128 protein-coding genes, 1 tRNA gene, 2 rRNA genes and 18 pseudogenes (2 of these 149 only partly in view) are annotated in these 171,934 nt (G+C 70.5%); 51 read left to right on the forward strand and 98 right to left on the reverse strand.

Annotated elements, in window-relative coordinates:
* The 4 genes from WJ438_RS11035 to WJ438_RS11050 form a co-directional block, all read left to right on the forward strand.
* On the forward strand, positions 1–635 hold the 3' portion of the coding sequence (locus WJ438_RS11035) for a hypothetical protein (RefSeq protein WP_406725073.1). Its footprint begins 232 nt before the window's first position; only the last 635 of its 867 coding nucleotides appear in the window; its start codon lies beyond the left edge, outside the window; its stop codon occupies positions 633–635.
* A gap of 12 nt (positions 636–647) precedes the next feature.
* Positions 648–974, forward strand: a complete 327-nt coding sequence (locus WJ438_RS11040) for an extradiol ring-cleavage dioxygenase (RefSeq protein WP_406725074.1) — start codon at positions 648–650, stop codon at positions 972–974.
* 95 nt (positions 975–1,069) lie between these two features.
* The gene (locus tag WJ438_RS11045; RefSeq protein WP_406725075.1) at positions 1,070–1,957 is read left to right on the forward strand and encodes an acetamidase/formamidase family protein; all 888 of its coding nucleotides are present in this window, start codon (positions 1,070–1,072) and stop codon (positions 1,955–1,957) included.
* A 45-nt stretch (positions 1,958–2,002) separates the two neighbouring features.
* Positions 2,003–2,863 (forward strand): alpha/beta fold hydrolase, encoded by an 861-nt coding sequence (locus WJ438_RS11050; RefSeq protein WP_406725076.1) that lies wholly within the window; start codon positions 2,003–2,005, stop codon positions 2,861–2,863.
* 371 nt (positions 2,864–3,234) lie between these two features.
* Here WJ438_RS11050 and WJ438_RS11055 read toward each other — a convergent pair whose 3' ends face one another.
* Complete coding sequence (locus WJ438_RS11055) at positions 3,235–4,584, reverse strand: class I SAM-dependent RNA methyltransferase (RefSeq protein WP_406729652.1); 1,350 nt, start codon at positions 4,582–4,584, stop codon at positions 3,235–3,237.
* Positions 4,585–4,650: 66 nt separating this feature from the next.
* A pseudogene (locus WJ438_RS11060) lies at positions 4,651–6,690 on the reverse strand (APC family permease); the annotation flags it as partial.
* A 552-nt stretch (positions 6,691–7,242) separates the two neighbouring features.
* On the opposite strand from WJ438_RS11060, the gene WJ438_RS11065 reads away from it, so the two are divergent.
* Complete coding sequence (locus WJ438_RS11065; protein ID WP_406725077.1) at positions 7,243–7,914, forward strand: potassium channel family protein; 672 nt, start codon at positions 7,243–7,245, stop codon at positions 7,912–7,914.
* Positions 7,914–8,591, forward strand: a complete 678-nt coding sequence (locus WJ438_RS11070) for a potassium channel family protein (protein WP_406725078.1) — start codon at positions 7,914–7,916, stop codon at positions 8,589–8,591. Before WJ438_RS11065 ends, WJ438_RS11070 begins: the two co-directional genes overlap by 1 nt.
* Positions 8,592–8,673: 82 nt before the next feature.
* Here WJ438_RS11070 and WJ438_RS11075 read toward each other — a convergent pair whose 3' ends face one another.
* The 8 genes from WJ438_RS11075 to WJ438_RS11110 all read right to left on the reverse strand — a co-directional run bounded on the left by WJ438_RS11075 (position 8,674) and on the right by WJ438_RS11110 (position 16,207).
* Positions 8,674–9,444, reverse strand: a complete 771-nt coding sequence (locus WJ438_RS11075) for a DUF3159 domain-containing protein (protein ID WP_406725079.1) — start codon at positions 9,442–9,444, stop codon at positions 8,674–8,676.
* 3 nt (positions 9,445–9,447) lie between these two features.
* Positions 9,448–9,846 (reverse strand): OB-fold nucleic acid binding domain-containing protein, encoded by a 399-nt coding sequence (locus tag WJ438_RS11080; protein WP_406725080.1) that lies wholly within the window; start codon positions 9,844–9,846, stop codon positions 9,448–9,450.
* A gap of 132 nt (positions 9,847–9,978) precedes the next feature.
* Positions 9,979–10,656: a response regulator gene (locus WJ438_RS11085; protein WP_406725081.1), complete on the reverse strand. Its 678-nt coding sequence runs from the start codon at positions 10,654–10,656 to the stop codon at positions 9,979–9,981.
* Complete coding sequence (locus WJ438_RS11090) at positions 10,653–13,241, reverse strand: ATP-binding protein (RefSeq protein WP_406725082.1); 2,589 nt, start codon at positions 13,239–13,241, stop codon at positions 10,653–10,655. The genes WJ438_RS11085 and WJ438_RS11090 overlap by 4 nt, the downstream gene beginning before the upstream one ends.
* Before the next feature lie 204 nt (positions 13,242–13,445).
* Positions 13,446–14,150 (reverse strand): ABC transporter ATP-binding protein, encoded by a 705-nt coding sequence (locus WJ438_RS11095; protein WP_406725083.1) that lies wholly within the window; start codon positions 14,148–14,150, stop codon positions 13,446–13,448.
* A gap of 149 nt (positions 14,151–14,299) precedes the next feature.
* Positions 14,300–15,061 carry a DUF3710 domain-containing protein gene (locus tag WJ438_RS11100; protein WP_406725084.1) on the reverse strand — a complete coding sequence of 254 codons (762 nt, stop codon included), beginning with the start codon at positions 15,059–15,061 and terminating at the stop codon, positions 14,300–14,302.
* A 1-nt stretch (position 15,062) separates the two neighbouring features.
* Positions 15,063–15,626 carry a dUTP diphosphatase gene (dut, locus tag WJ438_RS11105; protein ID WP_406725085.1) on the reverse strand — a complete coding sequence of 188 codons (564 nt, stop codon included), beginning with the start codon at positions 15,624–15,626 and terminating at the stop codon, positions 15,063–15,065.
* Positions 15,623–16,207, reverse strand: coding sequence for a PaaI family thioesterase (locus WJ438_RS11110; protein WP_406725086.1), 585 nt, complete (start codon positions 16,205–16,207; stop codon positions 15,623–15,625). The genes dut and WJ438_RS11110 overlap by 4 nt, the downstream gene beginning before the upstream one ends.
* A gap of 57 nt (positions 16,208–16,264) precedes the next feature.
* On the opposite strand from WJ438_RS11110, the gene WJ438_RS11115 reads away from it, so the two are divergent.
* On the forward strand, positions 16,265–16,726 hold the full coding sequence (locus WJ438_RS11115) for a DUF3093 domain-containing protein (RefSeq protein WP_406725087.1): 462 nt from the start codon (positions 16,265–16,267) through the stop codon (positions 16,724–16,726).
* A gap of 51 nt (positions 16,727–16,777) precedes the next feature.
* On the opposite strand, the gene WJ438_RS11120 is transcribed toward WJ438_RS11115, so the two are convergent.
* The 4 genes from WJ438_RS11120 to WJ438_RS11135 form a co-directional block, all read right to left on the reverse strand.
* The gene (locus WJ438_RS11120) at positions 16,778–17,824 is read right to left on the reverse strand and encodes a hypothetical protein (RefSeq protein ID WP_406725088.1); all 1,047 of its coding nucleotides are present in this window, start codon (positions 17,822–17,824) and stop codon (positions 16,778–16,780) included.
* Between the two features lie 13 nt (positions 17,825–17,837).
* On the reverse strand, positions 17,838–18,134 hold the full coding sequence (locus tag WJ438_RS11125) for a DUF4193 domain-containing protein (protein WP_003993510.1): 297 nt from the start codon (positions 18,132–18,134) through the stop codon (positions 17,838–17,840).
* A gap of 391 nt (positions 18,135–18,525) precedes the next feature.
* Positions 18,526–19,773, reverse strand: a complete 1,248-nt coding sequence (locus WJ438_RS11130; RefSeq protein ID WP_406725089.1) for a sensor histidine kinase — start codon at positions 19,771–19,773, stop codon at positions 18,526–18,528.
* A gap of 4 nt (positions 19,774–19,777) precedes the next feature.
* A complete protein-coding gene (locus tag WJ438_RS11135; RefSeq protein WP_406725090.1) occupies positions 19,778–20,431 on the reverse strand; it encodes a response regulator transcription factor in 654 nt (217 codons plus the stop codon).
* 457 nt (positions 20,432–20,888) lie between these two features.
* Between WJ438_RS11135 and WJ438_RS11140 the strand changes: the two genes are divergently transcribed.
* Positions 20,889–21,062: a hypothetical protein gene (locus WJ438_RS11140; RefSeq protein WP_406725091.1), complete on the forward strand. Its 174-nt coding sequence runs from the start codon at positions 20,889–20,891 to the stop codon at positions 21,060–21,062.
* A 132-nt stretch (positions 21,063–21,194) separates the two neighbouring features.
* On the opposite strand, the gene WJ438_RS11145 is transcribed toward WJ438_RS11140, so the two are convergent.
* A complete protein-coding gene (locus WJ438_RS11145) occupies positions 21,195–22,010 on the reverse strand; it encodes an inositol monophosphatase family protein (protein ID WP_406725092.1) in 816 nt (271 codons plus the stop codon).
* A gap of 8 nt (positions 22,011–22,018) precedes the next feature.
* Positions 22,019–23,149 carry a ferrochelatase gene (locus WJ438_RS11150; RefSeq protein WP_406725093.1) on the reverse strand — a complete coding sequence of 377 codons (1,131 nt, stop codon included), beginning with the start codon at positions 23,147–23,149 and terminating at the stop codon, positions 22,019–22,021.
* A 189-nt stretch (positions 23,150–23,338) separates the two neighbouring features.
* Here WJ438_RS11150 and WJ438_RS11155 point away from each other — a divergent pair.
* A pseudogene (locus tag WJ438_RS11155) lies at positions 23,339–24,641 on the forward strand (MFS transporter).
* Positions 24,601–25,920: a D-arabinono-1,4-lactone oxidase gene (locus WJ438_RS11160; RefSeq protein ID WP_406725094.1), complete on the forward strand. Its 1,320-nt coding sequence runs from the start codon at positions 24,601–24,603 to the stop codon at positions 25,918–25,920. Before WJ438_RS11155 ends, WJ438_RS11160 begins: the two are co-directional and overlap by 41 nt.
* Here the strand turns inward: WJ438_RS11160 and WJ438_RS11165 are convergent.
* A complete protein-coding gene (locus WJ438_RS11165) occupies positions 25,844–26,698 on the reverse strand; it encodes a hypothetical protein (RefSeq protein WP_406725095.1) in 855 nt (284 codons plus the stop codon). The genes WJ438_RS11160 and WJ438_RS11165 overlap by 77 nt on opposite strands.
* A 478-nt stretch (positions 26,699–27,176) precedes the next feature.
* Between WJ438_RS11165 and sepH the strand changes: the two genes are divergently transcribed.
* Entirely contained in the window at positions 27,177–28,220 is a 1,044-nt protein-coding gene (gene sepH, locus WJ438_RS11170) for a septation protein SepH (protein WP_406725096.1), read from the forward strand.
* 72 nt (positions 28,221–28,292) lie between these two features.
* Here sepH and WJ438_RS11175 read toward each other — a convergent pair.
* A pseudogene (locus WJ438_RS11175) lies at positions 28,293–29,143 on the reverse strand (sulfurtransferase).
* A 328-nt stretch (positions 29,144–29,471) separates the two neighbouring features.
* Between WJ438_RS11175 and WJ438_RS11180 the strand changes: the two are divergent.
* The 7 genes and pseudogenes from WJ438_RS11180 (at position 29,472) to WJ438_RS11210 (ending at position 35,610) form a co-directional block, all read left to right on the forward strand.
* Positions 29,472–30,275 carry a VOC family protein gene (locus WJ438_RS11180; RefSeq protein ID WP_406725097.1) on the forward strand — a complete coding sequence of 268 codons (804 nt, stop codon included), beginning with the start codon at positions 29,472–29,474 and terminating at the stop codon, positions 30,273–30,275.
* Positions 30,276–30,694: 419 nt separating this feature from the next.
* Positions 30,695–31,018, forward strand: a complete 324-nt coding sequence (locus WJ438_RS11185) for a hypothetical protein (RefSeq protein WP_406725098.1) — start codon at positions 30,695–30,697, stop codon at positions 31,016–31,018.
* An 899-nt stretch (positions 31,019–31,917) separates the two neighbouring features.
* Positions 31,918–32,427 (forward strand): annotated as a pseudogene (locus tag WJ438_RS11190) (ATP-binding protein); the annotation flags it as partial.
* A 427-nt stretch (positions 32,428–32,854) separates the two neighbouring features.
* Positions 32,855–33,235 (forward strand): roadblock/LC7 domain-containing protein, encoded by a 381-nt coding sequence (locus tag WJ438_RS11195; RefSeq protein ID WP_406725099.1) that lies wholly within the window; start codon positions 32,855–32,857, stop codon positions 33,233–33,235.
* A complete protein-coding gene (locus WJ438_RS11200) occupies positions 33,232–33,588 on the forward strand; it encodes a DUF742 domain-containing protein (RefSeq protein ID WP_406725100.1) in 357 nt (118 codons plus the stop codon). Before WJ438_RS11195 ends, WJ438_RS11200 begins: the two co-directional genes overlap by 4 nt.
* The gene (locus tag WJ438_RS11205) at positions 33,566–34,165 is read left to right on the forward strand and encodes a GTP-binding protein (RefSeq protein ID WP_406725101.1); all 600 of its coding nucleotides are present in this window, start codon (positions 33,566–33,568) and stop codon (positions 34,163–34,165) included. The genes WJ438_RS11200 and WJ438_RS11205 overlap by 23 nt, the downstream gene beginning before the upstream one ends.
* Positions 34,162–35,610 (forward strand): cytochrome P450, encoded by a 1,449-nt coding sequence (locus tag WJ438_RS11210; protein WP_406725102.1) that lies wholly within the window; start codon positions 34,162–34,164, stop codon positions 35,608–35,610. The genes WJ438_RS11205 and WJ438_RS11210 overlap by 4 nt, the downstream gene beginning before the upstream one ends.
* Before the next feature lie 77 nt (positions 35,611–35,687).
* Here the strand turns inward: WJ438_RS11210 and WJ438_RS11215 are convergent, their stop codons facing one another.
* The 9 genes from WJ438_RS11215 to WJ438_RS11255 all read right to left on the reverse strand — a co-directional run bounded on the left by WJ438_RS11215 (position 35,688) and on the right by WJ438_RS11255 (position 44,181).
* A complete protein-coding gene (locus WJ438_RS11215; protein WP_406725103.1) occupies positions 35,688–35,909 on the reverse strand; it encodes a hypothetical protein in 222 nt (73 codons plus the stop codon).
* Positions 35,909–36,136, reverse strand: a complete 228-nt coding sequence (locus WJ438_RS11220; protein WP_406725104.1) for a hypothetical protein — start codon at positions 36,134–36,136, stop codon at positions 35,909–35,911. The genes WJ438_RS11215 and WJ438_RS11220 overlap by 1 nt, the downstream gene beginning before the upstream one ends.
* 127 nt (positions 36,137–36,263) lie before the next feature.
* Positions 36,264–37,607: a hypothetical protein gene (locus tag WJ438_RS11225; RefSeq protein ID WP_406729653.1), complete on the reverse strand. Its 1,344-nt coding sequence runs from the start codon at positions 37,605–37,607 to the stop codon at positions 36,264–36,266.
* Positions 37,513–39,711 carry a hypothetical protein gene (locus WJ438_RS11230; protein ID WP_406725105.1) on the reverse strand — a complete coding sequence of 733 codons (2,199 nt, stop codon included), beginning with the start codon at positions 39,709–39,711 and terminating at the stop codon, positions 37,513–37,515. The genes WJ438_RS11225 and WJ438_RS11230 overlap by 95 nt, the downstream gene beginning before the upstream one ends.
* A 67-nt stretch (positions 39,712–39,778) precedes the next feature.
* Entirely contained in the window at positions 39,779–40,309 is a 531-nt protein-coding gene (locus tag WJ438_RS11235; protein ID WP_406725106.1) for a hypothetical protein, read from the reverse strand.
* Complete coding sequence (locus WJ438_RS11240; RefSeq protein ID WP_406725107.1) at positions 40,306–42,741, reverse strand: AAA family ATPase; 2,436 nt, start codon at positions 42,739–42,741, stop codon at positions 40,306–40,308. Before WJ438_RS11240 ends, WJ438_RS11235 begins: the two co-directional genes overlap by 4 nt.
* A 213-nt stretch (positions 42,742–42,954) precedes the next feature.
* Entirely contained in the window at positions 42,955–43,335 is a 381-nt protein-coding gene (locus WJ438_RS11245; RefSeq protein WP_406725108.1) for a hypothetical protein, read from the reverse strand.
* Positions 43,332–43,589 carry a hypothetical protein gene (locus tag WJ438_RS11250; protein ID WP_406725109.1) on the reverse strand — a complete coding sequence of 86 codons (258 nt, stop codon included), beginning with the start codon at positions 43,587–43,589 and terminating at the stop codon, positions 43,332–43,334. Before WJ438_RS11250 ends, WJ438_RS11245 begins: the two co-directional genes overlap by 4 nt.
* A gap of 79 nt (positions 43,590–43,668) precedes the next feature.
* Entirely contained in the window at positions 43,669–44,181 is a 513-nt protein-coding gene (locus WJ438_RS11255) for an ATP-binding protein (RefSeq protein WP_406725110.1), read from the reverse strand.
* 148 nt (positions 44,182–44,329) lie between these two features.
* Here WJ438_RS11255 and WJ438_RS11260 point away from each other — a divergent pair, with 148 nt between their 5' ends.
* Entirely contained in the window at positions 44,330–45,265 is a 936-nt protein-coding gene (locus WJ438_RS11260) for a helix-turn-helix domain-containing protein (RefSeq protein WP_406725111.1), read from the forward strand.
* Positions 45,262–45,477, forward strand: a complete 216-nt coding sequence (locus WJ438_RS11265; protein ID WP_406725112.1) for a DUF397 domain-containing protein — start codon at positions 45,262–45,264, stop codon at positions 45,475–45,477. Before WJ438_RS11260 ends, WJ438_RS11265 begins: the two co-directional genes overlap by 4 nt.
* A gap of 85 nt (positions 45,478–45,562) precedes the next feature.
* On the opposite strand, the gene WJ438_RS11270 is transcribed toward WJ438_RS11265, so the two are convergent.
* From WJ438_RS11270 to WJ438_RS11290, 5 genes are all read right to left on the reverse strand, one after another.
* The gene (locus tag WJ438_RS11270; RefSeq protein ID WP_406725113.1) at positions 45,563–46,339 is read right to left on the reverse strand and encodes a hypothetical protein; all 777 of its coding nucleotides are present in this window, start codon (positions 46,337–46,339) and stop codon (positions 45,563–45,565) included.
* Positions 46,340–46,525: 186 nt separating this feature from the next.
* Positions 46,526–49,801, reverse strand: coding sequence for a type I restriction endonuclease subunit R (locus WJ438_RS11275; RefSeq protein ID WP_406725114.1), 3,276 nt, complete (start codon positions 49,799–49,801; stop codon positions 46,526–46,528).
* The gene (locus tag WJ438_RS11280; protein WP_406725115.1) at positions 49,798–50,943 is read right to left on the reverse strand and encodes a restriction endonuclease subunit S; all 1,146 of its coding nucleotides are present in this window, start codon (positions 50,941–50,943) and stop codon (positions 49,798–49,800) included. The genes WJ438_RS11275 and WJ438_RS11280 overlap by 4 nt, the downstream gene beginning before the upstream one ends.
* Positions 50,936–52,558: a type I restriction-modification system subunit M gene (locus WJ438_RS11285; protein ID WP_406725116.1), complete on the reverse strand. Its 1,623-nt coding sequence runs from the start codon at positions 52,556–52,558 to the stop codon at positions 50,936–50,938. Before WJ438_RS11285 ends, WJ438_RS11280 begins: the two co-directional genes overlap by 8 nt.
* 17 nt (positions 52,559–52,575) lie before the next feature.
* Positions 52,576–54,678: a hypothetical protein gene (locus tag WJ438_RS11290; protein ID WP_406725117.1), complete on the reverse strand. Its 2,103-nt coding sequence runs from the start codon at positions 54,676–54,678 to the stop codon at positions 52,576–52,578.
* Positions 54,679–54,947: 269 nt separating this feature from the next.
* Here WJ438_RS11290 and WJ438_RS11295 point away from each other — a divergent pair, with 269 nt between their 5' ends.
* The 5 genes from WJ438_RS11295 to WJ438_RS11315 all read left to right on the forward strand — a co-directional run bounded on the left by WJ438_RS11295 (position 54,948) and on the right by WJ438_RS11315 (position 58,797).
* Positions 54,948–55,574, forward strand: coding sequence for a hypothetical protein (locus tag WJ438_RS11295; RefSeq protein ID WP_406725118.1), 627 nt, complete (start codon positions 54,948–54,950; stop codon positions 55,572–55,574).
* A 143-nt stretch (positions 55,575–55,717) separates the two neighbouring features.
* A complete protein-coding gene (locus tag WJ438_RS11300) occupies positions 55,718–56,359 on the forward strand; it encodes a hypothetical protein (RefSeq protein WP_406725119.1) in 642 nt (213 codons plus the stop codon).
* A gap of 87 nt (positions 56,360–56,446) precedes the next feature.
* Entirely contained in the window at positions 56,447–57,055 is a 609-nt protein-coding gene (locus WJ438_RS11305) for a hypothetical protein (protein ID WP_406725120.1), read from the forward strand.
* Positions 57,056–57,186: 131 nt separating this feature from the next.
* A complete protein-coding gene (locus WJ438_RS11310) occupies positions 57,187–58,200 on the forward strand; it encodes an EcsC family protein (RefSeq protein ID WP_406725121.1) in 1,014 nt (337 codons plus the stop codon).
* A 315-nt stretch (positions 58,201–58,515) separates the two neighbouring features.
* Complete coding sequence (locus WJ438_RS11315) at positions 58,516–58,797, forward strand: hypothetical protein (RefSeq protein ID WP_406725122.1); 282 nt, start codon at positions 58,516–58,518, stop codon at positions 58,795–58,797.
* Between the two features lie 42 nt (positions 58,798–58,839).
* On the opposite strand, the gene WJ438_RS11320 is transcribed toward WJ438_RS11315, so the two are convergent.
* From WJ438_RS11320 to WJ438_RS11375, 12 genes and pseudogenes are all read right to left on the reverse strand, one after another.
* Positions 58,840–59,490, reverse strand: coding sequence for a thymidine kinase (locus WJ438_RS11320; protein WP_406725123.1), 651 nt, complete (start codon positions 59,488–59,490; stop codon positions 58,840–58,842).
* A gap of 58 nt (positions 59,491–59,548) precedes the next feature.
* Positions 59,549–60,799, reverse strand: a complete 1,251-nt coding sequence (locus tag WJ438_RS11325; protein ID WP_406725124.1) for an alkaline phosphatase family protein — start codon at positions 60,797–60,799, stop codon at positions 59,549–59,551.
* On the reverse strand, positions 60,799–61,395 hold the full coding sequence (locus WJ438_RS11330; RefSeq protein WP_406725125.1) for a DUF5998 family protein: 597 nt from the start codon (positions 61,393–61,395) through the stop codon (positions 60,799–60,801). The genes WJ438_RS11325 and WJ438_RS11330 overlap by 1 nt, the downstream gene beginning before the upstream one ends.
* An 81-nt stretch (positions 61,396–61,476) precedes the next feature.
* Entirely contained in the window at positions 61,477–61,860 is a 384-nt protein-coding gene (gene mnhG / locus WJ438_RS11335) for a monovalent cation/H(+) antiporter subunit G (protein WP_406725126.1), read from the reverse strand.
* Positions 61,861–61,936: 76 nt separating this feature from the next.
* Positions 61,937–62,122 (reverse strand): annotated as a pseudogene (locus WJ438_RS11340) (sodium:proton antiporter); the annotation flags it as partial.
* Positions 62,119–62,681 (reverse strand): annotated as a pseudogene (locus tag WJ438_RS11345) (Na+/H+ antiporter subunit E). The pseudogenes WJ438_RS11345 and WJ438_RS11340, both read right to left, overlap by 4 nt.
* 41 nt (positions 62,682–62,722) lie before the next feature.
* Positions 62,723–64,317 (reverse strand): annotated as a pseudogene (locus tag WJ438_RS11350) (Na+/H+ antiporter subunit D).
* Entirely contained in the window at positions 64,314–64,607 is a 294-nt protein-coding gene (locus WJ438_RS11355) for a hypothetical protein (RefSeq protein ID WP_406725127.1), read from the reverse strand. Before WJ438_RS11355 ends, WJ438_RS11350 begins: the two are co-directional and overlap by 4 nt.
* Positions 64,598–64,858, reverse strand: coding sequence for an NADH-quinone oxidoreductase subunit K (locus WJ438_RS11360; protein WP_406725128.1), 261 nt, complete (start codon positions 64,856–64,858; stop codon positions 64,598–64,600). The genes WJ438_RS11355 and WJ438_RS11360 overlap by 10 nt, the downstream gene beginning before the upstream one ends.
* A complete protein-coding gene (gene mbhE, locus WJ438_RS11365; RefSeq protein ID WP_406725129.1) occupies positions 64,855–66,114 on the reverse strand; it encodes a hydrogen gas-evolving membrane-bound hydrogenase subunit E in 1,260 nt (419 codons plus the stop codon). Before mbhE ends, WJ438_RS11360 begins: the two co-directional genes overlap by 4 nt.
* Before the next feature lie 56 nt (positions 66,115–66,170).
* The gene (locus tag WJ438_RS11370) at positions 66,171–67,697 is read right to left on the reverse strand and encodes a proton-conducting transporter membrane subunit (protein ID WP_406725130.1); all 1,527 of its coding nucleotides are present in this window, start codon (positions 67,695–67,697) and stop codon (positions 66,171–66,173) included.
* Between the two features lie 561 nt (positions 67,698–68,258).
* Positions 68,259–71,180, reverse strand: coding sequence for a GNAT family N-acetyltransferase (locus WJ438_RS11375; protein WP_406725131.1), 2,922 nt, complete (start codon positions 71,178–71,180; stop codon positions 68,259–68,261).
* Positions 71,181–71,354: 174 nt separating this feature from the next.
* On the opposite strand from WJ438_RS11375, the gene WJ438_RS11380 reads away from it, so the two are divergent.
* Entirely contained in the window at positions 71,355–71,636 is a 282-nt protein-coding gene (locus tag WJ438_RS11380) for an HPr family phosphocarrier protein (protein ID WP_406725132.1), read from the forward strand.
* 322 nt (positions 71,637–71,958) lie between these two features.
* Here the strand turns inward: WJ438_RS11380 and WJ438_RS11385 are convergent, their stop codons facing one another.
* The 3 genes from WJ438_RS11385 to WJ438_RS11395 all read right to left on the reverse strand — a co-directional run bounded on the left by WJ438_RS11385 (position 71,959) and on the right by WJ438_RS11395 (position 75,941).
* On the reverse strand, positions 71,959–72,732 hold the full coding sequence (locus WJ438_RS11385; RefSeq protein WP_406725133.1) for a M23 family metallopeptidase: 774 nt from the start codon (positions 72,730–72,732) through the stop codon (positions 71,959–71,961).
* Between the two features lie 414 nt (positions 72,733–73,146).
* A complete protein-coding gene (locus tag WJ438_RS11390) occupies positions 73,147–74,550 on the reverse strand; it encodes a M16 family metallopeptidase (protein ID WP_406725134.1) in 1,404 nt (467 codons plus the stop codon).
* On the reverse strand, positions 74,547–75,941 hold the full coding sequence (locus tag WJ438_RS11395) for a M16 family metallopeptidase (RefSeq protein WP_406725135.1): 1,395 nt from the start codon (positions 75,939–75,941) through the stop codon (positions 74,547–74,549). The genes WJ438_RS11390 and WJ438_RS11395 overlap by 4 nt, the downstream gene beginning before the upstream one ends.
* A 393-nt stretch (positions 75,942–76,334) precedes the next feature.
* Between WJ438_RS11395 and WJ438_RS11400 the strand changes: the two genes are divergently transcribed.
* Entirely contained in the window at positions 76,335–78,791 is a 2,457-nt protein-coding gene (locus WJ438_RS11400; protein WP_406725136.1) for a DNA topoisomerase (ATP-hydrolyzing) subunit A, read from the forward strand.
* Positions 78,792–78,819: 28 nt separating this feature from the next.
* Here WJ438_RS11400 and WJ438_RS11405 read toward each other — a convergent pair whose 3' ends face one another.
* Positions 78,820–79,884: a CobW family GTP-binding protein gene (locus tag WJ438_RS11405; RefSeq protein WP_406725137.1), complete on the reverse strand. Its 1,065-nt coding sequence runs from the start codon at positions 79,882–79,884 to the stop codon at positions 78,820–78,822.
* Positions 79,885–80,207: 323 nt separating this feature from the next.
* Here WJ438_RS11405 and WJ438_RS11410 point away from each other — a divergent pair, with 323 nt between their 5' ends.
* A complete protein-coding gene (locus WJ438_RS11410; protein ID WP_406725138.1) occupies positions 80,208–80,762 on the forward strand; it encodes a DUF6082 family protein in 555 nt (184 codons plus the stop codon).
* Between the two features lie 59 nt (positions 80,763–80,821).
* Here the strand turns inward: WJ438_RS11410 and WJ438_RS11415 are convergent, their stop codons facing one another.
* A complete protein-coding gene (locus tag WJ438_RS11415) occupies positions 80,822–81,061 on the reverse strand; it encodes a hypothetical protein (RefSeq protein ID WP_406725139.1) in 240 nt (79 codons plus the stop codon).
* 378 nt (positions 81,062–81,439) lie between these two features.
* On the opposite strand from WJ438_RS11415, the gene WJ438_RS11420 reads away from it, so the two are divergent.
* The 3 genes and pseudogenes from WJ438_RS11420 (at position 81,440) to WJ438_RS11430 (ending at position 84,862) form a co-directional block, all read left to right on the forward strand.
* The gene (locus tag WJ438_RS11420) at positions 81,440–82,381 is read left to right on the forward strand and encodes a sucrase ferredoxin (protein WP_406725140.1); all 942 of its coding nucleotides are present in this window, start codon (positions 81,440–81,442) and stop codon (positions 82,379–82,381) included.
* Positions 82,382–82,488: 107 nt separating this feature from the next.
* A pseudogene (locus tag WJ438_RS11425) lies at positions 82,489–84,182 on the forward strand (ATP-binding protein).
* On the forward strand, positions 84,182–84,862 hold the full coding sequence (locus WJ438_RS11430; protein ID WP_406725141.1) for a response regulator: 681 nt from the start codon (positions 84,182–84,184) through the stop codon (positions 84,860–84,862). Before WJ438_RS11425 ends, WJ438_RS11430 begins: the two are co-directional and overlap by 1 nt.
* 28 nt (positions 84,863–84,890) lie before the next feature.
* Here WJ438_RS11430 and WJ438_RS11435 read toward each other — a convergent pair whose 3' ends face one another.
* From WJ438_RS11435 to WJ438_RS11445, 3 genes are all read right to left on the reverse strand, one after another.
* The gene (locus tag WJ438_RS11435) at positions 84,891–86,483 is read right to left on the reverse strand and encodes a cation acetate symporter (protein WP_406725142.1); all 1,593 of its coding nucleotides are present in this window, start codon (positions 86,481–86,483) and stop codon (positions 84,891–84,893) included.
* Positions 86,480–87,010 carry a DUF485 domain-containing protein gene (locus WJ438_RS11440; RefSeq protein ID WP_406725143.1) on the reverse strand — a complete coding sequence of 177 codons (531 nt, stop codon included), beginning with the start codon at positions 87,008–87,010 and terminating at the stop codon, positions 86,480–86,482. The genes WJ438_RS11435 and WJ438_RS11440 overlap by 4 nt, the downstream gene beginning before the upstream one ends.
* 79 nt (positions 87,011–87,089) lie before the next feature.
* The gene (locus WJ438_RS11445; protein WP_406725144.1) at positions 87,090–89,213 is read right to left on the reverse strand and encodes a type IIA DNA topoisomerase subunit B; all 2,124 of its coding nucleotides are present in this window, start codon (positions 89,211–89,213) and stop codon (positions 87,090–87,092) included.
* Positions 89,214–89,656: 443 nt separating this feature from the next.
* Here WJ438_RS11445 and WJ438_RS11450 point away from each other — a divergent pair, with 443 nt between their 5' ends.
* Entirely contained in the window at positions 89,657–89,887 is a 231-nt protein-coding gene (locus WJ438_RS11450; protein WP_406725145.1) for a hypothetical protein, read from the forward strand.
* 178 nt (positions 89,888–90,065) lie between these two features.
* On the opposite strand, the pseudogene WJ438_RS11455 reads toward WJ438_RS11450, so the two are convergent.
* The 6 genes and pseudogenes from WJ438_RS11455 to WJ438_RS11480 form a co-directional block, all read right to left on the reverse strand.
* A pseudogene (locus tag WJ438_RS11455) lies at positions 90,066–90,895 on the reverse strand (S1 family peptidase).
* Between the two features lie 182 nt (positions 90,896–91,077).
* Positions 91,078–92,607: an RNA polymerase sigma factor gene (locus WJ438_RS11460; protein WP_406725146.1), complete on the reverse strand. Its 1,530-nt coding sequence runs from the start codon at positions 92,605–92,607 to the stop codon at positions 91,078–91,080.
* Positions 92,608–93,073: 466 nt separating this feature from the next.
* Positions 93,074–93,946 (reverse strand): FadR/GntR family transcriptional regulator, encoded by an 873-nt coding sequence (locus WJ438_RS11465; RefSeq protein ID WP_406725147.1) that lies wholly within the window; start codon positions 93,944–93,946, stop codon positions 93,074–93,076.
* Between the two features lie 163 nt (positions 93,947–94,109).
* Complete coding sequence (locus WJ438_RS11470) at positions 94,110–95,954, reverse strand: ATP-binding cassette domain-containing protein (RefSeq protein WP_406725148.1); 1,845 nt, start codon at positions 95,952–95,954, stop codon at positions 94,110–94,112.
* Positions 95,955–96,052: 98 nt separating this feature from the next.
* Positions 96,053–96,811, reverse strand: a complete 759-nt coding sequence (locus WJ438_RS11475) for an NUDIX domain-containing protein (protein WP_406725149.1) — start codon at positions 96,809–96,811, stop codon at positions 96,053–96,055.
* A 142-nt stretch (positions 96,812–96,953) separates the two neighbouring features.
* The gene (locus WJ438_RS11480) at positions 96,954–98,690 is read right to left on the reverse strand and encodes a DUF4192 domain-containing protein (RefSeq protein WP_406725150.1); all 1,737 of its coding nucleotides are present in this window, start codon (positions 98,688–98,690) and stop codon (positions 96,954–96,956) included.
* 187 nt (positions 98,691–98,877) lie between these two features.
* On the opposite strand from WJ438_RS11480, the pseudogene WJ438_RS11485 reads away from it, so the two are divergent.
* Positions 98,878–101,042 (forward strand): annotated as a pseudogene (locus tag WJ438_RS11485) (RecQ family ATP-dependent DNA helicase).
* A 225-nt stretch (positions 101,043–101,267) separates the two neighbouring features.
* Positions 101,268–101,873 carry a hypothetical protein gene (locus WJ438_RS11490; protein WP_406725151.1) on the forward strand — a complete coding sequence of 202 codons (606 nt, stop codon included), beginning with the start codon at positions 101,268–101,270 and terminating at the stop codon, positions 101,871–101,873.
* Between the two features lie 64 nt (positions 101,874–101,937).
* Here the strand turns inward: WJ438_RS11490 and WJ438_RS11495 are convergent, their stop codons facing one another.
* The 6 genes and pseudogenes from WJ438_RS11495 to WJ438_RS11520 form a co-directional block, all read right to left on the reverse strand.
* Complete coding sequence (locus WJ438_RS11495; RefSeq protein ID WP_406725152.1) at positions 101,938–102,567, reverse strand: hypothetical protein; 630 nt, start codon at positions 102,565–102,567, stop codon at positions 101,938–101,940.
* A 68-nt stretch (positions 102,568–102,635) separates the two neighbouring features.
* Positions 102,636–103,337 (reverse strand): ribonuclease HII, encoded by a 702-nt coding sequence (locus tag WJ438_RS11500; RefSeq protein ID WP_406725153.1) that lies wholly within the window; start codon positions 103,335–103,337, stop codon positions 102,636–102,638.
* Between the two features lie 81 nt (positions 103,338–103,418).
* Entirely contained in the window at positions 103,419–103,862 is a 444-nt protein-coding gene (locus tag WJ438_RS11505; protein ID WP_406725154.1) for a TetR-like C-terminal domain-containing protein, read from the reverse strand.
* Between the two features lie 104 nt (positions 103,863–103,966).
* Positions 103,967–104,873, reverse strand: a pseudogene (locus WJ438_RS11510) (ADP-ribosylglycohydrolase family protein).
* A complete protein-coding gene (locus WJ438_RS11515; RefSeq protein WP_406725155.1) occupies positions 104,863–105,546 on the reverse strand; it encodes a histidine phosphatase family protein in 684 nt (227 codons plus the stop codon). Before WJ438_RS11515 ends, WJ438_RS11510 begins: the two are co-directional and overlap by 11 nt.
* 174 nt (positions 105,547–105,720) lie before the next feature.
* A complete protein-coding gene (locus tag WJ438_RS11520) occupies positions 105,721–106,326 on the reverse strand; it encodes a YdbC family protein (protein ID WP_406725156.1) in 606 nt (201 codons plus the stop codon).
* Between the two features lie 159 nt (positions 106,327–106,485).
* Between WJ438_RS11520 and WJ438_RS11525 the strand changes: the two genes are divergently transcribed.
* Positions 106,486–107,019, forward strand: coding sequence for a TerD family protein (locus WJ438_RS11525; RefSeq protein ID WP_406725157.1), 534 nt, complete (start codon positions 106,486–106,488; stop codon positions 107,017–107,019).
* A gap of 165 nt (positions 107,020–107,184) precedes the next feature.
* Here the strand turns inward: WJ438_RS11525 and WJ438_RS11530 are convergent, their stop codons facing one another.
* Together WJ438_RS11530 and nrdR are read right to left on the reverse strand one after the other, a co-directional pair.
* Complete coding sequence (locus tag WJ438_RS11530; protein WP_406725158.1) at positions 107,185–110,076, reverse strand: vitamin B12-dependent ribonucleotide reductase; 2,892 nt, start codon at positions 110,074–110,076, stop codon at positions 107,185–107,187.
* 159 nt (positions 110,077–110,235) lie between these two features.
* Positions 110,236–110,793 (reverse strand): transcriptional regulator NrdR, encoded by a 558-nt coding sequence (nrdR, locus tag WJ438_RS11535; protein ID WP_406725159.1) that lies wholly within the window; start codon positions 110,791–110,793, stop codon positions 110,236–110,238.
* Positions 110,794–111,473: 680 nt separating this feature from the next.
* Here nrdR and lexA point away from each other — a divergent pair.
* Positions 111,474–112,253, forward strand: coding sequence for a transcriptional repressor LexA (gene lexA, locus WJ438_RS11540; protein ID WP_406725160.1), 780 nt, complete (start codon positions 111,474–111,476; stop codon positions 112,251–112,253).
* A gap of 165 nt (positions 112,254–112,418) precedes the next feature.
* Here lexA and WJ438_RS11545 read toward each other — a convergent pair whose 3' ends face one another.
* Positions 112,419–114,443: an ATP-dependent DNA helicase gene (locus WJ438_RS11545; RefSeq protein ID WP_406725161.1), complete on the reverse strand. Its 2,025-nt coding sequence runs from the start codon at positions 114,441–114,443 to the stop codon at positions 112,419–112,421.
* Between the two features lie 496 nt (positions 114,444–114,939).
* Between WJ438_RS11545 and WJ438_RS11550 the strand changes: the two are divergent.
* Both WJ438_RS11550 and WJ438_RS11555 read left to right on the forward strand, forming a co-directional pair.
* Positions 114,940–116,158 (forward strand): annotated as a pseudogene (locus WJ438_RS11550) (trypsin-like serine peptidase).
* Between the two features lie 94 nt (positions 116,159–116,252).
* Positions 116,253–117,463: pseudogene (locus tag WJ438_RS11555) on the forward strand (trypsin-like serine peptidase).
* 70 nt (positions 117,464–117,533) lie between these two features.
* On the opposite strand, the gene hflX reads toward WJ438_RS11555, so the two are convergent.
* The 6 genes and pseudogenes from hflX to miaA all read right to left on the reverse strand — a co-directional run bounded on the left by hflX (position 117,534) and on the right by miaA (position 125,968).
* The gene (hflX, locus tag WJ438_RS11560; RefSeq protein ID WP_406725162.1) at positions 117,534–119,030 is read right to left on the reverse strand and encodes a GTPase HflX; all 1,497 of its coding nucleotides are present in this window, start codon (positions 119,028–119,030) and stop codon (positions 117,534–117,536) included.
* 139 nt (positions 119,031–119,169) lie between these two features.
* Positions 119,170–120,879, reverse strand: coding sequence for a M1 family metallopeptidase (locus WJ438_RS11565; protein ID WP_406725163.1), 1,710 nt, complete (start codon positions 120,877–120,879; stop codon positions 119,170–119,172).
* Positions 120,880–121,029: 150 nt separating this feature from the next.
* Positions 121,030–123,192: a RelA/SpoT family protein gene (locus WJ438_RS11570; protein ID WP_406725164.1), complete on the reverse strand. Its 2,163-nt coding sequence runs from the start codon at positions 123,190–123,192 to the stop codon at positions 121,030–121,032.
* 300 nt (positions 123,193–123,492) lie between these two features.
* Positions 123,493–124,361 (reverse strand): annotated as a pseudogene (dapF, locus tag WJ438_RS11575) (diaminopimelate epimerase).
* A 58-nt stretch (positions 124,362–124,419) separates the two neighbouring features.
* Positions 124,420–124,922 (reverse strand): annotated as a pseudogene (locus WJ438_RS11580) (hypothetical protein).
* 107 nt (positions 124,923–125,029) lie between these two features.
* Complete coding sequence (gene miaA / locus WJ438_RS11585; RefSeq protein WP_406725165.1) at positions 125,030–125,968, reverse strand: tRNA (adenosine(37)-N6)-dimethylallyltransferase MiaA; 939 nt, start codon at positions 125,966–125,968, stop codon at positions 125,030–125,032.
* 112 nt (positions 125,969–126,080) lie between these two features.
* On the opposite strand from miaA, the gene WJ438_RS11590 reads away from it, so the two are divergent.
* Positions 126,081–126,350, forward strand: a complete 270-nt coding sequence (locus tag WJ438_RS11590) for an antitoxin (RefSeq protein WP_406725166.1) — start codon at positions 126,081–126,083, stop codon at positions 126,348–126,350.
* Between the two features lie 115 nt (positions 126,351–126,465).
* Here WJ438_RS11590 and WJ438_RS11595 read toward each other — a convergent pair whose 3' ends face one another.
* The 3 genes from WJ438_RS11595 to WJ438_RS11605 all read right to left on the reverse strand — a co-directional run bounded on the left by WJ438_RS11595 (position 126,466) and on the right by WJ438_RS11605 (position 129,272).
* Entirely contained in the window at positions 126,466–127,182 is a 717-nt protein-coding gene (locus WJ438_RS11595) for a class III extradiol dioxygenase subunit B-like domain-containing protein (RefSeq protein ID WP_406725167.1), read from the reverse strand.
* A 52-nt stretch (positions 127,183–127,234) separates the two neighbouring features.
* Entirely contained in the window at positions 127,235–128,752 is a 1,518-nt protein-coding gene (gene miaB / locus WJ438_RS11600) for a tRNA (N6-isopentenyl adenosine(37)-C2)-methylthiotransferase MiaB (protein ID WP_406725168.1), read from the reverse strand.
* Positions 128,753–128,864: 112 nt separating this feature from the next.
* The gene (locus WJ438_RS11605; RefSeq protein WP_406725169.1) at positions 128,865–129,272 is read right to left on the reverse strand and encodes a MazG nucleotide pyrophosphohydrolase domain-containing protein; all 408 of its coding nucleotides are present in this window, start codon (positions 129,270–129,272) and stop codon (positions 128,865–128,867) included.
* A 130-nt stretch (positions 129,273–129,402) separates the two neighbouring features.
* Here WJ438_RS11605 and WJ438_RS11610 point away from each other — a divergent pair, with 130 nt between their 5' ends.
* Complete coding sequence (locus WJ438_RS11610; RefSeq protein ID WP_406725170.1) at positions 129,403–130,398, forward strand: TAXI family TRAP transporter solute-binding subunit; 996 nt, start codon at positions 129,403–129,405, stop codon at positions 130,396–130,398.
* 42 nt (positions 130,399–130,440) lie between these two features.
* Here WJ438_RS11610 and WJ438_RS11615 read toward each other — a convergent pair whose 3' ends face one another.
* Entirely contained in the window at positions 130,441–131,808 is a 1,368-nt protein-coding gene (locus WJ438_RS11615; protein WP_406729654.1) for a sensor histidine kinase, read from the reverse strand.
* 46 nt (positions 131,809–131,854) lie between these two features.
* Positions 131,855–132,541, reverse strand: coding sequence for a response regulator transcription factor (locus WJ438_RS11620; RefSeq protein WP_406725171.1), 687 nt, complete (start codon positions 132,539–132,541; stop codon positions 131,855–131,857).
* Positions 132,542–132,854: 313 nt separating this feature from the next.
* Here WJ438_RS11620 and WJ438_RS11625 point away from each other — a divergent pair, with 313 nt between their 5' ends.
* The 6 genes and pseudogenes from WJ438_RS11625 to WJ438_RS11650 all read left to right on the forward strand — a co-directional run bounded on the left by WJ438_RS11625 (position 132,855) and on the right by WJ438_RS11650 (position 138,578).
* Positions 132,855–133,631 carry an amino acid ABC transporter ATP-binding protein gene (locus WJ438_RS11625; RefSeq protein WP_406725172.1) on the forward strand — a complete coding sequence of 259 codons (777 nt, stop codon included), beginning with the start codon at positions 132,855–132,857 and terminating at the stop codon, positions 133,629–133,631.
* 87 nt (positions 133,632–133,718) lie between these two features.
* Complete coding sequence (locus tag WJ438_RS11630) at positions 133,719–134,567, forward strand: glutamate ABC transporter substrate-binding protein (protein WP_406725173.1); 849 nt, start codon at positions 133,719–133,721, stop codon at positions 134,565–134,567.
* Positions 134,568–134,699: 132 nt separating this feature from the next.
* Complete coding sequence (locus WJ438_RS11635) at positions 134,700–135,368, forward strand: amino acid ABC transporter permease (protein ID WP_406725174.1); 669 nt, start codon at positions 134,700–134,702, stop codon at positions 135,366–135,368.
* Positions 135,365–136,273: an amino acid ABC transporter permease gene (locus WJ438_RS11640; RefSeq protein WP_406725175.1), complete on the forward strand. Its 909-nt coding sequence runs from the start codon at positions 135,365–135,367 to the stop codon at positions 136,271–136,273. Before WJ438_RS11635 ends, WJ438_RS11640 begins: the two co-directional genes overlap by 4 nt.
* 297 nt (positions 136,274–136,570) lie before the next feature.
* Complete coding sequence (locus WJ438_RS11645; protein WP_406725176.1) at positions 136,571–138,208, forward strand: FAD-dependent monooxygenase; 1,638 nt, start codon at positions 136,571–136,573, stop codon at positions 138,206–138,208.
* A 15-nt stretch (positions 138,209–138,223) separates the two neighbouring features.
* Positions 138,224–138,578, forward strand: a pseudogene (locus tag WJ438_RS11650) (rhodanese-like domain-containing protein).
* Here the strand turns inward: WJ438_RS11650 and recX are convergent.
* From recX to WJ438_RS11670, 4 genes are all read right to left on the reverse strand, one after another.
* Positions 138,572–139,399 (reverse strand): recombination regulator RecX, encoded by an 828-nt coding sequence (gene recX / locus WJ438_RS11655; protein ID WP_406725177.1) that lies wholly within the window; start codon positions 139,397–139,399, stop codon positions 138,572–138,574. The pseudogene WJ438_RS11650 and the gene recX overlap by 7 nt on opposite strands.
* A gap of 3 nt (positions 139,400–139,402) precedes the next feature.
* Positions 139,403–140,530 carry a recombinase RecA gene (gene recA, locus WJ438_RS11660; RefSeq protein WP_406725178.1) on the reverse strand — a complete coding sequence of 376 codons (1,128 nt, stop codon included), beginning with the start codon at positions 140,528–140,530 and terminating at the stop codon, positions 139,403–139,405.
* 284 nt (positions 140,531–140,814) lie between these two features.
* Positions 140,815–142,107: an AI-2E family transporter gene (locus tag WJ438_RS11665; protein ID WP_406725179.1), complete on the reverse strand. Its 1,293-nt coding sequence runs from the start codon at positions 142,105–142,107 to the stop codon at positions 140,815–140,817.
* A 59-nt stretch (positions 142,108–142,166) separates the two neighbouring features.
* Entirely contained in the window at positions 142,167–142,361 is a 195-nt protein-coding gene (locus WJ438_RS11670; RefSeq protein WP_406725180.1) for a DUF3046 domain-containing protein, read from the reverse strand.
* A gap of 94 nt (positions 142,362–142,455) precedes the next feature.
* Here WJ438_RS11670 and WJ438_RS11675 point away from each other — a divergent pair, with 94 nt between their 5' ends.
* A complete protein-coding gene (locus WJ438_RS11675; RefSeq protein WP_406729655.1) occupies positions 142,456–143,385 on the forward strand; it encodes a hypothetical protein in 930 nt (309 codons plus the stop codon).
* 13 nt (positions 143,386–143,398) lie between these two features.
* On the opposite strand, the gene WJ438_RS11680 is transcribed toward WJ438_RS11675, so the two are convergent.
* The 3 genes from WJ438_RS11680 to WJ438_RS11690 are packed head-to-tail and all read right to left on the reverse strand — an operon-like array spanning position 143,399 to position 145,322.
* The gene (locus WJ438_RS11680; RefSeq protein ID WP_406725181.1) at positions 143,399–143,707 is read right to left on the reverse strand and encodes an AzlD domain-containing protein; all 309 of its coding nucleotides are present in this window, start codon (positions 143,705–143,707) and stop codon (positions 143,399–143,401) included.
* Positions 143,704–144,456 carry an AzlC family ABC transporter permease gene (locus WJ438_RS11685; protein WP_406725182.1) on the reverse strand — a complete coding sequence of 251 codons (753 nt, stop codon included), beginning with the start codon at positions 144,454–144,456 and terminating at the stop codon, positions 143,704–143,706. The genes WJ438_RS11680 and WJ438_RS11685 overlap by 4 nt, the downstream gene beginning before the upstream one ends.
* Positions 144,414–145,322 (reverse strand): AraC family transcriptional regulator, encoded by a 909-nt coding sequence (locus WJ438_RS11690; RefSeq protein WP_406725183.1) that lies wholly within the window; start codon positions 145,320–145,322, stop codon positions 144,414–144,416. Before WJ438_RS11690 ends, WJ438_RS11685 begins: the two co-directional genes overlap by 43 nt.
* A gap of 137 nt (positions 145,323–145,459) precedes the next feature.
* On the opposite strand from WJ438_RS11690, the gene WJ438_RS11695 reads away from it, so the two are divergent.
* From WJ438_RS11695 to WJ438_RS11705, 3 genes are all read left to right on the forward strand, one after another.
* A complete protein-coding gene (locus tag WJ438_RS11695) occupies positions 145,460–150,451 on the forward strand; it encodes an ATP-dependent helicase (RefSeq protein WP_406725184.1) in 4,992 nt (1,663 codons plus the stop codon).
* A gap of 47 nt (positions 150,452–150,498) precedes the next feature.
* Positions 150,499–151,347, forward strand: a complete 849-nt coding sequence (locus WJ438_RS11700; protein WP_406725185.1) for an Fpg/Nei family DNA glycosylase — start codon at positions 150,499–150,501, stop codon at positions 151,345–151,347.
* 117 nt (positions 151,348–151,464) lie between these two features.
* Positions 151,465–151,722: a hypothetical protein gene (locus WJ438_RS11705; protein ID WP_406725186.1), complete on the forward strand. Its 258-nt coding sequence runs from the start codon at positions 151,465–151,467 to the stop codon at positions 151,720–151,722.
* Between the two features lie 202 nt (positions 151,723–151,924).
* Here WJ438_RS11705 and WJ438_RS11710 read toward each other — a convergent pair whose 3' ends face one another.
* The 9 genes and pseudogenes from WJ438_RS11710 to WJ438_RS11750 form a co-directional block, all read right to left on the reverse strand.
* Entirely contained in the window at positions 151,925–152,395 is a 471-nt protein-coding gene (locus WJ438_RS11710; RefSeq protein WP_406725187.1) for a Dps family protein, read from the reverse strand.
* 181 nt (positions 152,396–152,576) lie between these two features.
* Complete coding sequence (locus WJ438_RS11715) at positions 152,577–152,957, reverse strand: helix-turn-helix domain-containing protein (RefSeq protein WP_109380085.1); 381 nt, start codon at positions 152,955–152,957, stop codon at positions 152,577–152,579.
* A 109-nt stretch (positions 152,958–153,066) separates the two neighbouring features.
* Positions 153,067–153,612, reverse strand: a complete 546-nt coding sequence (locus WJ438_RS11720; RefSeq protein ID WP_406725188.1) for a CinA family protein — start codon at positions 153,610–153,612, stop codon at positions 153,067–153,069.
* Positions 153,609–154,430 carry a CDP-diacylglycerol--glycerol-3-phosphate 3-phosphatidyltransferase gene (gene pgsA / locus WJ438_RS11725; RefSeq protein WP_406725189.1) on the reverse strand — a complete coding sequence of 274 codons (822 nt, stop codon included), beginning with the start codon at positions 154,428–154,430 and terminating at the stop codon, positions 153,609–153,611. Before pgsA ends, WJ438_RS11720 begins: the two co-directional genes overlap by 4 nt.
* Positions 154,427–155,902 carry a 30S ribosomal protein S12 methylthiotransferase RimO gene (rimO, locus tag WJ438_RS11730; RefSeq protein WP_406725190.1) on the reverse strand — a complete coding sequence of 492 codons (1,476 nt, stop codon included), beginning with the start codon at positions 155,900–155,902 and terminating at the stop codon, positions 154,427–154,429. The genes pgsA and rimO overlap by 4 nt, the downstream gene beginning before the upstream one ends.
* A gap of 104 nt (positions 155,903–156,006) precedes the next feature.
* On the reverse strand, positions 156,007–156,837 hold the full coding sequence (locus WJ438_RS11735; RefSeq protein WP_406725191.1) for a helix-turn-helix domain-containing protein: 831 nt from the start codon (positions 156,835–156,837) through the stop codon (positions 156,007–156,009).
* Positions 156,838–157,081: 244 nt separating this feature from the next.
* Entirely contained in the window at positions 157,082–159,838 is a 2,757-nt protein-coding gene (locus WJ438_RS11740) for a DNA translocase FtsK (protein ID WP_406725192.1), read from the reverse strand.
* Between the two features lie 144 nt (positions 159,839–159,982).
* Positions 159,983–160,659: pseudogene (locus WJ438_RS11745) on the reverse strand (two-component system response regulator).
* A gap of 336 nt (positions 160,660–160,995) precedes the next feature.
* Positions 160,996–166,469 (reverse strand): annotated as a pseudogene (locus tag WJ438_RS11750) (HAMP domain-containing protein).
* Between the two features lie 435 nt (positions 166,470–166,904).
* Between WJ438_RS11750 and WJ438_RS11755 the strand changes: the two are divergent.
* Complete coding sequence (locus WJ438_RS11755; protein WP_406725193.1) at positions 166,905–169,649, forward strand: SpoIIE family protein phosphatase; 2,745 nt, start codon at positions 166,905–166,907, stop codon at positions 169,647–169,649.
* Between the two features lie 82 nt (positions 169,650–169,731).
* Here WJ438_RS11755 and WJ438_RS11760 read toward each other — a convergent pair.
* The 4 genes from WJ438_RS11760 to WJ438_RS11775 form a co-directional block, all read right to left on the reverse strand.
* Positions 169,732–169,804, reverse strand: a tRNA-Thr gene (locus WJ438_RS11760).
* Between the two features lie 103 nt (positions 169,805–169,907).
* Positions 169,908–170,585, reverse strand: a complete 678-nt coding sequence (locus tag WJ438_RS11765; RefSeq protein ID WP_406725194.1) for a DegT/DnrJ/EryC1/StrS family aminotransferase — start codon at positions 170,583–170,585, stop codon at positions 169,908–169,910.
* Between the two features lie 99 nt (positions 170,586–170,684).
* A 5S ribosomal RNA gene (rrf, locus tag WJ438_RS11770) occupies positions 170,685–170,801 on the reverse strand.
* Between the two features lie 89 nt (positions 170,802–170,890).
* Positions 170,891–171,934 (reverse strand): 23S ribosomal RNA (locus WJ438_RS11775); it runs 2,078 nt beyond the window's last position.

Genomic DNA, 171,934 nt, shown 5'->3' on the forward strand with positions numbered 1-171,934 from the left:
GCGGCCCGGCCGAATTCTTCAAGGACTGGCTGGCGTGCGGCGAATACGCGATTCCGGGTCGCCCAGATATCGCCGAAAAGATCCTCAACGGTCTGAACCAGCGGGGCGTGCGTGTCTCCGCGACCCGCGAGAATCTCAACTTCGACGACAACATTTCGGTTCCGGTGGTCAAGACCGAGATCGAAGCCAGCGGCGTTCCGATCATCCCCATCCTCCAAAACGTCACGGTTCCCCCCTTCCCCGATCAACACCGCTGCTATGAGATCGGTCAGCAGCTGGCCGATCTCATCAAGAACGACCTGCCGTCCGACCTGCGCGTCGGCCTCTTCGCCACCGGCGGCATGAGTCACGAGCCCGGAGGTGTTCGGGACTTCTGGATCGATGAGGACTTCGACAACTGGTTCCTCGGCCTGCTCGGGAACGGCGACCACGACAAGGTCTTGGCCGAGGTCACCCTGCAGCGGCTGGAGGAGGCCGGCAGCGGCGGTACCGGAGAGCTGCTGAGCTGGATCCTCGTCATGGGAGCGATCGGCGAGCGGCGCTGCGACGTCCTCGGGTACACCGCCTGGGACAAGTGGCGCTGTGGCATCGGTGCCGTCAGCTGGGACATGACGTCGGCGCCTGCCGGACGCTGAAAGGAGATCACCATGAGTCTGGAAAGCATCAACCGAGCCCTCGTCTCTCACGACCTGGTGCAGGACCTCAAGTGGAACGCCGACCTGCGCCAGGAGTTCGAAGAGGACGAGTCGGCCGTGCTCGACCGCTATGAGTTGACCCCGGCCGAACGCACCGCCATTGAGGAACGGGACTTCCGCACCCTCTATGACCTCGGGTTCCACCCTTACCTCGGGGCACAGTTCGCCCGGATCCTCTTCGCCAACAACAAGTCCGGCGCCACCAGCGCTGTCCAGCATCTGCTGGCCTCGATCCGTCAGGAACCGGCTCCGGGCCACGGCGAAGCGAGCGAAGCGTGACGCAGGAGTCCGTCTGCCGGGCCCCGGCTGACTCGCCGGGGCCCGGGCGCCGCGTCCACGAGCTCCCTGCCGGACCGGACACCGTTCGAGTCGGGGTGATCGATCCGGCCGCGCCGCCGGTGCTCACGGTCGACCCCGGCGACGAGGTCGCCCTGTCGACCTGGGGGCATTGGGGCAACAAGGTGACACCGGACACCGTCATGGAGGACTTCCCGGCCCTCCGGGCGGCCTTCCCGGACGCTCTCGGGCCCCACTCCCTCACCGGCCCCATCCATGTGCGCGGAGCGCGTCCCGGTGACACCTTGGTGGTGGACGTGCTGGCGCTCACGCCCGCAGCACATGGGTTCAACCTGGTGGTGGCCCAGCCCCGTGGCCGGGGCGTCCTCCGCGACCGGTTCCCCGCAGGAACGATCCGCCACTTCGACCTGGACCGCAGCTCCATGACCACCACCCTCGGTGGCAATGTGCGCGTTCCCCTCAAACCGTTCCTGGGCATCATGGGAGTGGCGCCGGCCGAGGACGGTCCGCGGAGCACGGTGGAACCCGGCTGCTTCGGCGGCAACATGGACCTCTCCGAACTCGTCGTCGGCGCCAGTCTCAGACTGCCCGTCTTCCGGGACGGCGCCGGCTTCTACTGCGGTGACGGCCACGCGGTCCAAGGGGACGGCGAAGTGAACCAGACCGCCATCGAAACCGGCATGGACCATGTCCGGTTGCGGTTCACGGTGGAACAGGGAGTGCGGCTGCGTACCCCCCGGGCCGAAACCGAGACTCATTTCGTCTCCACCGGTTTCGGGAAGACCCTTGAGGAAGCCGCCCATGACGCGGTGGACGATCTGGTGAACTGGCTGGTCGAGGAAGGTCTCGACCCAGAAGAGGCCTACAGCCTCTGCTCCATCGCTGCGGATGTCCGCGTGACCCAGATGGTGAACAACGTCGTGGGCGTTCATGCCGTCATCGAGAAGCTCACCCGCCGGTCGTGACCGGCACCTCGGCCGTTGCAGGACAACACAGTGAAAGGAATGCCGATGACCACCATCGAGATCCCCGAGTATCGAACCGCCGCCTTCTTCGGCCTCGAAGACAAGTGGTTGCCCACCGGTGACGGCGAGCTCACCCACTACCACGAGCTCGGCGAAGGGTCCCCGATCCTCTTCCTGCACGGCTCCGGGACCGGTGTCACCGCCGCCGCCAACTGGTGGCTGAATCTGCCTCGCCTCGCGGAGCAGGGGCGCTGCATCGCCATCGATTCCATCGGCTACGGCCAGACCGTCGTGACACCGGGCACCGAATACGGGATCCGGGAGTGGGGCCGGCATGCGCTGCGCGTCCTCGACGCATTGGGCATCGACAAGACCTGGATCATCGGCAACTCGATCGGCGGTTGGGTCGCCCTGCAGCTCGCCATCGACGCCCCCGAGCGTCTCCTGGGCATCGTCTCGATGGGCACCGGAGGCGCGAAGAAGACCGCAGCGTTGGCGGGCCATGCCAAGCCCGAACTGTCGCCGGCCGGCATCCGCCGCACCCTGGAGCAGTTCGTCGTGGACACGGACTTGGTCACCGATGAACTGGTCAACCTGCGCTATCAGGCAGCCCTGAACGACAGCGCGTCGAGCCGGCTGAAAGAGGTCGTGGCAGCCCGCGACCGCGACCGGGACGTGCTGCCGCTTGACCTCGATGCACTCTCGAAACTGGAAATACCCCTGCTGTTGATCCACGGGATGCAGGACGTGGTCATCCCGGTCTCGCGGACGTGGGAACTTCTGAACACCATCCCGAACGCCGACGCACACCTCTTCAGCCAGTGCGGGCACTGGTCCCAGGTCGAACGCGCCGAGGAGTTCAACGAGGTGGTCAGTCAATACCTCCGCAGGCACGCAGGCCGCTGATCGCAGGGTGGGCTCGACATCGCGCTTCCCTGCCCCGCGTGTCAGGGTGATTCGTCATCAGCGTCGGGGCGCGAACGGCTCTGCTGCTTACGGACCCGGGTGGCCCACCACTGCCCTGCCGACACGATGGCGGCGGACACGGCCAAGGCCCGGCGCCAAGGTCGCCAACAGCCAGAGCCGTGCGGCTGACCCCGAGCCAAGCGTCATCCGAGCGTCAAGAATCTTCGAACGAGTCTTTGACAGCGTCGCCGGTGCGCTCACCTCCCCGCCGAAGTCGCAGGTCAGGAATCGTTGACGAGTAATCTGCCCGCTCGACCCGCTGCACGAAGGGAAACAGGTCGAGCGAGCATTACGCGCCACAGAACCGCAGGTCAAGCGCCCTTCCGCACTGGCTCCAGAATCGCCACGCACTCCACGTGATGCGTCATCGGAAACAGGTCGAACGCCCGCAGCGTCCGCACCCGGTACCCCCCGTCCCGGAAGTACGCCAGGTCGCGGGCCAGGGCCGCCGGGTCGCAGGCGACGTAGGCGATCTTCCGTGCGCCCAGGGACGACAGGTGCTCCACCGTCTTGCGGCCGGCGCCCGCGCGGGGCGGGTCGAGGACGATCAGGTCGACCTCGGTGATGCCCGTGCGGGGCAAAACGGAGTCGACCTTGCCCTGTTCGATGCGGGCGCGGGGGAAGTCGGCGAGGTTGTGCCGGGCGTCCTCGACCGCGCGCTTGCCGGACTCGATGCCGAGGACCGCGCCCTGCTCGCCGACCCGGTCGGCCAGGGCGCCCGCGAAGAGACCGGCGCCGCAGTAGAGGTCGAGGGCCATGTCGCCCTTGCGGGGCAGCAGGCCCTGCATGACCGCGGTGACCAGGGTGTCCGCCGACTTCGGGTGGACCTGCCAGAAGCCGCCGTTCGCGACCCGGTGGGTCCGGCCGTCCGCCCGTTCGCGGACGAAGGGGCGGCCGTGGACGCGGTGGACCTGGCCGGAGCGTTCGTCGATGCGCAGGACCGAGACCGGCCGGTCCAGTTCGACCAGGGGCAGGCGCGCGCCCGGCTTCGGGGTCAGGACGACCTGGCGGTCCTGCGAGCCCGTCGCGGCGATGGCCTCGACGGAGTCCATGCCCGTCCAGTCCCGCTTCTCGATGCCCAGCTCGCTGACGCCCTCCGCGGCGATCATGCAGTGGTCGATCGGCTCGACCTCGTGCGAGCGGTGCCGGCGCAGTCCCGCGCGGCCGTCGGCGGTCACCGCGTACTGCACGCGCGTGCGCCACGCCGGGACCTGGCCGGCGGGGAGCTTGTCGCCCTCGGCGGGGACCACCGTGCCGTCCCAGCCGGCCTCCTCGGGCGTGAGCCCGGCGAGCCGCTGTAGCTGTTCGGCGACGACCTCGCCCTTGAGCCGACGCTGCGCTCCCGGCTTGGCGTGCTGCCAGTCGCAGCCGCCGCAGCGGCCGGGCCCGGCGTACGGGCAGGGGGCGTCGATCCGGTCCTTGGAGGCGTCGAGCACCGTCACCGCGTCCGCGCGCAGGAAGCGGGCCCCCTCCTCGCCCTCGGTCACCCGCGCGACGACCCGCTCGCCGGGCAGCGCGTGCCGGACGAACAGCACCTGTCCCTCGGACGTACGGGCGATGCAGTGGCCGCCATGGGCGACGGGGCCGACCTCGACCTCGTACTCCTCCCCCACCAACGATTTCCTCGGTTCTGCCTGCATGGCGGGATGACTCCACAACATCGGGGGCGAAGGTGCGGGCGGTGGCCCGCGACAACAGCCGTCCAGTCTACGTGTGTCCGGAGGAGTCCTTGGACCGCTGCCCGGAACCCCGCTCCGCCGGCCCCGCCGCGCCGACCCCGGCGCCGCCCAGTCCGCCCGCTTGCGGGCACGCCGCTTGGCCGCTTCCGACGACTGCAGCTGGTACGGCACCGAGGTCACCATCACGCCGGGCGTGAACAGCAGCCGTCCCTTGAGACGCAGCGCGCTCTGGTTGTGCAGCAGCTGCTCGTACCAGTGACCGACCACGTACTCGGGGATGATCACGGACACCACGTCCCGCGGCGCCTCCTTGCGCAGGCTCTTGACGTACTCGATGACCGGCCGCGTGACCTCGCGGTACGGGGAGTCCAGCACCTTCAGCGGCACGTCGATGCCGCGCCGCTCCCATTCCTCGTGCAGCGCCCTGGTCTCCGCCGCGTCGACGTTGACGCTGAGCGCCTCCAGGCTGTCCGAGCGCATCAGCTTGGCGTAGGCGAGGGCGCGCAGCGCCGGGCGGTGGATCTTGGAGACCAGGACGACCGAGTGGACGCGGGAGGGGCGCACCATGTCGTCGCCGGGCACCTCGGGGGCGGCGATCTCGTCGGAGACGCGGTCGTAGTGCCTGCGGATGGCCGTCATCAGCAGGTAGAAGAAGCACATGCCGAGCAGCGCGACCCAGGCGCCGTGGGTGAACTTGGTGACGAGGACGACGACCAGCACCAGGCCGGTGAAGAAGGCGCCGAAGGCGTTGATGGCCCGGGAGCGGATCATGCGACGGCGTTGGGTCTGCTGCTTCTCGGTGGCCAGCAGGCGGTTCCAGTGCCGGACCATGCCGGTCTGGCTGAGGGTGAAGGACACGAACACGCCGACGATGTAGAGCTGGATCAGGCGCGTGGTGCTGGCGTCATAGGCCCACACCAGCACGCCGGCGGCACCGGCGAGCAGCACGATGCCGTTGGAGAAGGCGAGCCGGTCGCCGCGGGTGTGCAGCTGACGCGGGAGGTAGCGGTCCTGGGCGAGGATCGAGCCGAGCAGCGGGAAGCCGTTGTACGCGGTGTTCGCGGCGAGGAAAAGCACCAGTGCGGTGGCCGCGGCGAGCACCATGAACAGGAAACTGCCGTGCCCGAAGACGGCCTCGGCGACCTGCGAGATCACGGGGTGCTGCACATAGTCCGCGCCCAGGGGTACGCCGTTGTGGACCAGGTCCGTGGCCGGGTTCTCGGCCATGCGGACGTCGGTCGCCCGGGCCAGCGCGATGATGCCGCAGAACATGGTGACGGCGAGCAGGCCCATCATCGCGAGCGTGGTCGCCGCGTTCTTGGACTTGGGCCTGCGGAAGCCGGGTACGCCGTTGGAGATCGCCTCGACGCCGGTGAGCGCGGCGCAGCCGGAGGAGAAGGCGCGCAGCAGGAGGAAGACCAGCGCGAAGCCCGCCAGGCCGGGGTGTTCGGGGTTGATCTCGTAGTCCGCGGTCGGTGCCCGCATGTCGTCGCCGAGCACCACGTCGCGGAACGCGCCCCACGCGATCATGGTGAAGACACCCGCGACGAACACGTACGTCGGGATCGCGAAGAGCGTGCCCGACTCCCGTACCCCGCGCAGGTTCATCAACGTCAGCAGCACGATCACACCGACCGCGCAGGCCACCTTGTGCTCGACGACGAACGGGATCGCCGAGCCCAGGTTCTCGATGCCGGAGGAGATCGACACGGCCACGGTGAGGATGTAGTCCACGAGCAGGGCGCTGGCGACCGTCAAGCCCGCCCGGGGGCCGAGGTTGGTGTTCGCCACCTCGTAGTCGCCGCCGCCGCTCGGGTACGCGTGGACGTTCTGGCGGTAGGAGGCGACCACGGTGAACATCAGCACGACGACCGCGAGCGCGATCCAGGGGCTGAAGTGGTACGCCGACAGACCCGCGAGGGAGAGGACGAGCAGGACCTCACCGGGCGCGTACGCCACGGAGGACAGCGGGTCGGAGGCGAAGACGGGGAGTGCGACGCGCTTGGGCAGAAGCGTTTCGCCCAAGCGGTCGCTGCGCAACGCGCGCCCGATGAGAATGCGTTTGGGCACGTCGGTCAGTTTGGACACAACTGAGAATCGTAGGCGTTCGAACACAGGGCCACCCACCCGCCGCCCACATCCATACGGCTTCCGTACGGGTTCCGAACGGCTTCCGTACGGAACCCGTGTCGCGGGACGGGGCGCGGGCGGACGCCTCTGCTCTCCGGGTGAAAACACGGGGTGGTGGCGCTGCGGGTTCCGCGGGAGGCGCCGGTTCCATGCCTATATGACTGGGCCCCGTCCGTTGCCTCTCCGTGGAGGTTCCATGCACGCGTCCGCCGAACTGATCGGTGCCATGGCTGCGCTTCTCGGCCTCGGGATTCTGACCCTGGCGAGCGTGCGCAGCATCACCCGCCGCTGATCGCCCCGCCGTGCCGATACGTTGGACCCGGGCACCCGCACGCGCACCCGCACACTGCGGTCGGAACCCCGGAGGGCATCGGAATCGCGCCACCCCGGCATGATGTTGCCCGGCGGGCCGCACTCAGGCCGCCACGGGTTGCCCGGCGAGCCGAAAGAGAGACATGAGCACGATGGTCATGAAGGTCGACGGGCCTGCAGGAAGCGCGGTGTGACGCGATGCATATCGTCATCATGGGTTGTGGAAGGGTGGGTGCCACCCTGGCCCAGACCCTGGAAGAGCAGGGGCACACGGTCGCCGTGATCGACCGGGACCCGACCGCCTTCCGCCGTCTGGGCTCCATGTTCAACGGTCGCCGGGTCACCGGGATCGGCTTCGACCAGGACACCCTGCGCGAGGCGGGCATCGAGGAGGCCGGCGCCTTGGCCGCCGTCTCCAGCGGGGACAACTCCAACATCATCGCCGCGCGGGTGGCCCGTGAGATGTTCGGCGTCGAGAACGTCGCCGCCCGCATCTACGACCCCCGCCGCGCGGAGGTCTACCAACGCCTGGGCATCCCCACGGTCGCGACGGTCCGCTGGACCGCCGACCAGATGCTGCGCCGGCTGCTCCCCTCGGGCGCGGAGCCGCTGTGGCGCGACCCCACCGGCGGGGTCCAGCTCGCCGAGGTGCACACCTCCCTGGCCTGGGTGGGGCACAAGATCAGCAAACTGCAGGACGAGACCGGCGTCCGCGTGGCCTTCCTCACCCGGCTCGGCGAGGCGATCCTGCCCAGCTCCCAGACGGTGTTGCAGGAGGGGGACCTGGTGCACGTGATGATGCGCACCGACGAGATCGACCGGGTCGAGGCGGCGTTCGCCAAAGGCCCCGAAGAGGAGGGCGGTCACTGATGAGGGTCGCCATTGCCGGAGCCGGCGCCGTGGGTCGCTCGATCGCGGGTGAGCTGCTGGAGAACGGCCACGAGATCCTGCTCATCGACAAGGCGCCGACCGCCATCTCGGTCGAGCGCGTTCCGCAGGCCGAGTGGCTGCTCGCCGACGCCTGCGAGATCACGTCCCTGGACGAGGCGGCGCTCCAGCGCTGCAACGTCGTCATCGCCGCGACCGGCGACGACAAGGTCAATCTGGTCGTGTCCCTGCTGGCGAAGACGGAGTACGGCGTCCCGCGCGTCGTCTCCCGGGTGAACAACCCCAGGAACGAGTGGCTGTTCAACGAGTCCTGGGGCGTGGACGTCGCCGTCTCCACCCCGCGCCTGATGTCGGCCCTGGTGGAGGAGGCGGTCAGCGTCGGCGACCTGGTCCGGCTGCTGCGCTTCAGTCACGGTGACGCCAACCTGGTCGAGCTGACCCTGCCCGAGGAGTCGGCGCTGGCGGGCACCCAGGTCGGCGACGTCCAGTGGCCCCAGGACACCTCGCTGGTCACGATCATCCGTGGGACGCGCGTCCTCACCCCGACCCGGGAGGACTCCCTGGAGGCGGGCGACGAGCTGCTCTTCGTGGCCGCCCAGTCCCGCGAGGGACAGCTGGAGGACCTGCTGTCGGCACGCCGGAACGACGCCGCGCGCTGACCGACGACGACAGCGGCCAGTACGTGAGTGGGGGCGCCCGGCGATCGCCGGGCGCCCCCACTCACGTACTCGGCCACAGAACTCAGGGGCGGCGGTGCCGGCCGGTCGTCGTCGCCTCGCCGTTCTCCGCCGTCTCCTCCTCACGAGCGGCCTTGCGCTCCTCCTCGGCCCGCTCCTCGGCCTCCATCTCCGCGAACACGTCGATCGGCGGCGGCGCCTTCGCCAGGAACACCCACGTCAGGTACACGGCGAGCAGGAACGGCGGGATCTTCAGGGCGACCAGGACCCAGCCCAGCTGGGTCGTGTCCGCCCACCAGTACAGCGGGAACAGGATCGCGCTCTTGCCGAGCAGGATCAGGCCCCAGGCCCAACTGGCCTTGGTGTACGCCTTCTTGCGGCCCGGGTTACGGGTGCGCCAGGAGAGGTTCTCCCGGAAGACGGGGCCCAGCATCAGGCCGATCAGCGGGACACCGGCCATCGCGGTGATGATGTACGCCAGGGCCAGGCCCAGGGTGTAGAGCATGCCCGGCAGGTAGAAGTCCTTGGCGTTGCCCGTCATCATCGCGAAGACCACACCGAAGCCGACGCCGAAGACGCCGCTGAAGGCGTGCTTGACGGTGTCCTTCCTCGCCAGCCGGACCACGACCATCACCAGCGACACGGCGAGCGCCGCGAGCGCGGACATGTGCAGGTCTTTGTTGATCGTGTAGATGCTGACGAAGAGGAGTCCGGGCAGCACCGTCTCGACCATGCCCCGCACTCCGCCGAACGCCTCGAACAGAGCGGCCTCGGTCACCGCCCTGGCGTCGTCCGCGGATGTGTCTTCGGTTGTCGGCTTGTCGAGCGACGTCACCGGCTACTCCCGTCCGAGGGGTCTCAGTTCGTATTTCGGATTGAACAGCACCCGGCGACCCCTGCTCATGGCGATCCGGCCCGATGCGATCAGCTTGCGCCCCGGTTCTATCCCGACGATGGAGCGCCGACCGAGCCACACCACGTCCAGCGCGGCGGAGCCGTCGAACAGTTCGGCCTCCAGGGCCGGGACTCCCGCGCGCGGCCGCAGCGTGACCGTGCGCAAAGTACCAGTAACCGTGACGATCTGCCGGTCCTGGCAGTCACCTATCCGCGTACAGCCGGCGGTCTCCGCGTCCTCACGCAGCTCCTCGGACTCCAGGTCCTCCTGCGACGAGGAGAGCCGGTCGAGCATGCGCCGGAATCGGCCCGCCGATTTGTCCGAGCGAGGAACAGCACTCATACCCGAAAGCGTACCGGGATGCTCCGACGGTTACGTACCCCCTGGTGAACCGGCTCGAACTGGCACCTGAACCGTGGTCCGAACCGCCCCTCCCCGACGGCCGCCCCCGGCACGGCCCGCCGGGGCGTGCGCTCACCGCTCGAAACGGTAGCCCATGCCCGGCTCGGTGATGAAGTGCTTCGGGTGGGACGGGTCGGTCTCCAGCTTGCGGCGCAGCTGCGCCATGTACACGCGCAGGTAGTTGGTCTCCGTCCCGTACGACGGCCCCCAGACCTCCCTCAGCAGCTGCTTCTGCGCGACCAGCCGGCCGCCGTTGCGCACCAGCACCTCCAGCAGATGCCATTCAGTGGGGGTCAGCCGTACGTCCTTGCCGTCCCGGTGCACCTTCTTCGCGGCCAGGTCGACGGTGAACCCGTCGGTCTCCACCCTCAGGTCGTCCTCACCGGAAGGCTCGGCCCGGCGCACGGCGGCGCGGAGCCTGGCCAGCAGCTCGTCCATGCCGAAGGGCTTGGTGACGTAGTCGTCGGCTCCCGCGTCGAGCGCCTGCACCTTCTCGTCGGAGGCCTGCCGGGCGGAGAGCACCAGGATCGGCACCCGGGTCCAGCCGCGCAGTCCCCTGATCACCTCGACGCCGTCCATGTCGGGCAGGCCCAGGTCGAGGACGACCACGTCGGGGTGGCGGGCGGCGGCCAGGCGGAGGGCCTCGGCGCCGTCCTGGGCCGCGTCGACCTCGTACGAGCGGGCCTTGAGGTTGATCACGAGGGCGCGCACGATCGCCGGCTCGTCGTCGACCACCAGCACACGGGTCATGAGGACTGCCTTTCCGGTCTTTCCGGTCTTTCCGGTTCTGCGGGACGGGCGGGCTCCGCCGCTTCGGCGGGGCGGCCGGGCTCCGGTGGTGTTCCCGCCGCGCGGAGGGTCAGCGTCATGGTGAGGCCGCCTCCGGGGGTGTCGTCGGCGTTCAGCGAGCCGCCCATGGCCTCGACGAAGCCGCGCGCCACCGCCAGGCCGAGGCCGACACCGGCCCCGCGCGGGGCGTCGCCATAACGCTGGAAGGGCTCGAAGATGCGGTCCTTCGCGTCGTCGGGGACGCCGGGACCGCGGTCGACCACCCGCACCTCGACCCGGTCGGCGAGCGCGCTCGCGGCGACCAGGACGGGGGTGCCGGACGGAGCGTACTTGACGGCGTTCTCGACCAGGTTGGCCACCGCCCGCTCCAGCAGTCCGGGGTCGACGGCGACCATGGGCAGCGTCTCCGGGATGTCCAGGGCGACGCTTCCCTCGGGGACACCGCCGAGGGCCATGGGCACCACCTCGTCGAGGTCGAGTTCGCGGATCAGCGGGGTGACCGTGCCGGTGTTCAGCCGGGACATGTCGAGCAGGTTGCCCACCAGGTGGTCCAGCCGGTCGGCGCCGCCCTCGATGCCCTCCAGGAGCTCGGCCCGGTCCTCGGGCGACCAGTCGACGTCCTCGGAGCGCAGTGAGGAGACCGCCGCCTTGATCCCGGCGAGCGGGGTGCGCAGGTCGTGGCTGACGGCGGCCAGCAGGGCGGTGCGGATGCGGTTGCCCTCGGCGAGGGTGCGCGCCCGGTCGGCCTCGGCGCGCAACCGTCGGCGGTCCAGGGAGACGGCGGCCTGCGCCGCGAAGGCGCCCAGGACCCGGCGGTCCTCGGCGGGCAGGACCCGGCCGGTCAGTACCAGCGCCATGTGGTCCCCGACCGGAACGTCCACGTCCGCGTCGTCGGGCCGTTCGAGGAGCGGTCCCGCGCCGGCCCGTCCGGCACAGGTCCAGGGCTCGACGTCACCGGCGCGTTCCAGCAGCGCCGCCGACTCCATGCCGAATGTCTCGCGGACCCGTTCCAGCAGCTCCTCCAGGCCGGTCTCGCCGCGCAGCACGTTGCCGGCGAGGAACGAGAGGATCTCCGACTCGGCGCGCAGCCGGGCCGCCTGATGGGTACGGCGGGCTGCGAGGTCGACGACGGACGCCACCGCCGCACCGACGGCGACGAAGATCACGATGGCGACGATGTTCTTCGGGTCGGAGATCGTCCAGCGGTGCAGGGGCGGGGTGTAGAAGTAGTTCAGCAGCAGCGAGCCGCAGGCCGCCGAGACCAGGGCCGGCCGCAGGCCGCCGAGCAGGGCCGCCGCCACGGTCAGCGCCAGGAACAGCAGCATGTCGTTGGCCAGGCCCGGGTCGAAGGCGTTGAGCAGCAGGGCCAGCACCGCGGGACCCGCCACCCCGACCGCCCAGCCCCACGCCACCCGCGACCTCCCGAGCCGGGCGCCCCGGGCCACCGGCAGTCCGCGTCCCTTGGCGATCGCCTCGTGGGTGACGATGTGCACGTCCAGGTCGGGACCGGAGTCCCGCGCCACGGTCGCGCCGACACCGGGGCCGAAGACGTACTGCCACGCCTTGCGGCGCGAGGAGCCCAGCACGATCTGGGTGGCGTTCGCCGCGCGCGCGAAAGCGAGCAGGGCGGCCGGGATGTCGTCCCCGACGACATGGTGAAAGGTGCCGCCCAGGTTCTCCACCAGGGTCCGCTGCTCGGCCAGCTCCCCCGGCGAGGCGGCGGTGAGTCCGTCGCCGCGGGCGATGTAGACCGCGAGCACCTCGCCCCCGGCGCCCTTCTCCGCGAGCCGCGCGGCACGGCGGATCAGGGTGCGGCCCTCGGGCCCGCCGGTCAGGCCGACCACGATCCGTTCGCGTGAGCCCCAGATGGCGGAGACATCGTGCTCGCTGCGGTACCGCTGCAGGTACTCGTCGACCCGGTCGGCCACCCACAGCAGCGCGAGTTCCCTCAGTGCGGTGAGGTTGCCGGGGCGGAAGTAGTTCGACAGGGCCGCGTCGACCTTGTCCGGTTGGTAGACGTTGCCGTGCGCCATCCGGCGGCGCAGCGCCTCGGGCGTCATGTCGACCAGCTCTATCTGTTCGGCCCGTCGTACCACCTCGTCCGGTACGGTCTCCCGCTGCCGTACGCCGGTGATCGACTCCACGACGTCGCCGAGGGACTCCAGGTGCTGGATGTTGAGGGTCGACAGCACGTCGATCCCGGCGGCCAGCAGCTCCTCCACGTCCTGCCAGCGCTTGGCGTTGCGCGCACCGGGCACATTGGTGTGGGCGAGTTCGTCGACGAGGACCACCTGGGGGCGGCGGTCGAGGACGGCGTCGAGGTCCATCTCGGGGAGGACGGTGCCGCGGTGCTCCAGTTCCTTGCGCGGTATCTGTTCGAGGCCGTCCAGCAGCGCCTTGGTGCGCGGCCGGTCGTAGTGCTCGACGTAGCCCACCACGCAGTCGGTGCCCCGCTCGACACGGCGCTGCGCCTCGCACAGCATCGCGTACGTCTTGCCGACGCCCGGTGCCGCGCCGAGGTGGATCCGAAGTCTGCCGCGTCCCATGCCCTCATTGTCTTCCGGTCGGCGGGCAGCGCTGTCTGTGCCTGCCGTCCGCGCCGGCTGCCTGCGCTGCCCGTACGGAGTCGACCCTACGGTCGTCCGGCACGGCGAAAGGTGCTGGTCGGGGTGGGGAGCACGTCCTTGACGGAACCCTGACGGACGCTGCCGGACCCGGACGGAACGCTGCCGGTCGGCCGTCAGCGTCCGTCAGGGTTCGACGATCTCGCCGTCGCCGAGTTCCAGGACGCGGTCGGCGAGGCCGAGCAGGGTCGCGTCGTGCGTGGCGACGACTGCGGTGACCTGTTCGCTGCGTACGACCGCGCGCAGCAGTTCCATCACGGAGTGGCCGGTCTCCGCGTCGAGCTGGCCGGTCGGCTCGTCGGCGATGAGCAGGGCCGGGTTGTTGGCGAGGGCGCGGGCGATGGCGACCCGCTGCTGCTGGCCGCCGGACAGCTCGCCCGGCCGCTGTGCCGCGTGGTCGGCGAGGCCCACCAGGGACAGCAGCAGGTCCACGCGCTCCTCGCGCTCGCGCGGGTCGGCGCGGCGCAGCCGGAGCGGGACGCCGACGTTCTCGGCCGCGGTGAGGAGGGGGATGAGCCCGAAGGACTGGAAGACGAAGCCGATCCGGTCCCGGCGCAGGGCGAGCAGCCCGTTCTCGTCCAGGTCGGCGATGTCGAGGCCGTCGACGGTGACCCGTCCCTCGTCCGGGGTGTCGAGGCCGCCGACGATGTTGAGCAGGGTGGTCTTGCCGGATCCGGAGCGCCCTTTGAGGGCGACCAGCTCACCGCGCGGTACGTCGAAGGAGACACCGCGCAGGGCGTGGACCGCGGCGGCTCCGGTGCCGTAGGACTTGTGCACGTTCTCGACGCGCACCATGGTCTCGGTGACCACCTGGCCGACCGCCTGGCTCATTCGCCCGCTCCCTCGTGTACCGGCCGCGCGCGTCGCCGCTGGACCGGGCGCCAGTATCGCTGCCGGACACCCGGTCGATCAACGGTCGGGGCGGGTGGGCGGGGCAGGGCCGCACCCGGCCGGGTGCGGCCCTGCCCCGCCCAGCAGACTCAGCGGACCTCGGTGATCTCCGGGCCGCGCGCCAGCTGTCCCATGCCACCCGCGAAACGGGAGCCCTCGGAGCCCTCGTCCTGCTGGACTCCCTCGGGGACCATCTGGGCGTCGTTCGGCAGCTTCAGGACGATGGGGTCGCGCGGCGCCATCGGACCGTCCCCGCGCACCACGACCGTGTCCCGGAAGATCTGCTCCAGCAGCCCGGCGGCCTGCGGCTGCACCGCGCCCTGACCCGAGATCACCCCGCGCAGGAACCAGCGCGGGCCGTCCACGCCGACGAACCGTACGACCTGGAAACCGCCCGTGCCGTCCGGCAGCTGTACCGGCACCTGGGCGCGCAGCTCCCAGCCCAGCGGACCCTCGACCTCGTCGATGATGCCGCCCTGCTGGGTGATGCCGGACGCGATCTCCTCGCGGACCTCGCCCCAGATGCCCTCACGCTTGGGGGCCGCGAAGCCCTGCAGCTGGATGGCGCTGTCGCGCACCACGACGGTGGCCGCGACGATCGCGTCGCCCGCGACCTCGACCCGCAGCTCCATGCCGTCCACGCCGGGCACGAACAGACCGCCCAGGTCGACCCGGCCCTCGCCGGGCGCGCTCACCTCAGAACTGTCCCAGGGCCCGTCGGGCCGCGGTGCCGGCTCGAGCCTCAATCGCTCGGGCTCGCCCTTCGCCTCCGCGTCGACACCGTCGACGACCTGCTCGGCCTCGCCGGCCGCGTCCTCGGCGGCATCCCTCTTCTTGCGACGTCCGAACACGTCACTGTCCTTCCCGGTCGGATACGACCGAAGCGTATCGATTCCCACCCGCTGTGCCGCCCTCGGCGGCCTGAACGCTTGTGCCGCTCTTGCCTTCCACCGCGGCATGGCCGCCGGTGGACCCGAAGCCCCCCTCGGCCCGTACCGAGCGGGGCAGCTCCGCGACCGGCACGAAACGGACCCGCTCGACCTGCTGGACAACCAGTTGGGCAATCCGGTCGAAGCGCTCGAACCGCACCGCCTCGCGCGGATCGAGATTCACCACGATCACCTTGATCTCCCCACGGTACCCGGCGTCAACCGTCCCCGGGGCATTCACCAGGGCGACGCCGCAGCGCGCGGCCAGCCCGGACCGCGGGTGCACGAAGGCCGCGTACCCCTCCGGCAGGGCCACAGACACTCCGGTGGGCAGGACGGCCCGTTCACCGGGCGCGAGTGCGCACGCCTCGGTGGTGCGCAGATCGGCGCCCGCGTCACCGGGGTGCTCGTACGCCGGAAGCGGTACGTCCGGGTCGACGCGCCGGATCAGCACCTCGAGCCGGCCGTCGCGGCGGGGCTCGTTCACGGGTTCACCTCGAAGGCGCGGGCCCGGCGGACCTGGTCCGGGTCGTCCATGGCGGCCCGGATCTCCTCGGGGCGTCCGTGGTCGATGAAGTGGTCGACCTTGACCTCGATGAAGAGCGCGTCGGCGCGGACGGCGACCGGGCCGCCGGGACCGCCGATGCGTCCGGTGGCGGTGGAGTAGATCTTCCGGCCCGCCACCGCGGTCACCTCCGCCTCCAGATGGAGTGTGGTGTCGACCGGCACGGGCTGCACGAAGTCGGTCTCGAGCCTGCCGGTCACGGCGATCGTCCGCAGCAGCCAGTTCAGCGAGCCGAGCGTCTCGTCCAGGGCACTGGTGAGCACCCCGCCGTGCGCCAGGCCGGGGGCGCCCTGGTGGGCGGGCCGCACGGTGAACGCGGCGGTGACCGACACCCCTTCGCCCGCCCGCGCCTCGAGGTGCAGCCCGTGGGGCTGTTCGCCGCCACAGCCGAAACACTGGCCGTAGTGCGCGCCCAGGAGCTCACCGGGTGCGGGCGCGTCCGGGTGGCGCACCGGTTTCACGGCATCGGCGGGAGGCTGAAGAGCTGAGGAAGTACCACTCACAGGCGCAGACCTTACCCGCGCGTCGGCCATCCCCCGACACCTGCCAAGCTGGGATCCATGCAGCTCTCCGCCGTCCCGTACGAAGAACGCCTGACCGCGCCCCGCTCCTGGTGGCTGATCTCCTTGCTCGCGGGTGTCTCGCTGGCCCTGATCGTGCTGCCGCTCGGCACCCTGCCGATGCTCGGTGGCCTGGCCGTCGGCAGCGCTGCGGCGGCGGTCGTGGTCAGCGCGTACGGCTCGGTGCGCATCCGCGTCGTGGGCGGCCTGCTGATCGCCGGTGAGGCGAGGATCCCGGTGACGGCACTGGGCGAGGCGGAGGTCCTGGACGCCGAGGAGGCCCGCGCCTGGCGCACCCACCGGGCGGACCCGCGCTGCTTCATGCTGCTGCGGGCCTACATCCCGGGGGCGGTGCGGGTGGAGATCACCGACCCGGAGGACCCGACGCCGTACGCCTTCCTGTCGACGCGTGAGCCGGAGCGGCTGGCGGAGGCACTGCGGGCGGCGAAGGCCGCCGCCTAGCACGGCCGGGCAAGGCTGGGGCGGTACAGGGCCGGTGGGGTTCAGGGGGCTCTATGTCCGCCTTCTCCGGATTCGCTCCCCGGGTTCGACGTCGCCGGACCCGTCGTTCCCGTCCAGGCGGCCTCGGTGTACGCCGCGGCCCCTGCGGCCGCCGCGTTCCTTGCGGAGGCTGCGTTCCTTGCGGAGGCTGCCGCCGGTGAACGTGTGCAGGTCCAGGGCGTCGACCGGGGTCTCGAGGGCCGGGAGCGCGGGCAGGGCGTCCCAGGAGACCTGGATCTTGCGCAGGTCGGCCTGGATGCGGGTGGCGAGCTTTCTGGTGTCCCTGCGGTTCATGACCGCGCCGACGGCGGCTCCCACCAGGAACGGCATGAGGTTCGGCAGATTGCGCACGGTGCGCTTCACGATCCGCTGGCGCAGTTCGCGTTTCATGCGGCTGTTCATCGCCGCGCTCACCGTGGAGGGCTTGGTCGCCTCGATCCCGCGCTCCTGCGACCAGGCGTTCAGATACGCGGTGCTGCGCTGTGCGAGGGTGCCCGCCGGTCGTACGCCGTAGACCTCGTGGAGTTCGGCGATCAGTTTCAGTTCGATCGCGGCGACGCCGGTGACCTCGGCGGCCAGCTCCGTCGGCATCGCGGGCGGCACGGGCATCATCGCCGCCGCGCCGACTCCGGCCCCGACCGTCGCCGTGGCCCTCGCCGCGCCCGCCACCAGCTTGTCCGCGAGTTCCTCGGGACCGAGTCCGGGGAACTGCCCGCGCAGCGTCCGCAGGTCCCTCACGGGCACCCGCGGGGCCGTGTCGATGATCCGGTCCGCGAGGAACGCCAGGGCCGCACGCGCGCGGGCACCGCCCTTGCGGGCGCCTTCCCCTGCCTTGTCCCGGAACGCCGCGGCACGCCCGCGAGCCACTGGCGCGGTGGTGGGGACCTCCGCGGATACCGGGAGGTCACCCCGGTCGCCCGCGGGTTCGAGCGAGGCCGCCCCGGTGTCGGTTGAGCCTCGCTCGTGGTCACGCGTGTCACGCTGAGGGCCGTCCTGCGGCCCCGAGTCCGCTCCCCTGGCGAGGAAGCGGCGCTTCCGAGGAGGGGTCGAGCCAGTCACGGCCGACCCGCCCTCAGTCGCAGTCGCGGCAGATCGGCTGACCGTTCTTCTCCCGGGCCAGCTGGCTGCGGTGGTGCACGAGGAAGCAGCTCATGCACGTGAACTCGTCCTGCTGCTTCGGCAGGACCCGGACGGCCAGTTCCTCGTTCGAGAGGTCCGCCCCGGGCAGTTCGAGGCCTTCGGCGGCCTCGAACTCGTCGACATCCACGGCCGAGGCCGACTTGTCGTTGCGGCGGGCCTTCAGCTCTTCAAGACTGTCCGAGTCGACGTCGTCGTCGGTCTTGCGTGGAGTGTCGTAGTCGGTTGCCATTGTCGCTCTCCCCCTCTGGGTGTATGCGGTGTCTCCAGCGCACGTAACGCGTGAGAGGCCGGACTTGTGCCCGACCTGAGGCGGAGATTTTGCCTCACATCAAGGTCTGTTACTCAATCGACACCCAACCGAACTCCTCATGAGTGATCGGCTTGGATGCGATGGGGACCGTACACGGTCCGAACGCGGCACTCCAAAGCCGCCTCACCCTGTACTTCCCGTGATCAAGGCCCCTGAAAACCGGGACTTTCCCGGCCTTTCGGCGGTTTCATGATCACGGAGAGTGAATGGACCGGGAATCGCTCCTGTGAGCGATCCCACAGGAGGCGACGGAGACACCCTCCGTGCATTCTGCCGAAAGCGAACACCCCCGCGTGTCGGCGACATGATGTCAGATCGGCAGGGTGACCCGCATCACGAGCCCACCTCCCTCATGCGACTGGGCGTAGATGTGCCCACCGTGCGCCCGCGCCACCGACCGGACGATGGAGAGCCCCAGTCCGACCCCCTTGTCGCTACCCGTCCGCTCGGTGCGCAACCGCCGGAAAGGCTCGAACAGATTGTCGATCTCGTACGCCGGAACCACCGGACCGGTGTTGGTCACCACCAGGACCGCCTGCCCGTGCTGGACCTGGGTGGTGACCTCCACCCACCCCCGCTCGGCGACGTTGTAACGCACGGCGTTCTGCACCAGGTTCAGGGCGATCCGCTCCAGCAGTACGCCGTTGCCCTGGACGACCGCGGGCTTCTGGTCGCCGCGGATCTCCACGCCCTTGGCCTGCGCCTCGGCGTGCACCTGATCGATGGCCTGGGAGGCCACCTCGGCGAGATCCACCGGCTTGCGCTCGACGATCTGGTTGTCGCTGCGGGCGAGCAGCAGCAGACCCTCGACGAGCTGCTCGCTGCGCTCGTTGGTGGCCAGCAGCGTCTTGCCGAGCTGCTGGAGCTCCACCGGAGCGTCCGGGTCGGAGAGGTGCACCTCGAGGAGTGTGCGATTGATCGCCAACGGGGTGCGCAGTTCGTGCGAGGCGTTGCCGACGAAGCGCTGCTGGGCGGTGAAGGCCCGCTGCAGCCGCTCCAGCATGTCGTCGAAGGTGTCGGCCAGCTCCTTGAGCTCGTCGTCCGGGCCGTCCAGCTCGATCCGGCGGGACAGGTCGGAGCCCGCCACCGCGCGTGCGGTGCGGGTGATCCGGCCCAGCGGCGACAGCACCCGGCCGGCCATGGCGTAACCGAAGGCGAAGGCGATGATCGCGAGGCCGAGCAGGGCGAGGAGGGAGCGGCTGAGCAGGTTGTCCAGGGCGTGCTGGCGCTGCTCGTTGACGCAGTCGTTCAGCGCTCTGTTCAGCTCGTCCGCGGGCAGTTCGTTGCTACGCAGATGGCAGATGTCGCTGGACACCTGCCCGGAGAGGATCTGGAAGGGCAGGTCACTGCCCACGTTCAGCGCGTTCGCGGCGAGCAGGTAGATGATCGACAGCAGCAGGATGCCCGCGATCAGGAACATGCCGCCGTAGAGCAGGGTGAGCCGTATCCGGATGGTGGGGCGCAGCCAGGGAAAGGGCGGTACCGGCCTGCGGGGGTCCCAGGTGGGCTTCGGAGGTGCCTGCGGGGACCCCGGGGCGGGTGTGGGGGTGGCGGCCACGGAATCAGATCCGGTAGCCCGAGCCGGGCACGGTCACGATGACCGGTGGCTCGCCCAGCTTGCGGCGCAGGGTCATGACGGTCACCCGCACCACGTTGGTGAACGGGTCGGTGTTCTCGTCCCAGGCCTTCTCCAGCAGTTGCTCCGCGGAGACGACGGCACCCTCACTGCGCATGAGCACCTCGAGGACGGCGAACTCCTTGGGCGCGAGCTGGACCTCCTGGCCGTCGCGGAACACCTCGCGGCGGTTGGGGTCGAGCTTGATCCCGGCGCGTTCCAGGACCGGCGGGAGCGGCACGCTGGTGCGCCGCCCCAGGGCTCGCACGCGCGCGATGAGCTCGCTGAACGCGAAGGGCTTGGGCAGATAGTCGTCGGCGCCGATCTCCAGGCCCTCGACCCGGTCGCTGACGTCGCCGGAGGCCGTGAGCATCAGCACGCGTGTGGGCATGCCGAGTTCGACGATCCTGCGGCACACGTCGTCGCCGTGCACGAGGGGGAGGTCGCGGTCGAGGACGACCACGTCGTAGTCGTTGACTCCGATGCGCTCCAGGGCGGCCGCACCGTCGTACACGACGTCGACGGCCATGGCCTCCCGGCGCAGTCCGGTGGCCACCGCATCGGCGAGCAGTTGCTCGTCCTCGACGACGAGTACGCGCACGTCGTTTGTCCTTCCTGAAGTCCCGCCGGGCAGCGCTCCGAAGCGCGTGCGAGCGGGGTGCTGGTGGGTGTGTTGCCTCCATCCTGCCCTTTTCGGCCATAAGTCGGCTGTAAGGCGGGGAAGCGGACGGTGGCCCGGGGCGCGCGACCGGGAACGGGCGATGGCGCGGGGCACAGGACAGGGGAACGTCCGGAAGAACGGTACGGGAATACGAGATTTTCTCGTGCGGTGAGGTTTCCGCGGAAGGGAGCCTGGGGAGGACGGCTTTACATCCCGCGATCACGCTCTGCTTGCCCCGTGGTGCGCATCAGTCCGTTTCCCGCAGAGCGGACACGGGTGTCCGACGCCGTAGCCCCCGGGCCGAGCGGCGCCGGTCATCCACCGCAGACGTGATCGCCCCTTTCGAACGGCACACCGTCGTGCCATCGACCCACGACCCAGGACGAGGGGGCGCAGCATGGACGCTTTCACCGCAGGACTTCTGCAGCGCATAAGGACGACCGAGTCCGATCTGTCCCGGGCCCGCGACGAGGGTGACGACTTCCTCGTCGAGGTGGAGCAGGGCGAGCTCGACGACCTGCGCCGGCTCGCTGCCGAGCACGGTGTGGAGGTCGGCGCGGCCTACGCCTGATCAACCCGGCCGCGTCAGCACCAGCGCGTCGGTACCTATGCGTGAATGCGATCGAGGCGGGCCCCCGGTGAATCCAGCACCGGGGGCCCGCTTCGTCGTCTCCCGCCGGGGCCTCCCCCGGTCGTCCTTCCGTCAGTCGTGCCAGGCGCCGAAGTCCTCCAGCAGCCGCTGGAGGGGCTCGAAGACGCCCGGGGTGGCCGCGACCGTGAGATCCCACGAGGGGCGCTCACCGGGTCGTCCACCGGTCAGCGCGCCCGCCTCCCGGGCGATCAGGTCACCCGCCGCCAGGTCCCAGGGATGCAGTCCGCGCTCGTAGTAGCCGTCGAGGCGGCCGCAGGCGAGGTCGCAGAGGTCGACCGCGGCCGAGCCGCCGCGCCGGATGTCCCGCAGGAGCGGGATCAGCCGCTGCGCGACGCCGGCCTGATGGGTGCGGACCTCGGTGACGTAGTTGAAGCCGGTCGAGACCAGGGCCTGGTCGAGGGGCGGCGCGGGGCGGCAAATCAGCGTGCGCTCGCCCTCCCAGGCACCGGTGGCACGGGCGCCGCCGCCTCGGACGGCGTGGTACGTCTCGCCGCGCATCGGAGCCGCGACCACCCCGACCACGGTCTCGCCGTCCTGCTCGACGGCGATGGAGACGGCCCAAGTGGGCAGTCCGTAAAGGTAGTTGACCGTTCCGTCGAGCGGGTCGATCACCCACCGGACGCCGCTGGTGCCCTCGGTCGTACCGCTCTCCTCGCCGAGGACGCCGTCGTCCGGCCGACGCTCGGCGATCAGACCGGTGATCAGCTTCTCGGCCGCGATGTCCATCTCGGTGACGACGTCGATCGGGCTGGACTTGGTCGCGGCGACCTCGAGGTCGACCGGGCGGCCGTCCCGCAGCAGCTCACCCGCGCGCCGCGCCGCCTCGCGGGCCAGCTCCAGCAGTTCCGCGTGCAGGGGGTCGGTCACGGCGCTCCTCACGCGTAGGGGCTGTCGGCACCCGCGGCGGCGGGACGCGGGGCACGGGCCGGGCAGCAGCCCACCGGGCAGAGGTTGTGGCTCGCACCCAGGGCGCCCAGGGCACAGGGGGTGACGTCCTCCTGGCCGCGCTCGGTGGCCGCGCGCTCCACGATCAGGTCGCGGATCGCGGCGGCGAACCGCGGGTCGGCTCCCACGGTCGCCGAGCGGCGCACCGGCAGGCCCAGCTCCCCCGCCTTGGCCGCGGCCTCGGTGTCGAGGTCGTAGATGACCTCCATGTGGTCGGAGACGAAGCCGATGGGGGCCATGACCACGGCCGGCGCCCCGGCCGCGTGCCGCTCCTCGAGGTGGTCGCAGATGTCGGGCTCCAGCCAGGGGATGTGCGGGGCGCCGGAGCGGGACTGGTAGACGAGCTGCCAGGGGTGCTCCACGCCGGTGCGCTCCCGTACGGCGTCGGCGATCAGCCGGGCCACGTCCAGGTGCTGCCGTACGTACGCGCCGCCGTCGCCGTGCTCCTCGACGGGACCGGAGGTGTCGGCGGAGGCGGTGGGGATCGAGTGGGTGCAGAAGGCGAGGTGCGCGCCGTCGCGCACCTCCTCGGGCAGCTCGGCGAGCGAGCGGAGGACACCGTCGACCATGGGTTCCACGAAGCCGGGGTGGTTGAAGTAGTGCCGCAGCTTGTCGACCTCGGGCAGCTCCAGGCCCTCGGCCGCCAGCGTCGCCAGGGCGTCGGCGAGGTTCTCTCGGTACTGGCGGCAGCCGGAGTACGAGGCGTAGGCGCTGGTCGCCAGGACGATGACGCGGCGGCGGCCGTCGCGGATCATCTCGCGCAGCGTGTCGGTCAGATAGGGCGCCCAGTTGCGGTTGCCCCAGTAGACCGGCAGGTTCAGGCCGTGGGCGGCGAAGTCCTCGCGCAGCGCGTCCAGCAGGGCGCGGTTCTGTTCGTTGATGGGGCTGACCCCGCCGAACAGGAAGTAGTGCTCCCCGACTTCCTTCAGGCGTTCCTTGGGGATGCCGCGCCCGCGTGTCACGTTCTCCAGGAACGGGACCACGTCGTCCGGGCCTTCGGGGCCTCCGAAGGAGAGCAGCAGCAGGGCGTCGTAGGGAGTGGGATCGAGCTCGTCAGGCATGCCTCGATCCTGCCACCCGGCACCGACAGCCGGGTAACGGCGGGGGCCGACCGGGCCATGGGGCGGCGCGTGGGATACATTAGGGTCGCCTTACCAGTAAGCTGCATCGACTGCGGTCGCACCTTACTGGAATTACTGGAAGTCCGGTCTCTCTCGCGGTCGCCCCCAGCTGAGATCCTCGGAGACCTCGTGCCCAGCCCTTACATCGCCCTGTTCGCCGCCCCCGGCAGCAAAAGCTTCTCGGCCGCGGGGTTCCTCGGCCGGATGCCGCTGTCCATGATGGGCATCGGCGTGGTCACGATGATCTCCCAGCTGACGGGACGGTACGGCTTGGCCGGCGCCCTGGCGGCCACCCTCGCCATGGCCGCCGCGGTGGCGGGCCCCCAGGTCTCCCGTCTGGTGGACCAGTACGGGCAGCGGCGGATACTGCGCCCGGCGACGCTGTTCTCACTCACCGCGGCGGCGCTGCTGCTGTTCGCCGCGCACTACGGCTGGCCGGACTGGGTGCTCTTCGTCGCCTGCGTCGGCATCGGCTGTGTGCCGAGCGTCGGCGCGATGGTCCGGGCCCGCTGGGCCGACCTGTATCGGGGCACCCCGCAGCTGCACACCGCGTACTCCTTCGAGTCCGTGATGGACGAGCTCTGCTTCATCTTCGGGCCGATCATCTCCATCGGGCTCTCCACCGCGTGGTTCCCGGAGGCCGGTCCGCTGCTCGCGGCCTGCTTCCTGGCGGTCGGCGTCTTCTGGCTGACGGCACAGCGTGCCACCGAACCGACCCCGCATCCGCGCGAACGCCCGGGGAGCGGCCGCGAGCTCACCGGCAAGGGCGGCGGACGCACGGGCGGAGGCCGCGGGCCCGTGGGGGGCGGCACGGCGCTGCGCTCCACGGGGCTGCGGGTCCTGGTGGCCACGTTCGCGGCGACCGGGGCGATCTTCGGCGGCGTGGACGTGGTCACCGTGGCCTTCGCGGAGGAGCGCGGGCACAAGGCCGCCGCCAGTGTGGTGCTCGCCGTGTACGCGCTGGGCTCCTGCACGGCGGGGGTGGTGTTCGGGCTGATGCGCTTCGCCGGAGCGCCCGAACGCCGCTGGCTGCTGGGCGTATGCGCCATGGCCGTGAGTATGATCCCCCTCCTACTGGTCGGAAACCTGCCGTTGCTGGCCGTGGCGCTGTTCGTTGCGGGTCTGTCCATCGCTCCCACGATGATCACGACGATGTCCCTCATCGAAGAGCACGTACCACGCGCGCAGCTCACCGAGGGCATGACCTGGGTGAGCACCGGGCTCGCGGTCGGTGTCGCCCTCGGCTCCGCCGCGTCCGGCTGGGTGATCGACGCGGCCGGGGCGCGTGCCGGGTACGGGGTTCCGGCGGTGTCCGGAGCCGTCGCGGTCGTGGTCGGTTTCCTCGGGTACCGCCGGCTCGAAGCGGCCGGCTCCGGGTCGGGGAGGCTCCGTTGGGCAGCACGGCGAGCGCGAAGAACGGAATATGGCGTAACTGGGGAGGCACCGTCCGCGCCCGCCCCGCGCGGGAGGTCACGCCGGCCTCCGTCGACGAGCTGGCGTCGGCCGTACGCCGGGCCGCCGAGGACGGCCTCCCGGTGAAGGCGGTCGGCACCGGGCACTCCTTCACCTCCATAGCCGCCACCGACGGCGTGCAGATCCGCCCTCATCTGCTGACGGGGATACGCCACATCGACCGGGCGGCGGGCACCGTCACGGTCGAGGCCGGCACCCCGCTCAAGCGGCTCAACACGGCTCTCGCCCGGGAGGGGCTGTCGCTCACCAACATGGGCGACATCATGGAGCAGACCGTCGCCGGGGCCACCAGTACCGGCACCCACGGCACCGGCCGTGACTCCGCCTCCCTCGCCGCGCAGATCCGGGGCCTGGAACTGGTCACCGCCGGCGGCTCGGTGCTCGTCTGCTCCGAGAAGGAGAATCCGGAGGTCTTCGCGGCCGCCCGCATCGGCCTCGGCGCCCTCGGCATCGTCACCGCGATCACCTTCGCCGTCGAGCCGATCTTCCTGCTGACGGCCCGTGAGGAGCCGATGCCCCTCGACCGCGTCCTCGCCGAGTTCGACGAACTCCACGCCGAGAACGAGCATTTCGAGTTCTACTGGTTCCCCCACACCGGCAGCACCAACACCAAGCGGAACAACCGCAGCGCGGGCCCGCAACGGCCGGTGCATCCCGTCAAGGGCTGGCTCGAGGACGAGTTCCTCTCCAACGGCGTCTTCCAGGCGGTCAACTGGGTCGGCCGCGCGGTGCCCGCGACCGTCCCCGCCCTCGCGCGGATCTCCAGCAGGGCCCTGTCCGCGCGGACCTACACCGACATCCCGCACAAGGTGTTCACCTCGCCCCGCCGGGTGCGCTTCGTGGAGATGGAGTACGCGGTGCCGCGCGAGGCCCTGGTGGACACGCTGCGCGAGCTGAAGGCCATGGTCGACCGTTCACCCCTCCGGGTCAGTTTCCCCGTCGAGGTGCGTACGGCCCCGGCCGACGACGTCACCCTGTCCACGGCCTCCGGCCGCGACACCGCGTACCTCGCGATCCACATGTTCCGGGGCACCCCCTACCAGGGGTACTTCACGGCGGCGGAGCGCATCTTCACCGCCCACGAGGGGCGGCCCCACTGGGGGAAGATCAACACGCGGGACGCCGATTACTTCTCCCGGGTGTATCCGCGCTTCGCCGAGTTCACGGCACTGCGGGACCGCCTTGATCCGGAACGTCTGTTCCGGAACGACTATCTGCGGAGGGTCCTGGGGTCGTAGCGGACACGTCCGGTTCCGGGTTCGCGGGGGCGCCGGTGTCCTGGCTCCCGGTGCCGTCCGGGGTGCCCGCCGGCGTGTCGCCGTCGTCCGGCGTGTCGCCTCCGGAGCCGGTGGCGGCACCCCCGTCCTGAGGCGTCGCGGAGGGCGCGGGCGCCGGCCCGTCCCCACCGGAGTGCTCGGAACCGTCCGAGGTGCCGGGGTCGTTCGACGTCCCGGAGTCGTCGGGTTCACCGGAGTCCTGGTCGCCCGAACCGCCGGAACCCCCGGAGCCGGACGTGTGCTGACCGGTGACGGCGTTGCCGACGGTGGTGCTGGGTGCGCCGCTGAGGCTCTGGCCCGAAACGAGTTCGTAGGTGGTGATTCCGGCCATCGTGATCCCGAACACCAGCGCGGTCGCGACCAGCATCCGCTTCCCGCCCCACCGCACTCCCCTGGCCCGGCCCCGGTACACGGTGCCCTCGGTGAACTCGCCGGGCGCGGGCGCGGCCCGTCCCCCGGCCGGTGCGGTGGCCAGGCCGGACACCACGGTGGCCACGCGGAACTGCTCACCGGTGCGCTTGAAGAAGTGCTGGAAGATCGTTCCGCCGCAGGTGGCGACGATGCTCATGACTCCGGCGCCGATGATCGTCCCGTAGACGCCGAAGGACGAGGCGAGCTGGGCGCCCAGCACCGCGGCCACCGCACTGCCGGCGACCTGCGCCATGCTCAGATCGATCCGCGCGCGCTTCTCCTCCTCCGTGTCACCGTGCCCACCTGCGACAACCGACCTTTCACGCATTCCTGGACCTTATCTACCTTCCCGCGCATTCCCGCACATGATCGATCAACTACACGACAAGTCGACGTCCAACCGAAACGAATAGTTCCGCTTCCGGCGGTTCCGTGAAGTTCCCCACGCCCGGGATCGGCGGGTGCGGGCCGCGGCGGCCGAACGGCACCCCTTGCGGGAAGTCGAGCGGCGCGCCGATCCACGCACTTGGCCCGAATGGAGTACTGTTGCGAGCCCTGGGTCCGGACGCCCACCAGGGTGCTCGGATCCCCAGGGACCGCCGGGAGGGGGCTAGTTGCACAGGGTGACGCGGTTGGTCACTCAGCGTTGCGAATAGGTAACCGTGTCATAACGGCGATCCAGGGCCCGCGCCCAACACGCCGGGCAACTCGGCAAGGTTGTGGCAGGCTGCACCCGGGCAGGCCACACTCGACTAGCGGAAGCAGCGACGCACGTGACGTCGGCAGGCACCACCCGGGAGGTCCCCATGCCCGAACTGCGTGTCGTGGCCGTCTCGAATGACGGCACACGGCTGGTGCTGAAGGCTGCGGACAGCACGGAGTACACGCTTCCGATCGACGAACGTCTGCGCGCCGCGGTGCGCGGCGACCGTCCCCGCCTCGGCCAGATCGAGATCGAGGTGGAGAGCCATCTCCGCCCCCGCGACATCCAGGCGCGTATACGTGCCGGTGCGACCGCGGAAGAGGTCGCCCAGATGGCCGGCATCCCCGTGGACCGTGTCCGCCGCTTCGAGGGCCCCGTGCTCGCCGAGCGCGCCTTCATGGCGGAACGCGCCCGCAAGACCCCGGTCCGCCGCCCCGGCGAGAACTCCGGCCCGCCGCTCGGCGAGGCCGTGCAGGAGCGGTTGCTGCTGCGCGGCGCCGAGAAGGACACCGTGCAGTGGGACTCCTGGCGCCGCGACGACGGCACCTGGGAGGTGCTGCTGGTCTACCGGGTCGCGGGCGAGCCGCACTCGGCGAGCTGGACGTACGACCCGCCCCGGCGGCTCGTCCAGGCCGTCGACGACGAGGCGCGCTCGCTGATCGGCGAGTCCGACGACCTCGCCGCGGCGCCCGAGCCCAGCTTCCCGTTCGTGCCGCGCATCGCCCGGCTGCCGCGCGAGCGGCAGAGCCTGCCGCCCGGTCATGGGCCCGAGTCCGACGAGGAGTCGGTGGTCCCGGCCGGCGGTGAGCGCGACTCGCTCACCAGCCTGCTGGAGGCGGTGCCGAGCTTCCGGGGCGACCTGGTGGTTCCCGAGCGGGCTCCCGAGCCCGTTCCCGAGGAGCTCGACAGTGAATCCGAGGCGGAGGAGCCGCCGGCTCCGCGGCCTCGGCCGGTTCCGCCTACGCGGACGTCCTCATGCCCCGTGCCGTCAGCAGTCACCGCGACCGTCTCGTCGGCTCCACCGACCGTCAGGCGGAGGCGGACGGCGTCCGTCCGGGCCGCCGCGCCGCGGTACCGAGTTGGGACGAGATCGTGTTCGGAACCCGGCGCAAGAAGCAGGAATGACCGGGCCCCGGCACTGAGGTGATCCGGTGCCGGTCAGCGCGGAAAGGGGGGTGCTCGCCCGGGCGAGCACCCCCTTTCCGCTTCCGCCGCGCACCTACTGGGGGTTCGGCCCCACCGCCACCGGCCGCTCCGGGTCCGACGACCATTCCGACCAGGATCCGACGTACAGCGCCGCCGGGATGCCCGCCACCGCCAGCGCCAGTACCTCGTGCGCCCCCGAGACACCGGAACCGCAGTACACGCCGACCCGCGTGTCCGCGGACGCGCCCAACGCCCGGAACCGCGTGCTCAGTTCCTCGGCGGGCAGGAATCGGCCGTCCGGGCCGACGTTCTCGGTGGTGGGCGCCGAGACCGCGCCCGGGATGTGCCCGCCGACCCGGTCGATCGGCTCCACCTCGCCCCGGTAGCGCTCCCCCGCCCGCGCGTCCAGCAGCAGCCCGGAGCGGGCCAGCGCCGCCGCGCCGTCGGCGTCGAGCAGCCCGGCCGCCGCCGGTACCGGCGCGAAGTCGCCCTCGTCCGGCTGTGGCACCGAGGTCTCGAGCGGGCCCTCCCAGGACGGCAACCCGCCGTCGAGGACCCGCACGTCCGGGTGACCCGTCCAGCGCAGCAGCCACCACGCGCGGGCGGCCCCCCAGCCCAATCCGCCGTCGTACACGACCACCGGCCTGCCCACCGACACGCCCGCACGGCGCATGGCGGCGCCGAACTCCTCGGGATCGGGCAGCGGATGGCGTCCCCGCCCGGCCGGCGGCTGGCCAACTCCCTGTCCAGGTCGACGAAAACGGCACCGGGAAGGTGTCCGCCCAGGTATGCGGCCCGGCCGTCGAACGGCGGCTCACCGGCCGCCGCGGGCGTGCTGAGCTGCCAGCGGACGTCGAGCAGCACCGGCGGGTCATCGCCCGCCAGTTCACCGGCGAGTTCGGATGCGGAGATGATGGCGTTCATGGTCCCCATCCTCGCGCACGGGGTGGCCGAGTCGTCCATGTCCGGCTAATCTGCTCGGCCTGACGGACCCGATCACGAGGCGTATGGGATCGGACACATGCTGTACTGCCGCTCGGCGTCATCCGGCAGGCTCGCCGCAAAGGGGGGAGGCCCGCACATCGGGCATCCTCCAAAGACGGGAACCGCCGTACGGGGGGCCCGGAGCGCGCGGCACCGTGGCTGATGCCCCTGGCGGCACGGCGATGATCCGCGGAACGGACGCGACACGACCCTCGCCCGGGTCGAGAAGAGCACGGCCACCGCAAGGGCGGCCGAGAAGAGAGTGACGATGACCGACGCACGGGGGGCCACCCGCCGAGACGGTGAAGCGCCCGTTCAGCACGCGCCCGGCACACCCTGCTGGGTGAGCCTCATGGTGCATGGACCGGACACGGCCCGGATGTTCTACGAAGCGCTGTTCGGCTGGGAGTTCCAGCCCGGACCGCAGCAACTCGGCCCGTACGTAAGCGCCTTGCTCGACGGTCGCGAGGTGGCCGGCATCGGTCTGCTGCCGCCGGACCGTCACCTGCCCCTCGCCTGGACGCCCTACTTCGCCTCCGCGGACGTGGACCGCACGGCCGAGGCTGTGCGGTCGTGCGGCGGCACGATCGGGGTCGGCCCGCTGGACGCCCCCGACGCCGGGCGGCTGGCGATCGGCTCCGACCCCTCGGGGGCCGTCTTCGGCATCCGGCAGGCGTCCGCGCACCTCGGCACGGCCGTCACCGGGGTACCCGGCGCGCCCGCCTGGAACGAGCTGACGACCTTCGAGTCGGAACGCATGGCCAAGTTCTACGCGTCGGTGTTCGGCTACACCGAGGAGCCGGAGCTTTCCTCCGGCATCGACTACGTGACCCTGAACCTGGAGGGCCGCCCCGTGGCCGCCGTCCACGGCGTGGGCAACGGCCTGCCCCGGGACCGGGGCCCGCACTGGACGACGTACTTCACCGTGGCCGACCTCGACGACGCGGTGGACCACGTCCTACGCCTGGGCGGCCAGATCCTCACACAGGCCCAGGACAGCGCCCACGGCAGGGTCGCGACGGTGACGGACCCGGAGGGGGCGCGGTTCGCGCTGCTGCAACACCCGCGGTGAAGCCCGGGCTTCCCCGAAGCCCGAACGCCGACTCCGTTGTCACACGACTGCGGCGAAACCCTGGACCTTCTACTTCCTGACCGTATCCGGCACGTCAGCGCAGAGCTCTGCGCGCCCTGCAGGGCCTGCGAGCCGAGCTGGCCCGCCTGAACCTTGTCCGTAAGCCGGTGACTTCGGCGTTCCGGCACACATTGTGGAAGGCCGAGCTCGAGGTCCGGGCGCAGACGCACCGCGCCGCCGATCCGACGAAGGCCGTGCTTCCGTGGGCCGACCGCCCCGTCGCGCTGTTCGACCACAGCATGGGCCGTCGCTGGGCTACGAGGTCGCGCTGCGGCTGGCGGACGCGGGGACCGTGCCCACCGGTCTGTTCGTGTCGGGCAGGCTCGCTCCGTCCCGTTTCCGCGCGGAGACGGTGCGCGTTGTTCACCGGACGATCGCACTATGGCAGCATCGTGACGTCGCATCAGGCACAACGCCTGGCCATCGGGCTCAGGGCGCTGTTCGTCGACCTCAGCCAGGGCGCCCTTCTCGGACTCGCCCACGGTGCCGACGAGCAGTACTTCGCCGACGCGGCCCGCGCGTCTGCATCCGACGTGACCCTCGTCGATCACGACGCAGACGCTTCTGAACCGGACTCTTGCGGTATCACGGGGGAAGTGCCCATACGGGGTGAACGGCGTGCCGTACTTCGCGGTGATGCCGTGGGAGAGCAGAACGACGATGTAGCGGAAGGCGTTCGGTAATTCCTGTACGTGCGGGGCCACTTGGGCCTGTGCCCATCTGCGGCGTCACGTCCTCGTCGCCGGCACGCTGCGGCTCGACGAGGGTGAGGGACAGGCCGTTGACTTGCAGGACGACGTCGAAGCGGCGGATCCTCTCGCCGTCGATCACCGTGATCCGGGTCAAAACAGCCATCCAACAGGCAACGACGGGCGGGCCGAAAGGAAAAACCAGGGCCCGGGGGCGGTTTTTTTGCAAGGCGTTTTCATAGAGCGAGGCTGCTTGTATGCTGCACCCAAGATCCACTCCTTGAGGACGGACATGGCACACACCTTCCCTGAGCTCCCAGCCGGTCATCCATGACAGCCGATGTGACGGGGAAAGTCGTTCGCTGGTTTCGCTCCACGAGCAGAAACGTTCCGCCCTGGGCGCTGCGGACTCCGACCGGCTGCATTGCCCACGGCTCGCGGGAAACTGTCGGACCGGAGCTCGCACATTTCACGAGGAATTCATGATCCGACACATTCCGGAGGCGGCCTTCTGGGTGCTTTCCGCCGGACTCATCGGCGTGCTGGTACTGCTGGTACGTCAACGGAACGTCACGGCCAACGCCCGGAGACGAGCCTCCGCGCTGGAGGACGCCGTGCGGGTCCGCGATGCGGAGATCCGCCACTTCGCCACCGTACGGCTGCCCGCACTGACGGGCCCGCAGCGCCCCGAGCCGACCGCGCCCCCGGAGCCCTTGGACGAGAAGCTCGCCGCGACGCAGTTCGGCCGGGACCTGGAAGGGATCCTCGAACGGTTCACCAGCGTCCGGGAGAAGGCCAGGGAACACGCCGACCGATCCGCCCGCAGCGCCCTGAAGGGCGCGATGCGCGCCGTCCAGGGACTGGCCAACGAGCAGCAACTGGCCATCACGGAGATGCAGAACCGGCACGACGACCCCGAAGTGCTCCAGGACCTCCTGCACATCGACCACACCAACTCCCAGTTCGGCAGACGTGCCCAGGCCATCGCCGTTCTGTGCGGGGCGTGGCCCGGCCGACAGCGCGACGCCTCCACACTCAGCGACGTCGTGCGCGGTGCCACCTCCCGGATCCGCGACTACCGCCGTATCGTCGTCCACGGCCATGTCGGCATCGCCGTGGTCAGCCAGGCCGTCGAGCCGGTCGTTCTCACCATTGCCGAGCTGCTGGACAACGCGGCGCGCCACTCCGAGCCCAACACCTCCGTGGAGGTGCGGGTCCAGCCGGCGCACAACGGCACCTCCGTGGTGATCGACGACGCCGGTGTCGGCATGCACAGTGAGGAGATCGAGCGAGCCTCGGCCGTCCTGTCCGGCAGGCACCCGGTCGACGTCACCCGGCTCGGCGAACCGCCGCAGTTCGGCCTGCCCGTCGCCGGGGTGCTCGCCGCACGGTACGGCTTCCGCGTCTCGGTCGACACACAGTCCCCCTACGGCGGGGTCCGCGCCGTGGTGTTCCTGCCCGACGCGCTCCTCACCCGCATCGTCGACGACCTCCCCCCAGCACCGTCCAGGCCCGCCGGACCGGCGGCGATGCCGCACCCGGACGTGACCGCACGGACCGGGGCTCCGCATGCGCCCGCGCCGGGCACAGGCTTCCGAGCCCCCTCCGCCACGGCCAACGGGCTTCCCAAACGCCGCCGGCGCCAGCCGCAGGCCGGTCCGGCCGAGCCCGTCTCGGCTGCCGCCCCCGACCGCGGTCCCGCACCGGAAAGCCGTCCCCCGAGGAGACGGCCTCCACCATGGGCGCCTGGCAGCGCGGAGCCCGCTCCGCGCGCTCGGACAACGCCTCGGACGAAGAAGGGAAGTAGGAGTGAACGGGAATCTGAACTGGATGCTCGAGGACGCCCTGGAGGTACCGGGAGCGCTCCACGCGATCCTCCTGTCGGCCGACGGGTTGCTGCGCGCCCACTCCCAGAACATCGACCGCGACGAGGCCGAGCGGCAGGCCGCAGGCCTGTCCGGTCTGCAGTCCATCAGCCGTAGCACTGCCGAGTTCTGCGGCTCCTCGGACACCCCCTGGCGCCAGACGCTCGTCGAGTTCGACGCCGGTTACGTCTTCGTCGTGGCGGCGGGGGCCAGCACCTACCTGGCCGTCTCGGCGGACAGCACCGTGGACATGGAGGCGGTGACCTACCGGATGCACAAACTGGTGGACCGTCTGGGCAAGGAGATGACCAGTCCGCCGCGGAGCGACCCGGACTACTCCACATGAGTCCGCCCAAACGGGAGCGAGGCCTGGTGCGGCCCTACGTGGTGACGGAGGGCCGCGCCAGGCCCACCCGCAACACCCTCGACCCGGTCACCCTCGTGGTCGCCGCGGGCGACCTGCCGACCGGCGGCCTCACCCCCGAGAAGCAGCGCCTCATGGAGCTGTGTCTCGGGGGCCCGCTGTCGGTCGTCGAGATCGCCGGATACCTGGGCCTGGCGGTCAGTGTCACGAAGGTCCTGATCGCCGACCTCGTCGACACCGGGCACGTCACCACCCGCGTCCCCGTACCCCCGGCCCAGCGCCACGACGCACAGATCCTGGAAGAACTCCTCAATGGACTCCGTTCCCTCCTCTGACGTCCGCTATCTGAGAGATACCGTCACCAAAGCCGTGAAGATCGTGGTCACGGGCCACTTCGGCGTCGGCAAGACCACCATGGTCGGCACTCTTTCGGAGATCCGGCCGCTGCGCACCGAAGAGACCATGTCCCAGGCCGGCGCCCACATCGACGACCTGACGGGCACCCGGGGCAAGACCACCACCACCGTCGCCATGGACTTCGGCCGGCTGACCGTCAGTGACAGCCTCGTGCTCTACCTGTTCGGCGCCCCCGGTCAGGAGCGGTTCCTGCCGCTGTGGAAGGACATGACCCACGGGGCCCTGGGGGCGTTGGTCCTTGCCGACACCCGCCGCCTCGATGCGTCCTTCCCCGTCATGGACCTCCTCGAGGAACGCGGACTGCCCTACGCCGTCGCTGTCAACCACTTCGACGACTCGCCGCACTTCGCCGGTGAGGAGATCCGCGAGTCGCTCGACCTCCTCCCCGAGACCCCTCTCGTTCTCTGCGACGCCCGGGACCGCGCATCCGCCTCCGCGGCGCTGCTCGCCCTCGTCCAGTATCTGCAGACCCGTACTGCCCAGGAGCTTGCGTGACCTCCCACCCGGATTCCACAGCCGTACCGCCCCCCGGCTGCCCGGCGCACGGCGGCGGGGGCCTCCCCTTGTACGGGCCGGACTTCACGGCCGACCCCGCGCACGTCTACGAGCGGCTACGCCGACAGGGCCCCGTGGCCCCTGCCGAGATCGTCCCCGGTGTCGACGTCATGCTCGTCACCGGCTACCGCGCCGCCCTCCAGGTCCTGCGTGCCACGGACAAGTACGGGAAGGACTCGCGTCGCTGGCGGGCTCTGAACGAGGGGCGCGTCCCGGCCGACAGTCTCGCACTCCAGGCGATGGCACCGCGTCCGAACTGCCAGCGCACCGAAGGTGCCGAACACGCCCGCCTGCGCGCTGCCGTGTCCGACGCCCTCCGGCGTGTCGACGTCCTCGCCCTGCACGAGCACGTCGAAAGCACCGCCGGTCTGCTCATCGACGGCTTCGCGACGAAGGGCGGGGCCGATCTCCTGAACGACTACGCCAAACCCCTGTCGGCGTATCTCCTCACCGCCCTGTTCGGCTGCCCGCCCGAGTACAGCGACCGGGTGGTCGCCGCCACGACCGACCTCTTCGACGGAGTGGAACCCGAGAAGGCGGACAACGAACTGATTCGCTGCATAGCCGACATGATCGCTCTCAAGCGCGCACAGCCCGGCGAGGACGTGATCTCCTGGCTCGTCCAGCACCCGGTGCAGCTCAACGACGAGGAGCTGATTCACCAGCTCATCGTCATCATGGGCTCCGGATACGAGCAGGAACAGAACCTGATCGCCAACACGCTGCGGCTGCTGCTCTCCGACGAGCGGTTCGCCGGCAGTGTCGGCGACGGCAGGCTCCTGATCGAGGACGCCCTGGGCGAGGTGCTGTGGACCGACCCGCCGATGGCCAACTACGCGGTGCACTACCCGTATGTGGACACCACCTTGGAGGGAATCCCGCTGCGGGCGGGGGAGCCCGTGGTGATCAGCTTCGCCGCCGCCAACAACGATCCCGCCCTGGCCGACAGCCGGCGTGCCGGCAACCGGGCACACCTGGCCTGGGGAGCGGGACCGCACCGCTGCCCCGCCCGGGAGCCCGCCCACATGATCGCCTCCGTGGCCATCGAGTGCGTCCTCGACCGGCTCCCGGACCTCTCCCTCGCCATCCCCGCAGATCAGCTGACCTGGCGGCCCGGCCCCTTCAGCCGGGGCCTCGTCGCCCTGCCGGTGACCTTCCCACCCGTGGCCCGGGCCACTCCCGCGTCCGCCGCCATGCCCGTCCCGGCCGCCCCGGCCCCCCGCGACGGGGGGATCGGTGGCGCCCGACAAGCCACCGATCCTGCCCCGGCTCCCGCGTCCTCGGCACACGAGGGCGCGGACTCCACGGGGAGGGAGCCCGGTTTCCGGGGCCGGACCCGGCGCTGGGCGTCGAATCCCCTGGCCAGGTGGTGGCACGGCCGGTGACCGGCGACGGTCCGTCGGGATCCTCCCGACGGACCCGGGCGCAAGGCGTTCCGCGGCGGGGTGCCGGACCGGAAGCATCAGGGCCGCGTTCCCCACGACAGGCCGTTCTGCTCGGGCCGTCGCATCGGCCCACCCCGGTCAGTTCGGCGCCCAGGCGCAGCCACCGGGTGATCCCGCTCTCCCGCGAGAAACGGCACGTCCTGCGTGGCCACGATCAGCGCCTCCTCGTAGGACCGCCGTGCCGAGGCGAGCTGTGCGACGCCGGCCATGTCCAGGCTGTTGGTCGGCTTGTCCGGCATCAGCACCTGCGGCAGCGGGTCCGCCGGTAGCAGCGTCGCCTGGAACCTCTCCCCGCCCGGAAGGGTTTTGGCGAGCCGGCCTGCCCGGCTTCCCGGAAGTGCGCCGGCCGGGCCCGGATCCGGTGGTTGGTGGCGGTCGGGGCGAACCGGGTGACGTTGCGGGCGATGCTCAGCCCGTCGTCCAGCCGGCCGAGCGACTGGGGCAGACCCCGGATCGGCGGTCGCACAGCATCGTTGACAGGTGCAGGTCAAATCGACGCGTACGGCCCGGATGCAAGGGCGACCCGTGCGAGCCGGTGAGGGGCGAATCCGCCGGTCTCTCCAAACCCGGAGCCCCGGCAGCTCGGTTGCCCCTCAGCCCGCTCCCAGGGCCGTCTTGGCTTCGTTGCCCTCCCAGCCGCCGGGGGTGCGCCAGATGACGTCGATCGTGAAAACGTCACGGATGGAGTCGGCGGACCACGGTTCGGCCGGCGGCTCGGAGAGGACGAGGTAAAGGCGGTCTGCCTTGGTCGGTAGGGCGTGTTCAGCCTCCAGGAGCCGCGCTGCGCCTGCGCGGAGGTCGGCGTGGGACGTCTGGCCGGCGCCAAGGACCTCGTAGAGGGCGAGGCCCGTTTCGGTTCCGCAACTGACGTCGGTGACTGTGAGGTTCTCGGGCTGCAGGTCCGCGCGCAGGAGGGCGGCCATCAGTTCGAAGCGCACGGCTTCGTGCGTCTTGCAGGCCCGGTCCCCGGCGACAGCCGCTTCCAGGTGCTGCAGCAGGTCCGCGGTCGGCTCGGCTGTGTACGGGGTGGCGGCCATGGTGCCGGACTCCTTCGACGCGTTCTGCTGAGGCTGTTCGTACTGCTCGTGGGATTCAGGAGTGTCGGTGACACTTTGCGGCTGGGGCAAAGGGCTCGTGTCCTCGGTCCGGTGCTTTCCCTCGACTGGGGCGGTGAGTCGCCGGGTCAAGGCCTCCCGCGCTGTGGAAAGGGCATCGGACCAGCCACTCTGCGCCAGTTCGGTCCGGAAGACGTCAGGGTCGAAGGTGCCGGACTTCAAGGCGTGGTTGGTACTCACAGCGAGGTTCTGAAGCCGACTCAGGCTTGACTTGTCGGGGGAACCCAGGACCCGCCATACGTCCAGCCAGTCATGCTGGTCCAGTTTGAGGCAGCGCGTGGCCATGCCCTTGAGTTCCGAGATCCGGGAGCGGGCGTTGTCCGGGACGTCTCCGCCCGTCAGGTCCTCAATGATGCCGAGGGCATCCAGGTACCGCTCCAGCATGGTGGGAGAGATGGGCAGGCGGCCGAACTCGTCCGCTGTGACGAACGTGGCGTTCGAGGAGTGGCGCAGCACCCACACGTCGAGCTCGGTTCCGACAGCGGGCGGTACGGCACCGCTCCGTACGGCCACGTAGAGCGGGCGGTCCGTGGTGGCCTCGGTGGGTTCGGCCCGGTACATGCCGCCGCTGACGGAGATCACCCGTACTCGGAGGTCGGTGCCGATCCGAGGCATGGCGCCCCCTTCCGTGTCCTGGCGGGGCTCGGTCTCGGGAGACCGGCTGTCATCAGCGCCTGTCAGCGCCGGTGGAAGAGGGGTGGAGTGCATGATCGTCAGACTCTGGGTGCTACGGGTCAGGGAGATGTAGAGCAGGCGCAGGCCGGCCGGTTCCTGGTCGACGATGGCGGACGGCTCGACGACGAGGACGTGGTCGAACTCCATGCCCTTGGCCTGCGACGCGGGGAGCACGGAGACTGCCTGGTGCTCCTCGGTGGTGATGCCGCCGGTCTCGGCCAACCGGTGGTCGATCTTGTCGGCCCACGCGAAGTCGTCGGGGACGATGACCGCGACGGACCGCAGGCTTTGGCCGTCGGTGGTGCCGATCAGGCGGCGGACCTGGGTGAGCGCCTCGTCCAGGAGCGTGTCCGGGTCGGTTTCGACCAGGCGGACTGCGCCGTCCCCTGCTTCGCGCACAGCTTGGGGGTAAGGGAGCGTAGGCGCGATCACGTGAGCCAGCGGCGCGGCGAATTTCATGATCTCGGCCTGGCACGCGGTAGCTCGTGTTCAGCTCGGCCAGCCGGCAGTCTCCGTGGTCGGAGAGGAGCGTGCCAAGGCGGTCCCAGTCGGTGTAGGTGTGAGGTCCGGTGGCCTGGGCGAGGTCACCGAGAACGGTCATGGAACCGCTGGCCGCGAGGCGGCGGCGCAGCGAGCGGGCCTGCATGGGCGTCAGGTCCTGGGCTTCGTCGATGATGATGTGCCCGTAGTGACGCGGAGTCTCACCAGTGATGAGATACCGGAGCTCCTCGAGGCAGACCCGGTCGTCCAGCGTCCACGGTTCCTCGTCCGCCTTGGGCGCGCGGGGGCGGTGGAGGACGTGCTGGTCAATGTCGTCGAAGATGCCCTCGGCACAGGCTTGTAGCAGATGAGGCGAGTCGTAGAGGGTGCGCAGGGCTTCCGCCGGGCTCGGGGAGGGCCAGACGCGTTCGACGAGGCGCTCCACGCTCCGGTTGCGCTCCAGGTCGCGGCGAATGGCGCGGTCGCGGCTGCGGCGCGGAGCGACGGCGACGAGTTCCCGCAGCAGCAGGTCGACGACCAGGCCGCGGAACCGGTCGCGGCGCTCGCGGTAGGAGCCGCCGCCCTGCCGTACCTCCTCCAGGACGGCGAGGATCTCCGAGCGGGCCACTCGCAGGGTCGTGCCGGCGGCGGTGACGACGAACGCGGGCTCGTCCCCCTCGTAGGAGGGCTGTGTGGTGAGGTCGTCGAGAGCCTGAGGGCGGTACTCGCTCTCGACGCGACACCGCAGGACGGCGGCCATGCGCTCGTCGGACTTCACCAGCCGCGTGCGGACGCTGTCGACACCCCGGACCTCACCGTCCCACAGGCGGGACAGCTGTACGGCGTTGACGTCCCGGGTGCCGAGGGTGGGCAGGACTTGGCCGACGTAGTGGAGGAATCTCTGGTGCGGGCCGATGACCAGGATGTCCCGCGCCCTGAAGTGGTCGTTGTTCACCAGCCATGTCACCCGGTGCAGACCGACCGCGGACTTTCCGGTTCCCGGACCGCCCTGGATGACCAGGATCTCGGAGGGCGCCCCGGTGACGAGCGCCATCTGGTCACGCCGAATCGTCTCGACGATGTCCCGCATGCGGCCGCTGCGCGAGCGCCGCAGGTCACGCAGGAGGAAGTCGTCGGGCTGCTGGGGCTTTCGCCGCTGGACGCGGGCGAGGTCGCCGGGGGTGGGAACCGGGCGGCCGACCGTGTCCTGTCCGGCCTTCTCGTCCTGGGCGAACGGTCGTTGAGCGACCGCGTCGTCCTCTTCCACCGGCTCCGGTGCGGTGCGCGGCACGGTCTTCTGGCTCTCCGGGGAGGGCTCGGCCGTGGCGGGGGTGGTCGGGGCTATGTCGTCGACGTAGTCCTGGACAACACGCTGCGAGCAAACCAGACGCCGCCGCAACACCACCTCCCCTGGCGCCTCCGGCGACGCGTCGAACCACTTCTGCGCGAGCCGGTTGGTCCACTCCACGACCACCTGGTTGCGCTCGTCGTCCCAGACGCCTCGCCGCCCGACGTACCAGGTCTCGATCCCCTCGGCCGGGTCGCTGGCATCGACGCGGCCGACGACCAGGCTCTCGCCGCCCAGGCCGCCGTAGGCCTCGGCCTGTTCCTCGGCCTTCAGCCGGTTGGCGATGCCGTCCTTTCCGCTGGCCGATGCCTTGGCCACGGAATCTCCGCCCATCTGGGCCAGCCGGGCTTCATAGCAGTCGTAGGCGAAGTCCACCTTCTTCTGCTCGACGGCGATGACTTCCTCGTATGCGGGCGCGCCCATGATTCCCCTCCCTCACGGTCCCTGGACCGCGTCGGACGCATCGCGCCCGATCCCCTTCACAGAACTATCACGTCGCGTCGGGCGTCGGCAGATCCGGTCCGGCCGCTGCCGGTCCCGTGATAAGCGCGCCCTCGCGAGACATCGGTGGCTTTTCGAGCAGCGGGTGCTCCGTGCCCCTCTGCCGCGGGAACTCCAGGACCTCTCGGGGCGCGGCGAGTTCCGCGACAAGCGCATCGACGGCTGTCTGCCAGGCGCGCACCTGGGCGTGACTCGGGCCGATCTCGTCGTGGTGGTACTTGCAGCCCGCGCTGAGCCGGCTCCAGAGGGCGTTGGCGCGGCGGGCCGGGCCGGGGCCGGCGTAGTGGCGCAGGCAGAGCAGCTTCGCGCGGGTGCTGATTCCGCCGAGCCCGGCTTCCTCGGTGGTGAGGGCCGCGTCGACGGCCGTCTCCAGGGCGATCCGGAGGGCGTAGGCCGCGCCGCGGTCGCGGCCCGCCGGGGTCAGCGGGCCGCCGTCGCCCGCGACTTCGGTGAGGAGGTCGTCGGCGGTCGTGAGGAGGGCGGCGATGGTGTCGGCGCTCGTGCGGGTAGTGGGCATCATGCGTTCACCTCCGGCTTGCGGATCCTGCCAGCGAGGTCCTCGATCTTCCTGACGAAGGCAATCCGGTCGTGCGGAAGGAATCCGCCGGGGTGGGCGCCCTGCTGGCACTGGCGGATCAGGGTCGTGCTCTCGCCGCCGTACAGGGCGCGGAGACGGTCCTTGACTTCCTCGTCGGGGTGGACGAGGCCGTCGTCGAAGAGAGCGAAGGACGCGAGCGGGATGAGTCGTTCGGTCCCGTCGATGGCGGCCTGCAGGCTGTCGGCGGGCTGCCCGGTGCGGTTCCGGCGGAGCCAGGCCGCTTCGACGATCGCCGTTGTCAGGGCCTCACGGCACAGTGACGGCAGGACGTGGCGCAGTGCCGCCTCAGGGCAGTTCTCGGTGTGGGCGAGGGCCATGGCGTTGTCGATGGCCTCCTTGACCGGGTCGGTCTCGGAGGTGACGTTCACCTTGGACTTCTCGCCGCGCTCGACCTTCAGCACGGTCACCGGCAGGCCCTGGCTGCGGAAGGCGTGCGGGAGCCGGGTGTCGTGGGTGAAGACGACGACCTGCCGGTCGCGGCCGAGTTCGTCGAGCACCTGGGCCAGGCCGTCGACCTTCGCCGGGTCCATGGACTGCACCGGGTCGTCGATGACGACGAAGCCGAAGGGGCTGTCGGCCGTGGCGGCACGGGGCAGGAACAGGGAGAGGGCGAGCGAGTGCAGTTCGCCCTGGCTCATGACGCTCAGGGCGGGAGCCTCGGTGTCGTCGACGGTGACATCCATGATCAGCTTGCGTACGTTCGCCCTCTCGCCGCCGTGCAGGCCGACGTGCTTCAGGTCGACGCTGCTCTGCTGGCGGAGCTTCTCCCAGATCCGCTGGGTGTGGTCGGCGAAGGCGTTGACGCGGAGGTCGCGGATCTCGGTCGTGAGCTTCTTGATCCAGGTGAGGGCGGCGTTGACCTCCGTCCTGCGGGGCTTGGCGGCGGCGGCCTCCCGGGAGAGTCGCGTCCATTCGGCCAGCAGGTCGACGACCGCACGCCAGCGTTCGTCCTTGGCCGCCAGTTCCTCACGCGCCTTCCGGGACACGACCTCGCACGCGTCCGTCAGCGTCACCGCCGCCTTGAACGCGCGCTCGGCGAGCTCGGCGGGATCGGTGATCCGTCGGCAGTCGCCCCAGATCCGCCACGGGTCGGCGAGTGCGGCCGGGAACTCCTGCGGCACGTGGACCAGGTCCTGCAGGGTGCGCGTCGCGGCCCGCAGGTCGGCTTCGGCCCGGCGCACCTCCTCGGCCTCCTGCAGGAGGGCGGCGACCTGCGCCTCGGCGCGCACGGCCCACTCCCGGTCCAGGGCCTGTTCCGTGCCGCAGACCGGGCAGGCCGGGTCGTCGGCGTGGTGGTCGCTGTGCCGGAGGGCCGCCTGGAGCAGCTCGGCCCTGCTGTGGGCATCGGCGGCCGCGGTCCCCTTCAGGTCGTCGACGTCGGCGACGGCGTGCCGCAGTCCGTCGACGGCGTCGCCGACCCGGTCGAGGTCGGGGCCCTCGGCGGTGGCCTCCAGCCGCGCCTCCCGCAGCCGGCCCTCGTCGGCCGTGGGCACGCCTGCGATCAGGGCGTCGAGCACGGCGTGGTCGGGTCCGCCCTTCTCCTCCATCGCCAGGAGGGCCTTGAGCGCCCGGTCGTCGTGTCCGACGTTCTCCAGGGCCGCGTGGAGGAGCGGCTTCTTCTCCTTCTCGGCGTTCACGACGGCGTCGAGTTCCTTCTTCGCGGCCGTCAGCCGTCGCGTGGCGGCATTGAGGGGGTCGAGTCCGAGAATCGCGGCGATGTTGTCGTACATCTCGGACGGCTTGCCGTTGATCAGGTTGCCCAGGTCGACGTACGACAGGAACGGGCGGTAGGTGCGGGTCGCCTGCTCCCAGCCGGCCTGCTCCAGCGGCACGGTCCCGTGGCCCGGCCGCCTGAGCACGGCCTGCGAGTCGGTGAAGGCGTCGCCGGTCCAGGTGCGGGTGACGGTGCTCGGGGAAGGATCGCCCTCGACGGCCAACTTGGCCTCGACGACGGTCCGTTCGCCCTGGTGCAGGTTGCGCCAGCGGACGGCGTGGTTCGGGTGCTGGCCGGAGCAGTGGGCGTTGGTTCCGGTGAACAGGGTCTCGACGGCCTCGGCGATGCTCGACTTGCCGGAGCCGTTGCGTCCGACGACGAGGGTGACTCCGGGCTTGGGCCGCAGCTTGAGCAGTGCCTTCGAACCTACGCCGCGGAAGCCGGTGACCGTGATGTTCCCCAGGTAGACGGGGTCGGTGGAGGCCGTGTGGGACCCTCCGGCGTTTTCGGAGTCGCCGAGCGCCTCACTGATGAGGGTCTTCACCGCGCTGGTGAGTTTCGGGGCGTCGGCCAGCCGCGCCTCGACGAGTTCGGGTAGCGGCAGCGCGTTGCCGGGGGTCTGGTCCGTCGCGTCGTCCATGTGCTGTCTCCCGTGATTCCCGTACTGACGTGGAAGGGGCGAGCAGCGACAGGCTCCGGGGCGGCGGGGCCGCTGGGGGCCTGTCGACGGAGGAACCGTAGGAGTCAGCGATGCTTCTTCATCACCGAAGGGCCGATAACCCCTGTTATCGGCCCTTCGTAAGGGGTGCAGCGCGAGCACAAGCGGGAAGGCGGCGTTGACGCCACCCTCAGCTCAAGAGTTCAAGTCGATGACACGTACGGACCGCCCCTTCCACGCGTCAGGAGCTGTAGTGGCGACCACGGCACCGTTCGGCCGTTCCGCGGTCGGCTCGGCGGCATAACGCGTGTGGGCGGGAGCCCAGGACGTTTCGCGGGCCACAGCAAGTGCGGCGGGCAGATCCAGGTCGAGCAACGTGACGCCTGGGAGCGCGGCGAGGTGTTCCGCCGTACCGGGCCGCACCCGGTCCGCCTCGACCAGAGCGCATGCGGGGGCGTAGAGGAACCAGTCCGCCTCGGAATTCGCGCGATGGATCAAGCGTGAGGCGAGCACATTTCCCTGCCCCGCCGCCACCATCGCCGTCTCGTCCAGGACGATGTGCAGAGCCTCGGTCACCTTGCTCCCGCCTCGCCGAGGCGCCGGTCCAACTCGGCGTCCAAAGCAGCCTGTTCGCTCACACTCGGGTCGTAGCCGTTCCACTCCCGCAGGGCGGCGCGCGCTTGCTCGGCGCGGGCCATGCGTTCCTCGGGCGTCAGCAGGGTCTCAGCGAGGTGGGACAGGTAACCCCGTAGGGACATACCTTCCGAGGAAGCTATCCGGGCGAGCCGGTCGCGGGCTTCGGCGGGGATGCGGACGTTGGCATCGGACATACGGGCCTCCTCGTTCAACCTCCAAGGATACGGGTACGGGTACGTACCCGCCCAGCCGGCGCCGAGCGATCGGAGGATTTCACCGTTGAGGCCGTACCGGGAACGCGCACTCCGCCCAGACGGTTTTGCCCGGACCATCCGGACGCGGGTGCCAGTCCCAGCGGGTCGCGAGCTGCGATACGAGGAGCAGCCCGCGGCCGGCCTCCTCGGTGCAGTCGGCGCCCTCCGGGACGGTGGGGCGGTGGGGATGACGTTCGGCGCGGGTGTCGGTGACTTCGACGCGCACGGTGCGGCCGTCGGGTGCGGCGTGGAGGCGGAGGTGGAAGTCCCGGCCGGGAACGTGACCGTGCCGTACGGCGTTGGCGGTGAGCTCGGCGACGATCAGCACGATCGCGTCGTGGGCGTCGGTGCCGTACGGGATGCCCCACGCGTCCAGACGGACGGCGGCGAGACGGCGAGCGAGACGGGCTCCGCCGGGCGTAGAGGTGAAGCGCATCCCGAAGGTGTGGTCCCGTGGCGGGGCCGTCTCCAAGGGGGCGCAGAGGGTGGCGGGTTGAGTGGTGTCGATGGGGTTGATGGGTTTCGTCGTCATGCCCCTCACGGTCCCGTCGGTCGCGTAGCGTGACCAGTGGTGACACAGCGACAGGGGGCGGCTGTACGCGCGCTGTCCGCACGAGTACGAGCTGCGCGCCGTGACGGCGTCCCTTGCGGGGCGTTGAGCGAAAGAGGCGGTGGTGGACATGGCGGAGCGCAAGGGCGCGGTGGCAGGAGCCGGGGCGGTTCCCGGGGAACGCGGGGAGGGCAGCGCGGGAGCGGTCGTGAGTCTCGGGGACGGCTGGGACAACGACGACGGAGCCGGGCGGCGGCCGGAGGACGAGGCGGGGCGAGGGGTCGTCGTCGCGTTCGGGCAGACCATGAAGACGCTGCGGGTGCGGGAGGGGCTGGAGCGGGAGGAGTTCGGGAGGCGGCTCGGGTACTCGTCCTCCACGATCGCGTCATTCGAGCAGGGGCGGAGGATTCCGTCGCCCAGGGCGATCGAGCAGGCGGACGAGGTGTTGGGCGCCGGTGGGTTGCTGTGCCTGTGGAAGGAGCAGGTGGAGCGGGCGCAGTATCCGGTGTTCTTTCAGGGGATGGCGGGGTTGGAGAAGGAGGCCATTGAGCTGGTCTCGTACAGCATGCCTGTGCTCAACGGCCTGCTTCAGACCGAGGAGTACATGAGGGCGCTGCTTGCCATGAGGCGCCCCCCTCTGGACGAGGAAACCATCGAGCAGCGTGTGGCGGCACGATTGGTCCGGCAGGACATCTTCGATCGTCGGCCAGCGCCGTTCCTGAGCTTCGTGCTCGACGAGTCGCTCTTGCGACGTCCGTACGGAGGTAAGACGGTGCAGCGCGGGCAGTTGGAGCACCTCTTGCTGGTCGGCCAGAAGCGCAATGTCGAAATCCAAGTCATGCCGCTCGACCGTGAGGACAACGCGGGCGTGAACGGGCCGTTCACCGTCGTCACGCGCAAGGACGGCAAAAAGTTCGTGTACGCCGAGGCACGGGGTATCGGCTCTCTGCAGACCGACCCGGAGCAAGGGGTACTGGCGGCCGCACTCTATGGGATTATCCGATCACAGGCTCTCAGTCCGCGAGAGTCAACGGAGTTCATCGAAAGGTTGCTGGGATCGCTATGAACAACGCTGAGTCCTCAACCGCCGCATCCGGCCTCGCCTGGTTCAAGAGCAGCTACAGCGGAACCGAGGGTGGCGAATGCGTAGAGGTTGCGGCTGTCACGGCAGTGGTGCACGTCCGGGACTCGAAGGCTGAGGCCGGTCCCATGCTCACAGTCTCGCGTGAGGCCTGGGCGGAATTCGTCGGGCTGGCCTCGTCGGAGCGGTGCATCTGACGCTCGTACGGCCGTGAGGGCCCTGCCAGTTCCTTTCGGACGGCAGGGCCCTCGTTGTACCTGTTGCACTGATCCCAAGTAGGTCCTACTGGGTGCCGAGCCAGCTTTCAAACAACATGAGGTGTTCGCCCACGGTGCCCAGCGAGGAAGGACTGTTGGTGTACTGCTCCGAGAGCGCCGCCTCATAGACCTCGTACGCCGGTACCGCCTCCTTGCCGGCGATGTCTACGGCCGCGAGCGTCTCGAGCGCTTCCTCGATATTCCCGTTCTCGGCGCTGGTCACGAGCTCAGGACAGAGTTCATCGATGATGTACTCGCACAGCTCCATGAGATGCCGCCCTGCGCGGGTCGCCCGGTCACGGATGGCATCCGTTCGCGCTTCATGGAGGGCATCTTCAAGATCGGCCTCGTCACCTTCGTCGCACCAGATTTGCCGTGCAGACGCCTCTCGTTCCTCAAGTTCCCTCTCAGAGTCACGCAGCAGCTCTTCCAGGGGGAGGGTAGGGTGCGCCACCTCTTCGGCGGGCAACTCCGGCAACGACTCAATCGCTGCCAGATCCGGGAGCACTGCGCCGTCTCGGAGCGCTTGGAGCAAGAGAACCTGGCGAAGTATGGGTAGCAGGCTGTCGCCGTCAGTAGCTCCGCGAATCTCGTACGTTGCGCGTTGCACAGCTGAGTAGTCGCAGTCCGCGATGTATCCGTCCAGCTCGAACCTGAGCTCAGAGACGGAGAAAGAAATTCGCCGGATCTCGTCGAGCAGTTCCTCGCAGACATCCGAGAGGCGGCCGGCGATCTGGTGTGCCTCCTCCGCCTCACCCACTTGCCGCTCCAGCCTGGCAACAAGGTCGGTGAGCTCACTCACAGCATCCCCTAGGATCAAGCGGTCCGTTGGACCACTTCGGTGGTGTAAAACGATGACCATCGATCACACGGCTCACTTGGCCGGATTCGTCGGGCTGACCTCCCCAAAGCAAGGCGTCCGCCCCCTTGGTACACCCACGAGAGTCCTGCCGTCACTCCCGGACTGCAGGACTCCCGCATGCACCGATCAGTCGTTCGGCGTGCCGTTCTCGGACCACTCGTTGGCGAAGTACTCCATCTGGCGGAGGACCAGGTCGATGGCCTCCTTCTGCTGGTCCGGCGGGTAGTTGTTGCGGGCCAGGAGGCGCTTGATGGTGCTGCGCAGGCGGGCGCGGACGGGCGGACGGGAGATCCAGTCGGGCTTGAGCTGGCGGCGGACCTCGGTGACCAGTTCGCGGGCGATACCCGCCAGGACCTCGTCGCCCATCAGGGAGCGGGCCGTGCCGTGGTCGGCAACGGCGTCGTAGAAGGCGAGTTCGCGCCAGTTCAGGGGCGGGTCGAACTTTTCGCCGCGCCGGGCGTCGGCTGCGACCTCCTTGGCCATTTCGACCAGCTTGGCAATGAGTTCGGCGCTGGTGTACTGCTGGCGCATGTAGCGCACCATCAAGTCCTGGAGGCGCTCGGAGAACGTGGTCTGCCGGACGATGTTGTGCCGGGTGACCTCGCGCATCTTCCGCTCGACGAGCCGCCGCAGTGCCTCGGCCGCCAGGTGCGGGGTGTCGCTCTGCTGGAGTTGGGCGACGAGTGCGTCGGTGAGGTGGGTGAGGTCGGCGGTCTCCAGCCCGGCCTCGGCGAACAGATCCGTCACTCCGCCGGTCTCCACCACCGACGAGGTCAGTTGGGAGAGGTACAGCTCCACATCGCGGGCGACGGGGAGCCCGCGTGCCTCGCGATTCATGGCATCCAACTTCGCCACGTAGGCACGGACCTCGACGAAGAACTGGATGTGCCGCTTCCAGGCCGGCCGGTCGGCGAACCGGTCCCCGACATGCTTCGAACTGCCCGCCAGAGCCCAGAAACGCTCGAGGCGATAGGCGTGCTCGCGGAAACGGCGGCTCAACGTCTGACGCGGATCGTTAAGTTGCTCTGGGTTGTTGCCGGGCGTGCGGGGATCGAGCAAGTACTCGGCGCTCCGCAGGGCCGCGTCGACGAATGCCTTGGGACCGGGCCGGTCGAGCAACGGCTCCCAGGCGAAGCCGCGCAGGATGCCGGTGAGGATGTCGTACTCATTGCGCAGCTCGTCCAGTGCGCGTTCGACGTCCTGGCCGAGGGTGCGGTCGCGCTGGTCGGCCTCGGTGTACTCGGCGATGGCCCGCTGGAGATTTTCCGTCAGCGGGGCGTAGCCGACGAGGAGGCCGTCCTCCTTCCCGCGGAAGCGGCGGTTGACGCGGGCCAGGGCCTGCATCAGGTTGGCGCCCTTGAGCGGCCTGTCCAGGTACATGGTGTGGATCGGCGGGGCGTCGAAGCCGGTCAGCAGCATGTTGTTGACGATGAGCAGTTCCAGCTCGTCGTCGGGGTCCTTGGCCCGATTGATCACGGCTTTGCGGCGGCTGTCCGTCAGCGCGTGGGCGAGCAGCTCGTCCGAGTCCTTGCGGGAGTTTGAGGAGAAGACGATCTTCATCGTGCCCTTCTCGAACTCGTCGCTGTGCCACTCGGGACGCAGCTCGCGCAGTGCGTCATAGACGCGGACGCAGATCTCACGGGTCGCGCACACCACCATCGCCTTGCCGGGCGCCCCGCCCGACTCGGAGGCACCGACGAACGGCTTCATCCGCTCCCGGCGCGCCTCCCAGTGCTCCACCAGGTCGGCCGCGAGGTCCCGTATGCGGGCCGGGGTGCCGTAGATCCGGTTCATCGTCACCACCGCCTGCTCGACGCGGCGGCGCTCGGTGTCGTCGAGTCCCTCGGTGATCCGGTCGGCCTCTGCGTCGATGGTGGTCGGGTCGACGTCGCGGTCCAGGACGAGCTGGATCACGCGGCTCTCGTGGTAGACCTTCACGGTCGCGCCGTCGTCGGCGGCCCGCTTGAGGTCGTAGACGTCGATGTAGTCGCCGAACACCTCGCGGGTGTTGCGATCGGCCTCCGAGATCGGCGTACCGGTGAAGGCGAGCAGCGTGGCGTGCGGAAGTGCGTCGCGCAGGTGGCGGGCGAAGCCGTTGAGGTCGTCGTAGTGGCTGCGGTGCGCCTCGTCGACGATGACGACGATGTTCCGGCGGTCGGAGAGCATCGGGTGGTCGGTGCCCGACTCCCGCTCCTCCTTGGTCCTGCCGAACTTCTGGAGCGTGGTGAAGAGGATCCCTCCCGTCCTCTTCGCCGCGAGCTCCTCTCGGAGTTCGGCGCGGGTGATGACCTGCTTGGGCGTCTCCGGGAGGATCTCGCTCTCCTGGAACGTCGAGTAGAGCTGGTCGTCGAGGTCCGTGCGGTCGGTGACGACCACGACGGTGGGGTTCAGCAGGGCCGGGTCCCGCATCACCAGGGTGGTGGTGAGGACCATCTCCTCCGACTTGCCGGAGCCCTGGGTGTGCCAGACGACGCCGGCCTTGCCGTTGCTGGCCGAGGCCTTGCGGACCTCTTCGGCGGCGCGGGTGACCGCGTGGTACTGGTGCGGCTTCGCGATCCGCTTCATCCGCTTCGACGGGACGAAGTTGATGAAGGACTGGATCAGTTCAAGGAAACGGGACTGGGTGAACAGGCCGTGCAGCGCGAGGTTCTGCCCCGACTCCGAGAAGCCGTCGGCGGTCAGCGGGTCGACGCGGGCGCCGAGCTCGTCCGTGTTCCACGGGGCGAAGTGCTCGTAGGGTGTGAACGGGGTGCCGTACTTCGCGGTGATGCCGTCGGAGAGCAGGACGACCGCGTTGTATCGGAAGGCCGTCGGGAACTCCTGCACATATCGCGCCATCTGGGCGTGGGCTGTCTGGAGCGTCGCGTCCTCGTCGCCGGCGCGTTTCAGCTCAATGGCGGCAAGGGGCAGGCCGTTGACGTACAGGATGACGTCAAAGCGACGGTTCTTGTCACCGTCGATCACCGTGACCTGGTTCAGGGCGCGGTAGGTGTTCGCGTCCGGGTCCGCCAGGTCGAGGAGGCGGATGGTGGGGTTGTGCTCGGCACCGTGGGAGTCGGTGTAGGTGACGGACCGTATGCCGGTGGTGAGGTGGCGGTGGGCGGCCCGGTTCTCTTCGTAGGTGTCCTGGGAGCCGGGGGTGGCGGCGGTCGCCACAGCCTCTCGGACGGCGTCCGGGGGTAGTTCCGGATTCAGGCGCTCAATCGCCTCCTGGAGGTCCGGGTAGAGGATCAGGTCGTCCCAGGACTTCCGGTGGTCGGAACCGGGTGCGAACGCGTTACCGGAGGCCGGCTGCCAGGCCGACTCGGCCAGCTCGTCAAGGGCGAGCAGCTCCCAGTCGGCTTCGGTGGGGCGGCGGTGGGATGCGTCGCCGGGCTCGTTTCCGTCGTGGTGCGTCGTCATACGGCGTCCTCAACAATCTTCTCAGCGTCCTTAACGCGGAGGCGGCCAGACACGAGTTGGGGTAGGAGGGTGTCGCGGAGTGTGGCGAGGATCTGCGACTCGTGCACTGCCTGGTCAATTCGTTCTTCGAGAGAGTCGAGCTTGGGACGAAGCTCGCGCTGCCGTTCCTTGCTGGGGAGCGAGATTTCCAGCCTCCCTAGCTGCGTGCGGCGAAGCTCCGTCTGGCCGGTGCTGCCCTCGCCCATCGCCTCGATCTCTGGCTGCGCGCGAAGCATGGCGAAGCCTGCACATACGGGATCTACTTGCGCCTCATCAAACCGCACGATGGTGATGTGCGAGTCGACGGTCGCATCCTCGTCAGAAGTCCAACGCGCAACTCGGCCGAGCGTTCCGACACCGGTCGAATTGACAAGGACATCGTTCCGCGACAGGAGCTTCGCGTCCTTTACCTTGCCACGAAGCGTGAGACGTGAGTAGGTAAGATTTACACGCCCATCCCGAATGCACTTCTGATTTAGGACGACCAGGTCGTCCGGCGACGTAGAGTACTTCGGTGCAATGCCTCGCACGAGAACGCTAGAAATGGAGTCGACAGCCACTTCAATGCCCACACCATCCATGACAGCCTGGACAAAGAGAGCAAGACCAAGTTCATGCGAGGTAGCCGCAATACGCTTATTGACAGCGATCTTTTCATCCAGTGCCCCAAGTACACCGACCACCGCGTCCTGCTGAGCCCTGTCGGGGAGCTTCACCTTTACCGCATTGAGGGATGCCTGCGTCAACTTCGGCTGCGTCGACCCCGAAAGATGCCCGGAAATGTCCGTACAGGAGAACGCATAGCAGAGAAATCGAGTGTTGGCCAGATGGTTCCCCTGAACGACGTGAGCATGGTTGTTCACCCAGAATTTCCCCTCCGCCATGAACGCTACAGGCGTCTTCCGCGTGCGAAGGTTCTCACCGTCTTCGGCGATCAGCAGAAAATCGCCGTCGAAGAGGAAGTTCGCCACGTGATCAACGACGCCAGACGCCCCGTAGTAGGGGTACGGACCGGGAACGCGTTCTGCGGACTTCACAGGGACACGCACGGAGTCGAAGTTCTTCGTAACCTCTCCGAGGGTGTACGTGCGCCAGTCAGACATCGACCCTCCCCAACTGCTCACGGACGGCCTTCTCCAATTCCGCCGACTTGTCGAAAAATTCGTACAGCTCCTTGGACAGATTACGGATCCGCTCGGCGATCACCTCCGCGCCCTCTTCCTCCGCCTCAACAGCCCCCACATACCGCCCAGGCGTCAAGGAGTAACCATGCTCTCGCACCTTCTCTAGGTCGGCCGAGTAGCAGAAGCCTGGCACGTCTTTGTAGGCCATCCCGGCCTCGCGAGCAGACGCCGTGCCGCGCCATGCGTGGTAGGTGTCGGCGATTTCTCTGAGGTCAGCATCCGGCAAAATACGCTCCGTCCGGTCAACCATCTGGCCCATTGCACCGGCGTCGATGAAGAGAATCTCGCCTCGTCGATCTTCCAACCTTCGTGCACCTTGGGGAGACTTGTCCTTGGACAGGAACCAAAGGCACGCCGGGATAGTGGTGGTCCGAAAGAGTTGCGAGGGCAGCGCGACCATGCAGGCCACCAGGTCGGCCTCAATCAGAGCCTGGCGGATATCACCTTCCCCTCCCGTCTGGGACGCCATAGACCCGTTGGCCAACACGATGCCGGCCGTACCCTTCTCCCCCAGCTTGGAGATCATGTGCTGGAGCCAGGCGTAGTTGGCGTTGTTTTTCGGCGGAACCCCGTACTTCCAGCGCGGGTCGCTCTCGTCCCGCGCCCAGTCCTTGATGTTGAAGGGCGGGTTGGCCATCACGAAGTCGGCCTTGAGATCCGGGTGCTTGTCGTCGGCGAAGGTGTCGCCCCAGCGAGCGGCGAGGTTGCCATCGATGCCGTGGATGGCGAGGTTCATCTTGGCCAGTCGCCAGGTGCGCTCATTGAGCTCCTGGCCGTAGACGGAAATGTCGGTTTTGTGACCGCGCCCGCGGTGCGCCTCGATGAACTTGGCGGCCTGCACAAACATGCCGCCCGAGCCGCACGCCGGGTCGTAGACCCGCCCCTTGTACGGCTCCAGGATCTCCACGATCAGCCGGACGACGGAGCTCGGCGTGTAGAACTCGCCGCCCCGCTTGCCCTCCGCCCGCGCGAAGTTGCCGAGGAAGTACTCGTACACCTCCCCCAGCAGATCCTGCGCCGGCTTGTCCCCGCTGCCGCCGAAGCGGGCGTCGCTGATGAGGTCGACAAGTTCCCCGAGGCGCTTCTGGTCGACCCGGTCCTGGTTGAAGATCTTCGGGAGGACGCCGGTGAGGGACGCGTTCTCCCGCATGATGGCGTCCATCGCCTCGTCCAGAAGCTTGCCGACGCCCTGCGCCTTGGCCTGGGCGGCGATCCAAGACCAGCGGGCGGTCTCGGGGACCCAGAAGACGTTGGCGCGGGTGTACTCGTCGCGGTCCTCGAGGAAGTCCTCCATCCGGTCCTCGGTGATGCCGTCGTCGGCGAGTTCCTCGGCCAGCTCGCATCGGCGCTCGTAGAAAGCGTCCGAGACGTACTTCAGGAAAATCAGGCCGAGCACGAACTCCTTGTACTGGGCGGCGTCGATGGAGCCGCGCAGCTTGTCCGCCGCCTTCCAGAGGATGTCCTGGATCTCCTTGGCGGTGGAGGCGCTGAACAGCTCCGCCTGGTCGGCGGGCTTCTTCTGATGTGGAGGCATCGGGTGGGCCGTCTCCTTCAGTGGGCGTCGGTGTGCGGGAGGTGCTGGATGGTGAGCGTGCCGTCGGCCATGCCGGCCGCCATCACGCGGGTCAGGTCATCGAGCGCGGCGGTCTGCTCGCGCAGTAGTGCAGCCCGGCTCTCGATCTCGGTGAGGATGGCCTCGTAGAGGTCGGCCTCGGCGCGGCTCAGGTCGGGGACGACCAGGTCCTCGATACGGCGGGACGCGCGCACGGCGCCGCTGGTGCGGGCGTGCTCGGCGGCGGCCGCATAGAGCAGCGCGGCCAGCACCCGGGGTCGTACGGGCGGGTCGGCGTCGGGGTGGACGCGCAGGATGCGGGCCGGGGCGGCGACCAGGGACAGGCCCTCCGCGTCGACGTGGACGCCGAAGTGCGGATGGGCGGTGACGACAAGATCCCCGGGCTCGGTGAACTGGGCGTGCTCGTAGGCCGTGAGTAGGATGCCCCGGTCGATACGGCGGCCGCCGATGCGGACGGTGCCGAGGACCTCCTCGGGGGTGAGGACCGTGTAGTGGCCCTCCGGGGTGAGGTGCTCGGGGGCGAAGCGGTGCCCGGGGCGGCGGCGCAGACGGCGGGTGCGCAAAAGGCGCCCGACGGACGTACGGCGTACCGGCTGCGTCTCGGGGCGCAACTCCGCCTGGGCGTTCAGCCGGAGTTCCCCCTCCCGCGCACGCTCCTGAATCTCACTCAGCCGGCGCTCCAAGTCCGCGATGAACGCTGGGCGTTCCACCACCGTCCGCATGTGACGGGACGCGAGCGTGCGGTGCTGCGGAGTGAACGCGGCGCCGGGACGGCCGTCGAGGTCGGTGCCGTGGACGATGGCGGCATGGCGCGGTTCGTGACGCAGATCGGGGGTCCAGCCCGAGGCGCGCCAGATGGCGATGTCCTCGGCGAGGGTGTCGAGGACCGGCTCGGTGAGCGGCCGGGCAGAGTAGTCGGCGAGGAGGACGAGGCCGGTGCGCTGCTCCTCGGGAACACGGGCAAGGACCCAGACCGCCGTACGGTAGCCGGGGCGGTAGGCGTAGGCGCCGTCGGGGAGGCTGATCGCCGCCTTGAGTAAACCGGGCTTCAGGAAGGAGCGGCGCAGGCGGTCGGCGTCGCCGTGCCGGGCGAGGGGGCCGGTGAGGGCGTCGGCGGGGCCGAGGACGACGGCGGTGGCGCCGGTGTCGAGGTAGTCGGTGAGGGCGGCGACCTGTTCCAGGACGGCCTTGGGGTCGCGGGTTTCGGCCGCTTCGTAGGGCAGGGCGCAGACGAGGAGGTTCGGGTAGCCCCATTCGTCGGCGGACAGCTCCTCGCCTTGGACGACGTCGAGCCGGAACTCGTACACGCCGCGCGCCAGCATCCGTCGGTGTACGAGGCGTACGCGGGAGTGGTCGGGGTCGGCGGCCAGGTAGCTGTGGCCGGAGTCCTCGGCGGCGTGGTCGTGGAGGGCTGCCAGGAGATCGCCGGCGCGTGCGTGCGGGACGGCAACCACTGCCCCCTCATCGAGGGTGTCGACGCCGGAAAGGGCCGTGAGGGCGCGGACCACGGCCGGAGTGAGCTCGTCGGCGGCCAGTTCGCGGGAACCGAGGCGGTGGCGGGCCTGGAGGATCCAGTCGAAGGCCTCGGTGGGGTTGTAGGCGGCGTCGATCAGTTCGTCGGCGAGTTCGGCGAGGGCCGGGCCGGTGCGGTCCGGGTCGGGCAAGGCCCGCAGTTCGGAGAGGAGGAAGCGGTCGTCGGGGTCGAGGCCGGCGGCCCTCTCCAGGACCGCTTTCCAGGGCTCACCGTCGGCGACGGGGGCGTCGAGCTGCTGGTGCAGGCAGACCAGGGAGGTCAGCGCGCCGATCAGGACGGACGCCGGCAGGAAAGGGGTGCGCCAGGCGGCCAGGGTGTGGAGAGCGAGCTCGGCGCGGAGCCGGCGGGGGTCGGTGTTGCCGCGGCCGGTCGAGGCAAGCCAGTCGACGACGGCACGGGCGTCGAACAGGGGACGCCCGTCCTCGTGGGCGACGGGAGCGGGAAAGTCGGGGTGCCGACGAGCCCAGGTGGTGGGGACCGGGCGCTTGACCTGGGCGAGGGCGGCAATCTCGGCGTAGGTGATCCGCCAGGCCGGCGTTTCGGGCAAGATGGGGGGCGTCTTCGAGGCCGTGTGTATCGCCATCGGACTTGTTCCCCCTCTCCCCCTGTGCCCTTGAGGCCGGCGTCCTCGCCTCGGCGCCTCACGGTCCGCCCCTTCTTCGGCGGGGCAGGCGTCAGCAATCTACAGCCGGCCAGGCATGCACAACACAACCCACCTGATAATACGGGTTATCACTGATCTCCCAGCTCGCTTGCCGGAACGGCGGGCACCTTGTGATGGCCAAGTGCCACGACGCCGCCCGGAGGATCACCGCGATGAGTCACACGCCCCCGATACCGCCCAACACCCCGCAGCCCTCCGGCGTCGGCGGCATGCCGAGCTGGGGCGCCGTACCGCCGGTGCCGGGACCGCCGACCGGTGGCGGGCAGCCCCCGATGGGGCAGCCGATGAGGCCGAAGCCGTCGCGCCGCAAGGCCTGGCTCACCCACGGCGCGACCGCGTTCGTCGCACTCATGGTCGGCGCCGGCATCGGTGGCGACGGGGACTCCGGCGGTACGGACGCCTCCGCCGCTCCTGCCCCGGCCGCCACCGTCACCGAGACCGCGGCACCCGAGGCCGCCGAGCCGAAGCCCGCCGCCACGGTCACCGAAGAGGTCACGGTCACGCCGAAGCCGGCCAAGAAGCCCGGACCGGACACCACGATCGAGGGCGACGGCCAGTACCTCGTCGGCGAGGACATGCAGGCCGGCACCTACAAGACCGCCGGGCCCGAGAAGAACAGCATCATCGAGAACTGCTACTGGGCACGCACCAAGGACGCCTCCGGGGAGTTCGGGGCGATCATCGCCAACGACAATCTCCAAGGTCAGGGCCGCGTGACGGTCAACAAGGGCGAGTACTTCGAGACCAACGGCTGCCAGAAGTGGGCCAAGGTCGGCTGACCGGCCGCCGCACACGCCGCCGCGCTCGTGGGGGGACGCGGCGGACCCGGGGCGAGCGGTCGGCCGAGACCCGACCGCCCGCCCCGTCCTTCCCTTCCGCCTTCTCACCGCCACCCGCCCGATGTGAACAGGAGGGTCCGTCGATGGGCCGTCGTTCTCCGCTCGCCCACGCACCCCGCCCCGCTCTCCGAGGCCGCCGGCAAGTGCACTTCGACGGTGCGGTCAAGTCCGTCGGCCAGGCGCCGATCGTCCTCGCCACGGACGCCTCCGTCAGCGCCGACAAGGTCGGCACCGGCTACCTCGCCACCACCGGCGAGACCGGACTGCGCGCCCACGACTACCCGCACTACCTCACCACGCCCCGCGCCCGCGTGGTCGTCACCGAACTCCGGGCCGTGTACTGGGGGTTGAGGCGAGTCCTCGCGGCGCACCCCGGACGGTCCGTCGAGGTGCGCGTCGACAACCTCGACGCCCTGGAGCTCCTGCACGAGTGGCAGCGCGGCGGCGACCGGATGCCGGACGGGTACGAGACCCGGCTGCGTTCGCAAGGGCGTCGGCCCAGCCTCGTCAAGCTGCAGATGTACGCCGAGTACACGCCCGGCCTGACCTTCGTCCACGAGAAGGCCCACGTCGGCAACCCGCTCAACGAGGCCGCCGACTCCCTGGCCAAGCTCGGCCTGCGCTCCCTGCGCGGCAGGGTGCCGGTGACCGAGATACCCCGGCTGGTGCCGCTCTGGGCGAGCGGGGCACTGACCGAGTACCGGCGGGGAGGAGACGGGGGCTGAGTTCCGCATCCGTATGCCTTCCCTCGCCCTCCGCCGCACCTCCACACCTTCGTGCCCTCATCCTTCGTACCGAAAGGAAATCCCGCGATGTCCGTCCCGGAGCAGCAGCCGCACCCCCCTCCCCCGAACACGGCTCCCGAGGCGTCCGGGGTGCCAACCGAGGAGCCGGGGCCCGCGTCCGCCTCCGCCTCCCGCTGGTCGCGGCTGTCACGCGGCACGGTCCTCGCGATCGGTGCCGGGCTCGGCGCCGCCGTGGTGGGAGCGTGCTGGGCAGGGGTGTCGCTGGCCGGTGGCAACGGGACCGACGTGCCCGCAGCTGGTGCGTCCGCTTCGCCCTCCGTGAGCGCCGAGCGGGTCGAGGACGTGGAGGGGCCGTTCAGCACCGACGGGACCCTCACCGTCGCCGGGATCGGCGCGGGTCTGGACCCCGAGGAGCTGTGCTCCGGGACGGGCGGCTACTCCGACATCGACTTCGGCACCCAGGTCAACGTCACCGACGCCGCCGGAACCCTTGTCGCCGTGGGGAGCCTGGGCTTCGGCCAGAAGACGGAGCAGGGCTGCGAGTTCCCCTTCACGGTCGACGACATCGCACCGGGCTCGAAGTTCTACACGGTCGAGGTCTCCCACCGCGGCGGACTCACCCAGACCGAGGACCAACTGCGCGCGGGTGGCCTCGCTTTCACCCTCGGCGACTGAACGGCCAACCGGCTCTGGATGAGCGCATCCCCACCCCTTGTCGGAACTTGCCACCGGAAGATGTACTTCACCCACGTGTCGGCCGGTAGGGCACCGTGGACCCAGTGATCACAGTCGAAACGGAGAACCTCATGAGCACTTACGCCGACCCACTCGTCGACGGTGCACCCCCGATGAGCGCGTACGAGGGGCAGGTATGGGACACGCTCAACGAGCACTGGGAGCGCCGCAACAACCGCCGTGGTCTGCCGAACTGGGCGAGCGCCGCGCTCGGTCGCACTGGTGAGGCCGCGGGAAACGCCGCGAGACGGGTCAAGGGCGCTGTGCCGGAGGCGGTCGCGGAACCGATCCGTCGCGCAGGCGACGCGGTCGCCGACACGGCCATGCGACCGGCGCTCGCAGGCGCGGCAGCGTTGCTCGAACTGGTCAACGACTGGGCCATGGATCTCAACGATCCGAAGAACGTCGAGAAGCTCGCCCGCAAGCGAGGTTTCGAAATCGACAGTTTCACCGAACTACGGCAGCAGGACCTCCAGGTCTGCGACCGGCTGCTGACCCGCAACACCCTCAAGTGGCGGACCACCGGAGCATTCGAAGGCGGCGCCATGGGCCTGCTGGCCATGGTCCCCGTCGCCGGTATCCCCGTCGCGATGACAGCGGACATCCTCGTCGTCCAGGTCCTGAGCACGTCGATAGCATCGCGCATCGCGTACTCCTACGGCTACGACGCCAAAGACCCCAAGGAGCAGGACTTCATCCAACGCCTGGTACAGCGGTCCTTCATGGCACAGGCGGTCAAAGCCAAGCCATTGCATGAGGCCGCACAGGCAGCAAATGCGATCAAGGGACGCGTGAGGTGGTCGAACAAGCTCCGTCAGGACCACCGCCTCCTGGCCGCCCTCGAGAAGTTGATGCAGCAGCTCGGCCCGGCCGGCTCCAGGGTGCCGGTCAAAAACGTCGCCAAGGTCGTGCCGTTCGTGGGTGTCCTCATCGGTGCCGGCATGAATTCCGCGGTCCTCGGCAGGGTGGCCGCCGACGCCCAGCGGTACTGCCAGACCCGGTTCCTGTGCGAAAAGTACGGGCTGCCGCTGCCGGCCGCACTGGCGACCGACTGGGACGACGACCCCCAGACTGACGCCACGTAAGTGTCGGAATAGGGATGCGAGTTCCCCTTCACGGTCGACGACATCACACCGGGCTCGAAGTTCTACACGGTCGAGGTCTCCCACCGCGGCGGACTCACCCAGACCGAGGACCAACTGCGCGCGGGGGCCCCGTGTTCACTCTCGGCGACTGAAGCGAATCCCGGCTCGGATTGCCCCTGCGCCTACTTGTTCCCACCGGGTGCCCTGATGCGGACTGTGGGTACCTGCACCCTTTCGGGTACAAGTCCTCCGCCCCGGCGTCCCGTTCGTTCACGGGGCGCAGGGGGCCGGGGAAGACGTCGAAGAGGAGCACCCATGGAGCGCACCACCCACGTCAGCAGCGACGGGCTCCGCCGCGTGGACGCCGTAGGCCCTTCCGTGATCCCGGGCTGGGACCTCGTCTACGACAAGCCTGAGAACAACGCCCAGGTCATCCGCAGGGAGGAAAGCACCTACGCGCTGGCCTGCACGCTGCACCTGCACGCCAAGGCGCTGTCCACGCAGAACGAAGAGCGCCACTGGCGCGAGACCGGCGGATGGTGCCCCGGCTGTGTGGCCGGACTTCCGCCGGTCGGAGCCGATCAGGCGCGCAGCTGACGGCCCGGCCCTCCCCGCTCGGCGCAGCCGCACCAGCCGACGTCAGGGTTGGGTGATCGGCAGCACGTCCGGTGACAGAGCCGCCGCGCGGGCCGTGGCGGCCGTCATGCGGCGGCGGTGGTGGCGGCGGCACAGGACCTCGTAACCGATCTCGTCCGCGGAGTCGGTGACATCGCCGACCACCACTTGGGCGCCCTCCACGACCATGACTCCGCCGACGGTGCGGGCGTTGTGGGTGGCGCGGGCGCCGCACCAGCACAGGGCCTCGACCTGGAGCACCTCCACCCGGTCGGCCAGTTCGACCAGGCGCTGGGAGCCCGGGAACAGCTTGGAGCGGAAGTCGGTCGTGATGCCGAAGGCGTAGACGTCGATCTCCAGGTCGTCCACCACCCGTGCGAGCTGGTCTATCTGCTCCGGTGCCAGGAACTGTGCCTCGTCCGCGATCACGTAGTCCGCGCGCCGGCCCTGCGTGAGGTGGTCGACGAGGTGCGTGTACAGGTCCGCGCGCTCCCCGACCTCCACCGCGTCGGTGACCAGGCCGAGACGGGAGGACAGCTTCCCCTCCCCGGCACGGTCGTTACGGGTGAAGATCATGCCCACCAGGCCGCGCGCCGAGCGGTTGTGCTCGATCTGGAGAGCCAGCGTCGACTTCCCGCAGTCCATCGTTCCGCAGAAGAAAACCAGCTCGGGCATGGGAGGTGGGGCACCTTTCGGCGGGGACGGGCTGGGTCGGGGACGACGGCCGGGAGCCTCAGGAGCGTACTTCGAGCAGCGGGACCAGCTGCTCGGCAGGGGTCAGCGAACCGTGGTTGCCGACCATCGCCGACTCCTTCGGCTCCCGCTCCGAGGCGATGATCAGCACGTCGTCCCTCGCGGCGGCGACCACATCGCCGATGCGGTGGTACACGCGGTCGTCGATGCGGGGGCCGAACCAGTCCGCCGCGATCGCCTCGTCCCGCGAGGCCACCCAGAACTGCTCGCCGAGCACCTCGCGCCAGCACGTCAGTACGTCGTTCCCGGCGCCGGGAACTGCGTAGACGTGGCGGGCGCGGCCCTCGCCGCCGAGCAGGGCGACCCCGGCGCTCAGCTCCCAGTCGTGGTCGAAGTCGATGCGGTGCTCCTCGTCGAAGGGCACGTCGACCATCCCGTGGTCGGCGGTGACGTAGAGCGCGCTGCGCGGCGGGAGTTGTTCGGCCAGTCGCTGGACCAGGCGGTCCACGTACATGAGCTGGCCGCGCCAGGTGTCGGAGTCGACGCCGAAGCGGTGTCCGGCGCCGTCGACCTCGGCGTAGTACGTGTAGACCAGGGAGCGGTCGGCGGCGGCCAGCTGTTCGGCCGCGAGGTCCATGCGCTCCTCGCCGGACAGCCGCCCGTGGAAGGTGCCCCCGCTCAGCGCGACCTTCGTCAACGGCGTGTGGGCGAAGGCGGGCGAGGACACCTGGGCGGCGTGCACCCCCGCGCGGTGGGCCAGCTGGAAGACCGTGGGGTGCGGCTGCCAGGTGTCGGGCCGGGTCCAGGGCTGCCAGCGCAGCTGGTTCATCAGCTCGCCGGTGTCCGGGTTGCGCACGGTGTACCCGGGCAGGCCGTGCGCTCCGGGCGGCAGGCCGGTGCCGACGGAGGCGAGGGAGGTGGCGGTGGTGGCCGGGTAGCCCGTGGTGATCGGCCGTCCGGTGCCGCCGCGCGAGCCGGGCAGCAGGGACGCCATGAACGGGGCTTCCTGCGGGTGCGCCTTCAGCTGCTCCCAGCCGAGGCCGTCGATCAGGAACACGCAGTTCCGGTCGGCGGGGCGCAGCTCCGGGATCGCGGCGGTGAGGCTGGGTACGCCCATGCCCGCGGCGAGCGTGGGCAGCAGGTCGGCCAGCGAGCCGGTGCCGTATTCGGGCCGGGGCGCGGAGGCCGGGGCGAGGGGCTCGGGGTGGGCCCCGGGGGTGAGGGGCCAGGCAGTGGTGTGGGCGGCCGGCGCGGGGTTCGGGGTGTGCGGGGTCTCGGAGGTGTGTGTCATCAGTTCGTGGGGTCCGCGGTCGCCTCGGAGAGGGCCTGCGCGAAGGCGAGCGCCTGGCGCACCGTCTCCGGTCCGTCCCCGGCCTCGCTGACCCGCAGGCTGAGGTCGTCGGCGGTCGAGCTGCCGGTGTAGCCGTGGTCGGCTTCGCAGTTGGGGTCGCCGCAGGCGGCCGGCTCCAGGTCGAGGCGGGAGACCGCGCCCCAGCCGATGGTGAGCACGATCTCACGGGGCAGTGTGCCCGGCTTGTACGACTCCGGATTGGCGACCACGCGGCTGACCACGATCGACGAGATCCGGCTGAGCTTCACCGACTCCGTGGACGTGGTGGCGTAGGGCGTCGGGGAGGTGGTGTCGGCGGCCTGCTCGTCGGTGTGGCTGACGATGAAGCGGTTGCCGGTGAGGACGAGCACGGTCACATGGCGCCGCACCTCGTTCTGGTCGAACGTCGTCTCCTGGTGGACCAGGTACGACCGGACGGGCTCGCCGCCCACGGCGGCCTCCACCGCCTCCGCCACGAGGGCCGGGTAGTAGCCGCTGCGCTCGATCGCCGTCCGCAGCCCCTGGGTCGTCGTACTGGTCTTGGCCATGGCGCCCATCCTACGGGGGGCCACTGACTGCGAGGCACCGGTCGTGGCACTCCCCCGCGCGCGGGTCCGGGCCGGCCGGGCGTCGGGGCTTCACCGGTCCGCGTCCTCGCTCGGCGGCTGCTCGTCCACCGGAGTGCCGTCCCGCGCGAGGCGGTCGGCGAGTTCGTCCCGGAACAGCGTGCGGCGGTCGAGGGCCTGGACGCGGTAGGCGGTACGGCCGACGATCTGGCTGGTGATCGGCGCGGTGAGCAGTTGGAACAGGATGACGAGCAGCAGCACCGGCGCGTAGCGCAGGGGCATCTGCGCGGCGGTTCCCGCCAGGATGAGCAGCAGGCCGAGCGTCTGGGCCTTGGCGGCCGCGTGCAGGCGTCTGCCGATGTCCGGGAAGCGGAGCAGTCCCACGGAGCCGAGCAGGCAGAAGAGCGCGCCGGCCGGGAGCAGGACGGCGGTGATCACGTCGGACACGGCGGTCATCGCAGGCCGGCCCTTTCTCGATCAGGTGGGCGGCCGTCACCGATCCGGTGAAAGCGAGCAGGGCGAGGACGACGAGCACGGGCAGGGGCGCGGTGTCCTCGCGCAGGGCCATGCCCACGGCGGTCCCGGCGATGATCATCGTCAGGAGGACGTCCAGCGCCACGATGCGGTTGAGCGCGTCCGGACCGCGCACGAGTCGCAGCAGGGTGAGCAGTCCGGCCGCGGCCACCACGGCCAGGGTGGCGGTGTACATGACGGTCATGGTGTTCTGCCTCCTTGATCGGGGTCGGGGGAAGGCCCCGGGTCGGGGGAAGGCCCGGAGCCGTCGTCTCCGGGCGGTCCGGTGGGGCGGCGGGTGCTGCCGACGGCCCGCGCGACCTTGCGCTCCACGGCCTGCACCGCCTTTCTGCGGCGGGCGAGGTCGGCTTCGTCGCGGACCGGGAGCGTGTGGACGTACAGCCGTTGCCGGCGCCGGTCGATCTCCACCACCAGCGTGCCGGGCGCGATGGTCGTGAACTCGGCCACGGCGGTGATCAGCAGGTCGCTGTCGACCTGCAGCGGGACTTCGACGATCGCGGCGGTCGTTCTCCCCCGTGCCTCAGGACCTGCCAGGCGACGGTGGCCCCGGACCCGACGAGATCGGTCAGCAGGTCGATCAGCAGGCGCCCGATCGCCAGTGGTCGGGGCACGGCCCCCGGCAGGACCGGCGGCAGGGAGAAGGTCCCGACGACGGCCGTGGCGACGAGCAGGCCTCCGACGAGGACCACCGGGCTGACGGCCCCCCACAGCAGGATCCACAGCAGCCACAGCCAGCCGACCATGGGCAGGTGGTGCCGGACCCGGCCGGTGTTCTCCCGGCGGGTCAACGGTCCCCCTCGGTCATGACGACGGAGCGGTACGCCCGCGGGTCGAGCAGTTCGTGTGCGGCTTGTTCGCCGACGTGGGCGAGCGGACCCGCACAGACGGCGACCGCGACGCTGGTCACCACCATGACGGCGGTGGCGGCGGTCATCAGCCCGGCTCCGTTCCGGTCGGCGCGGCGCCCGGGGTGGCGAGCGGTGTCGGGGGCCGCCGGCTCGCCCCACGGTGCCGGGGCCCGGCGGTCGGCGTCACGGCGGTCGGCGTCACGGCGGTCCGGGTGCGGCTCCTGCCGCATGAAGGCCCTGGTCCACACCCGGCTCATGGCGTAGAGCGTCAGCAGGCTGGTGAGCAGGGCGGCACCGCGGCGAGGGCGTACGCCGCGGTGCCGCCCTGCCGCACACCGGCCCGCAGCAGGGTCAGTTTGGCCACGAACCCGGAGAACGGCGGGATCCCGGCCAGGCTCAGAGCGGGGACGGCGAACAGCACGGCGACCACCGGCGTCGGGGGCGGCCGCTGTGCCATGCGGTCCAGGCCCGTTGTCCCCGTGTGGCGTACGGCGAGGGCGGCGGCCAGGAAGAGCGCGGCCTGGACGACGATGTGGTGGACCATGTAGAGGACCGTGCCGGTGAGCCCGATGGCGTCGAACAGCGCGAGCCCGAACAGCATGAAGCCGATGTGGCTGACGAGGGTGAAGGACAGCAGCCGGTTGACGTCGTCCTGCGCGAGGGCGCCGAGGATGCCCACGACCATGGTGGCGATCGCCACGCAGGCCAGCAGGGTCCACACGCTGGAGCGCGGAAAGAGCAGCGTCTGGGTGCGCAGCAGGGAGTAGACGGCGATCTTGGTCAGCAGTGCGGCGAACACGGCGGTGATCGGCGCCGGTGCGGTGGGGTAGCTGTCGGGCAGCCAGAAGTGCAGGGGGACGATCGCCGCCTTGATGCCCAGGACGGCCAGGAGCAGCAGGGCGAGCGCGCCGCGCAGGCCGTCGGGGAGTTCGGCGAGCCGCGGCCCGAGCTGGGCCAGGGTGACCGTGCCGACGGCCGCGTACACCAGGCCGACGAACGTGAGGAACAGCAGCGAGGACGTCAGGCTGATGATCGTGTACGTCATGCCGGCCCGGGTGCGGTTTCCGTCGGCGTCCAGGGTGATCAGGACGTAGGAGGCGGCGAGCAGCACTTCGAAGGCCACGAAGAGGTTGAACAGGTCGCCGGTGAGGAAGGCCAGGCTCACCCCGGTGACGAGCAGCAGGTAGGCCGGGTGGAAGACCTCCGCCGTGCTGCGGCGTTCCTCGGCGGTTCCCTGGCCGATGGCGAAGAGCAGCACGGCCAGGGTCACCAGGACGGACACGGTGAGCAGGAGTGCCGACAGCCGGTCGGCGACGAGCGTGACGCCCAGCGGGGCCGGCCAGCCGCCGACGTGCACGGCCTGCGGGCCGCGGGTGTCGGCGAGGACGAGCAGAACCACCGCGTCCGCCAGCACGCCCGCCAGTACGAGGGCGCTCATCACGCGGACCACCCGGCCGGGCAGGCTGAGCAGGGTCACACCGGCGCCCAGGACCGGCAGCACCACGGGCAGGGCGAGCAGCAGCGCGGTCATCGGTGTCCCCCCGGTGCGGTGCCGTGGCCGCGGTGGTCCGGCTCACTGTCGTCGCCCTCGACGCCGCCGGGTTCGGCACCGTCGCCGAGGTCGGCACCGTCGTCGCGGTCCGTTTCCTCGTGTGGGCCGCTCACCTCGTCGGCCCAGGCACGCTGCAGGGCGATGTCGATGCGCCGGTCCTCCACGTCGTCGCGCACCTCGTCGCTGCCGGACAACCGCCAGGAGCGGTAGGCGAGGGCCGTCAGGAACGCCGTGAGACCGAACGTGATCACGATCGACGTCAGCGCCATGGCCTGGGGCAGCGGGTCGGCGGGCTCCGCCGGGTCCACCGGCCGCCCGTCCAGTACCGAGGCCGGCCGGGGGTGCCGCCGGCGACCAGGAGCAGCAGGTTGGTGCCGTGGCCCAGGAGGATGAAGCCGAGGACGATCCGCATCAGGGACCGGTGCAGCATGAGGTGGAAGCCGATCGTGAACAGGCCGCCCACCACGACGGCCATCGTCACGTCGAGGGTGTTCACCGTGTTGTCCACCGCGCCGCTCACCGAACGGATCCCTCCCCTTCCCGGGCCGCCGCCGCACCGGCCTCTCCGAGCGAGACGCCCACCGCCGACAGGAGCTTGAGGACGACACCGACCACGAGCAGGTAGACGCCGACATCGAGGAACAGGCTGGTCGCCCATTTCACCTCGCCCACCAGCGGCAGGTGCCAGGTCATCAGACGGCTGTCCAGCGGTGTACCGCCGACGGCCGGCGGCGCCAGGCCGACGACCGCCGCGATCACCAGGCCCGTGCCCGCGACCGCGACCGGGCGCAGGCGTACGGCGGCGCCGAGGTCGGCCTGTCCGCCGACGAGGTACCGCAGGACGAACGCCAGCCCCGCCACCAGGCCGCCGGAGAATCCTCCGCCGGGGCGGTAGTGCCCGGAGAACAGCAGGAACAGCGAGAGCACCAGGATCGAGGGGAAGAGCAGCCGAATGGCCACTTCCAGCAGGACCGAGCGCTCGCCGCCGGGCCGTTCACCGGCTCCCGGCAGCCAGGTCTGCCGGGGCTCGTCCCAGTGCGTCGTGGGGAAGCGGGCGGGCGGTTCCTCGTCGGCGGCCCGTACCGCGCCGCGGTCGCGGAACCGGACCAGGCTGCCCACCCCGACCGCCGCCACCAGCACGACCGAGATCTCGCCCAGTGTGTCCAGGGCCCGGAAGTCGACGATGATCGCGTTGACGACGTTGTAGGCGCCCGTCTCCGCCGCCCGGCGCAGGTACCCGGGCGAGATCACCGGGGCCGTACGCGCGGAGGCCGCCGCCAGCGCGAAGCAGGTGACGACGGCGCCGACCCCGACGGCCACCGCGCCCCGCAGCACACGCCCCGGCACCGACCTCCGGCCGGGATCGAACCGGGCCGGCATCCGGCGCAGCACCAGCACCACGACGACCAGCGTCATCGTCTCGACCAGGAACTGGGTGAGCGCCAGGTCCGGGGCTCCCCGTACCAGGAACAGGCCCGCCGCGCCGTACCCGACGGCCCCGGTCAGCAGGACGGCGGTGAGCCGGTGCCGGGCGGCCACCACCGCCGCGGCGGCGGCCAGCATGACCACGGCCAGAACCGGTTCGAGCGAATACCGCCACAGTGGCGGTGACCCCAGCGACGGTGCCGCCGCCACGAGTGCCGCGCCGGGCACCGCGATGACCGTCGCGAGCAGCACGGTCAGATAGGCGGGCAGCGAGCCGACCTGGGTGTGCCGGGTCAGTGTCACGGCCAGCCGGTCCACGCCCTCGATCGCACGGTCGTACGCGTGCTGCACGTCGGGCAGGCGCGGCAGGCGGTCCGCCGCGGTAGCGCGATGTCGGAGCGCGTGGATCAGGGGACCGGCGACGAGCGACAGTGCGGACAGCCCGAGTACCGGAGTGAACCCGTGCCACAGGGACAGTTCGTACGGTCCGCCGGCCCCGGCGGATAGGCGTCGGCGTAGGCGGTGGTCAGGGCCGCCGTGCCGGTGTGCGCCACGCCCAGCACCAGGCCCGCCCCGGACAGTACGGCCACCGGTGCGACGAATCCCGCCTCCGGGCTCCGCGCGGACCGCGCCGTCCTCCCCGACGGCGGCCCGCCGAAGGCGCCGTGCAGGAATCGTGCCGCGAACGCCACGGTCAGCGTGGAGCCGCACACGAGCACCGCCGTCAGCTGGTGGTGGCCGGCGAGTTCGGTGCCGTGCAGGAACGCGTCCAGGGCGGCTTCCTTGCCCAGGAAGCCGACGAGGGGCGGCAGACCGGCCATCGACGCGGTGGCGAGTGCCGTGACGCCGAACAATATGGGCAGCCGGCGGCCCAGTCCCGACAGCTCCCGGATGTCGCGCGTACCTGTGTGGTGGTCCACGATCCCGACGGACAGGAACAGCGCCGACTTGAACGCCGCGTGCGCCAGCAGCATCACCGCCCCGGCCAGTGCCGCCGTACGGGTACCGGCGCCCAGCAGGGCGGTCAGCAGGCCGAGTTCGCTGACGGTCCCATAGGCGAGGAGCAGCTTCAGGTCGGTCTCGCGCAGCGCCCGCCACGCGGCCACCACCATCGTGGCGAGCCCCACGCCGAGCACCATCGGCCGCCACGGCGTCACGTCGGCCAGGGCGGGCGCCAGGCGGGCGATCAGGTAGACCCCGGCCTTGACCATCGCCGCCGCGTGCAGGAAGGCGCTGACCGGTGTGGGGGCCACCATCGCCGCGGGCAGCCAGCCGTGCAGCGGCATCTGCGCGGACTTGGTGAACGCGCCGACCAGGACGAGCACCACGGCGGCGGAGACCGCGCCGCCCCGTGGGGGGTCCGCGAGGATCGCCGAGACGCGGTACGTGCCGGCCGCCCGGCCCAGCACGAGGAAACCGAGCAGCATCGCCAGGCCGCCGGCCGCCGTCACCAGCAGTGCCTGACGGGCGGCGCGCCGCTGCTCGGCCCGCTTTCCGCGCCCTGCGATCAGCAGGAAGGAGGCGACCGTGGTCAGCTCCCAGAAGACGTACAGCACGAAGAGGTTGTCCGCCAGGGCCAGTCCGGTCATCGCCCCGGCGAAGGCCAGCAGCAGAGCGGCCAGGCGGCCGGCGTCACGTTCGACGTAGTACCGGCAGTACAGCAGCACCAGTGCTCCGACACCGGCCACCACCCACAGCATCAGCAGCGACAGGGCGTCCAGGCGCAGATCGACCGTCAGGCCGAGCGCCGGAGCCCAGTGCAGGGACTCCCGGTACGCGCCGCCGTCCAGAACGCCCGCCACCCGCGTGCCCGCCCAGACCACCGTCGCCAACGGCACCAGGGCCGCCACGGCCCACACCGCGTGGCCGAGTCGCCGCTCCCACCAGGGGATCGACGCTGCGACCGTCGCGTAGGCGGCCAGCAGGACCAGCACGTCAGCACCTACTCCTTCACGGCGGCCCGACCGCTGATGCGCGAGCGGCCTCCGCTCGAGCCTTGGCGGTTATGTCTGGTTCGTCGTCATTCAGTGCTCTGTGTAGCAGGGAGAGCCGTCCGGAGGGGCATCGCCGCGCCACGAACGGCGCCGGGCGTGCGGCTCGGCGGAACCGCACGGCATCCCGTTCAGGGGCGGCACACGGTGCGCGCACGAGGTCGGTGATCCGCGTCGGGCGCCCGCACACGTGTGCTCGACAGATCGGCGGATCGACGGATCGACGGATCGGCCGAGAGCACGACGGGGGACGGCGGGGGACGGCGGGGGGTTCGGCGGAGAGTCCGGCGCTCATGACTCCTGCGGGCGGCGTGCCGGGCCAGGGGGGTCCGGTCCTGTCGGCGTCGATGACCCCGAGGTGTATGCCGTTCTCTCAGTTCATCGGACGGGCGGGCCGGTACCGGCGTACCCGTCCTGCGACCGGGGCGCGGGTGGCCCGCTCGACGCACCGTCAAACACCCGGCGGCCTGCCGGGTGGGAACGCCCGAGGGCCGACGCCGGCCCTCAGTACGCCGGGAGCGTCCGGGGGCCGAGGTCGTCGCGGGCGGGCGGCGGGGCCAGGCGTACGGAGGCGCTGAGGACGCTCACGCCGTGGGTGGCGACGACGACCGGCTCCAGGGCGACGGCGACGACCTCGGGATGGTCGTCGACCAGCCGCGACACCCGCAGCAGCAGTTCCTCCAGCGCGGGGGTGTCGACCGGGGTCGAGCCGCGCCAGCCAAACAGCAGGGGCGCGGTGCGGATCGACCTCACCAGGGAGGTCGCCTCCCGGTCGGTGACCGGGATCAGCCGATGCGCCATGTCGCCGAGCAGCTGCGAAGGGGGTCCGGCGAGCCCGAAGGACAGCACGGCACCGGCCGCGGGATCGATCACCGCGCGGACGATGGTGTCGACACCGCGCGGCGCCATCCGCTGCACGACGGGGCGCAGCTCCTCGGGTGTGCCGAGCTGATGGGTCAATTCGGCGTACGCCCGGCGCAGTTGCTCCTCGTCCGCCAGGTCCAGCCGTACGCCGCCCAGGTCGGCGCGGTGCCTGAGGTGCGGGGCGGTCACCTTGAGGGCGACGGGGTGGCCCAGGGTGCGGGCGGCCTCGACGGCGGCGTCGGGCGTGGGAGCCGGGAGGGCGCGGTGCACGTGGATGCCGTAGGCGCCGAGCAGGTCGCAGGTCTCCTCGGTGCCGAGGGTGAGGCTTCGCCCGCGGGTGAGCTGCGCGTGGATGAGTTCGGCGGCGCTCTTCTCGTCGATGTCCTCGTACCCGGGCACCCTGCCGGGGTCGGCGGCGTCCCGCCGCCACTGGGCGTAGGTGACGGAGTGGGCGAGGGCACGGACGGCGCGTTCGGCGGCGGGGTAGGCGGGGATGAGGTGGGCGCCCTCGGGAAGGATCACGGGCGCGGGCGGACTGCCGTCGGCGGGTGCGCGCTCCCCGGCCGACGGGGCGGGGCGGGGCGGGGCCGCCGCCAACGGGGTGGGCCGGGGCGGGACGGACGACTCCGTCTGCGGGGCCGTGCTCGCCGCCGCCGACAGGGCCTCCGCCAGGCCGCCGAGCTCCACGTGCACCACCAGGACCGGCTTGGACGGGGTCGCGGCGGCGGCCGAGCGCAGCGCCTCGGCGAGCCCCGTGTCGTCTGCCGGCCTCCCCAGTGCCGGGATCGCGGTCACGACCACCGCGTCGCAGGTGTCGTCGGTCAGCGCCCGGGACAGGGCCGCGTGGAAGTCCGCCGCCGACGCCGCGGTGGTGAGGTCCAGCGGGTGGTGCGGACGCAGCCCTTCGGCGAGGCATGCCTCGTAGGTGAGCAGCCCCAGGGACTCGGAGTTGCCCAGGATCGCCACCCGGGGCCCGGACGGCAGCGGCTGGCGGGCGAGCAGCAGGCCCGCGTCGACCAGTTCCGTGATGGTGTCCACCCGGGTCACCCCGGCCTGCCGCAGCAGCGCGGAGACGGTCTCGTGAGGCAGTCGCGTCGCGCGCACGGCGTGCCCGCGGGGCCCTGCGCTGTGGCGGGCGCCCTGGACCACGACGAGCGGCTTCACCGCCGCGGTCCGGCGGGCGAGGCGGGTGAACTTGCGGGGGTTGCCGATGGACTCCAGGTACATCAGGGCGACATCGGTGTCCGGGTCGTCGTACCAGTACTGCATGACGTCGTTGCCGGAGACGTCGGCGCGGTTGCCGGACGAGACGAAGGTGGACACGCCCGTGACGCCGGTGACGCCTCCGCCGCGCCGGTGCAGCCGCGACAGCAGGGCGATGCCGATGGCTCCGGACTGGGCGAACAGGCCGATGCGGCCGGGGCGCGGCATCTCGGGCGCGAGCGAGGCGTTCAGCCGTACGTCCGGGGAGGTGTTGATGACGCCGAACGCGTTCGGTCCGATGATCCGCATGCCGTACGTGCGCGCCTGCCGGACGAGGGCGCGCTGGCGTTCGCGGCCCTCGGGGCCCGCTTCGGCGTATCCGGCGGACGTCACGACGAGCCCCCGCACTCCGTGTTCGCCGCACTCGGCGACGACCTCGGGGACGTGCTCGGCGGGCACCGCGACGACGGCGAGGTCGACCTGCCCGTCGATGTCCCGCACCGAACGGTGGGCAGGCACCCCGTCGCTCCCGTCGATGCCGGCGAGTTCCTTCTGCTCCGGCGGGAAGGCCTTGTTCACGGCGTACAGGCGGCCGGTGAACCCGGCGGCCCGGATGTTGTCGAGGAGGCTGCGGCCCACGCCGCCGGGCCTGCGGCCGGCGCCTATGACGGCGACCGAGCCGGGGGTGAGCAGGCGCCGCACGGAACGGGCCTCGGCGCGCTGTTCGCGCGCCTGCTGCACGGCCAGCGAACGGTCGGTGGGTTCGAGGTCGAACTCCAGGCGGACGACACCGTCCTCGAAGCTGCGCTTCTGGGTGTACCCGGCGTCCGTGAACACCTTGATCATCTTGCTGTTGGCCGGCAGCACCTCGGCGGCGAACCGGCGAATGCCGCGCTCGCGCGCGACGGCGGCGATGTGTTCGAGGAGGGCGGATGCGATGCCCCGGCCCTGGTGGGCGTCCTGCACCAGGAAGGCGACCTCGGCCTCGTCGGAGACCGGAGGGGCGGGCGTTCCGGCGGGTGCGGTGGGCGACGGGTGGGAGGAGGCGGGTGTTCCGTCGGGGCCGATCCGGTCGTAGCGTACGGTGGCGACGAACTCGCCGCCCACGGTGGCCGCGAGTCCCACCCGGTCCACGAAGTCGTGGTGCGTGAACCGGTGCACGTCCTTGGCGGACAGGCGAGGGTAGGGCGCGAAGAAGCGGTAGTACTTCGACTCGTCCGACACCTGCTCGTAGAAGCTGACCAGGCGCTCGGCGTCATCAACGGTGATGGGCCTCACGCGCGCGGTGCCGCCGTCGCGCAGCACCACGTCGGCCTCCCAGTGGGCGGGGTACTCATGCCGGTCCGAGGAGGTCTGCATGGGCCCCAGAGTACGGCTCGCGTACGACAACGGCGCGAGGCAGTCTGTGGGGACAAGGTCCGGACCGAGGCCGCGGTCCGGTGTCGCCGGAAGCGGGAACGCGTGCCGCTCCCGGTGTGGTTCACGATATGGGAAACTGGTCTAGACAACCTGAACACCGAAGGGCAGCAACACATGGCTGAGCGCCGCGTCAACGTCGGCTGGGCCGAGGGCCTCCACGCCCGTCCCGCCTCCATCTTCGTCCGAGCCGCCACGGCCACAGGCGTCCCGGTGACGATCGCCAAGGTCGACGGCAACCCCGTCAACGCGGCCTCCATGCTGGCCGTTCTCAGCCTGGGCGCCGAGGGCGGCGAGGAGGTCGTCCTCGCCTCCGACGCCGAGGGCGCCGACGCCGCCCTGGACCGTCTGGCGAAGCTGGTCTCCGAGGGCCTCGAGGAGCTGCCCGAGACCGTCTGACAGGTCCTCCGGCAGCGAGTGGAGCCGCGTCGCCCCTTCCGGGCGGCGCGGCTCCGTTTCTTCGAGAAAGACGCCGCGCTCGTGGAAAATGCAGCGAAATCACGTCTCCACATACGCACGACCGACCTCCGGGAAATCCCCGTAAAACGTCGGCGAGCGACACGTGCTTTGTGGCTCCATTGCAATGAGCGGGAATTTCCGAAGATGAGCGGGAAGCCATGCGTATTTTCGGAAAACCGGCCGCCCGGAACGCGGAAAGCCCCGGCTCGGGAACCGAGCCGGGGCGTCAGAGGTTCATGCCTCGGGTCACAGGCGCCTCGGGTCAGAGGTGCACGCCGTGCGCGCGGAGGTAGGCGACGGGGTCGATGTCGGAGCCGTACTCGGCGGTCGTACGGGCCTCGAAGTGCAGATGCGCGCCGGTGACGTTGCCGGTGGCGCCGGAGACGCCGATCTGCTGCCCCGGGGCGACCTGCTGTCCCACCGAGACGGTGAGGGACGACAGGTGGGCGTACTGGGTGTACGTGCCGTCGTGCATCCTGATGACGACCTGGTTGCCGTAGGCGCCGCCCCAGCCGGCCTCCACGACGGTGCCCATGCCGACCGAGAGCACGGGGGTGCCGCTCGCGGCGTGGAAGTCGACACCGGTGTGGCTGCCGGAGGACCAGACGGCGCCGCCGGACAGGTAACCGGTCGAGACGTAGGAGCCCGCGATCGGGGACACGAAGGTGTGGAGGCGCTTGCGCTCGGCCTCCCGCGCGGCGCGCTCCTCGGCTTCGCGGGCCTCCTCGGCCGCCTCCGCCGCCCTCTCCCTCGCTGCCTCCTCGGCGGCCTCGCGCGCGGCGGCCCGGGACGCTTCCCGCGCGGCCTCGTGCTGGGCGGCCGCCTGGGCGTCGACCCGGGCGGCGACTTCGTCGCCCATGGCGACGACGGGGGTCAGGCCGGTCCGTTCCGCGGCGGGTCCGGCGGCGAGCGCCGGGGTCGCGAGGGAGCCGACGACACCTGTGGTGGTGAGGGCCGCGACGCCCGCCGCCTTGGCGGTGCCGCGGTGCGTGCGGCTGGGACGACGGTGCTTCCCGGTGGCGCGTGTGAACGCCATGTAGGGGGTGGTCCTTTCCTTCCCTCTCGCCTACCGGGACAGCGGTGGGGTCCCCAGGCTGTTCAGGCCCTAGGGGAGGGTTCGGAGCAGGAAGGTCTCCTACGGGCCCCCTCGCGACACGCGTGGGCGTCCGATTCACCTCAGGGACTGCATGATCGGGTACCCGGCTCCCCTCGGCTCGCGCCGTACGGGGACTCGGCGAGGGCTGTCCGGTGCCGCGGGTGCGGCGCACTGCCCGACGAACAGCCCGGATGACGCTAAGCGGGGCATCTTCCCATTCCCAAACGAATCCCGGCTTTTGTAGCGCATCCCACAGGACAGACAGGCTCCATTCATCCCCATTCGGTCATATGTGGGCCCTGGTGGCTTTCGTCTCACCAGGGCCCACATGCGCGCGCTTCGCTTGCGTGTCGTCTACTCGGCGGGCACGACGGTGACTTCGCCGATGCCGAGTGCCTCGACGGGCGCCTTGATCTGCGCCGCGTCGCCGACCAGGACGGTCACGAGGCGGTCCACCGGGAAGGCGTTCACCACGGCCGCGGTGGCCTCCACGGTGCCGGTGGTGGCGAGCCGGCGGTACAGCTCGGCCTGGTAGTCGTCGGCCAGGTGCTGCTCCACCTGGTCGGCCAGGGTGCCGGCGACGGCCGCGGCGGTCTCGTACTTGAGCGGCGCGACCCCCACCAGGTTCTGCACGGCGACGTCACGCTCGGCGTCCGTGAGGCCCTCCGCGGCGAGCGTGCGCAGCACCGTCCACAGGTCCTGCAGGGCGGGTCCGGTGTTCGGGGTGTCGACGGAGCCGCTGATGGCGAGCATGGCCGCGCCCGTGGACCCTCCGGAGGGAGAAGGGGACGCGGACCTCAGGACCTGGCCGAACGCCCGTACGCCGTAGGTGTAGCCCTTCTCCTCGCGCAGGACGCGGTCCAGGCGGGAGGTGAGGGTGCCACCGAGGCAGTAGGTGCCGAGTACCTGCGCGGCCCACACGCGGTCGTGCCGGTCCGCTCCGACCCGGCCGATCAGCAGCTGCGTCTGCACGGCGCCGGGGCGGTCCACGATCACGACCCGACCGGTGTCGTCGGCGACGACCGGCGGAACGGGCCGCGGCTCGGCGGCCGATCCGGTCCAGGAGCCGAGGGTGTCACCGAGCAGCTCGTCCAGGTCGGTGCCGGTGAGGTCACCGACGACCACCGCGGTGGCGGTCGCGGGGCGGACATGCTTCTCGTAGAAGGCGCGTACGGCCGACGAGTCGATGCCGGCCACCGTCTCCTCGGTGCCCTGTCGCGGGCGGGACATGCGTGAAGTCGCCGGGAACAGCTCCTTGGAGAGTTCCTTGGCGGCACGACGGGAGGGGTTGGCCAGCTCGTGCGGGATCTCGTCGAGACGGTTGCGGACGAGGCGTTCGACCTCACTGTCGGCGAACGCGGGCGCCCTGAGGGCGTCGGCGAGCAGCCCGAGCCCCTTGGCGAGCCGTGAGGCCGGCACCTCGAGGCTCAGGCGCACGCCGGGGTGGTCGGCATAGGCGTCCAGGGTGGCGCCGCAGCGCTCCAGTTCGGCGGCGAACTCCTCGGCGGAGTGCTTGTCGGTGCCCTCGGAGAACGCCCTCGCCATGATCGTGGCGACACCGTCGAGACCGTCGGGCTCGGCCTCCAGGGGCGCGTCGAGCAGCATCTCGACGGCGACGATCTGCTGGCCGGGACGGTGGCAGCGCAGGACGGTCAGACCGTTGCCGAGCGTGGTGCGTTCGGGGGCCGGGAAGGCCCAGGGCTTGGCCTCGCCCGCCTGCGGCTGGGGGTGGAAGTCCATCGTGGCGAGCTCGGTCACTTCGCCGCCTCCTCGTTCTCGTCGGTGCCGACGACCGCGGCTTCTTCTGTGCCGGCGGCCGCTGCTTCTTCGGACTCCCCGGTCTCGGCGGCGAGGGGCTCGTAGACGAGCACCGCGCGGTTGTCCGGGCGCAGGCGGGCCTTGGCGACCTCCCTGACGTCCTCGGCGGTCACGTCGAGGATGCGCCCGACGGCGGTGAGGGCGAGCTGCGGGTCACCGAACAGGACGGCGTACCGGCACAGTTCGTCGGCCCGGCCGGCGACGGTGCCGAGCCGGTCCAGCCACTCGCGCTCCAACTGGGCCTGGGCGCGCTCCATCTCCTCGGCCGTGGGGCCCTCCTCGGCGAACCGGGCGAGCTCCTCGTCGATCGCCGCCTCGATGACCGGTACCTCCACGTCACCGGACGCCTTCACGTCCAGCCAGCCCAGGGAGGGCGCCCCGGCCAGCCGCAGCAGGCCGAATCCGGCCGCCACGGCCGTACGGTCCCGTCGCACCAGCCGGTTGTAGAGCCGGGAGGACTCGCCGCCGCCGAGGACGGTGAGCGCCAGGTCCGCGGCGTCGCTCGCGCGTGTGCCGTCCTCGGGCAGCCGGTAGGCGGCCATCAGCGCACGCGCGGGGACCTCCTCCTCGACGAGCTCACGCAGTTCCTCGCCGAGGATCTCGGGCAGCGAGCCGTCGCGGGGCTCGGGCTTGCCGTCGTGGGACGGGATGGAGCCGAAGTACCTCTCGATCCAGGCGAGCGTCTGCTCCGGGTCGATGTCACCGACGACGGAGAGCACGGCGTTGTTCGGCGCGTAGTACGTGCGGAAGAAGGCGCGGGCGTCCTCCAGGGTGGCCGCGTCCAGGTCCGCCATCGAGCCGATGGGCGTGTGGTGGTACGGGTGGCCGGCCGGGTAGGCGAGGGCGGTCAGCTTCTCGAAGGCCGTGCCGTAGGGAACGTTGTCGTAGCGCTGGCGGCGCTCGTTCTTGACGACGTCCCGCTGGTTCTCCATGGACTCCTCGTCCAGGGCGGCCAGCAGGGAGCCCATGCGGTCGGCCTCGAGCCAGAGGGCGAGCTCCAACTGGTGGGCCGGCATGGTCTCGAAGTAGTTGGTCCGCTCGAAGCTGGTGGTGCCGTTGAGCGAGCCTCCGGCGCCCTGGACCAGCTCGAAGTGACCGTTGCCCTTCACCTGCCCGGACCCCTGGAACATGAGGTGCTCGAAAAGGTGAGCCAGGCCGGTGCGTCCCTTGACTTCGTGGCGCGAGCCGACGTCGTACCAGAGGCACACCGCCGCGACAGGGGTCAGGTGGTCCTCGGAGAGCACCACGCGCAGGCCGTTGGCCAAACGGTGCTCGGTCGCTGTCAGGCCGCCGGAGCCTGCCTGGGCTGTGGCCGTGTGACCCATGGGCATGTACGTCCCTTCGATCGCGGAGGCGGTCGTCGCATCCGCCGTTTGTGCCGGTCCTGCCACTGTATGCAAGCGTCCGGAGCACCGGTGAAGTTCCCGGACGGGACCGGGTTCGCCCAGAGCGAGAACCGCGGGTGCCGGGTGGGGCGAGGGATACGAACGTGGCCTGTGGGGCGTTTGAGGTGCGTGGGGCGTGTCCTCCAGCGCTACGCCTCCGTCGGCGGAGGCCCTGGCCCGCTCGCGGCGCCGACGGCAGGTGCGCGTACTCTGCTCGCGCCACCGGCCCCGGCTCCCGACGGAAGGCCGCGGCGGGGTCCTGGTCCCGGTTGTCGGTGCGGCGGTCCACAATGGTCCGCGTCAGATACCGTCCCACGCTTCAGCAAGGAGCCGGCAGCGATGGCCCGCCGCAGCACGAAGACCCCGCCGCCCGACGACTCGTACGAGGAGCGGATCCTCGACATCGACGTCGTCGACGAGATGCAGGGCTCCTTTCTCGAGTACGCGTACTCGGTCATCTACTCCCGCGCCCTGCCGGACGCGCGCGACGGCATGAAGCCGGTGCACCGCCGCATCGTCTACCAGATGAACGAGATGGGCCTGCGTCCCGACCGCGGCTACGTGAAGTGCGCGCGCGTGGTCGGCGAGGTCATGGGCAAGCTGCACCCCCATGGCGACGCGTCGATCTACGACGCCCTGGTGCGCATGGCGCAGCCGTTCTCGATGCGGGTCCCGCTGGTCGACGGCCACGGCAACTTCGGCTCCCTGGGCAACGACGACCCGCCGGCCGCCATGCGGTACACCGAAAGCCGGATGACCGAGGCCACGAGCCTGATGACCGAGTCCATCGACGAGGACACGGTCGACTTCGCGCCCAACTACGACGGCCAGGAGCAGGAGCCGGTGACCCTGCCCGCCGCGTTCCCGAACCTCCTGGTGAACGGGGCGTCGGGCATCGCGGTCGGCATGGCCACCAACATGCCGCCGCACAACCTCCGCGAGGTGATCGCGGCCGCCCGGCACCTGATCCGGTATCCGAACGCTGATCTCGACGCCCTGATGCGCCATGTGCCGGGCCCCGACCTGCCCACGGGCGGCAGGATCGTCGGCCTCCCGGGCATCCGGGACGCGTACGAGAAGGGCCGCGGCACCTTCAAGATCCGCGCGACGGTCACCGTGGAGGACGTCACGGCCCGCAGGAAGGGCCTGGTGATCACCGAGTTGCCGTTCACGGTCGGCCCGGAGAAGGTGATCTCCAAGATCAAGGACCTGGTCGGCTCGAAGAAGCTCCTGGGCATCGCCGACGTCAAGGACCTCACCGACCGCGCGCACGGTCTGCGCCTGGTCGTCGAGATCAAGAACGGCTTCGTGCCGGAGGCGGTCCTGGAGCAGCTGTACAAGCTGACGCCCATGGAGGAGTCCTTCGGCATCAACAACGTGGCCCTGGTGGACGGCCAGCCGCTCACCCTGGGCCTCAAGGAACTGCTCGAGGTCTATCTCGACCACCGCTTCGAGGTCGTACGCCGCCGCTCGGAGTTCCGCCGCGGCAAGCGGCGCGACCGTCTGCACCTGGTCGAGGGCCTGCTCACCGCCCTGGTGGACATCGACGAGGTCATCCGCCTCATCCGCTCCAGCGAGAACTCCGCGCAGGCGAAGCAGCGCCTGATGGAGCGCTTCTCCCTGAGTGACGTGCAGACGCAGTACATCCTGGACACCCCCCTGCGCCGTCTCACCAAGTTCGACCGCCTCGAACTGGAATCGGAGCAGGAGCGGTTGAACAAGGAGATCGAGGAGCTGACCCGCATCCTGGAGTCGGACGCGGAGCTGCGCAAGCTGGTCTCGGCCGAACTGGCCTCGGTGGCCAAGAAGTTCGGCAACGACCGTCGTACGGTCCTGCAGGAGTCGGCCGCCCTCCCGGCCGCCGTCGTGCCGCTTCAGGTGGCGGACGATCCGTGCCGGGTGCTGCTGTCCGCCACGGGCCTGCTCGCCCGTACGGCGCACGCGGAGCCGTTCCCCGAGGGCGCGGGCGCCAAGCGCGTCAAGCACGACTTGATCGTCTCGGCGGTACCGGCCACGGCCCGCGGCGAGGTGGGGGTGGTCACCTCGGCGGGGCGCCTGCTCCGGGTGAACGTCATCGACCTCCCCCAGCTTCCGGAGACGATGCCGACCCCGAGCCTCTCCGGTGGGGCGCCGACGGCCGAGTTCGTCTCCCTCGCGGAGGACGAGGAGGTGGTCTGCCTGACGACGCTCGACGAGTCGTCGCCGGGCCTGGCGCTCGGCACACAGCAGGGTGTCGTCAAGCGCGTCGTGCCCGACTACCCCTCCAGCAAGGAGGAGTTGGAGGTCATCACGCTCAAGGAGGGCGACCGGATCGTCGGTGCCGTCGAACTGCGCACGGGTGAGGAGGACCTGGTCTTCATCACGGACGACGCACAACTGCTGCGCTATCAGGCCTCGCAGGTCCGTCCGCAGGGCCGTCCCGCCGGCGGTATGGCGGGCGTCAAGCTCACGGAGGGCGCGAAGGTCATCACCTTCACGGCGGTCGATCCGGCGGTGGACGCGGTGGTGTTCACGGTCGCGGGCTCACGCGGCACGCTGGACGACTCCATCCAGACGACGGCCAAGCTGACCCCGTTCGACCAGTATCCGCGCAAGGGCCGGGCCACCGGCGGGGTGCGCTGCCAGCGGTTCCTCAAGGGCGAGGACTGCCTGTCCCTGGCCTGGGCCGGTCCCGCTCCGGCCCGCGCTTCACAGAAGAACGGCGCCCCGGTCGACCTCCCGGAACCCGACCCGCGCCGCGACGGCTCGGGAATTCCCCTGCCGAAGACGGTGGCGATGGTGGCGGGACCGCTCTGATCCCATCGGCCGCCCCGGGCAAGGTGTGCTAACCCCGCTGGTCGTCGGGCTCCCTTACGTAGCGCAGCACGCCCCACATGTCCTGCTCGTCGGCGTGTGGGGCCTCGGCGTGCGGGGCGTCGGCAACGCAGGCCTCCAGCTCCTTGCGGAGCGTGGCGGCGTCGATGCCGGTCCCGATGAGCACCAGCTGCGTCAGCCGCTCCGCGCAGGCCGGCCAGGCTTCCGGGTAGAAGCGCAGGAACCGGCCGACGGCGTGCACGGCGTACCGGTTCCCGGTGTCGTACGGCCCGAAGTCGATGTACCCCTTGATCCGGTAGAGCCCTTCCGGCCGGCTGTCGAGGAACCGGATCAGCCGCCGGGGATCGAGGGGCACGGCGGAGGCGAAGGACAGGCTGTCGTATGCGGCGTGCAGGTGCCCGGTGTGCTCGTCCGCGTCGGGGCCGTGCCGGTGCAGGTCGTCGAAGGAGAGCTGCCCGACGCGTTCCTCGCTGGGCCGGCAGTCGAAGAGGAACTCCGGATCGACACGGCCGTGCGTGGCGGGGACGACGGCGGCGCGGTCGACGAGTGACCGCACGACGTCGAGCACGCGCTCCGCGTCCGCCACCCGGTCGAGTTTGTTCACGACGACCAGATCGGCCAGGGCGAGATGCCGGTCGATCCCGGGGTGCCTGGCGCGTGTCCGCGCGAACTCGGCGGCGTCCACGACCTCGACGAGCCCGCCGTACACGATCCCGGGGTGCTCGCTGGCGAGCACCATCCGTACGAGCTCCTGCGGCTCGGCGAGACCGCTGGCCTCGATGACGATGACATCGATCCCGGCGGACGGCCGTGCCAGCCGCTCGAGATAGACATCGAGCTCACTGCCGTCGACGGCGCAGCACAGACACCCGTTGCCCAGCGAGAGAGTCGAGTCGCCGAGCGCGCCGGCCACGGCCATGGCGTCGATCTCGATGGCACCGAAGTCGTTGACGACGGCCCCGATACGGCTGCCACCGCTATGGTGGAGGAGGTGGTTGAGCAGGGTGGTCTTTCCGGATCCGAGAAATCCGGCCAGGACGACGACCGGAATCTGCCGACCGCTGCTGCGCTCCACTCCGCGACCCCTCTCACACACCCACGCGTACACCGGCTCGCGCCTCGGCGTACGTCCGCGAACCGACTGACTCCCCAGGATACGAGCGGCGAGAACGGCCCCGAGGTGAACGATTGTCAGCAGCGTTCGCGGGGCAGACGTGGGACAAGGCGCCGGATCGTGCGACCCTCGCTTCCCTCCGTGCGCCTCCTCTCCGCCTTCCCGCCGATCAGAGCCGCTCGGCACCCTGGAAGGCGGCACGCGCCGCCCACCGCTCGCCGGTCCCCACCGTCGACCCGCATCCCGACGACCGGCGGACGGCCGCCTGATCGGGGGTACTTGACATGGCCACACGGAAATTCGGCAAGCGCGGGCTTGATGTCGCCGCGGTGGCGGGCCTGGGGATGGCCGTGGGCGTCCTCGCCACCGCGGCGGCCCAACGCCACACGCTGGAGTCACTTCGCGTTCGCCTGGAACGCCTGGAACAGCAGGCACACGCCCAGCGGCACGCCAATCTGGCCAGCCAGCAGCGCCAGCACTGGGAGCTGCTGAGCAAAGCCATCGACGATCCCGGACTCGCCGAGGTCCTGGACATCTTCGAGGTGCCCGCCTCACCGGCGAAGCGGCGGCAGTACCTCTACGCCAACGCCCTCTACACCAACCTGCTGTTCTACTACCGCATCGGGAACCTGACCAAGGACGAGTTCTTCAAGCGCGTCCGAGGCACCTTCCAGAACCCGATCGTCAGGGAGTACTGGTACGCCACCGCACAGCAGCGGGCGAGTATCGCGGACACCGAAGAGGCGGAACTCGGGCTGATGGTCGACGATCTGCTCCGGCAGTTGGAGGAGGCCGACACCGACGAGTGGTGGGTGGTCGGCGAACCTCCCGCCGAGTGATGCCGGCGAAGCCGGCCGGGGCCGTGTCACCATGCCCGGACCGGGCCGCCGGGGCGTGGTCAGGCGTCGGGAATGTCGGCCTTCGCCCTGACCAGGGTCTCCCGTGTGATCATGACGATCCGCTCGTACTCCGCGCGCGCCGCGTCCGGGGGGAGTCCGGCGTCCAGCGAGTCGGTCACATCCGTACCGATGACGGCGAAGTTCCCGTCGGCCAGCTCGAAAATGTCGGGACATGTCCCACCATTCGTGCTGCCTCGGTAGCGCGGAGCAACGCCCAGGCGGCGGATGATCTGACTCACTGTTGAATTTCCTTTGTTCTCGAGGCACACGCGCGCCTGCGCCCGCTGCCACGCGATGCGCGAGGGCATCGTTTCAAGCTCGAGCCCCGGGCGCAGGAGGCTCGCCACGTACGCAGGCGTCTCATACCTCAACGGGCGCAACGCTTGCGGGAAGTTCTACCACCGTCCGAAGTGCGCCACTCGGGCCCCGAAGGAACCTCCGGAAGAGTCACCCGTGGCGAAGAATCGACGACCGGGAGCGTTTGGGACGTTTGTGGCGGGTTCACCCTGAGGAGAGGTGTCACCTCACCACGGGCGCACCCGGACCCCGTGAGCGTCACGACGGGGGCGGACGGGCCGGGAAGCCGCCCGGGAACAACTCAGGTTAGGCTCACCTCTGTGAGTACGTGCTCAACCGTATCCCGCGAGTTCGAAGAGCCCGTCGCGGGGACCGCGGCCACCGCGAGGACCTGGTTGCTGCTGGAGCAGCCAGGTCCGTGGGGTGCCAAGGCGCTCACGTCGAGCCACCTCGACCTCGCTCTGGGCCGCGCCCTGGAGGCCGCCACGAAGGGCACCGGAGTACAGATCGCCCTCATACGACGTCCGGGACGGCACGCGGACTCCCGGACGCCCGCCACCCGCCAGGTGTACGCGGCCCACACCCTTCCGGGCAGAACGTGGCTGCACGCCGCCACGACCACGGCCCCCGAGCGCCTGCTCGACCTCGACTTCGCCGCTCTCGGCATGGGGCGCAGCGACACCTTCGCCGCGGCACTCGGCGGACGGCCGCACGAAGGGAATCCGCTCGCCCTCGTCTGCACCAACGGCAAACGCGATCGCTGCTGCGCGCTCCTCGGACGGCCCCTTGCGGCCGAACTCGCCTCCTCCGGAGTCGAGGGCGTCTGGGAGGTCACCCACCTGGGCGGACACCGGTTCGCACCGACGGTGCTCGTGCTGCCCCACGGCTACGCGTACGGCAGGGCCGAGGCGCATGCCGTCAAGGAGGCGCTGCACGGCGCGCGGGAGGGCCGGATCGTCCTGGAGGGGTGCCGCGGGAGCTCCGCCTGGGAGCGCCCCGGCCAGGCGGCCGAGCTGGCCGTGCGTACCGAGGTGGGCGAGTACGCCGCCGAGGCGCTGACCGTCGTACGGACGGACGGCGCGGCACCGCGCTGGGAGGTGCTCGTCGCGCACGCCGACGGGCGTCGGTGGCGGGTGGAGGTGGCGCAGGGCGCGTCCCTGCCGCCCCGCGCGGAGAGCTGCGGGGCGTCGGTGCTGGGCTCGCCCGGGCGGATGGACGTGGTGGCGGTGCGCGGGGTGACCGTGACGGCACTCGCGAGCTGACCGGCCGCGCGCGGTTCCTCGCGGACGCCGGCTCCGCCTCGCAGGTGCGAGGCGATCCGCGCCACATCCTCGCAGCCCCCGGCGCCCACCCACGTACCGTCATGGGCATGCGCACCACTCCCCTCGCCCGCCGCCTGCGCCTCGGCCTGCCGCGGCGGGTCTTCTCGCAGGTCCTGCTGATGCAGCTGGCGCTCGCCGCGGGAGTCGCGGTGCTCGCGACCGGGCTGTTCCTCGCGCCGCTCAGTGCCCAGCTGGACGACCAGGCGATGCGCCGCGCGCTCGCCATCGCCCAGACCACCGCCCAGCAGGCACAGGTCGCGCGGGACCTGCGGAGCACGTCGCCCACGCAGAGCGGGCCGGTGCAGCAGGAGGCGGAACGGATCCGGAAGGCCACCGGCGCCGAGTACGTGGTGGTGCTGGACCGCCGGGGCGTGCGCTGGTCGCACACCGACCCCCAAAGGATCGGCGCCCCGGTCTCGACCGATCCCGGCGAGGCCCTGGCGGGACACGAGGTCATGGAGATCGACAACGGCACGCTGGGGCGCTCCGCACGCGGCAAGGTCCCGCTGCGCGACAGCGACGGCGAGATCATCGGGGCGGTCTCGGTCGGCATCGCCTACGACAGCGTCCGGGCCCGGCTGATTCACGCGATACCGGGGCTCTTCGCGCACGCGGGCGGGGCACTGGCCGTGGGCGCGCTCGCGGCATGGCTCATCTCCCGGCGGGTGCAGCGGCAGACCAGGGACCTGGCCTTCTCCGACATCGCGGCGCTGCTCGCGGAACGCGAGGCGATGCTGCACGGCATCCGGGAGGGCGTCGTCGCCCTCGACCGCACCGGCCGTGTCCGCCTCCTCAACGACGAGGCCCGGCGCCTGCTGGACCTCGGTGACGAGGCCGTGGGCCGCTCCCCGACGAGGCGCTCGGCGCGGGCCGGACGGCAGACGTGCTGGTCGGCCGGGTGACCGGCACCGACCTGCTCACCGTCCGCGGGCAGCGCGTCCTGGTCGCCAATCGTATGCCGACCGGCGACGGCGGCGCCGTGGCCACCCTCCGTGACCGTACGGAGCTGGACCGGCTCGGCCGGGAACTGGACTCCACACGCGGGCTGATCGACGCGCTGCGCGCCCAGGACCACGAGCACGCCAACCGCATGCACACCCTGCTCGGGCTGCTCGAACTCGAGCTGTACGACGACGCCGTGGAGTTCGTCGGCGAGGTCGTCGGCGATCACCGGGCGACGGCGGAGCAGGTCACCGAGAAGATCCGCGACCCGCTGCTCGCCGCCCTGCTGGTGGGCAAGGCGACGGTCGCGGCCGAGCGGGGCGTGGCCCTGTGGATCTCGGACCGGACACGGCTGCCGGACCGGCTGATCGACCCCAGGGGCCTCGTCACCATCGTCGGGAACCTGGTGGACAACGCGCTCGACGCCGTCGCGGGCGCACCGCACGCGCACGTGGAGGTCGAACTGCGCGCCGAGGGACGTACGGCCGTGCTCGGCGTACGCGACACCGGACCTGGAATTCCCGCGGAACAACGCGAGTTGATCTTCACTGAGGGCTGGTCCACCAAGAAGCCGCCGGACCACCGCGAGCGGGGCATCGGGCTCTCCCTCGTCCGCAGGCTCGCCGAACGCCAGGGCGGCATCGCGACCGTGGACGAGGCGGACGGCGGGGGAGCGGAGTTCACCGTGGTCCTGCCCGAGGCACTGACCGAGCCGGGCCCGCCGGCCGCCCTCACCGGAGCGTCCGTCCCCGCGTCCGTCCCCATGACCGTCCCGCAGACCACCGAGGGGGAACCGTGATGATCGAGGTCCTGGTCGTGGACGACGACGTCCGGGGCGCGCACGTCAACGCCGCCTATGTCGAGAAGGTGCCCGGTTTTCACGTGGCCGGTGAGGCGCACAGCGCGGCCGAGGCGCTCAAACTGCTGGAGACGCTGCCCCGGCTGGATCTGGTGCTCCTGGACCACTGTCTGCCCGACCGGACGGGCCTCGCGGTCGTCCAGGAGATGCGCCGGCGCGGCCACCAGACCGACGTGATCATAGTGTCGGCGGCGCGCGATGTGGCCACCGTGCAGGCGGCGATGCGGCAGGGCGCACTGCACTACCTGGTCAAGCCGTTCGCCTTCGCCGGGCTGCGCGCCAAGCTCGAGGCCTACGCGGGACTGCGTCGCGCCCTGGACGGCGGCGGCGAGGCCGAACAGGCCGAAGTGGACCGCGTCTTCGGCGCCCTGTCGGCGCCGGCGGAGCCCGGTCTGCCCAAGGGGCACTCCCCCACCACCGCGGAACTGGTACGCCAGAGCCTGCTGAACGCCGGCGGCCCGCGGTCGGCCCGGGAGATCGCCGACCGCACAGGGGTGAGCCGGCAGACCGCCCAGCGCTATCTCAAGTTCTTGGAGCGCATGGGACAGGCCACGTTGACCCTCAAGTACGGTGACGCGGGCCGCCCTGAACACCGTTATGTGTGGACGGGCCGCGCCTGAGGACGCGGGCAACCCCAGAGCCCGGGTGTCACACCGCCCCCGCGCCGGTCAGCGACCGCACCTCGGTCTCCGCGTGCTTGGCTTCGTCGGGAGCCTCGGCCGAGGTGACCGTGCCGAGCCAGCCCGCCAGGAAGCCCAGCGGGATGGAGGCCAGGCCGGGGTTCTGGAGCGGGAAGAGCTGGAAATCGACACCGGGGAACAGGGAATCAGGGCTGCCGGAGACCACTGGGGACAGCAGGACCAGCACCACGGCCGGAATCAGGCCGCCGTAGACGGCCCACACGGCACCACTGGTGGTGAAGCCCCGCCAGAACAGCGAGTAGAGCAGCACGGGCAGGTTGGCGGAGGCGGCCACGGCGAAGGCCAGCCCGACGAGAAAAGCGACGTTGAGGTCGCGGGCCAGCAGGCCGAGTGCGATCGCGAGCACGCCGATGCCGAGGGCGGCCACCCGGGCCACGGTCACCTCGCTGTGCGGCTTTCCGCGGCGGCGGCGCAGGGACGCGTACAGGTCGTGGGCGACGGACGCCGAGGAGGCGAGCGTGATCCCGGCGACGACGGCGAGGATCGTGGCGAAGGCGACCGCGGCGACGATCGCGAACAGAACGGTTCCGCCGGTGGAGTCGGCGCCGCCGCCGAGGTCGAGCGCCAGCAGCGGAACCGCCGTGTTCCCGGCCGCGTTGGACCCGCGCACGGCATCGGGTCCGACGACGGCGGCCGCGCCGAACCCGAGCACGATCGTCATCAGGTAGAACCCGCCGATGAGCCCGATCGACCAGACGACCGAGCGCCGCGCCGCCCGCGCGGTTGGGACGGTGTAGAAGCGGGACAGGATGTGCGGCAGCCCCGCCGTGCCCAGCACCAGGGCGAGCCCCAGACTGATGAAGTCGAACCGGGAGGTCCAGTCCCCGCCGTAGGCGAGCCCGGGGGCCAGGAACGCCTCCCCGTGACCGCTGCGCTCGGCCGCCGTGAGCAGCAGGCGGTTGAAGTCACCGTGGAACCGGAGCAGGACGAGGACGGTCAGCGCGATGGTGCCGCCGAGCAGCAGGACCGCCTTGACGATCTGGATCCAGGTGGTGGCCCGCATCCCTCCCATCGACACATAGATCACCATGAGCGCGCCGACCCCGACGACGGTCCAGGCCTGCGCCGCCTCGCTCCTGCCGCCGAGCAGCAGCGCGACCAGGCTGCCCGCACCCACCATCTGCGCCACCAGATACAGAACGGACACGGTGACCGAGGAAGTCCCCGCGGCGATACGCACGGGCCGTTCCCGCATCCGCGCCGCCACCACGTCGGCGAGGGTGAACCGCCCGCAGTTGCGCACCAGTTCCGCGACCAGGAACAGGACCACGAGCCAGGCCACCAGGAAGCCCACCGAGTACAGCATCCCGTCGTAGCCGAAGAGCGCGATCAGCCCGGAGATGCCGAGGAAGGAGGCGGCCGACATGTAGTCGCCCGCGATGGCAAAACCATTCTCCATCGGTGAGAAGAGTCGCCCCCCGGCGTAGAACTCCTCGGCGGAACCGTGCCGGTGGCGGCTCACCCAGGTCGTGATCCCCAGCGTGACCGCGACGAACGCGCTGAACAGGAGCAGCGCCAGCGCCTGGTGATCGCCCGTCACGAGGCACCGCCCCGTCCCCGCGCCAACTCCTGGGTGTCCCAGCGAAGTTCCAGCGCGGCCCGGTCCCTGCGCAGCCGCGCGTGCCGTGTGTAGGCCCAGGTGAGCAGGAAGGTGGTCAGGAACTGGCCGAGCCCGGCGAGCAGCCCCACGTTCACGGCGCCGGCCACCGGTCGGGCCATGAGGCCCGGCGCGGCCGTGGCGGTGACGACGTACGCCACGTACCAGGCGCAGAAGACGACGACAGCCGGGACCACGAACCTCCGGTAGCGGCTGCGCACTTCCTGGAACGCCGCGCTGCGCTGGACCTGGAGGTACACGTCGGCCGCGTCCGCGGCCCCCTCCTGCCGGCGCGCTTCCGGTTCCGCCGCCGTCCTCACCGCCGGAGGCGCCGGGTGCACCGTCGTCGGCGCTCCGGTGCCGGTTGACTCACCCCAGCCCGCGGCGAGGGCGTCGTACCAGGGATCGTCGTAGCCCACGTCTGCGGGACCGCCTCCGCCCGGGTGGGGGCGGTCATTGCTTTGCTGCATGCCCAAGGATGGACAGAACGGGAAGAGCCCCGACTCTTCTTCCCGTTCCACTTCACCCCATCAGGTGATGGTGTGCCCGCTACGCGTCGATGCGCGACCGGTCGAGCGTCGCCGCCGAGTTGGAGATGAACTCCTTGCGCGGAGCGACGTCGTTGCCCATGAGCAGATCGAAGACCTGCTCGGCGGACTCCAGATCGGTGAGGTTGATCCGGCGCAGGGTGCGGTGGCGCGGGTCCATGGTGGTCTCGGCCAGCTGGTCGGCATCCATCTCGCCGAGGCCCTTGTAGCGCTGGATCGAGTCCTTGTAGCGGATGCCCTTGGTCTGGAAGTCCATCAGCTTGTCGCGCAGTTCGCGGTCCGAGTACGTGTAGACGTACTTCTCCTGGCCCCTCTTGGGCTGGACGAGCTCGATGCGGTGCAGCGGCGGCACCGCGGCGAACACCCGGCCGGACTCGACCATGGGCCGCATGTATCGGTGGAACAGCGTCAGGAGCAAGGTGCGGATGTGGGAGCCGTCCACATCGGCGTCGGTCATCATGATGATCTTGCCGTAGCGGGCCGTGTCGATGTCGAAGGTCCGCCCCGATCCGGCCCCTATGACCTGGATGATCGCACCGCACTCCGCGTTCTTCAGCATGTCCGTCACGGACGACTTCTGAACGTTGAGGATCTTGCCGCGGATCGGCAGCAGCGCCTGGAACTCGGAGTTCCGGGCGAGCTTGGCCGTACCGAGCGCGGAGTCTCCCTCGACGATGAACAGCTCACTGCGCTCGACGTCGTCGCTGCGGCAGTCGGCCAGCTTGGCGGGCAGGGAGGAGGTCTCCAGCGCGGTCTTGCGGCGCTGGGCGTCCTTGTGCTGGCGGGCGGCGATACGGGTACGGGCCGCGGCGACGGCCTTCTCCAGGACGACACGGGCCTGCTGGGCGTCGTCGCGCTTGGTGGAGGTCAGGAAGGCCTTGAGCTCCCGGGAGATCACCGTGTTCACGATGCGGCGGGCCGCCGAGGTGCCGAGGACCTCCTTGGTCTGGCCCTCGAACTGCGGCTCGGCCAGGCGGACGGTGACGACGGCCGTGAGGCCCTCCAGGGCGTCGTCCTTGACGACGTCGTCCTCGGCCACGCGCAGCAGCTTCTTCGCGCGCAGTACCTCGTTCACGGTCTTGACGACGGCCTGCTCGAATCCGGCGACATGGGTGCCCCCCTTGGGGGTGGCGATGATGTTGACGAACGACCGGAGCGTCGTGTCGTAGCCGGTCCCCCAGCGCATCGCGACGTCGACGCCGAGTTCACGGGTCATCTCGGTGGGTGTCATCTGGCCGTGCTCGTCCAGGACCGGGACCGTCTCCTTGAAGGTGCCCTGACCCGTGAAGCGGAGGGTGTCACAGATGGCCTTGTCGGTGGCCAGGAACTCGCAGAACTCGCTGATGCCGCCGTCGAAGCGGAAGGACTCCTCGCCTTTGCTGCCGCCGTCGCCGAGCCCATACTCGTCACGGACGACGATGGTCAGGCCGGGCACCAGGAAAGCGGTCTGGCGGGCACGCTGGTGCAGGGTCTCCAGGGTGAGCTTGGCGTCCCTGAGGAAGATCTGGCGGTCGGCCCAGTAGCGCACGCGCGTGCCGCTGCGGGTCTTCGCGATCTTCTTGGCCTTCCGCAGCCCGCTCCCGGCCTCGAACTTCGCGTCGGGACCGACGGTGGCGAAGACGCCCGGGACGCCACGGCGAAAGCTGATCGCGTGGGTGTGCCCGCCGCGATCCACCTCGACGTCCAGCCGCGCGGACAGCGCGTTGACGACGGACGCGCCGACGCCGTGCAGTCCGCCGGAGGCGGCGTACGAGCCGCCGCCGAACTTGCCGCCGGCGTGCAGCTTGGTCATGACGACCTCGACACCGGAGAGGCCGGTCTTGGGTTCCACGTCGACCGGGATGCCGCGGCCGTTGTCCCGGACCTCCACCGAGCCGTCGTCGTGGAGGATCACCTCGATGTGGTCGCAGTGGCCCCCGAGGGCCTCGTCCACCGAGTTGTCGATGATCTCCCACAGGCAGTGCAGCAGACCGCGGCTGTCGGTCGATCCGATGTACATCCCGGGGCGTTTGCGCACGGCCTCGAGCCCCTCGAGGACGAGCAGGTGCCGCGCGGTGTAGTTGGAACCGTCCCGGTCTGCTCCTGCCAGCAGCGCTGTGGACGGCACGGACGTCTCGGCGGTCACGCGGTTCGCTCCTCGCTGAATTTCAGATGGGGCCCTCATGGGTAAGGGCACGTCACTTGTCACCGGTGAGAGGGTACCGAGGCCTGGTAGAGCCGTTGTCACGCCACCCTCGTCTGAAACGTAGACTAGTCGAGAGTCGCATACCTGTTCGATCCCTCGATGGAGTGAAGCACACATCACGTTCCCTTCGAGGCATGAACCATTTAGGCTCCGGGCACGTCCTCAAGAACAACCGGCAACCCAGCCGGGAGGGCCGACCACCACCGATCCGACGCGAATCCGTACGACGACACAGACACGCGATACGGCACATTCGCCCCCAACCGGCAGCACCCAGCCATCTCGGAAAGATTTTTTCGAGAAGAAGCCACGAGCGGGAACGTTTGGGGCTGGTTGGATGTTGACCCTGGTACGACAGCTCGTCGAGCTAGAGAAGAGGCGACGTGACTACTGTTCTGACCCCCGCGAGCCCGCTGACGGCCGCCGATCGCTGCGACCGCTGCGGTGCCCAGGCATACCTGCGCGTCGTCCTGCTGAGCGGCGGAGAACTGCTCTTCTGCGCCCACCACGGCCGCAAGTTCGAGCCGGAACTCAAAAAGATCGCCGCCGAGATACAGGACGAGACGGAGCGGCTGATCTCGCCTTCGGCGAATACCGCCGAGGAAGAGCGCTGACACCTCGCGCACCACGACGAGCCAGCCCGGCACAGGCCCGCACGGAGGGCGGCCGCCTCCGCTTCGGAGACGGCCGCCCTCCGCGTACCCGAAATCGCTTCCCCGCGAGCCGCCCGGGACCCGCCTCAGGCCCTTCCAGGCGCCCTGAGGCGCCCTCCCACGACTGTCATGCGGACGCTCAGCCGAGCGTCCGCATGACCTCGGACACACGCGTGTAGACCCCCGGGCTGCCCGCCCAGCCGCAGCCGCCGCCCCAGGACACGAGGCCGATCAGCCGCCCCCGGGCCACCAGCGGTCCGCCGCTGTCCCCCTGGCAGGCGTCCGGCCCGCCGGCCTGCTCACCGGCGCACAGCATGGTGCCCACGCGATACTCGCCTTCGTCACCGCCCGGGTACGCGGCCTCGCACAGGGTGTCGCGCAGAACGCGCACACGTGCCGCGTGCAGAGTGCCGGCGAAGGAACCGGAGCCCGTGATGTTGCCCCAGCCGTAGACGGTCGCGGCGGTGCCGACCTGGTACCCGGGATCACCCGCGGCGGCCATGCCGATGACCGACTCCGAGGGCAGCGCTGTGGCCAGGGTGAGCACGGCGAAGTCGCCGGAGTTGCTGACCGGGTCGTAGTCCGGGTTCACCCAGGTCTCGCGGACGGCTATCTCCTCCCCCGGTCCGAGAGCAGGTCCGTACGGCCCGAGATCACCCTGAGGTCGGGCACCCGGTCCGGCGCCGCCCCCAAGACCTCCTCGTCCACGCAGTGGGCAGCGGTGAGCACGGTGGTCCGGCCGACGGCCACACCGCCGCAGAACTGTCCCGCCCGGGTACCCCCGAACCGGTCACGGCTGGCCAGCGCCACCGTCCACGGACTTTCGGACACGTCGACCGGGAATCCGCCGACGACGACACCGTCCGGGACCGCGGAAGCCGCCGGAGCGGCCGCTGCCAGTGGTATCGCGGTCGCTGCGGCGGCGAGGACCAGTGGTCGGGCCAGGATCCGAGCTAGGCGACGACTCATGCGCACTCCTCACACTGGGGCGTTGATGGGACACCCAGAGTGATCCACCCCACCGCGCCACGCACCCGCGGGACAACACTGAGGCCCGGCCCCGAGAACGGGGACCGGGCCTCAGTGGACACGTGGCTCAACGCCTTGGTGGACGCCTCGTACGGCCGCCCGCCGCGGCGCGGCGGCCGGCCTTAGTCGAGGTAGTCGCGCAGCACCTGGGAACGGGACGGGTGGCGCAGCTTCGACATGGTCTTGGACTCGATCTGGCGAATACGCTCGCGCGTGACGCCGTACACCTTGCCGATCTCGTCGAGGGTCTTCGGCTGACCGTCGGTGAGACCGAAGCGCATGGAGACGACGCCCGCCTCACGCTCGGACAGGGTGTCCAGGACGGAGTGCAGCTGCTCCTGCAGAAGCGTGAAGCTGACCGCGTCGGCCGGGACCACCGCCTCGGAGTCCTCGATGAGGTCACCGAACTCGCTGTCGCCGTCCTCGCCCAGCGGGGTGTGCAGGGAGATGGGCTCGCGACCGTACTTCTGGACCTCGATGACCTTCTCCGGGGTCATGTCGAGCTCCTTGGCCAGCTCCTCCGGGGTGGGCTCGCGGCCCAGGTCCTGGAGCATCTGGCGCTGCACACGCGCGAGCTTGTTGATGACCTCGACCATGTGCACCGGGATGCGGATGGTGCGGGCCTGGTCGGCCATCGCGCGGGTGATCGCCTGGCGGATCCACCAGGTGGCATAGGTGGAGAACTTGTAGCCCTTGGTGTAGTCGAACTTCTCCACCGCGCGGATCAGACCGAGGTTGCCCTCCTGGATGAGGTCCAGGAAGAGCATGCCGCGGCCGGTGTAGCGCTTGGCCAGGGAGACCACCAGACGGAGGTTGGCCTCCAGGAGGTGGTTCTTGGCGCGGCGCCCGTCCTCGGCGATGATCTCCAGCTCGCGCTTGAGCTTCGGCGCCAGCTTGTCGGAGTTGGCCAGCTTGTCCTCGGCGAACAGACCGGCTTCGATCCGCTTGGCGAGCTCGACCTCCTGCTCGGCGTTGAGCAGGGGCACCTTGCCGATCTGCTTGAGGTAGTCCTTGACCGGGTCGGCGGTGGCACCGGCGGCGGCGACCTGCTGGGCGGGCGCGTCGTCCTCGTCCTCGTCGGACAGGACGAAACCGGCGTTCTCCGTACCCTCCGGCTCCTCCGTCGCCTTGGCCTCCTCGACGGTCTCTTCGTCCGTCGACTCGACGTCGTCCTTCTTGGCCGCGGTCTTCTTGGCGGCCGTCTTCTTGGCCGCGGTCTTCTTGGCGGCCGTCTTCTTGGCCGCGGTCTTCTTGGCAGCCGCCTTCTTGGCGGGTGCCTCCTCCTCGGCGACGGCGTCCGCGGCGGGCGCGGCAGGTGTGGCGGAGGCGCTGGCCTTCCGGGTGGTCGCCGCCTTCACCGCGACCGTCTTGGTGGCGGTGCGCTTGGCGGGACTCTTCGCTGCGACGCTCTTTCGGGTGCGCTTGGGCTCCGCGGCACTGACCATCAGCGTCACACCCTCTTCCTCGAGGATCTGGTTGAGGCTGCGCAGTACGTTCTTCCACTGAGTGGCCGGAATCTGGTCAGCTTCGAAGGCCCGACGCACGTCATCGCCGGCGATCTGCCCCTCAGCCTTTCCCCGCTCGATGAGCGCCATGACAGAGACGGATTCGGCGATCTCCGGCGGGAGCGTACGGGATGTGCTGGCCGACACGAACAACCTCTCGGAACGTTGAATAACGGCTTCCGGCCCCGTCCACGAGGACAGGAGCCGACCGCCGACTTGGGGATGGGCCGACGGTACGGGCGGAGGCCGGGGAGGTGCACAGCGCCGTGAACGGCGTCCGTATTCCCTCCGCGACTGCCACTTCTTAGGTCATCGCGTTCTTTCCAGGAGTGTTACGCCCAATCCGCGTGGTCCGAGTCACACCCCGTAAGTGTCCAGAATCAATCAGACTGGGACAGAAACGGTCACTCGGGGGTGACAGCGACACGGTGCCGAACCTTACGGCCCCTTCACCACTGTAGGACCCCGCGGGATCAAAGGTGATCCCGCGGGGTCCGGCAGGAGACGGCTCACCGGTCGGGCGCTGCCACAGGAGGGGGGTGGCATGCCGGGCCTGGCCGCCCGCGGAACGCGGTCGATGCTCACGCGCGGGGTGTTCGTGCGCGCGGGGGTTTCAGTGCTCGCGCGGGGCGGGCACCACGGGGTGGCCCCTCAGCAGCTGGCCCATGGCCACCTCGGCCGCCTCGCCGTCACCGCCGGCGAGGGCGTCGACGATCTGGCCGTGGTGCGCGAGCGACGTCTCGTTGGGCCGTTCACAGCCCGCGGCCGGCCCACCCGAAACCTGCAGCGCGGCGGACACGATCCCGGAGAGGTGCTCCAGCATGCGGTTGCCGGCGACCTGGATGAGCAGCGAATGGAACTCGGAGTCGGCCCGGGCGAAGGTCAGCGCGTCGCCCTGTCCCATCGCGTGGCCCATGATCTCCACCATGTCGGACAGACGCTGCTGAACGTCCTCACGTCCGTGTCCGGCGGCAAGACGGGCGGCCAGCGGCTCGATCGCCCAGCGCAGCTCGCAGAGCTCACGGCGCTGGTCGTCACGCTGGGGCCCGAAGGCCCGCCACTCGATGATGTCCGGATCGAGGAGATTCCAGTCGCTGACCGGGCGCACGCGCGTGCCGACGTTCGGGCGGGCGCTGACCAGGCCCTTGGCCTCCAGGACACGGAGCGATTCGCGGACGACGGTGCGGGAGACCTCGAACCGCTGGCCGATCTCCTCGGGAACCAGGGGGCGGTCGGCACCCAGATCACCTGAAACGATCATCTGACCCAGCTGCTGGACGAGTTGGCCGTGCAGCCCGCGTCCGCGGCTGCCCGCGGCGCGGCGGCCCACGCGGCCCAGCTCGGGGTCGGCGTTCCAGACAGGGGCCCCGGCGCGGCCGCCGACGGGCGCGTCGGCATAGGGGTAGCGGTCGAGTTCGCCCGGATTCGCGAGGCCGGAGTCGGCGGAGCGGGCGGTGGTCATCATGGTGTGCGCAAGGGTACTCACGCCTCTTTTGTCGGCGCGGTTCCCAACTCCCTTGAGGAGTTTGGTGAAAAGCACACGAAAGGGTGATCGCTCACCCCGTCGCAATTGACGCCTTATCGGAAGGAAGTGGGCTCTCTCCGGGGAGTTGCGGGCACAGACGGACTGATGAGGTCATGGTCGGCCCTCAACGGACCCTGCTCCGCAAGGATGTGAGCAGATACGCGCAGAGCAGCACCGCCAGCGACAACGCCAGAGCACCGCCCACAGGTTGGGCGAACATCCGCAACGCACCCTCCAGATACCGCTCGCCCCCGAAGGGCCACCGGAGCGGGAACATCTCACGCAGCCGCAGTGCCGCCCCCGCCGCGGTCCGCGCCGACGGTCCCTCCACCGCCTCCCGCACAAGGGGCACGACGAGGAGCGGCACGGCGACGACCGCGGCGAGACCGGCGGCGGTGGAACGGAAGATCCCCGCCGCCAGCACCCCCGCCCAGGCGCACCCGATCACGAGTCCCAGCCAACTCGCCCCGAGCGGGAACCAGTCGCCGGGAACGTCGACGAGTTCCCGTCCGTACACGAGATAGAGCACTTCGGCGTCGCACCCGATCGTCAGCACGGCCAGCACCAGCGCGGTGGCCGAGGCGACGAGGAGCTTCGCGGTCAGCAGTCCCAGGCGCCGGGGCACGCTGCCCCGGTCCGCCGCCAGAGCGGGGTGGCGGAACTCGTCGCCGAAGGCCAGCGCGCCGAGCAGCCCCGCCCCGAGCGCCGCGGGCGGCAGGGGCAACTCCCTGGGCCACGCGGCCAGCAGCCGCGGCTGCGTGGTGTGTCCGGTACGGGCCAGCAGTACCGCGGTGAGCACGGACACCGCGAGCACGGCTGCGCCGACGAGGAACCCGGTACCGATACCGGTGACCCGACGGATCTCGTAGCGCAGCGGGCGGAGGGGGCGGGGAGCGGGGCGGACGGAGAGGGGAGGCGGCATCCCGACCGAGGACTCCGGGGCCCGGTCCCCGCCACCGGCACGGGATCCGGCTGGGTTCTCGGCAGAGGGCGGCGGGTCGGAGGATGGCGCGGCGGCAGAGGTTGGCGCGGTGACGGAAGGTGACTCGTCCGAGAGGGCCGACGGCTGCTCGGTGTGCGGCGCTCCCGCGCCGGGACCCATGTCCCCTGTCTCGTCCGCGAGTTGGTGTACGACGATGCCGTTCCGGAACGCGATCTCGCCTACGTCGGCGCAGGTACTGCCGTAGACGGAGATGCGGTTGCCGCCCTCCTGAGCCACTTCCACGGAACGCCGGACGGTACGGGCCTCCTTGGCGAGCAGCGCGGACAGGCGGGCGGCGTGTGGTGTGCGGACGGCGACGCGGGGGCGAAGTCGGGTGCGCGAGAAGTCCGCGGCCGGCTGATCGGCCACGACCCGACCCTGCTCGAGGGTGACCACCCGGTCCGCGACGCGCGCCGCCTCCTTGGGGTCGGCCGTCGTACTCAGGACGGTGCCGCCCTGGGCCGCGTAGGCCCGGAGCATGCCGTGCAGCCAGCGGCTCTCGCCGGCGGAGAGCCCACGGGCGGGTTCGTCGAGCACGAGGGTGTGCGGGTCCGCCAGCAGCGCGCAGGCCAGTCCGAGGCGTCGGTCCATACCGCGCGAGAGCGTACCGAGGCGTTCCTCGCGCAGACTCACCAGCCCGACGGCTTCGAGGACTTCGTCGGCGCGGTGGACCGGGGCTCCCGCGGCGGCGCACAGCATGCGCAGGTGTCCACGGACGGTGCGTGCGGGGTGACCCGGCACTTCACCCAGCAGCACGCCGACCTCACGGGGCGGGTGGCCGATGCGGTGCAGGGGACGGCCTCTGAAGTAGGTGATCCCCCGGCCCGGTTGGAGTTCGAGCATGAGTCTGAGCGCCGTCGTCTTGCCTGCGCCCGGTGCTCCGAGCAGCGCGGTGACGTGGCCTGCGTGCGCTTCGAAGGAGACGTCGTCGACGGCGGGCGGAAGCTCTTTGCGAGGGTTGCTGGTTAGTCCGAAGGCCTGGATCACCCGAAGCAAGATAGCGCGCCATATCGGGTTTTTCGGGCACCACCAGGCCTGCTGACAGCGAGGAATCAGCCGTGCGGGATCCGTGACGGACTCCTGCGTCACACCTCGGGGCGCAGCATCGGCGGATTGAGCAGGGTGGCTCCGCCGGCTCGGAAGAGCTGGGCGGGGCGACCGCCCTGCCGGGTGGTCGTGCCACCCGTCGGAACCAGAAAGCCCGGTGTTCCGGTCACCTTGCGGTGGAAGTTGCGCGGATCCAGCGCCACCCCCCACACGGCCTCGTAGACGCGGCGCAGCTCACCGACGGTGAACTCGGGCGGGCAGAAGGCCGTGGCCAGCGACGAGTACTCGATCTTGGAGCGGGCGCGCTCCACCCCGTCCGCCAGGATCTGAGCGTGGTCGAAGGCGAGGGGCGCCACCGGCTCGCCGCCTCTGCCGTACCCCGCCTGTTGCAGCAGTTCCTCGACCTGGGCCCACCGTGCGTTGCTGGCGTCGCCGCCCGCCCTGGGTGCGGGCAGGTCGGGAGCGAGCGCGAGGTGCGCGACGCTGACGACACGCATCCGGGGGTCGCGCTTGGGATCGCCGTAGGTGGCGAGCTGCTCCAGGTGTGCGCCGGCGGCCTGGGCGGGGACAGCGGGGTCGTGCACCCGCAGTCCGGTCTCCTCCGCCAGTTCACGCGCCGCGGCCTGCGACAGGTCCTCGTCGGCCCGTACAAATCCGCCGGGCAGCGCCCAACGCCCCTGAAACGGCGGTTCGCCCCTGCGTACCGCCAGCGCGCACAGGGCGTGGCGGCGCACGGTCAGCACGACCAGGTCCACGGTGACGGCGAAGGGAGGAAAGGCTGACGGGTCGTAGGACATGCGACGATCATAGTCGTCTCCCTGACGATAAACACTCCCTTCGCCGACTTGCCGGCTCGCCCACTCACCTGTGTGGCGGGGCTCGGAGGGCGCACCGTCCGCCGGCCGGCATCGCCCTCCCCCGCTCGGTCACTGGGCTCGGTCACTCCGCTCCCGCACTCCCCTGACTCCGGGGCCGCGCACCTCCCGGCGAGGCCGTGCGACGAGGGCGCGTGGTGCCCGGTCCCTCGTATCCGGGGCGTGCGCCGCCCGGACGCGTGCCCCCCACCGCGGTACGGGGATGCGGAACCCGCGCGCTCGGCCGGCGTCCGTCCGAACGCGCCCGGCGCGGGGACCCGCCACCGGTACCGGAGACATGCGTGCGCCGTCGGCGGCGCGAGGGCATCTCGTGCCGTACGAATGCCGCTTCCTCGGAAGGCGTGGCCCCCTCCCCGGCACCCGGCGCCCGTACGCCCGGCTTCCCGGCGTCGGCCCCGGTGGCCGGGCCGGCGGCGGGAGCGACGGCCGGACCCGCGACCGAACCGGTGGCCGGAGCGGCCTGAGGGGTGGCGGCCGGACCGCCGCGGTCCGTCTTCCCGTGGCTCTCGCGGTCCGCTCGCAGGCATCGGCGGATCGATTCCGGGTCGAGGCCCTCGTTGCATGCCTGGTGCAGAAGACGGGCGAAGAGGTAGTCGGGATCGGCACCCAGGGCCATGGCGAGCGCCTCCCTGGCTTCCAGTTCGTCACCGGTGGACCACGCGACCCAGCCGGCGAGCGTCAGGGGCGCCGCAGCGTGTTCGCCGTACGAGCCGACACAGCGGCGCGCCAGGGCTCGCCACAGGCGGAGCGCGGGACCTGCTTCCTCTCCCTCCATCCACGCGGCCGCGCGGTCCCGGGTCGTCCGGTCCTGCAGACCGAGGATCAGCGTCGCCACCTCGTCGTGCCGAAGCAGTTCGTCGTCCCGCAGATCCGCCGGAAGCGCGCCGGAGACGAGCGGGACGCCGGCGAGCCGGCCCATGACCCGCTCGGCCAGTTCCAACGTCCTTTCGGCGACCTGGGACCGGCCCGCCCCATCGAGGATCCTGGGAATCAAGATCTTGTTGGCGGCGTCCAGGGCGGCTTCCTGTTCGAGAGCGGCGGCGTTCTCCCACGGGAGGAACCTGGCCCTCAGCTCCCGCAGCGTGCCCCGGACCTGAAGCCCGGCGTAGGTCGCGGCGGCGGCCAGCACCGAGGTGCCGGGCAGCCCCATCGGCGTCCCCTCCGGCGGACAGCATGCCTCGTCGTCACAGCAGTACGACCAGAAGCGGCCGTCCGACAGGCACAGGGCCTCCACCACGGGGACGTCGAGGGCACCGCACTCCACGCGCAGCGCGTGAGCGAGCGGGCCCAACCGCCCCTTGACCTGCGCTCCGGATTCGCGCTTGCCCGGTTCCTGGCAGAGGAAGACAACCATTTGCTCGGGCTTGGCGCCTCGGCGCTCGCTGCCTGTCACCAGTCCCTGGGCAAGTTGCCGGGCGGCCGCGGGCCAGTCGTCCTTGTTCGCGGGGATGCCGAGCCTGGCGCGACCGCCGAACCGGCCCCGTCCGTCCTTGTCGTACAGGGCGACCAGGACGATGCTGTCCTCGGGCTGGTAGCCGAGGAGGTAGGGCAGTGCGTCGGCGAGTTCGGCGGGGGTGCGCAGCGTGACCTGCTGTGCTTCGCCGTGGCTGCCGTAGGCGGTGCAGGCGATGTCCTTCGCGCGCCGTAGGTGCGTGTGCTCGCCGTCGTGCGTCCCCCGCGAGGGGGAATCGGTGGGGTGGGCGACGTCCCCGGGGTCCGGAAGGCCGGCGGGCTCGTCCCGCTTCCGCGCGGCGATGTCGTCGTTTTCGGGTGATCCGTTCGTTTCGCTGCGGTTCGTCATGAGATGAAGATTTCGCGGATCGGGAAACTCTGCTCGCCTTGTGGACAACTCCCGCCAGGGACACATCAAATACCCCACCTGACCTGCGCTTTCGCTTCCACTGTGACCCGATTACCACACAAGGGCCGACCTCTCACCGTCCCGCAGCACCGCCCTGCTGTCCTTGCCGTCCTGTTATATGGGGCTCATGGAGCACACGAACAACGCGGATCTCCGGACGGCGGCGGACGCCGTCCTCGTCCGGCTCGTCGGGGACACCTCGGGGGATGCCCGGCTGCGCGAGGACCAGTGGCGGGCGATCGAGGCACTGGTCGCCGACAAGCGCCGGGCCCTGGTCGTCCAGCGCACGGGCTGGGGCAAGTCCGCGGTCTACTTCGTGGCCACATCGCTGCTGCGGGCCCGGGGCAGCGGCCCCACAGTGATCGTCTCCCCCTCCTGGCGCTGATGCGCAACCAGGTCGAGGCCGCGGCCAGAGCCGGTATCCACGCCCGCACCATCAACTCCTCCAACAGCGAGGAATGGGACACCATCCAGACCGAGATCGCCGCGGGCGACGTCGATGTCCTGCTGGTGAGTCCGGAGCGGTTGAACAACCCGGACTTCCGTGATCAGGTGCTGCCCAAACTCTCCGCCGCGACCGGGCTCCTCGTGGTGGACGAGGCCCACTGCATCTCCGACTGGGGCCACGACTTCCGCCCCGACTACCGTCGACTGCGCACCATGCTCACCGACCTCCCGCCCGACGTTCCCGTACTGGCCACCACCGCCACCGCCAACGCCCGGGTGACCGCCGACGTCGCGGAGCAACTCGGCACGGGGGGCACCTCGGACGCCCTGGTGCTGCGGGGCCCGCTGGACCGGGAGAGCCTGAGTCTGAGTGTGCTGCGCCTGCCGGACGCCGCGCACCGGATGGCCTGGCTCGCCGATCACCTCGATGAGCTGCCGGGCTCCGGAATCGTCTACACCCTCACCGTGGCAGCCGCCGAGGAGGTCACCGCCTTCCTGCGGCAGCGAGGTCACACCGTCGCCTCGTACACCGGCAAGACGGAGAACGCGGAACGGCAGCAGGCCGAGGAGGACCTGCTCGCCAATAAGGTGAAGGCCCTGGTCGCCACCTCCGCCCTCGGTATGGGCTTCGACAAACCGGACCTGGGATTCGTGGTCCACCTCGGCTCGCCGTCCTCTCCCATCTCCTACTACCAGCAGGTCGGCCGCGCCGGCCGTGGTGTGCGCCACGCCGAGGTGCTGCTCCTCCCGGGCAAGGAGGACGAGGCGATCTGGACGTACTTCGCGTCCCTCGCCTTCCCCTCGGAGGATCTGGTGCGCCGCACACTCGACGTCCTCGCTCGCGCGGACCGGCCCCTCTCGTTGCCCGCCCTTGAACCCCTGGTCGAGCTGCGCCGCTCCCGGCTGGAAACCATGCTCAAGGTCCTCGACGTGGACGGGGCGGTGCGACGGGTCAAGGGGGGCTGGATCGCGACCGGGCAGCCATGGACGTACGACGCCGAGCGGTACGCGTGGGTGGCCCGCCAGCGGGGAGCCGAACAGCAGGCGATGCGCGAGTACGCGACGACCGCGGACTGCCGGATGGAGTTCCTGCAGCGCCAGTTGGACGACGAGGGCGCGAAACCCTGCGGCCGCTGCGACAACTGCGCGGGCGCGCGCTACACCCCCGAAGCCTCCCCCACCGCGCTCGAGGCGGCCCGCGTGGACCTCGGCCGGGCGGGGGTGGAGGTGGAACCGCGGCGCATGTGGCCCACCGGACTCCCGGCGATCGGCATGGACCTCAAGGGGCGCATCCCGGCCGGGGAACAGACCGCTCAGGGCCGGGCGCTGGGGCGCCTGTCGGACATCGGCTGGGGCAACCGGCTGCGTCCGATGTTCGCGCCCCAGGCCCCGGACGGGCCCGTGCCCGACGACGTGGCGAAGGCCGTGGTGGGTGTGCTGGCCGACTGGGCCAAGAGGCCCGGCGGCTGGGCGTCGGGAGCGCCGGACGCCCAGCCCCGGCCGGTCGGTGTGGTCACCGTCTCCTCCCGCACCCGCCCCGCCCTGATCCACTCGCTGGGAGCACACATCGCGAAGATCGGACGCCTGCCCTTGCTGGGTTCCGTGGAGTGCACGGACGAGGCCCGGCCGGCGTCCCGGAGCAACAGCGCGCAGCGCCTGAAGGCCCTCGACGGGGCGCTGGCCGTCCCCTCCTCTCTCGCCACGGCCCTCGCCGAGGCTCGGGGACCGGTGCTTCTGGTGGACGACTACACGGAGACGGGCTGGACCCTCACGGTCGCGGCACGCCTGCTCCGGCGGGCCGGCGCCGAGGGGGTACTGCCTCTGGTGCTGGCCGTACAGGGCTGACGCGCCCCGGGGACCGCACCCGGCACACCGGACAGGGATATAAGCCGCTGATCACCCGATAACGGTCTGCCCGCCTGATTGCTCGTTGCCGCATCCAGGTTCGACGGGAAGAATCGAGGTCCGCACCCGCACGGCTCGTCCGCCGATCAGGTTGGGCTCTGTTGCGTGCGCGCTCCCCCGAAATCCGCCCCCGCCCGCAGTCCGGGCGTAGCCGAAGGGAGGACCGTGACCTTCGGATTCGCTTCGTCCCCGGCCGCATCGCTGTCGACGCCCGCCACTCGTGTGCTCGAACCCGCCGAGTGGGCTGCCGCGGGAATCCCGCTGCTGCGCAACCCGCGTGAGGTCGTCAGCGGCCTGCACGCCCGGCATCGTCCCGGGCAGGCGACCGCGGTCGTCGCCGTGCTCGACCCGGACGAGCGGCTGCGGGCGAGCGCTTCGTTCACCCGCCACCCCGCCCCGGCGGACGGCTGGATGTTCCGTAACACGCTGCTGTCCCAGTTGCGCCGGATCATCCCGCACGACCTGCGGCGCCGTACTCCGACGCGTACCGCCGTGCTGCTCTACTGCCGCGTCGGCGACGCGCGTTGGACGGAGGAGGACGGCGCGTGGATGTGGGGGCTGCGGGACGCCTGCACGCTGCACGGGCTGCGTTGCGGGGCGTACATCACGCTGACCCGTGACGGCTGGCAGGTGCTCGGCGAGGAGCGCGGTGGGCGCCGGCCCAGCGCCGACTCGGAGCCGGAGCCGTTCGCCACGGCCGAGGCACCGCCGCGGGCACCACGCGCCGGCGGTGTCGCGTCCGAGGTCCTGCGCCGCGCGGCGGCACGCTGAGGACCGACGGTGCTCCCCGGAACCGAGACCTGGCGCCCGTACTGACGGGCGCCAGGGCGTCGGCTCAAACGCCCGCGCTCATCACCGAGTTGATCCGCTTCGGGTCGCCGCAGACGATCAGCAGGGCGGTGGCCTTGGCGTGGGCGGCGGACAGGGCCGACGCGGTCACCGACTCGGAACCGCCGTTGACGGCGACCACGACGACGGGCCGCGCCCCGGCACGCTCCGCGCCGGCGACGTCCGTGTGGAAGACGTCGTCACCGGCGTCGTGCAGAGCCCAGTAGGACGCTTCACCAAAGGACAGTTCGTGGGTGACCCACGGGTGCGGCTCGCCGGTGGTGATCACCAGCACGTCGCCCGGGGCACGGCCCGAGTCCAGCAGCAGGTCCACGGCTTCCTCGGCGGCGTCGAGCGCCCCCTGGACCGAGGCCGGAATGAGCTGGATCCGGGTGCCGTCCGCGACAGCGGCGGCCGGCTTCGGAGGGACGGGTTCGGCCGCCGCAGTGGCATCACGCGGCGTGCGTTGCGCCGGGGGCGCCGGCCGGACCGGGCCGGGACGACCAGGACGCGGCGGAGCCGCGGGGCGGGGACCGGGTACGGGGCGGGGGGTCGGCGCGGTACGGCCGCTGGCCGGAGTGGCGCGGGGACCCTGGGCACTCTCGTGAATCTGAGGCTCCTCGGGAATGAGAGGCATGAGCTGATTTTTATCAAACGTTGGTACGGCTCGCGCCGCCGGGTGGCACATGAGTGCGAACGGAACCGTCAGAAGTCGAAGCCGAGCTGACCCTCGATCTCCGGAGCGCTTCCGTCCGCCCAGCCGCGGACCTTCTTGAGATGCCGCCACTGGGGCAGCGCATCAAGATACGCCCACGACAACCGGTGGTAGGGGGTGGGCCCCCGGACCTCCAGCGCGGCCCTGTGCACGGGTGACGGATACCCGGCGTTGTCCGCAAAACCGAAGTCTGCATGGTCGGCGCCCAGTTCGGCCATCATTTTGTCGCGGTGCACCTTGGCGATCACCGAGGCCGCTGCGACCGCCACGCACGACTGATCGCCCTTGATCACGGTTCGGACCCGCCAGGGCGCCCCGAGATAGTCGTGCTTGCCGTCGAGTATCACCGCGTCGGGCCGGGCCGGCAGCGCCTCGAGCGCGCGTACCGCCGCCAGCCGCAGCGCGGCCGTCATCCCCAACTGGTCGATCTCCTCGTGGGACGCGTGGCCCAGGGCGTACGACGTCACCCAACTCCTCAGCGTCCGGTCGAGTTCGGCGCGCCGCTTGACGGTGAGGAGTTTGGAGTCGGTGAGACCTTCGGGGGGCCGACGCAGTCCGGTGATCGCCGCGCAGACGGTGACGGGGCCGGCCCAGGCGCCGCGCCCCACCTCGTCGACCCCTGCGACGATCTTCGCCCCGGTCGTGGCGCGGAGAGACCGTTCGACGGTGTGAGTTGGTGGTTCGTACGGCATGGCGCCCTTAGCGTACGCCGCCCGGAACGGCCCGCGACACCCAGGTTCCCCGAACGAGGTCACGGTCCACGGCGGCCCGGCTCAAGAGCCGCTCGGCGGCAGCGGCGGAACCATCGGCCGGTCGATCATTTCTTCCGCATCCATGTCCGGCCATTCACTTCCGCACATCTTTGACCGGTACATCATCATCGCCGGGATGACGTCGAGAACGCGGCTGTTCGCCGCGTCCGAACACACTTCCCCGCCCTCGATCCCGCGCTCGCTCGCCTCCCGGAGCATCGCGATGGTCGGCTCCACGACCCCTTCGAAGATCACGGCACGGAACCGCTCGGCCTGCGCGGAATCGCATTCGTGAATCACCGAGCGCAGGGCGATCCCCGACCGCGAGTACATCGCGTCACGCGCCGTCCGACACAGCGTCAGCAGGTCCTCGCACACACTCCCCCTGTCCGGCGCCGCGCCGAAGGCGGGCAACCCGGCCCGCGGGGCGTCCGCGTTCCACCACCTACGCATGTCAGACCTCATGTCCCACACTGCTGTCTCGACAACGAGCGGCCGGTCACGGAGAGTTCCTGGAAAACACAGGAAGTTCCGCCCCGCCCCGGGTCGTTCCGGCCCGGGGCGGACGGCTAAAGCGACACCGGCACCCAGCTCGGCAGCGCCTCGACCCGCTCGAGCCACCCGGAAGGCGGCACCCCGGCCTTCCCGGCCGCGACCACCCCGCCCACGATGGCGCACGTCGTATCCACGTCTCCGCCCGCCTGGGCCGTCGTCCAGAACGCCTGCTCGTAGTCGCCCAGGGCCCGGGCGGCCGACCACAGCGCGAAGGGCACGGTGTCATGGGCCGTCGTACGCCGTCCACAACCGAGTACGGCGGCGACGGTGGCCACATCACCGAAGTCGAGCATGTCCCGGGCCCGGCGCAGCCCCGCACCGACCGCGCTCCTCTTGGGGACCAGTGCGACGACCCCGTCGAGGAGGGCTTCCGGAGCGGGCTTCCCCGGGTGCGGCGGCGAGCGCGGCTGCCGCGGCGACGGCCATCGCGCCGACCACGGCCTCGCGATGCTGGTGGGTGGGGTAGGCCGAGATCTCGGCCTGGTGGACGGCCTGCTCCGGATCGTCCGCGTACCAGGCACCCAGCGGCGCGATGCGCATCGCCGCCCCGTTGCCCCAGGAACCCTGACCGTTGAAGAGCCCGGCGGCGAGCTCCCGCCAGTCGCCGCCCTCACGGACCAACCGCAGCAGCCGGCCGACCGCGGGCCCGTAGCCGCGGTCGAAGTCGTGATGCCCGGCGAAGGACTGCGCGAGGGCCTCCTGGTCGATCCGCTGGTGAGCGGCCAGGACGGCGACGACCGAGCAGGCCATCTCCGTGTCGTCCGTCCACTGCCAGCGGCCGGGGGGCAGCTCACGGCGCATGAGCAGCGGATAGTTCACCGGAACGAAGAACTGCGAGCCCAGCGCGTCCCCCACCGACAGTCCGCGCAGGCTGGCCAGGGCGCGGTCCAGGCGCCCGGTGGAGGAGGAGTCAGCGGTCATCGCCCTGCCACTCTATCCCGGTGATCCCATACGGTTCCGGCTCCCGCCACCGCTCGAAGGGCCGGTCGAGCGTGTACTTGCCGTCCTCGCCCAGAACGAGCATCCGCATCTCGGCGTTCCCCGGGTTCGACAGGGATTCGAACTCCGCCACGGTCCAGTGGAACCACCGCATGCAGAACAGCCGCATGGCCAGACCGTGGGTCACGATGAGAACGTTCGGCGGATGGTCGGGGGCCTCGAAACTGCGGAAGAGGCTCTCCAGGAAGCCGTCGACCCGGTCATAGACGTCGGCGCCGGACTCTCCCTGGGCGAAGCGGTAGAAGAAGTGGCCGTACGCGTCCCGGCGTTCCTTCTGCAGGCGTACGTCCTTCTGGTCCTGCCAGTTGCCCCAGTCCTGCTCGCGCAGTCTCGGCTCCTCACGCACGCGTATGAGCCCCGGGTCGAGGCCGAAGAGGGCCAGCGTCTGGTGCGTACGGCGGTAGGGGGACACGTACACGCTGACGCGCTCGCGGCCGAACAGGTCACGCAACCGCTTACCCGTCTCCTCCGCCTGCCGCCGGCCCCGCTCGGTCAGGGCCAGCGCGTGATCGGGTTCGCGCTCATAGAGGGAGTCGTCAACATTGCCCGTTGATTCACCGTGCCGGACAAGGACGATGCGCCGTGGTCGTGCCATGCCGAAACCCTAGAACGGGTGACGACCGACCGAGCACCCGTACGCGCCCCATACGGTGCAGGTCACACACTTCCCGAACCACGGACAGCGCCACGATCCGCGCCCCACGGGCCGTGCAAGCCACATGATCCGCATACATCACAGAAAGGAAGGCGCTCTCGGTGCGCACGGTCGTCAGACCGTCCAGACCGGCTCCAGGTCGACGACGTCCCCCGTGAGGGCCGCTATGTCGGCCTCCGTCTGCGCCCTCAGGGCGAGACGTTCCACGCGCTCGGTGCGGTACTTGCCGTGCTCGGCCGCCGACCACCACATCGACAGCACCAGGAACTCGTTGCCGGGTGCCTCACCGAACAGACCTCGGACCATGCCGGGCGAGCCTGCCATCGCCGGGTTCCAGACCTTCTCGTGCATCAGCACGAAGTGCTCCGTCCGCTCCTCGTGGACCCGGCACAGCGCCACTCTCAGCAGGTCCGCGTCCGTGAAGCGCGGTTCGAAGCCCGTCTTCACGTCGAAGCGATGGTCGAAGAGTCGGACCTGGGCGTCCTTGAAGGTGCCCACCTGAGCCGAGGCGAGCCGATCGTGGGAACGCGCCATGAACGAGTCGTAGAAGGCACGGCTCTCCCAGAAGGAGAAGATGTGCGCCACATCCTGCCGTGCCCGGCTCCATCCTCCGCCCTGTCCACGAAACCCCGGCTCCCCCAGAAGCCCCGCCCATTTTCGCTGTCCCCGTTCGAACCCGCGGCGGTCCACCACGGTGCAGCGAATCCACTTGACCAGCACCGCGCCATCGTAAGGCCGCGGAGCGTGGCGTCGGTCACCCTCGCCCGGACTGCTTCACCGCACTGACCCGGCCGGGCATGACAGGATGGACAACCTGCCGGAGTCGCACGGCAGTTGGGATGAAAGGGCAGGATGGTCGCACAGGGAAGGGGAAAATGGGTGAACGGCGTCAACAAGGGCATCGACAAGGTCGAGATCGCGCTGAAATGGGACCCGAGTCCCGCGGGACAACCGTCCACCGATCTTGATCTCGTCGCCGCGCCCTACCTGGCAAGCGATCCGCACGGCGATCCCTCCTATGTGGTGCACTTCGACAGCCGCTCCCCCGACGGCACCATCACGCTGAACCGGGACAGCCAGGACGGCTTGGGCTTCGGCTTCGACGAGGTCATGACGCTGGAGCTGAACCGGCTTGACGCGCGGTACGCGCGCGTGGTGGTCGGCGTCGTCATTCAGCAGCATCAGACGCGGCGGACCTTCTCCGGCGTGGCTCACCCCGGTCTGCGCATCCGCCAGGGGTACACCGTCCTGGCCGAGGACGACTTCGGCGGTGTCCTGGGGGCCACGGCGGCCACCGTCGCCGAGTTCACCCGGGACGACACCGGCGTATGGGACTTCCATCCCGGCGTCGAGGGCTTCCTGGACGACCCGGTGACGTTCACCCGCGCGATGGGGGCGGCCCGCCGGGCGTGACCCGGATCCTCAGCGGCCCGGTCACCCGGGACTCGGGAACCCTCGACAGGAGAGACAGAGGAGTGGGGCACCAGCCTGTTGGCTGGTGCCCCACTCCCACACCCTCCACCGCTCAGTCACCGGACGAACGCACCGGTACCAGCGGTGTCGGTGTCAGGCCCTGCCTCAGCTGCATCCGCTGGTCGAGCCGCAGCCCTCGCAGATGTAGCAGGAGCCGGCGCGCTGCATCTTCGTGCCGCAGGAGAAGCAGAGCGGAGCGTCGGCCTGGATGCCCAGCTGCATCTCGACCAGCTCGGCGCTGGTGTGAACCTCCCGCGGAGCGGGCTCGGCCGCCTCGACCTCGGCCTTCGGCGTGGAGACCGCCTTCAGCTCCTGAGCCCGCGGCGCGGACTGGGCCAGGCCCTCGACGTCGAGCTCCTCGTCGGTCGGCTCGTAGGAGCCGGTCTCGAGGTGGCGCTGACGCTCGTCGGCGGAGTGGATGCCGAGCGCGGAGCGCGTCTCGAAGGGCAGGAAGTCCAGCGCCAGGCGGCGGAAGATGTAGTCGACGATGGACTGCGCCATCCGCACGTCCGGGTCGTCCGTCATACCGGCCGGCTCGAAACGCATGTTGGTGAACTTCGAGACGTACGTCTCCAGCGGGACGCCGTACTGGAGGCCGACGGAGACCGCGATGGAGAAGGCGTCCATCATGCCCGCGAGGGTCGAGCCCTGCTTGGACATCTTCAGGAAGACCTCACCGAGACCGTCGTCCGGGTAGGAATTGGCCGTCATGTAGCCCTCGGCGCCACCGACGGTGAAGGAGGTGGTGATGCCGGGACGCCCCTTCGGGAGACGCTTGCGGACCGGGCGGTACTCGACCACCTTCTCGACCGCGGCACGGATCGTGTCCTCGGCCTTCTCGGTGACCTCCGCCTTCTCGTCCTTCTTCTTGGCGGAGAGGGGCTGCCCCACCTTGCAGTTGTCGCGGTAGATGGCGAGCGCCTTGACGCCCAGCTTCCAGGCCTCGAAGTAGATCTCCTCGACCTCTTCGACGGTCGCCGTCTCCGGCATGTTGACCGTCTTGGAGATCGCGCCGGAGATCCAGGGCTGGATCGCGGCCATCATGCGGACGTGGCCCATCGGGGAGATGGCCCGCTCGCCCATGGCGCAGTCGAACACCTCGTAGTGCTCGTGCTTGAGACCGGGGGCGTCGATCACATTGCCGTTGTCGGCGATGTGGGCGACGATCGCCTCGATCTGCTCCTCCTGGTAGCCCAGGCGGCGCAGGGCCTGCGGGACGGTGCCGTTGACGATCTGCATCGAACCGCCGCCGACGAGCTTCTTGAACTTGACCAGGGCGAGGTCGGGCTCGACACCGGTGGTGTCGCAGGACATCGCCAGCCCGATGGTGCCGGTCGGGGCGAGCACGGACGCCTGGGAGTTGCGGAAGCCGTTCTTGTCGCCGAGGCGCACCACGTCCTGCCAGGCCTCGGTGGCCGCGGCCCACACCGGGTTGTCCAGGTCGTCCATGCGCACGGCCGCGCCGTTGGCGTCAAAGTGCTGCTTCATGACGCGCTTGTGGGCGTCGGCGTTACGGGCGTACCCGTCGTACGGGCCGACCACCGCGGCCAGTTCCGCGGAACGCCGGTAGGCCGTGCCGGTCATCAGCGAGGTGATCGCACCCGCGAGAGCACGGCCGCCGTCCGAGTCGTAGGCGTGACCGGTGGCCATCAGCAGGGCGCCGAGGTTGGCGTAGCCGATGCCGAGCTGACGGAACGCGCGCGTGTTCTCGCCGATCTTCTGGGTCGGGAAGTCCGCGAAGCAGATCGAGATGTCCATCGCGGTGATGACCAGCTCGACGACCTTCTGGAAGCGCTCGGTCTCGAAGGACTGGGTGCCCTTGCCGTCGTCCTTGAGGAACTTCATCAGGTTCAGCGAGGCCAGGTTGCAGGACGTGTTGTCCAGGTGCATGTACTCGCTGCACGGGTTCGACGCGGTGATGCGGCCGGACTCGGGGCAGGTGTGCCAGTTGTTGATCGTGTCGTCGTACTGGATACCCGGGTCAGCGCAGGCCCAGGCGGCCTCGGCGATCTTGCGGAAGAGCGCCTTGGCGTCGACTTCCTCGATGACCTCACCGGTCATCCGGGCACGGAGACCGAACTGGCCGCCCTGCTGGACCGCGTTCATGAACTCGTCGTTCACGCGGACCGAGTTGTTGGCGTTCTGGTACTGGACGGAGGCGATGTCGTCGCCGCCCAGGTCCATGTCGTAACCCGCGTCGCGCAGGACGCGGATCTTCTCCTCTTCCTTGACCTTCGTCTCGATGAACCCCTCGATGTCGGGGTGGTCCACGTCGAGAACGACCATCTTGGCGGCCCGGCGGGTGGCACCACCGGACTTGATGGTGCCGGCGGACGCGTCGGCGCCGCGCATGAAGGAGACAGGACCCGAGGCGTTGCCGCCGGAGGACAGCAGCTCCTTGGAGGAGCGGATGCGGGAGAGGTTCAGGCCGGCGCCGGAGCCGCCCTTGAAGATCATGCCCTCTTCCTTGTACCAGTCGAGGATCGACTCCATGGAGTCGTCGACGGACAGGATGAAGCAGGCGGAGACCTGCTGGGGCTGCTTGGTGCCGACGTTGAACCAGACAGGGCTGTTGAAGCTGAAGATCTGGTGCAGAAGGGCGTGGGCCAGCTCGTGCTCGAAGATCTCGGCGTCGGCGGGCGACGCGAAGTACTTGTGGTCCTCGCCCGCCTTCCGGTACGTCTTCGCGATGCGGTCGATCAGCTGCTTGAGGCTGGTCTCGCGCTGCGGGGTGCCCACGGCACCGCGGAAGTACTTGCTGGTGACGATGTTGACCGCGTTCACCGACCAGAATTCGGGGAACTCGACGCCGCGCTGCTCGAAGTTGACCGAGCCGTCGCGCCAGTTGGTCATCACGACGTCACGGCGCTCCCACGCCACCTCGTCGTAAGGGTGGACTCCAGGAGTGGTATGGATGCGCTCGACACGCAGTCCCTTGCCGGCCTTGGTGCTCTTGGCCCGGGAACTCCGTGTCGGACCGCTCGCCGTCTCTGTCATGCCGCCTCCCTGTACGGGCAAAACGCCCTGAAGTGCCCCGATGTTTCCGGGGCACGGTATTTGTCCAACGCTGCGGGCACCCACTGGCTCACCCGCAACAGATCTTCTCGTCGCCGCTGTCCGGCCGCGCCCGGCCGTCGGCCAGGCAGGGACCGCCGGTCAGTCGACGGTCGGAGCGGGTTCCGGGACCTGGGCAGTCCCTCCGGACCCGCTGCCGTCTCCCTGGCTCCCCACGACAGCCCCTTCGCGGTCTCCGTCGTCCGCGGCGGAGTGCTCCACTTGCCTGAGTTCCGCGACCGCGGCCTCGAAGTCCTCCAGCGACTCGAACGCCCGATAGACGGACGCGAACCGCAGATAGGCGACGAGGTCGAGCTCCTGCAGCGGGCCGAGTATGGCCAGCCCCACGTCATGGGTGGTCAGCTCGGCGCTCCCGGTGGCCCGCACCGCCTCTTCGACGCGCTGGCCGAGCTGCGCGAGCGCGTCCTCGGTGACAGGACGCCCCTGGCATGCCTTGCGCACACCGTTGATGACCTTGATGCGGCTGAACGGCTCGGTGACTCCGGACCGCTTGACCACCATGAGCGAGCACGTCTCCACGGTCGTGAAACGACGGGAGCAGTCAGGGCACTGGCGGCGCCTGCGGATCGACGTGCCGTCGTCGGTCGTACGACTGTCGACGACACGGCTGTCAGGGTGCCTGCAGAAGGGGCAGTGCATGAGATCCCAACCCTTCCTCACAGCAGACTCCATGGCCTCACGAGGTTTGTTCGGCCCCACGAAGCTGCTCCAGCATAAGCGATCTCCGAGGGCCTCAAGACCCGGGGACCACAACTTCTGGGTAGCTAGTGCAATCCAACCACTAGATGTGGGGATTGGCCCATACATACACCCCAGCACGCGTGTCACTCGAATCCGGACAGTCGACGCCCGGCCGAGCCCTCTCGCGATGCGCCCGCACGGCCTCATGGTGCGCCCGCCCGGGCACCTCCCCGCGCGGCCCGCGGGGCCTTCGGCGGGACACCGGGCGGGGCGCCCCCCTGCCGCCGAGGCCGGCAGCCGCGTGCCGGACCGGCCGGACGCGCGCGTGCCGCGCAGCACATGGGGAGATGTCGTGCACGCGGGAAGGAGAGCGGGTGCGGCTCCCGGAGAGAGCCGGGCCACTCCCCGTCCCGCGGGACACCCAGTGGCAGACTGGGCCAACGACCGGGAGGCCGTCGCCTCAGCGGCGAAGAGTACAACAAGGGGCGCGTTTGTCCGACAGGAAGCGCCGCCGCCGATACACCTCAGCACGCGATCGCATAACGTAATTCGCGATTTTTCACTCGAACGTGTGTTTGGCGCAACCTTTCGAAAGCTACTACCGTTGTCCTGCAGGGAGACCATCGAGAGGGGCCGACGTGACCACCACCGCAGACAGCGCCAGCATCGCTGCTCAGGACCGCTCCCAGGGCCGGCTCGAGCCGGTGCACGCGAGGAGCGAAGCCACGCATCCTGAGGGACCCAAGCGCTCCTTGCCTGGCCGACCTCCTGGCATCCGGGCGGACAGCTCCGGACTCACCGACCGCCAGCGCCGGGTGATCGAAGTCATCAGGGATTCGGTGCAGCGCCGCGGCTACCCGCCGTCGATGCGCGAGATCGGCCAGGCGGTCGGCCTCTCCAGCACGTCATCCGTGGCGCACCAGCTGATGGCTCTGGAGCGCAAGGGGTTCCTGCGTCGCGACCCGCACCGCCCCCGCGCCTACGAGGTGCGCGGTTCCGACCAGGCCGCCTCCGTGCAGCCCACGGACACCGCGGGCAAGCCGGCCGCGTCGTACGTTCCCCTGGTGGGCCGTATCGCCGCCGGTGGCCCCATCCTCGCCGAGGAGTCGGTCGAGGACGTCTTCCCCCTCCCCCGGCAGCTCGTCGGTGACGGCGAGCTGTTCGTTCTGAAAGTGGTCGGCGATTCCATGATCGAGGCCGCGATCTGTGACGGCGACTGGGTCACGGTCCGACGCCAGCCCGTCGCCGAGAACGGCGACATCGTGGCGGCGATGCTCGACGGCGAAGCCACCGTCAAGCGCTTCAAGCGCGAGGACGGCCACGTCTGGCTCCTCCCGCACAACGCGACCTACGAGCCGATCCCGGGCGACGACGCGACCATTTTGGGCAAGGTGGTGGCCGTTCTGCGCCGCGTCTGAGTTCGGTGCGGGGCCGGCCGGTGCGGCCCCACCCTCCGACCGGGCCCCGGGACCCCTGCGCCGGTTCCGGGGCCCTGTGCTGTCCGGCTCTTCGGCTTTCCGGCTCGATGACGGCGCATGGTGGCTCGGGGTGGCCGTCGCAATCCGTGACAAGCCGCCCCGCTGTCACTCCGTCTCCGCCGGTACTTCCGCCTCGCTCTCGGCCCGCTTCGCCGCCGCGTCGATCGCGGCCAGGGATTTCCTGGCCTGATTCCGGTCCGTGGTGAACCAGAAGTCGGGCAGCGAGGCCTTCAGGTAACTGCCGTAACGGGCCGTCGCCAGACGCTGATCCAGGACGGCGACCACACCGCGGTCGCCCGTGGCCCGAACGAGACGGCCGGCGCCCTGTGCCATGAGCAGCGCCGCGTGGGTGGCGGCGACCGCCATGAAGCCGTTGCCGCCGGCCTCCTCCACGGCCTTCTGGCGGGCGCTCATCAACGGATCGTCCGGGCGCGGGAACGGGATCTTGTCCATGACGACCAGTTGGCAACTGGGGCCGGGCACGTCGACGCCCTGCCAGAGCGACAGCGTGCCGAACAGGCAGGTCTTCGGGTCGGCCGCGAAGTTCTTGATCAGCTCGCCGAGCGTCTCCTCGCCCTGGAGGAGAATCGGGAACTCCGGGATCCGGGAGCGCAGTTCCTCGGCGGCGAGCTGGGCGGCCCGCATCGAGGAGAACAGGCCCAGCGTGCGGCCACCCGCCGCCTGGATCAGCTCGGTGAGTTCGTCGAGCATGTCCGCGCGGTCGCCGTCACGGGCCGGGCGTGCCAGGTGCTTCGCGACGTAGAGGATGCCCTGCCTGGGGTAGTCGAACGGAGAGCCGACGTCGACGCCCTTCCACCGCGGCAGGTCGTCTCCTTCGGCGCCCTCGGGACCGAGCCCCAGGGAGGCTCCCACGCCATTGAAGTCGCCGCCCAGCTTCAGGGTCGCTGACGTCAGGACCACCGAGCGGTCGGAGAAGAGCTTCTCCCGCAGCAGACCCGAGACCGACATGGGGGCGACGCGCAGCGAGGCGCCGCTGTGTCGATATGCGGCTCCGCCGCGGGGCTCATGGCGCTCGTACCAGACGACATCCCATTCGGAGCCGTTGGTGATCCGCTCCGCCACGTCGTGCACGCTCTCCACCGAGGCCAGCGCCTGTTTGCGGACCGCGTCCTCGTCCTGCACGGACTTGTCGCGGGTGCCCCCGATCGCGGAGATGACGTTCCGGCACGCGTCGCGCAGCGCCATGAGCGCGTATCCGAGGTCCTCCGGGATCTCCTCCAGGCGCCCCGGAAGAGCCAGTTCCATCAGCCGTTCAAAGCCTTCGGCCGCGGTCTGCAGCTGGTCGGCGACTTTCTCATCGACGAGTTTCGCGGCACGGCGCACCGCCCGGTTGACCTGGCCGGGGGTGAGTTCCCCCGTGGCGACTCCGGTGACCCGGGAGACCAGTTCGTGGGCCTCGTCGACGATCAGCACCTCGTGCTGGGGAAGCACCGGAGCGCCCTCGATCGCGTCGATCGCGAGGAGCGCGTGGTTGGTGACGACGACCTCGGCCAGTTTGGCCCGCTCACGGGCCATCTCCGCGAAGCACTCCGCGCCGTAGGCGCACTTCGTGGCGCCCAGGCACTCCCGGGACGACACCGACACCTGGGACCAGGCCCGGTCGGAGACACCCGGCGTGAGGTTGTCCCGGTCGCCGGTCTCCGTCTCGTCCGCCCAGTCGCGCAGGCGCAGCAGGTCCTGGCCCAGCTTGCTGGTGGGGGCGGCCGCCTCGAACTGGTCGAAGAGGCCCTCCTCCTCGTCCTGCGGTACGCCTTCGTGGAGACGGTGCAGACACAGGTAGTTGGACCGGCCCTTGAGCATCGCGAATTCCGGGCGGCGGCGCAGCAGCGGATGCAGCGCCTCCACCGTGCGCGGAAGGTCGCGTTCCACGAGTTGGCGCTGCAGGGCCAGCGTCGCCGTCGCCACGACGACTCTCTCCCCCTGTGCGAGCGCGGGCACCAGATAGCCGAGCGACTTTCCGGTGCCGGTGCCGGCCTGGACCAGCAGATGAGAGGCGTCGTCGATCGCTTCGGCGACGGCTTCGGCCATGGTCACCTGGCCGGGGCGCTCCGTGCCGCCGACGGCGGTGACGGCGGCGTGCAGGAGTTCAGGGAGTGAGGGCTTCGTCATAGCGCGACCACCCTACGGCCCGACACTGACAATCATGCCCTCCGTGACCGCCGGGGGAGGAGCCGCCGCCGGAGGAATGCGGCTCAGCGCAGGGCACGGACGGACACATCTCCGATCGGATTCGTGTCGTCCGGCACCAGGCCCGGGGAGCAGGAGTCGAAGACGATCCGTGGCCGACGGTCCGGTTCCCGGTGGGATGAGGCAGAGGAGCGGAACCATCCCACCGCGAAGTCCGGTGAATCGACCGGTCGTTGCTCATCGCACGAGGGGTCGACAGGCCGCGTCCGGTGAGGCGTCACAGCGGTGGTCCCTGGAGACCGACCAGGTCAGAACGCTCGTAGCGAAACCGTTGCCGTTCCGTCGGTCGTCCCTCACAGCGAGCGCATAGTGTGTGGTGCCGTTCCCGGTGGTCGTGTGATCGCTCCGGACTCCCTCGAGTCCGGGAGGTGAGCACGGCCGAAGCACCACGTTCGTCCACATCAGGGGGAGTCAGTTCATGCGATCCATACGGCCGTCGTCCACCACTCGCCGAGGGGGGAGGGCGCGCCGCGGAACCTCCCCCGTGCTGACCACCGTCGCGCTCGCCTCGGCGCTCGCGCTCACGGCGACCGCCTGCGATTCGGGTGGTGACACCGCGGGCGGCGACGCCTCCGCGACCGCCGCTGCCGGTGACGGCAAGTTCAAGATCCCGGACGACCTCAGGGACCGGCTCATGGAGCACGGGATCGATATCGACAAATGGAAGAACGGCGAGTGGAAGAACTGGGACAAGGACGACTGGCTGCGTGAGGCCAACGACTACATCAACCCGATCATCGAGGGCCTGTGGGACCCGGACCGCATGCGGGACGCGGAGGAGCCGGAACAGGAAGTCGAAGAGAGCGACATCTCCGGTGACCAGGGTGTGACCGACCCGACGCCGGAGCCGGTGCAGGCGCAGGCCGTGCCGCCTTCCTACCATGCCAACGCTCCCACGGCCGGCAAGGTGTTCTTCGATTCCCCGGAGGGCACCATGGTGTGCTCCGCGACCGTGGTGCAGGACCCCGCCAACCCGGGCAGGTCCAACCTCGTCTGGACGGCCGGTCACTGCGTGCACGCCGGCAAGAAGGGCGGCTGGTACCGCAACATCGCCTTCGTGCCGTCGTACAACGACGCGGGCAAGCCGACGGCGGAACTCGAGGGCGCCGCCAAGGAGGAGGTCGTTCCGTACGGCGTCTGGTGGGGTGACTGGGCGCAGACCTCGGACCAGTGGATCGAGCAGGGCGGTTCGACCGGTGGCGACGGCGCCTCGTACGACTTCGCGGTCATCCATGTGACGCCGGAGAAGGGCGGCGACGGCAAGTCGTTGGAGGAGACGGTCGGTTCGGCGCTGCCGATGGACTTCAACGCTCCGGCGGTGCCCGACGTGGAGAGCGTGACCGCGACCGGTTACCCGGCCGGAGCTCCGTACGACGGCCAGAAGCTGTTCAGCTGCGAGGACCGGCCGGGCCTGCTCGCTCAACACGTCCGAGCCGACGATGTACCGGATCGGGTGCAGCATGACGGCCGGTTCGTCCGGTGGCGGCTGGGTCGCGGCGGGCTCGGACGGCAAGCCCGCCCTGGTGTCCAACACCTCCATCGGCCCGGTGACGTCGGGCTGGCTGGCCGGTCCGCGGCTGGGCGACGAGGCCAAGGGCGTCTACGAGGCGGTCAGCGACAAGTTCGCCGGACAGTGACCGGTGTGCCCGTTCCCGCGTGCTCCGCGCACACGGGAACGGGCACACACATCCAGCAGGGCGTTCATTGGCTTCAACGGGGGGTCATCGCACCATGCGCACCATACGTACGTCCGCTCCACGTCGGCGTGGGCCTCGCAGAGTTCTCGCCGCCACCGGGCTCGTCGCCGCCCAGGCGCTCACCGCGACCGCGTGCGGCGGTTCCACGGATGACAAGGCGCATGCCGGGCAGCCCGGTGCCGGCACCTCGCGGGCCGCCGACGGCGACGCCGGCCACGCCAAGATCCCGGCCGACCTCGCGGACAGGCTCGAGGAGACGGGATCGACGTCGACCAGTGGAAGGCCGGCGGCTGGCAGGACTGGGACAAGGACAAGTGGCTCAGTGAGGCCAAGGACTACGTCAACCCGGTGATCGAGGGTCTGTGGAAGCCGGAGCGGATGCGCTCCGCCGAGGAGGCCGACAAGACCGTCTCGACCAAGGACGCGGCCACCGCCCAGGGGATCAGCGATCCGGAGCCGGCCCCGGTGAAGACGCAGGCCGAACAGACGCCGTACCACAACAGCGCGGCCCCGGTCGGCAAGGTCTTCTTCGACTCCCCCGAGGGACCGAGCGTCTGCTCCGGCACGGTCATCAAGGACGTGAACCACCCGGGCAGGTCCAACCTCGTCTGGACGGCCGGTCACTGCGTGCACGCCGGCGGCGACGGCGGCTGGTACCGCAACCTCGTCTTCGTCCCCGCGTACAACGACCTCGGCAAGTCCGAGGTGGAGCTGAGCAACGCGGACGCCTCGGAGACCGCTCCCTACGGCAACTGGTGGGCGGACTGGGCCTCGACCTCCAACGGCTGGATCCAGGGCGGTTCGAAGACCGGCGGCGATGGAGCGGCGTACGACTACGCGGTGCTGCGCGTGAAGCCGGAGCAAGGGGCCAAGTCCCTGGAGGAGACCGTCGGCACCGCGCTGGAGGTGGACTTCTCCGCCCCGTCCGCGGACGGGGCGGGCCGCATGGGTGCGTGGGGCTACCCGGCGGCGCCGCCCTACAACGGCCTGCAGATGTTCAAGTGCCTCGACACTCCGGGCCGGTTCTCCCTCGGCTCGGACCTGCCCACGATGCACCGCATCGGCTGCACCATGACCGGTGGTTCGTCCGGCGGCGGCTGGTTCCGGGTACTGAACGGCAAGACCGTGCTGGTGTCGAACACCTCGATCGGCCCGATCGACAACACCTGGCTCGCGGGCCCGCAGTTGGGCCGGGACGCCGAGTCTCTGTACCAGAACATGAGCAAGACCTACGGCGGCCAGTGACCGCACACGCCGACGGCCCGCCCCCTGCCGGAGCAGGGGGCGGGCCGTCGCGTTACCGCGGGCCGCCGACTCAGGGGGTGGTCGACGTGAGGAGGTACGGCGTGAGTTCCGCCGCCAGTTCCTCATGCACCCGCACCTTGAGCAGGGTGCCCTCCGGGGTGTGTTCCTCGGAGATCACCTCGCCCTCGTCATGGGCGCGGGCGACCAGCTTGCCGTGCGTGTACGGCACGAGCGCCTCGATCTCCACCGCCGGGCGGGGCAGCTCGTTGTCGATGAAGGCGAGCAGTTCCTCGATGCCCTGACCGGTGCGGGCCGAGACCGCGAGGGAGCGCTTCTCCACCCGCAGCAGCCGCTGGAGCGTCAGCGGATCGGCCGCGTCGGCCTTGTTGATCACGACGATCTCGGGTACACCGGTGGCGCCGACGTCCCTGATCACCTCGCGCACGGCAGCCAGCTGCTCCTCCGGAACGGGGTGCGAACCGTCCACCACGTGCAGGATCAGATCGGCGTCGCCGACCTCCTCCATGGTGGAGCGGAACGCCTCGACCAGGTGGTGCGGAAGATGCCGGACAAAACCCACGGTGTCGGCCAGTGTGTACAGCCGTCCGCTCGGCGTCTCCGCCCGGCGCACGGTCGGGTCGAGGGTCGCGAACAGGGCGTTCTCGACCAGTACGCCCGCGCCCGTGAGGCGGTTGAGCAGCGAGGACTTACCCGCGTTGGTGTAGCCCGCGATGGCGACGGACGGCACCTTGTTGCGCCGGCGTTCCTGGCGCTTGATGTCGCGGCCGGTCTTCATCTCCGCGATCTCCCGGCGCATCTTCGCCATCTTCTCGCGGATCCGGCGCCGGTCGGTCTCGATCTTGGTCTCACCGGGGCCACGGGTGGCGAGTCCGCCGCCCGTGCCGCCGCCCATCTGCCGGGACAGCGACTGACCCCAGCCGCGCAGCCTCGGCAGCATGTACTGCATCTGCGCGAGCGCGACCTGCGCCTTGCCCTCTCGGGACTTGGCGTGCTGGGCGAAGATGTCCAGGATCAGGGCCGTACGGTCGACGACCTTGACCTTGACGACGTCCTCGAGGTGGATCAGCTGGCCGGGGCTCAGCTCACCGTCGCAGACGACCGTGTCGGCGCCCGTTTCGAGGACGATGTCACGCAGCTCCTCGGCCTTGCCGGAGCCGATGTAGGTCGCCGCGTCGGGCTTGTCCCGGCGCTGGATCATGCCGTCGAGCACGAGGGCACCCGCCGTCTCCGCCAGGGCCGCGAGCTCCGCGAGGGAGTTCTCGGCGTCCTGCACGGTTCCCGATGTCCACACGCCGACGAGCACGACCCGCTCCAGGCGGAGCTGTCGGTACTCGACCTCGGTGACGTCCTCGAGCTCGGTGGAGAGGCCTGCGACGCGGCGCAGGGCCGCGCGCTCGGAGCGGTCGAACTGGTCGCCGTCCCGCTCTCCGTCGATCTCGAGGCTCCAGGCGACGTCCGCTTCCGTCAGGGCATCGGCCCGGAGGCCCTCGGGGTAGGTCCGCGCGAGGCGCTTGGTGTCCTGGGAAGGGGAAGAAGAGGAGGTCATTGGGTCCTTACGTCGATGGGATGTCGCATGTGGCGACGGGATGCGGCCGTCATACTTCACAACGCACGAGCCTCACGGGAGATTCCCGTTGCCCGGGTCGCGGCGACCTGACGATGGTGACACGACACGGGGCGTCTCGTCACCGTGTTTGTTCCCCGCTCCCACCCGGTCGATGCCCGACCGGCGCGAACAGTCCCGCGGACTTGCCCGCGGGCTTCGCCGTGTCCTTCGCCGGAGCCTTCGCTCCGGACCCGTCCGGGGGCTGGGCGCGGGGCTGAGCCGTGGACTTCCAGTCCGGGTGACCGGGCATCGGCGGGGTCTTGGAGTCGTAGAGCCAGGGTTCCAGGAATCCCGTCAGGTCCCGTCCCGCGACGTCGGAGGCGAGCCGGACGAAGTCGGCGGTGGTGGCCGTGCCGTCCCGGTGGTGGGTCACCCAGAGACGTTCCAGGCGTTCGAAGGCGGTGCGGCCGATCTCCTCGCGCAGGGCGTACAGCACGAGCGCGGCTCCGGCGTAGACGCTCGGCCTGAAGATGCTGATCTTCTGACCGGGTTCCGGGTTCTTGGGGGCGGCGGGTGGTCCACCCGCCGCGCGCCAGCGGTCGGAGGACTCATAGGCGGTCTTCATCCGGGCGTCGAGGGACGGGCCGGCCTTCTCCTGCGCGTACAGCATCTCGTACCAGGTGGCGTGACCCTCGTTGAGCCACACATCGGACCAGGTGTGAGGACTGACGCTGTTGCCGAACCATTGGTGGGCGAGCTCGTGAACCATGATCGACTCGACGTACCACGCGGGATGGCCGGACTCGGTGAAGAAATCCTCTTCGAAGAGGGCCAGCGTCTGGGTCTCGAGTGCGAAGCCGATGGAGGCGTCGGCCATGAGCAGGCCGTACGTCTCGAAGGGATAACGGCCGACCTTGGCCTCCATCCAGGCGATCTGGTCGGGAGTCTTCGCCAGCCACGGTTCGAGCTTCTCGCGGTGCTTCGTGGGGACGACGTCGCGCAGCGGCATCCCCTGCGGACCGGTGCGGTGCAGGACCGTGGAGCGGCCGATGGACACCTGGGCGAGTTCGGTGGCCATGGGGTGCCGGGTGCGGTACGTCCAGGTGGTCGCTCCGCGTGTGCGGTCGACGGCGGCCGGCAAGCCGTTGGCGACGGCAGTGTGACCGTCGGGGGCGGTGATGCGGAAGGTGAACATCGCCTTGTCGGCCGGGTGGTCGTTGCACGGGAACACCAGGTGCGCGGCGTCGGCCTGGTTGGCCATGGCGAGACCGTCCGCGGTGCGCACCCAGCCGCCGTCGCGGCCTTCGGCCGGCACCGGATCACTGGTGTGCCGCACGGTGATGCGGGTCCGTTCGCCCGCGTCCAGATCACCCTCAGGCGTGATCACGAGGTCCTCCCCGGCGGTGGTGAAGGCGGCCGGGACCCCGTCGACCTCGACCGACCGGACCGTGCCGTGGGCGAAGTCGAGGTTGATCCGGTCCAGGTCCGCGGTCATCCGGGCGTCGATCGTCGTGGTGGCCTGGAGCGCCTTGTCGTTGGTGCCGGGGTAGCTGAGGGCGAGGTCGTACGACGCCACGTCGTATCCGGGGTTGCCCAGGTGCGGGAAGAGGCGGTCGCCGATGCCCAGCGGCGTGGCCGGGGCGCTCGCGGCGAGGAGGCAGACGGAGACGGCCGACGCGAGCAGCGCGGCGGACGTCCGCCGTCGACGCCCACGGGGCACCACCGCGCGGGCGGTCGCGCCGTGGGCGGACGGACCGGGGACGGCCGGGTGGTCGGATGCCGGGTGGTCGGATGCCGGGTGGTCGGATGCCGGACCGGGAGCGGCCGGGCCGTGGGGGATGAACAGCATGGCCCACGGCTATCAGCGCGCACGGGCGCCTCGGCGACGGCGCGCTCCCGGCCCACTCGATCGAGTAGGCCGACGGAGGGGCAATCGGACGGTGGGCCGCCGCGCGGCGGGCGATCACGGCCGGGCGGTGCCCCGCACGCGCGGGTGCCGTCAGGTGCCCCGGATCTGCGGCTTGGCCCGACCCACGTCGTACACACCGGCCACGTTGCGCATCGCGCGCATGAGGGAGGGCAGGTGCGCGGCGTCGGGCAGCTGCACGGTGTACGTGTGCCGCACCTGCTGATGGGTCGGGGGCTCGACGGTCGCGGAGACGATCTCGGCGCCTTCGAGGGCCATGGCCTCGGTGAGGTCCGCGAGCAGGTGAGGCCGGACGAACGATTCGGCGACGAGCGTGACCCGGCATTCGGCGCCCTCCCCCCAGCGCACGCCGACCTCCGCGCGCCCCGCGTCCTTCATCCGCGCCACGGCGGCGCACTCGACCCGGTGCACGGTGACCGCTCCCCCGCGCACGGCGAAGCCGGTCACCTCGTCGGGCGGTACGGGCGTACAGCAGCCGGCCAGCCGTACGGTCGCGCCTGGCCGGTCGGCCAGGACCTGGGCGCCGGTGGAGGGGCCGGGCACCGCCTCGGGCGCCTGGGCGGCGGACTCGTCGACGGGGCGGGGAGCCCGCCGGGCTTCCTCGGGCCGGGCGGCCGGTGGGTCGCTCTGGGCCGGGTGGGCGGTCAGCCAGCGCTGAATGGCGATCCGCGCGGCGGGCGTGTGGGCGTGCTCCAGCCACTCCCTGGAGGGCTCGGAGGCGGGGTCCTGGCCCATCAGGAGCTGGACGGTGTCCCCGTCCTTCAGGGTGGTGCTCAGCGTCGCCAGACGGCCGTTGACACGGGCTCCGATGCACGCGTGCGCGTCCTCCCCGTACTGCGCGTACGCGGCGTCCACGCAGGTCGCCCCGTCGGGCAGGCCGATCGTGCCGCCGTCGGGGCGGAACACGGTGATCTCGCGGTCCTGGGCGAGGTCCTCGCGCAGGGTCGACCAGAAGGTGTCGGGGTCGGGTGCGCCGCGTTGCCACTCCAGGAGCCGGGAGAGCCAGCCGGGCCGGGTCGGGTCGACGCGTTCGTCGTCGCTCGCGGACTGTTCCTCGGCCGGGGCGGCGTACGGGTTGCCCAGAGCGACGACGCCGGCCTCGGCGACCTTGTGCATCTGGTGGGTCCGGATGAGGACTTCGACGACCTGGCCGTCGTCACGGGCGACCGCGGTGTGCAGCGACTGGTACAGGTTGAACTTGGGTACGGCGATGAAGTCCTTGAACTCCGAGACGACCGGCGTCAGACAGGTGTGCAGCTCGCCCAGGACCCCGTAGCAGTCGGCGTCCTCGTTCACCAGCACCAGCAGACGGCCGAAGTCGGCGCCGCGCAGACGGCCGCGTTTGCGGGACACCCGGTGCACGGAGACGAAGTGACGGGGGCGGATGCGGACCTCGGCGGAGATGTCCGCCTCGCGCAGCACCTTGCGCACCTCGTCGGCGACCTCGGCGAGCGGGTCGTCCGCACGGGAGGCGTTGCGGAGGATCAACTCGCGCGTGTGCTCGTTCTCCTCGGGGTGCAGGATCGCGAAGACCAGGTCCTCGAGTTCCGTCTTGAGCGCCTGGACTCCGAGCCGTTCGGCGAGGGGGATGAGGACGTCCCGGGTCACCTTGGCGATGCGCTCCTGTTTCGCGGGGCGCATGACACCGAGGGTGCGCATGTTGTGCAGCCGGTCGGCGAGTTTGATCGACATCACGCGGACGTCGTTGCCGGTGGCGACGAGCATCTTGCGGAAGGTCTCGGGTTCGGCCGCGGCGCCGTAGTCGACCTTCTCGAGCTTGGTGACGCCGTCGACGAGGTAGCTCACCTCCTCGCCGAACTGCTCGCGGACCTGATCGAGTGTCACCTCCGTGTCCTCGACGGTGTCGTGGAGCAGGGATGCCGTCAAGGTCGTCGTCTCGGCGCCGAGTTCGGCGAGGATCAGGGTCACGGCGAGCGGGTGGGTGATGTACGGCTCGCCGCTCTTGCGCATCTGGCCGCGGTGCGAGGACTCGGCCAGGAGATAGGCGCGGCGCAGGGGTTCGAGGACGGCGTCGGGATGGTGGGCGCGATGGGCGTCGACCACATGGCCGATGGCGTCGGGGAGCCGGTCGCGGGAGGCGGGGCCGAGCAGCGCCGCACGGCCCAGTCGGCGCAGGTCGAGCCGGGGGCGGGCCTTCCTGCGAGTCCCTGTGGGCGTGACACGACCTGATGTCACAGGACCTGGGGTCGCAGGGTTCACGGCCTCCGCATTCATGGGCACCTCCGGCTGCGTTGACCGGCGGACGGTGTGCCCCAGGGCGGACTCGGGCTCAGGGAACGGCGTTCGTCCCCCGTCCGGGCCGGTGCTTGATGCTACCGACCCCAACGCGTGCGACCGACCGCCTCTCGCCGAGCGTGAAACGGATCACCCCATCGAGCGAAGCCCGGCACTGCGGCGGTTTCACGCCACGGGACCGGCGGTGCACCATGCTCTCGAAGCCGAAATCCGCCCCCGCACCCCGTGGATGCCGGCCTCCTGCCCCCGCGTATCCGGGATACCAAGCCGGCACGGAACTCAGCGGGGCAGGTTCTCCAGCCACTCCTCCTCGATCACTCCCTCGGCGACGATCACCGCGGGTCCGGTCATCTCGATCTCGCCGTCGGGCCGTTCGGTGATCACCAGGGTGCCGCCGGGCACCTCCACGGTGTACGTCACCGGGGTTCCGGTGACGCTCGGGTCGACGCCGTCCCGGCGGGCGGTGGCCACCGCGACCGCACAGGCACCCGTGCCGCACGAGCGGGTCTCGCCGGCCCCGCGCTCATGGACGCGCAGCGCCACGTGCCGCGGACCCCGGTCGGCCACGAACTCGACGTTGACGCCGTCCGGATAGGTCGAGGCGGGGCTGAAGGAGGGCGCGGTGAACAGATCACCGGCGAGCGCGAGGTCGTCCACGAAGGCCACGGCGTGCGGGTTGCCCATGTTCACGTTCCGCGCGGGCCGGCTGTGCCCGTCGACGCTCACGGTGACGTCGCCGTCGGGGAGCAGCGCCCGGCCCATGCCGACGGTGATGTCACCGTCCTTGGCGATGTGCACCGTCTTCACGCCCCCGCGCGTGGCGACCGCGATGTCCCCCTCGGCCACATGCCCTGCCCGCTGAAGGTAGCGCGCGAACACACGCACTCCGTTACCGCACATCTCGGCGATCGAGCCGTCGCCGTTGCGGTAGTCCATGAACCACTCGGCCTCGGCGGCCAGGTGCCGTGCCTCGGGATGCGCCGCGGACCGCACCACGTGCAGCAGTCCGTCGCCGCCGATGCCCGCGCGGCGGTCGCACAGGGCTGCGACGACGGCGGGGGCAGGTCGATGGCGTTCTCGGGGTCCGGGACGATCACGAAGTCGTTCTCGGTGCCGTGTCCCTTGAGGAAGGCGATCCGCGTGCTCATTCCTCGATCGTACGGGGTGACCACGACAGCGCGTCCCTGCCGCGGCGCCGCCCGGGCGTCAGCGGAGGCGGGCGACCCGCCAGACGGCCAGCGCCACCACCGCGGCGACCAGCACGACGTAGGCGATCACGACCCGCCAGTCGGGTCTGCGTCCGGAGCCCGGGCCGGCAGGCCCGGCCAGGTGTAGCCCACCCTGCGGGCGGCCATCATGCCCCAGCCGGCCGCACAGGAGCAGATCAGCAGGCCCAGCATGGCGATCACGGCACCGCTGTCGCCGAAGTCGAAGGCGAGCGGAAACGCGAACATCAGGGAGCCGACCGCAGCCAGGCCGACGATGGGCGCGAGCTGCCAGATGCGCAGCCGGCGCTGCGGGCGCAGCTCGACCTCGACCTCGTCGCCGCCCGCGAACATCTCGTCCGGCTCGGGGCCGTCGTCGGTCACTCCGCCCTGCGTCTCGTCCGGCCCGTCGGGGCTGAGACGGTCAGGGTCCTGCTCCGGTGCACCCCGCTCGGTGGTGAGGTGTTCGGTGCCGTGTGCGGTGTCGCGAGGGCCGGCCTTCATCGCCACGCGCCCTCCCAACTTGGACTCCACTTGGTCGATCGAGCTTGATGATGGCACGGGGTCAGAGGCCCGGATGACGGCCTGGGCGTCCCGATGCCATGACGTGATCAGGCTGTAACCGGTCGTTCGACCAATGACAGCGCGAGCTGCGGAAGTTCCCTGAGGTCCGCCGCGGCCCCACTCAACCAATGCACCCGCGGATCGCGCCTGAACCATGAATCCTGACGGCGCGCGAAGCGCTTCGTGGCACGCACGGTCTCCGACCGCGCCTCCTCCAGGGTGCACTCCCCGGCGAGCGCCGCGAGGACTTGCTGGTAGCCGAGCGCGCGCGAGGCCGTACGCCCCTCGCGCAACCCCTGCGCCTCCAGTGCGCGCACCTCCTCCACGAGACCCGCCTCCCACATCCGGTCGACCCGGCCGGCGATGCGCTCGTCGAGTTCGGGGCGGGCCACGTCGACGCCGATCTGAAGGGTGTCGTAGACCGAGTCGTGGCCGGGAAGGTTGGCGGTGAAGGGCAGGCCGGTGATCTCGATCACTTCGAGCGCGCGGACGATACGGCGGCCGTTGCTCGGCAGGATGGCCCGCGCGGCCTCGGGGTCCGCGGCGGCGAGACGGGCGTGCAGCGCGCCGGAGCCACGCAGTGTGAGCTCCTCCTCCAGGCGCGATCTGACGTCGGGGTCGGTGCCCGGGAACTCGAGGTTGTCGACGGCCCCGCGGACGTAGAGGCCGGACCCCCCGACCAGGACGGGCCAGCGCCCGTCGGCGAGCAGGGCGTCGATCCGCTCCCGGGCCAGACGCTGGTACTCGGCGACGGACGCGGTGACGGTCACGTCCCAGATGTCCAGGAGGTGGTGCGGGACTCCCCCGCGCTCCTCGGGCGTCAGCTTGGCGGTGCCGATGTCCATCCCCCGGTAGAGCTGCATGGAGTCGGCGTTGACCACCTCACCGCCGAGTTGCCGGGCCAGGAATACGCCCAGATCGGACTTTCCCGCTGCGGTGGGGCCGACGACGGCGATGACCCGGGGGGTGGAGGATGCGCTGCTCACCGGTCCAGTCTCGCAAACGTCGCAGCCGGGCGGGACAGCCTCCACTCGAGTACCGTATGCAGTGGATATGGGCGTTTTCGCACATGAACCGCACCGCGAGGGAAGGTGGACCATGGGTCTCCTGGACAACATGAAGGCCAAGCTGGGGCCTGCCAAGGACAAGGTCTCGCACCTCGCGCAGCAGCACGAGGACAAGATCCAGCACGGACTGGACAAGGCCGCGAAGACCGTCGACCAGCGGACCAAGGGCAAGTACAGCGACAGGATTCAGACGAGCACGGGCAAGGCCAAGCACGCCATGGACCGGCTCGCTCACAAGGACCACCCCGGTCCGGACACGGGTGGCACCACGCCGCAGGCCGGGCCGCCGCCCACTTCCTGAGCGGGGTCCAGCACCGTACAGCGACGGACGGCCGTGGAGCCCGCGAGGCGCACCTCACGCGCCTCGCGCTCCCGGCCGTCCGTCGGTTCAGGCCACGGTCACACGCGGCCGTCCGCTACGACCAGGTGGCCACGAGGTAGCCCACCCCGTACGGAGCGTCCTCGTACAGCAGCCTGCCCTCCAGGGCGGTGCCCTCGGCCGCGCCCGCGAGGACCTGCCAGGGTGCGCGGCCGGACACCATGAGTTCGCGCGCCAGGCCGCTGTCCAGGGCCCGCAGGGCCGCCGTGTCGACCGCTCCCAGTGCCCGCGCGGCCTCCGCGTCGAAGGGCGCCGCCCGCTCGTCGAGGTAGCCCGGGGCCTTGAGCGTGCGGCGGGCGCTGGCGTCGCCCATCACCAGCAGCGCCACCCGCTCCGTCCGGGCTGCGAGGTCCCTTCCCTCCTGGACACACCGCTCGGCCGCGAGAGGTTCCCCCACGCCGAGTCCCTCGATCGGGGTGCCCGCCCAGCCGGTGTGCTCCAGCAGCCAGGCGCCCACCGCCAGCCCGGGGGGCAGTTCCCGTTCGGTCGCCGTGCCCTTGTCCGCGCCGAGCCGTACCTCGAGATCGACCCCGAAGCCGCGGAAGGACCCTGTGCTGCCCTCCGGGTAGCGCTCGGGCCCCGCGTCGTTCAGCAGCGGGCCGACGACCACGAGCCGGTCGGGACGGGCGGCGGCGAGCACACCGACCGCGTCCGTGCACGCGGCTCGCGCGGTGTCCAGCTCGTGGGCGGCGCCCACGGCGACCTCGGACACGAGGAGCGGCGGGCAGGGGCAGACTGCGGCGGCGACCATCATGATCGGCAGCGTAGCCCTCGCGGGTCGCCCGCGAGTCCCCGGTCGGTCGCCGTCAGTCGCAGCCGCAGCCGCCGGTCGCGACCGGGAGGGGTTCGGGGGCGCCGATCTTCGGCAGGCCGAGCATCACGCCCGCCGGCCGCGCCGCCTTCTCTGCGTTCCGCTTCTCCCAGGCGTCGCCCGCGCGCGTGCGGCGCACGTCCAGGGTGGGGCCCTCGGCGAGAAGGTGGTGGGGGGCCGCGTACGTGATCCCGACGGTGACGACGTCGCCGGGGCGGACGTCCTGCTCCGGCTTGGTGAAGTGCACCAGACGGCTGTCCCGGGCGCGGCCGGAGAGGCGGTGGGTGGTGTCGTCCTTGCGCCCCTCCCCTTCGGCCACCATCAGCTCCAGGGTCCGGCCGACCTGCTTCTTGTTCTCTTCCCAGGAGATCTCCTCCTGGAGGGCGACAAGCCGCTCGTAGCGCTCCTGGACGACCTTCTTGGGGATCTGGCCGTCCATCTCGGCGGCCGGGGTGCCCGGACGCTTGGAGTACTGGAAGGTGAAGGCCTGCGCGAAACGGGCCTCGCGCACCACATGCAGGGTCTGCTCGAAGTCCTCCTCGGTCTCGCCGGGGAAGCCCACGATGATGTCGGTGCTGATCGCCGCGTGCGGGATGGCGGCGCGGACCTTCTCGAGGATGCCGAGGTAGCGCTCCTGCCGGTACGAGCGGCGCATCGCCTTCAGCACCGTGTCCGAGCCGGACTGGAGCGGCATGTGGAGCTGCGGCATCACATTGGGCGTCTCGGCCATGGCGGCGATGACGTCGTCGGTGAAGTCGCGCGGGTGCGGAGAGGTGAAGCGGACGCGCTCCAGGCCGTCGATGCTCCCGCAGGCCCGCAGGAGCTTGCTGAACGCCTCCCGGTCGCCGATGTCGGAGCCGTACGCGTTGACGTTCTGGCCGAGCAGGGTGATCTCCGAGACGCCCTCGGCGACCAGGGCCTCGACCTCGGCGAGGATGTCACCGGGGCGCCGGTCCTTCTCCTTGCCGCGCAGCGCGGGGACGATGCAGAAGGTGCAGGTGTTGTTGCAGCCCACGGAGATGGACACCCAGGCCGCGTAGGCGCTCTCGCGGCGGGTCGGCAGCGTGGACGGGAAGGCCTCCAGGGACTCGGCGATCTCGACCTGCGCCTCCTCCTGGACGCGGGCGCGCTCCAGGAGGACCGGCAGCTTGCCGATGTTGTGCGTACCGAAGACGACGTCCACCCAGGGGGCCCGCTTCACGATGGTGTCGCGGTCCTTCTGCGCGAGGCAGCCACCGACCGCGATCTGCATGCCGGGGCGCTGCGCCTTCTTCGGGGCGAGGTGGCCGAGGTTGCCGTAGAGCTTGTTGTCGGCGTTCTCACGCACGGCGCAGGTGTTGAAGACGACGACGTCGGCGTCGCCGTCGGCGCCGGCGGGGGCGCGGACGTAGCCCGCGTCCTCCAGCAGCCCGGACAATCGCTCGGAGTCGTGGACGTTCATCTGGCACCCGTAGGTGCGAACTTCGTAGGTGCGCGTGCCGCCCACTGACTGGCTCCGGTCGATGCTGCTCATGCCCTACAGAGTATGCGGTCGCCACGACACGCCGGGACGGCGGAGAACCCGTCCGACGGCGATCGTGCGTCCGGGGCCGGATTGCGTTCCCGACACGGCTCCGGGCTCCGGCTCAGGCCTCCGCGCCCGGCGTCCGTCCCCGCCGGCGCAACACCTGGAACACGTCCGGAGCCTCGTAGTGGTCCCCCTTGAGGACCTTGCCGTCGGAGCGGCGGGTGATCCGGCCGTCGGGGCCATGCTCGGTCATGTGGGAACGGTGGATCTCGGAGATCACCGCGTCGAGGTCGATGCCGTGGACGAGCGCCGTGCCGTAGGCGACGTAGACGACATCGGCCAGTTCGTGCGCGAGACGGTCGAGCGGGCCGCGCACCGCCACCTCCGCGACCTCGGCGGCCTCCGCGGCGAGCAGTTCGCCGCCGTGGGCGGCGGGTTCCGGGGAGACCTCGGTCGGTGTCTCGCGCGCGTCCGGCCCGAAGGCGCGGTGGAACTCACGGACCAGGTCGGCGGGCGAAGGGCTCATGCCGTGACTTCAGCGGCCGCCCGGGACAGTCCCGGCTGCGTCATCCGGTCCGTCGTCCTGCCCGCCTTCCTGCCGGGCTTGTTCGCTCCGCCCTGGTCAGCGGGGCATACGGGCTGGCAGGATCGCGCCCATGTCCCACGCGCTGTCCCGTATCGGCAGGCGCCGGGTCCTGCGGGGCGCGGTCGCCGGTTTCGTGGCGCTCGGACTGCCGCTGTGGTGGCTGGCCCCCTGGAGCGAGGAGCCTCCTCGCGGGACGGTCACCCTGAGCACGGGGATACGCGCGGGGGTGTACCAGAAATACGGTGAGCTTCTGCGCACCTCGCTCGGTAAACACATGCCGGATCTCGAAGTCCGGCTGCTGACGAGTGACGGGTCGCAGGAGAACGTACGCCGGGTGGCGACCGGAGAGGCCGACTTCGCGATCACGGCGGCCGACGCGGTGGAGACGTACAGGCTGAGCGACCAGCGCGGTGCCGACCAGTTGCGCGGAGTCGCCCGTCTCTACGACGACTATGTGCAGCTCGTGGTCCCGCCCGGCTCCGACATCCGTTCCGTCGCCGATCTGCGGGGCAAGAGGGTCGCCATCGGGCCGCCCAAGTCGGGCGTGCGGCTCATCGCGAACCAGGTGCTCAGGGCGGCGGGCATCGATCCGGAGCAGGACATCAGACCCTCCGCGGACGGCATCGACACCGGCCCGGGGCGACTCGGGCATGGGCTGGACGCGTTCTTCTGGTCGGGCGGGCTGCCCACCGACGGCCTGCGAACGCTGTCCGAGGACGCCGCCCTGCGGTTCGTGCCGATAACCGCCGACCTGGTCGCCCAGCTCCATCGGCAGAGTGGTGCCACGCGCTACTACCGGGCCACCAACATGCCGGAGTCGGCCTACCCCGGCAGCCAGCACGGCGCGACCGTCCCGACGATGGCCGTGTCCAATCTGCTGATCACACGGGCGGACACGGACCCGCGGCTCACCGAATGGCTGACCCGGATCGTGCTCAAGAGCCGGGACGGCATCGGGGCACACGTCCACTCCGCCCAGTTGGTCGACGTACGCACCGCCATCTACACCGATCCGCTCCGGCTGCACGACGGCGCACGCCGGTACTACCGCTCGGTGAAACCCTGACGAGAAACGCCGGCGCAGCCGGTCCCTGAAGCACCGTCACCGTCACTCCGTCGGCCTGCTCCTCGGCACCGTCACCGTCACCGTCAGCCCGTGCGGCTCGTGGCGGCCGTACGCGATCGAGCCACCGCCCGCCGTGAGCAGGGCCCGGGAGATGGACAGGCCGAGGCCCGAGCCCTTGATGTTCTGGTGCCGCCCACTGCGCCAGAAGCGGTCGCCGACACGGGCCAGCTCCTCGTCGTTGAGGCCGGGGCCGTGGTCGGTGACGACGACCGTGGAGGTGTCACCGTTGGAGAAGACGGCCACCTCGACGTTCTCGCCCTCCGGCGTGAACTTCACCGCGTTGTCGATGACCGCGTCCAGCGCGCTGGACAGGGCGACCGGGTCGGCCCACGCCGTGGTCGGCGGGCAGTCCCCGACCAGCAGGACCCCCTTGGCCGCAGCGGTGGGCGACCACGCCGCCACACGTTCGGCGGCCAGGGTGCCGATGTCGGTGACCTGGAGCTGAGCCTCGCTGTGTTCGGCCAGCGCCAGGTCGAGCAGGTCGTCCAGGACGTGTGCCAGCCGCCTGCCCTCGGCCTGGACCGAGGCGATCTCCTCGTTGCCCTCGGGCAGCTCCAGGGCGAGCAGTTCGATGCGCAGCAGCAGCGCCGAGAGCGGGTTGCGCAACTGGTGCGAGGCGTCGGCGACGAAGGCGCGCTGCTGCTCCAGCACGCTCTCGACGTTGTCCGCCATCTCGTTGAACGACCGGGCGAGCCGCCGGAGTTCCGGCGGCCCGCCGGCCACCGCGACCCTGGACTTCAGCCGCCCGGTGGCGATGTCGTGAGTGGTGGCGTCCAGGACTCGTACGGGCTTGAGCACCCAGCCGGTCAGCCGCAGGGCCGCGCCGACGGCCAGCAGCATCGCCGCCCCCTCACCCACGACGATGACCAGCCAGCCCTGCAGGATGCGTGAGCGCATCTGCCCGGTGGGCGAGTCGGTGACGACGACCGCGACGACATCGCCGTCCCGGATGACCGGCGAGGCCACCACCAGGCTGTGCCGCTCCCAGGGCCACACCTGCTCGGGGTCATGGCTGCGGCGGCTGAGCAGCGCCTCCTGGAAGGCCTCGCGCACCTCGCCCGACCTGGGCAGGAACCAGTCGTCCGGCGCCTGCGCCATCGGGACGTCGTTGCGGTGGAAGACTCCGGCCCGGATGCCGTACACCTCGTGGTAGCTGCGGAGTTCGCTGCTGAGGGTCTCCCGGCGCTCGTTGGTGTCGCCGCCCACCGGGTCGGCGGGCTCGGTGACGAACTGGGCGAGGGCCGCGAAGCGCGCCGTGTCGTCGATCCGGTCGACGACGACCTGCTGCTGCTGCGCACGCGCCAGGCTGACGGCGAGCGGGATCCCGAGCGCGAGCAGTACGGCCGCCATCAGGACGATGAGCAGCGGCAGCAGAGCGTGTGTGCACCCGGCCACGCTAGACCGCGGGCTCGACGAGCCGGTAGCCGACTCCGCGTACCGTCTCGATGAGAGCCGGCATGCGCAACTTGGCCCGCAGGGAGGCGACGTGCACCTCCAGGGTGCGCCCCGTTCCCTCCCAGCTGGTGCGCCACACCTCGCTGATGATCTGCTCGCGGCGGAAGACGACCCCGGGCCGCTGGGCGAGCAGGGCCAGCAGATCGAACTCCTTGCGGGTCAGTGGGACGACCGAACCGTTCACGCTGACCTGCCGGGTCGGCAGCTCGATGCGCACGGAGCCGAGACGCAGCCCGGCCTCACCGGCGGCGACGGCGTCCTCCTGGACGGTGCGCCGGCTGACGGCGTGGATCCGGGCGAGCAGTTCGCCCGTGTCGTACGGCTTGACCACGTAGTCGTCGGCGCCGAGGTTGAGTCCGTGGATGCGGGAGCGCACGTCGGAACGGGCGGTGACCATGATCACCGGCGTGCCGGTGCGTTTGCGGATCTTGCTGCAGACCTCGTAGCCGTCCTGATCGGGCAGGCCCAGGTCGAGGAGGACGACGCCGAAGCCGTCGGCCTCGGGGACAAGTGCCTGGAGTGCTTCCTCGCCGCTGCGCGCGTGGGTGACGTCGAAACCGTGCCTCGCCAGGATCGCCGACAGGGCGGCGGCGACGTGGTTGTCGTCCTCGACGAGCAGCAGTCTCATCCGGTCCCCCTTCGGTTCATCGGCCGTACGGTCCGCCTGTGTACAAAACCGTCTGTGCACGAGAACGTGTGCACGAGAACGTGTGCACGTGCGTGCACCTTGCAGTGACGCCGATGAACGAGGACGGCGTCAAGAGGGTTCCGGTTGCGCTTCGGTACCGTTACCCGGCCGAAATGAGCCCTGCTCACAAGTGCCACGACACGTATCCGATTGCTACCGGATCGTGATGCTCAGATTCCCCTCAGATGTAATGACGCAGGTCCGAAGCATCACTACTGTCCTCCCAAACCGAGGAGGACGGAGCCTGAGAGCGATGACCGAAGTATCGGTGGCCAAGGAAGAAGTGGCCGCGACCGGCGATCTGGTCGTCCTGAAGAGCGTCAACAAGCATTTCGGCGCGTTGCACGTACTCCAGGACATCGACCTGACGATCGCCCGCGGCGAAGTCGTCGTCGTCATCGGGCCCTCCGGGTCCGGGAAGTCCACCTTGTGCCGCACCATCAACCGTCTGGAGACGATCGACTCCGGGTCGATCGTCATCGACGACAAGCCCCTGCCCCACGAGGGCAAGGAGCTCGCCAAGCTGCGGGCCGACGTGGGCATGGTCTTCCAGTCCTTCAATCTTTTCGCGCACAAGACCGTGCTCGAGAACGTGACGCTGGGTCAGGTCAAGGTCCGCAAGGCGGACAGGAAGAAGGCCGAGGAGCGGTCCCGCGCGCTGCTCGACCGGGTCGGTGTGGGCGCGCAGGCCGAGAAGTACCCCGCACAGCTCTCCGGCGGCCAGCAGCAGCGTGTCGCCATCGCGCGTGCCCTGGCGATGGAGCCCAAGGTCATGCTCTTCGACGAGCCGACATCGGCGCTCGACCCGGAGATGATCAACGAGGTTCTGGAGGTCATGCAGCAGCTCGCCCGCGACGGCATGACCATGATCGTCGTGACCCACGAGATGGGATTCGCCCGGTCCGCCGCCAACCGCGTGGTGTTCATGGCGGACGGCCGCATCGTCGAAGCCGCTTCGCCGGACCAGTTCTTCAACAATCCGCGCAGTGACCGTGCCAAGGACTTCCTGTCGAAGATCCTGCACCACTGACGGCGCGCGCCCGGCGCCCCGACCACGTGCGTCACCGGATGAACCGGACCGCACCGCATCACTTCACCAGTCAAAAGGATGTGCACCATGAAGCTCCGCAAGGTCACCGCCGCCTCGGCCGTCGTGTTCGCCCTTGCCCTGACCGCCACCGCGTGCGGGGGCGGCAGCGACAAGGACAGCGGTTCGTCCTCCTCCGGGGGCGGCGGCGACAAGATCAAGGTCGGCATCAAGTACGACCAGCCCGGTCTCGGTCTGAAGACGCCGGACGGCTCCTTCGCCGGCTTCGACGTGGACGTGGCGAGCTACGTCGCCAAGGAGCTCGGCTACGAGGCCGACCAGATCGAGTGGGTCGAGACCAAGAGCGCCGACCGCGAGAACGCCCTCGCGCGCGGTGACGTGAAGTTCATCGTGGCCACGTACTCGATCACCGACGAGCGCAAGCAGAAGGTCGACTTCGCCGGCCCGTACCTGCTCGCTCACCAGGACCTGCTGGTGAAGAAGGACTCGGACATCTCCGAGGCCACGGACCTGAACGACAAGAAGCTCTGCTCCGTGACCGGCTCGACCTCGGCGCAGAACGTCAAGAAGGACTTCGCCCCGAAGGCCCAGCTGCGTGAGTACCCCGGCTACTCTGAGTGCATCGCCGGCCTGCAGAGCGGCTCCGTGGACGCGCTGACCACGGACGACTCGATCCTCGCGGGCTACGCCTCGCAGGACAAGTTCAAGGGTCAGTTCAAGCTGGCGGGTCTGAAGCTGAGCAACGAGAACTACGGCATCGGTGTCAAGAAGGGCGACACCGAGACCGTGAACAAGATCAACGACGCGCTGGAGAAGATGGTCAGCGACAAGTCGTGGCAGAAGGCCGTCGACGACAACTTCGGCCCGGCCGAGTACAAGAACGAGCCGGCCCCGAAGATCGGCGAGCTCGTCCAGTAACGCGGGGTCCCGCTGACGCAGGAATCCGGCACGTCACGCAGGGTTCCGCGGGCGCGCCGCCGCCCATCGCTTGACCGGCGGCGGCGCGCCACGCCGTCCACGTACGCCACACACCCGGAAGCGCGGGAGATCGTGTTCGACTTTCTTGAAGGCTATGACGTCCTAGGGGCGTTCTGGATGACGGTGAAACTCACCGTCTTCTCGGCCCTGGGTTCCCTGGTCTGGGGCACCCTGCTGGCCGGGATGCGGGTCAGTCCGGTTCCGTTGATGCGCGGGTTCGGCACCGCCTACGTCAACATCGTCCGGAACATCCCGCTGACGGTCATCATCGTCTTCTCCTCGCTCGGCCTCGCCGACATCTTCGGCGTCACGATGGGCGCCTCCGACGACTTCGCTCTGCAGGGCTTCCGGCTGGCGGTGCTCAGTCTGGCCGCCTACACCGCGGCCTTCGTCTGCGAGTCGATCCGTTCCGGTATCAACACCGTGCCCCTCGGCCAGGCCGAGGCCGCACGCGCGATCGGACTGAACTTCAGCCAGACCCTGCGGCTGATCGTGCTGCCGCAGGCCTTCCGCGCGGTCATCACGCCGCTGGCCAACGTCCTGATCGCCCTGACCAAGAACACCACGGTGGCAGCCGCGATCGGTGTCGCGGAAGCAGCGCTGTTGATGAAGGAAATGATCGAGAACGAGGCCCAGACACTGGCCATCGGCGCGGTCTTCGCCTTCGGTTTCGTGGTGTTGACCCTCCCCACGGGCCTGTTCCTCGGCTGGCTCAGCAAGCGACTGGCGGTGAAGCGATGAGCTCCGTCCTCTACGACGAGCCCGGCCCCCGCGCCAAACGGCGCAACCTGGCCCTCTCGGTCGTCTTCTTCGTCCTCCTCGCCCTCCTGTTGTGGTGGGTCTGGCAGACGCTGGACGGCAAGGGCCAGCTGGAGGGCTCCCTCTGGTCGCCCTTCATCGAGGCAGAGGCGTGGTCGACCTATCTGCTGCCGGGGCTCGGCAACACGTTGAAGGCCGCCGCCCTGTCCATGATCATCGCTCTCCCCCTGGGCGCGGTCCTGGGTATCGCCCGCATGTCCGACCATCGCTGGGTACGCGCCCCGGCCGGTGCGGTGGTCGAGTTCTTCCGGGCGATCCCGGTCCTGCTGCTGATGCTCTTCGCCTACGAGGTCTACGTCCGTTCCACGGACATCTCCAGCGAGGACCGGCCCCTGTACGCAGTGGTCACCGGCCTGGTGCTCTACAACGCCTCGGTGCTCGCCGAGGTCGTCCGGGCCGGCATCCTCTCGCTGCCCAAGGGCCAGTCCGAAGCCGCCTACGCGATCGGTCTGCGCAAGAGCCAGACGATGTCCACCATCCTGCTGCCGCAGGCCGTCACCGCGATGCTGCCGGCCATCGTCAGCCAGCTCGTCGTGATCGTGAAGGACACCGCGCTGGGCGGCGTGATGCTCGGGTTCACCGAGTTGCTCAACTCGCGCAGCACCCTGGCGGCCAACTACGCCAACGTGGTTCCGAGTTTCATCGTCGTGGCGATCATCTTCATCGTGCTGAACTTCGTTCTCACCTCCTTCGCCTCGTGGCTGGAGGTCAGGCTCCGCCGCAGCAAGCGCAGCACGGGCGCGGTGGTGGGCGCCGACCAGATCGAGGAACTCAACACGGCCGAGGTCGGGGGCACCCACGGGACCGGCGCGGGCGGCACCATCTGACGCGTGCTCCGCTGTACCGACATGGCTGCGGCCCGCCCTTTCGGCGGGCCGCAGCCATGTCGGGGGCCGGGACGGCATCGGTGGCGCGCGGAAATCATCCGGCACGGGCCGGGCTCGTGTGATGAGCGGTCAAGTGGTGTGACGAGCCCGGACCGTTTTCATGATCGCGGCTTGCGCCCGTCACTTGACGCAAGCACCGGCAGTGGGTTGCATACGTTCTGTGATCGTGCACCCTGCTCCATCGTCCTGTTCCTCCCTGTCCTCCGGGACGTCACTTCGAGCAGGGGGCGCCGCGCCGTGGACCCGGTGATCATCGTCGGAGCGGGGCCCGTCGGGCTCACGCTCGCCCTGGCGCTGGCGCGTCAGGAGGTGCCGTGCGTGGTCCTCGACGAGGGGCCGGGAAAGGACGAACCGCGTCCTGCCCGCTCGGTGGTGCTGCGTGAGGACACCACGGCGCTGTTGGAGCGGCTGACCGGTGCGCCACTGGCCCGGGCCGGCTCCCGTTGGGCCGGATGGCGGTCGATGCGGCGCAAGCAGGTGACACACGAGGTCACTTTCGACGACACCGTACCCGCCCCGGTGCACATCGCCCAGCACGTCCTCACCGATGCCCTGCGTGCGGCCCTCTCCCGTGAACGGCTCGTCAAGGTCGCCGTGGACAGCCGTCTGGACTCCCTCGAGCAGGAGCCCTCCGGCGTCACCGCGCACACCCGCGGCCCCAGCAGCACGTGGTGGCGCGGCAGTTATCTGGTCGGCTGCGACGGCCCCCGCTCCACCGTGCGCAAGCTCCAGGACATCCGCTTCCCTGGCCGTACGGCGGTGGAACGTCACGCCGTGGCCGCGCTGCGCACGGAACTGCCCTGGCCGGGCGAAGCGTTGCTGCACCGGATGCCGCCGTGGCGCACTTCCGGCCCCTCCGCCGGGGAGATCACCGCACGCCCGCTGCCGGACGGCGTGTGGCGTCTGGACTGGTTGCTGCCGCCGGGCAAGGAGCTGGTCACTCCCGAACTGCTGCTGGCGCGGGTCCGGGAGACCCTCGCCGGCTGGGCCGGCGGCCCGACACCACCGTACGAACTGCTCGACACCGGGGTCCATACCGTCCACCACCGGCTCGCCCGGCGCTGGCGGGCGGACCGCGTGTTCCTCGCCGGGGACGCCGCGCATCTGCTCGGCACACTGGGCACGCACGGGTTGGACGAGGGGCTTCGCGACGCCGACAACCTCGCCTGGAAGCTGGCCCTGGCCTGGCACCACGGCCACCACGAAGCGCTGCTCGACAGTTACCAGGCCGAGCGGCGCGCGATCGTCGCCGCCCGGCTGCGCGCCGCCGACCAGGCGCTGCCGTTGCTGCGGGGCGGCGGAGGGCTGCGTTCCTACGTCCCCGGCTCCGCCCGCGGCCATGACGCGCTCCTGGTGGACGGCCACGTCGGGCAGGGGCCGCTGGGCGCGCCGGGCGTGCACGCCGGATCGCCTCTCGCACCCGGGGACCTCGAGGGCGAGGTCCCCGTCGACACGCTCCCCGGGGCGCCGGTCACCGATGTGCGGGTCACGGCGGAGGACGGCACCTTCGTCCGGCTGCGGGACCGGCTCGGCCGGGGTGCGCTGCTGGTGGTGCTGATCGCGCCGGGTACCGGGGTGTGGGAGCGCAGGCACTGGGTGTCCGCCGGGATCATGCCCCAACTGGCGGCGGCCGTGGCGGCGCTGCCGCATCCGGCCGAGCTGCTGGTCGCGGAGAGCTATCCGGGGGCGGCGGCCCACACCGTACTGCTGGTACGCCCCGACGGTCACCTGGTCACGGCGCTCGGCGGAGTCCGTCCGGCGGACCTGTACGCGGCGGCCGAAACGGCGGTCGGCGGACCGGCGGGTGCGGGAACGGCGGATGCGGGAACGGCGGGGACGGAGGCCCGGGCAGAGGCCGGAGCCGGATCGCGCTGAGGTTCCTGGGTGCGGATGTCCCCGCGCCGCCGAGGATCCGACCGCGGGGCCGTCCGCGGCGGGGAGGCACTGCTGGTCGACATCCGGTATGCGGCCCTGCGCGCCCGGGACGGCCTCATCCCCGGCGCCCTCGTCGTCGAGCGCAACGAGCTGGAGTGGCGTCTCGACCTGCGGAAGCCACCGTCTCCCCGAGGCCACCGGTCACGAGCTGCGCGTCGTCGTGATCTGCAACGAGGGTTACGCCTCCAGCCTGGCCGCGGAATCCCTGCACCGGCTGGGACTCCACCGGGCCACCGACCTGATCGGCGGTTTCCAGGCCTGGCGCACGGCAGGTCTGCCGGTGCGGGCACCGGGCTGGGGCCCTCAGTAGCCCCCGCCGTCCAGGAACTCCGTGTCCTCGCCCTCCTCCTCCAAGGCCTGGCGGACCACGCGCAGGGCGAGGCCCTCGGGGTAGCCCTTGCGGGCGAGCATGCCCGCGAGGCGGCGGATCCGCTTGTCGCGGTCGAGTCCGCGGGTGGAACGCAGCTTGCGGGTGACGAGTTCGCGCGCGGTGGCTTCCTCCTGCTCGGAGTCGAGTTGGGAGACGGCCGCGTCGATCAGGCTGGCGTCGACGCCCTTGGTCCGCAGCTCCCGGGCGAGGGCACGCCGGGCCAGGCCCCGACCGTGGTGCCGGGACTCCACCCAGGCATCCGCGAAGGCACTGTCGTCGATCAGTCCGACCTCCTCGAACCGGGACAGCACTTCCTCGGCGGCCTCGTCGGGGATCTCCCGCTTGCGCAGGGCGTCGGCAAGCTGTTTCCGGGTGCGTGGGGTCCCGGTGAGCAGGCGCAGGCAGATGGCCCGCGCCCGCTCGACCGGGTCCCCCGGAGGTTCCTCCCGCTCGGCCCTCGCAGAGGTGGAGGCGTCCCCATCCGCCGCGGCCGCCTCGCCGAAAGCCCGGCGTCCGCGCCCACCGCGTGGCCCGCCGTCACGCGAGCCGCTCCCCCGTGGGTCACCTGCACGACGGGAACCGGTGCCGCCCCGGCGCCGGTCGCCGCCCGGCGCCTCACCAAAGAAGCCGTCCTTGCCGTCGGCGTCCCCGCCCGCCCCGTCAACGCTCGCGGCTGGGTCTTCGCCGTCTCCGGTGCCCCTCCCCCATGGGGGGCCGGAGGCGGCGAATTCGTACTCGCCCCAGTCGGTTCGTCGCGTCACGGGTCAGCTCTTGGCCGCGGCGGCCTTGGACTTGGTGGTCTTGGCCGCCGAGGCCAAAGCCGGGACCGCGGTCGCCTCGGTCGGAACGGTGGTACCGGCGGCATCCGTGCCCTGCTCGGCGGCCGGCTCCTCGGGCCGCACGCCGATGCCGAGCTTCTCCAGGATCTTCTTCTCGATCTCGTTGGCGAGGTCGGGATTGTCCTTGAGGAAGTTGCGGGCGTTCTCCTTGCCCTGGCCGAGTTGGTCGCCCTCGTACGTGTACCAGGCGCCGGCCTTGCGGACGAAGCCGTGCTCCACACCCATGTCGATCAAACCGCCCTCGCGGCTGATGCCCTGGCCGTAGAGGATGTCGAACTCGGCCTGCTTGAACGGCGGCGCCACCTTGTTCTTGACGACCTTGACACGGGTGCGGTTGCCCACGGCGTCGGTGCCGTCCTTCAGCGTCTCGATCCGACGGATGTCGAGGCGCACCGAGGCGTAGAACTTCAGCGCCCGGCCACCGGTCGTGGTCTCCGGGGAGCCGAACATCACGCCGATCTTCTCGCGGAGCTGGTTGATGAAGATCGCGGTGGTCTTGGACTGGTTGAGCGCGCTGGTGATCTTCCGCAGCGCCTGGCTCATCAGGCGGGCCTGCAGACCCACGTGGCTGTCGCCCATCTCCCCCTCGATCTCCGCGCGCGGGACCAGTGCCGCGACGGAGTCGATGACGATGAGGTCGAGGGCGCCGGAGCGGACCAGCATGTCCACGATCTCCAGCGCCTGCTCGCCGTTGTCCGGCTGGGACAGGATCAGGTTGTCGATGTCGACGCCGAGCTTCTTCGCGTACTCGGGGTCGAGGGCGTGCTCCGCGTCCACGAAGGCGACCTGGCCGCCGGCCTTCTGCGCGTTGGCCACGGCGTGCAGGGTCAGGGTCGTCTTGCCGGAGGACTCCGGTCCGTAGACCTCCACCACCCGGCCGCGCGGCAGGCCGCCGACACCGAGGGCCACGTCGAGGGCGGTCGACCCGGTCGGGATGACCTCGATGGGCTCCCTCGACCGGTCGCCCATGCGCATGACCGCGCCCTTGCCGAATTGCCGTTCAATCTGTGCGAGCGCGGCGTCGAGCGCCTTCTCGCGGTCGGTTCCTGCCATGGGTTCCACCCGATTTGCTTGATTCGATCGCTTCACGTCGACGACGCTAGCGCCTGCCACTGACAACGCGCCCCGACGCACCTCCGACCTGTGGACAACCGAGGCCCTTTCCACCCCGAACCGGGTCATAAAACCCTTCGTCGAGCCTTACCGGCGCCCCTATGAGAATAGACGTTCGATTTTCGTGTCAAGCGCACCACGCGGCACCCTCACGAGGCGTTCACCCTCCGGCAACGGCTCCGCCGCCGGGTCACACCGCCGACCCGGAGCGGCTCCGCCGTCGCTCAGGAGTGCCCGATGTCCCCACTCGGGGATGGTGTCGCGCCCCGTCGGCGGGTCCAGAGGCGCCGGGCGCGGCCGACGAGGCTCCCCCGCTCGCCGGGGCTCCGGTCACCGGGGTCGCCGTCGCCAGGACGGCGGTGGCCGTGCACGCGGGGGTCGTCCGTGACGTCGTAGCGCTTCACGTACGCGCCCAGGAAAGCCTGGAGGGTGGCGACCGCGGGGATGGCTATCAGCGCGCCGACGGCCCCGAGCAGGGCGGTGCCCATGACGACCGAGCCGAAGGCGACCGCCGGGTGGATGTCGACGGTCCTCGCGGTCAGCTTGGGCTGCAGCACGTAGTTCTCGAACTGCTGGTAGATCACCACGAAGATCAGCACCCACAGCGCGTACCAGGGGTCGACGGCGAAGGCGATCAGCATGGGCAGGGCGCCCGCGAGATACGTACCGATGGTGGGGATGAACTGCGACACCAGGCCCACCCACACGGCGAGCACGGGTGCGTAGGGCACCTCGAGCATCTCCAGCAGCACGTAGTGGGCCATGCCGGAGACCAGCGCCATCAGCCCGCGCGAGTACAGGTAGCCGCCGGTCTTGTTCACGGCGATCTCCCACGCGCGCAGCACCTCGGCCTGGCGCGCGGGCGGCAGCACGGAGCAGACGGCTCGCCTCAGCCGCGGGCCGTCGGCGGCGAAGTAGAACGAGAACAGCCCGATGGTCAGCAACTGGAAGAGGCCTCCGAGGACCTGCGCGGAGACGTCCAGGACGCCGGTGGCGCTGTTCTGCACGTAGTTGCGCAACCAGTCGGAGCGGAGCAGGCCCTCCTGGATGTCCACCCGCCGCAGTTCGGTGTGGAAGTGGGTGTTGACCCAGTTGATGACGGAGTCGAGGTACTGCGGGAAATCCTCGACGATCTTGATGATCTGTCCCGCGAGCATGGATCCGAGCAGCGTGACGAAGCCCGCCGCCGCGGTCAGCACTGCCAGGAAGACCAGGAAGGTGCCCAGCCCCCGGCGCACCTTCCGCGCGGCCATCCAGCTCACCGCGGGCTCGACGGCGAGCGCCAGGAAGAACGCGATGAGGATGTTGATCAGCAGCCCGGTGAGTTCGTGGAAGGCCCAGCTGCCCAGCTGGAACAGGGCGATCAGCGCGAGCGCGAGCAGCATGGCGCGCGGCAGCCAGCGCGGCATGCGAGCGCCGGGAGAGGCCGCGGGACCCGCCGGCGGACCGGGGGGCGGCGGCGCGCCGAGCGCGGAGGGATGCTGGGCTGCCTGCCCGGTCTCGTCTGTGGGTGCCACGGAGTAAGTTTCGCCCACGCCACCGGCAGCCGTCTGCCCCGTGGCGATCTCTGTGACGATCAGCGCTTTTCCCGCGGAACGTCCATCACCGCGCAGACCACCTGCCAGACGTCCTTGGCGTCCCAGCCGTCCCCCAGTGCCTCGTGCACGGTGCGCCCGCCGAGTTCCGACATGACGTGATCGCGCGCGAAGGTGTCGGCGTAGCCCGTACCGAAGTACTCCGCCATCCGTTCCCAGAAGACCGTCAACCGCATGCCCCCAGTATCCCGCCCGAGAGTGTGGGCCCGAGCCGGGACCACCTGCCGACACCGCTTTGCGCCCTAACGTCTGTCCCATGTCACCAACCGGATCGATCCCCCTCCCCCGAAGCCCCCGGCCGACAGCCCGCTCGCCCGCGCGGAGCGTTTCGTCTGGCTGACCGCGCGGGTGCTCGAGCAGCGTCTCTTCGCCCACGAGTTCCGGGAGGGCGGTGCCGACCCGGTGGAGCGGGCGCTGGACGCCTACCGCAACGAGGACGGCGGATACGGTCACGCGCTGGAGCCCGACCTGCGTGGCCCCGTCAGCCAGCCGCTGCACACCGCACACGCCCTGCGTGTCCTGGACTCCGTGGGCCGCTGCGGCGGCACGCGCGTGGAGCGCGCGTGCCACTACCTGACGTCCGTGTCCACCCCGGATGGCGCACTGCCGGCGATCCATCCCAGCCTGCGCGGCTACCCGTCGGCCCCCTTCGTGCCGGTCGTGGACGACCCACCCGGCGAGCTTCTGGCCACCGGGCCGGTGGTGGGGCTGCTGCACCGCAACGACGTGTGGCACGCGTGGCTGTTCCGGGCCACGGACTTCTGCTGGCAGGCCGTCGAGGCACTGGAGCGGAGCCATCCGTACGAGATCCGGGCCGCGGTCGTCTTCCTGGACTCCGCCCCCGACCGCCCGCGCGCGGAGGCGGCCGCCGACCGGCTGGGCCGCCTGGTGCGCGGACAGCGGCTGGCGGCGCTCGCCCCGGACGACCTCGACGCCTACCCGGTCGCGCCCGGCTACGCCCCGGGCGAGCACCATTTCCCGCACGACTACGCGCGGACACCGCACTCCCTCGCGCGCGGATGGTTCACCGACGGGGAGATGTCACGCTCGCTGGACCACCTCGCGGCCGAGCAGGAGGACGACGGCGGCTGGCCGGTGCGCTGGCGCGAGTGGGCACCGGCCCCAGCCCTGGAGGCGCGCTCCATGGTGACCATCGACGCGCTGCGCACGCTCAGGGCGTACGGTCGCCCGGTCGGCTGACCAGGCGCCGCTCTCAGCCGACCAGGGCCCGGACCCCCGCCGTCACCACCACGGCCGCCCCGACGACGACCAGGAACGGGGCGCGCAGCATCAGCGCCACGGCGGCGGCGGCGAGTCCCGCCGCCCGCGCGTCCAGCACCAGCGTCCGGCCGTCGGCGAAGGCCTGCTGGGCCGTGAGGGCGGCGAGCAGGGCGACGGGCAGCAGTGCGGCGAGGCGCCTGACCAGCGGTCGTTCGAGGGCACCGGCGGGGACCAGCAGCCCGGCCAGCTTGACGGCGTAGCACCCGAGGACGGTCACACCGATCGCGATCCAGATGTTCAACGGCCCCCCTCCGGTACGTCACCGCGCGGCGCGCCCCTGCGGCCCTGTGCCCACAGGACGGCCGGTGCCGCGAGCGCGGCCACCAGGACCGGTACACCGGCGGGCAGGAACGGCAGCAGTCCGAGCCCCAGCAGGACGGCGAGCCCGGCGACCATCCGTTCGGTGCCGGTCCGCAGCATCGGCGCGAGCAGGGCCAGGAAGACCGCGGGGCCGGCCGCGTCCAGGCCCCACGCGTTGGTGTCCCCGATGGACTCGGCGCCCAGTGCGCCGAGCAGTGTGGTGAGGTTCCACAGGACGTACAGGCTGAGTCCGGTCACCAGGAAACCGATCCGCGCGCTGCGCCGGGTGGGCTGGGCGAGGGAGACCGCGGCCGTCTCGTCGATGACCCACTGGGCCGCGAACGGCCGCACCGCGCGCGGGAGGGCCAGCAGCTGGGACAGGCGCAGCCCGTAGAAGGCGTTGCGCACCCCCAGGAAGAACGCTCCGGCGGCGGCCGTGAGCGGGCTCCCACCAGCGGCGAGTGCCCCCACCAGTGCGAACTGGGACGCCCCGGTGAACACGAGGAGGCTGAGCGCACACGTCTGGAGCAGCGTGAGCCCGCTGCCGGCCGAGGTCACCCCGAAGGCGAATCCGGAGAGTCCGACGGCGATTCCGACTCCCAGGGCGTCCCGTACGACGGCGCCGTCCGGTTTTGTTCCCTGGGTGTCTACGTCCCGGACGTCCGCGAGTGTTGTCTGTTCTGCTGCCACACCACGGACGGTACGTGGAGCGCGCTCCGGGTGTCTTGTACGTTCTTGCGCTCGCGCTGGTAGGCCCCCGGCGGCACTCCCACGATCCGGCCGAAATGCCGGTTCAGGTGCGGCTGGTCGGTGAACCCGACCGCGACGGCGGCCTCCGACGGCACGGTCCCGGCGTCCAACAGCCGGCGCGCCCGCCGTACCCGTGCGTCGGTGAGCCAGGCGTGCGGCGGCATTCCGTAGGTGTCCCGGAAGGCCCGCAGCAGCGCGAACGGGCTGGTGCCCAGCTCGTCGGCCAACTGCTCCAGCGTCGGCGGGGCGGCCATCCGCTCCTCCAGCAGGACACGCGCGCGTGCGGCGGTCCGAGCGCCCGCCGTGCGCACCTCGCGCCGGGGCCGTGACCCGCCGTTCAGCCTCAGCAGCCGGGTCACGGCCACCCGCAGCAGTGTGTCGGCGGCGAGCGCGTTGCCCTCGTCGGTGGCCCGCAGCACCTGGTGCACCAGGTGGACGGTGTACGGATCGTCGAGCACCGGTCTCACGAAGCCCGGGGTGCCGCGCAGTGTGGTGGTCTCCGCGGCGATCGCCGCGACCACCCCGGGCGACGGGTACACCGCGCCGTACCGCCATCCCTCGGGGACCCCGGCCCGCCCGGTGTGCGGGGTGTCCGGGTTCACCAGCGCCAGTGCCCCGGCCCCCGCGTACTGGTCGCCGCCGCCGTGGTGGAAGACCTCCACTCCGTCGGTGATGGCGGCGATCACGAAGTTCTCGTGGGTGTGCCGTACGAACGTCTTGTGTATGTAGCGGGCCCGGAGCAGATCGACACCGGGCAGGTCGGCGTACTGCCAGTGCCGCGCCCGTTCCTTGCCCGTTTCCGCCATAAGGCCCATTGTCACCCGCTCCCCGGGCCGGATCCGCCGGGCCCCGCCCGGCCCCGGCGCAACGGGCCTGAGCAGGCCGGACGCGGGCATCCGGCCTGCTCAGGCCCGTTGTCAGTGCCCGGGTGCAGGATGGACACATGGTCAGCACTCCGCACCGAGCCCTGGACGGCTTCTCCGCCGCGACCCGCGGCTGGTTCACGGGGGCGTTCCCCGCGCCCACCGCGGCCCAGACGGGCGCCTGGCAGGCCATCCACGAGGGGTCGGACGTGCTGGTCGTCGCCCCCACCGGCTCCGGCAAGACGCTGGCCGCGTTCCTCGCGGCCCTGGACCAGCTGGCCGCCACGCCCCCGCCCGCGGACCACCGAAAGCGCTGCCGCGTCCTGTACGTCTCCCCGCTGAAGGCCTTGGCCGTCGATGTCGAGCGCAATCTCCGCAGCCCGCTGACCGGCATCCGCCAGGAGGCCGTGCGTCTGGGACTGCCCGAGCCCGAGGTGAAGGTCGGGATCCGCTCCGGCGACACCCCGCCCGCCGAGCGCCGGACCCTGTCCACCCGCCCGCCGGACATCCTCATCACCACTCCGGAGTCCCTGTTCCTGATGCTGACATCGGCCGCGCGGGACGCGCTGACGGGCGTGGAGACGGTGATCCTGGACGAGGTGCACGCGGTCGCCGGCACCAAGCGCGGGGCGCACCTCGCTCTCTCCCTGGAGCGGCTGGACGAACTGCTGCCCAGGCCGGCCCGCCGCATCGGTCTGTCGGCGACGGTCCGCCCGGTCGACGAGATCGCCCGTTTCCTGTGCCCGCGCGGCAAGGTGGAGATCGTCCAGCCCGAGGCCGGCAAGGAGTTCGACCTCTCCGTCGTGGTCCCGGTCGAGGACCTGGGCAATCCCTCAGAGTCGCGCGAAGCACGTCCTCACAAGGGCGGTGGCGGGCGACGGGTGGGCGGCTCCCCGGTGGCCGACGGATCGGAGGGTGCGGAGCGCCCGTCGATCTGGCCGCACGTCGAGGAGCGGATCGCCGACCTGGTCCAGTCCCACCGCTCGACGATCGTGTTCGCGAACTCCCGCCGCCTCGCGGAGCGCCTGTGCAACCGGCTCAACGAGATCGCCTACGAGCGGGCCACCGGGGAGCCGCTGGGCGAGCGCCACTCCCCGGCCGAGCTCATGGGCGGCTCCGGGGCCGCCCAGGGCGCGCCCGCCGTCATCGCCCGCGCGCACCACGGCTCGGTGTCCAAGGAACAGCGGGCCCTGGTCGAGGAGGACCTCAAGGCGGGCCGGCTGCCCGCGGTGGTCGCCACCTCCAGTCTGGAGCTGGGTATCGACATGGGCGCGGTCGATCTGGTGGTCCAGGTCGAGTCGCCGCCGTCGGTGGCCTCGGGGCTCCAGCGCGTCGGCCGCGCGGGCCACCAGGTGGGGGCGATCTCCACGGGCGTGGTGTTCCCGAAGTATCGGGGTGACCTCGTCCAGGCGGCCGTGGTCACCGAGCGGATGCGGAAGGGCTCCATCGAGTCGCTGCGGGTTCCCGCGAACCCGCTGGACGTCCTGGCGCAGCAGATCGTCGCGATGACGGCCATGGACACCTGGCAGTTCGACGACCTGCTGGCCATGGTGCGCCGGGCGGCGCCCTTCGCCTCGCTGCCCGAGTCGGCCTTCACCGGTGTGCTGGACATGCTCGCCGGCCGCTATCCGTCCGACGCGTTCGCGGAGCTGCGCCCGCGCGTGGTGTGGGACCGGGTCACGGGCGGGATCACCGGCCGCCCGGGAGCACAGCGCCTCGCCGTCACCTCCGGGGGCACGATCCCCGACCGGGGCCTGTTCGGGGTGTTCCTCGCGGGCGCCGACCCCAAGAAGGGCGGCGGACGGGTCGGCGAGCTCGACGAGGAGATGGTCTACGAGTCCCGTGTCGGCGACGTCTTCACGCTCGGCACCAGCTCCTGGCGCATCGAGGACATCACGCGCGACCGTGTGCTGGTCTCTCCGGCCCCGGGCGTACCGGGGCGGCTCCCGTTCTGGAAGGGGGACCAGCTGGGCCGCCCGCTGGAGCTGGGCCGCGCGGTGGGCGCGTTCCTGCGGGAGGTCGGCTCGTTGTCCCCACAGGAGGCGCGACCGCGGCTCCTCGCCGCCGGGCTGGACGCCTGGGCCGCGGACAATCTGCTGTCCTACCTCGACGAACAGCGCCAGGCCTGCGGCCACGTCCCGGACGACCGCACGATCGTCGTGGAGCGTTTCCGTGACGAGCTCGGCGACTGGCGGGTCGTGGTGCACTCCCCGTTCGGTGCCCAGGTGCACGCCCCGTGGGCGCTCGCGCTCGGTGCCCGCCTCTCCGAGCGGTACGGCATGGACGCCCAGGTGATGCACGCCGACGACGGCATCGTGCTGCGCCTGCCGGACGCCGACCTGATGGGCCTGGACCTGCTCGACCAGGAGCCGGTGAAGGCCGGCACCGAGTACGACGCGGATCAGGCGCCGCTGGGCGCGGCGGACGTCGTCTTCGACAAGGGGGAGGTCGACCAGGTCGTCACCGACCAGGTGGGCGGCTCGGCGCTGTTCGCGTCCCGCTTCCGCGAGTGCGCCGCCCGTGCGCTGCTGCTGCCGCGCCGCAACCCCGGCAAGCGCGCCCCGCTGTGGCAGCAGCGTCAGCGTGCCTCCCAGTTGCTCCAGGTGGCGGGCGAGTTCGGCTCGTTCCCGATCGTCCTGGAGGCCGTCCGCGAATGTCTCCAGGATGTCTTCGACGTCCCCGGGCTCGTCGAGCTGATGGGCGATCTGGAGTCCCGCAAGGTGCGGCTCGTCGAGGTCACCACCCCCGAGCCGTCCCCCTTCGCCCGCTCGCTCCTGTTCGGATACGTCGCCCAGTTCCTGTACGAGGGCGATTCCCCGCTCGCCGAGCGCCGCGCGGCGGCCCTGTCGCTGGACTCACGGTTGCTGGCCGAACTGCTCGGCCAGGCGGAGCTGCGCGAGCTGCTCGACGCCGAGGTGCTCGCCGAGCTGGAGCGTGAGCTGCAGTGGCTCACCGAGGACCGGCGGATCAAGGATGTGGAGGGCGTGGCCGACCTGCTGCGCGTACTCGGCCCGCTCACCGGGGCCGAGCTGGCGGAGCGGGGCGCCGAACCGCGGTGGGCGGAGGAGCTGGCCTCGGCCCGCCGCGCGATCCGGGTCCGCGTCGCCGGCACCGAGCACTGGGCGGCGGTCGAGGACGCCGCTGGCCTGCGCGACGCGCTGGGCACGGCGCTGCCGGTCGGCGTGCCGGAGGCGTTCACCGAACCGGTCAAGGACCCGCTGGGCGACCTCCTCGCGCGGTACGCGCGGACCCACGGCCCGTTCACGTCGGCCACCGCCGCGGCCCGCTTCGGGCTGGGTGTGGCGGTCACCGAGGGCGCCCTGCAGCGGCTCTCGGCGGCGGGCAGGGTCGTCCAGGGCGAGTTCCACCCGGCCGGGATCGGCCAGGAGTGGTGCGACGCGGCCGTGCTGCGCCGGCTGCGCCGCCGTTCCCTCGCCGCCCTGCGGCACGAACTGGAGCCGGTGCCGTCGGCCGCGCTCGCCCAGTTCCTCCCCCAGTGGCAGCACGTCGGCAAGGGGCACACGCTGCGCGGCGTCGACGGCCTGGTGCGCGCCGTCGAGCAGTTGCAGGGTGCGTCCGTGCCCGCGTCCGCCCTGGAGAAGCTGGTCCTGCCCTCCCGGGTCGCGCACTACTCCCCCGCGATGCTGGACGAGCTCACGGCCGCCGGAGAGGTGGTGTGGGCCGGTGCCGGTTCCCTCCCGGGAAAGGACGGCTGGGTCTCCCTGTACCTCGCGGACGCGGCCCCACTGCTCCTGCCGCCCGCGCACCCCCTGGAGACGACCGCCCTGCACCAGTCGGTGCTGGACGCCCTCGCCGGCGGCTACGGCCTGTTCTTCCGCCAGATCGCCGACCAGGTCCGCGCCACCACCCACCCCGACGCCACCGATCCCCAACTGACCGACACCCTCTGGGACCTGGTCTGGTCCGGCCGGCTGACCAACGACACCCTCGCCCCCATGCGCTCCCTGCTGGGTTCGGGCCGCACCGCGGGCTCGACCGCCCACCGCGCGAAGCGCCCGGTACCACGCGGGCGCTACGGCTCGCTCACGGCAGCCGCCCGCGGCATCTCCCGCACCGGCCCACCAACCGTCGCCGGACGCTGGTCACTGCTCCCGGACCGGGAGACCGACCCCACGGTCCGCGCCCACGCACTGGCCCGCACCCTGCTCGACCGACACGGCGTGGTGACTCGGGGCGCCGTCTCCGCGGAGGGCGTCGAGGGCGGTTTCTCCGCGGTCTACCGCATCCTGTCCGCCTTCGAGGAGACCGGGCAGGCCCGTCGCGGCTACGTGGTCGAAGGGCTGGGGGCCGCCCAGTTCGCCCTGGACGGCGCCGTGGACCGCCTCCGCGCGGCGGCCAACGCCCGCGAGCGGGGCGAGGCCCTCCCCGGCCCGGACGGCCCGTTCGGGGGCGGCTTTGACCCCCTCGGCGGCGCCTCCGGCCCCTTCGCCCTCCATGGCTTCGCCCCGCCCACCGAAGGCTCCCTCGACCCCGCTCCCGGCCACGACGGCCTCCCCCGTCTCCCGGACGGCCGACCCGGCCGGGCGCCGTACCCGCAGCCCTCGCCGGGCGACTACGTCTCCCCGCGCGATTTCCCCGCGCGGGCTCCCGGCCCCCGGCAGTACGGGGGGCGCCCCTCTTACGACCCCTTCGCGGGCCACCGCACCGGCCCGGATCCCGCCCTGAGGGCCGTCGTCCTGGCCGCCGCCGACCCCGCGAACGCGTACGGTGCCGCGCTGGGCTGGCCCGAACCCCCGACGGGCGCCGGCCACAAGCCCGGCCGCAAGGCGGGCTCGCTGGTGGTGCTCGTCGACGGTGAGCTGACGCTCTACGTGGAACGCGGCGGCAAGACGGTGCTGGCCTGGCCCGCGGACTCGGACGGTGAGCCCGCCGACGACCCCCGCCTCCCGGCCGCGGCAGAAGCACTCGCGGCAGCCGCGCGCGCGGGCTCCCTCGGCACGGTCACGGTGGAGCGCCTCAACGGCGCTTCCGCCCTGACGTCCCCGCTCGGGGCGCTCCTGGAGGCCGCGGGCTTCGTCGCGACCCCCCGAGGCCTGCGCCTGCGCCCCTGACCAGCGGGTCCCCCGCCCGCCGCACGAGGGCGTGCGACCCTTGCCCCATGCCCGAAGGAGACACCGTCTGGCAGGCCGCCCGGCGGCTGCACAGCGCCCTTGCCGGCACGGTGCTGACCCGCAGCGACCTGAGGGTGCCCAGGTTCGCCACGACCGACCTCACCGGCCGCGCCGTCCTGGACGTCACCCCGCGCGGCAAGCACCTGCTCGCCCGTGTCGAGGGCGGTCTGACCCTGCACTCGCACCTGCGGATGGACGGCTCCTGGCGGGTGTACGCGCACGGGCAGCCCTGGAGCGGCGGCCCCGCCCACCAGATCCGCGCGATCCTGGGAAACCCCGACCGCACCGCCGTCGGCTACCGTCTGCCCGTCCTCGAACTGCTGCGCACCACCGACGAGGACCGCGTGGTCGGCCACCTCGGCCCCGACCTCCTGGGCCCGGACTGGGACCCCGGCCTGGCGCTGGCGAACCTCCTCCAGGACCCGGCCCGCCCGCTCGGCGAAGCCCTGCTGGACCAGCGCAACCTCGCCGGTATCGGCAACGTGTACAAGAGCGAGCTCTGTTTCCTGCTCGGTGTCACGCCCTGGCTCCCCATCGGCGAACTGTCCGCCGAACGCGCCGCGAAGCTGCCCGAGTTCGCCAGGAAGCTGCTGGTGCACAACCGCGACCGCCCGGTCCGCAGCACCACCGGGCGCCGTGGCCAGGACCTGTTCGTCTACGGCCGCGCGGACCGCCCCTGTCTGCGCTGCCGCACCCCCGTCCGCCGGGCCGACCAGGGCGACGGCTCCCGCGAGCGTTCCACCTACTGGTGCCCCGCCTGCCAACAGGGCCCGGCCCCCGCCGCGTCCCCGGCCCCGCACACTCGGCGTCCGCGCCCCGGCCGAAGAAGTAAGTGACGGGACGTCAGCCCCGTTCGCGGTCCCTCACGCCTCTCACCCCGCGGCGGCCTTCACCACGGGCCGGACTCTCCGTCCGAACGGGGGCGTGGCGCTGCCGGGGTGACCGTGGACGTGGTGACCGCAGATATGGCGCCGGCCGGTGTGCTGGTCCCGGACGCGGCGACCGCGCCCGGGTTCCAGGCGCGCCGCCAGCGCCCGGCCGCCAGGGCGGCTTCCGCCCGCGCCTTCGGCACGCAGTGCACCGGAAGTACGCTCAGCCCCCATCCCCCGGCCGCGACCGCCGCCTCCAGCACTCCCGCGTCGGGCACGAGCAACAGCCTCGCCACCGCCCACCACCACAGCGTCCCGAGCCCCAGCGCCGCACTCCAGTGAACCGCCCGCACCCTCACGGCCCCCACCTCCGGCACCTCCAGCCGGAGGCTATGGGGCCGCTCATCCGGGCAGCCAGGGCGCACCGACGGCACACGGGGGCACCGCGCCCCGCGCCGACCGCCGCACCGACGCCGCCACGGGCCACGCGTGCCCCGTGTGCCGCACGCCCACCCCGCCGCTCAGCACAGCGCCCGGGGCCACGTCACCCGTTCTCGGCCTGGAACATCCAATGCTGCTTCTCGAGATCCGCCGTCACCGAGATGAGGATGTCCTGGCTCACCGGATCCGGCTCGGCGGTCGCACCGACCCGCTCGCGCATCCGCGCGATCACCGCGCCCAGCGCCTCCACGAGGGCGCTCACCGCGGCCGTGTCGTCGACCCAGCCCTCGGGCGTCACCCCGATGCCGCTGCCGACGGCCACCGTCGCGGCGCGCCCGTCGGGTGAGACACCCAGTGCCGCGGCGCGCTCCGCCACCCTGTCGGAGTGCGTCCGCGCGAGGGCCACCACCTCGTCGAGCTGCAGGTGCACGGAGCGGAAGCGCTGCCCGACGACGTTCCAGTGGATCTGCTTCGCCACCAGGGCGAGGTCCACCAGGTCGACGAGGGCTCCCTGCAGCGCCTCGGACACGGTTTTCAGGTTCTCGTCGGACAACGGGCTCTTCACGACGTACATCCGCACCTCCAGGGCTGTTCGTCCCGTATGGGTTTCTCCCTCATTCCCTCAACCATCGCCGTCACGCCCCGGACCGGCAAACGCACGCACCGGGGGGCCGTGGGCAAGCGAAAACCCCGGCGGCACCCCTCCGGAACTTCCGGAAGGACCCCGGCCGGGGCCTCTCACACCTTCACACCGCTCAGGCGGCGACGACGTCGACCGCCTCGGCGGGCGCCTTGATGGTCACCCGTTCCGGTGGCACGCCGGTCACCGAGACGGAACCCAGCATCGGGCGGACCGACGCGGGCACGGGTTCGCTGGGGGTCGCCGCAGCCGACCGGGCCAGCTCGGCGAGGGCGAGCTCGTCGCTCACTTCCCGCATGAGCTCGGACATCCGTACGTCCAGCGCGTCGCAGATCGCGGAGAGCAGCTCGGAGGAAGCCTCCTTCTGCCCCCGCTCCACCTCGGAGAGATAGCCGAGTGAGACTCGGGCGGACGAGGAGACTTCGCGCAGAGTACGGCCCTGGCGTTGGCGCTGCCGACGCAGCACGTCACCCAGCAGGCGACGGAGCAGAATCATCGGTGGCTCCCTCCTCGGGCCGTGTATTCAGATCCTTCTCGCCCCACCGTACCGCCTTGCGCCGCGGCCGTGCGGGGAGCGATGTCATGTTCACTCTGGGCTGCAACCATCAAAACCCCCCGTTCCGTTCCGTATCCTGTGCCCGCTCATTCCCGGTCTGTTCGCCCGCAAGCTCCCCGAGAAGCAGTGCGAGTACGCTCCGTACACTCTCCATACGAATTTCCGCCCGGTCGCCGTTCAACCGCAGATGCTCCACTTTTCCGCCACCGGCAAAACCGGAATCCGTCGCCGACGGCCCGCACACCGCCACATAGACCGTCCCGACGGGTTGTCCGTCCTGGGGATCCGGACCGGCGACGCCCGTGGTCGCGATGCCCCAATCGGTGCCCAGCGCCTTGCGGACGCCGGCCGCCATCTCGGCCGCCACCTGCGGATCCACCGCTCCGCGCTGCGCCAGCAGGGTGGCGTCGACGCCGAGCAGTTCGTGCTTCAGCTCGGTGGCGTACGCCGTCACCGAGCCGCGGAAGACCTTCGACGCTCCGGGGACGGAGGTGATCTCCGCCGCGACCAGACCGCCGGTGAGCGACTCGGCGACGGCGAGCGTCCCACCATTGACGGTGAGTAGTCGCACCACTTCGACGGCCTGCGAACTCAAGCTTCCGGTTCCTTCAACGCCGCTTCGCGCTCGATGATTCCCTTCCTGCGCAGCACCATGGCCTGCCTCACATAGTCGAGCCCGGTCACGACGGTGAGCACGACGGCCGCCGCCATCACCCAGAACCGCAGTGTGGCCAGCCACCCGGTCAGCGCCAGCACGTACATGCCGACGGCCACGCCCTGGGTGAGGGTCTTGAGCTTGCCCCCGCGACTTGCCGGGATCACGCCGTAGCGGATGACCAGAAAGCGCAGCAGGGTGACGCCGAGTTCCCGGCCGAGGATGACGCCGGTGACCCACCAGGGGAGATCGCCCAGCGCGGAGAGACAGATCAGTGCCGCTCCCATGATCGCCTTGTCGGCGATGGGGTCGGCGATCTTGCCGAAGTCGGTGACGAGGTCGTAGGCGCGCGCCAGATGACCGTCGAACAGGTCGGTGATCATGGCGACGGCGAAGGCCGCCCACGCGAGCGCGCGCCAGGCCGGGTCGTATCCGCCGTCGGCGAGCATGAGGGCGACGAATGCCGGTACGAGCATCAGCCGGAGCATGGTGAGCAGGTTGGCGACGTTCCAGACGCTGGCCTGATTCACGGCCGCCGCCGTGATCTTCCCGCCCCGCGCCGACTGCCCGTCACGGTCGTCGTTGCCGTGGCCATTGCCGTTGCCGCCTGTGACGCGGTCGGTCATGCCGCCGGAAGCCGAGGCCCGGGAGGCGTCACCGCCCGCGGTCCCACCGGGCCTCGGGCGGCCCGCCGGACTCGCCGGCGCCCTCCTCGCGCCGGAGGGGCCTCCCGCCGCGGATGCCGGGACACCCGTCATCTGCCAGCCTCCTGACTCAACGCGGGCGAACCCTGGAAGAGCGGCTCCGCCACCAGGTCGACACCTTCCGTGCCGACGACCTTCGCCTCGACCATACGGCCCGGACGCAGACCCGTGCCGCTCGTGAGCAGCACCTGGCCGTCCGTCTCGGGGGCCTGGTGCGCCGCACGTCCGCACACGCCCTCCTCGTCGTCGACGGACTCCACCAGCACGTGCACGGTCTCGTTGATCCGCTCCTCGGCCCGCTGCGAGACGAGTTCCTCGGCCATCCGGGAGACATGCGCCAGCCGCTCGGCGACGACGTCCTCGTCCAGCTTGTGCTCGTACGTCGCCGCCTCGGTGCCCTCCTCGTCGGAGTAGCCGAAGACACCGATGGCGTCCAGGCGGGCGTGGTTCAGGAACCGCTCCAGCTCGGCGAGGTCGGCCTCGGACTCGCCGGGGAAGCCGACGATGAAGTTGGAGCGCACACCGGCCTGCGGCGCCTTGCTCCGGATGGTGTCGAGGAGCTCCAAAAAGCGGTCGGTGTCGCCGAAGCGGCGCATCGCGCGCAGGACGTCGGGCGCGGAGTGCTGGAAGGACAGGTCGAAGTACGGGACGACCCCCGGTGTGGAGGTCAGTACGTCGATCAGGCCGGGGCGCATCTCGGCGGGCTGGAGGTAGCTGACGCGGACCCGCTCGATGCCGTCGACCTCGGCGAGTTCGGGCAGCAGGGACTCCAGGAGGCGGATGTCGCCGAGGTCCTTGCCGTAGGAGGTGTTGTTCTCGGAGACCAGCATGATCTCCTTCACCCCTTGCTCGGCCAGCCACCGCGTCTCGCCCAGCACATCGCTCGGGCGGCGCGAGATGAAGGAGCCGCGGAAGGACGGGATGGCGCAGAAGGAGCAGCGCCGGTCGCAGCCGGAGGCGAGCTTCACCGAGGCGACGGGGGTGCCGTCCAGCCGGCGCCGCAGGGGCGCGCGGGGTCCGGAGGCCGGGGCGACTCCCTCGGGGAGGTCCATCGGGCCGTGCCCCGGGAGCGCGACGGACGTGGCGGACTCCTGGCGCTCGGCGGGGCTGATCGGCAGCAGCTTGCGCCGGTCGCGGGGGGTGTGGGAGGCGTGGATGCCGCCGTTCAGGATGGTCTGGAGGCGGTCCGAGATGTCGGTGTAGTCGTCGAAGCCGAGCACACCGTCGGCCTCGGGGAGCGCCTCGGCCAGTTCCTTGCCGTACCGCTCGGCCATGCAGCCCACCGCCACCACGGCCTGCGTTCTTCCGTGGCCCTTGAGGTCGTTGGCCTCCAGGAGGGCGTCGACGGAGTCCTTCTTGGCGGCTTCGACGAAGCCGCAGGTGTTCACGACGGCGACGTCCGCTTCTCCGGCGTCCTCCACGAGCTGCCAGCCGTCCGCCTCCAAACGGCCTGCGAGCTCCTCCGAGTCCACCTCGTTACGGGCGCAGCCAAGGGTGACGAGTGCGACGGTGCGGCGTTCAGGCATGGGCTCAAGACTACTTCGTCCCGCTGGCACCCCCCGTCGACGGGGTTGACCGACGGGGTTGACCGATCGGCCAACCCCGTCGGGGAAGCATCGTCCGCGTCCGTCTATCCGGCCTGCGGGTCGCCCTTGGTGTACGTGAGGCGTTCCACGGCCCCCGGCTGCCAGTCGTCCTCGATCTTCTTGCCGTTGACGAAGAGGTCGATCGCGCCGGCGTCACCGAGTACCAGGTTGATCTTCGTGCTGTCCTGGAAGGTCTTGGAGTCGCCCTGCTTGAGCAGCCCGTCGAAGAGCAGCCGGCCGCTGTGGTCCTTGGCGGAGATCCAGCTGCGCCCGTCGGGGGCGCTCACCATGACGGTCACCTTGTCCTGCGGCGCGGCCGCGATGGCGCTGTCCGAGGGCTCCGGCTTGGGGGCGGCGGGCTTCTTGGACTTGGGGGTGGACGATTCGGACGCGCTAGGGGTGGCGCCGTCGGCGACGTTCTCCTTGCCGCCGTCGTCGCCGCCCTTGACCATGGTGAATCCGACGAAGCCGACCACGACGACGATTGCGGCGACCATGGCCGCGGTCCAGTTGGGTCCGCGCCTCTCCGGGCGGATGCGTTCCGCCTCGAACAGGGGGGCGGCCGGGGTGGGAGCCGGGCGGCCTCCGTGCTCGGCCTCGTACTGGGCGATCAGCGGGGCGGGGTCGAGGTGTACGGCCCTGGCCAGGTTTCGGATGTGCCCGCGCGCGTAGACATCGCCGCCGCAGGGCTCGAAGTTGTCCGCCTCGATGGCGTGCACGATGGCGCTACGGACCCGGGTGGCGGCGGTGACGTCGTCGACGGTGAGGCCGGCGGCGATGCGTGCCTGCTGCAGCACACGGCCGACGGAGGGGCGGGCTTCCTCGGATACGTCTTCGAACGGACGCTCGTCTTCAGGGGAGTTGCCGATGGACACGGGGGCGCCTTTCGAGCGTGTAGCCACCTGTGCTGGAGGTTCAGTCTAGGGGGATGACAAAAGGGTGGGGCAACCGGGCGGTCGGACTTTGTACGCCATCGGGATGGCCCGACATGCCGATGGCGTACCTGCGGTTTGTCGCTTCCCTCAAGTTGACGTACGCCGAAGGGAAACGGTTGCGCGGTGATCCCTTACGGGTGGGTCACGATCCGCCATCCGGCTGCGACGACCGTGTCCCGCCTGCCTACCCTTCAGACTCCCCCCGGATCAGCGCGAGCACGCCATCCAGTTCCTCGGCCTTCACAAGAACGTCACGTGCCTTCGAACCCTCACTCGGTCCGACGATGTTCCGTGACTCCATGAGGTCCATGAGCCAGGCCTTCGCGAAGCCCACGCGCAGCTTGCGCTGGAGCATGGACGTCGACCCGAACTGGGTGGAGACGACCAGTTCGGCCGCCTGGCACAGCAGGTCGAGGTCGTCGCCGATGTCCTCGTCGATCTCCTTCTTCTGCTTGGTCCCGACGACGACGTCCTCCCGGAAGACGGGCGTCATCTGGTCCTTGCAGTGCTGGACGACGACGGCGATCTCTTCCTCGGTCACGAACGCGCCCTGCATACGGGTGGGTTTGTTCGCCCCCATCGGCAGGAAGAGGCCGTCGCCCTTGCCGATCAGCTTCTCGGCACCGGGCTGGTCGAGGATGACCCGCGAGTCCGCGAGGGACGAGGTGGCGAACGCGAGCCGGGAGGGCACATTGGCCTTGATCAGACCGGTGACGACGTCGACCGAGGGCCGCTGCGTGGCGAGCACCAGGTGGATACCGGCCGCCCGCGCGAGTTGCGTGATGCGCACGATGGCGTCCTCGACGTCGCGCGGGGCGACCATCATCAGGTCGGCCAGCTCGTCGACGATCACCAGCAGATACGGGTACGGCTGGAGCTCGCGCTCGCTGCCCTCCGGCGGCTTGACCTTGCCGTCGCGCACCGCGCGGTTGAAGTCGTCGATGTGCCGGTACCCGTAGGCGGCCAGGTCGTCGTAGCGGAGGTCCATCTCACGGACGACCCACTGGAGGGCCTCGGCCGCCCGTTTGGGGTTGGTGATGATCGGCGTGATCAGGTGCGGGATGCCCTCGTAGGCGGTGAGTTCCACCCGCTTGGGGTCGACCAGGATCATCCGGACGTCCTCCGGCGTCGCCCGCATCATGACCGACGTGATCAGGCAGTTGATGCAGGACGACTTGCCGGAGCCGGTGGCGCCGGCGACCAGGATGTGCGGCATCTTCGCCAGCGAGTGCATGACGTAGCCGCCCTCGACGTCCTTGCCGAAGGCGACCAGCATCGGGTCGTCGTCCTCGGCGGACTGCGCGAGCCGCAGTACGTCACCGAGGTTGACCATCTCCCGGTCGGTGTTCGGGATCTCGATACCGACGGCGGACTTGCCGGGGATGGGGCTGATGATGCGTACGTCGGGGCTGGCGACGGCGTACGCGATGTTCTTCGTCAGCGCGGTGATCCGCTCGACCTTCACGGCGGGGCCGAGTTCCACCTCGTAGCGGGTGACCGTCGGCCCGCGCGTGAAGCCGGTGACCCGGGCATCGACCTTGAACTCGGTGAACACGGTGGTGAGAGAGTCGACGATGGCGTCGTTGGCGGCGCTGCGCGCCTTGCCGGGGCCGCCGCGGGTGAGGAGGCCGAGGGGCGGCAGGGAGTAGGTGACGTCGCCGGACAGTTGGAGCTGCTCGGCGCGCGAAGGCAGGTCGCGGGGCTCGGCAGGGGCCTTGGTGAGGTCCGGGACGCCGGTGTCCGCCTGTTCCTGATTCTGCTCGCCCTGCCGCGACCCGCTCCGCCTCGACGTGCCCTGACTCGGCTGGCCCTGACCCGGCTGGTCCTGCGGGGGGCGCGCGGTCGGGACCGGTGTCGGCGTGGTCGGCTCGCGGTCCCCCACGCGTACGCCCTGGGTGAGGTCGGCGACGATCGGCGAGGGCGGCATCCCGTGCAGCACGGCACCGTCGAGCGCGGCAGCGGCCGCGGCGGCCACGTCCACAGCGTCCATCGGCCGGTTCATGTCGGGCTGTGGCACCGCGGACCTACGCGGGCGGCCACGTCGCCGAGAGAGCGCTTCCTGCTCCGCGATGTCGGGGTCGTACTCCTGGGGCACCCGTCCGCGTCCGCGGCGGCCGGCGGGCAACGCCTCGCGCCACTGCTCCTCGTAGCGCTCGTCGTCCTCGCCGAACTCCTCGGGCGTCCGGTCGTGGAGGAGCCCCAGCCTGGTGCCGAGCAGCCGCAGCCGCTGCGGGACGGCGTTGACCGGGGTGGCCGTGACGACCAGCAGACCGAAGACGGTGAGCAGTACCAGCAGGGGAACGGCGAGCACATCGGTCATGGTGTACGACAGTGGCGTGGCCGCGCCCCAGCCGATGAGCCCGCCGGCGTCCCGTATGGCGTGCATGCCGTCGCTGCGGGCGGGCGAGCCGCAGGCGATGTGGATCTGGCCGAGCACACCGATGAGGAGCGCCGACAGGCCGATGACGATGCGTCCGTTGGCCTCCGGCTTCTCCGGATGCCGGATGAAGCGCACGGCGATGACCGCGACCAGGATCGGCACCAGTAGGTCGAGCCGGCCGAAGGCGCCGGTGACCAGGATCTCCACGAGGTCGCCCACGGGCCCCTCGAGGTCGGCCCAGGTGCCCGCGGCGACGATGAGTGCGATGCCGAGCAGCAGCAGCGCGAGGCCGTCCTTGCGGTGGGCGGGGTCGAGGTTCCTGGCACCCTGCCCTACGCCGCGGAAGACCGCCCCGACGGCGTGCGCCAGGCCGAGCCACAGGGCGCGCACCAGACGGTAGATGCCGCCCGTCGGGCTCGGAGCCGGTTTGGGCGCGGGTTTCTTCGCCGCGGCCTTCTTCGCGGGCGGCTTCTTGGCAGCGGCCTTCTTCGCCGGAGCCTTCGCGGAAGCAGCCGCCTTCTTCGCGGGTGGCTTCTTGGCAGCGGAGGGACGTGAGGCCATGGGGGTGAGGTTACCGGTGGAGACGCCTGTGGACACGCGTGCCAGACGCTTCACCCGTTCGTGTCGCTTCAGCGGAGGCGCCGAACTGACGCCGCCTCACCCCGGGACCGTGTCGGGTGAGCGGCAAGAGCCGTAACCTGCCGGTCAGTTCTGCGACGGGATCGGCGACGCGGGGCCCGTGCCCGGTTCCAGCGCGTCCAGTGCGCGCCGCAACCCCGTGAGCTTGCGCTCCAGGTGGGCCGCCGTGGCCACCGCGGCCGCGTCGGTCGATTCGTCGTTGAGCTGCTTGGTCAGGGCCTCGGCCTGTTCCTCGACGGCCGCGAGCCGCGCGGAGAGTTCGGCGAGCAGGCCGACGGGTTCCTTCTGCTCCCCGGGCTCCTTCTCGTCGCCCTCCAACTGGAGCCGCAGCAGCCCCGCCTGCTCTCTCAGCTGACAGTTCTTCATGTACAGGTCGACGAACACCGAGACCTTCGCGCGCAGCACCCACGGGTCGAACGGCTTGGAGATGTAGTCGACCGCACCCGCCGCGTAGCCGCGGAAGGTGTGGTGCGGGCCGTGGTTGATCGCGGTGAGGAAGATGATCGGGATGTCCCTGGTCCGTTCCCGCCGCTTGATGTGTGCCGCGGTCTCGAAGCCGTCCATGCCCGGCATCTGGACATCCAGCAGGATGACCGCGAAATCATCCGTGAGCAGTGCCTTGAGTGCTTCTTCCCGGACGATGCCCGTACCAGCGTCTGATCGAGCGCCGAGAGGATCGCCTCCAGCGCCAGCAGATTCTCCGGCCGGTCATCGACCAGGAGGATCTTGGCCTTCTGCACCATGGCCCGCCCTCCTCGCCCCGGCTTGGGGCCTCCCCTGTCCGCAGGACCTGGATGGGCACCGGCGGGTGCCGCCCCAGGGGACGACTCCCTTGCGCCGCCCGTCCTTGTGCCGGTCATCGTAGCCGCACCCCGCCTGTCGCCACACCCTGTCACCGTGATGTCACTGTGCACGTAGCGGAAACGCGGCAGGAGACCGGAAGGTTCCCCGGATCACGTACTTCTACACAACTTCGCGCACACTACGACAACGATTTCACGTGGGCGGCGAAGCTTCCCACCACCATCGCACGCCGCCGGGACGCCGCCCGCACGCCCCCCTCTCCCGTGCTGCCGCCCTCAGGCCCCCCTCATCCACTCCTGCATCACCGACAGCAGGTGATCGGGGTCGACGGGCTTCGTCACGTAGTCGGAGGCTCCCGACTCGATCGCCTTCTCACGGTCGCCCTTCATCGCCTTCGCGGTGAGCGCGATGATCGGGAGCCCCGCGAACTGCGGCATCCGGCGAATCGCCGTCGTCGTCGCGTATCCGTCCATCTCGGGCATCATGATGTCCATCAGGACGACCGCCACGTCGTCGTGCTGCTCCAACACCTCGATGCCCTCGCGGCCGTTCTCCGCGTACAGCACGGAAAGGCCGTGCTGTTCCAGGACGCTGGTCAGCGCGAACACGTTGCGGATGTCGTCGTCGACGATCAGTACCTTCTGCCCTCCGAACCGGATACCGCGGTGCGACCGGGCCGCCGGCTCCTGTTCCTGCTCCGTGCCGGCCCACTGCTCGGGGGCCTGCCGCGCGGGCCGCCCCTCCAGCTGGGGCAGCGGCCTGCGGCGCCGCCGGAACAGCGCGGCCGGACCGTTCCGGGGCTCCTGGTACGACGTCACCTCGGCCGGTGCCGCGACCGTCGGGTCGGCGGAATCGACCGACGCCGTCGGGCCGCCGCTCTCCAGCGCCGGCATGGGCTGCTGATAGCCGTGCGGGGGCAACTCGGTCGGGTGCAGCGGGAGATACAGCGTGAACGTCGAGCCGCGGCCCGGCTCGCTCTGCGCGTGGATCTCACCGCCGAGCAGTTGCGCGATCTCCCTCGAGATGGACAGCCCGAGCCCCGTACCGCCGTACTTGCGACTGGTCGTGCCGTCCGCCTGCTTGAACGCCTCGAAGATCACCCGCATCTTGCTGGAGGCGATCCCGATGCCCGTGTCGGACACCGAGAACGCGATCAGGTCGGCGTCCGGGTCGGTCAGCGACCCGGCCTCCAGCAACTGCTCACGGATGGCCTGCGGGACGTCGTCCCGGGCGGGCCGGATGACCAGCTCGACCGACCCGGAGTCGGTGAACTTCACCGCGTTCGACAGCAGGTTGCGCAGTACCTGGAGCAGCCGCTGCTCGTCGGTGTGCAGCGTGGCCGGCAGCTCCGGGGAGACCCTGACCGACAGGTCCAGGCCCTTCTCCGCGGTCAGCGGCCGGAAGGTGGCCTCCACGTAGTCCACGAGCTGGACGAGCGCGATACGCGTCGGGGAGACGTCCATCTTGCCCGCCTCGACCTTCGACAGGTCGAGGATGTCGTTGATCAGCTGCAGCAGGTCGGAGCCGGCGCCGTGGATGGTCTCGGCGAACTCGACCTGCTTCAGGGAGAGGTTCCCCTCGGCGTTGTCGGCGAGCAACTTGGCCAGGATCAGCAGTGAGTTGAGCGGCGTCCGCAGCTCGTGCGACATGTTGGCCAGGAACTCGCTCTTGTAGCGCATGGAGACCGCGAGTTGCTCGGCGCGCTCCTCCAAAACCTGCCGCGCCTCCTCGATCTCGGTGTTCTTCACCTCGATGTCGCGGTTCTGCTGCGCCAACAGCTCTGCCTTCTCCTCCAATTCGGCGTTGGATGCCTGGAGTGCCTTCTGCCGCTGCTCCAACTCGGCCGAACGCTCGCGCAGTTGCTCGGTCAGCTCCTGCGACTGAGCCAGCAGCAGCTCGGTCTTGGTGTTCACCGAGATGGTGTTGACGCTCGTCGCGATCATCTCGGCGATCTGGTTCAGGAAGTCCTTCTGGATGTGCGTGAACGGAGTGAAGGAAGCCAGTTCGATGACGCCCAGCACGGTCCCCTCGAACAGCACCGGAAGCACGATCACCTGTGCCGGCGGCGCCTCCCCGAGCCCCGACAAGATCTTCAGGTAGCCACTGGGCGCGTTCTCCACCAGGATCGTGCGCTTCTCCATGGCGGCCGTCCCGATGAGCCCCTCACCGGGCCGGAACGACGTCGGCATGGAGCCCAGCGAGTAGCCGTACGAACCGAGCATGCGCAGCTCGTACTGGTCGTCCTCGGTGGCACTCACGTCCTCCCCGTCGACCAGCGGCATCGAGAGGAAGAACGCGCCGTGCTGCGCGGAGACCACGGGCGTCAGCTCGCTCATGATCAGCGAGGCCACGTCCTCCAGATCCCGGCGGCCCTGCATCAGCGCGGAGATACGGGCCAGATTGCCCTTCAGCCAGTCCTGCTCCTTGTTGGCGATCGTGGTGTCGCGCAGGTTGGCGATCATCTTGTTGATGTAGTCCTGGAGCTCCTGGATCTCCCCGGACGCGTCCACGTCGATCTTCAGGTTCAGGTCACCGCGGGTCACAGCGGTCGCCACGCGCGCGATGGCCCGCACCTGCCGGGTCAGATTCCCGGCCATCTCGTTCACCGACTCGGTCAGGTCCCGCCAGGTGCCGTCGACGTCCCGCACGCGTGCCTGACCGCCGAGCTGACCCTCCGTGCCCACCTCGCGGGCCACGCGCGTGACCTCCTCGGCGAAGGAGGACAGCTGGTCCACCATCGTGTTGATGGTGGTCTTCAGCTCGAGGATCTCGCCCCGTGCGTCGATGTCGATCTTCTTCGTCAGGTCACCCTTGGCGATGGCCGTGGTCACCATGGCGATGTTGCGCACCTGACCGGTCAGGTTGGACGCCATCCGATTCACGGACTCGGTGAGGTCCTTCCACGTACCCGCCACACCAGGTACGTGCGCCTGGCCGCCGAGGATGCCGTCCGTACCCACCTCGCGGGCCACCTTGGTGACCTGCTCGGCAAACGAACTCAGCGTCCTCACCATGATGTTGATGGTGTCGGCGAGCTGTGCCAGCTCACCGCGCGCCTCGATGGTGACCTGTCGCGTCAGGTCGCCGTTGGCGACCGCGGCGGAGACCTCGGAGATGTTCCGCACCTGGGTGGTGAGGTTCTTGGCCATCAGGTTGACGTTGTCGCTCAGGTCCTTCCAGATGCCCGTGACCCCGGGCACATGGGCCTGACCGCCCAGGATGCCCTCGGTGCCCACCTCACGCGCCACCCTGGTCACCTGCTCGGCGAACGACGACAGCTGGTCCACCATCGTGTTGACGGTGGTGACGAGCTCGAGGATCTCGCCCTTGGCGTCGACGGTGATCTTCTTCGACAGATCACCCCGGGCGACCGCGGTGGTGACCTCGGCGATGTTGCGCACCTGGAGGGTCAGGTTGTTCGCCATGCCGTTCACCGACTGGGTGAGGTCCTTCCAGGTGCCGGAGACGCCCTGCACCTCGGCCTGACCGCCGAGGATGCCCTCCGTACCCACCTCCCGGGCCACGCGCGTGACCTCCTCGGCGAACGACGACAGCTGGTCCACCATCGTGTTCAGGGTGTTCTTCAGCTCCAGGATCTCGCCGCGCGCGTCCACGGTGATCTTCTGCGACAGGTCACCCCGGGCCACCGCCGTCGCCACCTGGGCGATGTTCCGGACCTGCGCGGTGAGGTTGCCGGCCATGCCGTTCACGGAGTCGGTGAGGTCGCGCCACACACCGGCGACACCGGGCACCTGCGCCTGGCCCCCAGCCGGCCCTCCGTGCCCACCTCCCGGGCCACGCGCGTGACCTGGTCGGCGAAGGAGGACAGCTGATCCACCATCGTGTTCACGGTGTTCTTCAGCTCCAGGATCTCGCCGCGCGCGTCCACGGTGATCTTCTGCGACAGGTCACCCCGGGCCACCGCCGTCGTGACCTGGGCGATGTTGCGCACCTGGCCGGTCAGATTGGACGCCATCGAGTTGACGGAGTCGGTGAGTTCCTTCCAGGTGCCCGACACGCCGTCCACGCGGGCCTGACCGCCCAGGCGGCCCTCCGTGCCCACGTCCCGGGCCATGCGCGTGACCTGGTCGGCGAAGCTCGACAGCTGGTCCACCATCGTGTTCACGGTGTTCTTCAGCTGGAGCATCTCACCGGAGACATCGACGGTGACCTTCTGCGACAGGTCACCGTTGGCCACCGCCGTCGTCACCTGGGCGATGTTCCTCACCTGACCGGTGAGGTTACGGAACGCGGTGTTGACGGAGTCGGTGAGGTCCTTCCAGGTCCCCGCCGCCCCCGGCACCTGCGCCTGGCCGCCCAGCTCACCCTCGACGCCGACCTCCCGGGCCACGCGCGTGACCTCGGCGCCGAAGGAGGACAGCTGGTCGACCATCGTGTTGACGGTGTTCTTCAGCTCCAGCATCTCGCCGGCCACGTCGACGGTGACCTTCTGCGACAGATCACCGTTGGCCACCGCCGTCGTCACGGCGGCGATGTCCCGCACCTGGGTGGTCAGGTTCCGGAACACGGTGTTGACGGAGTCCGTCAGGTCCTTCCAGGTACCGGCGGCACCCGGCACGTTCGCCTGACCGCCCAGCTGCCCCTCGGCCCCGACCTCGTTGGCGACCCGGGTGACCTCGTCCGCGAAGATCCGCAGCGTCTCGGTCATCTGGTTGATCGTCTCGGCGAGCTGCGCGACCTCGCCGCGCGCCGGCACGGTCACCTTCCGTGACAGGTCACCGTTGGCGACGGCGGTCGTCACCTCCGCGATCCCGCGCACCTGGGCCGTCAGGTTCCCGGCCATGGTGTTCACCGAATCGGTGAGCTCCTTCCACACGCCGTCCACCCCGGGCACCTGCGCCTGCCCGCCCAGCGCGCCCTCGGTGCCCACCTCGCGCGCGACGCGGGTCACCTCGGAGGAGAACGCCGAGAGCTGGTCCACCATCGTGTTGACGGTGTTCTTCAGCTCCAGCATCTCGCCTTCGACGTGCACGGTGACCTTGCGTGACAGGTCGCCGCGGGCGACCGCCGTCGTCACCAGCGCGATGTCGCGCACCTGCGCCGTCAGCCGCTCCGCCATGGTGTTGACCGAGTCCGTGAGGTCCTTCCACGAACCGGACATGCCGCGCACCCGGGCCTGACCGCCCAGCTTGCCCTCGGTGCCGACCTCGCTGGCCACGCGCGTGACCTCGTCGGTGAAGCTCGACAGCTGGTCGACCAGGTTGTTGACGGTACGGCCCACCTTCAGGAACTCGCCGCGCAGCGGCTGCCCCGACCCGTCGGCGGCCTGCGTCCGCAACTCCATCCGCGGCGACAGATCACCCTCGGCCACCGCCGACAGCACCCGGCTGACCTCGGAGACGGGCCGTGCCAGGTCGTCCACCAACGCGTTCGAGTTGTCGATCGCGGTCGACCAGGATCCCTCGCAGAGCCCCGTCTCCAGGCGCTCGGTGAGCTTCCCCTCACGCCCCACCATGCGCCGCACCCGCGCCAGCTCACCCGTCAGATGAAGATTGCGGTCGGCCACCTCGTTGAAGACCGCGGCGATCTCCGACATCGGGCCGTCACCCGACACCGTGAGCCGCTTGCGGAAGTTGCCGTCCCGCATCGCCACCAGGGCCGCCATCAAGCGGTTCAGGGCCGCCGAGTCCACCTCGGTGGTCCCGCCCCGCGCCCTGCCCTGCTTACTCAGGGACTGTCCGCCCTTCGCGCGCGTGTTCGTGCCCCGCGTCGCTGCGCCAGACTCCACTGTGTCCCTCCCGCGGGGGTCGACCATTACTGCTTGTGCTCGGGCACCCTCGCACGGCGTACCCGTGAAAGCCGTTGCTTCTGCTTACTCGTGCATATCCTGTGCTGCTGCGATACCTGCCCGGCCGACCGGGGCGTCACCCGAGGCCACTGCCCACCCGGCACGGAAGACACCATGCCTGTCCGGACCTTCACCACAACAAGCCTGCCCAGTGTTTCACCCCCACCGAACCAGGCCATAACAGTTCGGCAGCTTCGCACATCGTCCGCACAGCTTCCTGGCGTCGGACACCTCCGGACGGAACACTGCGGACCGGCATCCGCTCGGACCGCGAAGGTAAGTAACCTTGCATGCGGCTGTCCAGCCACGCCGGTCCGTCCGGCCCGGGCGGTGGCCGGCACGGAGTCGAGCGGGCATCGGAGGGCGGCCGCACACATGACCACCGGACTGATCCCGGGGGACCAGCCCCCGGACCCACGGCCGACAAGCGGTCTGCCGCACCAGCGGGACGAGCCGGTCGGCCATGGAACCATGCCCGTCGAGAACCGCTCGAGGAGTTCTGTGATCACCGCGCGCGCGGCCGCCAGCTTCGAGCCCGTCGGGCGCTCGGTCGCGAGCGCCCGCGCTTTCGTCCGCGACACCCTCCAGGGGTGGGGGTTCGCCGACATCATCGACGACGCCGTGGTCCTCACCAGTGAGCTCGTCACCAACGCCGTGGTCCACGCCGGCACCTCCGCCGACCTCCTGTGCCTGCGCTGTGACGACGGCGTGCGAATCGAGGTGGCCGACCGGTATCCGGAACGCGAAGTGCCGCTCCAGGGCTCGGCCGTCGCCATGGGCAGCCCCGACCGCGAGGGTGGACGCGGCCTCCAGCTCTGCGCGGCCCTGGCCAACCGCTGGGGCGTGGAGTACAGCCCCACCTACAAGACCGTCTGGTTCCAACTCGACATTCCCGAGCGCCCGGTGGGCACCCGTGCGGCCGGTCCGGCGCTGCCGTCCGACCTCCTGCCCATCGCCGACGCCCGGGTCCGCGTCGCCGTCGTGCAGATCGACCGGACCGGCGCCATCTCCTCCTGGAACGAGGACGCGGAAGAGCTCTTCGGATACACGGCCGAGCAGGTCACCGGTAAGCCGCTCACCGATCTCGCAGCCTGGCCGCACACTCCCGGCACCGGCACCGGCATCGCGGAGGCGCTCCAACTCTCCCGCTGGGAAGGCAGCTACGGCATAAGGGACGCCAACGGCCGCGTGACCCCCGTCTATGCCTCCCACTTGCGCGTCCGTGACGCGGACGGCGATCCGTCCACCGTGTGCCTCCTCGTCAGGGACCACGAACGGGCTGTTCTGCAGACCCCGTTGCGGGTCCCCGCCTCCGACACCTCCGAGAATCAGAGCACCGACCCCTTCGAGGTGTTCATCGGCTCGCCCGCCCCGGACGACCTCGACAGCCTCCTCCAGCGTACGGTGGAACGCGCCCGCGACATGCTCGACGGCGACTCCGCCTTCCTCCTGCTCGCCACCGACGACGAGACCGAACTCGAGGTACGCGCCTCCACCGGCCTGCCCTCCGCCCGACAGCGCTTCGCCCGCGTCCCGGTGGAGGCCGGCTCCGGCCGCTACGGCTCGGCCCGGATGCCGTCCGTCCACGACGACCTCTCCGCCCTGCCCGGCGCGGTTCCTCTCCTCAACGGCACCGGTATGCGCTCTGCCGTCACGGTCCCGCTCAAGGTCGAGGGCCGCCTCACCGGTTCTCTCGGCGTCGCCGCGGAAGGAGCCGGCAGATACTCCAACGAGGAGGCGCTGCGCCTCCAGTTCGCCGCCGACCGCATCGCCCTGGCCGTCGAGTCGGCCCGTCTGGGCGAGCTGGAACGACTGCGCCGCGGCTCACTGAGCTTCCTCGTCGAGGCCTCCGACCTGCTGGCCGGCACCTTGGACCGCGACCAGACCCTGGCGCTCATGGCCCAGATGACCGTCCCGACCCTGGCCACCTGGTGTGCCGTCTACACGATCGCCGACCAGGCCTCCGAGCCGTATCTCTCCTACGTCCTGCACGAGGACGAGGAACTCATCGACGGCATCAAGTCCCTGCTCTCGAAGATGGCCCCGCCCGACCCGGTCCCCACCCCCGGCGCCCGCGTATGGTCGGCGCCCGGCGAGGTGGCCCACCAGGCGGCCCTGCGCACCTCCATGCGCAGCCTCGGCCTGAGCGGCGGCCCGAGCAACCAGGTCACCCCTGGCATCAGCCCCACCCTCACGACGGCCTCCGCGGTGGGCGGCGAGACGGTGGTCCTTCCCCTGGTCGCCCGCAACCGCGTCATCGGCATGCTGACGCTCGGCAAACCGACCGACGAACACTTCCGGCAGGAGATCCTGGAACTCGCCGAGGACCTCTCCCGCAGGGCCGCCCTTGCCCTGGACAACGCCCGCCTCTACTCCGAGCGCACGGCCATCAGCCAGTCCCTCCAGCGCAGCCTCCTGCCGCCGGAACTCCCCGTGATCGACGGCGTCGAGGTCGAGGTCATCTACCGCGCGGCCGGCGAGGGCAACGAAGTCGGCGGCGACTTCTACGATCTGTTCCCGATCAGCGACGGTGCCTACGGCTTCGCCATCGGCGACGTCTGCGGTACGGGCCCGAACGCCGCGGCCGTCACCGGGCTGGCCCGGCACGCGCTCAGGCTGCTGGCCCGCGAGGGCCTCAGCGGCCCGGCGGTCCTCGAGCGCCTGAACTCCGCCATCCTCGACGAGGGCACCCGCAGCCGCTTCCTCACCCTCCTCTACGGCGAGCTGCGCCCGCAGGAGGACGGCAGCGCGGAGTTGAAGGTGGTGTGCGCGGGCCATCCCCTCCCGCTGCGCCTGCGCCAGGACGGCACCGTAGAACCCGCCGCCGAACCGCAGCCCCTCCTCGGTGTCCTCGAGGACCTGGACCTGTACGAGCAGACGGTCACCCTCGACCCGGGCGACGTCCTGCTGTGCGTCACCGACGGTGTCACCGAGCGCCGTGAGGGCCTGAACATGCTGGGCGACGACGGTCTCGCCGAGGTCCTGACGACCTGCACGGGCCTCACCGCCGGCGCGGTCGCCGCCCGCATCATGCGCGCCGTGGAACGCTTCGCCTCCGATGCCCCCTCCGACGACATGGCGATCCTCACCATGCGCGTCCCGGGCCTCCACCAGGACTGAGGGCTGCGGGACGGGAGAGCCGAGGCATGAAAGCCAGGGCATGAGAAAGGCCCCGCCCGGGAGGGCGGGGCCTTTCTGTCGGAGCCCCCAAACGGAATCGAACCGTTGACCTTCTCCTTACCATGGAGACGCTCTACCGACTGAGCTATAGGGGCTTGTTGTCGCTCTACGGTTTCCCGCGGTGACAACGGGACAGATCATACCCTGACCAGCCCTGTGCTCCCAACCGCGGTTCGGAGCCGGGTTCCCGACCGCGGCTCAGAGAGCCGGCTGAAGCAGCCCGCCCAGCGCGTTGCAGGCCGACGCGACACGCTGCATGTCCCGCTTGGTCAGCGAGGCGTCCACGGGCAGGGCCAGCGTCTCGTCGGCGGCCCGCTCGGTCTCGGGCAGAGACACGCACCGCCGGAACCCGGGCAGCCGGTGCATGGGCGTCTTCACCGGCACTCTGCACTCAACTCCCTTGGCCCGTAGGGCTTGTGCGAACGCGTCCCGGTCCGGGCGGCCGTTCCCGGGCACTCGCACGACGTACTGCTGGTAGGTGTGCCCGTCGCCACTGTCGGGAGTCCGAACACCCCGCAGTTTCGCGTCGAGATAGGCCGCCCGTACCCTGCGCCGAGCGATCTCGTCGTACGGCCCCTCGGACTCCCCGCGCTCCAGTATCAGCAGGCCGTGCCGCTGCCCGAGGATGTGCAACCGGGCGATGTCGGCCTGTCTGCCGAAGCGGTGGACGGCAACGACGGCTGCCGTCCGCGGAGTTATGGCCGCTTCCACAGCGGCCGGCGCGAGGCAGTAGGTCACCGGATCTATCTCGGCGAACACCGGCAACGCGCCTGCGAGGGTGACGGCCTCGGCGACTTCCACGTTCCCGAAGGCGGACACGACCACCTCGTCACCGAGTCCGACACCGGCGGCCCTGAGTAGTTCAGCAGTACCCATGGGGTGGATGTTCATGGCGCAACGTGAACTTCAAGTGACGCAAAACAAAAAAGGGTTGGACCCCGAACCGAAATTCGGGGTCCAACCCTGTCACAATTTGTTCGGCGGCGTCCTACTCTCCCACAGGGTCCCCCCTGCAGTACCATCGGCGCGGTAGGGCTTAGCTTCCGGGTTCGGAATGTAACCGGGCGTTTCCCCTACGCTATGACCACCGAAACACTACGAAACACTCGACAACCGACACCATGCACCACACATGGCGGCGTTCGTGGTTTCAGAACCAACACAGTGGACGCGAGCAACCTGGGGACAAGCCCTCGGCCTATTAGTACCGGTCAACTCCACACGTTACCGTGCTTCCATATCCGGCCTATCAACCCAGTCATCTCCTGGGAGCCTTACCCCATCACGTGGGTGGGAGCCCTCATCTCGAAGCAGGCTTCCCGCTTAGATGCTTTCAGCGGTTATCCCTCCCGAACGTAGCCAACCAGCCATGCCCTTGGCAGGACAACTGGCACACCAGAGGTTCGTCCGTCCCGGTCCTCTCGTACTAGGGACAGCCCTTCTCAAGACTCCTGCGCGCGCAGCGGATAGGGACCGAACTGTCTCACGACGTTCTAAACCCAGCTCGCGTACCGCTTTAATGGGCGAACAGCCCAACCCTTGGGACCGACTCCAGCCCCAGGATGCGACGAGCCGACATCGAGGTGCCAAACCATCCCGTCGATATGGACTCTTGGGGAAGATCAGCCTGTTATCCCCGGGGTACCTTTTATCCGTTGAGCGACGGCGCTTCCACAAGCCACCGCCGGATCACTAGTCCCGACTTTCGTCCCTGCTCGACCCGTCGGTCTCACAGTCAAGCTCCCTTGTGCACTTACACTCAACACCTGATTGCCAACCAGGCTGAGGGAACCTTTGGGCGCCTCCGTTACCCTTTAGGAGGCAACCGCCCCAGTTAAACTACCCATCAGACACTGTCCCCGATCCGGATCACGGACCCGGGTTAGACATCCAGCACGACCAGACTGGTATTTCAACGACGACTCCACCACCACTGGCGTGGCGGCTTCCCGGTCTCCCAGCTATCCTACACAAGCCGAACCGAACACCAATATCAAACTGTAGTAAAGGTCCCGGGGTCTTTCCGTCCTGCTGCGCGAAACGAGCATCTTTACTCGTAGTGCAATTTCACCGGGCCTATGGTTGAGACAGTCGAGAAGTCGTTACGCCATTCGTGCAGGTCGGAACTTACCCGACAAGGAATTTCGCTACCTTAGGATGGTTATAGTTACCACCGCCGTTTACTGGCGCTTAAGTTCTCAGCGTCGCCCCGCCGTAGCGGGACT

This window comes from Streptomyces sp. GD-15H (genome assembly GCF_045291515.1).
Taxonomy (GTDB): Bacteria; Actinomycetota; Actinomycetes; order Streptomycetales; family Streptomycetaceae; genus Streptomyces.

What these genes read in the sequence shown, in the direction of transcription:
- WJ438_RS11695 (WP_406725184.1), top strand. Translation starts at nt 145,460, where the DNA reads ATGGTCAGCACTCCGCACCGAGCCCTGGACGGCTTCTCCGCCGCGACC.
- rimO (WP_406725190.1), bottom strand. Translation starts at nt 155,902, where the DNA reads ATGCCTGAACGCCGCACCGTCGCACTCGTCACCCTTGGCTGCGCCCGT.
- WJ438_RS11080 (WP_406725080.1), bottom strand. Translation starts at nt 9,846, where the DNA reads ATGAGTGCTGTTCCTCGCTCGGACAAATCGGCGGGCCGATTCCGGCGC.
- WJ438_RS11205 (WP_406725101.1), top strand. Translation starts at nt 33,566, where the DNA reads ATGGACTCCGTTCCCTCCTCTGACGTCCGCTATCTGAGAGATACCGTC.
- WJ438_RS11625 (WP_406725172.1), top strand. Translation starts at nt 132,855, where the DNA reads ATGACCGAAGTATCGGTGGCCAAGGAAGAAGTGGCCGCGACCGGCGAT.
- WJ438_RS11670 (WP_406725180.1), bottom strand. Translation starts at nt 142,361, where the DNA reads ATGCGGTTGACGGTCTTCTGGGAACGGATGGCGGAGTACTTCGGTACG.
- WJ438_RS11325 (WP_406725124.1), bottom strand. Translation starts at nt 60,799, where the DNA reads ATGACACACACCTCCGAGACCCCGCACACCCCGAACCCCGCGCCGGCC.
- WJ438_RS11095 (WP_406725083.1), bottom strand. Translation starts at nt 14,150, where the DNA reads ATGAGCCAGGCGGTCGGCCAGGTGGTCACCGAGACCATGGTGCGCGTC.
- WJ438_RS11215 (WP_406725103.1), bottom strand. Translation starts at nt 35,909, where the DNA reads ATGCCGGACAAGCCGACCAACAGCCTGGACATGGCCGGCGTCGCACAG.
- WJ438_RS11195 (WP_406725099.1), top strand. Translation starts at nt 32,855, where the DNA reads ATGCTCGAGGACGCCCTGGAGGTACCGGGAGCGCTCCACGCGATCCTC.
- WJ438_RS11740 (WP_406725192.1), bottom strand. Translation starts at nt 159,838, where the DNA reads ATGGCCTCACGTCCCTCCGCTGCCAAGAAGCCACCCGCGAAGAAGGCG.
- WJ438_RS11065 (WP_406725077.1), top strand. Translation starts at nt 7,243, where the DNA reads ATGCATATCGTCATCATGGGTTGTGGAAGGGTGGGTGCCACCCTGGCC.
- WJ438_RS11640 (WP_406725175.1), top strand. Translation starts at nt 135,365, where the DNA reads ATGAGCTCCGTCCTCTACGACGAGCCCGGCCCCCGCGCCAAACGGCGC.
- pgsA (WP_406725189.1), bottom strand. Translation starts at nt 154,430, where the DNA reads ATGACGGGTGTCCCGGCATCCGCGGCGGGAGGCCCCTCCGGCGCGAGG.
- WJ438_RS11055 (WP_406729652.1), bottom strand. Translation starts at nt 4,584, where the DNA reads ATGTTGTGGAGTCATCCCGCCATGCAGGCAGAACCGAGGAAATCGTTG.
- WJ438_RS11085 (WP_406725081.1), bottom strand. Translation starts at nt 10,656, where the DNA reads ATGACCCGTGTGCTGGTGGTCGACGACGAGCCGGCGATCGTGCGCGCC.
- WJ438_RS11375 (WP_406725131.1), bottom strand. Translation starts at nt 71,180, where the DNA reads ATGCAGACCTCCTCGGACCGGCATGAGTACCCCGCCCACTGGGAGGCC.
- WJ438_RS11070 (WP_406725078.1), top strand. Translation starts at nt 7,914, where the DNA reads ATGAGGGTCGCCATTGCCGGAGCCGGCGCCGTGGGTCGCTCGATCGCG.
- WJ438_RS11385 (WP_406725133.1), bottom strand. Translation starts at nt 72,732, where the DNA reads ATGGCGTTCACACGCGCCACCGGGAAGCACCGTCGTCCCAGCCGCACG.
- WJ438_RS11255 (WP_406725110.1), bottom strand. Translation starts at nt 44,181, where the DNA reads ATGACGACGAAACCCATCAACCCCATCGACACCACTCAACCCGCCACC.
- WJ438_RS11285 (WP_406725116.1), bottom strand. Translation starts at nt 52,558, where the DNA reads ATGCCTCCACATCAGAAGAAGCCCGCCGACCAGGCGGAGCTGTTCAGC.
- WJ438_RS11295 (WP_406725118.1), top strand. Translation starts at nt 54,948, where the DNA reads ATGAGTCACACGCCCCCGATACCGCCCAACACCCCGCAGCCCTCCGGC.
- hflX (WP_406725162.1), bottom strand. Translation starts at nt 119,030, where the DNA reads ATGACCTCCTCTTCTTCCCCTTCCCAGGACACCAAGCGCCTCGCGCGG.
- WJ438_RS11305 (WP_406725120.1), top strand. Translation starts at nt 56,447, where the DNA reads ATGTCCGTCCCGGAGCAGCAGCCGCACCCCCCTCCCCCGAACACGGCT.
- WJ438_RS11700 (WP_406725185.1), top strand. Translation starts at nt 150,499, where the DNA reads ATGCCCGAAGGAGACACCGTCTGGCAGGCCGCCCGGCGGCTGCACAGC.
- WJ438_RS11410 (WP_406725138.1), top strand. Translation starts at nt 80,208, where the DNA reads ATGGCCACACGGAAATTCGGCAAGCGCGGGCTTGATGTCGCCGCGGTG.
- WJ438_RS11050 (WP_406725076.1), top strand. Translation starts at nt 2,003, where the DNA reads ATGACCACCATCGAGATCCCCGAGTATCGAACCGCCGCCTTCTTCGGC.
- WJ438_RS11150 (WP_406725093.1), bottom strand. Translation starts at nt 23,149, where the DNA reads ATGCCTGACGAGCTCGATCCCACTCCCTACGACGCCCTGCTGCTGCTC.
- WJ438_RS11165 (WP_406725095.1), bottom strand. Translation starts at nt 26,698, where the DNA reads ATGCGTGAAAGGTCGGTTGTCGCAGGTGGGCACGGTGACACGGAGGAG.
- WJ438_RS11230 (WP_406725105.1), bottom strand. Translation starts at nt 39,711, where the DNA reads ATGGGCGCGCCCGCATACGAGGAAGTCATCGCCGTCGAGCAGAAGAAG.
- WJ438_RS11505 (WP_406725154.1), bottom strand. Translation starts at nt 103,862, where the DNA reads ATGAGGTCTGACATGCGTAGGTGGTGGAACGCGGACGCCCCGCGGGCC.
- WJ438_RS11715 (WP_109380085.1), bottom strand. Translation starts at nt 152,957, where the DNA reads ATGATTCTGCTCCGTCGCCTGCTGGGTGACGTGCTGCGTCGGCAGCGC.
- WJ438_RS11240 (WP_406725107.1), bottom strand. Translation starts at nt 42,741, where the DNA reads ATGGACGACGCGACGGACCAGACCCCCGGCAACGCGCTGCCGCTACCC.
- WJ438_RS11200 (WP_406725100.1), top strand. Translation starts at nt 33,232, where the DNA reads ATGAGTCCGCCCAAACGGGAGCGAGGCCTGGTGCGGCCCTACGTGGTG.
- WJ438_RS11710 (WP_406725187.1), bottom strand. Translation starts at nt 152,395, where the DNA reads ATGTACGTCGTGAAGAGCCCGTTGTCCGACGAGAACCTGAAAACCGTG.
- WJ438_RS11545 (WP_406725161.1), bottom strand. Translation starts at nt 114,443, where the DNA reads ATGACGAAGCCCTCACTCCCTGAACTCCTGCACGCCGCCGTCACCGCC.
- WJ438_RS11565 (WP_406725163.1), bottom strand. Translation starts at nt 120,879, where the DNA reads ATGCTGTTCATCCCCCACGGCCCGGCCGCTCCCGGTCCGGCATCCGAC.
- WJ438_RS11690 (WP_406725183.1), bottom strand. Translation starts at nt 145,322, where the DNA reads ATGGCGGAAACGGGCAAGGAACGGGCGCGGCACTGGCAGTACGCCGAC.
- WJ438_RS11615 (WP_406729654.1), bottom strand. Translation starts at nt 131,808, where the DNA reads ATGGCGGCCGTACTGCTCGCGCTCGGGATCCCGCTCGCCGTCAGCCTG.
- WJ438_RS11275 (WP_406725114.1), bottom strand. Translation starts at nt 49,801, where the DNA reads ATGACGACGCACCACGACGGAAACGAGCCCGGCGACGCATCCCACCGC.
- WJ438_RS11320 (WP_406725123.1), bottom strand. Translation starts at nt 59,490, where the DNA reads ATGCCCGAGCTGGTTTTCTTCTGCGGAACGATGGACTGCGGGAAGTCG.
- WJ438_RS11280 (WP_406725115.1), bottom strand. Translation starts at nt 50,943, where the DNA reads ATGTCTGACTGGCGCACGTACACCCTCGGAGAGGTTACGAAGAACTTC.
- sepH (WP_406725096.1), top strand. Translation starts at nt 27,177, where the DNA reads ATGCCCGAACTGCGTGTCGTGGCCGTCTCGAATGACGGCACACGGCTG.
- WJ438_RS11440 (WP_406725143.1), bottom strand. Translation starts at nt 87,010, where the DNA reads ATGCAGCAAAGCAATGACCGCCCCCACCCGGGCGGAGGCGGTCCCGCA.
- mnhG (WP_406725126.1), bottom strand. Translation starts at nt 61,860, where the DNA reads ATGACCGCCGTGTCCGACGTGATCACCGCCGTCCTGCTCCCGGCCGGC.
- WJ438_RS11395 (WP_406725135.1), bottom strand. Translation starts at nt 75,941, where the DNA reads ATGCCCATGGGTCACACGGCCACAGCCCAGGCAGGCTCCGGCGGCCTG.
- WJ438_RS11430 (WP_406725141.1), top strand. Translation starts at nt 84,182, where the DNA reads ATGATCGAGGTCCTGGTCGTGGACGACGACGTCCGGGGCGCGCACGTC.
- WJ438_RS11610 (WP_406725170.1), top strand. Translation starts at nt 129,403, where the DNA reads ATGTCCCACGCGCTGTCCCGTATCGGCAGGCGCCGGGTCCTGCGGGGC.
- WJ438_RS11310 (WP_406725121.1), top strand. Translation starts at nt 57,187, where the DNA reads ATGAGCACTTACGCCGACCCACTCGTCGACGGTGCACCCCCGATGAGC.
- WJ438_RS11125 (WP_003993510.1), bottom strand. Translation starts at nt 18,134, where the DNA reads ATGGCAACCGACTACGACACTCCACGCAAGACCGACGACGACGTCGAC.
- WJ438_RS11765 (WP_406725194.1), bottom strand. Translation starts at nt 170,585, where the DNA reads ATGGGTACTGCTGAACTACTCAGGGCCGCCGGTGTCGGACTCGGTGAC.
- WJ438_RS11315 (WP_406725122.1), top strand. Translation starts at nt 58,516, where the DNA reads ATGGAGCGCACCACCCACGTCAGCAGCGACGGGCTCCGCCGCGTGGAC.
- WJ438_RS11595 (WP_406725167.1), bottom strand. Translation starts at nt 127,182, where the DNA reads ATGATGGTCGCCGCCGCAGTCTGCCCCTGCCCGCCGCTCCTCGTGTCC.
- WJ438_RS11260 (WP_406725111.1), top strand. Translation starts at nt 44,330, where the DNA reads ATGGCGGAGCGCAAGGGCGCGGTGGCAGGAGCCGGGGCGGTTCCCGGG.
- WJ438_RS11090 (WP_406725082.1), bottom strand. Translation starts at nt 13,241, where the DNA reads ATGGGACGCGGCAGACTTCGGATCCACCTCGGCGCGGCACCGGGCGTC.
- WJ438_RS11495 (WP_406725152.1), bottom strand. Translation starts at nt 102,567, where the DNA reads ATGCCTCTCATTCCCGAGGAGCCTCAGATTCACGAGAGTGCCCAGGGT.
- WJ438_RS11140 (WP_406725091.1), top strand. Translation starts at nt 20,889, where the DNA reads ATGGACGCTTTCACCGCAGGACTTCTGCAGCGCATAAGGACGACCGAG.
- WJ438_RS11115 (WP_406725087.1), top strand. Translation starts at nt 16,265, where the DNA reads ATGCAGCTCTCCGCCGTCCCGTACGAAGAACGCCTGACCGCGCCCCGC.
- WJ438_RS11605 (WP_406725169.1), bottom strand. Translation starts at nt 129,272, where the DNA reads ATGAGCCCTTCGCCCGCCGACCTGGTCCGTGAGTTCCACCGCGCCTTC.
- WJ438_RS11355 (WP_406725127.1), bottom strand. Translation starts at nt 64,607, where the DNA reads ATGGCGCTGACGTCGATCGTGATCACGTTCGGTCTCACGGCGTTCCTG.
- WJ438_RS11300 (WP_406725119.1), top strand. Translation starts at nt 55,718, where the DNA reads ATGGGCCGTCGTTCTCCGCTCGCCCACGCACCCCGCCCCGCTCTCCGA.
- WJ438_RS11330 (WP_406725125.1), bottom strand. Translation starts at nt 61,395, where the DNA reads ATGGGCGCCATGGCCAAGACCAGTACGACGACCCAGGGGCTGCGGACG.
- WJ438_RS11570 (WP_406725164.1), bottom strand. Translation starts at nt 123,192, where the DNA reads ATGAATGCGGAGGCCGTGAACCCTGCGACCCCAGGTCCTGTGACATCA.
- WJ438_RS11265 (WP_406725112.1), top strand. Translation starts at nt 45,262, where the DNA reads ATGAACAACGCTGAGTCCTCAACCGCCGCATCCGGCCTCGCCTGGTTC.
- WJ438_RS11250 (WP_406725109.1), bottom strand. Translation starts at nt 43,589, where the DNA reads ATGTCCGATGCCAACGTCCGCATCCCCGCCGAAGCCCGCGACCGGCTC.
- WJ438_RS11475 (WP_406725149.1), bottom strand. Translation starts at nt 96,811, where the DNA reads ATGTCCTACGACCCGTCAGCCTTTCCTCCCTTCGCCGTCACCGTGGAC.
- WJ438_RS11235 (WP_406725106.1), bottom strand. Translation starts at nt 40,309, where the DNA reads ATGATGCCCACTACCCGCACGAGCGCCGACACCATCGCCGCCCTCCTC.
- WJ438_RS11040 (WP_406725074.1), top strand. Translation starts at nt 648, where the DNA reads ATGAGTCTGGAAAGCATCAACCGAGCCCTCGTCTCTCACGACCTGGTG.
- WJ438_RS11500 (WP_406725153.1), bottom strand. Translation starts at nt 103,337, where the DNA reads ATGCCGTACGAACCACCAACTCACACCGTCGAACGGTCTCTCCGCGCC.
- WJ438_RS11755 (WP_406725193.1), top strand. Translation starts at nt 166,905, where the DNA reads ATGACCACCGGACTGATCCCGGGGGACCAGCCCCCGGACCCACGGCCG.
- miaB (WP_406725168.1), bottom strand. Translation starts at nt 128,752, where the DNA reads ATGAGCAGCATCGACCGGAGCCAGTCAGTGGGCGGCACGCGCACCTAC.
- WJ438_RS11630 (WP_406725173.1), top strand. Translation starts at nt 133,719, where the DNA reads ATGAAGCTCCGCAAGGTCACCGCCGCCTCGGCCGTCGTGTTCGCCCTT.
- WJ438_RS11480 (WP_406725150.1), bottom strand. Translation starts at nt 98,690, where the DNA reads ATGACGAACCGCAGCGAAACGAACGGATCACCCGAAAACGACGACATC.
- WJ438_RS11590 (WP_406725166.1), top strand. Translation starts at nt 126,081, where the DNA reads ATGGGTCTCCTGGACAACATGAAGGCCAAGCTGGGGCCTGCCAAGGAC.
- WJ438_RS11530 (WP_406725158.1), bottom strand. Translation starts at nt 110,076, where the DNA reads ATGACAGAGACGGCGAGCGGTCCGACACGGAGTTCCCGGGCCAAGAGC.
- WJ438_RS11380 (WP_406725132.1), top strand. Translation starts at nt 71,355, where the DNA reads ATGGCTGAGCGCCGCGTCAACGTCGGCTGGGCCGAGGGCCTCCACGCC.
- recA (WP_406725178.1), bottom strand. Translation starts at nt 140,530, where the DNA reads ATGGCAGGAACCGACCGCGAGAAGGCGCTCGACGCCGCGCTCGCACAG.
- WJ438_RS11225 (WP_406729653.1), bottom strand. Translation starts at nt 37,607, where the DNA reads ATGGAGTTCGACCACGTCCTCGTCGTCGAGCCGTCCGCCATCGTCGAC.
- WJ438_RS11400 (WP_406725136.1), top strand. Translation starts at nt 76,335, where the DNA reads ATGGCCCGCCGCAGCACGAAGACCCCGCCGCCCGACGACTCGTACGAG.
- WJ438_RS11515 (WP_406725155.1), bottom strand. Translation starts at nt 105,546, where the DNA reads ATGGCACGACCACGGCGCATCGTCCTTGTCCGGCACGGTGAATCAACG.
- nrdR (WP_406725159.1), bottom strand. Translation starts at nt 110,793, where the DNA reads ATGCACTGCCCCTTCTGCAGGCACCCTGACAGCCGTGTCGTCGACAGT.
- WJ438_RS11180 (WP_406725097.1), top strand. Translation starts at nt 29,472, where the DNA reads ATGACCGACGCACGGGGGGCCACCCGCCGAGACGGTGAAGCGCCCGTT.
- WJ438_RS11620 (WP_406725171.1), bottom strand. Translation starts at nt 132,541, where the DNA reads ATGAGACTGCTGCTCGTCGAGGACGACAACCACGTCGCCGCCGCCCTG.